The sequence below is a fragment of the Mycolicibacterium brisbanense genome (genome assembly GCF_001570425.1).
Classification (GTDB): domain Bacteria; phylum Actinomycetota; class Actinomycetes; order Mycobacteriales; family Mycobacteriaceae; genus Mycobacterium; species Mycobacterium brisbanense.
In genome coordinates this window covers 457219-687904 of sequence record NZ_BCSX01000024.1, presented here as the reverse complement: position 1 = coordinate 687904, position 230686 = coordinate 457219, and the positions used below count along the sequence as shown (strand labels likewise).

The 230686-nt window shown below is 66.1% G+C and carries 210 protein-coding genes, 1 tRNA gene and 3 pseudogenes (2 of these 214 running past the window's edge); 113 read left to right on the top strand and 101 right to left on the bottom strand.

All coding sequences use genetic code 11. The features are described 5' to 3' along the window. The 4 genes in view from mdlC to RMCB_RS15930 are tightly spaced (at most 26 nt apart) and all read left to right on the top strand, a layout consistent with a single transcriptional unit that may run on beyond the window. On the top strand, nucleotides 1-1310 hold the 3' portion of the coding sequence (gene mdlC / locus RMCB_RS15945; protein WP_062829503.1) for a benzoylformate decarboxylase. 304 nt of this gene lie to the left of the window's left edge; the window shows 1310 of its 1614 coding nt (coding positions 305-1614); its start codon lies beyond the left edge, outside the window; its stop codon occupies nucleotides 1308-1310. Nucleotides 1311-1320: 10 nt separating this feature from the next. After that, complete coding sequence (locus RMCB_RS15940) at nucleotides 1321-3147, top strand: FAD-binding oxidoreductase (RefSeq protein WP_234792123.1); 1827 nt, start codon at nucleotides 1321-1323, stop codon at nucleotides 3145-3147. Between the two features lie 26 nt (nucleotides 3148-3173). Continuing rightward, nucleotides 3174-4079, top strand: coding sequence for an alpha/beta hydrolase fold domain-containing protein (locus tag RMCB_RS15935; protein ID WP_062829501.1), 906 nt, complete (start codon nucleotides 3174-3176; stop codon nucleotides 4077-4079). Nucleotides 4080-4088: 9 nt separating this feature from the next. Continuing rightward, a complete protein-coding gene (locus tag RMCB_RS15930; protein ID WP_062829500.1) occupies nucleotides 4089-5387 on the top strand; it encodes a cytochrome P450 in 1299 nt (432 codons plus the stop codon). 183 nt (nucleotides 5388-5570) lie between these two features. Here RMCB_RS15930 and RMCB_RS15925 read toward each other — a convergent pair whose 3' ends face one another. The 4 genes from RMCB_RS15925 to RMCB_RS15910 form a co-directional block, all read right to left on the bottom strand. Continuing rightward, nucleotides 5571-6245: a class I SAM-dependent methyltransferase gene (locus tag RMCB_RS15925; protein ID WP_062829499.1), complete on the bottom strand. Its 675-nt coding sequence runs from the start codon at nucleotides 6243-6245 to the stop codon at nucleotides 5571-5573. A 56-nt stretch (nucleotides 6246-6301) separates the two neighbouring features. Next, nucleotides 6302-6736: a hypothetical protein gene (locus RMCB_RS15920; protein WP_029368995.1), complete on the bottom strand. Its 435-nt coding sequence runs from the start codon at nucleotides 6734-6736 to the stop codon at nucleotides 6302-6304. Nucleotides 6737-6762: 26 nt separating this feature from the next. Further along, a complete protein-coding gene (locus RMCB_RS15915; protein WP_131805540.1) occupies nucleotides 6763-7071 on the bottom strand; it encodes a hypothetical protein in 309 nt (102 codons plus the stop codon). Nucleotides 7072-7669: 598 nt separating this feature from the next. Further along, a complete protein-coding gene (locus tag RMCB_RS15910; RefSeq protein WP_062829497.1) occupies nucleotides 7670-9811 on the bottom strand; it encodes an Rv1355c family protein in 2142 nt (713 codons plus the stop codon). Nucleotides 9812-9875: 64 nt separating this feature from the next. On the opposite strand from RMCB_RS15910, the gene RMCB_RS15905 reads away from it, so the two are divergent. Continuing rightward, nucleotides 9876-11258 carry a cytochrome P450 gene (locus tag RMCB_RS15905; protein ID WP_051243677.1) on the top strand — a complete coding sequence of 461 codons (1383 nt, stop codon included), beginning with the start codon at nucleotides 9876-9878 and terminating at the stop codon, nucleotides 11256-11258. On the opposite strand, the gene RMCB_RS15900 is transcribed toward RMCB_RS15905, so the two are convergent. After that, entirely contained in the window at nucleotides 11255-11902 is a 648-nt protein-coding gene (locus RMCB_RS15900) for a TetR/AcrR family transcriptional regulator (RefSeq protein ID WP_029368988.1), read from the bottom strand. The two genes, RMCB_RS15905 and RMCB_RS15900, sit on opposite strands and share 4 nt — an antisense overlap. A 146-nt stretch (nucleotides 11903-12048) precedes the next feature. Between RMCB_RS15900 and RMCB_RS15895 the strand changes: the two genes are divergently transcribed. The 3 genes from RMCB_RS15895 to RMCB_RS15885 all read left to right on the top strand — a co-directional run bounded on the left by RMCB_RS15895 (nucleotide 12049) and on the right by RMCB_RS15885 (nucleotide 14605). Beyond that, nucleotides 12049-12837, top strand: a complete 789-nt coding sequence (locus tag RMCB_RS15895; RefSeq protein WP_264028865.1) for a dienelactone hydrolase family protein — start codon at nucleotides 12049-12051, stop codon at nucleotides 12835-12837. Between the two features lie 21 nt (nucleotides 12838-12858). Further along, entirely contained in the window at nucleotides 12859-13806 is a 948-nt protein-coding gene (locus RMCB_RS15890; RefSeq protein ID WP_234792127.1) for a methyltransferase domain-containing protein, read from the top strand. A gap of 73 nt (nucleotides 13807-13879) precedes the next feature. Next, nucleotides 13880-14605, top strand: a complete 726-nt coding sequence (locus RMCB_RS15885; protein ID WP_131805539.1) for a hypothetical protein — start codon at nucleotides 13880-13882, stop codon at nucleotides 14603-14605. A 33-nt stretch (nucleotides 14606-14638) separates the two neighbouring features. On the opposite strand, the gene RMCB_RS15880 is transcribed toward RMCB_RS15885, so the two are convergent. From RMCB_RS15880 to RMCB_RS15860, 5 genes are read right to left on the bottom strand one after another with little or no spacing between them, the layout of a single operon-like run. After that, the gene (locus tag RMCB_RS15880; RefSeq protein WP_062829493.1) at nucleotides 14639-16663 is read right to left on the bottom strand and encodes an FAD-dependent oxidoreductase; all 2025 of its coding nucleotides are present in this window, start codon (nucleotides 16661-16663) and stop codon (nucleotides 14639-14641) included. Then, nucleotides 16660-19863: an ATP-binding protein gene (locus RMCB_RS15875; protein ID WP_062829492.1), complete on the bottom strand. Its 3204-nt coding sequence runs from the start codon at nucleotides 19861-19863 to the stop codon at nucleotides 16660-16662. Before RMCB_RS15875 ends, RMCB_RS15880 begins: the two co-directional genes overlap by 4 nt. Then, nucleotides 19860-20594 (bottom strand): hypothetical protein, encoded by a 735-nt coding sequence (locus tag RMCB_RS15870; RefSeq protein WP_029368975.1) that lies wholly within the window; start codon nucleotides 20592-20594, stop codon nucleotides 19860-19862. Before RMCB_RS15870 ends, RMCB_RS15875 begins: the two co-directional genes overlap by 4 nt. Beyond that, nucleotides 20594-20869, bottom strand: coding sequence for a hypothetical protein (locus RMCB_RS15865; protein WP_029368974.1), 276 nt, complete (start codon nucleotides 20867-20869; stop codon nucleotides 20594-20596). Before RMCB_RS15865 ends, RMCB_RS15870 begins: the two co-directional genes overlap by 1 nt. An 8-nt stretch (nucleotides 20870-20877) precedes the next feature. Then, nucleotides 20878-22017, bottom strand: coding sequence for a hypothetical protein (locus RMCB_RS15860; RefSeq protein WP_062829491.1), 1140 nt, complete (start codon nucleotides 22015-22017; stop codon nucleotides 20878-20880). Between the two features lie 79 nt (nucleotides 22018-22096). Here RMCB_RS15860 and RMCB_RS15855 point away from each other — a divergent pair, with 79 nt between their 5' ends. The 4 genes from RMCB_RS15855 to RMCB_RS15840 all read left to right on the top strand — a co-directional run bounded on the left by RMCB_RS15855 (nucleotide 22097) and on the right by RMCB_RS15840 (nucleotide 26380). Continuing rightward, nucleotides 22097-22774 carry a hypothetical protein gene (locus tag RMCB_RS15855; RefSeq protein ID WP_062829490.1) on the top strand — a complete coding sequence of 226 codons (678 nt, stop codon included), beginning with the start codon at nucleotides 22097-22099 and terminating at the stop codon, nucleotides 22772-22774. Then, the gene (locus tag RMCB_RS15850) at nucleotides 22771-23823 is read left to right on the top strand and encodes a polyprenyl synthetase family protein (RefSeq protein ID WP_062829489.1); all 1053 of its coding nucleotides are present in this window, start codon (nucleotides 22771-22773) and stop codon (nucleotides 23821-23823) included. Before RMCB_RS15855 ends, RMCB_RS15850 begins: the two co-directional genes overlap by 4 nt. 62 nt (nucleotides 23824-23885) lie before the next feature. Further along, on the top strand, nucleotides 23886-24977 hold the full coding sequence (locus RMCB_RS15845) for a phenylacetate--CoA ligase family protein (RefSeq protein ID WP_062829488.1): 1092 nt from the start codon (nucleotides 23886-23888) through the stop codon (nucleotides 24975-24977). A gap of 38 nt (nucleotides 24978-25015) precedes the next feature. Next, entirely contained in the window at nucleotides 25016-26380 is a 1365-nt protein-coding gene (locus tag RMCB_RS15840; protein WP_062829487.1) for an aldehyde dehydrogenase family protein, read from the top strand. A gap of 38 nt (nucleotides 26381-26418) precedes the next feature. Here RMCB_RS15840 and RMCB_RS15835 read toward each other — a convergent pair whose 3' ends face one another. The 9 genes from RMCB_RS15835 to RMCB_RS15795 all read right to left on the bottom strand — a co-directional run bounded on the left by RMCB_RS15835 (nucleotide 26419) and on the right by RMCB_RS15795 (nucleotide 34330). Beyond that, entirely contained in the window at nucleotides 26419-27231 is an 813-nt protein-coding gene (locus RMCB_RS15835; RefSeq protein ID WP_062829486.1) for a gamma-glutamyl-gamma-aminobutyrate hydrolase family protein, read from the bottom strand. Further along, entirely contained in the window at nucleotides 27228-27941 is a 714-nt protein-coding gene (locus tag RMCB_RS15830) for a gamma-glutamyl-gamma-aminobutyrate hydrolase family protein (RefSeq protein ID WP_062829485.1), read from the bottom strand. The genes RMCB_RS15835 and RMCB_RS15830 overlap by 4 nt, the downstream gene beginning before the upstream one ends. Next, on the bottom strand, nucleotides 27938-28645 hold the full coding sequence (locus tag RMCB_RS15825; RefSeq protein WP_062829484.1) for an ABC transporter substrate-binding protein: 708 nt from the start codon (nucleotides 28643-28645) through the stop codon (nucleotides 27938-27940). The genes RMCB_RS15830 and RMCB_RS15825 overlap by 4 nt, the downstream gene beginning before the upstream one ends. Then, a complete protein-coding gene (locus RMCB_RS15820) occupies nucleotides 28642-30027 on the bottom strand; it encodes a glutamine synthetase family protein (protein ID WP_062829483.1) in 1386 nt (461 codons plus the stop codon). Before RMCB_RS15820 ends, RMCB_RS15825 begins: the two co-directional genes overlap by 4 nt. A 34-nt stretch (nucleotides 30028-30061) precedes the next feature. Further along, nucleotides 30062-31264, bottom strand: coding sequence for an NAD(P)/FAD-dependent oxidoreductase (locus tag RMCB_RS15815; protein WP_062829482.1), 1203 nt, complete (start codon nucleotides 31262-31264; stop codon nucleotides 30062-30064). Continuing rightward, nucleotides 31264-31452 (bottom strand): ferredoxin, encoded by a 189-nt coding sequence (locus RMCB_RS15810; RefSeq protein WP_029368956.1) that lies wholly within the window; start codon nucleotides 31450-31452, stop codon nucleotides 31264-31266. The genes RMCB_RS15815 and RMCB_RS15810 overlap by 1 nt, the downstream gene beginning before the upstream one ends. Nucleotides 31453-31481: 29 nt before the next feature. After that, nucleotides 31482-32684, bottom strand: a complete 1203-nt coding sequence (locus RMCB_RS15805; RefSeq protein ID WP_062829481.1) for a cytochrome P450 — start codon at nucleotides 32682-32684, stop codon at nucleotides 31482-31484. A 126-nt stretch (nucleotides 32685-32810) separates the two neighbouring features. Beyond that, the gene (locus tag RMCB_RS15800; protein ID WP_062829480.1) at nucleotides 32811-33542 is read right to left on the bottom strand and encodes a PDC sensor domain-containing protein; all 732 of its coding nucleotides are present in this window, start codon (nucleotides 33540-33542) and stop codon (nucleotides 32811-32813) included. Then, the gene (locus RMCB_RS15795; RefSeq protein ID WP_234792121.1) at nucleotides 33539-34330 is read right to left on the bottom strand and encodes a FadR/GntR family transcriptional regulator; all 792 of its coding nucleotides are present in this window, start codon (nucleotides 34328-34330) and stop codon (nucleotides 33539-33541) included. The genes RMCB_RS15800 and RMCB_RS15795 overlap by 4 nt, the downstream gene beginning before the upstream one ends. Nucleotides 34331-34435: 105 nt before the next feature. Between RMCB_RS15795 and RMCB_RS15790 the strand changes: the two genes are divergently transcribed. Beyond that, nucleotides 34436-35908: an APC family permease gene (locus tag RMCB_RS15790; protein ID WP_062829479.1), complete on the top strand. Its 1473-nt coding sequence runs from the start codon at nucleotides 34436-34438 to the stop codon at nucleotides 35906-35908. Between the two features lie 99 nt (nucleotides 35909-36007). Here the strand turns inward: RMCB_RS15790 and RMCB_RS15785 are convergent, their stop codons facing one another. The 3 genes from RMCB_RS15785 to RMCB_RS15775 form a co-directional block, all read right to left on the bottom strand. Next, nucleotides 36008-37477 (bottom strand): amidase, encoded by a 1470-nt coding sequence (locus tag RMCB_RS15785; RefSeq protein ID WP_062829478.1) that lies wholly within the window; start codon nucleotides 37475-37477, stop codon nucleotides 36008-36010. Between the two features lie 100 nt (nucleotides 37478-37577). Next, complete coding sequence (locus RMCB_RS15780; RefSeq protein ID WP_062829477.1) at nucleotides 37578-38063, bottom strand: SRPBCC family protein; 486 nt, start codon at nucleotides 38061-38063, stop codon at nucleotides 37578-37580. A gap of 3 nt (nucleotides 38064-38066) precedes the next feature. Continuing rightward, a complete protein-coding gene (locus RMCB_RS15775) occupies nucleotides 38067-38408 on the bottom strand; it encodes an ArsR/SmtB family transcription factor (protein WP_062829476.1) in 342 nt (113 codons plus the stop codon). Nucleotides 38409-38542: 134 nt separating this feature from the next. On the opposite strand from RMCB_RS15775, the gene RMCB_RS15770 reads away from it, so the two are divergent. Next, nucleotides 38543-38941 (top strand): hypothetical protein, encoded by a 399-nt coding sequence (locus tag RMCB_RS15770; RefSeq protein ID WP_051243670.1) that lies wholly within the window; start codon nucleotides 38543-38545, stop codon nucleotides 38939-38941. Here RMCB_RS15770 and RMCB_RS15765 read toward each other — a convergent pair. Continuing rightward, entirely contained in the window at nucleotides 38938-39684 is a 747-nt protein-coding gene (locus tag RMCB_RS15765; protein ID WP_062829475.1) for an alpha/beta fold hydrolase, read from the bottom strand. The two genes, RMCB_RS15770 and RMCB_RS15765, sit on opposite strands and share 4 nt — an antisense overlap. After that, nucleotides 39681-40907: an FAD-dependent oxidoreductase gene (locus tag RMCB_RS15760; protein ID WP_062829474.1), complete on the bottom strand. Its 1227-nt coding sequence runs from the start codon at nucleotides 40905-40907 to the stop codon at nucleotides 39681-39683. The genes RMCB_RS15765 and RMCB_RS15760 overlap by 4 nt, the downstream gene beginning before the upstream one ends. A gap of 92 nt (nucleotides 40908-40999) precedes the next feature. Here RMCB_RS15760 and RMCB_RS15755 point away from each other — a divergent pair, with 92 nt between their 5' ends. The 6 genes from RMCB_RS15755 to RMCB_RS15730 all read left to right on the top strand — a co-directional run bounded on the left by RMCB_RS15755 (nucleotide 41000) and on the right by RMCB_RS15730 (nucleotide 50849). Beyond that, nucleotides 41000-41455: a MarR family winged helix-turn-helix transcriptional regulator gene (locus RMCB_RS15755; RefSeq protein WP_062829473.1), complete on the top strand. Its 456-nt coding sequence runs from the start codon at nucleotides 41000-41002 to the stop codon at nucleotides 41453-41455. A gap of 151 nt (nucleotides 41456-41606) precedes the next feature. Continuing rightward, entirely contained in the window at nucleotides 41607-43841 is a 2235-nt protein-coding gene (locus RMCB_RS15750; protein ID WP_062829472.1) for an NADP-dependent isocitrate dehydrogenase, read from the top strand. Nucleotides 43842-43949: 108 nt separating this feature from the next. Beyond that, nucleotides 43950-45395 (top strand): DUF3375 domain-containing protein, encoded by a 1446-nt coding sequence (locus RMCB_RS15745; RefSeq protein ID WP_029368944.1) that lies wholly within the window; start codon nucleotides 43950-43952, stop codon nucleotides 45393-45395. A gap of 16 nt (nucleotides 45396-45411) precedes the next feature. Beyond that, nucleotides 45412-46083: a DUF4194 domain-containing protein gene (locus RMCB_RS15740; protein WP_029368943.1), complete on the top strand. Its 672-nt coding sequence runs from the start codon at nucleotides 45412-45414 to the stop codon at nucleotides 46081-46083. Continuing rightward, a complete protein-coding gene (locus tag RMCB_RS15735) occupies nucleotides 46067-49435 on the top strand; it encodes an ATP-binding protein (protein WP_062829568.1) in 3369 nt (1122 codons plus the stop codon). Before RMCB_RS15740 ends, RMCB_RS15735 begins: the two co-directional genes overlap by 17 nt. A 121-nt stretch (nucleotides 49436-49556) precedes the next feature. Then, the gene (locus RMCB_RS15730; protein WP_062829471.1) at nucleotides 49557-50849 is read left to right on the top strand and encodes an HNH endonuclease signature motif containing protein; all 1293 of its coding nucleotides are present in this window, start codon (nucleotides 49557-49559) and stop codon (nucleotides 50847-50849) included. A gap of 68 nt (nucleotides 50850-50917) precedes the next feature. Here RMCB_RS15730 and RMCB_RS15725 read toward each other — a convergent pair whose 3' ends face one another. The 3 genes from RMCB_RS15725 to ygiD are packed head-to-tail and all read right to left on the bottom strand — an operon-like array spanning nucleotide 50918 to nucleotide 52799. Then, complete coding sequence (locus tag RMCB_RS15725) at nucleotides 50918-51559, bottom strand: class I SAM-dependent methyltransferase (RefSeq protein ID WP_062829470.1); 642 nt, start codon at nucleotides 51557-51559, stop codon at nucleotides 50918-50920. Between the two features lie 22 nt (nucleotides 51560-51581). Then, the gene (locus RMCB_RS15720) at nucleotides 51582-51998 is read right to left on the bottom strand and encodes an EVE domain-containing protein (protein ID WP_029368938.1); all 417 of its coding nucleotides are present in this window, start codon (nucleotides 51996-51998) and stop codon (nucleotides 51582-51584) included. A gap of 36 nt (nucleotides 51999-52034) precedes the next feature. Then, nucleotides 52035-52799 carry a 4,5-DOPA-extradiol-dioxygenase gene (gene ygiD / locus RMCB_RS15715; RefSeq protein ID WP_062829469.1) on the bottom strand — a complete coding sequence of 255 codons (765 nt, stop codon included), beginning with the start codon at nucleotides 52797-52799 and terminating at the stop codon, nucleotides 52035-52037. Between the two features lie 318 nt (nucleotides 52800-53117). Here ygiD and RMCB_RS15710 point away from each other — a divergent pair, with 318 nt between their 5' ends. From RMCB_RS15710 to RMCB_RS15655, 12 genes are all read left to right on the top strand, one after another. Beyond that, nucleotides 53118-53888, top strand: a complete 771-nt coding sequence (locus RMCB_RS15710; RefSeq protein ID WP_029368936.1) for a DUF4190 domain-containing protein — start codon at nucleotides 53118-53120, stop codon at nucleotides 53886-53888. 206 nt (nucleotides 53889-54094) lie between these two features. Next, nucleotides 54095-54661, top strand: coding sequence for a COX15/CtaA family protein (locus RMCB_RS15705; protein ID WP_062829468.1), 567 nt, complete (start codon nucleotides 54095-54097; stop codon nucleotides 54659-54661). Nucleotides 54662-54664: 3 nt separating this feature from the next. Beyond that, nucleotides 54665-57712: a vWA domain-containing protein gene (locus RMCB_RS15700; protein ID WP_201028298.1), complete on the top strand. Its 3048-nt coding sequence runs from the start codon at nucleotides 54665-54667 to the stop codon at nucleotides 57710-57712. Next, nucleotides 57712-61263 (top strand): tubulin-like doman-containing protein, encoded by a 3552-nt coding sequence (locus tag RMCB_RS15695; protein ID WP_062829467.1) that lies wholly within the window; start codon nucleotides 57712-57714, stop codon nucleotides 61261-61263. The genes RMCB_RS15700 and RMCB_RS15695 overlap by 1 nt, the downstream gene beginning before the upstream one ends. A 2-nt stretch (nucleotides 61264-61265) precedes the next feature. Then, nucleotides 61266-63905 (top strand): hypothetical protein, encoded by a 2640-nt coding sequence (locus RMCB_RS15690; RefSeq protein WP_062829466.1) that lies wholly within the window; start codon nucleotides 61266-61268, stop codon nucleotides 63903-63905. Nucleotide 63906: 1 nt separating this feature from the next. Beyond that, complete coding sequence (locus tag RMCB_RS15685; RefSeq protein WP_062829465.1) at nucleotides 63907-66045, top strand: SaeA-related protein; 2139 nt, start codon at nucleotides 63907-63909, stop codon at nucleotides 66043-66045. Further along, nucleotides 66042-68555, top strand: coding sequence for a GAP1-N2 domain-containing protein (locus tag RMCB_RS15680; RefSeq protein WP_062829464.1), 2514 nt, complete (start codon nucleotides 66042-66044; stop codon nucleotides 68553-68555). Before RMCB_RS15685 ends, RMCB_RS15680 begins: the two co-directional genes overlap by 4 nt. Then, nucleotides 68555-69484, top strand: coding sequence for a hypothetical protein (locus RMCB_RS15675; protein ID WP_062829463.1), 930 nt, complete (start codon nucleotides 68555-68557; stop codon nucleotides 69482-69484). Before RMCB_RS15680 ends, RMCB_RS15675 begins: the two co-directional genes overlap by 1 nt. Further along, complete coding sequence (locus tag RMCB_RS15670) at nucleotides 69481-70638, top strand: hypothetical protein (RefSeq protein WP_029368925.1); 1158 nt, start codon at nucleotides 69481-69483, stop codon at nucleotides 70636-70638. The genes RMCB_RS15675 and RMCB_RS15670 overlap by 4 nt, the downstream gene beginning before the upstream one ends. 2 nt (nucleotides 70639-70640) lie before the next feature. Beyond that, nucleotides 70641-71525, top strand: coding sequence for a sensor domain-containing protein (locus RMCB_RS15665; protein ID WP_062829462.1), 885 nt, complete (start codon nucleotides 70641-70643; stop codon nucleotides 71523-71525). Next, nucleotides 71522-72529 carry a sensor domain-containing protein gene (locus RMCB_RS15660; RefSeq protein WP_062829461.1) on the top strand — a complete coding sequence of 336 codons (1008 nt, stop codon included), beginning with the start codon at nucleotides 71522-71524 and terminating at the stop codon, nucleotides 72527-72529. Before RMCB_RS15665 ends, RMCB_RS15660 begins: the two co-directional genes overlap by 4 nt. A gap of 1 nt (nucleotide 72530) precedes the next feature. Further along, nucleotides 72531-73427 (top strand): sensor domain-containing protein, encoded by an 897-nt coding sequence (locus RMCB_RS15655; protein ID WP_062829460.1) that lies wholly within the window; start codon nucleotides 72531-72533, stop codon nucleotides 73425-73427. Between the two features lie 8 nt (nucleotides 73428-73435). Here the strand turns inward: RMCB_RS15655 and RMCB_RS35860 are convergent, their stop codons facing one another. Further along, nucleotides 73436-73723, bottom strand: a complete 288-nt coding sequence (locus RMCB_RS35860; RefSeq protein ID WP_131805537.1) for a hypothetical protein — start codon at nucleotides 73721-73723, stop codon at nucleotides 73436-73438. A 121-nt stretch (nucleotides 73724-73844) separates the two neighbouring features. On the opposite strand from RMCB_RS35860, the gene RMCB_RS15650 reads away from it, so the two are divergent. Further along, nucleotides 73845-74360: a pyridoxamine 5'-phosphate oxidase family protein gene (locus RMCB_RS15650; protein WP_029368920.1), complete on the top strand. Its 516-nt coding sequence runs from the start codon at nucleotides 73845-73847 to the stop codon at nucleotides 74358-74360. On the opposite strand, the gene RMCB_RS15645 is transcribed toward RMCB_RS15650, so the two are convergent. Next, nucleotides 74357-75322 carry a pirin family protein gene (locus RMCB_RS15645; protein WP_062829567.1) on the bottom strand — a complete coding sequence of 322 codons (966 nt, stop codon included), beginning with the start codon at nucleotides 75320-75322 and terminating at the stop codon, nucleotides 74357-74359. The genes RMCB_RS15650 and RMCB_RS15645 overlap by 4 nt on opposite strands. 52 nt (nucleotides 75323-75374) lie before the next feature. Between RMCB_RS15645 and RMCB_RS15640 the strand changes: the two genes are divergently transcribed. After that, a complete protein-coding gene (locus RMCB_RS15640) occupies nucleotides 75375-75632 on the top strand; it encodes a DivIVA domain-containing protein (protein WP_029368918.1) in 258 nt (85 codons plus the stop codon). Nucleotides 75633-75833: 201 nt separating this feature from the next. Here RMCB_RS15640 and RMCB_RS15635 read toward each other — a convergent pair whose 3' ends face one another. Then, nucleotides 75834-76127, bottom strand: a complete 294-nt coding sequence (locus tag RMCB_RS15635; RefSeq protein WP_029368917.1) for a WhiB family transcriptional regulator — start codon at nucleotides 76125-76127, stop codon at nucleotides 75834-75836. 383 nt (nucleotides 76128-76510) lie between these two features. On the opposite strand from RMCB_RS15635, the gene RMCB_RS15630 reads away from it, so the two are divergent. Then, nucleotides 76511-77296 carry a helix-turn-helix domain-containing protein gene (locus RMCB_RS15630; protein ID WP_029368916.1) on the top strand — a complete coding sequence of 262 codons (786 nt, stop codon included), beginning with the start codon at nucleotides 76511-76513 and terminating at the stop codon, nucleotides 77294-77296. 12 nt (nucleotides 77297-77308) lie between these two features. Here RMCB_RS15630 and RMCB_RS15625 read toward each other — a convergent pair whose 3' ends face one another. After that, entirely contained in the window at nucleotides 77309-78817 is a 1509-nt protein-coding gene (locus RMCB_RS15625) for a MinD/ParA family ATP-binding protein (RefSeq protein WP_062829459.1), read from the bottom strand. A gap of 253 nt (nucleotides 78818-79070) precedes the next feature. Between RMCB_RS15625 and RMCB_RS15620 the strand changes: the two genes are divergently transcribed. The 16 genes from RMCB_RS15620 to RMCB_RS15545 all read left to right on the top strand — a co-directional run bounded on the left by RMCB_RS15620 (nucleotide 79071) and on the right by RMCB_RS15545 (nucleotide 97313). Beyond that, nucleotides 79071-80408, top strand: a complete 1338-nt coding sequence (locus RMCB_RS15620) for an EspA/EspE family type VII secretion system effector (RefSeq protein ID WP_062829458.1) — start codon at nucleotides 79071-79073, stop codon at nucleotides 80406-80408. 29 nt (nucleotides 80409-80437) lie between these two features. After that, on the top strand, nucleotides 80438-80779 hold the full coding sequence (locus RMCB_RS15615; protein ID WP_062829457.1) for an ESX-1 secretion-associated protein: 342 nt from the start codon (nucleotides 80438-80440) through the stop codon (nucleotides 80777-80779). After that, complete coding sequence (locus tag RMCB_RS15610) at nucleotides 80776-81624, top strand: ESX secretion-associated protein EspG (protein WP_029368911.1); 849 nt, start codon at nucleotides 80776-80778, stop codon at nucleotides 81622-81624. The genes RMCB_RS15615 and RMCB_RS15610 overlap by 4 nt, the downstream gene beginning before the upstream one ends. 14 nt (nucleotides 81625-81638) lie before the next feature. Then, nucleotides 81639-82175, top strand: coding sequence for a YbaB/EbfC family nucleoid-associated protein (locus tag RMCB_RS15605; protein ID WP_062829456.1), 537 nt, complete (start codon nucleotides 81639-81641; stop codon nucleotides 82173-82175). Next, entirely contained in the window at nucleotides 82168-83892 is a 1725-nt protein-coding gene (eccA, locus tag RMCB_RS15600; protein WP_029368909.1) for a type VII secretion AAA-ATPase EccA, read from the top strand. Before RMCB_RS15605 ends, eccA begins: the two co-directional genes overlap by 8 nt. Nucleotides 83893-83905: 13 nt before the next feature. After that, nucleotides 83906-85348, top strand: a complete 1443-nt coding sequence (eccB, locus tag RMCB_RS15595; RefSeq protein WP_029368908.1) for a type VII secretion protein EccB — start codon at nucleotides 83906-83908, stop codon at nucleotides 85346-85348. Further along, nucleotides 85345-87582, top strand: a complete 2238-nt coding sequence (gene eccCa / locus RMCB_RS15590; protein WP_062829455.1) for a type VII secretion protein EccCa — start codon at nucleotides 85345-85347, stop codon at nucleotides 87580-87582. Before eccB ends, eccCa begins: the two co-directional genes overlap by 4 nt. A gap of 31 nt (nucleotides 87583-87613) precedes the next feature. Next, the gene (gene eccCb / locus RMCB_RS15585; RefSeq protein WP_029368906.1) at nucleotides 87614-89395 is read left to right on the top strand and encodes a type VII secretion protein EccCb; all 1782 of its coding nucleotides are present in this window, start codon (nucleotides 87614-87616) and stop codon (nucleotides 89393-89395) included. Nucleotides 89396-89542: 147 nt separating this feature from the next. Further along, nucleotides 89543-89836 (top strand): PE family protein, encoded by a 294-nt coding sequence (locus tag RMCB_RS15580; RefSeq protein ID WP_029368905.1) that lies wholly within the window; start codon nucleotides 89543-89545, stop codon nucleotides 89834-89836. Between the two features lie 83 nt (nucleotides 89837-89919). Further along, entirely contained in the window at nucleotides 89920-91209 is a 1290-nt protein-coding gene (locus tag RMCB_RS15575) for a PPE family protein (protein WP_062829566.1), read from the top strand. An 89-nt stretch (nucleotides 91210-91298) separates the two neighbouring features. Next, nucleotides 91299-91598 carry a WXG100 family type VII secretion target gene (locus tag RMCB_RS15570; protein ID WP_029368902.1) on the top strand — a complete coding sequence of 100 codons (300 nt, stop codon included), beginning with the start codon at nucleotides 91299-91301 and terminating at the stop codon, nucleotides 91596-91598. Nucleotides 91599-91630: 32 nt separating this feature from the next. Further along, entirely contained in the window at nucleotides 91631-91918 is a 288-nt protein-coding gene (locus RMCB_RS15565) for a WXG100 family type VII secretion target (protein ID WP_029368901.1), read from the top strand. A gap of 124 nt (nucleotides 91919-92042) precedes the next feature. Next, nucleotides 92043-93476, top strand: coding sequence for a MinD/ParA family ATP-binding protein (locus tag RMCB_RS15560; RefSeq protein WP_062829454.1), 1434 nt, complete (start codon nucleotides 92043-92045; stop codon nucleotides 93474-93476). Then, complete coding sequence (gene eccD, locus RMCB_RS15555; protein ID WP_062829453.1) at nucleotides 93473-95005, top strand: type VII secretion integral membrane protein EccD; 1533 nt, start codon at nucleotides 93473-93475, stop codon at nucleotides 95003-95005. The genes RMCB_RS15560 and eccD overlap by 4 nt, the downstream gene beginning before the upstream one ends. Nucleotides 95006-95163: 158 nt before the next feature. Next, nucleotides 95164-96690 (top strand): alpha/beta hydrolase, encoded by a 1527-nt coding sequence (locus tag RMCB_RS15550; RefSeq protein ID WP_062829565.1) that lies wholly within the window; start codon nucleotides 95164-95166, stop codon nucleotides 96688-96690. Beyond that, nucleotides 96684-97313, top strand: coding sequence for an LppA family lipoprotein (locus RMCB_RS15545; protein ID WP_062829452.1), 630 nt, complete (start codon nucleotides 96684-96686; stop codon nucleotides 97311-97313). Before RMCB_RS15550 ends, RMCB_RS15545 begins: the two co-directional genes overlap by 7 nt. Nucleotides 97314-97385: 72 nt before the next feature. Here RMCB_RS15545 and RMCB_RS15540 read toward each other — a convergent pair whose 3' ends face one another. Further along, a complete protein-coding gene (locus RMCB_RS15540) occupies nucleotides 97386-98069 on the bottom strand; it encodes a hypothetical protein (RefSeq protein ID WP_131805536.1) in 684 nt (227 codons plus the stop codon). A gap of 154 nt (nucleotides 98070-98223) precedes the next feature. On the opposite strand from RMCB_RS15540, the gene RMCB_RS15535 reads away from it, so the two are divergent. From RMCB_RS15535 to RMCB_RS37045, 4 genes and pseudogenes are all read left to right on the top strand, one after another. Next, on the top strand, nucleotides 98224-99921 hold the full coding sequence (locus tag RMCB_RS15535; protein ID WP_062829450.1) for a sigma-70 RNA polymerase sigma factor region 4 domain-containing protein: 1698 nt from the start codon (nucleotides 98224-98226) through the stop codon (nucleotides 99919-99921). Between the two features lie 143 nt (nucleotides 99922-100064). Continuing rightward, the gene (locus RMCB_RS15530) at nucleotides 100065-100982 is read left to right on the top strand and encodes a hypothetical protein (protein ID WP_234792119.1); all 918 of its coding nucleotides are present in this window, start codon (nucleotides 100065-100067) and stop codon (nucleotides 100980-100982) included. Nucleotides 100983-101311: 329 nt separating this feature from the next. Continuing rightward, entirely contained in the window at nucleotides 101312-102274 is a 963-nt protein-coding gene (locus RMCB_RS15525; RefSeq protein WP_234792118.1) for an ESX-1 system-associated protein, read from the top strand. Between the two features lie 21 nt (nucleotides 102275-102295). Beyond that, nucleotides 102296-102619, top strand: a pseudogene (locus RMCB_RS37045) (WXG100-like domain-containing protein); the annotation flags it as partial. Between the two features lie 839 nt (nucleotides 102620-103458). Here the strand turns inward: RMCB_RS37045 and RMCB_RS15520 are convergent. Continuing rightward, nucleotides 103459-103872, bottom strand: coding sequence for a hypothetical protein (locus tag RMCB_RS15520; protein WP_062829448.1), 414 nt, complete (start codon nucleotides 103870-103872; stop codon nucleotides 103459-103461). Here RMCB_RS15520 and RMCB_RS15515 point away from each other — a divergent pair. Then, nucleotides 103871-104641, top strand: coding sequence for an EspK C-terminal domain-containing protein (locus tag RMCB_RS15515; RefSeq protein WP_072278479.1), 771 nt, complete (start codon nucleotides 103871-103873; stop codon nucleotides 104639-104641). The two genes, RMCB_RS15520 and RMCB_RS15515, sit on opposite strands and share 2 nt — an antisense overlap. A 304-nt stretch (nucleotides 104642-104945) precedes the next feature. Here the strand turns inward: RMCB_RS15515 and RMCB_RS36830 are convergent, their stop codons facing one another. The 5 genes from RMCB_RS36830 to mycP all read right to left on the bottom strand — a co-directional run bounded on the left by RMCB_RS36830 (nucleotide 104946) and on the right by mycP (nucleotide 111232). Next, nucleotides 104946-106517: a PPE domain-containing protein gene (locus tag RMCB_RS36830; protein WP_062829446.1), complete on the bottom strand. Its 1572-nt coding sequence runs from the start codon at nucleotides 106515-106517 to the stop codon at nucleotides 104946-104948. 96 nt (nucleotides 106518-106613) lie between these two features. Next, entirely contained in the window at nucleotides 106614-106940 is a 327-nt protein-coding gene (locus tag RMCB_RS15505) for a YbaB/EbfC family nucleoid-associated protein (RefSeq protein WP_029368885.1), read from the bottom strand. Beyond that, nucleotides 106937-108499: a PPE domain-containing protein gene (locus tag RMCB_RS36825; RefSeq protein ID WP_062829445.1), complete on the bottom strand. Its 1563-nt coding sequence runs from the start codon at nucleotides 108497-108499 to the stop codon at nucleotides 106937-106939. The genes RMCB_RS15505 and RMCB_RS36825 overlap by 4 nt, the downstream gene beginning before the upstream one ends. Nucleotides 108500-108509: 10 nt before the next feature. Next, nucleotides 108510-109904 (bottom strand): type VII secretion protein EccE, encoded by a 1395-nt coding sequence (eccE, locus tag RMCB_RS15495; RefSeq protein ID WP_062829444.1) that lies wholly within the window; start codon nucleotides 109902-109904, stop codon nucleotides 108510-108512. Continuing rightward, nucleotides 109901-111232, bottom strand: coding sequence for a type VII secretion-associated serine protease mycosin (gene mycP / locus RMCB_RS15490; protein WP_276064465.1), 1332 nt, complete (start codon nucleotides 111230-111232; stop codon nucleotides 109901-109903). The genes eccE and mycP overlap by 4 nt, the downstream gene beginning before the upstream one ends. A 303-nt stretch (nucleotides 111233-111535) precedes the next feature. Here mycP and RMCB_RS15485 point away from each other — a divergent pair, with 303 nt between their 5' ends. From RMCB_RS15485 to RMCB_RS35840, 5 genes are all read left to right on the top strand, one after another. Next, a complete protein-coding gene (locus tag RMCB_RS15485; RefSeq protein WP_062829442.1) occupies nucleotides 111536-112471 on the top strand; it encodes an ESX-1 secretion-associated protein in 936 nt (311 codons plus the stop codon). 82 nt (nucleotides 112472-112553) lie between these two features. Next, entirely contained in the window at nucleotides 112554-114812 is a 2259-nt protein-coding gene (locus RMCB_RS36290) for a TPR repeat domain-containing protein (RefSeq protein WP_201028297.1), read from the top strand. 7 nt (nucleotides 114813-114819) lie between these two features. Beyond that, the gene (locus RMCB_RS35850; RefSeq protein WP_131805535.1) at nucleotides 114820-115803 is read left to right on the top strand and encodes a hypothetical protein; all 984 of its coding nucleotides are present in this window, start codon (nucleotides 114820-114822) and stop codon (nucleotides 115801-115803) included. Nucleotides 115804-116391: 588 nt separating this feature from the next. Continuing rightward, nucleotides 116392-117060: a hypothetical protein gene (locus RMCB_RS35845; RefSeq protein ID WP_131805534.1), complete on the top strand. Its 669-nt coding sequence runs from the start codon at nucleotides 116392-116394 to the stop codon at nucleotides 117058-117060. Nucleotides 117061-117300: 240 nt separating this feature from the next. Continuing rightward, a complete protein-coding gene (locus RMCB_RS35840) occupies nucleotides 117301-118077 on the top strand; it encodes a hypothetical protein (RefSeq protein WP_131805533.1) in 777 nt (258 codons plus the stop codon). Between the two features lie 51 nt (nucleotides 118078-118128). Here the strand turns inward: RMCB_RS35840 and RMCB_RS15470 are convergent, their stop codons facing one another. From RMCB_RS15470 to RMCB_RS15455, 4 genes are read right to left on the bottom strand one after another with little or no spacing between them, the layout of a single operon-like run. Further along, nucleotides 118129-118386, bottom strand: a complete 258-nt coding sequence (locus tag RMCB_RS15470; RefSeq protein ID WP_029368877.1) for an HPr family phosphocarrier protein — start codon at nucleotides 118384-118386, stop codon at nucleotides 118129-118131. Nucleotides 118387-118398: 12 nt separating this feature from the next. Continuing rightward, complete coding sequence (locus tag RMCB_RS15465; RefSeq protein ID WP_062829439.1) at nucleotides 118399-120447, bottom strand: PTS fructose transporter subunit IIABC; 2049 nt, start codon at nucleotides 120445-120447, stop codon at nucleotides 118399-118401. After that, the gene (locus RMCB_RS15460; RefSeq protein WP_062829438.1) at nucleotides 120444-121412 is read right to left on the bottom strand and encodes a 1-phosphofructokinase family hexose kinase; all 969 of its coding nucleotides are present in this window, start codon (nucleotides 121410-121412) and stop codon (nucleotides 120444-120446) included. The genes RMCB_RS15465 and RMCB_RS15460 overlap by 4 nt, the downstream gene beginning before the upstream one ends. Further along, a complete protein-coding gene (locus RMCB_RS15455) occupies nucleotides 121409-122176 on the bottom strand; it encodes a DeoR/GlpR family DNA-binding transcription regulator (protein WP_062829437.1) in 768 nt (255 codons plus the stop codon). The genes RMCB_RS15460 and RMCB_RS15455 overlap by 4 nt, the downstream gene beginning before the upstream one ends. Nucleotides 122177-122279: 103 nt before the next feature. Between RMCB_RS15455 and RMCB_RS15450 the strand changes: the two genes are divergently transcribed. Then, entirely contained in the window at nucleotides 122280-123962 is a 1683-nt protein-coding gene (locus RMCB_RS15450; protein ID WP_234792117.1) for a phosphoenolpyruvate--protein phosphotransferase, read from the top strand. 61 nt (nucleotides 123963-124023) lie between these two features. Next, nucleotides 124024-124998, top strand: coding sequence for a pirin family protein (locus tag RMCB_RS15445; protein ID WP_062829435.1), 975 nt, complete (start codon nucleotides 124024-124026; stop codon nucleotides 124996-124998). 4 nt (nucleotides 124999-125002) lie between these two features. On the opposite strand, the gene RMCB_RS15440 is transcribed toward RMCB_RS15445, so the two are convergent. Both RMCB_RS15440 and RMCB_RS15435 read right to left on the bottom strand, forming a co-directional pair. Continuing rightward, nucleotides 125003-127147: an FUSC family protein gene (locus tag RMCB_RS15440; protein ID WP_062829434.1), complete on the bottom strand. Its 2145-nt coding sequence runs from the start codon at nucleotides 127145-127147 to the stop codon at nucleotides 125003-125005. A gap of 11 nt (nucleotides 127148-127158) precedes the next feature. After that, a complete protein-coding gene (locus RMCB_RS15435; protein WP_029368867.1) occupies nucleotides 127159-127734 on the bottom strand; it encodes a TetR/AcrR family transcriptional regulator in 576 nt (191 codons plus the stop codon). A 125-nt stretch (nucleotides 127735-127859) separates the two neighbouring features. Here RMCB_RS15435 and RMCB_RS15430 point away from each other — a divergent pair, with 125 nt between their 5' ends. Both RMCB_RS15430 and RMCB_RS15425 read left to right on the top strand, forming a co-directional pair. After that, entirely contained in the window at nucleotides 127860-128495 is a 636-nt protein-coding gene (locus RMCB_RS15430; protein ID WP_029368866.1) for a TetR/AcrR family transcriptional regulator, read from the top strand. A gap of 60 nt (nucleotides 128496-128555) precedes the next feature. Then, a complete protein-coding gene (locus tag RMCB_RS15425) occupies nucleotides 128556-129491 on the top strand; it encodes a class I SAM-dependent methyltransferase (RefSeq protein WP_062829433.1) in 936 nt (311 codons plus the stop codon). Nucleotides 129492-129549: 58 nt separating this feature from the next. Here the strand turns inward: RMCB_RS15425 and RMCB_RS15420 are convergent, their stop codons facing one another. Beyond that, nucleotides 129550-129717: a hypothetical protein gene (locus RMCB_RS15420; protein ID WP_095533513.1), complete on the bottom strand. Its 168-nt coding sequence runs from the start codon at nucleotides 129715-129717 to the stop codon at nucleotides 129550-129552. A gap of 242 nt (nucleotides 129718-129959) precedes the next feature. Between RMCB_RS15420 and RMCB_RS15415 the strand changes: the two genes are divergently transcribed. Genes RMCB_RS15415 through RMCB_RS15390 form a run of 6 tightly spaced genes read left to right on the top strand, consistent with a single transcriptional unit; the run spans nucleotide 129960 to nucleotide 134269 of the window. Continuing rightward, nucleotides 129960-130823, top strand: a complete 864-nt coding sequence (locus RMCB_RS15415) for an SDR family oxidoreductase (protein ID WP_029368864.1) — start codon at nucleotides 129960-129962, stop codon at nucleotides 130821-130823. 5 nt (nucleotides 130824-130828) lie between these two features. Continuing rightward, entirely contained in the window at nucleotides 130829-131794 is a 966-nt protein-coding gene (locus RMCB_RS15410; protein ID WP_062829432.1) for an NADPH:quinone oxidoreductase family protein, read from the top strand. Then, a complete protein-coding gene (locus RMCB_RS15405; RefSeq protein WP_062829431.1) occupies nucleotides 131794-132528 on the top strand; it encodes a haloacid dehalogenase type II in 735 nt (244 codons plus the stop codon). Before RMCB_RS15410 ends, RMCB_RS15405 begins: the two co-directional genes overlap by 1 nt. A 9-nt stretch (nucleotides 132529-132537) precedes the next feature. Next, nucleotides 132538-133257 carry a methyltransferase domain-containing protein gene (locus RMCB_RS15400; protein ID WP_062829430.1) on the top strand — a complete coding sequence of 240 codons (720 nt, stop codon included), beginning with the start codon at nucleotides 132538-132540 and terminating at the stop codon, nucleotides 133255-133257. Further along, complete coding sequence (locus RMCB_RS15395; protein WP_062829429.1) at nucleotides 133254-133739, top strand: DUF456 domain-containing protein; 486 nt, start codon at nucleotides 133254-133256, stop codon at nucleotides 133737-133739. The genes RMCB_RS15400 and RMCB_RS15395 overlap by 4 nt, the downstream gene beginning before the upstream one ends. Further along, nucleotides 133736-134269 carry a YceI family protein gene (locus tag RMCB_RS15390; protein ID WP_234792116.1) on the top strand — a complete coding sequence of 178 codons (534 nt, stop codon included), beginning with the start codon at nucleotides 133736-133738 and terminating at the stop codon, nucleotides 134267-134269. The genes RMCB_RS15395 and RMCB_RS15390 overlap by 4 nt, the downstream gene beginning before the upstream one ends. Before the next feature lie 10 nt (nucleotides 134270-134279). On the opposite strand, the gene RMCB_RS36055 is transcribed toward RMCB_RS15390, so the two are convergent. Further along, complete coding sequence (locus RMCB_RS36055) at nucleotides 134280-134417, bottom strand: Rv1535 domain-containing protein (RefSeq protein ID WP_165606285.1); 138 nt, start codon at nucleotides 134415-134417, stop codon at nucleotides 134280-134282. A 63-nt stretch (nucleotides 134418-134480) separates the two neighbouring features. On the opposite strand from RMCB_RS36055, the gene RMCB_RS15385 reads away from it, so the two are divergent. Continuing rightward, entirely contained in the window at nucleotides 134481-134741 is a 261-nt protein-coding gene (locus tag RMCB_RS15385) for a hypothetical protein (RefSeq protein ID WP_029368856.1), read from the top strand. Here the strand turns inward: RMCB_RS15385 and RMCB_RS15380 are convergent. Both RMCB_RS15380 and RMCB_RS15375 read right to left on the bottom strand, forming a co-directional pair. Continuing rightward, nucleotides 134738-135535 carry a tyrosine-protein phosphatase gene (locus RMCB_RS15380; RefSeq protein WP_062829427.1) on the bottom strand — a complete coding sequence of 266 codons (798 nt, stop codon included), beginning with the start codon at nucleotides 135533-135535 and terminating at the stop codon, nucleotides 134738-134740. The genes RMCB_RS15385 and RMCB_RS15380 overlap by 4 nt on opposite strands. Then, nucleotides 135532-136761, bottom strand: coding sequence for an acyl-CoA dehydrogenase family protein (locus tag RMCB_RS15375; RefSeq protein ID WP_062829426.1), 1230 nt, complete (start codon nucleotides 136759-136761; stop codon nucleotides 135532-135534). The genes RMCB_RS15380 and RMCB_RS15375 overlap by 4 nt, the downstream gene beginning before the upstream one ends. A 44-nt stretch (nucleotides 136762-136805) precedes the next feature. Here RMCB_RS15375 and RMCB_RS15370 point away from each other — a divergent pair, with 44 nt between their 5' ends. Next, complete coding sequence (locus RMCB_RS15370; RefSeq protein ID WP_029368853.1) at nucleotides 136806-137282, top strand: nuclear transport factor 2 family protein; 477 nt, start codon at nucleotides 136806-136808, stop codon at nucleotides 137280-137282. Here the strand turns inward: RMCB_RS15370 and RMCB_RS15365 are convergent. Together RMCB_RS15365 and RMCB_RS15360 are read right to left on the bottom strand one after the other, a co-directional pair. Then, nucleotides 137228-138526, bottom strand: a complete 1299-nt coding sequence (locus RMCB_RS15365; protein ID WP_062829425.1) for an MFS transporter — start codon at nucleotides 138524-138526, stop codon at nucleotides 137228-137230. The two genes, RMCB_RS15370 and RMCB_RS15365, sit on opposite strands and share 55 nt — an antisense overlap. Before the next feature lie 46 nt (nucleotides 138527-138572). Then, a complete protein-coding gene (locus RMCB_RS15360) occupies nucleotides 138573-139454 on the bottom strand; it encodes a LysR family transcriptional regulator (protein WP_062829424.1) in 882 nt (293 codons plus the stop codon). Nucleotides 139455-139516: 62 nt separating this feature from the next. On the opposite strand from RMCB_RS15360, the gene RMCB_RS15355 reads away from it, so the two are divergent. After that, a complete protein-coding gene (locus RMCB_RS15355) occupies nucleotides 139517-140155 on the top strand; it encodes a response regulator (RefSeq protein WP_029368849.1) in 639 nt (212 codons plus the stop codon). Between the two features lies 1 nt (nucleotide 140156). Next, nucleotides 140157-141320, top strand: a complete 1164-nt coding sequence (locus RMCB_RS15350; protein WP_062829423.1) for a sensor histidine kinase — start codon at nucleotides 140157-140159, stop codon at nucleotides 141318-141320. A 4-nt stretch (nucleotides 141321-141324) separates the two neighbouring features. Here the strand turns inward: RMCB_RS15350 and RMCB_RS15345 are convergent, their stop codons facing one another. The 8 genes and pseudogenes from RMCB_RS15345 to RMCB_RS15310 form a co-directional block, all read right to left on the bottom strand. Next, nucleotides 141325-142896, bottom strand: coding sequence for an LCP family protein (locus RMCB_RS15345; RefSeq protein WP_109784287.1), 1572 nt, complete (start codon nucleotides 142894-142896; stop codon nucleotides 141325-141327). A 137-nt stretch (nucleotides 142897-143033) separates the two neighbouring features. After that, nucleotides 143034-144503, bottom strand: a complete 1470-nt coding sequence (tnpB, locus tag RMCB_RS15340) for an IS607 family element RNA-guided endonuclease TnpB (RefSeq protein WP_062829421.1) — start codon at nucleotides 144501-144503, stop codon at nucleotides 143034-143036. After that, a pseudogene (locus tag RMCB_RS15335) lies at nucleotides 144496-145067 on the bottom strand (IS607 family transposase). The gene tnpB and the pseudogene RMCB_RS15335 overlap by 8 nt, the downstream one beginning before the upstream one ends. 56 nt (nucleotides 145068-145123) lie before the next feature. Further along, nucleotides 145124-146260 carry an acyl-CoA dehydrogenase family protein gene (locus RMCB_RS15330; RefSeq protein WP_062829420.1) on the bottom strand — a complete coding sequence of 379 codons (1137 nt, stop codon included), beginning with the start codon at nucleotides 146258-146260 and terminating at the stop codon, nucleotides 145124-145126. 26 nt (nucleotides 146261-146286) lie between these two features. Continuing rightward, the gene (gene pntB, locus RMCB_RS15325; RefSeq protein WP_062829419.1) at nucleotides 146287-147726 is read right to left on the bottom strand and encodes a Re/Si-specific NAD(P)(+) transhydrogenase subunit beta; all 1440 of its coding nucleotides are present in this window, start codon (nucleotides 147724-147726) and stop codon (nucleotides 146287-146289) included. Between the two features lie 39 nt (nucleotides 147727-147765). Further along, nucleotides 147766-149301 (bottom strand): Re/Si-specific NAD(P)(+) transhydrogenase subunit alpha, encoded by a 1536-nt coding sequence (locus RMCB_RS15320; protein ID WP_062829418.1) that lies wholly within the window; start codon nucleotides 149299-149301, stop codon nucleotides 147766-147768. A 178-nt stretch (nucleotides 149302-149479) separates the two neighbouring features. Then, nucleotides 149480-150484: a magnesium transporter CorA family protein gene (locus tag RMCB_RS15315; protein WP_062829417.1), complete on the bottom strand. Its 1005-nt coding sequence runs from the start codon at nucleotides 150482-150484 to the stop codon at nucleotides 149480-149482. A gap of 10 nt (nucleotides 150485-150494) precedes the next feature. Next, a complete protein-coding gene (locus RMCB_RS15310; RefSeq protein WP_029368841.1) occupies nucleotides 150495-151166 on the bottom strand; it encodes a TetR/AcrR family transcriptional regulator in 672 nt (223 codons plus the stop codon). Between the two features lie 125 nt (nucleotides 151167-151291). Here RMCB_RS15310 and RMCB_RS15305 point away from each other — a divergent pair, with 125 nt between their 5' ends. Continuing rightward, entirely contained in the window at nucleotides 151292-152599 is a 1308-nt protein-coding gene (locus RMCB_RS15305) for a cytochrome P450 (RefSeq protein ID WP_062829416.1), read from the top strand. A 6-nt stretch (nucleotides 152600-152605) separates the two neighbouring features. Here the strand turns inward: RMCB_RS15305 and RMCB_RS15300 are convergent, their stop codons facing one another. Next, entirely contained in the window at nucleotides 152606-153055 is a 450-nt protein-coding gene (locus RMCB_RS15300; RefSeq protein ID WP_062829415.1) for a hypothetical protein, read from the bottom strand. Between the two features lie 150 nt (nucleotides 153056-153205). On the opposite strand from RMCB_RS15300, the gene RMCB_RS15295 reads away from it, so the two are divergent. The 6 genes from RMCB_RS15295 to RMCB_RS15270 all read left to right on the top strand — a co-directional run bounded on the left by RMCB_RS15295 (nucleotide 153206) and on the right by RMCB_RS15270 (nucleotide 158218). After that, nucleotides 153206-153823 carry a DUF1345 domain-containing protein gene (locus tag RMCB_RS15295; RefSeq protein ID WP_062829564.1) on the top strand — a complete coding sequence of 206 codons (618 nt, stop codon included), beginning with the start codon at nucleotides 153206-153208 and terminating at the stop codon, nucleotides 153821-153823. Between the two features lie 133 nt (nucleotides 153824-153956). Next, nucleotides 153957-154817, top strand: a complete 861-nt coding sequence (locus tag RMCB_RS15290) for an ABC transporter permease (protein WP_062829414.1) — start codon at nucleotides 153957-153959, stop codon at nucleotides 154815-154817. Next, nucleotides 154814-155848 (top strand): taurine ABC transporter substrate-binding protein, encoded by a 1035-nt coding sequence (locus tag RMCB_RS15285; RefSeq protein WP_062829413.1) that lies wholly within the window; start codon nucleotides 154814-154816, stop codon nucleotides 155846-155848. Before RMCB_RS15290 ends, RMCB_RS15285 begins: the two co-directional genes overlap by 4 nt. Beyond that, nucleotides 155826-156617 (top strand): ABC transporter ATP-binding protein, encoded by a 792-nt coding sequence (locus RMCB_RS15280; RefSeq protein ID WP_029368833.1) that lies wholly within the window; start codon nucleotides 155826-155828, stop codon nucleotides 156615-156617. The genes RMCB_RS15285 and RMCB_RS15280 overlap by 23 nt, the downstream gene beginning before the upstream one ends. Nucleotides 156618-156770: 153 nt before the next feature. After that, nucleotides 156771-157220 carry a hypothetical protein gene (locus tag RMCB_RS15275; protein ID WP_062829412.1) on the top strand — a complete coding sequence of 150 codons (450 nt, stop codon included), beginning with the start codon at nucleotides 156771-156773 and terminating at the stop codon, nucleotides 157218-157220. A 35-nt stretch (nucleotides 157221-157255) separates the two neighbouring features. Beyond that, a complete protein-coding gene (locus RMCB_RS15270; RefSeq protein ID WP_062829411.1) occupies nucleotides 157256-158218 on the top strand; it encodes a DDE-type integrase/transposase/recombinase in 963 nt (320 codons plus the stop codon). Here RMCB_RS15270 and RMCB_RS15265 read toward each other — a convergent pair. From RMCB_RS15265 to RMCB_RS15255, 3 genes and pseudogenes are all read right to left on the bottom strand, one after another. After that, nucleotides 158200-158589 (bottom strand): annotated as a pseudogene (locus tag RMCB_RS15265) (aldo/keto reductase); the annotation flags it as partial. The gene RMCB_RS15270 and the pseudogene RMCB_RS15265 sit on opposite strands and share 19 nt — an antisense overlap. An 81-nt stretch (nucleotides 158590-158670) precedes the next feature. Further along, on the bottom strand, nucleotides 158671-158985 hold the full coding sequence (locus tag RMCB_RS15260) for a hypothetical protein (RefSeq protein WP_029366321.1): 315 nt from the start codon (nucleotides 158983-158985) through the stop codon (nucleotides 158671-158673). Between the two features lie 86 nt (nucleotides 158986-159071). Then, complete coding sequence (locus RMCB_RS15255; RefSeq protein WP_062829409.1) at nucleotides 159072-160424, bottom strand: cation:dicarboxylate symporter family transporter; 1353 nt, start codon at nucleotides 160422-160424, stop codon at nucleotides 159072-159074. A 108-nt stretch (nucleotides 160425-160532) separates the two neighbouring features. Between RMCB_RS15255 and RMCB_RS15250 the strand changes: the two genes are divergently transcribed. Then, nucleotides 160533-162074, top strand: a complete 1542-nt coding sequence (locus RMCB_RS15250; protein WP_062829563.1) for a sensor histidine kinase — start codon at nucleotides 160533-160535, stop codon at nucleotides 162072-162074. Further along, nucleotides 162071-162766: a response regulator gene (locus RMCB_RS15245; protein ID WP_062829408.1), complete on the top strand. Its 696-nt coding sequence runs from the start codon at nucleotides 162071-162073 to the stop codon at nucleotides 162764-162766. Before RMCB_RS15250 ends, RMCB_RS15245 begins: the two co-directional genes overlap by 4 nt. Before the next feature lie 86 nt (nucleotides 162767-162852). Here the strand turns inward: RMCB_RS15245 and RMCB_RS15240 are convergent, their stop codons facing one another. Then, nucleotides 162853-163953, bottom strand: coding sequence for an MmpL3/TtfA transport complex stabilizer (locus tag RMCB_RS15240; RefSeq protein WP_234792115.1), 1101 nt, complete (start codon nucleotides 163951-163953; stop codon nucleotides 162853-162855). Between the two features lie 503 nt (nucleotides 163954-164456). On the opposite strand from RMCB_RS15240, the gene RMCB_RS15235 reads away from it, so the two are divergent. Then, nucleotides 164457-165179 (top strand): DUF3060 domain-containing protein, encoded by a 723-nt coding sequence (locus RMCB_RS15235; protein WP_062829407.1) that lies wholly within the window; start codon nucleotides 164457-164459, stop codon nucleotides 165177-165179. A 3-nt stretch (nucleotides 165180-165182) separates the two neighbouring features. Here the strand turns inward: RMCB_RS15235 and RMCB_RS15230 are convergent, their stop codons facing one another. From RMCB_RS15230 to RMCB_RS15195, 7 genes are all read right to left on the bottom strand, one after another. Then, the gene (locus tag RMCB_RS15230) at nucleotides 165183-165956 is read right to left on the bottom strand and encodes an amino acid ABC transporter ATP-binding protein (protein ID WP_029370769.1); all 774 of its coding nucleotides are present in this window, start codon (nucleotides 165954-165956) and stop codon (nucleotides 165183-165185) included. Continuing rightward, nucleotides 165953-167317, bottom strand: coding sequence for an amino acid ABC transporter substrate-binding protein/permease (locus RMCB_RS15225; protein WP_081661519.1), 1365 nt, complete (start codon nucleotides 167315-167317; stop codon nucleotides 165953-165955). Before RMCB_RS15225 ends, RMCB_RS15230 begins: the two co-directional genes overlap by 4 nt. A gap of 197 nt (nucleotides 167318-167514) precedes the next feature. Then, nucleotides 167515-168396 (bottom strand): NHL repeat-containing protein, encoded by an 882-nt coding sequence (locus RMCB_RS15220; protein WP_062829406.1) that lies wholly within the window; start codon nucleotides 168394-168396, stop codon nucleotides 167515-167517. A gap of 1 nt (nucleotide 168397) precedes the next feature. Then, nucleotides 168398-169066, bottom strand: coding sequence for an esterase (locus RMCB_RS15215; RefSeq protein ID WP_063979621.1), 669 nt, complete (start codon nucleotides 169064-169066; stop codon nucleotides 168398-168400). Nucleotides 169067-169103: 37 nt separating this feature from the next. Then, the gene (locus RMCB_RS15210) at nucleotides 169104-169544 is read right to left on the bottom strand and encodes a DUF6636 domain-containing protein (protein ID WP_062829404.1); all 441 of its coding nucleotides are present in this window, start codon (nucleotides 169542-169544) and stop codon (nucleotides 169104-169106) included. Between the two features lie 34 nt (nucleotides 169545-169578). Beyond that, nucleotides 169579-170334: a glutamate racemase gene (locus RMCB_RS15200; RefSeq protein WP_062829403.1), complete on the bottom strand. Its 756-nt coding sequence runs from the start codon at nucleotides 170332-170334 to the stop codon at nucleotides 169579-169581. Next, entirely contained in the window at nucleotides 170331-172271 is a 1941-nt protein-coding gene (locus RMCB_RS15195) for a methyltransferase domain-containing protein (protein ID WP_084388475.1), read from the bottom strand. Before RMCB_RS15195 ends, RMCB_RS15200 begins: the two co-directional genes overlap by 4 nt. Nucleotides 172272-172347: 76 nt before the next feature. Here RMCB_RS15195 and RMCB_RS15190 point away from each other — a divergent pair, with 76 nt between their 5' ends. Beyond that, complete coding sequence (locus RMCB_RS15190; RefSeq protein ID WP_062829401.1) at nucleotides 172348-173484, top strand: BTAD domain-containing putative transcriptional regulator; 1137 nt, start codon at nucleotides 172348-172350, stop codon at nucleotides 173482-173484. On the opposite strand, the gene RMCB_RS15185 is transcribed toward RMCB_RS15190, so the two are convergent. Then, the gene (locus RMCB_RS15185; protein WP_062829561.1) at nucleotides 173472-174878 is read right to left on the bottom strand and encodes a serine/threonine-protein kinase; all 1407 of its coding nucleotides are present in this window, start codon (nucleotides 174876-174878) and stop codon (nucleotides 173472-173474) included. The genes RMCB_RS15190 and RMCB_RS15185 overlap by 13 nt on opposite strands. A 205-nt stretch (nucleotides 174879-175083) precedes the next feature. Here RMCB_RS15185 and RMCB_RS15180 point away from each other — a divergent pair, with 205 nt between their 5' ends. Continuing rightward, nucleotides 175084-176163: a D-2-hydroxyacid dehydrogenase gene (locus RMCB_RS15180; RefSeq protein WP_201028296.1), complete on the top strand. Its 1080-nt coding sequence runs from the start codon at nucleotides 175084-175086 to the stop codon at nucleotides 176161-176163. A 61-nt stretch (nucleotides 176164-176224) separates the two neighbouring features. On the opposite strand, the gene RMCB_RS15175 is transcribed toward RMCB_RS15180, so the two are convergent. Together RMCB_RS15175 and RMCB_RS15170 are read right to left on the bottom strand one after the other, a co-directional pair. Continuing rightward, nucleotides 176225-177574, bottom strand: a complete 1350-nt coding sequence (locus RMCB_RS15175) for a hypothetical protein (protein ID WP_063979613.1) — start codon at nucleotides 177572-177574, stop codon at nucleotides 176225-176227. Between the two features lie 533 nt (nucleotides 177575-178107). Then, nucleotides 178108-179844, bottom strand: a complete 1737-nt coding sequence (locus tag RMCB_RS15170) for a PE-PPE domain-containing protein (RefSeq protein ID WP_131805531.1) — start codon at nucleotides 179842-179844, stop codon at nucleotides 178108-178110. A 278-nt stretch (nucleotides 179845-180122) separates the two neighbouring features. Here RMCB_RS15170 and RMCB_RS15165 point away from each other — a divergent pair, with 278 nt between their 5' ends. Further along, complete coding sequence (locus tag RMCB_RS15165) at nucleotides 180123-180419, top strand: hypothetical protein (protein ID WP_062829398.1); 297 nt, start codon at nucleotides 180123-180125, stop codon at nucleotides 180417-180419. Here RMCB_RS15165 and RMCB_RS15160 read toward each other — a convergent pair whose 3' ends face one another. Then, the gene (locus RMCB_RS15160; protein WP_062829397.1) at nucleotides 180420-181340 is read right to left on the bottom strand and encodes a TauD/TfdA dioxygenase family protein; all 921 of its coding nucleotides are present in this window, start codon (nucleotides 181338-181340) and stop codon (nucleotides 180420-180422) included. Nucleotides 181341-181537: 197 nt separating this feature from the next. On the opposite strand from RMCB_RS15160, the gene RMCB_RS15155 reads away from it, so the two are divergent. The 5 genes from RMCB_RS15155 (at nucleotide 181538) to RMCB_RS15135 (ending at nucleotide 185672) form a co-directional block, all read left to right on the top strand. Then, complete coding sequence (locus RMCB_RS15155; protein WP_029370755.1) at nucleotides 181538-181834, top strand: DUF4193 domain-containing protein; 297 nt, start codon at nucleotides 181538-181540, stop codon at nucleotides 181832-181834. Nucleotides 181835-181928: 94 nt separating this feature from the next. Next, entirely contained in the window at nucleotides 181929-182492 is a 564-nt protein-coding gene (locus RMCB_RS15150; protein ID WP_062829396.1) for a hypothetical protein, read from the top strand. After that, entirely contained in the window at nucleotides 182489-183826 is a 1338-nt protein-coding gene (locus tag RMCB_RS15145; protein ID WP_407662125.1) for a Dyp-type peroxidase, read from the top strand. Before RMCB_RS15150 ends, RMCB_RS15145 begins: the two co-directional genes overlap by 4 nt. After that, complete coding sequence (locus tag RMCB_RS15140) at nucleotides 183826-184830, top strand: hypothetical protein (protein WP_062829395.1); 1005 nt, start codon at nucleotides 183826-183828, stop codon at nucleotides 184828-184830. The genes RMCB_RS15145 and RMCB_RS15140 overlap by 1 nt, the downstream gene beginning before the upstream one ends. A gap of 11 nt (nucleotides 184831-184841) precedes the next feature. Next, complete coding sequence (locus RMCB_RS15135; protein ID WP_063979620.1) at nucleotides 184842-185672, top strand: bile acid:sodium symporter family protein; 831 nt, start codon at nucleotides 184842-184844, stop codon at nucleotides 185670-185672. A gap of 3 nt (nucleotides 185673-185675) precedes the next feature. Here the strand turns inward: RMCB_RS15135 and RMCB_RS15130 are convergent, their stop codons facing one another. Genes RMCB_RS15130 through RMCB_RS15120 form a run of 3 tightly spaced genes read right to left on the bottom strand, consistent with a single transcriptional unit; the run spans nucleotide 185676 to nucleotide 190518 of the window. Further along, a complete protein-coding gene (locus tag RMCB_RS15130) occupies nucleotides 185676-187883 on the bottom strand; it encodes a LuxR family transcriptional regulator (RefSeq protein WP_062829393.1) in 2208 nt (735 codons plus the stop codon). 14 nt (nucleotides 187884-187897) lie between these two features. Continuing rightward, a complete protein-coding gene (locus RMCB_RS15125; RefSeq protein ID WP_062829392.1) occupies nucleotides 187898-189169 on the bottom strand; it encodes a D-amino acid dehydrogenase in 1272 nt (423 codons plus the stop codon). Next, nucleotides 189166-190518, bottom strand: a complete 1353-nt coding sequence (locus RMCB_RS15120; RefSeq protein ID WP_062829391.1) for an MFS transporter — start codon at nucleotides 190516-190518, stop codon at nucleotides 189166-189168. Before RMCB_RS15120 ends, RMCB_RS15125 begins: the two co-directional genes overlap by 4 nt. A 97-nt stretch (nucleotides 190519-190615) precedes the next feature. On the opposite strand from RMCB_RS15120, the gene RMCB_RS15115 reads away from it, so the two are divergent. From RMCB_RS15115 to RMCB_RS15095, 4 genes are all read left to right on the top strand, one after another. After that, complete coding sequence (locus RMCB_RS15115) at nucleotides 190616-191743, top strand: CdaR family transcriptional regulator (protein ID WP_062829390.1); 1128 nt, start codon at nucleotides 190616-190618, stop codon at nucleotides 191741-191743. Nucleotides 191744-191766: 23 nt separating this feature from the next. Next, nucleotides 191767-192255, top strand: a complete 489-nt coding sequence (locus RMCB_RS15110) for an LppP/LprE family lipoprotein (RefSeq protein WP_062829389.1) — start codon at nucleotides 191767-191769, stop codon at nucleotides 192253-192255. Between the two features lie 124 nt (nucleotides 192256-192379). Then, the gene (locus RMCB_RS15105) at nucleotides 192380-192670 is read left to right on the top strand and encodes a cupin domain-containing protein (protein ID WP_062829388.1); all 291 of its coding nucleotides are present in this window, start codon (nucleotides 192380-192382) and stop codon (nucleotides 192668-192670) included. A 334-nt stretch (nucleotides 192671-193004) separates the two neighbouring features. Beyond that, nucleotides 193005-193274: a hypothetical protein gene (locus tag RMCB_RS15095; protein WP_062829386.1), complete on the top strand. Its 270-nt coding sequence runs from the start codon at nucleotides 193005-193007 to the stop codon at nucleotides 193272-193274. 72 nt (nucleotides 193275-193346) lie between these two features. Here the strand turns inward: RMCB_RS15095 and RMCB_RS15090 are convergent, their stop codons facing one another. From RMCB_RS15090 to RMCB_RS15080, 3 genes are all read right to left on the bottom strand, one after another. Further along, nucleotides 193347-193949 carry a TetR/AcrR family transcriptional regulator gene (locus RMCB_RS15090; RefSeq protein WP_062829385.1) on the bottom strand — a complete coding sequence of 201 codons (603 nt, stop codon included), beginning with the start codon at nucleotides 193947-193949 and terminating at the stop codon, nucleotides 193347-193349. A 115-nt stretch (nucleotides 193950-194064) separates the two neighbouring features. Next, nucleotides 194065-195147 (bottom strand): YncE family protein, encoded by a 1083-nt coding sequence (locus RMCB_RS15085; protein WP_131805530.1) that lies wholly within the window; start codon nucleotides 195145-195147, stop codon nucleotides 194065-194067. A gap of 76 nt (nucleotides 195148-195223) precedes the next feature. Then, entirely contained in the window at nucleotides 195224-195616 is a 393-nt protein-coding gene (locus tag RMCB_RS15080) for a DUF3592 domain-containing protein (protein ID WP_062829383.1), read from the bottom strand. Between the two features lie 394 nt (nucleotides 195617-196010). On the opposite strand from RMCB_RS15080, the gene RMCB_RS15075 reads away from it, so the two are divergent. Genes RMCB_RS15075 through RMCB_RS15065 form a run of 3 tightly spaced genes read left to right on the top strand, consistent with a single transcriptional unit; the run spans nucleotide 196011 to nucleotide 199673 of the window. Beyond that, a complete protein-coding gene (locus tag RMCB_RS15075; protein WP_062829382.1) occupies nucleotides 196011-196832 on the top strand; it encodes a hypothetical protein in 822 nt (273 codons plus the stop codon). Beyond that, a complete protein-coding gene (locus RMCB_RS15070) occupies nucleotides 196832-197017 on the top strand; it encodes a hypothetical protein (RefSeq protein WP_062829381.1) in 186 nt (61 codons plus the stop codon). Before RMCB_RS15075 ends, RMCB_RS15070 begins: the two co-directional genes overlap by 1 nt. A 34-nt stretch (nucleotides 197018-197051) precedes the next feature. Then, entirely contained in the window at nucleotides 197052-199673 is a 2622-nt protein-coding gene (locus RMCB_RS15065; RefSeq protein WP_062829380.1) for a helix-turn-helix transcriptional regulator, read from the top strand. Here RMCB_RS15065 and RMCB_RS15060 read toward each other — a convergent pair. The 4 genes from RMCB_RS15060 to RMCB_RS15045 are packed head-to-tail and all read right to left on the bottom strand — an operon-like array spanning nucleotide 199645 to nucleotide 203720. Further along, the gene (locus RMCB_RS15060) at nucleotides 199645-200619 is read right to left on the bottom strand and encodes an SIS domain-containing protein (RefSeq protein WP_062829379.1); all 975 of its coding nucleotides are present in this window, start codon (nucleotides 200617-200619) and stop codon (nucleotides 199645-199647) included. The two genes, RMCB_RS15065 and RMCB_RS15060, sit on opposite strands and share 29 nt — an antisense overlap. Next, nucleotides 200616-201797, bottom strand: a complete 1182-nt coding sequence (locus RMCB_RS15055) for a glucosamine kinase (protein WP_062829378.1) — start codon at nucleotides 201795-201797, stop codon at nucleotides 200616-200618. Before RMCB_RS15055 ends, RMCB_RS15060 begins: the two co-directional genes overlap by 4 nt. Next, complete coding sequence (locus RMCB_RS15050; RefSeq protein WP_062829377.1) at nucleotides 201794-203101, bottom strand: glycosyltransferase; 1308 nt, start codon at nucleotides 203099-203101, stop codon at nucleotides 201794-201796. Before RMCB_RS15050 ends, RMCB_RS15055 begins: the two co-directional genes overlap by 4 nt. A gap of 10 nt (nucleotides 203102-203111) precedes the next feature. Next, the gene (locus RMCB_RS15045; protein WP_029370737.1) at nucleotides 203112-203720 is read right to left on the bottom strand and encodes a TetR/AcrR family transcriptional regulator; all 609 of its coding nucleotides are present in this window, start codon (nucleotides 203718-203720) and stop codon (nucleotides 203112-203114) included. 267 nt (nucleotides 203721-203987) lie between these two features. On the opposite strand from RMCB_RS15045, the gene RMCB_RS15040 reads away from it, so the two are divergent. Beyond that, nucleotides 203988-204815 (top strand): glycoside hydrolase family 16 protein, encoded by an 828-nt coding sequence (locus RMCB_RS15040; RefSeq protein WP_062829376.1) that lies wholly within the window; start codon nucleotides 203988-203990, stop codon nucleotides 204813-204815. A gap of 378 nt (nucleotides 204816-205193) precedes the next feature. Beyond that, entirely contained in the window at nucleotides 205194-205490 is a 297-nt protein-coding gene (locus tag RMCB_RS15035; RefSeq protein WP_029370735.1) for a GNAT family N-acetyltransferase, read from the top strand. Between the two features lie 5 nt (nucleotides 205491-205495). On the opposite strand, the gene RMCB_RS15030 is transcribed toward RMCB_RS15035, so the two are convergent. After that, a complete protein-coding gene (locus tag RMCB_RS15030; RefSeq protein ID WP_062829375.1) occupies nucleotides 205496-206125 on the bottom strand; it encodes a cutinase family protein in 630 nt (209 codons plus the stop codon). 127 nt (nucleotides 206126-206252) lie between these two features. Between RMCB_RS15030 and RMCB_RS15025 the strand changes: the two genes are divergently transcribed. Further along, on the top strand, nucleotides 206253-208064 hold the full coding sequence (locus tag RMCB_RS15025) for a serine/threonine-protein kinase PknD (protein ID WP_062829374.1): 1812 nt from the start codon (nucleotides 206253-206255) through the stop codon (nucleotides 208062-208064). Between the two features lie 876 nt (nucleotides 208065-208940). Here RMCB_RS15025 and RMCB_RS15020 read toward each other — a convergent pair. The 5 genes from RMCB_RS15020 to RMCB_RS15000 form a co-directional block, all read right to left on the bottom strand. Then, a complete protein-coding gene (locus RMCB_RS15020) occupies nucleotides 208941-209282 on the bottom strand; it encodes a hypothetical protein (protein ID WP_063979619.1) in 342 nt (113 codons plus the stop codon). Between the two features lie 2 nt (nucleotides 209283-209284). Next, nucleotides 209285-210139, bottom strand: coding sequence for a phage major capsid protein (locus RMCB_RS15015; protein WP_062829372.1), 855 nt, complete (start codon nucleotides 210137-210139; stop codon nucleotides 209285-209287). A gap of 135 nt (nucleotides 210140-210274) precedes the next feature. Beyond that, nucleotides 210275-210721: a hypothetical protein gene (locus RMCB_RS15010; RefSeq protein ID WP_062829371.1), complete on the bottom strand. Its 447-nt coding sequence runs from the start codon at nucleotides 210719-210721 to the stop codon at nucleotides 210275-210277. Between the two features lie 13 nt (nucleotides 210722-210734). Then, entirely contained in the window at nucleotides 210735-212090 is a 1356-nt protein-coding gene (locus RMCB_RS15005) for a phage portal protein (protein ID WP_062829370.1), read from the bottom strand. Further along, nucleotides 212087-213556, bottom strand: a complete 1470-nt coding sequence (locus tag RMCB_RS15000) for a terminase large subunit domain-containing protein (protein WP_062829369.1) — start codon at nucleotides 213554-213556, stop codon at nucleotides 212087-212089. The genes RMCB_RS15005 and RMCB_RS15000 overlap by 4 nt, the downstream gene beginning before the upstream one ends. Before the next feature lie 17 nt (nucleotides 213557-213573). Here RMCB_RS15000 and RMCB_RS14995 point away from each other — a divergent pair, with 17 nt between their 5' ends. After that, nucleotides 213574-214197: a hypothetical protein gene (locus RMCB_RS14995; protein WP_062829368.1), complete on the top strand. Its 624-nt coding sequence runs from the start codon at nucleotides 213574-213576 to the stop codon at nucleotides 214195-214197. A gap of 156 nt (nucleotides 214198-214353) precedes the next feature. Here RMCB_RS14995 and RMCB_RS36980 read toward each other — a convergent pair whose 3' ends face one another. From RMCB_RS36980 to RMCB_RS14975, 6 genes are all read right to left on the bottom strand, one after another. Beyond that, a complete protein-coding gene (locus RMCB_RS36980; RefSeq protein WP_072278476.1) occupies nucleotides 214354-214767 on the bottom strand; it encodes an HNH endonuclease signature motif containing protein in 414 nt (137 codons plus the stop codon). A 1-nt stretch (nucleotide 214768) separates the two neighbouring features. Continuing rightward, nucleotides 214769-215425, bottom strand: coding sequence for a nucleotidyltransferase domain-containing protein (locus RMCB_RS14985; RefSeq protein ID WP_062829366.1), 657 nt, complete (start codon nucleotides 215423-215425; stop codon nucleotides 214769-214771). Next, the gene (locus tag RMCB_RS36050; protein ID WP_165606288.1) at nucleotides 215422-215592 is read right to left on the bottom strand and encodes a hypothetical protein; all 171 of its coding nucleotides are present in this window, start codon (nucleotides 215590-215592) and stop codon (nucleotides 215422-215424) included. Before RMCB_RS36050 ends, RMCB_RS14985 begins: the two co-directional genes overlap by 4 nt. Then, nucleotides 215589-215807: a hypothetical protein gene (locus tag RMCB_RS14980; protein WP_062829365.1), complete on the bottom strand. Its 219-nt coding sequence runs from the start codon at nucleotides 215805-215807 to the stop codon at nucleotides 215589-215591. The genes RMCB_RS36050 and RMCB_RS14980 overlap by 4 nt, the downstream gene beginning before the upstream one ends. Before the next feature lie 138 nt (nucleotides 215808-215945). Further along, the gene (locus RMCB_RS35835; protein WP_131805529.1) at nucleotides 215946-216299 is read right to left on the bottom strand and encodes a hypothetical protein; all 354 of its coding nucleotides are present in this window, start codon (nucleotides 216297-216299) and stop codon (nucleotides 215946-215948) included. 38 nt (nucleotides 216300-216337) lie between these two features. Continuing rightward, the gene (locus RMCB_RS14975) at nucleotides 216338-216544 is read right to left on the bottom strand and encodes a helix-turn-helix transcriptional regulator (RefSeq protein ID WP_062829364.1); all 207 of its coding nucleotides are present in this window, start codon (nucleotides 216542-216544) and stop codon (nucleotides 216338-216340) included. Nucleotides 216545-216748: 204 nt separating this feature from the next. Between RMCB_RS14975 and RMCB_RS14970 the strand changes: the two genes are divergently transcribed. Further along, nucleotides 216749-216940, top strand: a complete 192-nt coding sequence (locus RMCB_RS14970; protein WP_062829363.1) for a helix-turn-helix transcriptional regulator — start codon at nucleotides 216749-216751, stop codon at nucleotides 216938-216940. A 14-nt stretch (nucleotides 216941-216954) separates the two neighbouring features. Here the strand turns inward: RMCB_RS14970 and RMCB_RS14965 are convergent, their stop codons facing one another. The 3 genes from RMCB_RS14965 to RMCB_RS14950 form a co-directional block, all read right to left on the bottom strand. Next, the gene (locus tag RMCB_RS14965; protein ID WP_234792114.1) at nucleotides 216955-218184 is read right to left on the bottom strand and encodes a tyrosine-type recombinase/integrase; all 1230 of its coding nucleotides are present in this window, start codon (nucleotides 218182-218184) and stop codon (nucleotides 216955-216957) included. Between the two features lie 132 nt (nucleotides 218185-218316). Then, nucleotides 218317-218393, bottom strand: a tRNA-Leu gene (locus tag RMCB_RS14960). Between the two features lie 544 nt (nucleotides 218394-218937). Continuing rightward, entirely contained in the window at nucleotides 218938-219753 is an 816-nt protein-coding gene (locus tag RMCB_RS14950) for a type III PLP-dependent enzyme domain-containing protein (RefSeq protein WP_234792113.1), read from the bottom strand. 356 nt (nucleotides 219754-220109) lie between these two features. On the opposite strand from RMCB_RS14950, the gene RMCB_RS36285 reads away from it, so the two are divergent. Genes RMCB_RS36285 through RMCB_RS14920 form a run of 7 tightly spaced genes read left to right on the top strand, consistent with a single transcriptional unit; the run spans nucleotide 220110 to nucleotide 228175 of the window. Next, nucleotides 220110-220214, top strand: a complete 105-nt coding sequence (locus RMCB_RS36285; protein ID WP_234792111.1) for a potassium-transporting ATPase — start codon at nucleotides 220110-220112, stop codon at nucleotides 220212-220214. Beyond that, nucleotides 220211-220300: a potassium-transporting ATPase subunit F gene (locus RMCB_RS14945; protein WP_036424600.1), complete on the top strand. Its 90-nt coding sequence runs from the start codon at nucleotides 220211-220213 to the stop codon at nucleotides 220298-220300. Before RMCB_RS36285 ends, RMCB_RS14945 begins: the two co-directional genes overlap by 4 nt. Next, complete coding sequence (gene kdpA / locus RMCB_RS14940) at nucleotides 220300-221970, top strand: potassium-transporting ATPase subunit KdpA (RefSeq protein ID WP_062829362.1); 1671 nt, start codon at nucleotides 220300-220302, stop codon at nucleotides 221968-221970. Before RMCB_RS14945 ends, kdpA begins: the two co-directional genes overlap by 1 nt. Continuing rightward, entirely contained in the window at nucleotides 221970-224099 is a 2130-nt protein-coding gene (kdpB, locus tag RMCB_RS14935; protein ID WP_062829361.1) for a potassium-transporting ATPase subunit KdpB, read from the top strand. The genes kdpA and kdpB overlap by 1 nt, the downstream gene beginning before the upstream one ends. Nucleotides 224100-224102: 3 nt before the next feature. Beyond that, nucleotides 224103-224957 carry a potassium-transporting ATPase subunit C gene (locus tag RMCB_RS14930; RefSeq protein ID WP_062829360.1) on the top strand — a complete coding sequence of 285 codons (855 nt, stop codon included), beginning with the start codon at nucleotides 224103-224105 and terminating at the stop codon, nucleotides 224955-224957. Between the two features lie 7 nt (nucleotides 224958-224964). Next, the gene (locus RMCB_RS14925; RefSeq protein WP_062829359.1) at nucleotides 224965-227457 is read left to right on the top strand and encodes a DUF4118 domain-containing protein; all 2493 of its coding nucleotides are present in this window, start codon (nucleotides 224965-224967) and stop codon (nucleotides 227455-227457) included. Nucleotides 227458-227485: 28 nt separating this feature from the next. Further along, nucleotides 227486-228175 (top strand): response regulator, encoded by a 690-nt coding sequence (locus tag RMCB_RS14920; protein ID WP_029370719.1) that lies wholly within the window; start codon nucleotides 227486-227488, stop codon nucleotides 228173-228175. 9 nt (nucleotides 228176-228184) lie between these two features. Here the strand turns inward: RMCB_RS14920 and RMCB_RS14915 are convergent, their stop codons facing one another. Together RMCB_RS14915 and RMCB_RS14910 are read right to left on the bottom strand one after the other, a co-directional pair. Continuing rightward, nucleotides 228185-229777, bottom strand: a complete 1593-nt coding sequence (locus RMCB_RS14915; protein WP_062829358.1) for a phytoene desaturase family protein — start codon at nucleotides 229775-229777, stop codon at nucleotides 228185-228187. After that, a complete protein-coding gene (locus RMCB_RS14910; RefSeq protein WP_029370717.1) occupies nucleotides 229774-230250 on the bottom strand; it encodes an SRPBCC family protein in 477 nt (158 codons plus the stop codon). The genes RMCB_RS14915 and RMCB_RS14910 overlap by 4 nt, the downstream gene beginning before the upstream one ends. Before the next feature lie 140 nt (nucleotides 230251-230390). Between RMCB_RS14910 and RMCB_RS14905 the strand changes: the two genes are divergently transcribed. After that, nucleotides 230391-230686, top strand: the beginning of a protein-coding gene (locus RMCB_RS14905) for an aminotransferase class I/II-fold pyridoxal phosphate-dependent enzyme (protein WP_062829357.1). 2539 nt of this gene lie beyond the right edge of the window; 296 of the gene's 2835 nt are visible here — the first part of the coding sequence; its start codon is at nucleotides 230391-230393; the stop codon falls past the right edge of the window.

Here is a 230686-nt window from a genome sequence, read left to right as displayed (position 1 = left end):
ACATGCAAAACCAGTACTGCCTGCTCACCAATCACGAACCCACCACAACACCAAAGCCATTCGTGAAATGGGCAGCGGAGCCGACGACCGCCAGTGAGTCCTCGGCCGTGCTGGCTCGCGCGATCCACCTGGCCACCACCCCGCCGATGGGGCCGGTGTTCGTCTCACTGCCGATGGACGACATGCCGATTGAACTGACCGCCGACCAGCTCGCCGATATCGCGGTGGTGCGCGATCGTACCGTGACCCACGCGGCGGGTTTCCCGACCGAGCTGGCCGAGCAGGTCGGTGCGCAGCTCGACGCCGCCACGTCGCCAGTGATCATCGTCGGCGGGGATATTGACCGCTACGACGCCTACGACGCGGTGGTCGAGCTGGCCGAGCGCGCCGAATCACCGGTCTACACAGCGCCTTTGACGGGTTGGAGCGGTTTCCCGGAAGATCACCGGCTCTATCACGGCGCGCTGCCCCCGGGGGCGGGATGGATCTCGGGACTTCTCGCGGGCCACGACCTTATCCTCGCTATCGGAACACCCGTCTTCCGCTACTACCCGCTGGTGCCCGGGCCGTACCTGCCCGGCGGCGCCCGCTTGATCCAGATCACCAACGATCCCGACGAGGCCGCCAGGGCCCCCGTCGGTGACGCGATTGTCGCCGACATCCGTGCCGCCACCCGGGCATTGGCGGCGGCGGTCAAACCCACCCAACGCTCGGCGCCCGCTCCGCGCCCCGCGGCCCCGGAAAGGGTCTCGGATCAGGTGCCGCTCAAGCCCACAGATCTGTGGACCGCCGTCGCGCATGCCGCACCCGCGGACACACTGTGGGTCAGCGAAGCCGGCAGCAACGAGATCGTCATGACCGAAAGCATCCGTCCGGGTAATCCGCGGTCGCATCTGTCGGCTGCGGGCGGCGGTCTCGGCTGGGGGCTGCCGGCATCAGTCGGTGCGCAAATCGCTGCGCCCGACCGCCCGATCGTGTCGTTGATGGGTGATGGCTCCATCCACTACGCGATCACCGCCCTGTGGAGCGCAGCACGCTACAACATCCCGCTCACCATTGTCGTGGCTTCCAATGCCGAGTACGGCGTGGTCAAAGAATTCGGCGTCTGGGAAAAGACCCCGAACGTCCCCGGGCTCGACATCCCCGGCCTCGACATCGTCGCCACCGCGGCCAGCTACGGCGTCGACGCCCACGAAGCACATAGCTCTGACGAGGTATTCGAGCTGGTCAAAGCCGGCATCGCCGACCGCGACCGACCCACCCTGATCAACGCCCGCACGGCACCGGTGCCCGCGGGATTCGGCAGCTAGGAGACATCTGGTGGATGACACGATCGTTTCGGCGTTTACCGTGGCACTGCGGGGCGGCGACGCGGTGGCCATAGACGAGGTCACACTGGCCCAAAATGCCAAAGACTACTGGGGTTTTGGCCGACAACCTGGTCTGGTGTTGCGGCCACGCAGTCGCGACGACGTCGTCGCCGCAGTCAAAGTCGCTGCTGAACACCATGTTTCGTTGGTCACCCGCGCAGGCGCATCGAACTGCAGTGCCGGAGTCATGGCCGGCGCCGACCGGGCGGTGATTGATCTGACACAGATGAACCGCGTCCTCGACATCAACCCGACAGATCGCACTGCCCGGGTCCAGCCCGGCGTCATCAATGCCGATCTGCAGCAGCAGCTGGCCCCGCACAACCTGGTGTTCTCACCCGACCCGGTATCGGCACATCTGGCAAGCATCGGCGGCAACATCATCGAAAACGCCGGTGGCCCACACGCTCTCAAATACGGCGTGACCTACAATCACGTCCTCAGCGTCGAAGCGGTTCTGGCTGACGGCGCCGTGATCAACTTCAACGCGGCCGACGACGGCCCCGACCTGCTCGGGATCTTGATCGGCTCCGAAGGCACCCTGGCGATTCTCACGGAGGCGACCGTCGCGTTGCGCCCCATTGCGCCGGTCACTCGCAGCCTGATGGGCAGCTTCACCACGGCCCGGGAGGCAGCCGAAACCATCTCCGCGATCATCCGGACCGGGACCGTACCCGCTGCGGTCGAATGGCTCGACCGGGCCGGTATCAATGGCCTGCAGCAGTTCACCGACACCGGGTATCCCACCGACGTCGACGCGATCGTGCTCATCGACGTCGACGGGACCGACGCCGAGGTTGACCGCGACGGCGCGATCGTGGAAGAAGTCTTGCGACAACACGCCACCGAGGTGCGCCGCGCCGATGACGACGACGCCCGCGCCAAGCTCTGGTACGGACGCCTGCACGCCCCAGACGCCGTCGTGCACAGCGGCAAAGGCTTCTTCATCGGTGACGTCACCGTTCCGCGCCAACACATTCCAGAGATGCAGCAGGCAATCCAGGATACCGCCAAACGGCACTCGGACGCCCTGCTGTTCATCGCCGTGACCGGGCATGCCGGAGACGGGGACCTCCACCCGACCACCTTCTACGACAAGGAGAACCCCGCCGCGCCGGCGGCTTTGGAGGCTGCCAACAACGAAATCATCGAAGCAGCATTGAATCTGGATGGCACTATCACCGGCGAGCACGGCGTCGGCACCGAAAAAATCCAATTCATGACCAAACGCTTCACCCCGGTCGAGATCGCCGCCCAACGCATCGTCAAGCAGGTCTTCGATCCTGCGCACACCTTCAACCCCGGCATCATGCTGCCGGAAGTCTCGCCACAAGAGCCCGCACTGCCGGCGTTCGAAGCCGCCGTGCGCGCGGCGCTCGACGGCCATCCGAAATCCGCGCCCGACGCCGATGGTGACGATTCCACGGTCGAAGTCAACACTGGCAACTTGAACCTGGTGGTCGGCGCCGCGGTTACCCTCGGCGACCTCTCGCGCAAACTCCACGAGCAAGGTGTGACCTGCCCGGCCATCCCGACTGACGGTCCCGACCGGACCGTCGGCGAGCTGATCGCCAACGCAACAGGTGAGGAACGTCTAGAGGTGCGCCACGGACTGCTCGGCGTCGAGGTTGTCCTGCCCGACGGCGCCGTGGCCCGGTTCGGGGGCCAGAACATGAAGGACGTCGCAGGCTACGACACCAAACGGCTATTCATCGGTGGCAGAAATGCATTCGGAACGATCACCAGCGCAGTCTTCAAAATTGCGGTCGCTCGATGACACCGCAACCGTAATAGGGCGGCCCCATGTCTTGGCAGATGCACGCCATCGCGATCTACGGGCGCCTCATACGTCGGCCCCGCACCTATGCAACACTCCAGAGCGCGCGCGGCTACCTCGAGCGGCCCAAGAAGGCCGGCGGACCACCCCGGCGACTGGCCAACTCCTCTCGTTACCAGATCACCTGTGACGTCATAAGCGGGTCCGGCTGCTACACAGTGCAATCCATCAGCGGCGAGTCCACTGCCGACGACCGGGCGTCGGTTATCTACGTCCACGGCGGTGCCTACGTCAACCAGATCGAGCGCGCGCACTGGCAACTCATCTGCGCGATCGCCGACGCCACCCGGCGCCCAGTACACGTGCCTCTTTACGGGCTCGCGCCACAGCACTGCGCCGAAGAAGCGATCGACCTACTTGGCACAGTGATCGACCGAGCGGCACAACGAGGGCCGATATACATCGCCGGCGACTCGTCCGGAGCAGGACTGGCCCTGGCAGCTACCCAAACTGTCATCATTTCCGGAGCGAACCCGCCCGTTGGAGTGACCTTGATCAGTCCCTGGCTCGACATCGCACTCACCAATCCCGCCATCGCCGCCATCGCCAAGCGCGACCCGTGGCTCGCGGTTCCCGGGCTGCGCGAGTGCGGCCGCGTATGGGCCAGACACCTCGCGGAAGACGACAACCGAGTCAGCCCCATTTATGGTGAGCTGCAAACCCTTCCACCGATCGACCTCTACGTCGGCGACCGCGACATCTTCGTCGCTGACTGCCGTCGGCTGCGGGACAGCATCGGCACCGGCCGCATCACCTACCACGAGCAGCCCGGGGCAATTCACGTCTACCCGCTGTTGCCCGTTCCTGAAGCCAAGGCCGCACGCCGCGCACTCGTCAGCCATATCGACGCCGCTCTCAGCATTGTCAAGTGAGGAAATTTGATGAGCCGCACAGTCGCCCTCCCGCGCACCACCACACTCGAAAGCCTGCGTTTCACGACGCTGGTGGCGCTACCCAATCTGGCCGAGGGGCTCTTCAGCCGTCGGCCCGGTGTAACCGCTGCGCTCGACCTCGCCGGTGTCGCCCGTCGCGCACACCAGCTGCTGACCACGCTGCATCGGCACTACGGCGATGGACCGATCTGGGTGAACGTGGCAGGCAAGCCCACCCTGCTTGTGTTTGGCGCCGATCAGATCCACTTCGTACTATCCCACGCGCCAGAGCCTTTCGCGTCCGACCCCGACCCCAAACTCTCCGGCATGAACAAGTTCCAGCCGCATGCCCTGACCATCTCCCGAGGCGACCATTGGTCCGATCGGCGGCGATTCACCGAGGCCGTCCTAGCACACACCGCCGGGAGCGGGGCGATCGCGAACCGCTGCGACAGCGTCGCTGACGAGGAAGCCCGAGGTATGCCCGACAACCTCGACTGGCTACGGTTTCACAGCACAATGCAGCGGATCGCGCGTCGAATCATTCTCGGCGACAACGCAGCTGACGACCAACAAATCTCGGCACAACTCGTGACGCTGATGGCCAAGGCCAATCCGCCGGGCAAAGGAGACCCCCGCCTCTTCACGACCTTCCTGACCGCGCTCGATCAATACGTTCAAGCCGCGGACGCACACAGCCTGGTCGGACAATTCGCCGCGGCACCCGCCTCGGACATCACCTACCCGACCCATCAAGTCATCCACTGGATGTTCGCGATGGGCGATACCCTGGCCATCAATCTCTGGCGTTGTCTAGCGCTGCTGGCCACGCACGCCGAGGTTCTCCTCCACGCGCAGAGCGCAATCGACGAACACGGCGCTCACGGCTACCTCGCAGGCTGCCTATCTGACGCGATGCGCCTCTGGCCCAGCACGCCTGCCTTGGCACGAACCCTCACCGGGCCCACCGAGTGGGAAGGCGAGATCGTGCCGGCGGGAACACAAGTCATGATTGTCAACACCTTCAACCACCGGGACACCAGCCGCTTCCCCGAGGCCGACCAGTTCAATCCCACGGCGTGGACGCGAGAACCCACCCAATCCTCGTGGTCATTCAACTTCTTCAGTCACGGCCCGCAAGCATGTCCGGGCGCCGATGTTGCGCTGCGAATCGGCGTCGCCGTGTTGACTGCGGTACTCGGTGAGCGCAGCCCGACGGCGACCGGCGCCAAGCTCAACCCGCACCAACCGCTCCCTCTCACGCTCGACCACTCGCGGGTCAATATTCGATTGAAACGCCGTCACTGAGGCGCCGTCGCGCCGACAGCCTGCGCGGTCGGCGCGACGGCGCCCACCGCACGCGGTACCGCGATGGGTCTACCGAGCCTGCTCAGCGATCAAACCCAGACCACTTTGGCCGCCGCCTGGTGACACGGCGGGCTGTAGTGGGCGTGCGTGGCTCAGGTTCCGGCCGTCGGTGGCCGGAGTGGGTCACGCTGTCTTATGTGCGGTGAGGAGTAGGGCCGGCAGGTAGGTGAGACCGTCTTCGTCGGTGCGGAAGTTGTGCTTTGGGAGGTTCGGAATGTCGGGAAGCCGGACTGCGACGTGGGAGGGCTCGATGGAGTCGACGGTCCAGTGCTTGGCGACGGCGTCGCGGACTTCGGCCTCGGTTACCAGATTTGGCACGGGGCACGGCGAGTCGGTTGGTAGCGAGTCGGTCGTGAACACCAGAAGGTAGAGGTGGGCGCCCGGGTTGGCTGCGGCGGAGGTGCCCCGAAGGTAGTCGTCGCGCGCGTCAATGGGCAGTGAGTGGAACAGTGTGCAGTCGATGACGGTGCTGAACTGGGGTTCTCCCAGGCCGAGAGCGGCCAGGTCGCGCGCATCACCTTGAATGAACCGGGCTGTGAGCCCGCGGCTGGTGGCTTGCTCGGCGGCGTGGTTGATGGCCTCGGTGGAGATGTCGATGCCGGTGACATCGTGGCCGGCTTGAGCGAGTGCGAGGGTGAGATCGCCGACGCCGCATCCCGCGTCGAGAACCGGGTCGTGGACCTGGCCGGCGGCAATGAGGTTGGCGATGGTGGGTTGGGGTTTGCCGATATTCCAGGGGGGAGGGCCGGCGAAGATGTGGCCGCGGTAGGCGGCGTCCCAATCCATGACGTCTGACATGGTCTGCAGCGTAGCGGGCCATCGCGTCCCGCGCGAGGTGCTCAGACAGCGTCAAATCAGCTCAGCGGCATGGCTCTTGGGCGTGCGATGTACCACGGGAAGATCGGACGTTCAAGCATGAGCACGTCGAACGGCCCGCCGACAGGAGACTCGGCGATGGCCCTCTGCACGGTGGCCAGCTCGAGTTCTATGGCCGAGCGATCCGTGGAGAACGAAAGACCCCATGGGGTGTAGTGGTCGCCGTCGCGGTAAGCGACGGTGTATTCGTAGAGCCCGGTGTGATGCTCGTCGGTTGCGGGAGCCCACGGCAGAATCCTCTGTTCGATGAGCACCGCGTACTGCTCGTCTGATTCGGCGAGCTCCGCCTCTGCCGCACGGCGATGGAGCGTGACCTTGCTTGCGTGCAACGGTTCGAACTCGGTGCCCACACGGATCCCGACCGCGTACACCAGCAGTGGAACCGGAACCGAGGAAGGTGTTCCAGGATGCATTGCGTCCTTTCGGTCGTTTGAGTGGGTCAGAGGCGTGGACGGTATCGACCGTGAGCGACGGCGGGTGTAGAACCGATGGCCTCCCCGATCTGTTTCCACGTCGCGCCGGCGTCGAGGGCGGCCGCGACCGCATCGACGTCGGGTGTGCGGATACGCTGGCGTCGGCGTTCGACAAGGGCGTTGGATATGAGGGATAGCACACCTAGTGACCAGTCGAGGCGGTATGCCGACAGCGCGACCCACTGAGGGTTGTCGGGATCCGCGGCGAGCAGTACCGAAGTGATGTCCTCGGCGTCGCCTGGCAGCGTCATGCCGGCTGCGGTGAGACGATTCATGATGCGGTTGCTGGCAATTCGCCGCGCTGCGTGGAGCGCGGCAGCGCGCACCTCATCTTCATCGCTGCAAGACGTTCCGTCTTCCATACCTATACGTTCCGTCTTCCATACCCATAGAGGCTAGGGTCATCAGCAGATCGTGACATCTGCTAATACAGTATGGCACGCATTGTTCTGCAGTACGTGCTGAAGGTTGCCTGGCATGTCCACTGGCCGGCGGCGTCGGGCGAGACCCTGCGCAGGTCGTCTCTCGCCCAAATGGATCAAGGGGTCATGAAGACGCCTTTGCCAAACTCTCGCGTTCACGCAGGGCCCCGCCACCCCATTATTCGACGCCGCTGTCGTCACGCGGCACGATCACGCTTATCCCGCTTTGGATCCGCCTATGACGCGCCGACTCACGACATCGACGCATTCGAGGTACATGAAGGTCGCCACAGCACAGGGTTGACGAGGTCCGTGATCGGGGCGAGGTCAGCCGGCAGGTTCCGGGTGATGATCGCCTGGTTGTCGTGACAGGCGAACATTGAACGGCGTGCCCGACCGACGTGTCACCCAGGCGGTGTCGCTCGGAGGATTGGCGCGCCGATACGGCTTGTCACCGCGGCTCTCTTGAGAGTGGGGGACTGGTCCGAACCCTACTGATGCTGCGTCGGCTCGGTAGCGATGCGGGCGGCGCGACGGCCAGCCGCAAGACCAGGGCGATGGATTCGCCTGCTTGCAGCCGAGTCAGAGCGTTGAATTCCCTTTGCAATTCGCCTAATTCGGCCGCAAAAGGCGCAGAAAGCTCTTCGAGTTCGGCGTCGGTGTGCGCGTAGAGGAAGACCGGGGACACCGGCTGGACTCCGAATCCGTGCTGCTGAGCTGTGATCCATACGGCTTCGACCGCCGCTCCGCCGACGGCATAGGCGCGCAGATCATTTCCGGTTACCGTGACGACGGCGAGAGCAGAGCTGGCCAGGACGCGGTCTCGCATGTCGTCGCCGAGCGCGGAGCCGGCGTCCCAATCGGCTAGTTGCGCCATGACGTCGGGGCGGCGAAGGACATCAAGGACTGCCATCTCGCCGGGATCGAATTCGAGGCTGCGTACATCGATGCCTGCGTCGGGGTCTGGATCGCCTGGCCAGCGGAGCTCGGAAATCATCTCCCGGTGCAGGTGCGGCGTCAGGAACCTTATGCGGTCGGCTGCGGCGAGGATGGTTGCCGCCTGGGTGATGTCGTCTCGCTGCGTGACGAGCTGCAAGCGCGCGCCGTGCTGTTGGGCCGCGTCGGCGAGGTGTGTGATGGTGGTGGCGTCGAGTGGCTTGGGGACGCCGTGGTGGCGGTTGGATTCGCGCGCCAGCATGGACTGGTAGAGGTGCGCGAGCGCAGGGTCGTTGCCGTCGCTGACGCGCATGGTGGCCTCCAGCGGCACGCTGTCCCCGTCGGCAATGGTGACGGGGCCGAGTACGTGGTGCTTGGCGGCAGCGATCTTGATGTTCAACAGTGCTGCCCCCAGGGCGACGGCGCTGCCCCGGAACTTGAGGTCCATAGTCGACGTGTATTCGGGGTCGATCCCAACCGTGATGGCGTCCTTCGCGATTGTGATCTGCCAGGGTTGGGTGTTGCCTCCGGAGGGTGCGCGCATCGCGGCTGTAGCGAGGTGTTCGAGCGGGCCGCCATCGAGGGACTGCGGGGTGGTTGGCTCGTCGTCGAGCGTTGTCTCGTAACGGTTTCTCATGTCGGGCTCGTGGATCTGGTTCAGTGCCCAGTTCACATCGACGCGGCTGCGGCCGGATCTGAGCTCTTCGCCGAGTCCAATTCGGCGGACAGCTTCGGCGATCGCGGACGCGCCGATGATCACATCGGAAGCCAGCTGCGGCCAGGTGGACAGGGATCGGTCGATCTCGACGAGCGATGCGGCTGTGCGCGGGGACAGGCGTTCGGCTTCCAGATGGCGCAGGACGTGGGGGATCTTCTCGCGGCTGCTCATGCCGGGGAGAAGGCCGATGTCGAGTTGCCCGAGCAATCCGTGCAGGATGGGGCGCCCGGGCTCTCGGTCGAAGCGTTCGACGTCGACGATGCCGCGGTCGCTGGTGGCCATGAGTACCGGGATCTGGCGGTCACGGGCGGCGATGCGCAGTAGTGCTTTGATGTCGAGTGAATCGCATTCTTCGACCGCGATGTCGAGGCCGCTGACGAATTCGTCGAGAGTTTCGGCGTTTAGGCCCGCGTCGAGAACCTCGACGGGCAGGTATGGGTCGATCTCGGCGATTCTGCGAGCGGCGACGACGGCCTTGTTGATCCCAAGGTCGAAGACGGTGGCCGGCACCCGGTTGAGGTTGGACAGTTCGAGACGGTCGAAGTCGGCCAAGCGTAGTTTGCCGCACAGCCCTTGGGCAGCCAGCGTGTGGGCGATGACGTGGCCGACGCTGAGACCAGCCACACCGATCGTCAGGCTGCTCAGCGTGGTCTGCTCTGCCGCGGTGATGTTGTTGCGATTGCGGTCCAGCCGCAGTGCTTGGAATCCACGAGGGCCGAGCACGGCGACAACTGCGCGCCGCCACGGGTAGTAGGCCCATCGTCGGCCTTCGCTCAGCAGCTCGTCAGCCGGCGCCGGGCGAAGTGTGCGCAAGCTTGCCAGCTGGGCATCGTGCGCGTCGAGAAACTCGATGTCGGGGTCAGCGCGGAGCTCGTCGAGCAGGGCGTTGTCGCCAGGCTCGGTTGGGTCGAGAACGTGTGCGCTGTAAGGGGTCTGCATGCTGTTCCTTCGCTGATTCGGCACCCGGGCGCCGAGGGCCTCCGTCGTAGACTATGTCCGACGCATGGGAGGTGTGCGCGTGACCGATACCGCGCGTGAGCAAACTGTGGCGGATCTTCCGCTCGCCCCGATCAATCCGCTGCCGTACAAGCAACGGCGTGACGCTTTGCGGAACTTTCACACCGGGACCGACATCCTGCGGGACGCCGGGGGACCTGTTACCCGGTTCAGTCTTGGCCCGCGGTGGCTGATGCCGCCGATCGTTTTGGCGACCTCACCTCAAGGTATTCGCGATATTGTGAGCGTCCGCGACGGGTCGATCGACAAGACAAGCGCGGTGGGTGTGGAGCTTCGTCGTTTGCTCGGCGGGAACTTATTTGTGTTGCCGCATCAGGAATGGCTACCGCGGCGGCGAACAATACAACCGGTCTTCACGAAGAAGCGGGTGGACTCTTTCGGCGCTCACATGGCCGAGGCCACAGAAATGGTGGTGTCCTCGTGGACCGATGGCGCGCAAATCAGCTTGGACGCCGAAGCGCGCCAGCTGACGATGCGCGCTCTGGGCCGCTCGGTGTTGGGTCTCGATCTGGATGAGCGGGCGGATGTGGTGGCCGAGCCGTTGCGGGTCGCGACGAGTTATGCGGTGCGGCGGGCACTGAAACCTCTGCGGCCGCCGGCGTGGTTGCCGACGCCGGGACGGCGGCGATCCCGGGAGGCGGCGGCGACCATCCGAGGGTTGGCCGCCGAGATCGTGCGTGCGTGTCGTGCTGATCCTGAGTTGGATGCGCCCCTGGTTCAGGCGTTGCTCGCTGCGCGTGACCCGGAGACCGGGCAGCCCTTGACGGACGACGAGATTCGCGATGAGCTCGTGATCTTCGTGTTCGCCGGCCATGACACGACGGCTACGACGCTGACGTATGCGTTGTGGCAGCTGGGCCGCCACCCCGAAGTACAAGAGCGCGTACATGCGGAGGTCGCCGCGATCGGCGATCGCCTCTTGACGCCTGGAGACGTCGAGCAGCTCGGGTACACCGTCCAAGTTCTTCGGGAGGCCCTGCGGCTGTGCCCGCCGGGGCCCACCGGAACGCGGATGGCGATCGAGGATGTCGAGGTCGCTGGGTATCGGGTTGAGGCGGGCACCATGTTGGTGTTCGGTCGCATGTCGGTGCAGCGTGACCCGACACTGTGGGAGGATCCGCTGCGGTTCGACCCTGAGCGATTCACCCCGGAGAACATGAAGAAACTCGATCGCTGGCAGTACGTGCCTTTCGGTGGTGGGCCTCGGTCCTGCATTGGTGATCACTTCGCGATGCTGGAAGCGACGTTGGCGTTGGGCTCGATTGTCCGTCGGGTGGAGCTGTCCTCGTTGGAGGACGATTTCCCGTTGGCTGTGCCGTTCACGATGGTGCCGGGCGGCCCGATTCCGGCGAGCGTTACCCGTCGCTAGCTGTGCTCTGCGGGGTCGGCCGTGAACTGACCATGGCGGATCAGCGCGGTGACGCTGGCGTCCCACCGCTGCAACTCGGCGGGCGTGGTGAACGCGCCGTCGATGTGGCGGGCGATGTGTGAGCGCAACAGGATCGGGCCCAAGCGCAGCATCAACGGGTTGAGCGCGGCCCAGTCCGGGTCAATGTCATCCCGGGTGAGTCCTGCGGCGGTGAAGGTGTCGCGCTGTCTGACGCTGATCTTGAGCAGCCCGTCGAAGATCACCGCGCCGACGTTGTTGCCCTCGATCAGGGCGTGACCCACGTAGTCGATGACGTCGGGATGGTCATGGATGAGCTTGGAAACGCGGCCGCCCAGAGAGCTGAAATCGTTGGTCGGCTCGGCGGGCACCGGTAAAGGGTTGGATTCGAGGGCTTCACTGAAGACGCGCAGCACATGGTCGTCGACCGCGGCGATCAGGCCGTCTTTGCTGCCAAAGTGATGTCGCAACAGCCCATGTGACACTCCTGCGGCTTCGGCGATGGTGCGCATGGTGGTTCCGCTGATGCCTTGTGCGGCGAAGCAGCGCAGCGCGGCGTCCCGGATCCGGTCTGCGTTGGTCAACTGGATTGGGACCGGCTGCAGCGCGAAAACGGAGCCCTCCATGAGGCTCGACAATACAACACGATTGTAAAGCTATACGTCTGGATGGCTGCACTATCCAAATGTATTGGACAACTATCCAGGAGTCGGGTATAGCTATACAGCAGGATAGATCTTGTGCCGCCGCTGCGGGCTTTCGAGACGGGGGCGTGCACCGAGCAGCTGGGGGTAGCGCCTTGCCGGACATCTCATATCCCGCGCCAGCAGGCACTCTGCCGGGGTATCTCGCAGTACCCACAGGCCAAGGCCCCTGGCCAGGAGTAGTGGTCGTGCAGGACGTGCGGGGAATGACCAACGATCTGCGGCGTATCAGCGAGCGGCTCGCCGGCGAGGGGTATCTCGCCCTAGCGCCGGACCTCTATGGGCGAGGTTTCAAGCCCAGGTGCATGATCGCCACCATCCGGGCACATTTCGCCGGCGATGGCGATGCCTACGACGACATCACCGCCGCGCGCAGCTACCTGCTCGACGACCCGCGCTGCAATGGCCGGATCGGGCTGATGGGATTCTGCATGGGCGCCGGTTTCGTCCTCCAGTTGTCCCCACGCGGCCTCTTCGACGTGGCCGCGGCCCAATACGGCTTGGCTCCCAAGAACATTGATGCGCTCGCCAGCTCGTGCCCTGTCGTCGCCAGCTACGGCGCCAAAGACCGCATCGTCAAACAGGGCTCGGCCAGTGCATTGGAAGCAGTCCTCGCCAAAGGTTCCGTCGACCGTGACATCAAGGAATACCCGAACGTCGGGCACAGCTTCATGAACAAGTTGGGCATCCCAGCACCGTTCACCATCGTCGAAACACTGGCCGGATTCGCCTATTCGGCGCCCGAAGCCGAGGACGCGTGGCAGCGGACATTCGCCTTCTTCGAGAAGTACCTGATTCAGACACCTGCCTCGGGGCTTTCCGAGCCGGACCCAGCCAACGATGCGTCACCCAACTGAGCGCTTGTTGCCGTGACGATCATGCTCGCTCCGGCTGACATGGCCCAGACGACTACCGCCGAACCCATCGACCTGGACTACGAGCGGTTGACAGCAGTACACGTAGCTGACGAAACACAGTGTGCTGCAGAAGAAACCCCGTCGTACCTCCTCGATGAAAGGCGCACGATGACACGGACGAGACAACCTCAGTTCCGGCCGTGGTTGGACATGGCGCCACCCAGCGACTATCTGCGAAACATCGCAAACTCGGCTACCGGAAAGAGCTATAAGGCGTTCGCGAAGTCTCTGCTGAACATCCAAGAGGGAGCCGTGGTCGTCGACCTCGGATGCGGTGCGGGCGTGGATCTTCCCGGTTATGCCGATTGCGCCGGCCGCACAGGCAAGGTGATCGGCATCGATCACGACCAGACTCTGCTGGCGCATGCCGCCCAGTACACGAATCACCTGCGGACGGTGTCAACCGCCAAGGCCGACATTCATCAACTTCCCCTGGAAGCCGGCACGGTCGACCGAGTCCATATCGACCGCGTGCTGCAGCATGTGAATTCGCCGGCCACTGTGCTCGCCGAAGCTGCCCGGACCCTGAATCCCGAAGGCCGGATCGTCTGTGTGGAGCCGGACTGGGCAACGCTGGTCATCGATCACCACGACGTAACCTTCAGTAACTGCTACACCCAACATGTCGTCGCGCAGGTCATTCGCAATGCCACGATCGGCAGGGCATTGCCGAGGCTGCTCGACGAAGCAGGATTCAGCGTCGACGCCATCTATCCGGTGACGGCACACTGGACCGACGCGGTCGAGGCTGACAGAGTTCTCGGCTTTCGCGACGTCTGCAATCACGCTGTGGCAGAAGGGTTCCTGCCCGCCGCGCGTACCCGGCGCTGGCTTGATGGCCTTATGGAAGGTCAGTTTTTCGGCTCTGTGTCCCTGTTCATCGTGTCCGCGCACATCAAGAGTCGATAGATGTCGAGCACCATCTAAGGAGCGCCATGTATCAGTCCCGGATCGCTGCCCGGCCAGTGGGCACACGTCAATGATGTTGTCTGACAAGGACATGCTCGAACTGGTGCGCACGCTGCCAAGGCCCCCTTTGTGGGATCGGGAGGCGTTCGTGCAGTGCATCGCTGACATGCGCGGCCGGCCGATAACGCTGGTGGCGACCCAGCCAGGGTTGGTGGTACACAGTCTGTGCGGTCTGTGGTTGGCCAGCGAAGACGGCGATGTGATCCTCTATGAGCAAGGGGCCTCAGACTTCCGAGTAGACCAGGCCGTGTACCACCAAATTGGGCACATGATCCTGGGGCACCACAGCGGCGGTCGGGCGCAAAGTCGCGACGTGCGTGTTGAGTCGGCGTGGCGTCGTAGGCTACCCGACCTTGCTCCGGAATTGGTGTCCACCGTCATGGGCAGCAAAGACTATGGGGATGAGCAGGAATATGAGGCCGACCTGTTCGCCTTGTTGGTGATGAATGCCGCTAACGGGGCAGAGCATTCGATGATTCGTCGGATGCCAAGCACATCCACGGTCTCAAGGAGCCAGCAGCAGGGCCGGGAATGTGCCCCATCCCCTACCGCCGACGCCGATCTGGCACTGGTGCACAGATTCGCCCGCGAGTTGAAGGTCGCCTGCGATGACTTGCAAGACGAACCGTTCAATCCGAAAGCCCGCGCGCGCTTGATGCGCCTGATCCTGCAGGACAGCAAGGCTGCCGACGAGGCCAACAAGCGCCTGCTCCGGCTTCGCATGCGGGCGGTGCGGTAAGCCTGCAAGGCCGCCAGTCCGAGCCAGAGGCTCTCACGGCATGTAATAACCCCGGATGCGGTGATAGCGCCCACGCCCGGCGACCGCATTGGCGGCCTGCAGTCCCGAGACCACGGCGGCCTCGATGCAGCCCGCGTTGATACCGGTGTCGGTCCAGTCGCCGGCCAGGGCGAGGTTGTCGTAACCGCTTTCGTCGGGCCGCAGGCGGTATTTGTCCGAGCCGGGCACCGACTGCACGTAGCGGTCTGACGGATCGATGTTCACGCTGAGGTACTCGGACTTGACCAGCTGCCGGAGAAACCGACCGTCCCGCACAGCGTTGGGGAAGTAGGCGCCGAGCTGACGGTCGACGAATTCGGTCGCATCCGCACGGGCCCGCTGAGTCAAAGATTCTGTATGGCAAGCGGAGTCACACGGCCACGGTGCCCGCAGGCTGCCGCAGAAGTACGCCACTGAACGGGGCCGGTCGTCGGAGGGCCAGTCTTCGGCCCAGAGCGTGTGCGGCATCGAGGCAAACGTCTCGAAGGGACGCCGGTAGGCCGTGACCGTGGCGCCGGGACGCTCCCAACCCAGTGTCTTCTCGTCGGGCCGCAGCCACAGCTGCATGCCTTGCGTGGCGACGGTGAGGACGTGGCTGGTCATCTCGCGCCACTCGGCGCGGTCGCGGAGCAACTCGCCGGCCACTGTCGGCACCATCCCCAGCGATACGGCGAGCACAGCGTGGTCGAAGTCGACGCCGCGCCGCAGCACCCGCTTCTCGGCGTCGTCACGCTTGCCGAAGTGGGATTCCAGATCGTGGGCGCCACCACCGACAAGTTGCTCGGCTCGCGGCTCGGCCGGAAACACCGGAAGGCCGCGGACGGTGATCAACGGATCGTAATGTTCCACGCCGTCGGCGAGGGCGACTTGGCGGCCCATCGTGATCGCCTCCACGTACTGGCGGCGCGCGTCGAGGTGCAGTGCGTCGAGGCGGTGGAAGAACTCGAACACGACGCCGCGCCGCCGCAGGGCCTGGTACAGCGGGGCGATGACGACGTCGCCCATCCCGGCCGTCATCTTCCAGAACAGAGATCCCTTGTAGCCGAAGAGAACCTGGCCGAGCAGGAACGTCATCACCCCCGCACCGACGGCCGGTTGGTCGGGATCGGCGTCACGGTAGCCGAACACCAGGTCGTACAACCCGCGCACCAGAGGTGACTGCACCGCGTCGGGATGCCCGCCGTGGCGCACCACCCAGGCGCTGAACTCTTCGTCGTTGATCGCGCGGAATCCGTTCGGATGCGTGATCAGATGGTCGGCGAGGATCCCGCGCACCACGGCAGTCACCAACGACAGCAGCACCCACAGCCGCCGATGGTCCAAGCGGTTCTCCCGGTCGATCGACTCGGCGATGGCCTCGAGCGCCGGATTGAGCACGGCGACAGCGGTATCCGGACGCAGGGTGTGGTCGGCCACTGCCAATGTGGCCGCTGTGAGAGCCCGGGCCACCACGGTCGCAAGGCCCACAGATGAAGCCACAGGACGTTGCGGCGAGGGGGAGAGCACCAGCGTGCCGGGCCCCGTGTCGCGCAACGAGTCGACGAACGCCATGGCCAGCTGCAGTGCCTGGGTGACGAAGGCGGCTGCGCTGAGCTCCCTGCCGGTGCCCTGCGGGTCTCCCGGCAGGCCGGGAGTCACCGGGTGGGTGCCGAACCACATCTGCCAGCCGCCGCCCCACTCCTCTGCCAGCGCCGGATTGTCTGCCGGGATCAGCGCGTCGCGCCATGTGCGAATCGGCACGGTGGGATCGGTTGCGTCCCTGTCGAGTTCGGCATAGCACTCGCGCAGCAGCGCGAAGGCGTTCTCGTAGGAGCCCAGCCACACGTGCAGGCCGTGTTCCTCGATGCGGCCGTGCACTCCACGGCTGGACGCCCCTTTACCGCCCAGCCGCCAGCCCCGCTGATACACCGTGATCGACTCGAACCGGTTCTGCCAGCCCGGCTCACTCAACCGCCAGGCAGCGGTGAGCCCCGCGACGCCGCCTCCCAAGATCGCGATCTTGCCGCCCGGGCGCCTCACCCGAGCATCGCCCGCGCGCGGGTTACGTCCGGCCACGCACTGTCGGTGGGGAAGTGCGCCAGCGCCGTGGTGAGCAGTTCTCGGCCCGCCGCCGGGTCCAGCGCGAAATAGTCCAGGGCAGAGCGCAGTTCGAAGATCCGGGCGTCCTGAGCGCGTGCGGTGGCGATGGCTGATTCCAGATCGCGACGACGCTGTTGGGGGTCATCGCTCGTCGCGGCGCCGAGCCGCAGCAGCTCGGCGTCGTAGAAGCGCATGCCGGTCGATGCGGCGAGATCAAGCCCGGTCCGCAGACGGGCGCGGGCACGGTCGGGCTCGCCCGCCGCCACCAGCAGCCGAGCCAGGATCGCGTCGTAGAACGTGATCAGTGCGATGACCCCGACGGCTCGCCAGCCTTCGACGAAGGAGGTCAGCATCTCGATGTGTGGCGCCAACACCGCGGGGTCACCGTCGTATGTGGCCAGCGCGCTGAGTGCGCCGACGGTGGCGGACTGCGCCTGACCGACCAGCGCCCACGAGTCGAAGCCGTGGGCCTCACCGATGGTCGCGAGATCGACAGCGACGGTGGCCGCCCGCTGCAGATCGCCGGCTTCGATGCGGATCACCACCTCGATCTGGCGGGTGTAGGCCAGGCTGAACGCGCCCTTGGGGAACGGTAGTTCTGCACAACGGTTTTCGGCCCGGCGCAGTTCGGCCTCCACGCCGGCAAGGTCGCCGTCGAAGCATCGGGTCAAGGCCAGATGTGTGTACAGGCCTGCGGCGGGGTCGTTGGGCATGAACAGCAGCGCGTCGAGCGCGCGGGTGCCCGCGGGCGTCAACGCCGCGGCGGCCAGTTCCATTTGGGTTCGTGCCGAGTCGAATTCGCCGCGGTACCAGGCCAGCATGCCGAATGCGAAGTCGTTGACCGGCAGGAACGCCTCCCGTGGACCGGTCAGGCTCCCGCGGATGGATTCCACCAGCCGCTGCGCTCGTGCGATGTCGGCTTTCATCGTGTAGTACGGGTAGAGCGACATCACCGTCGACAGCAGGTCGTCATCTTGTAAGTCACTGCTGCACAACGCGAGACACCGTTCGAAGTCGGCGGCGGCGTTGGCGCTGAACACACCCTCGGCGGCTTGGGCGAGCAGGGCCCGGCCCAGACGCAGACCGATTTCGAGGCGGTCGTGGTCGGGTCCCGGCGCCGACCGCTCGACCGCGGAGACGGCGTAGGTCAGGTAGGTCAGCGCTTCTCGCAGCGCGCCACGCTGTCGTGCGTTGGCCGCGGCCTGCGAATAGCTGCCTGCGGCCTCGGCGAAGCGCTCCGCACGTTCGTAATGGCGGGCGATCAGCGGCCAGTCCGGGTTGCCGACGGCCGCAGTGGAGATCAACGTATCCGCGATGCGGCTGTGCAGGCGGCGTTGTGAGCTGGGAGGCGATATCTCGGCGGCCAACTCGCGGAGCAGTTCGTGGCGGAAGCGCCAGCTGTCGGGCCCCAATGGGTCGAGCACCCGGGCCTCGAGGAGTTCGGCGATCACGGAGTCCAACGCGGCCGCGCCGAGGTCGATGACCGAGGCCAGCACCGCGCGCTCGACGCGGCTGCCGATGATGGCGGCCGCCTCGACAACCGGCAGGGCATCCGTGCTGGATTGCAGCCGCGCGAACAGCGCTTCGTACAGCGTGTCGGGCACACCCGCCGAATTGAACCGATCACCCGGCTGGGCCCGCAGTTTGGCCACCACTTCTTCGATGTAGAGCGGGACGCCGTCGCACCGGTGTCGTACCGCCGCGCGGTCCTCGTCGCTCGCGGCCGGGAACAACGCCACGATGAGCTCGTCGGCCTCATCGCCGGAGAGCGGCCCCAGCTCGAAGGTCTGCGTGCGCGACGCGTCGGCGGTCACGGGCTCGCGGCTGGTCATGACGATCAGCACTCGCCCACCCAGGTCTTCGCGCACCAGCGACGCCACGACCTCTGCGGTGTCCTCGTCGAACCAATGCAGATCCTCGACCAGCAGCAGCGCAGGCTCGTCGCCGCGCAGGCAGGCGAGCAGATACCGCCGGACCGCGTTCTCGATCTGCTCGAAGAGGCGCCGACCCTCCGAGGTCACCGGCTGATACCCGGCGGTGGGCTCGATACCCAGGATCGGCGCGAGCAGGGGCACCATCGCCGCGGGGTCAAGGCCGTGCCCGGCGATCTCGTCGGTCAGCAGCGACAAGCGCTGCGCGGCATCGGATCCGGTGCCGATGCCACAGCGCCGTTCCAGTAGACGACGGATCGGACGCAGCCCGACATCGGTGTGGAACGGCGAACCATGCAGCTGCAGGACCGCCGCACCGCACTGCTCGGCCAGCGCCACAGCCCACCACGCGAGCCGGCTCTTGCCGATTCCGGCGTCGCCGATCAGTGCCACGCCGGGCTTGCCCAGGGCGCCTTCCCGCGCAGCCTGCCAGCTGCGCTGCAGGTATTCGGTTTCGGTGCCGCGACCGACAAGCGGTCCGGTCGTCGGAACTGCCACGTCGCGTTCGGCGTCGACACGATAGGAGTTGACCGGGTCGGCGACGCCCTTCACGTGCTGTGCCGGGTTCGGCGTCAGTTCGAACCGGTCGGCGATCAGCGGTTCGATCGTGTCGGACACCGCGACGGTGCCCGGTGCGGCGATGCTGTTGATCCGCGCGGCGAGGTTTGCCGCCAGCCCATACACGTCGTCCTGGTCCCGGTCGAGGTAGACGACGCCGCGGTGGACACCCACCCGCACGGAGATGTCGAAACCCAGCTGCCGACGCACCCGCGCACTGAGCGCCGCGACCTCGCGCGTGATGTCGAGGCCGGCCTGCACCGCGCGCACCACGTCGTCCTCGTGGGCGTCGGGGTGGCCGAACAGCGCCAGCAGGCCGTCGCCCTTCGTGGAGCCGACGTGCCCTCCGTACGCTTCCACGATGCGAAGCACGTCGTCGCGGTAGCGGCCGACGAGCGCCCGGTAGGTCTCGGGTTCGATCCGCGTCGACAGTTCCGTCGAGTCGACGAGGTCGACGAAAGCAATTGTCAGACGGCGGATTTCACCTGACCCCTCGGGGGCGGTCAGCAGGTGTTCGGCGTCGGCGTTGTCGCGGTCCACGGCGAGCACCTGGCCGGCGAGCAGCTGCGCGGTCGCGCGGTCTCCTTCGGCGGCAGCTTTGAGGGCGCGGTCGAGCAACTCGTCGACGCCGGTTGGATCGTCCTGGCTCACAGGTTGATTGCCACGTCCACCGTGACGTCGGCGACGGATCCGCCCGTCAGCTCCACCTTGCCGACGTAGAGGCCGCTCGCCAGCCCGGCACCGCTCACGACGAGAGTGAACTGGTTTGCCCCGGCTGGAAGCACGGCGTTGACGGGTTCGAAACTGACACGCCAGCCGGCGACCGGTTTGGTGGTGTTCGGCCCGCCGAGCTGCAGAGTGGTCAACGTCAGCGTGCGGTCCTTGGTGGGGTCGACGTCGGCGTCTGCCAGCGTGAAGGTCTCTTTGACGACGGGGTCGGCGAATTGCGCAGGCCCGGCGGCCACCGTCTGGAAGATCTCCGAACCGCGCAGATACGCGATGGTGGTCAGCTTGATCGCCGACTCCACCCACTGGTCCTTGCCGTAGGCGTTCTGGTCGATCAGCGTGGCCGCGTTCGTGGCGACATCGGCAGCTTGCTGCACCCCTTGACTCAGCACGGTGCTGACGTAATCCGCCAGGATCAGTACTCCGGGGTTGGGGCGGACGTCCAGCGCTGTCTGGGCCATCTCGATGCTGCCGGTGAGTGCGATCTTGGCCAGCGCGCTCATGGTCTTGAGGGCGTCCCCGGCGGTGTACGCCGGTGCGTTCTGGGCGGGATTGTTGATCTTGCTGAATGCGTCGACCGCCTCCGCGCGCGCTTGCTCGACGACGTTGTCCGCGGTGGCCGCGAAGGCCGCGGCGATATCGTTGGGATCGTCCATCAGATGCCGCCTCCCGGAGGGTTGCCTTGTCCGGCGGGCGGCGGGGTCACGTTCTCCTCGGCGGTGTCGTAAACCTTCAGCCAGAACTCGTTGAGCTGGGTCCCGATGTTGCGGGTGACGGCGTCGACGTCTGAGCGGGCCAGCCCGTCCATCCATCGTTTGACGGCGTCGCCCAGGACACCGCTGGCGCGGTCGATGGCGTCCTTGGTGAGCATCGCCGTGTCATTGACGGTGTCGGCGAAATTCGGTGGCAGCTTGGGCTTTTCCGGGTTCACGTGGCCCCCTATTGGTAGGCGGAGGAGTTGTTGGGGGACAGCAGCAACGGCAGCATCGCCGGCGGCTTGTTGGGGTTCTGCATGTGTGAGCGCGCCGTCCCGGCGAGCATCTCCGACGCGACCGTGCCCCAGCCCATCAGGCAGGCCAGCGCCGCGGTCGCGGTGGGGCTCAACCCGTTGACGCGCTCCAACTTCGAGGTGCGGATCCGAACACCCTTGGGCTGCAACGGGGATACCCAGATGTAGCCGCTGTCGACATCGACGTACATGCTGTCGTGCTGGCGGTCGCTGTCCAGGTCGTAGTTGATGTAGAGGGAACCGTCGGGCAGCTGCTGTTTCCAGAAGATCAGGGCCGTGTCGAGGTAGTACTTCTGGCACTCGCCGCTGATTCGTTCGACCAGCCTGCTCCAGCCGTCGCTGAACTGAGGATTCTGGTTTTGCATCTCGCAGAAGAAGCTGCAGCAGTTGTGCCAGTTGATCGGGTCGACGATCTTGGCGACGTCGTCCACGCTCAGATCGTCGGCGGTGTCGTCGGTGGTGATGTACGCGCAGTACTTCCCGTCCACCTTGCGCAGCGCGCCGAAACAGGGCTTCGACGCGCGAGCGAACGGACCGCCGACGAACATCTCGGCGCGCATGACCCAGTCCTCACGGCTGTTGATCTCGTCGATCTGTGATTCCAGTTGGAACGTCAGGTCGCCGATCGGCTCGTCCGTCCAGCCGGCCAACGTCCGGTCCAGCACGGTCAGTGGCGAGATACCCTCGGGCGGTCCGATGAGGCGGTAGATCTTGTCGAGGACGATGGCTGCGTAGGTGGCCCTGGCCAGGATCGGGTCGCGGTCGTCGGTCTCCTCCTCGTCGTGGCGTTCCGCGAGGTCGTCGACCGCGGTGCGCAGGTCGGGAAAGGTGAACCCCGCGCTGTCAGACGAATGGGTGGCCTGGGTCTGGACGAGAACTTGCAGCTCCTGGTACCAGCCCGACTGGCCGAACCCCGTCGAACCGGGGAGGAACCGTCCGACCATGTCGATGACGGCCGAGTCGATGTCGGCATCCCGTCCGGTGGCTCCTGCGCGCAGGCGGGTCTTTGCGTTGACAACTTCTTGGTCGATAGCTCCGAATAGGGCAAGCTGCGATTGAAGTTTCGACATCAGCGGCCCTCCGGTCGAATGCGGCCTTAGCATACGCGTAACAGGTGTCAATTTGGCCGAATCACGAGGGAACGACCATATGAGCGACGGCGGGCCGCAGGGCGAGGGCACCCTGTCCGACATCCCCTGGGCAGCCGCATTCGACCCGGCGGTCAACGTCCGCGCGCTCGGTGAGATTCAAGCCAGAGGCTTTCGCGCGGCGTCCAGCATCGTCGACCGCTTCGTCCGGATGAGCAGGCCCGCCGACCCGGCATCGGGCGCCGACAGTGCCGAAACGCCAACGCAAGCAAGGCAACCAACCGCGCTGCCCGATGTCGACCAGGTCGTCGCAGCCTGGCAGAAGATGCTCGGTCAAGTAGTCGGATCGCTGCGCTCGGTGACCGCCACGCCCTCGGACACCGCGACGCTGGACTTGGGGAATTCACGTGCCGGTGCCCCGCTTCTGCTTGAGGCGACCGAGGCCGGATCCGTCTGCACCGAAGTGTGGCTGCACAACGGCGGAACCGAGGACCTCGGCACCGTGATGCTGCGGTGCAGCGATCTGTTGGCGCACGACGGGTCGGCGATACCCGCGGCCGGCGTGCGCTTCACCCCGGGCGCCGTTCCGATGGTCGCACGCTCCAGCCGCGGCGTGACGATGGAAATCGACGTACCCGGCGGGGCCACGGCCGGGTGCTACCGCGGAACCCTGCTCGCCGATGGGCATCCGGATGTCTGGCTGCCGATTGCGCTGACAGTGACACGCAGCGCGCCATGAGCAGCGTGACCGACCGCGACGAGTTGATCGCCGTTGTCGAGGACAGACTGCGCGGCGTGGGCAAGCTGGTGCGGCGGTCGATGCTCGATGCCTTGCCCGAAGGTGAACCCGCACAGTGGCTTTACACGCCGATGCGGGAATATCCGGCGCGCCCCGGCAAGGCGCTGCGGCCGGCTCTGTGCATCTCGGCGGGGCGCGCGTTCGGCGCGGATGCCGACGATCTGCTCGGGCTTGCGGTGGCAATCGAATTGCTGCACAACGCTTTTCTGGTGCACGACGATATCGCCGACGGTAGCGAGATGCGCCGGGGCAGGCCGACGTTGTCGGCCGCCTACGGAGTCGCGGCAGCGCTCAACGCCGGCGACGGCCTGGCCGTGGTGGCCGGGCAGGTACTGCGAAAGGCCGTGCGCCGCCTGGACCGCGACCTGGCCGACCTGATCTGGGCCGAGTTCGACACGATGGCCATGCGTACATTGGAAGGCCAAGCAACCGAGGTGGGCTGGCGGCTGGACTCCGTGGACAACCTGGTCCCCGAGGACTACCTGAACCTCATCATGCACAAAACCTGCTGGTACACCACGATCCATCCACTGCGGGTCGGGGCGATCGTGGGTAGCGGGGGCACGGTCGAACTCGGTCCGCTGGTGCGCTTCGGCTTTCACTTCGGAGCGGCGTTTCAGATTCGCGACGACCTGCTCAACCTCATCGGGGATGAGGAAACGTACGGCAAGGAGATCCTCGGCGATCTCTACGAAGGCAAGCGCACCTTGCCGCTGGTCCACCTGATAAGCGTGGCCGACGCCGCGGACAAGACCTTGGTGCGGCAGTTCCTGAGCCTGTCGCGGCAGCAACGCTCGCCCGAGATGGTGCGCACCGTGCGCGCCATGATGGACCATTACGGCAGCATTGCATTCACCGCCGAATTCGCCGAGGGCATCCTGCTGGTCGCCGAGGAGTACTTCGAGCAGGCGTTCGCCGATGCCCAGCCGGGCCCCGACCTGGACTTCCTGCGTGCCCTCGTGCCCTATGTATGGGCAAGGTGGCGCTGAGAGTTCACTGACTCTCCACCGGATCGGCTGCGCCTGTGTAGTCACTGCGCCAGGATTGCGGTATGGCCGAGATTGATTTCTCGCTGTTGGATGTGCCCCGCCCTGACCCACCACCCGATCCCGAGGCGTATCTGCGTGCCGCGATCGCCTGGCACTTCGGGGCGCACACCGGCTCACCGTTCTGGCTGCGCGCGGCCCAGACCCTGTCGTTCGATCCCCTGACCGACGTGCGTGGGTTCGACGACCTGCGGCTCTTCCCGAATCTCGTCAACGAACTGCGCAACACACCGGTCGAGGATCTCATCCCGCGCGGCTACGGATCGCCGCCGCCGGTGCCCAAGGTATTCGAGTCCGGCGGAACCACCGGTGCCCCCAAACGCACAGCGCAGCTGCCTGATTGGGTCGAGCAGGTCACCCGATGGCAGATCGAGGACTTCACGGCGGGCGGGTTCGTGGCCGGCTCAGGTCTGCTGTTCGTGATGCCCGGCGGCCCGCACGGCGTCGGCCACTTCTCGCGTGCGGTGAGTGAGCGGCTGGGCTCGGTGTTCTTCCCGGTCGACATGGACCCGCGATGGGTGAAGAAGGTCATTGTGCGGGGTGCCGCAGGGGAGGCGTCGGCATACGTCGAACACCTCCTGGAGCAGGCCCGCTTCATCCTGCAGACCCAGAACGTGGCGAACCTGCACACCAGCCCACCGCTGCTGGAGGCGATCGCCCGCGACGATGCCTTGGTCGACATGGTCAACAGGAAGATCCGGTTTGTGCTCCTCAGCGGCGCGCACGTCGACCTGGACACGCTCGACCTGCTTCGCGACATCTTCCCGGAGACTGCTTTCGCCATGGCCTTCGGCAGCACGATGATCCTGTCGCAGGCCACGACCCGGGTCGACGGGGACGTGTTCGTCTTCGACCCGCGCACCCCGTACGTCGTGTTCTGGGTCATCGATCCCGACACGGGGGAGCAGGTGCCGTACGGCCGCCGTGGTCAGGTGGTGATGAACCACATCAGCAAGGGCGCGTTCATCCCGAACAATCTCGAACGAGACACCGCGATCCGCATGCCCGGGCCCGCAGGGCAGATCGGTGATTCGGTCAGCGAGGTGGCTCCCGTCGCCACCTTCGAAGGCGAGCCCGCCATCGAGGGCGTCTATTGAATGTGACACCGGATAACGTCGAAAAACCAAGCAGCCCAGTGCTTTATGTCGATGCCCTGGGGCCCGGCGGTGAGTACCGTACGCGCAGCCGCGAGGTGATCACCGACGTGGCAGGCACCCCGGTGGCCGAGTTGAGCATCGTGCCACCGCTGTACGTCAGCCGCACCGTGCGGACGCAGCGCCGGGTGGCGCCGTTGCCGGTGGCTCGGCGGGAGCGCGCCTTGGCCGACGCCGCCGACATTTTCGAGACGGCACCGCTCGGCGGCCTGGATTTCGAGGGGTACGTCGCGATGGTGAGCCGGGTGGCGGGTCTGCCGGTCGCCGTCGCGCGTACGAGCGCCCATGGTGTCGCCGAGGCTGTGCGCGGCGCCGTCGACGCGGTAACGCCGGCTCGCCCGGTCGGGGCCGTCCTCGACTGGCGGGACGAACGCACCCGGCGGGGGAGCGCAGTGTGGGCGCGACGTGGCGACGTGCTGGCCGTGCACGCGTCGGGAAACAGTCCGGGGGTGCACGGGTCATGGGCCCAGGCCCTTGCGCTCGGCTTCCGGGTCGCGGTTCGACCATCGCGGCGTGAGCCCTTCACCGCGCACCGCCTGATCAATGCGTTGCGGCAGGCCGGTTTTCGCACCGAAGATGCGGTGTATCTGCCCACCGACCATGCCGGTGCGGCCGAGATCGTCGACGCGGCCGATCTGGCCGTCGTGTACGGCGGTCAGGACGTCGTCGACAAGTACGCGCGCGATCCGACCGTGCTGACAAACGGACCGGGCCGCACCAAGATCCTCATCACCGCCGACATGGATTGGCGCGCATACCTCGATGCGATCGTGGATTCGATCAGCGGGCAGGGCGGGATGGCGTGCACCAATGCCACCGCTGTTCTGTACGAAGGGGATCCCCGCGCACTCGCCGAGGCGATAGCCGCGCGGCTCATGACGATCGAGCCGCTGCCGGCATCCGACGAGCGTGCGATCCTGCCGATCCAACCGATGGCCTCGGCGAGGCGCGTCGCCGAATACCTTGCGGCCAAATCCCGCGGCGCAGAACCGCTGCTTGGTGCCGATCAGGTGGTCGCGGATCTGGGCGACGGCTCCGCTGCGCTGCGTCCCGCGGTGCACCTGCTCGAGCGCCCCGACGTCGACATGCTCAACACCGAATTGGCGTTCCCGTGTGTATGGATCGCACCGTGGTCACGCGAGGACGGCGTGGCCCCGTTGCGGCACTCGCTGGTGGTCAATGCGATCACCACCGACGAGGACGTGGTCGACGCACTGCTCGACGAGCCGACCGTGGCCAACGTCTACGCCGGCAAGCACGTCACCTCCGACGCCGCACCCGAGATGCCACACGACGGATTCTTTGCCGATTTCCTGATGCGGAACAAGGGCATGATCCGCGACTGAACCGCGGAACTGCATTCCCGGCGGTTGAGCGGCGACTTTTACAACCTGGAATGCAGTTCCGCGGGATGGGGCACGCGACTGGACCGCGCGGCCGCATCGACGAACGCGCCGAACAGGTGTTGCCGATCGGCCGCGGGCCCGTCCTCGTCTTCGGGATGCCACTGCACGCCGAGGTAGAAGCGGCCCGGATCCTCGATGCCTTCGACGATTCCGTCGAGCGCTCGCGCGGCCACCACGAGTCCGGTACCGACCCGGTCGACCGCCTGGTGGTGACCGGACCGCCCGATTACCCGGTCGGCACCGAGGATGGACGCCAAACGAGTGCCCGGGACGATGTCGATCGGTTCGTCGACGAACGTCGGCTCGCCCGGACGGCCGTGGTGCAGCGCGTAGTCGACGATGTCGGGCACGATGGTCCCACCGCGGGCCACGTTGAGCAGTTGTGATCCGCGGCAGATACCGAAAATCGGGCGATCCGCAGCTTCGGCAGCCTCGATGGCGGCGAACGCATCGTGATCGGCCCGCGCGTCGATGCCGTAGCCGGCGGGGTTCGGCGTGCTCACCCCGTAGCACGAGCCGTCGATGTCGCCGCCGCCGAGCAACAGCAGACCGTCGAATTCCCCGGCACCCGAGGGGTTGTCGAGCGCCTCGGTGGTGTCCCACAGCTCGAAGGTGGCGCCGAGCTCGATCAGCGTCGTCAGCGCCAGACGGGTGAACCGGCGGATCAGTCCGACGTCCTCGGGGGTGATGCCGGGAAAGTTGAGCGAGGCCAGCACGCACACGTGCGCGCGGGGCGTCTGCGGGGCCGGAAGAACCGGCAGGACGTCGGCCAGGCGGACCCGAGCGGTCATCTGGATTCCTTTCGTTTGCGGGCGCGGTCGACGAGATCGGTGAACAGTGCGGCGTCGGTTGCCGACGTGGCGTGGCGGTCCTCGGGATGCCATTGCACGGCGACGACGCCGGCGCGGGCGTGCTCGACCGACTCCACGACACCGTCGGCCGCCACGGCGGTGACGGTCAGACCAGCGCCGAGGCGGTCGAGCGCCTGGTGATGATAGGAGGATACGTCGATGGTCTCCGCACCGACGATGGCGTGCAGCGCGGAGCCCGTGACGACCGACACCGGGTGAATCCCATTGCGGTGTTGGGTATTGCTCTCGGTCACGTGCTGGATGAGACTGCCTCCCAACGCCACGTTGAGCACCTGCATGCCACGGCAGATCGCCAGGGTGGGCAGGTCGAGATCGATCACCGCTCGCGCGACCGCGAGGTCGAGATCGTCCTGGAATGCCACCGTGTCCGTGGTCTCGGGCGCGGGCTGGGCGCCGTAGCGGCTGGGTTCGATGTCGGCTCCGCCGGGCAGCAGCACGCCATCGAAACATTCGAGCCGCGTGGGTAATTCGGCGAGGGGATCACCCGCCGGCCCGTGCAGGACCACGGGTTCGCCCCCTGCCGACCACACCGCTTCGCAGATGGCCTCGGCGGCCAGCGTCGCCGAGAACCGCAGGATGGGCACGTGCGTGGCGCGACGGCCGATTACCGCCACCAGAGGCCGGCTCACGACTCGCCGAACGGGTAGTCGAGGGTCGGCAGCCACTCCTTCCACACATCGCGCAGGCGACCCGATTCGATCAGACGGCTGAGCGCTCCGTCGATCTCGGCCAGCGTGTCGGGCCGGTCCTTGGCCACTGCGATGCCCCACTTGTTGGCGGTCTGAACGGTGAACGCGAGCTCGTAGTCGGGGTGGGTGGTCCCGAGCGGGACGAACACCACGTCGTCATCGACGACCGCGTCCACGTCTTTGTTCAGCAGCGCGGCCAGCATGTCGGCGTACACATCGTCGGATCCCGGACCGAACGCCACCGGGACTGCGCCGGTGAAGGTTTCGACGAGCGCCATGTTGGTGCTGTTCTCGATCGCGGCGACCTTGCGGCCCACCAGGTCATCCGCGGTGCGGATGCCTGCGCCGCGTCGCACCAGCACGCCTTCGTGGAAGATCGCGTACGGCCGGGTGAAATCGACCTGGGCCTGCCGTTCGGCGGTGATTCCCTGGCCACACAGCACGGCGTCGGCGTCACCGCGCTGCACGGCGGGGATCATATCGACCCATGGCACTCGGACCCACTCGACGGGCCGGCCCAGTTCGGCGCCAAGGGCCTCGGCGACACCGGGTTCGTAACCGGTGCGGCCGTTTTCGGGTGTCCACAGTGAAAACAGTGGCGGGGCTTCTGCGTCGAGGCAGGCCAGCCGCAGCGGTGCGCTCACGGCGCGTCATTCCAGTACATAGTGCGCTCCCAATCAGTGACGTATCCACAGAACCGAGCCCACTCGTCGGCATGGAAGTCGATGAGCAGTTCGGACAATTTCGGTCCGCAGGCCTGGGTCAGCACGTCGTCGGCGCGGAACGCGTCGACGGCCTCGCCCAGGGTCAGCGGCAGTGCGGGGAACCGTGTGTCCTGCGGGGTGTCGTAGGACGACCCCGTGGTCGGTTGGCCCGGGTCGATCGAGTTCTTCATACCGTCCTCGAGCGCGGCCAGGATCATCGCGTGGGACAGGTAGGGGTTCACGCTGGCGTCGGGCAGCTTGTACTCGAGGCGCCCGTTGGCCGACAACCGTACCGTGCAGGTCTTGTTGTCCAGGCCCCAGTTGATCCGTGACGGAGCGAATTGCCCTGCGTCCCAATACCGTTTATACGAGTTCACGGTCGAACCGTTGACCAGCATGGCCCCGGCGCTGTGGGCCAGCAGACCGCCCAGCGCGTGCTTGCCCACCTCGGTGAGGTGTAGTTCGGCGATCTCGGGGTCCGCGAGCACGTTGACGTCGCCCTGCCAGAGGCTGAAATTGTGGTGGCAGCCGTTGCCCATCATGCCGGTGGCCGGTTTGGGCATGAAGCTGGCGTGGATGCCCAGTTCACGCGCGACCTGCTTGCAGATCTGGCGGTAGGTGGTCAGCCGGTCGGCGGTGAGATCGGCCCGGTCGTACATGAAGTTGAGTTCGACCTGGAACTCGTCCTCGTAGTCGCCTTCGATCATGTCCAGGCCGAGCGCCTGCGCGTACTCGATCACCTTCTTGACGATCGGGCGGTTCCGTTCGAGGTGCTCGATGTGGTACGCGGGGCTCGACCCGGGCCGGAAGTGCGCCTCGAGTCCCTCACCCTGCCATGTCATCTCGGGTTCGCAGCCGGTGCGCAACTCCAGGCCGGTCCGGTCGGTGAACCCTGCGTGCATGCGGTGCAGCAATCCCCGGGTGTCACAGGCGAATTCGGCACCGGCCCCCTCGGCGAGATGGTCGGGTTCGTAGAGCCTGCAGAACACTCGCGCGAAGCTGGTGTCCCACGGCAGAACCGCGAAGGTGTCCAGGTCTGGCACTGCGGTGTACTCGGGGGCGTTGACGCCGCCGGCCAGCAGCCCGCCCGCACGGGTGCCCTGCAGGTTGGCGACCGCGGTCTGGTGCTGTTGCACACCTTTGACCGCCAACCGCTCGAAATGGCCTGCCGGCACCACCTTTCCGACCACGCGGCCTGTGATGGTGATCGCCTGGAAGTAGACGAGTTCCACTCCGCGGTCGGCGATCGTGGAGAGGGCGGCGGCAAGGTCGGGACTGATGGCGTTGGCCTGGCGATGCAGGTCCAGTGGGGTTGTGGTCATCGGATCACCTCGTTGTGGAAAGGAACGGAGTTGCTCATGCCGTCACGTCGACGGCGGCGAAGGCGTCGCGCAGGGCGCGGCAGCGAGCGGGACTGAGGTTGACCGCGACGGTGCCGACGTGGCGCATATCGCGGTGGTAGGTCACGACGACGCCCGCGGTCAGATCGTCGAGATCGCCCTCCACAACCCGGATCTCGTCTGCGAGCGCAGGTGAGCCGTAACTCTGCAGGCGTAGGTCGAGTTGGTCGCTCCAGAACGCCGGGATCGGTGCGAACGGCGTGGTGTCGTGCGTGCCGGTCAGGGTCGCCGCGGCCCGCTTCGCGGTGTCGGTGGGTATCGACCAGTGTTCGACCCGGCGGGCCACGTCGTCGAACAACGGATTGGGAAAGCGCGCAACGTCGCCCACCGCGACCGCATCAGCAGCGCCGACCACGGCGAGGTTGTTGTCGGTGAGCACGCCGTCACGTAGGTCGAGCCCATTGCCGTCGAGCCACTCGACGTTGCACACAGATCCGACGGCTTCGACGACGAGGTCGGCAGCGAGGGTTTCGCCGGTGTCGAGCACCACGCCGGTCACGCAGTCGTCACCGGTGAACGCGGCCACGCCCGTGCCGATGACGAAGCCGATGCCGGTGGCGCCGTGGTGATGCTGGATCGCGCTTGCCAACTCGGGGCCGAGGACGCGTTGCATCGGCGCCCCTGCGGGTTCCACGACCGTCACGCGGTGACCGAGCGAGTGCAGGGTTCCGGCGACCTCGCATCCGATGAAACCGGCGCCGACGACGACAATGCGGCTTTCCGGGCGCAGGGCTGTGCGCAACCCGAGGCAATCCTCGACGGTACGCAGCACGTGCCGGCCCCGCTCGGGGCCGGGCACGGTGAGCCGCCGCGGGCGCAACCCGGTGGCGATGACGAGCCCGTCGTAGGACACTGTGGCGCCGGAGTTCACGGTGACGGTGTGCGCGGCCAGGTCGGCAGCGAGTGCCGGTGTGCGGAAACGGAAGTCGACGTCGGCCGTGCTCGCCCGGCGGCGAAACGCCAGTTGCGCGGCCAGCTCGTCAGGAGCTTCCGAATGTGGCTGTGAGAGCGCCTCTTTGGAGAGCGGCGGCCGGTTGTAGGGGAAGTGTCGTTCGGCGGAGAGTACGGTGAGCGGGCCGGTGTGGCCCAGCGCGCGGAGCTGCTCTGCTGACCGTAGGCCGGCCAATGAGCCACCGACGACGACGATGTGGCGAGACATCAGTCTTCGATGAAGATGGCCTGGGCGGGGCAGACGTCCGCGGCTTCTTCGACGTAGTCGCGCTCGGAGTCGCTCGGGCAGCCCTGGTATTCGAGCTTCCCGTCGTCGTTCATGGTGAAGACGTTGGGTGCGGCGATGGCGCACTGGCCGTGGTCTTGGCACAGCGTGAGGTCGACGGTGACGCGCATGGTGGTTCCTTAAGGGTTGATGGGGCGGGTCAGGGCGCCGGCGTGAAACCGATCGGCAACCGGATCGGGCCGGTGTTGCCCGAGTCGGGAAGCCAGGTCGCGCCGGGCAGTTCGTGTGGCTCGCGCAGTCGGCGGGCCAGCAGGGGAAGTGCCTCGCTCATGTCGGAGCGGGCGACGAAGTGGCCGAGGCAGTGATGGGCACCCCCGCCGAAACCGAAGTGCGGCTTGCGCTCTGCGGTGATGTCGAAGCCGGGTTCGAACACGCGCGGGTCGGTGCCCGCCGACTCGCTGTAGAGATGGACCGTGGTACCCGCCGTGAGTTCGACACCTTCGTATTCGAAATCTTCGAGCACCTCGCGGGTCACCCACCGTACGGTCGGGTTGACCCGCATGACCTCTTCGACGGCCTTGCCGCCGAGCGCAGGGTTCTCGGCGAGCACGTTCCATTGGTCGAGGTTGGCCATGAACGTCTGCATCGCAAGGCCGAGCTGGTTGCGGGTGGTGTCGAAGCCCCCAAAGATCAAGAGCACCATGGCATCCCGCAACTCGGTATCGGAAAGTCTGCCGTCTTCGGGGCGTGATGCGTTGACCAGTGCGGTGACGAAGTCGTCGCGCGGATTGGCCCGCCGGTCTGCGATGAGGTCGTCGCAGTACTCGTACAGGCGCTGCAGCGCGGCCTCGATCTTGGGCAGGTCTTCGCGGAGCGTCACGCCCATCGCCAGGCCGATGGTCACCGACTCGGACGCGATGATCGGCCACTCGGTTTCGGGTAGGCCCAGCATGATTGCGATGACCCGCGCGGCGTATGGCTCGGCGAACTCGCTGACGAACTCGCAGCGGTCGGGTTCGGCGAAGCCGTCGATGAGTTCGTTGGCCAATGCCTGGAACCTGGGGACCAGCCCGCCGATGAGCTTGGGGGAGAACGCCGGGTTCATCAGCCGGCGCAACCGGTGGTGCTCGTCGCCTTCCTTGTTGAGGATCCAGCTGGCGAACCAGTCGGCGAACGGTCCCTCGGTGACACCGTTGTGGGCCGGCCAGGCGGCGCTGCCCTGACGCAGTTTCGGGTGCTTGAGCAGGCGGCTGACCTGCTCGTACCGAAGCACGGCGATGCCGTACGGGGTGGTCGCGTACCAGCTGCGCTCCCGCGCGTCGTGCACCTCAGCGGAGGTGATCGAAAACGCGGGATCGGCGACGTCGAACGCGGGTGCTTGGCCGACTGTTACGGATGGCATCGGGGCTTCCTCCGAGAGCTCGGGGATCGAATGATCACTAAATACTCTAGAAATAGGGTCTTAATGTCAATAGATCGAGCCGAGTTGGGTGCAAAGCGCAGGTTGCGGAGGGTCGGGTCTTGCCGGTCAGGTGTGCGTCGGCCACGCGACGGCCAGCACCCACCCGGTGCCCAGCGGCATGTCGGCGACCTCGCGGAATGCCTCGGGATCGTCGGGCGGGCCGACCGTCGGCATCGCGGGAAGGCGCGAGCCGACGAACCACCGGGGGGTGTTCGAGGCGATGACGCGACGCTCGGTGCTCACGATCAGCGTGTCGTCGCCGGCGCCGCGCAGTACTTCGAGCAGTTTGCGTTCGACCTCGCCGACAACGAGATCGGCACCCGCGATGCCGAGGAAGGTGCCGTCCTCGCCGACGACGGGGATCGTGGCGGTGATGGTGTACATGTCCGAGCCGCTGTAGTCGACGTAGGGACCGTAAGCCACGCGCTGCTGGCCGTTGAGTGCCAGCTGGTACCAATCCATCTCCAGGTAGTCGTACACGTCGATGCTGGTGGGATCGAAGTTCAGGCGCAGTCGGGCGACGCGGTCGTCACGGCGCTGCCACCAGGCCAGGTAGCGCTCCTTGCCTTCGACGGCGAACGGCGCCGCGATGTAACCCATACCCCAGACGGCGTGTTCGTCGCGGAGGAGATCGGCGAGCATGCGCTGCAGCCCGCTGAAATGCGCCTCGGTGAGCGTCGCGCGCCGCGGCCGGCTGCGCAGCACCTCGTCGGCGATCCGCTGCAGCAGGTCATAGATCGGTTCGAGCGGTTGTGACGCCCGCTCGGCGAGGCGGCGAGCCAGCGTGTCGTCGGTCATGAGCCGGATTCCTGGGTCGTGAGGTCCAAGTTGACGGTGGTCAGGCGCGCAAGCTGTCCCATGACATGCGCTTCCGCAAGCCGCCGCGCTTCGTCGGCGTTCTCCGAAGCAACTGCTGCGGCGATGGCGTGCTGCTCCTCGACATAGGCGGCCACGTCGAGCGGCGGGCCCAGCGGCAGCCAGATCAGGCCGGCCACTTCGGCCTGGAGGTTCGCCTCGCGGCGGGCCAGCCGCGCCGACTGAGACGCAATGGCCACCTGGATCTGGAAGCGACTGTCGGCCCGGATCCGATCCCCGAGCGTCGTCGCCGCATCGAGCTGATCGGTGAGGGCGAACAGGCGCCGCACGGCGTAAGGTGCGGCGCGCTGGGCGGCCAGACGCGCGGCCAGCCCGGCGATCGCGGTGTGTTCGTCGAACAGGTCGCGCAGGTCAGAGGCGCTCATGGCGGCCAGTCGCGCGGTCAGCTGGTCGATCGGCGGGCCCTCGGGCCGTCGCACGAACGATCCGCCGCTGCGCCCGCGCCGGGTCTCGACCAGCTGTTGTTCGCGCAGCGTCGCCAGCGCCTCCCGCACGGTCATGGGCGCCACGCCGAACTGGGCCGCGAGATCGATTTCGACGGGTAGCCGCTCGCCGTCGTCGAGCAACCCCAGGTGGATGGCCTCGGTGATGCGTTGCACGATCTCGTCGGCGCGCCCGACCGGCGCTTCCGACGCGACCAGCGGCGACAACGACGACACCTGCGTCTCCTCCTCCGCGAACACCCTTCCGGCGAGGTCCGACGACGGCAATCTACCGGATTTCGGGCCAATTCCGCCGAACCGCTTGCCGGATAAACAATAGGAATGTAGTTTTTCGCACTACTTCACCTTGCGCCTACCCAAGAAAGTACGGCCATGTCAACTTCCAGCCCCGCCCCTCCCGACGAGGACGACGTCCAGCATCTGCACGCACTCGGCTACCAGTCCGAGTTCAAGCGCGACATGAGCCCGTGGGCGAACTTCTCCCTCGGCTTCACGTATCTGTCGCCCGTCGTAGGCGTCTACACGCTGTTCGCCTATGCGCTGGCCACCGGCGGCCCACCGATGATCTGGAGCTTCCTCATCGTCGGCGTGGGCCAGCTCCTGGTGGCGCTCACGTTCAGCGAGATCGTCGCGCAGTTCCCCGTCGCCGGCGGTGTGTACCCATGGGCGCGACGATTGTGGGGGCGTCGGTACGCCTGGATGACCGGCTGGGTCTACCTGGTGGCCCTGCTGGTCACCATCGCCTCGGTGGTCTACGGCGCCGGGCCGTTCATCGCGGCGGCGCTCGGTTTCGACGCGACCGTGAACAACACCATCGCCTTCGCACTGGTGCTGCTCGCGCTGGCCACCGCCATCAACTTCATGGGCACCAAAGTGCTTGCCAAGGCGGCGATTATCGGCTTCACGGCCGAGATCATCGGCGCCCTCGTGGTGGGCGTCTGGCTCATCGTCGCGCATCGCCACCACAATCTCGGAGTCCTGTTCGACAGCTTCGGTGCGGGCGGTGATGGCAACTACATGTGGGCCTTCGCGGCGGCCGCGCTCATCGGCGTCTACCAGTACTACGGCTTCGAGGCATGCGGTGACGTCGCCGAGGAGGTGCCCAACCCAGGCCGGCTGATCCCCAAGGCCATGCGCCGGACCATCTACATCGGCGGTGCCGCAGCGACTTTCGTGTGTCTGGCGCTCGTACTGTCGGTCGCCGACATCCCGGCCGTCATTGCCGGGGAGAACACCGATCCCGTGAGCACCGTGCTGAACGAGGCGTTCGGGCCCGTCGGTGCCAAGGTGATCCTGCTCGTGGTGCTGATCTCGTTCCTGTCCTGTGCGATGAGCTTGCAGGCCGCCGCAAGCCGGCTGGCCTACTCCTACGGCCGCGACGGCATGATCATGGGCAGCTCGTTGCTCAAGAGGTTTTCCACCACCCGGCACGTCCCGCCGTATGCCCTGGTGCTGGCCGCCGTCGTGCCGGCGCTGATCGTCATCGGGTCCAAGGTCTCCACCGACGCCATCACGAAGATCATCAGCTTCGCGGCGTTCGGCATCTACCTCGGTTTCCAGATGGTCGTGCTCGCCGCACTGCGGGCTCGGCTCAAGGGCTGGGTGCCCAGTGGCAAGTACCAGCTCGGCAAGTGGGGCCTGGCCGTCAACATCGCAGCGCTGGTCTACGGCGTCACCGCGATGATCAACATGGCCTGGCCCCGTACCCCCGGCGCACCCTGGTACGACAACTGGATCGTGGCTCTCTCAGCTGCCGTCGTGGTGGGAATCGGCCTGGTGTACATGGTCATTCACCCGCTTCACGACCGCAGCACCGCGCCGTACAGTGACGCGATCCCGACCTGACGGCACGCCCTGACCCCACGCCCTGACGCCGCGGAACTGCATTCCCGGTTGTTGAGCCGCGACTTTTACAACCCGGAATGCAGTTCCGGTGGGGCGGGGTTAGGCCGGGGCGAGCCGATCCACCCACGGCACCGCCTGCTCAAGCTGGGACGCCAGCTTGAGCAACAGCGATTCGCCGGCCAGCGGCGCGACGAACTGGACGCCGAGCGGCAGCCCTTCGGCCGTCCAGTGCAGCGGCAAGGAGATCGCGGGCCTGCCGGTGATGTTCGCCAATTGGGTGTAGGGCACCCAGCCGAGGTTTTTGTCGACCATGTCGTCGACAATCTTGGTGTAGCGCAACAGACTTGCCGTGCGGGTCTTGATCAGCGCATCCGCGGCGTGTTGCAGCACCCCGGGCAGGTCGAACTCACCGATCATCGGGGGCAGCGTCGCCAACGTCGGCGTCAACAGCAGGTCGTAGGACTCGAAGAAGGTACTCAGCCGGCGCGTGTGCTCATGGCGTCGCTGCACAGCATCCACGTAGTCGACACTGCTGGTGGCCCGGCCCAGAGCCGCCATGATCAACGTGTCGCGCTCGAACGAGTCGTCGGCTGCCCCCGTCAGCCGCTTGGCCTCGGCGACTTCCCAAGCGGCGTAGACGAACCAGGTGAGCAGGAAGTCGCGTGCCAACGCGGCGTCGTCGAAGGGAGCTTGCGGGAGCTCCTCGACATGATGGCCGAGTTCGGTGAGCGCATCCACGGTTGCCGCCACCGCCGCAACGGCCTCGGGGTGTGGCGTCGGATTGATCGCGCTCGGTACCCGCACCCCGATTCGCAGCTTGCCGGGATCCGCACCCACACATGACGCGAATGACGAGGTGGGCATGGCGGGTGCGTACGGGCCCCACGGTTCCCCGCCGCTGAGGATGTCGAGCATCGCGGCGGTGTCGCGCACCGTACGGGTGACGACGCCGTGGACGGCCGCACCGTGCATGGGTTCCGCGCTCTCCGGCCCCGACGGCACCAGGCCCCGGCCGGGTTTCAGGCCGACAAGTCCGCAGGATGCCGCCGGTATCCGGATCGAACCGCCGCCGTCGTTGGCTCCCGCGCAGGGCACGATCCCGGCAGCCACCGCCGCCGCGGACCCGCCCGACGAACCACCGGGTGTCCGCGTCAGATCCCAGGGATTGCGCGCCGGACCCCATGCGACCGGCTCGGTGATGCCTTTCGCGCCGAACTCCGGTGTGTTGGTCTTGCCGAAGATGACCAGGCCCGCATCGATCCAGCGCCGCACGACGGTGGCGTGTTCGGCGGCCGGCCGCGACATCAGCGCACGGGACCCGGCCGAGGTCGGCAACCCCGCGTAATCCTGGCCGAGGTCCTTGATCAGGAACGGGACACCGGCGAATGGACCGCTGATGTCATCGGACGGGGTCGCCGGAATGTCGCGCACGATCGCATTGATCCGCGGGTTGACGGCTGCTGCGCGGTCCCGCGCTGCGGCGAGCAGCTCTGTCGGCGAAACCTCCTTGTCCGCAACCAGTTTCGCCAGGCCAGTGGCATCATGCGCGCGGTACTCGTCGAAGTCCACGGTACGAACGTATACCGCCCGGGCCCTGCGTAGGGACCTATCGTGTCACGGGCCCGTGGCCACCGGCCGCCCTGGTGTCCAGGACGGCCGGCGCCGTGGGTCAGGACGCAAGCAGCTCGTCGATCTGATTGATCGCCAGCGAGGCACCCTCGACCACGCCCATATCGAGCACCTGCTGAAGCGCCTCGGCGGAGGCGAAGGTGCTCACATATACCGCGCGGGTGCCGCCGTCGTGTTCGGAGAACGTGTAGACGTTGGTCGACACCGGCAGGTCGGGGTTCGGGTTGAAGTCCAGGTCGGCGAATCCGTCGATGAAGGAAAAGCTCTTCGGCTCGTCGACCGCGGTGACCTCCCAGTATCCGGCGTGCTTGTCGCCCTCGGGGCCGGTCATGAAGTAGGTCATGCGGCCGCCGGGAGTCAGGTCGTGGTCGACGACGGTGGCCGGGTATGTCGGCGGGCCCCATACCTTTTCGAGCTGACGCGGGTCGGCGTAAACCTGCCAGACGCGCTGTACCGGTGCTGCGAAGTCGGCCGTGATGGTCAGGGTGAGGTTGTCGAGATCGTGTTTCACGTCGGTCACGGGCATGGATCAGTCCTCCTGGTTCGGGTCGGATGAGAGCAGTTCGTCGATGCGGGCGATGCGGCCGCGCCACACCTGTTCGAGCTCGGTGAGCATGGATGCCACCGACCGCACCGCCGCCACATCGCCGTTGGCCAGCTGCTCGCGGCCACTGCGCCGCTTGGTGAGCAGGCCGGCCTTTTCCAGCACGGCGACGTGTTTCTGCACCGCGGCGAAGCTCATGTCGTACTTCGCCGCGAGCGTCGAAACCGAGTGCTCCCCGGCCAGCACCCGGCGCATGATGTCGCGTCGGGTGCGATCGGACAGCGCGTGGAACAGGGCGTCGGCCCGGTCCTCGTCGCTCTCGGTCACCTCACCAACATACAACCAAACGGTTGTACGTTGTCAAGACCTCACGCCGAAACTCGTGCTTCGGCACCCGCCCCGGCGCTTTTAGACTTCTCGGTAAGGGCCCGCTCCGTGCCCCTGTTCAGGGAGGTCCGCCCATGTCGCAGCCCGGCTATCCGCAGCAACAGCCCGGCTATCCCCCGCAGCAGGCCGGCTATCCGGCGCCGTCAGGTCAGCAGCAGTACCCGCCTCCGCCTGCCGAGCCGATCTTCCAGGTCTCGGCCATGACACACATCGGCGCACTCGTGTTCTGGTTCAACCAGACTCGACGCGTCACGGGTACCTACGCCCAGTGCGACGCGGCACTGCGCAGTGCCCTGACGCAGAACCTGTTGCTTGGCTGGTGGAGCTTCCTGTCGATCCTGGTGATGAACTGGATTGCCTTGGCCCACAACATGAATGCTCGTCGCAAACTTCGTCAGGACGCGCAGCAGGCCCAGGCGTACGCCGAGTGGTGGTACCAGTACATCGCGCCGACCGTCCCGCACGGCCGCTAGCCGAGGGACTCCCAGAAGCCGCTGAGGGCGGCCGCGCCGCGCGCCGGATCCTGCACCATCCACCAGTGCCCCAGGCCCTCCAGAACGGCGGTCTCGGCGCCGGCGCGCTCGGCCGCCCGCCGTCGCACGGCGTCGGAGCCGATGTAGGGATCGTCGGTCGCGAGCAGTGACAGGCCCGGCCGCGCCTGAGCATTCTCCAGCGCCCGGCCGGCCTCGGCCATCGCCGGCTGACGCGCCGAGCGGTACAGCGCCAGGATCGCTCGGCCCATGTCCGGGCCCTGAACGGCGGCGATCTGTGTCGCGATGTCGATGGGTATGCCCAGGGCGGCCATCTGGGCCGCGCGGTCTTCCACCGTGCCGCCGAGCATCGCGTCGACGGCCTGTTCACCCTCGCCGGGTGTCTGCCACACCTGCGCCAGGTCGTGCCAGACGTATTCGGGGTCGAACAGTCCGACGACGTCGCTGGCCCAACTGCGCACCAGCTCCGGCCGGTGCATCACGACATTGAGGACATGGCCGCCGCCCCAGTCGTGGCCGACGAGGTCGATCGGGCCGTCGATGTTCTCCAGCTGCGCCTCGAGCCAGTCGCGGTACTCCAGATACGTCGCCGTGAACCCGTTCGGTAGCGGCGCACCGAACCCCGGTGGGGACAACCGGACGACGTCGTCGCGCCCCAGTGCAGCCACGAGCGGATCCCAGAGCGCGTCGGACTCCGGATTGCCGTGCACCAGAACCACCGTCATAGCGTCATCTTCGCGGCCCCGGCGGGAGATCTCATCGGTTCGGCGAAATCGATGTGGTGGCCCTGCAGCCACGCCATCGAGCGTCCGCCGTCGCGTTCCGCCCGCCGCAAGACCAGCGGCAGGAGCGCATCGCGGATCCTGCGTGCGACGGGGCCTGCGGCCTTGGAGTTTGCCGAGCGGGCACCGTATTTGACGATTCGCTCGACGCGGGTGCGGCGAGCCGATTCGAACAGGGCGAAGGCCTCGCTGATCTCGCGCGTATCGCGCAGGCATTTGGCGAGGATGACGGCGTCTTCGAGCGACATGGCGGCCCCCTGCCCGGCGGAGGGCGCGGTTGCGTGGGCAGCATCACCGATCACGATCATCCGTTCGTTGAACCAGCGCTTCACGACGGGCATGTCGTAGGTCGCCCATCCGAACAGGGGACCTGGAGCGGCATCGATGATGTGCGGTGCGGGTCCGACGTCACCGTCCATCAACTCGTGTAACCAGGTGCGCCACTGGCTGTCGGGCAGCCCGGAGAGAACACCGTCCGCAGGTTCACGGGCCATGGGCGGGTTGGCGAACCACACCGTGCCGCCATCGGGCGTGGCCATCCACGCGAAGAAGCAGCGGGTGCCGAACTGCATACGGAATTCCCGGGGAGGCACGTCGACGGTGAAACCGGGGATGTGGCCGCCGATGTTGAGGACCGGCACGTAGCGCGGGGGTACCGCCGCGGGGTCGATGAGGGTACGTACCCGGGAGTGGATGCCGTCGCAGCCGATCAACAGGTCCCCGGTGGCGTGGTCGCCGTCGGCGAAGGTCGCCTCGACTCCGCGGGGCGTCAGGTGCGCGTCGACGAGTTCCTTGCCGGTCGCGACACCGACGCCGTGTTGGGCGGCGACGTGGGTCAGCGTGCGGTAGAGGTCGTCGCGCCGCATCATCTGCGACAGCTGGCCGTCGGCGCGGGGACTCGCGAGCGGCATGCGGCCGAGGTGTCGGCCCTTGCCGTTGACGAAGCTGATGGTGTCCAGGTCGAACCCCAGCGCTTCGACCGGTTCGGCGATGCCCAGCGCGCGCAGCGCGTCCATGCCGTTGGCCTGAAACGTCAACCAGGATCCGCCGCGGTGCTCGAGCGACGGCTGCCGTTCGAACAGGGTCGCCTCGATACCGATGCGCTGAAGGGCGGTCGCCAAAACCGGGCCTGCGACGCCGGCGCCGATCACCAGTGCACGCGTCATATCGAAATCCCTTCGCGGACCGAGACAATGAAGTATCTTGATAGTCAAGCGAAAATTAGTATGGAAGTCGAGTTACTTGATTGTCAAGACGAATGGACGCCGAAGAGGCACTGGCGAATGCGATCGCGCGCTATCAGGCAGCCGTCGATGACTTCGACCGCGAAAGCGCACGGGTGCTCGGTATCAACGAAACCGACCTGCGCTGCCTGGAGATCCTCGTCCGGGAGGAGAGTGAGGCGACGCCGCGGATGCTGGCCGACCGGTTGGGCCTGACCACCGGCAGCGTGACGACGATGCTCGACCGGTTGGAGAAACTCGACTACGTCACGCGAACGGCCCACCCGGGCGACCGGCGCAAGGTGATCGTCACCGCCACAGACGAGGCGACGCGGCGTGCGTACCAACTCATCGATCCGCTGATCGCCGACGGCGCCAAACTGCTGCGCGACTACACGCTCGACCAGCTCCAGCTGATCATCCAGTTCCTCACTCGCACCGCCGATCTGCAGGATCGGCACATCGAGCGGCTGCGGCAGCTACCCACGTGAGCGGTTGGCGACGGGCCGCGACCGCCCCGCGCCACGCGTTAACTGGGACCGCTGGGCACATGAACAGCTCACGCATAGCCGCACGTAGTGTCGTATCCGACGCAATACTGATAGCCGCCGTGACATCGTGACGCCAGGAGATGCTAAAGAAATGAGCTCCGACAAGCCGACCATCATCTACACGCTCACCGACGAGGCGCCGCTGCTCGCGACGTACGCGTTTCTGCCCGTCATCCGGGCCTTCACCGAACCGGCAGGCATCAATGTCGAGACCAGCGACATCTCGGTGGCAGCCCGCATCCTGGCCGAGTTCGGTGACTATCTGAACGAGGACCAGCGCGTCCCGGACAACCTGGCCGAGCTGGGCCGGCTCACGCAGCTTCCGGACACCAACATCATCAAGCTGCCCAACATCAGCGCCTCGGTCCCGCAGCTGGTGGCCGCCATCAAGGAACTGCAGGCCAAGGGCTACGCCGTCCCGGACTACCCCGGCGACGCGAAGACCGACGACGAGAAGGCCATCAAGGACCGCTACGCCAAGGTCCTCGGCAGCGCGGTCAACCCGGTGTTGCGTGAAGGCAACTCTGACCGCCGCGCGCCCAAGGCGGTCAAGGAGTATGCCCGCAAGCACCCGCACAGCATGGGCAAGTGGTCGCAGGCGTCGCGCACCCACGTCGCCACCATGAAGAAGGGCGATTTCTACCACGGCGAGAAGTCGATGACGCTCGACAAGGCCCGCAACGTACGCATGGAGCTGGTGACCACCGACGGCGAGACCATCGTGCTGAAGCCCGAGGTGAAACTCGACGCAGGCGACGTCATCGACAGCATGTTCATGAGCGTCAAGGCGCTGCGCGATTTCTACGAAGAGCAGATGGAGGACGCCTACAAGACGGGCGTGATGTTCTCGCTGCACGTCAAGGCGACCATGATGAAGGTCAGCCACCCCATCGTGTTCGGCCATGCCGTGAAGATCTTCTACAAGGAAGCCTTCGCCAAGCACCAGAAGCTCTTCGACGAGCTGGGCGTCAACGTCAACAACGGGCTCTCGGATCTCTACGCCAAGATCGAGTCGCTGCCCGCCTCATTGCACGAAGAGATCATCCGCGACCTGCACGCCTGCCACGAGCACCGGCCCGAGCTGGCCATGGTCGACTCGGCCAAGGGCATCTCGAACTTCCACTCGCCCAGCGACGTCATCGTCGACGCCTCGATGCCCGCGATGATCCGGCTCGGCGGCAAGATGTACGGCGCAGACGGCCGCACCAAGGACACCAAGGCGGTCAACCCGGAGTCGACCTTCTCCCGGATCTACCAGGAGATGATCAACTTCTGTAAGACGCACGGCCAGTTCGATCCGACGACGATGGGCACCGTACCCAACGTCGGTCTGATGGCACAGCAGGCCGAGGAGTACGGCAGCCACGACAAGACGTTCGAGGTTCCGGCCGACGGCGTCGCCAACATCGTCGACAACGAGACCGGCGAGGTACTGCTGAGCCAGAACGTCGAGACAGGCGACATCTGGCGCATGCCGATCGTCAAGGACGCGCCGATCCAGGATTGGGTCAAGCTGGCCGTCAACCGGGCCCGGATCTCCGGCATGCCGGTGGTGTTCTGGCTGGATCAGGAGCGTCCGCACGAGGCGGAGCTCCGCAAGAAGGTCAACCTGTACCTCAAGGACCACGACACCGAGGGCCTCGACATCCAGATCATGTCGCAGGAACGCGCGATGCGGCACACCATCGAGCGGGCGATGCGGGGTCAGGACACCATCGCAGCGACCGGCAACATCCTGCGTGACTACCTGACCGACCTGTTCCCGATCCTGGAGCTGGGCACCAGCGCCAAGATGCTCTCCATCGTGCCGCTGATGGCCGGTGGCGGACTCTACGAGACCGGAGCCGGCGGCTCGGCACCCAAGCACGTGCATCAGCTGGTCGAGGAGAACCACCTGCGCTGGGATTCGCTCGGTGAGTTCCTGGCCCTGGGCGCCAGCCTGGAGGACCTCGGCAACAAGTCCGGCAACAAGAAGGCCGCGATCCTCGCCAAGACGCTCGACGCCGCGACCGGCAAGCTGCTGGACAACAACAAGAGCCCGTCACGCAAGACCGGTGAGCTCGACAACCGCGGCAGCCAGTTCTACCTGGCGATGTACTGGGCTGAGGAGCTCGCGGCCCAGACCGACGATCCGGAGCTGGCCAAGCACTTCGCACCACTGGCCAAGGCATTGGCAGAGAACGAGGACACCATCGTCTCGGAGCTCGCCGCCGTGCAGGGTAAGCCGGTCGACATCGGTGGCTACTACTCCGCAGACCCGGACAAGACCAGCGCGGTGATGCGGCCGAGCGAGACGTTCAACTCGACCCTGGCTGCCGCGGAGTAGGACGCGCGGCGGCACAGGCCTGACCTGGGCGACCCCAACCCGATTTCACCCGATGTCGGTGCCGTGGCCTATCTTGGACCGTCTGGCGAACGACATGGGGGAAATCAGGTGGAGGACAACGCGGCGCTGTCGGCCGCCGAGTTACTCGAACTCAACCGTGACGTTCAGGGCTCGCGCGCAGTTCGGCTCTTGGCCACCCTCAACCTCGGCGTCTACGCGACGCTGATGGAACGCCACCTCTCCGGTGGCACGGTGGCAGAGACCGATCTGGTGGTGCGTCTCGAGCGTGACCTCGCCGAGCTCGGCGACTCCGAGCAGTCCGGGCTGGCGCTCATCAAGAGCTGGGCCAGCCAGGGCTGGCTGCACCGGGTGGCCGACACGCGTACCGGTCACGAGCGCAACGTCTGCTACCTGACGCAGGACGCGCGCCGGGCGCTGGACTTCGTGCGCGGAGTTCGCCGCAACGACACCATCGCCACCGGTGGCTCCATCAACGGCATCGCGTCGCGGCTCAAGCAGGTCGCCGTGCGGGTCGGCAACGACCCCGACCGGATCCGGGCCGGAATCGAAGCGGAGATCGCGGCCCTGCACGCCGAGCTCGACGAGCTCGACGCCGGTCTGCGGCCGGACCCCGATGTCACTGCGATGTACGACGAAGCGCGCTCGATCGCGATGCAGATGGAACGGCTGATCACCGACATCGGGCTGTACGGCAGCATGATCGAGCAGGCCACCGCCGCGCTCGACGATCCCATCGACAGCAATGCCGACTACCGCGATCGGCAACGCCAGATGTACGCCGACTACCAGGAGGCGTGGGATTCGGCGGGCCGAGACTCGCACCGCGCGTTCCTGCGGATGATCAACGATCCGCAGCAGCGTGCCGAGTTCGAGGCAGACATCGCCACCGTCGCGGCCACGCTGCCCGAGCTGGACCCGGCGCTGCGCAAGGTGATGGCGAACTTCTTCGAGCTGGTCGGGCATCAGATCGACGAGGTGGAACGCATCCAGCAGCGCTGCGCCCAGCGGGTCAAGCGGTTCACCGCCTTCGGCACGCTCGAGCAGAGCCGCGGCGTGGCGCGTCAGCTCAACGACGCCATCGGCGCTGCCCGCGCGCTGCTGAAGGTGTCGCTGACCGATTCACGCCTGGACCTCGACGTGCCGCTGGCCCGTCACACCATCAGCTCGATCGGCGCACTGAGCTTCCGGATCAACGACCTTTCCGCACCCAAACCCGCGCAGATCGCCGAGGGCGAGGTGGACCTGTCCACGTTCGCTGCTCTGACCACACAGGTCGACGCGCCCGCCATGTCGGAGATGATCAACACCGCGCTGCGGCAGGCCCCGGTGTCGCTGCCGGACGCGGTGGGCATGCTGGACTCGGCCTATCTGGGCCACGTGATCGTGTTGTGGTCGTGGGCGCTCAAGCAGCCGCGGCCGGCGGGCGCCCCCGAGCAGACCACCGTGAGATTCCAGTCCCTGGACGGCAGGGACCGCGAGATGGAGGTACCGCACCTCGTGTTCACCGAACCGGTTCTGGGGTCGGCGTCGTGACTAGCGAGGAGCCGAAATGACCGACGCACCGATCGATTTCGCGTCACTGCCGGAGGTCGACCGCAACGGTCGGGCCCCGCAGCAGCGTCGCCCGCGCTTCGACGGCGATGTCAGTGCCATGCCGGACCGGGCATGCTGGGCCCTGCAGCACCTACTGACGCGGCGTTACATCAGCAGCGAATCCGACACCGACGTCTACAGCTGGGTCAAGGAGTACCGCTCCGACCTGGCCGTGCGGTTGTCCGAGCTCGACCTGCAGTTGCGCATCGTCGACGACATCGGCATCGCCTTCATCGAGCAGGCCCGCTACGAATCCGCCAAGGGCATCAAGCTGTTACGCCGTGAGCCGCTCGGCACCTACGATTCGATCCTGGCGCTGCACCTGGCGCAGATGATGCGTGCCGGTGGCGACCAGAGCTTCCTGATCACCCGTGACGAGATCCACGGCCTGTTCTCCGGGGTGCTCAACGACACTGACCGTGACACCGTGACGTTCACCGCACGCATCGATGCCGCCATTGCCCGGCTCGCCGGCCTGGACATCCTGCGTAAGACCCGCGACGACGAGGACAGCTACACCGTCAGCCCCGTCATCAGCGCGATCATGACGGCCTCGGTGATCACCGAACTGCAGCAGCAGTTCGAGGCTCTGCTGAATGGGGGTGTCGACGATGCCGTCCGCGACTGAACAGTTCCACCTGTCCCGGCTGCAGATCATCAACTGGGGCGTGTTCGACGGCTACCACTCGATCCCGTTCAGCGCCGGGGGTTCGCTGATCGCCGGCGCCTCTGGCAGCGGCAAATCTTCACTGCTGGACGCCATTTCGCTCGGATTCCTGCCGTTCAACCGCCGCAACTTCAACGCCTCGGGCGACAACACCGCGGCCGGGTCCAGTGCCGGTCGGCGCACCGTCGACAAGTACGTGCGCGGCGCGTGGGGCCAGCGCAGCGACGGCGGCGCCAGCCAGGTGATGTACCTGCGCGGCGACGGCACCACCTGGTCGGCGGTGGCGGTCACCTACACCAGTAACACCGGGCGCACCATCACCGGCCTGGTGCTCAAGTGGCTCACCGGGGAATCCCGCTCCGACTCGTCGAGCCGGTATGTCCTGGGCGACGGCGACCTCGACATCGAAGAAGTCTGCAACCGTTGGGCCGCAGGGCGTTTCGACACGGGGGTGTTCAAGGACGTCCGGGGCGAGCGAAGCGACGGCTGGCGGTTCACCACCAAGGTGGAATCGCAGTACCTCGCCCAGCTGTACGCCGCCATCGGGATTCGCGCCTCGGATGCCGCACAGCAGCTGCTCGGCAAGGCCAAGTCCCTGAAAAGCGTTGGCGGACTGGAGCAGTTCGTCCGTGAGTTCATGCTCGACGAACCCGACAGCCTGGCCCGGCTGCCGGAGGCGCTCAAGCAGATCGACCCGCTGGTGGAGGCCCGCGAGCTGCTGGCCGTCGCCCAGCGCAAGCGCAAGATCCTCGGCGACATCGAAGCCATCCAGGTCCGCTACACCTCGGAATCATCCGATCTGGGCATCATCGATCTGGTGGATCAGCCGTTGGTGCGGGCCTACACCGACCATGTGCGGCTCAAGCAGTGCCCGGCCCAGATCGAAACCCTGGACGCCGAGGTCACCCAGCTCGACAACGAGCACGCCGATCTGACCAGACAGCTCAATCTGGCCAAGGCTGAGGGGGATTCGCTCAACGCGCAGATCAACGGCGCCAGCACCAATGTCGGTCCGCTGCAGGCGCAGGTGGCCGCAGCCGAAGCGCAGGCCGAAGAGGTCTCGCGCCGGCGCGCAGCCTACGAGGAGTTGGTGGGCGCACAGGGCATCGAGCCGCCCGAGTCCGCCGACGAGTTCTGGGAACTGCGTGAGGAACTCACCCGGCAGGCCACCGAGATGCTCGGCAAGCTCGAATGGGGTCGCGACGCGTCGACCGATGCCGAGTACGCCCAGAAATCGGCCCGCATCGTCCGCGACAACGCCGCCAAGGAGCTCAAGCGCGTCGAGCACGTGGGTTCGGCGCTGCCCGAGTCGGCTGTCGCGATGCGCGAAAACATCTGCAACGCAGTCGGTATCGACCCGGCGGAGCTGCCGTACGTCGCCGAGCTGCTCGACCTGCGCCCCGAGGAGGCGCGCTGGCGGTTGGCTGTGGAGAAGGTGCTGCGGCCCGTCGGCCTGCGGCTGTTGGTGCCGGATCAGCATTACGCCAAGGTGCTGCGCTTCGTCAACGAGACCAACATGCGTGGCCGGCTGGCGCTGCATCACGTTCGAGTCACCTCCACCGGCCGCGTTGCGGAACCGAACACCCTGGCGGGCAAGCTTTTTGTCGTCGACCCGGCGCATCCCTGCGCAGCAGAGGCGGCCGACGTGATCGCCGCCGCCGGTGACCACATCTGCGTCGACACCCCCGATGTGTTCTCCCGGTTCCGCCGAGCGGTGACTGATTCCGGGCTGTACAAGGACTCCGACCGGTTGGCCATCAAGGACGACCGTCGGCCGATCAAGCCGTCGGAGTACATCTACCAAGGCGATATCGCGGCCAAGCTGGACGCGCTGACCGCCGAGCTGACCGAAGCAGAGGACGCCTTCCAGCAGGCGCGGCACGCCGCGGATGAGATTGCGCGCCAACGGCAACAGTGGCGGGATCAGGCCGCGGCCTGCAAGGCGATCTACGAGCAGTATCCGCAGTGGAGCCAGATCGACACCGAGACCGCCGACGGGCACGCCGACCGACTGCGCGAGCAGTACGAGCTGCTGCTGGCCGACAATCCCGACATCGAGGCCCTCAGCGCACGGGCCGAAGAGATCTGGAGCGACATCCAGACCCTGATGACCCGACGCGGCGCGATCCAGACGCGTCGCGACGAGCTGGACCGGCGGCGTACGCGCCTGCTCGAACTGCAGGACCGGCTCGCGCCGGCGGCGGTGTCCGAACCCATCAGTGAACTGCTGCACCGCTACGCCGCAGAGATCCCCGTCGAGCTGGAACTGCTCAACCCCGAGCCACACCGCGACGCGCTGTTCAGCGCGATCCGGCGCGAACGTGACCAGCTGACCGAAAGCCGTAGGCGTTCATACGATGAACTGGCCCGCATCATCACCACGTTCGACACCTCGTTCCCCGACGCGATTCCGAACGACTCGGACGACTTCGACGAACGGGTGCACGATTACGTCGCGGTGTGCCGCCACATCGATGAGCGCGAGCTGCCCGACGCCTACGAGCGGATGATGCGGCTCATCACCGAGCAGGCTCCCGACGCGATCCTGACGCTGCACCGGGTGGCCGAACAGGAGACCCGCCGGATCAGCGACCAGATAGCCCGGGTGAACACCGGGCTGGGTGCGGTCGAATTCAACCGCGGCACGCGGCTGACGCTGCGGGCCACCCCGCGCAGCCTGGCTGCGGTCTCGGAGCTGACCGACATCGTCAAGGCCATTTCGCGGCGCATCGCAGAGGTGGGCCTCGGGGACAAGAAGGCGATCCTCGATCAGTACGCAGACATCCTGCGACTGCGAAATCGGCTGGCCAGCAACACACCTGAGGACCGCGCCTGGACGCGCGATGCGCTCGACGTACGCAACCGGTTCGCGTTCGACTGCGCGGAGTGGGATGTACGCACCGACGAGTTGATCCGCACCCACAGCAACGCAGGCGACAACTCCGGCGGTGAGCAGGAAAAGCTGATGGCGTTCTGCCTTGCCGGCGCGCTGAGCTTCAACCTGGCCAGCCCTGAGAGCGGGGACAACACACCGGTTTTCGCGCAGCTGATGCTCGACGAGGCGTTCTCGAAGTCCGATCCGCAGTTCGCCTCGCAGGCGCTGGAAGCGTTCCGCAAGTTCGGTTTTCAGCTGGTGATCGTGGCCACCGTGCAGAACGCGACCACCATCCAGCCCTACATCGACGGCGTGGTGATGGTGTCCAAGACTGAGGCGACCGGTCGCAATGCGCGTCCTGTCGCGACCGTCGTGACCAAGACCATCAGCGATTTCAGCGCCCTGCGGCGGGATCTGAAGGTGCCCGAGCCGGTCTGATGTCGGCCAGAACAACTGGGACTTGGGGCGTGGGCTCAATCGCGGACCGCCGCTGCCCACAGGGCTTGTGCCGCATTGTCGGCGTCCGGTTTTTGTCGGTGCCCTCTGCGATGATGGTGTCATGTCCTCGCAGCCAACGTCTTTCGCCGACGGCGGGGCCAGCCCTGCCCAGCGGGTGGAGGCGTTATTAGAGGAACTGTCGGAACTGGTCGGCCAACGCAACGCCATCGACGGACGCATCGTCGACATCGTCGCCGAGCTGGATCGCGACGAGTTGTGCGGCGCCACTGGTGCCCGGTCGATCACCTCGCTGGTGGCCTGGAAGACCGGTATCACCCCGAACAATGCCGAGACGGTGGTGGCCGTCGCGCGGCGGGCTGAGGAATTCCCGCTCTGCGTGGAAGGTCTGCGGGAGGGCCGGTTGTCGCTGGATCAGGTGGGAGTGATCGCTGAGCGCGCCGCCGACGGCTCCGACGCGCACTACGCCGAGTTTGCCGCGGTAGCCACCGTCGCTCAGTTGCGCACTGCGGTGAAACTGGAACCCAAGCCCGATCCGGAAGTCGAGCCGGAACCTGAACCGGAGTCGGAGCCGGAGCGGTCGTTCACCAAAGAGGTGCACGACGATTCCACGACATACAAGATCACGCTGCCGCGGTTGGAGGCAGAAGAATTCGACGCCGGGATGGCGTCGCACCGCGACGCGTTGATCGCCGAGTGGAAACGCGACCACGAGACTGCCGCGGGCACGACCGAGCAGCCCTCCGTGCAGGCGCCGCCATTCCCCACCACTGTCGATGCGTTCATGAGCCTCATCAAGGCCGGCTGGGATGCCGATGTGGCGCGCCGCCCACACGGGCAGCACACCACCGTGGTGGTGCACCTCGACCTCGACAAGCACGGCGAGACACCGGTCGCAGCGTTGCATTTGGGCCCGGTGCTCGCCGACGAGGAGCGCCGTTACCTATCCTGCGATGCCACGTGCGAAGTCTGGCTCGAACGCCACGGCCAACCCATCGGGGCAGGCCGCGCCACCCGCACCGTCAACCGGCGACTGCGCCGCGCCCTGGAGCATCGGGACCGCTGCTGCGCCGTGCCCGGCTGCGGGGCGACTCGGGGGTTGCACGCCCACCACATCATCCACTGGGAAGACGGCGGCACCACCGAACTCGACAATCTCGTATTGCTCTGTCCTTACCACCATAGGCTGCATCACAAAGGTGGCATCACCATCACGGGCCCGGCGCACCAACTGAAGGTCACCGACGCCACCGGCAGAGAATTGCACCCCGGATCCCTGGCGCGTCCACCGACCACACCCCCACCGGATGTCCCGCCGTACCGTGGGCCGACCGGTGAACGCGCCGACTGGTGGTGGTACACCCCTTTCCAACCACCACCACCGTCGACCAACTAGGCGCCAGCCCGGCAGCGCAGCGGGTCGAATAACGCTGGGCGCCAGATGGATTCGGGCCTGCAGCAGGGCTAGGCCGGTTTGACCCCGAGGGTGATCAGGTCGGAGATCGGCGTCCAGATCGGCCGGCGCACTCGATGCTGGTCGGCGACCGTGAACCCGGCGCCGGCGAACAGCGCCAGCAGTTCCGACTCGGACGGGTTGTGCGCCGGGCTCCACACCGCCGCGGACAGCGCCTGCAACACCGGAATCGGTTGGCGTGGACTGATGGTCGTGACCGCGACGATGCCGCCCGGGGCCAGGACGCGGTGGAACTCGGCCAGCGCGGCGGGCTGGTCGAAGAAGTGGAACGCCGAGGTGGTCACCACGGCGTCGAGGAATCCGTCCTCAAACGGCAGCTCTTCGGCGGGAGCCGACATCCAGCGCACCCGGTCGGACCGCTTGCGGGCTTGGGCCAACATGCCCTCGGACATGTCGATGCCGTACACCTCGTCCGGTCGCAACTCGCGCTGGATGCGGTCGGCGAGGATGCCGGTGCCGCACGCGATATCGGCGATCTGGGTCGATCCATGCTGCCGCAGCTGGGCAATGACCTCGTCCTGGGCGGGCCGGTAGACCCAACGCTGCAGGCACCGCTGGTCGTAGGCCGGAGCGGCGAAGCTCCAGAACCGGGTGACGGTGTCGTTGAATCCGCGGCGCTGCGTGGTTGTCACCGGTCCGAGTGTAGGCGCGCGGTCAGGGCGGGCTCATGGCCGAACGAATGACCTCGAAGTCATGCTCATTGATCTCGAAAACGCCGAACCGGAACCGGTACCCCCAGCGTTTCTTGTCTTCCACGAAGTCCAGGTCGTCGATCAGCGGCCGGATCGGGGCTTCCTCGCAGGTCTGGAAATCCATCGCCCGGCGCCACGGGCGGAAGTCCGGGGCCACCTCGGCTTGATACGGCTCGTCGTCACTGACCTGGCCGATCGCGGTGAACGCCTGCAGCGGTGGTCCGTCGGGGAAGGTGGTCCTCGGTGAGTAGAAGACAATCCAATCCCCGCGGGCCATCTTGCGCAGCATGTGCGGCTTGCCGTGGTTGGCCTGGGTGAAGCCGCCTGCCACCCCGCGCGCGACGTGGTCCCGGCTGACCGTGTTGATCCAGTACGTCATGACGGCACGCTACGGCGGGCCACCGACAGCGCCGGCTCAGCGCAGCGCGTAGGCCGTCATGGACAGCGATCCAAAGGTGTAGCCGCTGATCAACACCTCTGCGGAAGTGGTTGCCGCAGAAGCAAGTCCGGCGAAATACAGGAACGGGATGAAGTGGTCCGGGGTGGGCACGGCCAGCGGATAGTCGCGGTGGGCGTCGAGGGTGAGGATCTCCGCGGGGTCGTCGAGCACCTGTTCGCGCGCGGCATCGTCAAAGCGCTGCGCCCAGTCGTATCCGTCGTCGGGACGCGCGGTGTCCATCCCGGCGAGGTTGTGCACGATGTTGCCGCTGGCCAGCACCAGCACGCCGCGTTCGCGCAGCCCGGCCAGCTTGGCCCCGAGTTGTAAGTGGTAATCGGCGGGCTCGTTGGCGTTGATGGCCAATTGCACCACCGGGATCGACGCGTCGGGGAAGGCGTGCACCAGCACTGACCAGGTCCCGTGGTCGATGCCCCAGCTGTCCACGTCTGCGCCCACCCACGTGGGATGAACGGTGTCGCTGATCTCCTCGGCCAGTTCCGGCAGACCGGGCGCCGGGTACTGCACGTCGAACAGCTCGCGCGGGAATCCATAGAAGTCGTGGATCGTGCGCGGCCTCGGCATCGCGGTCACCGCAGTCGCGTTGATGTACCAGTGCGCGCTGACCACCAGGATGGCTCGTGGCCGGGGCACCGAGCGGCCGAAGTCCCGCCACGCGGCGGTGTATCGGTTGGATTCGATGGCGTTCATCGGGCTTCCGTGTCCGATGAACGCCGCTGGCATCACAGGCCCCATCGGACCAGGCTAACGCTGGTGGGCGAGTAGCCGCGCTCATCGGGGACAAGTCCCGTGCACCCGCTCAGCCAACCTATTTGGTGCCCGGAAGGCGGGTCCGGCGGGGTTAGGCTCAAGGCGGCCGTTGCACGTGGAACACCGAAGGAGGCTGGAGGCGGTAGTGGCGCAGCCCAACACGCAGCGGCACGCATGGCAAACGCGGGCCGATTACGATCGAATCTCCGCACCGACATTGACCGGTATTCCGTGTGCAATGGTGGTGAAATTTGACGCAGAATCAGGCGTAGTCGACGGCGGGACTGATAAATGACATACGGCGGGTACGGGGGTGGCCCGACAGGTCCGTTCGGCAATGATCCCTTCGCCGGGCAAGGCGGAGGCTTTCCTCCAGCAGGCCCACCGGGATTCCCGGCCGGACCGGGAGGCCCGCCCGGTTTTCCACCGCAGGGTCCGCCTCCGGGCTATCCACCGGGGCCACCGGGATACGGGCCGCCGCCCGGGCCACAGTCGGGCCAGACCAACGCACTGGCGACCCTGTCGATCGTCTTCGGCGTCGTCTTTGCGCCCATCGGCGCGGTACTGGGGCATCTGGCGCTGTCCCAGATCAAGAAGACCGGTGAAAAGGGCCGTGAACGCGCCCTGATCGGTCTGACGGTGTCCTATCTGATGATTTTCGTGGCGATCATCGCGCTGGTCGTGTTCCTGGTGCTGCACAAGAACGACTCGTCGTCCTCGACCACCACCACAACCACGACCACCTCGAAGACCAGCACGTCGAAGACCACCACCAAGAAGTCGACGACGCGCACCACGGTGCCTGCGCCGCCACCCCCACCACAGCCCCAGCAGGTCCACATCAGTGATCTGCGGGCCGGGGACTGCATTCAGATTGAGGAGCATGGCGCCTCCCCGAACAACCCGGACGCCACGGCTGTCACCATGGTGCGGTCGGCGTGCCTGGCGATCCAGGGCGTGTATCGCGTCGACAAGGTGGCACCGACAAACGTGTGCACAGACCAATTCATCGCAGATGCCGACCAGACCATGTTCGCCTGCATCTCGCCGTACCGCGGTTGACATGGGTTCCGCGCGTATGCGAATGGAACGCTGCGGCCGCTCGGGCAGAAGTTAGCTGACGGGGCCCGGGTCGAGATGTCTCCGATAGAGTCGTGCAATGCCGCCCGACCGGTGTTCACAGCAACCACAGCGGGCTGCTGCCGACGCATTCGCGCGGTCGCCGATGCCTGGATGACCGGATCGCAGACGGGAGGATTGGGGCGGTCATGAGCAATCCGAACCCGTTCGATTTCAGCGACTTCGGGCCACCGAAGCGGCCGAGTCAGCCGGGCGCACCGGCCGGTGCGCCACCGGTGCCGCAGTCCGGCGGTTTCGACCCGTGGGCGGGGCAACCTCCGGGGCAGCCGCGCACCCAGCACACGCAGCCTCAGGATGCGTTCGGTTCGGCGCCGGATCAGGGTAACTACGGCGGCGTCGACGCGTTCGGCCAATCCGCGGCCGCGATACCGGGAGCAACCTTGCAGACCGCGGGGCCGCCGCTGGTCTGGTTCGCGGTGGCGCTCGGACTGGCGTTGCTCGGCGTCATCGTCGGCGTCCTCGGCGCGGTGCTCGGGCTCGGCTGGCCGACCGCGGTGGCCGGATGGCTGCTGGCCGGGCCCGTCGCGATCGGGGCGCTGGCTTTCTATACCCGGGTGGACACCCGCAGAAGGACCGAATTCGTCTATTCGGCGCCGGGTTGGACGATGACGTTGTACTGGGTGGTGTTGGCGGTGTGCCTCATCGGCATCGCTGTCGGCGCCTGGCAGATCGCCCTGTGGGCAGGCAGGTTATAGGGGATGGCTCGGGGGATCCTTCGGTTTACCGCGCACGCGAGGAGCACGAGACTGCTGGTCGCGGCGGTGCTGGCCGCGGCGGTCGTGTTGATGGGCTGGGCGCCCGTGGCGTCGGCGGAGACGGCGTCGGGCGGAGCAAAGCGATTCGGCGCCTGCCTGGCCGCCCAGAAGACCGGCGACCTGCTGCTGTTGTTCGACGAGTCGGGCAGCCTGCAGCAGACAGACCCCGACGGCGCCCGGGTGGACGCGGCCCGCTACCTGTTGCAAACCCTGGGCCGCTACGCCGACCGAGTCGACGCCAAGCTCGACGTGGCCGCCGCCGGGTTCTCCGACACCTATAAGCCGGAACACGATTGGAGCGAGCTCACCGCCGCGACCGCCGACGCGACGGCCCAGCAGCTGAACGAGATCAAGTCGAAGAACAACGGTCTGGACACCGATTACTGGCAGGCGCTCGACGGAGCGCGGCAGGCGTTGGCCGCGCGCGGGCAGGGCCCGAACGGCGGGCAGCGCTGCCAGGCCATCGCGTGGTTCTCCGACGGCCAGATCGACTTCACGCCCCGCCAGGTGACCAAGCCGTACGCCGAGGGTGTTGACCTGAGCACGCAGGCCGGCGTGGATCAGGCCAAACAGAAGTCGATCGACTCGATCTGCCGCTCGGGTGGGTTGGCCGACCAGATCCGGTCGGCCGAGATCGTGACGCTGGCCGTCGGTCTGGGCGCCAAGGAAACCCCGGCGGACTTCGACGTCATGAGTGCGATTGCAACCGGCAAGGGCCTCAACGGGATGAAGTGCGGCAACATCACCGATCCCGTGCCCGGCGACTTCTATCCGGTGTCCAACATCGACGACATGTTGTTCGCCTTCGATTCGTTGACCCCGGATCCCGGCATCAACACCCAGGGCCCGGTCTGCCAGCTGCAGGTGTGCCCGGAGGCACGCCACAACTTCGTGCTGGACAAGTCGATCAAGTCGGTGAACATCCTCGGCTCGGGCGACGTGACGGGCGTCGTCCCATACCTGGTGTCACCATCAGGCCAGACCGTCGAGCTGCCCAAGAAGGACGGCAAGGTCAACGTCGAGGTCGGCGGCACGCCGGTCAGCTACGAATGGCAGTCCGAGACGGCGCAGTCCATCGCGATCAACAACGCGGGCAGCGGCGAGTGGGCGGGCCAGTGGGCCATCGTCTACGTCGACACCACCGGTGAGCATGCCGACGCGGTGTCGAAGGTCAACATCCACATCAGCACCGACATTTTCCCGGCGCTGCTCAACGCCGACAAGGTGCAGTGGCGCAGCGGCGCGACGGTCGACAACCTGACGTTCGGGCTTGTCGACGCCAAGGGCAAGCCGGTACCCACCGACAGCCTGGCCGGGACCGCGGAGATGACGGTCCAGTTGGTGCCCGACGGCAAGGAACCCATCTCGCTGCTGGACGCGGCGGCCAAGGAGGACATCGGCAAACCGGTCAAAGCCGACCTGTCGAAGATCAACCCGGGCCGCGCGACGCTGAAGATGTCGCTGGTCGTCACCACGGCGCCAGCCGTTGACCCGGCGGGCGTCCAGATCGCGCCCGGCACCAAACTTTCGCCGCAGGACAAGACCGAGCCCGTGCAGATCCTGCCGAAGCTGGGGCTGCCGACCCCGGGCGAGCGCATCGATTTCGGCACCGTGCAGGCAGCCAAGGGCGTGACGGCACAGCTGGCCATCACCGGCCCGGGGTGTGCCTGGATCGCCGACGGAGAAGCTGTCAAAACCACGGCCAGCCCCGACGACATCGGCACCGCGACGGTGACCTCGCCGTCGAACTCGTCGAGCAACTGCCTCAAGGTCTCCGACGGCCAGACCGGGCAGTTGCAGGTCACCCTGCGCACCGAGCACGACGGGCACGGCGGCCTCAACGGCACAGTCCCCGTGCACGTCGCGGCGCTCGACCACCCCGACGACGGGCAGGTTGTCGACGTGCCGTTCGTGGCCTCGCTGATCAAGCCGCTGAACACCACGAATTTCGTGCTGGTGCTGATCGCGGCGCTGCTGCTGGGCCCGGGTATCCCGCTGGGTCTGCTCTACCTGTCCAAGTGGTGGGTGACCAAGATTCCCAACACCCCGCTGCTGGCCGAGCGCATCCCCGTCGAGGTCAACCAGGACATGACCCTGCGCAACGGGGAACCGTTCGCCATGGCCGAAACCGACCTGGTGCAGCCGGTGACCGGGCTGACCGACGGTGTCCGGCGGCTGTCGGTGCTCGGTGTCACGCTCAACGCCGTGATGGGCCGCAGCCCGTTCGGCGCAGGCCGGGTGGTCGTGGATGCGGGCAACCTGCTGAGCGTCAGTTCCGAACTGCCGGGCACCGACGGCACCGGGCTGCACGCGGTCCTGCCGTTGGCCGTGCACAACACCTGGGTGGTGCTGCATGATCCGCGCGGACCCGCGTCGCAGGCCGAGGTGCTGCTGCTGGTCAGCGGTAACACCGACACCGCGGCCAGGGAGAAGATCTTCGAAGAGGTGGCCCGCCGGCTGCCCGAGCTGCTGGGCGGTCTGCGGTTGCGCGCGGTGCAGGCCGGGCAGGCCTCGCCGTATGACGATCAGGGCCAAGGCGGTTCGCCGTTCGGCGAGGGCGCCGGCGGTGGCGCTCCGACGGGCTATGACCCGTTCGGCGGTGGCGGCGGTCCGGCGCCGGTGGCCCCGGTCGGTTCCCACGCTCAGGCTCCGCAAGGCGCTGATCCGTTCGCCTCGTCGAACCCGTCGTTCGGTGGCAGTGCAGCGGCGCCCGCGCCGTCGGCCCCGCGTCCCGACCCGCACGAGGTGACCCAGCATGCCCCGGTGGACTACCGGCCGGGCGCCAACCCGCCACCGCCGGACCCGTATGAGGTGACCCAGCAGGCGCCCATCACCTACCAGCCGGGCGGGTATCCGCCGCAGCAGCCGCCACAACAGCAGCCGCCGCGGCACCAGCAGCCCCCGCCCGATGACCGGCGGGGCGGTCAGCCCCCGGCGCCGCCTCAGCGGTATGACTCTGATCCGTTCGACCCCTTTGGTGGAGGAGCCTGATGCGTCGATTCCTGGTAGTCGGATGCGGTGGTTCGGGTGGCGCCACGCTGGCGTTCATGATGGACCAGCTGCGTTCCGAACTGCATGCCGCCGGTATCGAAAAGCTTTTGGCTGGTTGGCAATTCGTGCACATCGACGTCCCGAGCGCGGCTGAGTCCGGGCCCGAGGGGCTGGCGAACGTGCCGACGCAGGGCGGCAGCTACATCGGCTGCGGTCCGCAGGGCAGCAGCTACGCGATCCTCGACGGGGCGCTCTCGCAGCGGCTCGCCGCGGGCGGTGCGCTCGACACCATCGCCACGTGGGCGCCGCGCAACCCGCAGGAGGTCACCAACCCGATCTCGGCGGGCGCCGGACAATACCGCGCGATCGGCCGGATGATCACCCTAAGCAAGGCCAGCGAGATCCACGCGCGGCTGCAGTCGGCCTGGGACACGCTGTTCCGGGTCGAGACCATCTCGGAGATGGCCAACGCGAGCGTGCCGGGCATGGGCCGGTTCGACCCGAACGAGCCGCCGCTGGTGCTCGTGGTGTCGTCGATGGCCGGTGGGGCGGGCGCGTCGATGGCGCTGGACGTGTGCCGGCTGCTCACCCTGGTCACCGGGCTTGATCCCAAGCTCATGGGTGTCTTCATGGTGACGCCCGACATCTTCGATTCGCTACCGGAGAGCGCCCGCACCGGCGTCCGCGCGAACGCCCTGGCCATGCTCGGCGAGATCGTCGCCAGCCAGGCCGGCGCCGCCCGCGAGCACGATGTGCGGATCTTGCGCGCGCTGGGCCAGCATCACGGCGACGGCGAACCCATTCCGTTTGCGCGGGTGTTCCCGGTCGGCCGCTACATCGGTGCGGACCGCACGCTGTTCGGTGACGGTTCGCAGAACGCCGTGTACCGCGGCCTCGCCCGTGGGCTCGCCGGGTTGATGATGAGTGGCAAGGCCAGCGATCAATTCGTCTCCTACGACCTCGGTAACACCGCATCGCCGGTCGGTGACCGTGACGTGCTGGGCTGGGGCATCTCGGCGTGGGATGTATTGCCTTGGGGCACTTACGGTTTCTCAAGCCTGAGCATGGGCCGCGATCGGTACGCCGAATACGCCGCGCAGCGGTTGGCGCGCAGCGCGGCCGACAAGCTGCTGTTCGGTCACATCCAGCACGGCAACCCGGCATCCAGCAACGAGCAACTCGACACGCTGCTCAGCAGCCAATGGCAGACCCACTGCGGGGAACTCCGGATTCCTGATGCCGCAGGTGACGAGCAGACGCGCGTCGGCATCCTCGGAAACTGGATCGCCACCGGAGCGTTCGCGCCGGAGGCCGTGGCGGGCGCGGTCAACAATTTGATCGAACGCCAGCTGCGCGGCTTCCTGCCCAATCCGCAGGGCATGTCCGCCGAGCAGTGGGTGCCGATCTTCCGCCAGGCGGTGCTCAACCGGCGCGCCGATCTGGCCCGCACGTGTGCCGAGATCGGTTATGCGATGGCCTTCAGCTGGCACCGCGAGTTCGCCGAGCGTCTCGAGCAGGTGGTCGGTGCGGCCGCGGCGACCCTCGGCCTGCCGTACGCCCGCGAACTCGTCGACCGGTTGCGCAGGCACATCGACGACGTGCTGGCGCCGGGCGTCGCACAGCTGGGCGCGATGGGCCCGCCCGACATCGTCGCGGTGCCCCCGCAGGTCGACGCCGCGCTGCGCTCGCTGCGCGGCGTGATGACCAACGCCGACCAGGTGCTGGCGATGGCGCTCGACGGCTTCCGGTCTTCGGTGCGCCGCCAGCTCTACGCCGACGCGGCCGCTCGGATCGCCGACGTCATGCGGGTGATGGGCGCCGAACTGCTTGCCCCGCTGCGGGATTCGCTCGGTGAAGCGATGATCCTGCTGGAGAAGGCGCGCGCCGAACCGCCTTCGGACATCGGCCTGGCCCGGCTGTCGACCGATCAGTACGTGGCCTGGCCCGCCGACTCCGACGAGTTGGTGCCCGCCCGCTTCGCCGAGGCCAACAACGAAGTGCTGCTGATCAGTTCGGCGGCTTTCAAGCAGCGCTACGAGACCGACCTGCCCAAGGCGGTGGCGGGCGCGCACGCGATGATCCCGCTGCGCACCGCCGTCGACGATGCCAGCACCCGGGTGATCCTGGGCCAGTGGCAGACCACCGGTGGCGTCTCGGCACCCGGCGGCCTGACCGAGGTCACCTCGACGTGGGTGACGCGGGCGCTGGGCACGGATCCGGAGACCGGACGACCGCGTGTTCCGGCCATGGCGCAGTTCGATATTCACACCCGGCCCGCTGAACTGCTGGCGCGGGCCCGGCTCTACGTGGGCCGGCCCGGTGAGGCGTTCGAGGAGTTCTGCCGGGTATCGCTGCGCGACTACGTGCAGGGTGTGGGTGCCGCGGAATCCGAGATCAGTACCCGCCGGCGCGACATCGCCACCAAGTTCAACGAGGCCCTGTCCCTGGCCCGTCCGCTGGCCAGCGTCAACGATCAGGCGCTGCAACGCGTGCACCCCGGTCAACAGGTCGAGTACCGGTACAAGTTCTCCGAGGTGCCGTTCGCCGGTCAGCCGGTGGCCGACGCGCTGGCCGAGGTGTTGCGCTCCAACCCGCGCATCGACCAGGCCACCAAGGACAACTACGGCCGCTCGCTGTCCGATGAGGACAGCGTCACCCGCATCGACATCTTCGGGTCGTATCCGAACTACTCGCCGTTGGCGTTCGACTCGGTGCTCAAGCCTGCCGCGCAGCAGTGGGCCCAGACCGCGGGCCCGGGCCGCGGTCAGTTCTGGCGGTACCGGCGTTCGCGGCCGTTGTCGGCGTCGCTGCCGATGACCGACGACGAGCGGCGCACCATGACCGCGGGCTGGTTCCTCGGCCAGATCCTGGGCCGTATCCAGATCCCGGCCTCGCCGTACACCGACCCGGTCCGCATCTACGACGGTGCCGACAATCAGTGGCTGGCCTTCCCCAACCCGCTGCTCACCCCGCCATCGGCGTTCACCGCGTCCTACGACTGGTTGCCCGCGGTGCTGGAGGGCATCCTGCTGGCCATCGCGACCTCGCACGAGCCGCCGGTGATGCGGTCCCTGCGGCCCTACGGCGTGCTGCGTGAGCTGTACGACTCGCACAGCCAGGACCCGGCCAGCGGCATCGTCGAGCTGTCGGCGGCCGGCCTGCTGCGGGACTTCCTGCGGTCGGGGTCGTCCGCGCAGGGCGTCACGTCCCGGGTCGGCCCGATCGCGGCCGCCCAGACTCCCGAGGAGCGCCGTGCCGCTGCGGAGACGTGGCTGGGCAGTGTCCGCGACGTCGCCGCGCAGTACCTGCCGGCCGACACGCCGGGTGCCACCCCGGACGGTGCGTTCACGACCATCACCACCCGGTCGAAGGCGTCCAAGACGCCGATCTTCCGTGATGTCGCCCCGGACGTGTACTGGGCCACCGACGCGTTGATCAAACTGGTCAACCGGGAGGCCGACGCGCTCGCCCGCGGCGAGCAGGCCGGTGCCGCAGCGTTTCTGGACGACGTGGGCGGTTCGGTGGTCATCCCCGACGGCGGGACGTTCTGACGATGTCGCTGACCGTTCTGCTGGCACCGCCTCGCGTATGCGAAGAGGTGCTCGCCGTCCTGGCCGACTACTCGGCGGTGGGGCTGTTGAGCCCCTTCGCGTGGGTCGACGCCGGCGATGTCGGCGGAGCCTCGACACCGGCCACCCTGATCCGCGACGGCCACGCCGAACCTGTTGTGCTGCAACAGTTGCTGACCGGTGAGCGCTACGACCGGATCCGGGTCGCGGTGCTGGTCCCCATCGAGGCGCCGGCCGCCGAGCGGGTCCCGCTGGCCGCCGAGCAGGCCGTCGAGCAGATCGTGCGGAGCACCTCGATGGGCGCGCGCATCAGCCTGCTGCGGCTGCTGCTGACGCCGGGGCATTCCGTGCCGACGGCTCCGGACCTGGCGCTGGTGCTCGAAGGCTGGCACAACCTGCTCATCGCCCCGGAGGATTCGGCCGCGCCCGGCCTCGGCGCCGTGCCGTGGGGCAGGCTGACCGACCCGCTCGACGTCGCCCAGCAGACCGCGCCGGTGGTGGCGGGGATCGCCGGCTTGTGGGCCGGGATCGACGACAGCCCGTTCGACACCATGGAGATCCTGCCCGGTCAGACCGTACGCGCGGTGCGGGCGTTCTACCGCAGGCTCGATACCGCCGCGGTGGAGAGCACATTGCGCACGCAGCTGTTCGACCCGACGGGGCGGCTGCCGCTGCCGCGCGGGGGGCAGGTGCCCGTGGTGTATGTCGAAGACGTTCCGACGGCCGCACAATCGATGGCGCGGGCGTTGTGGACCAAACATCGCGACGTCCTGCGCGGGCCGCGGCTGGCGGCCGACGCCGCGCCGACCCAGGCGATCGGCATCTGGGCCGCACTGAAGATGTTCTTCAAATTCATGGGCGCCGCGCTGCGCAGTGCCCCGTCGGCGTGGCTGTCCGCGGTGATGGGGTCGGTCACCTCGGTAGTGGCGACGACTGTGCAGGGCACTGTGTTCGGCCGCACCGACTCGGCCTTCGCCGTCGTCGCCGATACCGCAAAGGCCGACTGGCAGGACCTCAACCGCAGCGCGGAAACGCTGCAGACCGCGCTGAGCGGCCAGGGCGCACACCTGGTCCAGCAGGACCTCAGCGCGCTGTGGACGGACTTCGTCAACGGCGCGCTGACCCTGGCCGACGGCGGTCGCAGAGCCGCAGGGCTTGATCCGATCGCCGTGGGATCGGCCGTCGGCGTGGTGTTCAACGCCGCCGACGTCGTGCCCAGCGCGGCCGACGAATTCCGGGGTATTCCCACGTCGCTGGCCGCGGTCATCGGCGTCACCGCCGTCGAGGGCGCCGACGTGCTCGGCGCGGCCAACGTGCGCGAACGCCTGCAGAACGCCTATTCCGACCCGGCTGCCGGGGTGGAGGCCCGCAACACCGGGACCGAGCTGGACCGCTGGCAGGCCGGCGCGGCGAAGAGCTACGCCTGGCAGGTCGGCACCATCCTGGCCGACTTCATGCAGCGGGCCCGCGGTGAGGTGGCCGACCTGGTGTCACAGATCCAGTCGATGGGCGACCGCAACGCTGTCGACGAGCAGCTGCGCCAGCGCCAGCAGGCGGTCGGCACCATCCTCAAGACGTTCACCGTGGCGCTGTTCGTGGTGCTGCTGGCGTTGATCGGGGTCGCCGCCATCGGATGGTCGAGCTGGAAGTTCGCCCTGATCACCGGGGCGTCGCTGATCGTGCTGTACATCGTGGTCTCGCTCGGGTTGTTCATGCTCAGCCAGCGCGACCTGTTCGCCGAGATGAACCTGCGAAGATCGCAGCTCAATCAGCTCGAGACCATGCACGCCAACCTGCGCAACGCCGTGCAGGATCTGAGCCGGCTGACGTCCGCCTACGGTCAGCTGCTGGCGTGGTGCCGCACGCTGGGCGCGGTGCTGCGTGCCCCGTTCGGCGTGGCGCCGCCGGCCCGGCCGGCCGTCGGCCAGCTCGTCGACGGTTTGCCGCGGTCCACCCAGATCGGCGTGGCCAAGCCCAGTGCCGACCAGGCCGACAACGCGGCCCACGGCATCCAGCGCAGGCTCTACGCGCTGGGATGGCTGACCAAACCGTGGGAGGACATGCTGGGCGAGGCTGCGGCCAGGCTCCGTGAGGAGCCGGCGGCGCTGTTCAAGCTCCCCGGAGTCGGCTCGGGGTCCGGGCTGGACCAGTGGTCGGCGGCGGTGCTGCAGGGCCGGGTGCGCCCGACCGGGGCTGACGCCTTGTGGGCTCGCGTGGAACAGATGTTCGCCGACGAAGCCGGTGGGCAGCCGGGTGGCCTGGCCGACGCGCTGACCGGCACGGTCGCGGTGCCGACCCTGAACCGGGACGTGCCCGCGCAGCAGTTCGGCGCCGGATTCACCGACCACCGGGCGGGACGGGCCGCGCCGTTCGACGCGTCGCTGTTCACAAATGCCGCCGTGACAGCAGGCCGATCCGGCGTCGCCGTCGACGACGCGGTGGTGATCCGGGCCGGGCTGGGCTACCGGGCAGTCGTTGTTCAGGCCAGCGACGGTCTGCCGCCGTACGATTTTGCTTTGTTCGAAATGCCGGTGCCCGTCGCGCCAGGTGGCGAAGACGAGCCCACGATGATGGTTCGACGCACCGAATCCGATGCGCCGCCAGGGGAGGACATGGTGTTCTGACATGCAGGATTCCAGCCCCGATCCCTTTCACCGGGAGGATCCCGACGACGCAGACCCGCGACTGGCACCCCTGCTGGCCTGGCGCCAGCAGCTCATCGATTCCGGCGCGGTGGCGGCCCGCAGCTTCAAAGAGGCGCATCTGCGTCTGGTGCTGAGGTCCGGTCGCACGGACGTCGAGCAGATCCGCGCGATGCTGCCCGGTTCGGTCGCCGAGCACGCCGACGAAATGGCCAGGGTGCTGTCCGAACTGGACACGTCGTCCACCGAGCAGACGTCCATCACCGGCAGGCACCGCACCACCGATGCGTCGGCCGGTGGGGCCCTCCCGCCGCCGACACCGCCACCGGCCGGGGCGTCGGGAATCCTCCCACCGCCTTCGGCGCCGGCCGTCCCCACCGAGCCGGCTCCACCGGCCGAGCCGGTGCTCCCACAGGCCGCCCCGCCGGTGGCCGAAACACCGCTCACGGCAGCCGATTTCACCCCGTTCACATTCGGTCAGCAGCAGCCGCCCCGGCAGAACATCGCGTTGCGCCGCAGCGCGGCCGCCGGTGCCATGGAGTTGAGCTGGCCGCCGCTGCAGGGCTCCGACGGCGTCGTGCTGTACCGGTTGGTGAGCTCCGAGGACAACCCGCCGTACTCGCCGGATCGCGCCGATCTGGTGGCCGCCACCGATACGACGTCGGCGACCGACACCCGCCCACCGGGTGCGGCGGTCCGGCACTACCAGGTTTGGATCAACGTTGGGGCCACGCGCGCCGAGGCCCTGACCGCGCAGCCGATGCTCTACGCCGCGGGGGTGCTGGTCAGCCCGATCACCGACTTCGCCATCCGCGAGGACGCCGGCCGAGTCATCGGCCAGTGGACCGTGCCCGCGGGGGTCAGCGCGGTGTACGTCTACCGGGTACCCGCCGCCGAGGCCGGCCGCGACGGTCCGCAGTACCGCATCCTCGCGGGCAGCGACAACCTCAACGGCTTCGTCGACTCCGAGCCCGTTCGCGGTGAGCGTTACCAGTACCGCGCCCGCTGCGCCGCCAATGTCGACGGGGTGCTGCGGCTGTCGGAAGCCGTCGAGACCGACATCGAGATCTCGGCCGTGCTGGCCCCGGTCACCGACCTTGCGGTGGCGACCGGTGTGGACGGCTCGTCCTTCGATCTGACCTGGACGCCGCCTGCGGGTGGCCGCATCGTCATCTACCGCACCCAGGACGGGCCGAATGCCGGCGCGGAATCGGCCGAGCTGCCCGAAGGCGCGCTCGAACAGGTCGGGCTGACGCCGGAGCTGCGGCTCACCCAGCCGGTGGTGACCCAGACCGGGCCCGACGGCAGGCCGCGCGCGCTGATGGCCGGGGTGTCCTGGCCGGCCGACTGGAGCCGCGCCTACCTCACCCCGGTGACCATCCTGGCCGGCCGGGCCCTGGTGGGCCGCACACTGTCGTCGGTGCGGACCGGCGCCATCCGCGACATCGAACTCGCCGAGTACTGCAACAAACAGGTGCTCACCTTCGACTGGCCCGACGGCGCGGCCGGTGTGGTGCTGTACCTGGCCCCGAAGGGCTACGACCCGCGCGGCGGGCTGACCGGCAAGTCGTTCGAGATCTCGCTGGAGGAATACGAGAAGTACGGCGGGATGCAGCTCACCGGCCAGTTGCCGGTCGGTGGTTGCTCGCTGCACCTGGCCCCGGTGGCGTTCTCGGGTGGCCGCCGGGTCACCGGGGCGATAGCCAGCGTCGAGTACCACGGGTTGCTGCGGCTGCAGTACGCGGTGCGCATCGGCCGGGATCCGCAGGGATTCCCGACGACTGCGACCATCGCGATGCGCTCCGAGCACGATCTGCCCGGTTCACCCGCGTTCGTCCTGGTCAACAATCCGCAGCGGATACCGCTGAGCGTCCACGACGGTCAGGCCGTCGACGTGGCGCCGCTGGATGCGCAGGGGCAGTTCGCCGATCGGCCGTCGAAGGAACTGCGCTGGTCGCAGCTGACCACCACGGGAACGGGCGAGCTCTGGGCGGCCAACGTGCGCGGCCTGCAGGGCTGGATCCGCTTGTTCGTCAACACCCCGTCAGCCGAGCGGCTCCGGGTGATCGCCTTGCTTGATCCGCCGGTGGACAGTCTGCGGCTGACAGCGATGGCGCAATGACTGCCCCCACGCGAGGAAGACCAGATCAGCCCCGCTACGGCCAGTTGGCCTACACGTCGTTCGATGCTGTCGGTTCGGCCGGCGGCTGGCAGGTCAAACAGACCACCGGTGACCTGACGCCCGAAGAAACCCAGCAGCTGATCGCCGGGGTGCGCACGGTGTTCCGCCCGGTGCAGCCGCTTCCCGATTACCCGACACCCGAACAGCTCGACCAGGGTCCGCGGCGGCTGGCCTACGGCAGGGTCGACACCGGCACGGCGTACTGGCACACCGTGCCCGCGGGGTCGGACAGCACGGGCCGGCCCGGCAACGTGTTCGCCCACGTTGTGCTGGACCGCACGCCGTTGGCGGCGCCACGGCGCCGGCCGATCCAGTGGTGGCGGTCACCGCAGTGGGCGCGTCCCTACGGCGCGGCGGCGGTGAGCCGGGCGACGATTCCCGACAGCCCACCCGAGCCGGGCACGGTGGTGACCAAGGACAGCGTTGTCGCGTTCGCGCTGGATACCAGCACGTGGCGGTTGGCGACGCTGTTCGCGCTGCTCGATGCCGTGGCCGGGGCGCTCGACGGCGGAGCGCCGGTGGTGCTCGGTGCGGAGTCGGTCGAATCGGCCGCGCAGTGGATCGGGCTCGTGAGTTTTCTGATGTCGCCGGGCACCGCGGCGACCCTGAGCTTCTCCACGTTCGACCGGGCCGATCAGGTGATGCTGGCGCTGCACAGCGGCCAACTGCTGACGGCCGTGCCGATCGGTGATCTGGATGCCGTGCCCGCAGGCGTCGTCGTGATCAGCGAGACCGAAGCGGTATCGATGGGCGAGCTCGGCGGTGATCCGCACCGGACTGCTCGCGGGCACACCATCGAGGCCACGCACTGGTCGGCGATGGCCCAGGTGGCGCTCCTGGAACCGCGTTCGGCGCGCCGGCTGCTCGACGACATCGACCGCGTCGCCGAGCAGGTCCACGACGAGGGTCTGCACCCCGCGTGGCCGACCGCAATGGTGGTGGCAGGTCGCCCTGAGTTTGCTGACGCCGTCGAAGAGGCGCACGAAGTGATCGCTGCTCACTCGCCTCCGGATGTCCCGGCCGGCTCGCAGGCCGCCCAGACCATCGCCGACGTGCTGTCGGCGGTGGTCGGCACTAGCACTGCCGACGCCTGGCGCGCCGTGCAGGAACTGCCGGATGGGCCCGCCGCGGATTTCGCCGATGCGACGTATCTGAGCCGCGCCATCACCGATGACACCTGGCTTGGTCAACTCGGCCCGATCCCCTTGGGGCCCAGGTTGTTTCACGGGAAACCAACGCCTTCGCAGGTGCAGTCGGCGATCGGGCCCGGGCTTGCCGCGGCCCGGGATCAAGGTCCTGAACGTGAGCTGCGGGTGATCGAACTACTGCTGCGCGCAGGGGTCGCCGACGATCGGCTCGCCCCGGCGCTGGTGGACGATGTGGTGCCGCATCTCGACGATCCGGTGCGTGGCCCCAAGATGCGCCAGCGCGTCGACGCGGACGGCAGACTGGCCATCGGTGCAGCTTTGCTGCGGGCCGGTGGTGACGTCGAGGGCACCGCGATCAGTGACAACCTGCTCGATTGGCTGGCCGACGCGACGCCCCTGCCCGGTGCGGACGAGCTCGCGCATGCCAGCCCCTGGGACCAGATCTGGATCCGCGCCGCGCTGCGCGGCATCCGGGCCGGCCGGCGCGGGTCGGTCGAGCCGGGTGATTCCGGGGCGCAGCTGTGGTGGCTGCGGGCGACCGCATCCCCGCATTTCGAACAGGCCGTCGCGGAGTCGGTGTGGGATCCGGCTGACCTCCTGCTCGCGTTGGGGGCCGACCCGATCACCGGGGCCGGCACCGTGCGCACCCTGGTCGGCGCGCCGGACTCGCCCGCGCTGACCGAGCTGGCTGGCCGGGTGATCGACGGCAACGGCGACAGCACGGCGGTGGCGTGCGCGGCGGTGCGGTACATCGAGCCGCAGATGTGGATGCACCAGCGGTACGTGGAGACCCACCAGAGCGCATACCTGCCGTTCTGGGAGCAGGTCCTGGGCAATACCGAGCCCAGCGCGGTGCACCACGACTTCGCTGTGCGGATGCTGACATTCGCCCTGCTCGGCGTCATCGCCGGGCAGCCCTACCCGCAGGCCTGCACGGTGCTGGCGGCCGATGCCGGCCTCGGCGGTGAGGCCATCGCGCGGGTGATGCCGCTGGTCGACGGATACGAGGTGGCGCCGCAGGCCGTGCTGGCGGTGACACTGCTGCGCGTCGCGTCGGCCGAAGATGCCCAGCAGCAGCTGGACGTGATCGATCAATTGATGGGGCAACTGGCTGAACGCGTGGCGGCAGGCATGCCCGGTGAGGAGAGCGACGTCGACGCGGTGACGATGCTGATGACACAGCTGTCCGGGGATGCCTCGGACGGCACGGTGCGGCGGTACCGGAAGATGGTGGGCAGGCTGCTGGCCCGGCGCAATGACACACAACCGTCGCTGGCGGCGAGATTGCGGGGGAGTCGCTGATGCCGATCTATGTGGTGAACGCACGCAACCAGCGGGTGCAGATACCCAGCCAAGCGCTGTCGGTGTCCATCACGGGCGCCGTCGGCGGCGCCGCACTCGAGGTGCACGGCGGACCCGATCAGCCCGTGGTGCGCTCGAGCGCGCATCAGGCGTTGCTGCCCGGCCTCACCGGCCCGGTCATGGTGTCGGTGCGCCCGGTGGGCACCGACCGGTTCGCCAGCGGGACGGTCATCCACCTGGCGATCGCCCACGACAATCCCGGTGACGTCGATCCGGTCCAAGTGATGTTCGATCCGATCGACGTCAGCGGTGATACCGGGCTGACGTTCGCCAAGCTGACCCCCGACGGCACGCAGATCGACATCTCGGTCAGCGCGGTTGCCGATACCCCGCTGAGCCCCCTGGCCACTGCCGCGCGCACGTCGGCGCGCAAGATCACCGGCCGTGGGCCGGGCGAGTCCGACGGTGCGGTGCTCATCGCGTTCGACACTTCGGCGTCGATGCGCAGCTGGTTCGCCGACGGCAGCGTGGTGGCGGCCACCGAGATCGTGGTCGGGGTGGCCGACGCGGTGGGCGTGCGGAACGTCTCGGCGGTCCTGGTGGGCGCGGATGTGGTCCCGGTGACGGCCTCGGGCAGTGCCGAGCTGGCGGACGCGGTCCGACGAGCGACACCCCGCTGGTCGGCAGGCGCGCGCTGGTCGCGGCTGGCACCCGGGCCGTCCCGCGTGGTGGTCTGCGCGGACTATCCCACAAGTGCGGTGCGGCAACGGTTTCCGGTGATCGCGCTGTCCAACGACCGCAGGCTCGACGCTGCCGGTGCGCGCCTTCCCGCACCGCGGCCGGGTAACGAGGCAACCGCCGAGCTGCTGGCGCATCCGCCTGTGCTGGACCGGATCACGGCGTCGCTGGTGGAGGCCCTGGCCCGATGAGTAAATGCCCGCGGTGCTTTTCGGCACTCAACCCGAACCAGCATCTGTGGACGTTGTCCGCTCAGGCCGGCGGCACCCGCTACCGCGACGACGTCGCGACGGCGTACCTGGGGGCGCCCGCCGACTGCGGTCCGCTCTACACCTGGACCCGCACGCCGGGGTACAACGGCCCGCCGCCGCCGACCGCGGAGGCCAGCCGAGCGCTGCAGGGCCCGGCTGTGGAGATCTGCCCGGTCTGCCACTACGTGTTGCCCGAGGGCTGGCGGCAGGGGCACGCCATCTGCATCGCCATGGCCGGAGCGCGTGCCACCGGCAAGAGCCTTTACATCGGCGTGTTGGTGAAACAGCTTGAGCTGCTGTGCGAACGGCTCGGTGTGTCGATGGAGCCGGTCACCCGGGCGACCGCGCAGGCCTACGCGACAAACTACGAGACGCCGCTGTACGTGCAGCGCGGGCTGATCCCGCCGACGCCGACCGTGCACACCCAGGCCTCGACGCAGCGTGAACCGCTGATGTTCTCGATCGGCATCTGGCACGGCGTGCGGCGGTTCTTGGTGCTGCGCGATGTGGCAGGCGAGGACATGGAGTCCGGTGATCTGCACACGCCGCCGTTCCGGTTCTTCGCCAACGCCGACGCGGTGTTCTTCATGTTCGACCCCTTGCGCGTCAAGGCGATTCGCGATCAGCTGCAGGATCTGCTGCCCGCTCAGCTGTTCAGTGGTGGCGATCCGCGATCGGTGCTCAACAACGTGATGATGGCGGTTGCCCCGGGGCAGCCCAAACTTGCGGTGATCCTGTCGAAGTTCGACGCCTTGCGCGTGCTCCGAGAGGTGGAGGGCTCCGAGTGGAGCCTGATCATGTCCAACGCGGGCGCGGCGTACCTGCGGGACACCTCCGACAGTCAGCAGTACGACGAGATCGGCGGTCAACTGATGCACGAAGAGGTGCGCAGTCTGCTTACCCGCCTGAATGCCGGCTCGATCGTCGCCGCGGTCGAAAACCCTTCGAGTGGAATGCGTTTGCAGAACCGCTATTTCGTCGTATCCGCGTTGGGTCAGCCGCCCAGCGGCAACCGGCTGCACTCGAGGGGTATCGCGCCGTTCCGGTGCGCTGATCCGGTGCGGTGGGTGACGTCGAGTTTCGGGGTGCTGTAGGGGTGACGCAGGGTTGGGGGGATCCGTTCGGCGGGGCGCCGTTCGGTCAGTCGCCGGATGGTCCACCGATCATCTCCGCACCGCATCAGCCGCCGCAGCCGCGGCCGCCGCGCAGATCCAAGACCGTTGTGATGCTGGCGGTCTTCGGCGGGATCGCCACCATAACCGTTGCAGCACTGGTGATCTGGGCCGTGCTACCCGACTCGTCGAGCACTCCGGCAGCCGGTCACGCCACGACCTCGTCGACGCCGAGCACAACGGCGGCGCCGGCGCTGGTGAAATCGGCTCAGCTACCCGGGTTGCTGCTGAGCATGGACGAGGTCAAGCGCGCGACGTACGCGACGAGCACCGCCTACACCGTCACCGAGAAGCAGCAGTTCAACGCCTCCGAAGGCGTGGCGACACAGCCCGACAACTGCCGCTCGGCGTTGTTCACCGGCGCCGGTGAGGTGTTCGCCAACAGTGGTGCCACGGCGACGTACTCACGATCGATCGTGCTGCCCGACCCGTTGACCACTACCGAGTTGGGTGGGGTCGAAGAACGAGTCGTCTTGTACCCCAACGCGTCTGCGGCAAGTAAACAAGCCGCGGACATCGAGAATCTGTGGCACGGGTGCGTCGGCCTGCTGACCGAGACTCTGAACTATGGCAAGAACTGGATCAAGTACCAGGTGGACCCGCTGACCCGCTCACCGCAGGATCCGTCGATCGTGGTGTTGAGCAGTATCGTCACCGACACACCGCGTGTTCCGAACTTCCGCAATGTCCGGGTCATCGCCGCCAAGAACAATGTCGTGGTCGACGTGGCGGCGTTCGGTGGAAACTTCGGCAATGGCGCGCAGACCATCACCGCTGAAATCCTGGCGCGGGTCGGCGGTCTGACATGACCTACCCGCCTCCCGATGACCCGTTCGGCGGCATGCCGTTCGGTCAGCTGCCGCCGGGACCGCCGCCGCCCTACAGCGGTCCGCCGGTCATTCCGGCTGCGCCGCAACCGCCGTCACCGTCGGGTGAGGTCAACACTTTCGCGACGCTGTCGGTGGTGTTCGCATTCGTGTTCGCCCCGGTCGGCGCGGTGCTCGGCCACCTCGGTCTGTCGCAGGTCAAGCGCACCGGGCAGCGTGGCCACGACCGTGCCCTCATCGGGGTGGCCCTGTCGTACACCTTCATGGTGGCGGCCGTGGTCGCACTCGTCGTGTGGATCACGGTGAAGCCCCCGGCTGCCGAGTCGAACACCGTTGTCGCACAGACCACTACGACGACGTCGGTTCAGGCGACCACGTCGACGCCCCCGCCACCGCCGCCACCTCCGCCGGTCGCATCCGCGGACATGGCCGGACTGTTGCCGAGCCTGGACGAGATGCGCCAGCTCATGAACAACCCGGACCTGACCGACGCGGGCAACGGCGACGAGGTGGGCGTGGTTTCTCCGTCGGTGCAGACCTTCGATCCGCCCGAATGCGTGGCGTCGATGAATTCGTTCACCCCGGAGCCGTACAAGGACAGTGGCTATCGCTCGGTGCTGTCAGTGAATGCCTCTGGGCCCCACGGCAACACCCAGGCAGGCATCGGTGTAGCCGTGTTCGACGACGCAGCCGCCGCGCAGAAGACGCTGACCAACTACATCGCGCTGCTGCAGCAGTGCGCGGGGAAGACGCTCACCTGGACCATCGTCAAGGACGCCAAGTGGTCCAAGTTCATCCTCGGCGCACCCGAAAATAGCGGCGCTGTAACGGGTGTGCACAACACCAACATCGGTTCGACCACCGGCATCTATCGGGCCATCGGAGCCAAGTCCAATGTGCTGGTCGATGTGCAGATGGTAGGCGCGGATCTGACCGACCAGAACATCAGGGCCGTCAACAACGTCCTCGACAAGATTCCGGGCTGACATGACGTACCCGGGAGGACCCGACGACCCGTTCGGCGGGGCGCCATTCGGCGGCTATCCCGCCGGCCAGCAGCCCCCGTACGGTGGGCCGCCCGTCATCCCAGCGCCCGCCCCGCAGCCGCCGCCGCGTGGCAAACGGCGTGGTGTGATCCTCGCCGCGGTGGCCGCCGTGGTGGTGATCTCCGTTGCGGCCCTGGTGGTCTGGCTCGTCGTACCCGGCAATCGCAGCGCCCCGGCGCCCGGCCCAGCCGCGACGACGACATCGGCGAGCACCACCCCGACCTTGAGCGTGCCGCAACCGGTGAGCCCGTCGCAGCTGACCGGCTTTTTGCTGTCCCTCGACGACGTCAAGCGATTGGCCAACGCTGCCAACGACTACAAGACGACTGACAGCACAGCACTCAATGGAGCGGAGGGCATCACCGTCACCCCGCCGCAATGCGTCTCCGCGTTGTTCGGCGGTGGCGCCGACGTCTACGTTCCCAGCGATGTCATCGCGACCGTCGCCCGGCAGGTGGACTTGGTCGGGGATATGAAGAAGGTCGGCCTCGGTGGTCTCGAGCAGCGCGTGGTGCTCTACGAAAACCCCTCCGTGGCAAGCCGACTCGTCTCCGACATCGAGGCGAAGTGGGGTGGGTGCGCAGGCCCCGTGACCGTGGCCTTCACCGACGGCACTCCCACCTCGCACTACACGGTGGGCCCGGTCACCCACGGAAACCGGAACCCGTCGATCGTGCTGGTGAGCGCGACGATGGCCAATTCGGCGCTGTTCGTCAGCACGCGGGTGGTCGTGGCCAAGGCGAACGTCGTCGTCGATCTGGCCCTGATGGGTGCCGACCTCGGTGAGAGCGCGGAATCGATTGCGCTGGAGATCCTGTCGCGGATACCGAACTCGTAGCCGCTGCGCTAGCCGGCCCTACGCAGCGTCCCGACCAACTGATCGACGAGACCAGGGTCGGGCGCGCCCGGGTAACCCTGCTCAAGGGAGACGACAAACATCACCGAGCCGGGCTGGCCCGGAACCTTGGTGGCGACCATGAGCGGTGGCGCCTCGCCGTAGCCCGGCCAGGCCTGGGGCTGCTGGAACCCGCTATGGAACGGGTTGCCCGGCTGTTGGTAGCCGCCGGGGTTGTACTGCTGCTGATCGTCAAACGGGTTACCTGGCGGTGGACCCCATCGCGGCGGAGTAGTCAATGCTCCGCCTCTGAACACCCCAAGTGCGTGTTCGCTGGCCGGTCAGCCGGATTGTAGGCGGCTGACCGGGCGCACCTCATGGCCACTTATGGTGGGCGGATGAGCAGAGAGGTGCTGGTGCGTGGGTAAGAACGAACGGGCGAAGATCGTCATGTCCGACGACGAGATCACGGAATTCATCGAGCGCAGCCGGACGGCGACCATGGCGACGCTGCAGGCCGACGGCAGGCCGCACCTCGTCGCGATGTGGTACGCGGTGCTGGACGGCGAGATCTGGTTCGAGACCAAGGCCAAGTCGCAGAAGGCGGTCAACCTGCGCCGCGACCCCACGGTCACCGTGATGATCGAGGACGGGCTCACCTACGGCACCCTGCGCGGGGTGTCCATCGACGGCCGGGCAGAGATCGTCGACGACCCGGAAACCTTACTGCGCGTGGGCATCAGTGTGTGGGAGCGCTACACCGGGCCCTACACCGAGGAGATGCGGCCGTTCGTCGATCAGATGATGAACAACCGCATCGCGGTGCGCGTGGTGCCCAGCCGGCTGCGGAGCTGGGATCACCGCAAGTTGGGGTTGCCCGCGATGCCGGTGAGCGGAAGCACCGCGCAGTACCTGGGTGAGGACGTGTCCGGCTAGGCCGTCGGGTGCGGCCGCGGCTTCAGCTTGGCGTTGGGCAGCGGCGGCGCGGGTAGCCGCGCGATGTGGCCGACATATCCATCCACGTCGCCGAATCGGGCGTCGTTGCTCTGCCACTGTTCCCGGTAGGCGGCGATGTCGTCATGGCTGCGCCCGACGAAGTTCCACCACATCACCAGTTCCTCGGGAAACGGAGTGCCGCCGAGGATGATCAGACGCGCCGGGCCTGCCCCGCGATTGACCAGGTGAAGCTCGCGGTGGCCGGGGCTCTGGTATGCGAGATCGGCCACCGCCAGCGGCGTTCCGGCCACCTCGACGTCACCTTCGTCGAGCAGCACGCCGTGTTCGAAGGCCGGATCGACCTCCAGGGCCACGGTGGCGCCGGGGTCGATGTCGAGTTGGGCGCCGAGCAGTGGGGTGAAGGTGTGTACCGGCGAGCGCGAATCGGCCAACTCACCGAGGAAGACTCGCAGCGTCGCTCCGCCAATAGTGCGGGCCTGCGGTGCGAAATGCGCGAAATCGCGGTCGGTATCACGGTCGGCGTCAGGAAGGGCGACCCACAGCTGCACGCCATGCAGAATGGTCGTGGCCGAGGTGGACACCTCGGAGTGGCAGATGCCTGCACCGGCCGTCATGAGATTCAGCTCGCCGGGACGGACCATCGCGTGCACGCCGGCGCTGTCACGATGTTCGATCTCGCCCTGGAAAAGCCAACTCACGGTCTGTAATCCGGTGTGCGGATGGGGTGGGACATCCATGCCGGTACCGCCGCGGACATCGTGCGGACCATAGTGATCGGCGAAGCACCACGCCCCGATCAGCGAACGGTCGCGTTGCGGCAGCGTGCGCCGCACCAGCAGCGCCCGCGGACCGCCGAGCGGAACCTCACGCGCGTGCAGGACGCCGGTGAATGCCGAAGCCGTGCAGGTCACTTCGGCGGGGAGGACGTCGGTGTTGCTCATGATGCCACCGTAGTGCGATCCGCTGTGTGGCACGCGTGGTTAGCATGTCGGGATGACCCGGCCGCTCACCGCCGACGACGTTCGCAATGCCGCGTTGACGAAACCGCCCATGGGCAAACGGGGTTACGACCGCAAGTCCGTTGATGACTTCCTGCAACTCGTCGCGCGTCGGCTCGAGGGGCGTGGCCACCTGAGCGCCGCAGACGTGCGCAACATCGCGTTCCCGAAACCACCGCTGTTCCAACGTGGGTACAACGAGGACGAGGTCGACCGTCTGCTCGATGCGGTAGTCGCCACGCTCGAGCGCTGAAATAAGTAGGGGGACGGTGCCGTCACTGCGCCTCGCGGCGAGTGGTCGCTCGAAGCGACAGTTGTGGTGTGGGGCCCGGGGCAATGCCCGGCACCGTCGCATGCATCAACAGCACACCCCGGGCCCCTATTCCTCCCCCGTGTGGAACTGCTGCCCTCCCGCCGCCGTCCCCTCGATCTCGGCGGCGAGAGGGCAGGCGGATCAGGCGGCTTCCGGGAAGATCAGCTTGGTCTTGCGGACCGGGTAGCCGTTGCGCTCGGCCAGCGAGCGCAGTTGCTTGAGCGCGAACGTGCGGCCCCGGCCGCCTTCGGGAACCATGATCCCGGCCCAGAGCCCTTCGGCGCGCGGCAGTTCGCAGGCCTCCCGTGCGCACAGCCAGCGGCGCGGGCACTCCCGGCAGATCACCTTCGCCTGGTCGTCGGGCGTTGAGGTCCAGCGCTCCGGGTTTGCGGTGCAGACGCCGAGCGGGATTCCGTTGGCCATCAATGCGGTCATTTGTGCTGCTCCCCTCGTAAGGACTGTGCGGTGTCCCGCGTTGAGAGGAACGCTATAGCAAGAACCGTAGCAGTGCAACAGTTTGAGGAAATTTAAACCGTTGCGGCGCTACGAAATGGTTTTGGTTCGCTCGCAAGCGTAAAACTACCTAGTTGTCATTACCTGCATGAACAGCAGCGATGGCAAATGAAGCGGTCGATGCGGGCTCCGTAGCATGGGTACGGTTGCCCTCCTGGCGAAGCCGTAGCACTGGTGCGGTTGGCGAAAAATCCCGAAACCCAAGTCGTAGCGGTGCTGCGGTATGGGGTTAGAATCGATGGGTCCACGCAGCCATCACGGGCCGCCAAGCGCTCCAGCTCATTCAGCTAAGGAACCATCCGGAGATGACCGATGCGGAGTTCGATCTCGCGACCGGCGAGTTCGATGTCGGCTTGATCCGCGCCGGTGCGGCTGCCGCTGCGCGCCGACGCGAACTCGACATCAGCCAGCGCAGTCTCGCTGCCGACGGTGTCATCAATGCCGGTGCGCTGATCGCCTTCGAGAAGGGCCGCAGCTGGCCTCGCGAACGTACCCGGCTGAAGCTGGAAGAGGTTTTGCGCTGGCCGCCGGGCACCATCGCACGGCTGCGCCAGGGTGGCTCGGTCCCGGCCGAACCCACGCTGCCGCCCCCGCCGGCCGCAACTCTGCCTGCCCAGCCCGAGGTGGCGCCCAGCGCCCCCGCGTCCGCCTCGGCCAATGCCGAGGTGCCGCTGATCGCCCAAGCGGTGCTCACGGCGGCCAACACGCTCGGTTCGACCATGGACGCCATGCCGCCGGTCAGCGATCCCGATTTCACCCCCCGCGTCACGGCGATCCTCGCCGACCTGCGCCAGCTCGAGGCGGTGGCATCACGGGCTGCCCGGATCAGCCAGGTGACCCCGGCGTTGATCAAGGCGCTCAGTGCGGTCCGGCATCAGATCGATGAGCTCACCATGCGAGCCGCGGCGGCGCCTGGCGCGACGTTGGGACAGCGGCTCTACGCCGCGCGGCGCCGCGCCAACCTCACCATGGGTGAGATGGCGCAGGCAGCGGGCGTGCCCGAGGACACGATCAGCCGCACCGAGGCCGAATATCCGGTGGACGCGGCCGCCGTGCACGCCATCGAGGCGCTGATCGACGCGATGGTCTGACCGCGGCGGTCATTACCGCTCTCGGTGCCGGTCGTCTGACGACGGGAAGTGGTCGGCCAGCGCCGCGGCGATCTCCAGGAACTTGCGGCGCGCGGCCGGGGTCATCACCCGGGTGCCTTCGATCACGCCACCCGGCCGCAGATTCCCGTCGAACGGCACCTCCACGACGGTCTGGCCCTGTCCCGCGAACTGCCCGGCCAGGATGGACCGGGTCCGCTTGTCGGCGTGGCCGTCGGAATCGTTGAGGACGACAACCGTGCGCTGCAGCAGGCTCGTCATGCCGCGGTTGGCCAGCCAGTCCAGCGTCTGGCCGGCCGCGGCGGCGCCGTCGACCCACGGTGAGGACACCACGATCAGGGCGTCCAGGTCTCGGAGTACTTCCTGGGTCACCGGTGAGTCCATCGTCGAGCTGCAGTCCACGATCGAGATGGAGAAGTGCCGGTCGAGCCGGGTGGTCGCCTCACGATAGATCGCGGCGTCGAGGACGCGGCGGCGGGCCGGGGTGCCCTCGCCGGCCAGGACGAAAAGTCCTGCGGCGTTGTTGCCGACCCGGCTGCGCACATCGGCGAAGGTGTCCAGGTGCTTGTCGGAGGCCAGTTCCCAGTAGGAGCCCTGGGCGCGTGGGTCGACGCGGCTGCCCAACTTGCCGAAGGCGGTGTCGGCGTCGATTGCGACGACGCGATCGTCTTGGCGCAGTTCGGCGAACACCGATCCGACGCTGGCAGAGACGGTGGTCTTACCGACGCCGCCCTTGCCCATGACGCCGACCTTGTAGTGGCCGCGCAGCACGCCCTTGATCTTGGCTTCCAGCTCGGCCTGGCGTAGATCGTCGGCAGACGGTCCGGGATTGATCAATCCGAACGAGGCCTTGTAGACCAGCAGCCGCCAACCTCCCGAAGGGGGTTCACGGCGGGGCGGTACCAGATCGTTGACCCGGATGCGATCGGCATAGGAGGCCGGCGGGGTCGGAGGGGCGGTCTGGGGGCGGCCCTCCGGTGCGAATCCGCCCTCGGGCGGCCACGGTGACCCGGCGAACGATTGATGTGGCTGCGGAGCGGGCGGCGCGGGGTGAGGGGGCTGCGGTGGTGACTGAGGTCGCTGCTGATGGACGGGCCATCCGGGCTGCTGCTCCCACTGGTTGCCGTCGGGCCGCGCAGGCGCCGGGGGAGCCGGGCGTCCGTCATGCGGTGGATGAGTGGGCTGCTGGGCATGTTGCTGTGTCACTTGTTGTGGCGGCTGTTGTGGCGGAGCGGGCTCGCGGAAGCTGGTGCGCGGCTGCTCTTCCGGGGGAGGCTGCGGCGGGTCGACGGCCTCGTGCTGCCCCGCACGCGAGTCGTCGTCGTTCGAGGCGGGTGACTTCGGCGGGACGTAATCGACCGGAGGCCGGCCAGGCAGTGAAGGCACAGGGGACTCCGGGGCCCGTCGCGGGCGGCGCGTCGGCCCGGTGTCCGGTTCGAAATCGGTGTCCTCCCCACCCGTCCAGCCGAGCTCTCTACGCAGGGTGTCGTCGGGGTCGGTCACGACTGAATCTCCTCGGGTTGTCACGCGACGGCTATCTCGACCGTCCTCAGTATCGACTACGCCACCGCCTTACCGCAGCCGCCGGTGGCAGCACCGGGTACCAGGCGCCCGACACAGACATCACGCCGACCCCGACGTCAATTTCATATGCGCTGGTTAAGTCGCCGGAAGGCAACGGATTTGGGCGGAAAATTGGTGCTCAGAGGGGCCTAGGCGCGCTGGTAACGTCTGTCGCGTCGAGGGGGATCTGCGTATGGGCATGACAGGCGATACCGCCAAATCCGGGAAAGAACCGATCGTGGGCCGCGGGCCCCGCGAGGGCATCCTCGATGCCGGCCGCAACGTCATCGAAGGCATGAAGACCACGACCGGTACCGGCACGCCGGACGACGGCAGCATGTTCGGCACGGGAGCCGAGCAGCTCGGCAAGGCGGGTGCGACGCTGAAGTCGGCATTTCCCGACGACTCATGGCACAGCAGCGGATCGAGCGCCTATGCGGCCCGCAACAACGAGCAGCTCAGCCGCACCGCCGCGATGATCGAGGCCGATCACACCGTCGCGACCGTGCTGGCACGCGAATCGGAGCAGATCTGGACCACCCGCGAAAACCTGGACGGGCAATCGGACTGGCTGGCCGACATGAGTCAGGTGACCACGGCCATCGGCAACATTCCGTATGTCGGCAAGGCTTCGCAGACCGCAACCGAGATCGCCATGGTGGCGCGCGCGGTCGGCGCCTCGACAGAGCAACTGCTCACCATGCAGCAAAATGTCGATGCCAACGCCGCCGAACTGCACGGCGCCGTCGCCAAATATGCCGACATCGCGCGTGATACCAAGCCCGACGAGCGCGCTACCGAAGACAGCACACCCGCCACGGCGCCGCCGCGCCGCCCCGAATCCGCCGATCCGGCCGCCCCGGCCTCCGCGACACCCGCGGCGGTATCCCAACCATCGCCCGCAGAACCACAACAGACCACTGCCTCGCCGGCGTCAGCTCCGGGACGTCCCGCGGCCACCGGTGGCGGTGACATGGGGGCCGCCATGGCGGGCACGGTGGTCGGCTCGATCCTCGGCCCGCTCGGCGGCATTCTCGGCGGCATCACCCAGGCCGCGTCGCAGGCTCTGCAGGCTGCGGTGCAAGCCGCCACCCAAACCGTCCAGGGCGTCACGCAGGGGATCGGGCAGGCTCAGCCGTATTCGGCGACCCTGGACAACGAGAAGCTCGACGTGGCTGATGGCAAGGACGAGCAGTCCGACAAGGCCGAGAAAGACGAGAAGGACGACAAGCCCGCAAAGGATGTGAAGGACAGCCGCAACGCGGGCGCGCCGGCGGTGGACAAGGGCGAGAAGGACACGAACCCCGGCACACCCGACGCAGGCGCAGGCGTTCCGGAAGCTGCGGGCCCGACCGACAAAGGCGCCGCCAAGACACTGCCGCCGGACCTCGGGACGGGCGAATTCAGTGGCGGCGCCGGCCGTGCACCGGCCCGGGCGGAAGTGGATTCGGAACAGGCTCAGCTAAGTGTTCCGGCTGCGGTTAGATTGGATGGCGCTACTCCTGGATCTACGTCCGTGACGGGGACGTAAGAATCTAGGAAAGGGATCGAGGGGAAATCATGTCGGAGGATTTGCGCGTCGCTACCGAACATCTACGCGAACTGTCCATCAGGCAAGGTCACGCCGCAGGCGAATTGGCCTCCGCAACGGCGGCCGTGACCGGCGTCGACAGCTCGCTGCGCTGGACACACGGGCCGATTTCGTGGTCCACGGCCGGTGCGGTCGAGGCCGCACAGAACGCTCGCCGTGCCGCGGGCCTCAGCATGGCGACGCTGTCCGAGGGCCTGAGTGAAAAGCTGACTGTCGCCGCGCGGCGTTACGACCACACCGATGAAGACCGGGCTGCGGCGCTGAAAACACACGTCGACACCTTCGGGCAGCTGGCGGAGCAAACCCGATGACATCCGTGCACGGGGCTGATCCCGACGCGCCTGCTTACGACGACGTCGTCGCGGCCGAGGTGACCATCGACGGCATGCTGGTGATCGCCGACAAATTGGGTCTCACGGATTTCCCGCCGTCCCTCGGTATCCGGCTCAACATTCCCCAGGTGGACCTGCGCCAGATCGTCTGGGAGCAGGTTGAGCGGGACCTCACCGCGCAGGGCGTGCTGGACGTTTTCGGTAACCCGCACCCTGAAGTCGCCGCGATGCTCGACACTCTCAGCAGAGCCGATCGCACCCTGGAAGGGCGCTGGTGGCGCCGCAACCTCGGTGGGAAGATGATCCGGTTCGTGGTGTGTCGTAAGGGGGCTCGACATGTCGTATGCGCGCGGGACAACGAGATGCTGGTGTTGCAGCGGGTGGCACCACAGGTCGGGATGGCCGGCATGGTGATGACGGTGCTCGGCACCGGTAATCCCGCCAACGTCGAACCGCTCACCGGCGTCGCCGACCAGCTCGCCAAATGCCGCACCGCGGACGATCTCATCGGATACGGCATCCCGCCCAACTCGGCGCGGGCCTACGCGAGCATCATCTCCGAGCCCGAGAGCTGGGTGGAGATCGTCGGCAGTGAACGCCTCCCCGGCGGCACGACTGCCCAATCAGACGTCGCCGCAGGAGTTTTGGATTCTGCACCGGGCCGGATCGTCTCGATTCCGCGCAAGGTCAACGGCGAGCTGTACGGCAGCTTCCTGTCCGGTACGCAGGACAACCTGCAGCGTGCCCTCGACGGGCTGATGGAGTTCCTGCCCTCTGGTGGCTGGTTCGACAAGACCGATTCGGACAGTTCCTATCTTCACTGAGAAAGGCCGCCACGGTGGGTGAGTCTCCGCCATACGACCGGGACTACGAAGACGACGATCAGGACATCCTTTCGGCGATCGATTTTGTCTACCCGGACCAACAACCCGACGACGATACGGATATCGACGTGCACGTCGGCGTCCCGTCGGCGCCCGACGACGACGAGCCCGCATTCTCCGCGCTCGATGCCCTCGACGCCGAGAATGACGAACCCGACGTGCCGATCTTCAGCGTCACCAACCCGCCGGGGACCGTGACGGTCACCGCGTACATGGATGGCCGCGTGCAGCAGATCGACCTGTCGCCCAAGGCCGTCGACATGACCGAATCCGATCTGATCGACGAGATTCTCGTGATCGCCGAGCTGGCCACGCAGGACGCGCGCTCGGCCCAGTACTCGTTCATGCTCGAAGGAATGCGAGAACAGGGGCACGACGATTTCGCGACACGCGATTTCCTGACCCGCGATCTCAACCTGCCGACGCCCGAACAGTCCGATGCGGCCCGGGCCCAGATCTTCGCAACCCGCTACGGAGGAGAAAATGGCTGACCACCTCGCAGGCATGTTCGGGAGCGCCGTGGGCATGCTGGCCAGTTCCCCGGCCCGGGCCCTCGAGGTGTTCACCGAGATCACCAACTACGACGAATCGGCGTGCGACGCCTGGGTCGGACGGATCCGCTGCGGTGACACCGACCGGGTGACGCTCTTCCGGGCGTGGTATTCGCGATCGAATTTCGGACAGCTGGCCGGCGCCGCCGAAATCTCGATGAACAGCCTGGGCGCGCGAATTCCGATCGGCGGCATGTTCGGCAAGGACATCAGCTACCCGATCAACTCACCGTTGGCCATCACCATGGGCTTCGCCGTGCAGGAGGCGGCCGAGGGCAACTACGCCGACGCGATGGAGGCTCTCGAGGCCGCCCCCGCGGGTGGGAGTGAGCACCTCGTCGCCTGGGTCAAGGCCGTCATCTATGCCGCCGCGCAGCGCTGGACCGACGTCATCGATCAGGTGCGCGGCGCCAATGCCTGGCAGGACAAGTTTCTCGCCGCGGCGGCAGGGGTCGCGCACGGTGTTGCGGCGGCCAACCTCGGGTTGTTCACCGAGGCCGACCGTATCCTCACCGAATCGAACGACACCCCCGCAGGCCAGGCCTGCGCACCCGCCATCGCGTGGTACCTGGCCATGGCGCGCCGCAACGAAGGCAACGAGGAATCGGCCCGGATTCTGTTGGAGTGGTTGCAGGCCAACTTCCCGGAGCCGAAAGTCACTGCTGCGCTTAATGATCCGACCTACCGGCTGAAGACCACCACCGCGGAGGCGATTTCGTCGCGCAAGGATCCCTGGGATCCCAACAGCGTCGTCGCCGATACCTCCGGCCGGGAGAAACTGCTCGCCGAGGCGCAGGCCGAACTCGACCGGCAGATCGGGCTGAGCCGGGTCAAGGAACAGATCGAGGCCTACCGGGCCGCCACCCAGATGGCGCGGATCCGCGCGGCGCGGGGCATGAAGGTCGCTCAGGCCTCCAAGCACATGATCTTTGCGGGCCCTCCGGGCACCGGCAAGACGACCATCGCGCGGGTGGTGGCCAATATTCTTGCGGGCCTTGGAGTGATCGCCGAGCCGAAGCTGATCGAGACGTCCCGTAAGGATTTCGTCGCCGAGTACGAGGGGCAGTCGGCGGTCAAGACGGCCAAGACCATCGACCGGGCGCTCGGCGGGGTGTTGTTCATCGACGAGGCCTACACGCTGGTGCAGGAGCGCGACGGGCGCGCCGACCCGTTCGGCACCGAGGCGTTGGACACGCTGCTGGCCCGCATGGAGAACGACCGCGACCGGCTGGTGGTCATCATCGCGGGCTACAGCAACGACATCGACCGGCTCCTGGAGGCCAACGACGGTCTGCGCTCGCGTTTCGCGACCCGCATCGAATTCGACTCGTACGCACCTGAAGACATCGTCGAGATCGCGAAAGTCATTGCCAAGGCCAATGATTCACAGCTTGACGACACCGCGGCCAAGCGGGTGTACGAGGCAGCCTCGCTGCTCAGCCAGCGCAGGCTCAACGGTAAGCCCGCCCTGGACATCGCGGGTAACGGGCGGTACGCGCGCCAGCTGGTGGAGGCGGGCGAACAGAATCGCGACATGCGGCTGGCCCGCACGCTGGACTTCGACAGCCTGGGCGTCGATCAACTCAGCGAGATCAACGGCGAAGACATGGCATCGGCGATCGCGTCGGTGCACAGCCGACTGAACGTCGGCGAGTAGGCGAGAACAGGCGATGGCAGGGTTTCGACTCACTACCAAGATCCAGGTCAGCGGCTGGCGCTTCCTGCTGCGCCGGGTCGAGCACGCGATCGTGCGCCGGGATACCCGGATGTTCGACGACCCGCTGCAGTTCTACAGCCGCGCGGTGTCGACGGGCATCGTCATCGCCGTGATGGTATGCCTGGGCGCGGTCGCCCTGGCGTACTTCAAGCCGCTCGGCAAGCGTGGGAGTGACACCTTGGTGGTGGACCGCACCACCAACCAGCTCTATGTCATGCTGCCCGGCTCGGATCTGCTGCGTCCGGTGTACAACCTCACCTCCGCGCGGCTGGCACTGGGACACGGCGACGCGCCCGCGGTGGTCAAGTCGGAGGAGCTGAACCGGATGCCCAAGGGGCAGCCGATCGGCATTCCCGGTGCGCCGTACGCCACTCCCACGGGTGTTCCCGCTTCCACGTGGTCGCTGTGCGACACCGTCACCAAGCCGGACAGCGCTGCGCCTGAGGTGGAAACCTCCATCCTCATCCGGTCGTTGATGACCGACATGTCCGTCGGGCCACTCGGCCCCAGCCAGGGCATGCTCGTGACGTTCAAGGGCGCCAACTGGCTGGTCAACGATGTCGGTAGGCACGCAATCGATCTGGCCGACCGCGCGGTGACCTCCGCGGTCGGAATCCCGGTCACGGCCAAGGCCACACCCATCTCCGAGGGCCTGTTCAACGCGCTGCCCAACATGGGGCCGTGGCAGCTGCCGCAGATCGTCGCCGCGGGAGCGCCGAATACCGTTGGGCTGCCGGAGAATCTGGTGATCGGTTCGGTGTTCCAGACGGCGACGGAATCCGGCAACCAGCAGTACGTGGTGCTCACTGACGGGGTGGCCCGCGTCAACGAGACGACCGCCGCGGCGTTGCGCGCGACCAACTCCTACGGGCTGATCACGCCGCCGACGGTCGAGTCCAGCGTCGTCGCGAAAATCCCTGAGCAGGTGTATGTTTCGCCGTTACCGGCCAAGCCGATGACCATCCTGCTACGTCAGGACGATCCCGTGCTGTGCTGGGCCTGGCAGCGCGAACCGGGTGATCAGTCCGCCAAGACCACGGTGATCGCAGGGCGGCATCTGCCCATCTCGTCCGCGGCGATGGGCACCGGCGTCAAGCAGATCGAAGGTGACGCCACGGTCTATATCGACGGCGGGCAGTTCGTCCGGCTGCAATCCCCCGATCCGAAGGTCGGCGAGGGCCTGTTCTACATCGATCCTCAAGGTATCCGGTACGGGGTGGCCAACGCCGACGCCGCCAAGAACCTCGGTCTGGCGGCGCCGGGTAACGCGCCCTGGCCGGTGGTGAGCCTGCTCGTGGAGGGGCCGGTGCTGTCGAAGGACGCGGCACTGTTGGAGCACGACACGCTGCCCTCCGACCCCAAGCCCCGCAAGGTGGAGGACAAGGCAGGCTCATGACGACACGGAAATTCACTCCGACCATCAAGCGTGGTCCGCGTCTGACACCGGGCGAGATCAACGTCGCTCCGCCCGACGATCTCGGCATCGAGATCCCGCCTTCGGGTTTCCAGAAGGCGATGCCGTGGGTGATGGGCGGCTGCATGATCGGCATGATCGCGATCATGGCCTTCACCGGCTTCCGGCAACTGTCGCCGTACATGCTGATGATGCCGCTGATGATGATCATGGGTGCGTTCGGAATGATGGCCGGCGGTGGTTCGGGCGGCAAGAAGGTCCCGGAGGTCAACGCCGACCGCAAGGAGTACCTGCGCTACCTGGCCGGTCTGCGCACGCGCGTGACATCGTCGGCGTCGGCTCAGGTGGCGTTCTTCAGCTACCACGCGCCGCACCCCGAAGACCTGCTGTCGATCATCGGCACCAGCAGGCAGTGGTCGCGGCAAACCAACGGCAACCCCGACTTCTTCACCTCCACCCGTGTGGGCATCGGTGCCGAGATCGCCGTCGACCGGCTACTCAAGCCCAACACCAGCGGGGAGCTGTCCGGTGGGCAGGCCGCGCCGGCCGCGCACCTGGAACCCGTCAGCCACATGTGGGTCACCAAGTTCCTGCGCACCCACGGCCTTGTGCACGACTGCCCGAAACTCGTTCAGCTGCGCGCTTTTCCGACGATCGCGGTCGGTGGTGACGAGAAGGGTGCCGCCGAGCTGCTGACGGCGATGATCTGCCATCTGGCGGTGTTCCATCCGCCGGACCTGCTGCAGATCCGCGTGCTGACCGACGACCCCGAGGATCCGAAGTGGTCCTGGATCAAGTGGCTGCCGCACGTGCAACACCAGACCGACACCGATGCCGCCGGTTCCACCCGCATGGTGTTCACCCGGCCCGACGGGCTGGCTGATCTGACTGCCCGCGGGCCGCACAGCCCCGACGCGGCGCCGGGCGGGCCGTACGTCATCGTCGTCGACCTCACCGGTGGCAAGGCCGGTTTTCCGGTCGACGGCAGGGCCGGCGTCACGGTGCTCACGCTGGGCAACCATCGCGGTTCGGCGTACCGGCTGCGGGTCGCGCCGGACGGCATGACCGAGGACAAGCTGCCCAACCACGTCTACCGCGAGGTGGTCAGGGTCACCGACCGGATGACGCCGACGCAGGCCAACCGGATTGCCCGCAAGCTGGCCGGCTGGTCGATTACCGGGACGATCATCGACAAGAACGTCCGGGTGCAGAAGAAGGTCTCCAACGAGTGGCACCACCTGGTGGGTGCGCAGTCGGTGGAGGAGGTCACCCCGGCCCGTTGGCGGATGTTCGCCGATACCGATCGGGACCGGCTCAAGATCCCGTTCGGCCACGAGTTGAAGTCCGGCGAGATCATGAGCCTCGACATCAAAGAAGGCGCCGAGTTCGGAGCAGGTCCCCACGGCATGCTGATCGGCACGACCGGCTCGGGTAAGTCGGAGTTCCTGCGCACGCTGATCCTGTCGTTGGTGGCGACCCATCATCCAGACCAGATCAACTTGCTGCTCACCGACTTCAAGGGTGGTTCCACCTTCCTCGGCATGGAGAAGCTGCCGCACACCGCGGCGGTGGTCACCAACATGGAAGAGGAAGCCGAGCTGGTCAGCCGGATGGGCGAGGTGCTCACCGGTGAGCTCGACCGGCGCCAGTCGATCCTGCGGCAGGCCGGTATCCAGGTGGGGGCGGCCGGTGCGCTGTCCGGTGTCGCCGAGTACGAGAAGCATCGTGAGCGTGGTGCCGACCTGGCGCCGTTGCCGACGCTGTTCGTCGTGGTCGACGAGTTCGCCGAGCTGCTGCAGAACCACCCGGACTTCATCGCGCTGTTCGACCGGATCTGCCGCGTCGGCCGGTCTTTGCGCGTGCACCTGTTGCTCGCGACGCAGTCGCTGAACACCGGCGGTGTCCGCATCGACAAGCTCGAACCCAACCTGACGTATCGAATTGCGTTGCGTACCACCAGCTCTGCGGAGTCCAAAGCGGTGATCGGTACTCCCGAGGCGCAGTTCATCACCAACAAGGAGAGCGGCGTCGGCTTCCTGCGGGTCGGTATGGAGGATCCGGTGAAGTTCCGCAGCCTCTACACCGGCGCCAACTACGTGCCCGCGAGCAAGAGTGCCGACGGCGACGACAAGCCGCGTGCCAAGCGGCAGACCGCGATTCGGATCCGGCAGTTCACGACGGCACCGATCCTCGACGCGGCGGGAGCGACGCGATGAATCGCGACACTGAGTGGGAGGCGGACCGCGCATGAGTACCGAAGCCGAACCCAAGGCCCTGCGTGAGGTCGTTCTCGGGCAGTTGGCCACCGGCGAATCGCGCGCCTACAAGATGTGGCTGCCGCCGCTGGCCGACCCGACACCGGTCAACGAGCTGATCGAGCGCGACTATCAGCGCCAGCCGCTGCGCTTCGCGCTCGGCATCATGGACGAGCCGCGCAGGCACCGGCAGGAGGTGTGGGGCGTCGACGTGTCGGCGGCGGGCGGCAACATCGCGATCGGCGGTGCGCCGCAGACCGGCAAGTCCACGTTCCTGCAGACCCTGATGCTCTCGGCCGGTGCTACTCACTCGCCTCGGCAGGTGCAGTTCTACTGCATCGACCTCGGCGGTGGCGGCCTGATGTACCTCGAAGACCTGCCGCACGTGGGCGGTGTGGCCACCCGCGCCGAACCGGACCGGGTCAACCGCGTCGTCGCCGAGGTCAAGGCGGTGCTACGAGCGCGCGAGCAGATGTTCAAGCAGTACCGCGTCGGCTCGATCGCGGCCTATCGCGAGATGCGGCAGGACCCCGAGCATGCGGCGTACCAGGACCCGTTCGGCGACGTGTTCCTGGTCATCGACGGCTGGCCGGCGTTCGTCGCCGAATTCCCCGATCTGGAGCCGGTGGTCCAGGACCTCGCAGGCCAGGGCTTGGCATTCGGCGTGCACGTCATCATCTCGACGCCGCGGTGGACCGAACTCAAATCCCGGGTCCGCGACTACCTCGGCACCAAGATCGAGTTCCGGCTCGGTGACGTCAACGAGACGCAGATCGACCGGATCACCCGGGAGATCCCGGCCAACCGGCCGGGTCGGGCGGTCTCGGTGGAAAAACACCACCTGATGATGGGTGTGCCGCGGCTCGACGGCGTGCACAGCGCCGACGGGATCGTCGCGGCGATCTCGTCGGCCGTGCAGCACGTCTCCGAGCTCTACACCGAGCAGGCACCGCAGGTGCGGGTGCTGCCCGAGCGGATCTACCTGCATCAGCTCGATCCGAACCCGCCCGGCCCGGATTCCGATTACCGGACCCGCTGGACGGTGCCGGTCGGCGTGCGGGAATCGGACCTCACGGTTGCCTACAACCAGATGAGCGTGACGCCGCACCTGTTGATCTTCGGCGCGCCCAAGTCGGGCAAGACGACCATCGCGCAGGCGGTTTCGCGGGCGATCTGCGCCCGCAACAGCCCGCAGCAGGTGCGGTTCATGCTGGCCGACTACCGCTCCGGTCTGCTCGACGCGGTGCCGCAGAGTCATCTGCTCGCCGCGGGCGCCATCAACCGCAACAACGCGTCACTCGAGGAGTCCATCAAGGCGCTGGCGACCAACCTGCAGAAGCGTCTGCCTCCGCCGGATCTGACGACGGCGCAGCTGCGGGCACGATCGTGGTGGAGCGGCCCGGACATCGTGTTGCTGGTCGACGACTGGCACATGATCGTCGCGGCCTCGGGCATGATGTCGCCGATGATGCCGTTGTCGCCGCTTCTGCCAGCGGCCGCCGACATCGGCCTGCACCTGGTGGTGACGTGCCAGATGAGCCAGGCACACAAGGCCACCATGGACAAGTTCGTCGGTGCCGCGTACGGCGCGGGTTCGCCGACGTTGTTCCTCTCGGGTGAGAAGAACGACTTCCCGTCGCGTGAGATCACGGTCAAGAAAAGGCCGCCTGGCCAGGCATTTATGGTGTCCCCGGATGCCAAGGAAGTCATTCAGGCGGCCTACATCGATCCCCCCGAAGAAGAAGTGTTCGCGCCACCCCTACAGGGCGGTTAGTATTTATTCAACGCACTCAGCAACGCTGGCGGCAGCCCGCCAGCAAAGGGATCGGGGGACAGATTCCTTAGCGGACTGGCAAATTGCAGCCGGGCTGTTCGTGGGTGCACGTCCTTACTATTCGTCTCGAATAAAGGAGAACAGCAAATGCAACCGATGATGCACAACCCGGGCGCCGAAGCCATTGCTGCGCAGGTTATCGCAAACGCCGCACGTGGTCTCGCCGGTGGCACTACCGCCGCCGCAGCGGTGACCGGGCTGGTGCCTGCCGGCGCTGACGAGGTGTCCGCCCTGGCCGCGATGTCTTTCGCGAGCGAGGGAGTCGAGGCCCTGACGCAGAACACCTTCGCCCAGGAAGAGCTGACTCGGGCAGGTGCGGCGTACACCGAGGCCTCGGGCATCTACAACGCGGTCGACTCTGCGCAGGCGAGCACGCTCTAACTCTCGGTCAGCATTCGTCTCCAAACAGATAGGTTCAGCCAGCAATGGTCCCGGTACCGCCTGCGCCACCCACGTGGCACGGCATGCCACCAGAGGTGAACACGGGCCGTCTGATGGTCGGTGCCGGCCCGGCGCCCATGCTTCAGGCTGCGGCCGGCTGGGAAGCCATGGCGGTGCTGCTGGAGACGCAAGCTGACGAATTGGCAGCGGCGCTGGCTAACCTCACCTCGGTATGGAGCGGTGCAGCCAGCGAACGTGCGGTGGCCGCAACCATGCCCATGGTGATGTGGTTGCGCACGACGGCGCTGCAAGCGCAGAAGCGGGCATTGCAAGCCTCGGCTCAGGCCAGTGCATATTCGGTGGCGCTGGCCACGACTCCGCCTATTCCGGAGATCGAGGAAAACCACATCACCAACGCGGTTCTCAACGCGACGAATTTTTTCGGGGTCAATACCGGAGCCATCGCCGCCAACGAGACGGACTACGTCGTCCGGATGTGGAACCAGGCGGCCGGCGCCATGGACGCCTACCAGGCCGAGACGGCCGTGAACCTGCTGTTCGAGCCGATCACCCCCATGACGCCCATCGTCATGCCCGGAGTGGGTGAGACGACCGCGGCCGCGGCGCTGGCGTCGACGGCACCTCGGGCCGCCGAGGGCGCCCTCCGAAATTTGGTGATCGAACAGGTCGGCGCGACTGCGATGATTGAGTCGGTCGGTTTGATCACCGGCCGCACGGCAGCACAAATCAATCAGGGTGAACAACGCGCGGTGGGCGCCGCGCAGAATGCACAGAATTCGGCTCAGCAGACTCAGCAGAGTCAGCAACCGGCGCAGCAAGGCCTTCAGCAAGGGATGCAGATGGCCATGCAGATGGGATCGCAGGCCGCCCAGATCCCGCAGCAGTTCGCGCAGATGATCCAGAGTCCGATGCAGACGCTGACTCAGCCGCTGCAACAGGTGACCCAGATGGTCAGCCAGTTCAGCAGCATGGGCGGCGGGCACGACAAGGGCATTCAGATGGGCTTGCTGAACGCGATGCCGTTCTCGAACCATCCGTTGGCTGGGGGATCGGGTCCGAGTTCAGGGGCTGGGCTGGTCCGGGCGGCGTCGCTGCCGGGGCTCGGCGGTACCGCGCCGCGTACCTCGCTGCTGTCCGGTCTGCTCGGCACGACCGAGGACGTCAAGATCCCGGCCGCGACAGGTGCCTCGTCCAACGCGACGGGCGGCCTGGCTCCGGTCGGAGCGGGCGGTGCCGGTCCGATGACCGGTGCTGCCAAGGAGAAGAAGGAAGGTGAGTCGACGAAGCAGGGCCTGGTCGCTGCGACGCCGCTGACCTACGACCAGTCGGAAGACGAAGACGACGACTGGTAAGTGGTTGCACCACAAGACTTCCCGGCCACGGGGTCGGAAGACTCGCCATACCCATGGTGAGGACAAAAGGAAAATAAGGGGTATCCAACATGGCAATGAATACAGACGTTGCCGTCCTCGCCAAGGAGGCCGGCAATTTCGAGCGCATCTCCGGTGAGCTGCAGAGCGTCATCGCGCAGGTCGAGTCCACCGGAAGCACGCTGGCCAGCCAGATGGTCGGCCAGGCCGGCACCGCAGCCCAGGCTGCGCTCGCACGGTTCCACGAGGCCGCTGCCAAGCAGGTCCAGGAGCTGAACGACATCTCGCAGAACATCCACCAGTCGGGCACCCAGTACAGCTCGACCGACGACGACCAGGCCTCCTCGCTGTCCTCGGCGATGAACATCTGACCTAGAGACAACAGAGAAACGGAGAATCAGACATGACGGAACAGGTTTGGAATTTCGCCGGCATCGAAGGCGGAGTCGGCGAGATCCAGGGCGCTGTCAGCACCACCCACGGTCTGCTCGACGAGGGCAAGGGCTCGCTCGCCGCGCTCGCCTCGGTGTGGGGCGGCTCGGGTTCGGAGGCCTACCAGGCCGTTCAGACCCGTTGGGACAACACCTCCAACGAGCTGAACACCGCGCTGCAGAACCTCGCGCACACCATCAGCGAGGCCAGCTCGACCATGGCGCAGACCGAGGCCGGCGTCACTGGCATGTTCGCCTAGCACGACCATATGCACGCTTGTGGGCGGGTAGGCTAGCCGACTAGGCCAAGCCTCACCCGCCCACTGCGTGCGCCTGGGTGTGGACACCTGAATATCTTTATTTTCACTATTCTGAGGGGACCCCATGTCGGCCGACTATGACCGGCTCTTTCACTCGTCAGATCCGGGCAAACCGGTTGACGATGCCACGATCACCGTGGACCGAGATGCCATTCTGAAGGCCACGGCGACACCGCCGCCGATGCCGACTGGGGACACCGGATCAGGCGATGCACCGTCGACGCCGATGCCCGTGACGCCACCGCAGACCCAGGCGCAGTCGGCTCCGCCGCAGCGGCACGCTGAGGCGCCGCCGCCCATGCCTCAGATGCCGCAGATGCCGCCCCCTCCGGCCGCACCGCAGTGGCCGCAGAACTCGATGTTGCGCGCCCCGCAGCAGCAGATGCCCATGGGGGCCAGGCACGAGCAGCCTCGCACGCTGCCCGGTCCGCCTGCCCGTGTGGCACCCGGCCCGGCGCCCTCGCAGTTCCCCGAATTCGATCCCGAGATCAGTGGCGCATGGCGTGCCGGACAAGCGATTCCGGTTCCGGCCCAACCGGTCCAGACTTCCGCCGCGACCATGGGCAACCATCGCGCCATCGACGCGTTGTCGCACGTCGGTGTGAAAACCGGCGTGAAGATGCCGTCGCAGCGGGGCTGGCGGCACTGGCTCTACCTCATGACGCGCATCAACCTCGGGCTGTCGCCCGACGAGGTGTACGAGTTGGATCTGCACACCCGGATCCGCCGCAATGCCCGTGATTCGTACCAGATCGGCATTTTCGGCCTCAAGGGTGGCGTCGGAAAGACCGCCGTGACCGTTGCGCTCGGGTCCGCGATGGCGAAGATCCGCGGTGACCGCATCCTCGCCATCGACGCGGACCCGGACGGCGGCAACCTGGCCGATCGGGCTGGCCGGCAGTCCGCGGCAACCGTGTCCGATCTGCTGTCCGATCAAGAATTGTCGCGCTACAACGACATTCGCGCGTACACCAGCATGAACTCGTCCAACCTGGAGGTGCTGTCCTCCGAGGAGTACAGCGGTGCCACCCGCGAGTTCAACGATGAGGACTGGAAGGGTGCGACATCGATCGTGTCGCGCTACTACAACCTGGTTCTCGCGGATTGTGGTGCCGGCCTGTTCCAGAAGTCGTCGCGGGGCGTGCTTTCCACGGTGTCGGGCATGGTGATCGTCGCCAGCGCCTCCATCGACGGCGCCCGCCAGGCCGCCGTCACCATGGACTGGCTGCGCCAGAACGGTTATCAAGACCTGCTCGGCCGCTCGTGTGTGGTGATCAACCACGTCACCCCGGGCAAGCCGAACGTCGATGTCGAGGACCTGGTGCAGCAGTTCGAGCGGCACGTGCCGCCGGGCCGAGTGATCGTGCTGCCGTGGGACAAGCACATCGCCCAGGGCACCGAGATTCAGCTGGATCTGCTCGGTAGTACCTTCCAGCGCCGGATCACCGAGCTGGCCGCGGCCCTGTCCGATGACTTCGACAGGCTCGAACGCCGTTGACCGCCACCGCCGCCGCTTCAGACACGTCGAGTGTGACGCCGGGCCGCCCGGCGACCACACGGGTCACGGTCCTCACCGGTAAGCGAATGACGGACCTGGTGCTGCCCGCCGCGGCGCCGATCGAGACCTACATCGACGAAACCGTCAGTGTCCTGGCCGATCTGCTCGAGGACACTCCGAAGGATGTGCTGGCCGGATTCGATTTCACTGCGCAGGGCTCCTGGGCCTTCGCGCGCCCCGGCGCACCGCCGCTGAAAGCCGAAGAATCCCTAGATGATTCCGGTGTGGTCGACGGATCGTTGTTGACCCTGGTGTCGGTCAGCCGCACCGAGCGGTATCGGCCATTGGTCGAGGACGTGATCGATGCGATCGCCGTTCTCGACGAGTCGCCGGTGTTCACCCGGGAGTCGTTGCACCGCTTCATCGGGATCGCGATCCCCGTGGTCGCGCTGGCCATCACCGTGATGTCCGTCGTGGCGTGGAGCCAGACGAACCACGGCTGGTGGTGGCCCTTGGCGCTGGCCATCTTCGGCTTGGGCCTGTTGGGCGGCAGTGTGTTCGCGCAGAGCAACTACAACAACATCAACCTTGCCGAGAGTCTGTTGCTCGGTGCCGTTCCTGCGCTGGCCGGGGCCGCCGGCTTGGCGGTACCGCTACCCAACGGTGTCGACGGCTTGGGTGCCCCGCAGATCGCCGGTGCCGGGGTTGTCGTGTTACTGCTGACGTTGGCGACGCGCGGCGGCCCGCGAGGTCGGGCCGAGGTCGCGTCGTTCATGGCGGTGTTGGCGGTCGCCATCACCGGCGCTGCCGTTGCCTACGGGTACGGGTCGCACGCCTGGGTGCCCGCCGGAGCCATTGCCTTCGGCCTCATCGTCGTCACCAACGCGGCGAAACTGACTGTCGCTGTGGCCCGTATTGCCTTGCCGCCCATCCCCGCTCCTGGCGAGGTGGTCTCCAACGACGAGCTGCTCGACCCGGTCGCGGGTCCTGAAGCGGCTGAGGAGGAGACCTCGACCTGGCAGGCGATCATCGCTTCGGTGCCGGAATCGGCTGTGCGGCTGCAGGAACGTAGCCTGCTGACCCGCCAGCTGCTGATCGGCTTCCTGTCCGCAGGTGCCCTGGTGTTGTCCATCGGTGCCATCGCGGTTGTGGTGCAGGGGCATTTCTTCATTCACAGCCTTGTCGTGGCCGGCCTGGTGTCGGTGGTCTGTGGCTTCCGGTCCCGGCTGTACGCCGAAAGGTGGTGCTCCTGGGCACTTCTGTCGGCCGCCGTGATCGTCCCGACGGGCGTGATGGTCCGGCTGTGCCTGTGGTACCCGGACAGCGCCTGGCTGGTGCTCGCGATCTACACCGTCGTGGGTGTCGTCGCGCTGATCACCGTCGGTGCCACCGACGGTGTGCGCAGGATTTCCCCGGTTACCAAACGCATTCTCGAATTGACCGACGGTGCTGCGATCGCCGCGGTGATCCCGTTGCTGCTGTGGATCGCCGGGGTATACGACCTGCTGCGGAATCTTCGTCTGCATTAAGACTTGTCACCGATCCTGGGCGGGGCAGTGCGCCGCCCAGGATCACCTATTTGTGGACCGGTTGAGAATTCGTGCGTCAGGGGTAGCTGCACCGCTGGGATACTGACAGTCAACTGTCGAGTACCTGGAGGTGGTCCGTGGGGCTGCTCGATACCTACATGGAGACCTGGTCGCAGGCGCGGGAGACGTTCGGCCAGGGCACGCCAGACGACGGCTCACGGTTCGACGGCAGTTCCCGGTTGCAGCAGATGAAGGCCAACGTCGAAGCAGCAGCACCGGATTCCCGTTGGCAGGGCACTGCTGCGGACGCCTATGCCGCCGCCAACAAGGCGCATGCTGCGGTCTACGGCAAGCTCGCAGACCTGGACAAGCGGATGGCCGCCGAGGTCAGGAACGCCGCGGCCGTCGTCACCGCGGGTCGGCAGAATCTCGATGTGAGTCGCGACTGGGTCGCCAGCGCCGCATCGTCGGTGCCCAACAACGAAGCAGGCCGGCAGGCGTTGATGAACATCGTCAGCAAGGGCAGCGGCGACATCAGCGAGATCATCCAGAAATCCACCGCCGACATGACCGAGATCGGCAGGCGAATCCAGGGACTCAAGGGCGAATATGAGGCGCTCACTCGTCAGAAATTCGGCCCCGGCTCCGAAAAGCCGCGCGACATCCACGAATTCAAGGGCGACGGTAAGGACGAGCGGCCGACCAAGACGGACATGTCGTCCGGTGACATCAACCAGATCGACCAGGCGAATCGCAAACTGCTGCAGGAGATGCTCGACGAATACCAGCGCCTTCCCGACGGTCAGGTCAAGCGCGATCGACTGGCCGACATCGCGGCTATCCAGGACGCACTGAAGGTGCCCGGTTCGCACCTGGTGTATCTGGAGAAGCCGGCCGACCCGTCGCAGATGATCCCCGCGGCCACGTCCGTGGGTGATCCGTTCACCGCCGACCACGTGTCGGTGACAGTTCCCGGCGTGTCCGGGACGACGCGCGGAACCATCGCCGGGATGACCGGTGAGGCAGCCCAATTGCGTAACGAGGCCATCGACATAGCCCGGCAGGTCGGCGACAGCCAGAACGTCGCCACCGTGGCGTGGGTCGGATATCAACCGCCGCCGAATCTCGGCGACTCCGGCATGCTCAGCGATGACCTTGCTCAGGCGGGGGCACCGAAGCTGACGTCCTTCCTGCACGATATCGATGCGGCATCGAAGAACCCGGGCCACACCACGGCGCTGTTCGGGCACTCGTACGGCTCGCTGACGTCTGGGATCGCGCTCAAGGAGGGCGCCAGCGCCTACGTCGACAACGCGGTGATGTACGGCTCACCGGGCTTCGAAGCCACCAGCCCGGCACAACTTGGCATGAACGACAACAACTTCTTCGTCATGGCGGCACCCGACGATCCGATCAATCCGATCGGGGCACTGGCGCCACTCCACGGGTGGGGATCGGATCCCAACGACATCATCAACGATGATGGGCACCTGCGGTTCCGATTCCAGCACCTGGAGACCTCAGCCGGCGACACACCGATACCAGGCTACGAATCGAAGACCGGTGCGTCGGGGCATTCTGAATACGGACGGGACGCCGAACAACGAATGACCGGTTACAACCTCGCGGCGATCCTGCTCAACCGTCCGGACCTCGCAGTGAAGGAGACGCCTCTGTCATGGTGAATCCCCGGCGTTCCTGGCGCGCTCTGGCGACGGTCTCCTTATTGCTTTGTGCCTCAACATTGATGGGTGGATGTCAGGTGACCGAGAATCCGTACGAGTCCAAGACCGTCAAGGGTGACGACGCGATCCAGCTCATCGACGGGCTCCGGCCCAAAGGCTCTTTCGAAACGGCCCGCCAACGCATCACTGACACGGCCGCGGCGATCGCCGAACGCATCGTCGTGGCCGTTCCCGGGCAGAGCTGGAAGTTCGAGGACGATCCACACGGACTGGACGCCAAGCGGCAGGGTTTGCCGTGCGAGAAGCTCACCGGCGACATCGCCCGCCGCCCGATGGCCGACCCCGTGGTGTTCGGAAGGACTTTCAGCACAGAGGAATTCGCGACGGCCCACGATATCGTCCGGCAAGAAGCGGCCACCTACGGCGCGACCGACCAATCGTCTCTCTTCAACGATCAGGCCAAGCGCGACTACGCCGTGACGGGCAACGGGTACGAGTTCAAGCTGGGCCAGGTCAAATACGCCACACTGGAAATCACCGGGGACTGCTTCCTGATGCAGAGCGTCGTGAATCTTCCCCCCGGGCAACTGCCGCCCGAACCGCCGATCGTCCCCACGCCGTGAGCGGTGCGCTCTGCTGCCGCGAATTCAACGGAACGCTGTGATTCTGCTGCTGTAGCGGCATTTTCGTCGAATTCAGAGTTCTTTGGTGTCGACCATGTCAGGGCTGTCGAACAACGAATGAGATGTGCTGTTCAAGTCGAAGCCGACGTGGAAACACAGCTCATAGAACAACCGGTACAGACGGCGGTGGGTGGTGAGCTCGAGGTTGAGCAAGGCTGCGACATAGGGGTTGAACTCAGGCGAACCAGCCGCTCCGCCAACACCATCCAGATGTGTCCTCAGCGGCACCCGATGTGTTTCGGCCGCCAGGCACGTACCCGCGCGGATCATCAGTTGATAGTCCGGTGGGTCAGCCCGGCGGCGTGGCGGGTACGGCGCGAACGGGTATGCCGCGACGGCATCGGCAGCCGCCTGCAACGAACTGACGGACTCCGTGATCGCCTGGGCGGTGTCGGCGTAGGTGCCGGCGTTGAGGATCTCCTCCGCGCATTCAACTTGCAATCTGAGATGTGCTTCGAGGACGTCTACTACGGACTGCAGCCAGGTTGCGTAGTCGTCGTTGCCCTCTGCGAGTAACTCCGCGACGCAGGATCGGAGCTGGCGTACGACGGCATCTGGGCCGACGGAAGCGAGAGTCGACGGTGAGCCGATATGAGCCAAACGATCAAGAACTTCGCGGGTACCGGCAACGACTGCAGCCGCAAGTTGTTGCTCGTTATGCGCAGTGAGTAGCTGCATGTCGAGGTCGGCGTACATCTCCGGCAGCACCGGAAGCGGCGGACATCGAAGTGAGTCGTCGTCCTCGAGTGGGAAACTCACATCGTTACCTCTCATCTGATCGGTACCATCGACCCGATGACCTGGACGTTACCCGATTGCCAGGCCACGTTAGAGCGCAAGTTTGCTGTCAATGACCCCAATCAATGAGCTCATCGAAGGCTTCGATGAAGTCGGTTCCTTCGAGATTCCTTACGCCCGCTTGCCAGCTCGGGCACGTACTGCCTATTCGGCGGAGTTTGTGCGTTGGTCCGATATCGCAGGCGAGAGCGAGCGTTCGTTGCTCAGCCGGCCGAAGGCGGGCCGCGCGACTGTGCGTGCGTTGTTGTCTGCCGCGGAGGACGCGGTTGCGGCTAATCGTCGAGCACGCGCGTCGGGTGATCAGATTGCCGTTCCGGAGGCGGTCGAAAGAGCTCTCGGTGAACTGGCCCGACGCGATCGAATGCTGTTGTCGGCGCGGGTGTGGCCAGACCAGCCGCGTTCGCTGCCCGTGGTGGCCGCGAAGCTCGGCGTCAGTCCGTCATGGGTGCAGCGGAACTTGCCGCGAGCGCGAGCCGCGTTCGCCGAGCTGCTTACCAACCCTGTTCATGCCACCATCGCTCGGCGGGCCGCGAATCTGGGCGCTTCATTGGGTTCATACGCACCCGCGCGATTCGTTGATGATGAGCTCGGTCGCATCGGCGTTAATCCGGGGAGTGAGGCTGCGCGGGTGTTGTTGTACCTCGCCGGCCCCTACACGTCCCGCGGCGGCTGGTTCGAGAATGTTCGTGCTCACGGTCGGGACAACGCGGCCGCCGCGGTTGATGCCGTATTCGAACGCTGCAGTTCGCCATCCACCGAGATGCTCTCCGAGGCGCTGGTCAGCGCCGGTATGGTCCCCGAAGTCGTTGCGGCGTACCTGGACAGCGAGGCCGGTTTGCGCAGAATGGGTGATGTCTGGATCCCGTGGACCGGCACACTCGCCGATAAAGTTGCAGCCGCACTGGAGGTTCTGGCGTCCCCGGCGGTTCCGGAGAGCATTGCCGATGCATTTGCCGGCGAAGTGTCGTTGCGTGCGATCCAGGATGCGCTTTACGCCGATGACCGGTTCGTCCGCACCAGCCGTACGACATGGGGACTCCGCGCTGACGGGATCCGCACGTACACAGGAATATTCGACGAGGTTGCGACCCGGATCGACGCAGCAGGCGGCAGCATCGCCATATCCGACCTAGTTGACGACGTGATGGCCAGCGTGCCCGACATCGACGAACAATCGATACGGCTCAGCCTCAACACGTTGGCGTTCGTGACGGAAGGAGCACTGGTGCGGCGTCGCACCGACGATGACGAGTTCCCGCCGGTCGAGCCGGTGTGCACAGTTCGGGGCGCGTTCAGGAACGGGGACAACGAGATTCGACTGGCTGTCACTGTTACCGACGAGATGGTGCGGGGGTCCAGCCGTCCAATATCTCCGTCCGTGGCCGCGGCGGTAGGGGTCGCGCCGGGTACCCGGCGGGCTTTTCGCGGTCCGCACGGCGACATCGCCGTGGTCTGGCGGCTGTCGTCGACAAACGGGCCGAACATCGGGTCGCTGCGGCCGCTGGCGTTAGCGACTGACGCGGTGCCGGGAGACACTCTTGTGTTGGCTTTCCGGCTTGACGATGCCTCGGTATCCGTGGAACGCATCGGTGCGCATGTCACTTCGGTTGACCGGTTGGCTTTGCTGCTCGGTGGTCCGGTGACTGACGTTGGCACGGCACTCGCTGCGAGCGTCGATTGCCCGCGGGACATCCTCGAGCAAACCTTGCGTGACCGCGGTGACGGCGACCTGGCCGACCTGATCGATTGAGCTTTCTGCTGGGTACGGGCTCTGGAATTTGGCGTCATCAGGGGCGGGCTTGCTCCGGTAGCATCCACCGCAGGGATTTGAGGACGGGTGGCCCATGCACAGGGAACGGCGTGTGCACGTCCCCCCGGTGAGGCGGGTGGCGTGTGACTGAGACGTTGCGGATCGACACAGATTTGGTCAGGGATGCCGGCAATCGGTTGTCGGCGATTGCAGGCCAGATACCGTCGCCGCCGGAGGTAGGTCCTGTGCCGGGTAAGGACGACCTGTCGACCGCAATTTCCGACCAGATCACCAAGGTGGTTGATCCGGTGCTGACGCAGCTGCCCGAGGTCAAGAACGCGTTTGCGGCGTACTCAGGCAACGTGACGAACGCAGCCTCGACGTATCAAAGCACCGACGAACAGATTTCCCAGGACATCAAGCGCAAGTTAGGGATCCTCGGCGACGAGCCGAGTACTACCGGTGGATCAGGGGGTTCGCCGACATCGACGCCGAGCGGCGGTGGTGGCGGTGCTAAAGGTGGCGGTGCTAAAGGCGGCGCCCACGGAGGTGGGGCTTCGCCGTCTGCAGGCCCCGGTCCTGGCAGTCCTTCAGCAGTGCCTGCACAAGGCGCCCCGGCGGCTGGTGGGGACCAAGGCATGGGCCAGATGGGCCAAATGATGCAAATGCCGATGCAGATGGCTCAGCAGGCCGCGCAGGTTCCCGGGCAGATGCTGGGCAGCCTGAGTCAGTTGCCGCAGCAGGTTCTGCAAGGTGTGCAACAGATCGTCGAGGCGGCCAAGGGCCAGAGCGACGGCAAGGATGCTGACAAGACTGACCAGGGGCAAGACCCCGGGCAGGATAAGCAGGGTTCCGAGGCTGAGCACAAGGATGGCAAGGACGCTGGCCAGCCGAAGTCGCCGCAGGCGGGTGCGCAGGGTGGGACCGGCGAATCGAAAGCGCCAGTACAACATCCGCACGCTGCGCCGACTCCAGGACCTAGTGCCGGTGAACGCGCGCCGGTGAACCCGTCGCCTGCCACGCCACCGCGGCATGCTGCCGATCCAACGCGTGATGTGTGATGAACGAAGCTGTTTTCGATCTGTCGAGCGCTTTGAGGGGATGCTGAATGACGTTGCCGCCGCCGCCATCGGGTAATCCCGGGCCGCCGCCCCAATATGGCGGAGGCGACCCGTTTGGGCCGCCGCCGCAGGCTGGTCACTCGGGTTATCCAGGGGCGCAAGGCGGACCGCCACAGCATCACGCCCCCCAATGGCAGCCGCCGCAGCAGCAACAGCCGCCGGCGTGGGCGCCGAATCCTGGTGCTCAGCCTCCGGGCCTCCCGCCGAAGAAGCGAGGTAACGCCTGGAAATGGGCCTTGGGCGGAGTCGCGCTTCTGGCGGTGATCGGCGTGACTGCCGCCGTCTCGATCTCTGTCGTCAAGGGCAAGGACGGTGGGGGTGGCACGACCGCTCAGCCCATCACCTCAGGTGCATCCCAATCACCGACCGCATCGAATTCCGACATCGCCAGCGCGAATGACACAGGTCCCGCGACCATCATCACGGAAGATCCGACTTGCGCGGCGTGGACGCCGATTAGAAGCACAGTAGCAGACGCACAATCCAAAGCAGGCTGGGCAAATCATGACTATTCGATTCCAGCAACTGACTGGACTCCGCAGTTACGTGAAACATACAGTGCAGTCAGCAAGGCGATGAACGCCGCAGCCGATCAGACGGTGACGTTGGTCAGGAAAACGCCGAATCGTATAATGCGTGAGTTGTATGAGCAATTTATTGCCTACTCTCGCCAGTTTGGTGGATTACTGAACAACTACGTCGTCGCGGATAATAATGTCGCCAACGTCGCTAATAATTCGTTCATAGCTGTAGGCTATGTGTGCGACGCGATTACATACAAATCTGCTGCGGCACGGGCGCCGTTTGTTCCAGATGTCGCTCCGCCGGCCAGTATGGCTAAGCCGGGTGACCCGAGTGATCCAAAACGATTCATGACGTCGCCCGAGAATGACTGTGCGAAGTGGAAGTCCCTATTTGATAACTTTAACGAAGATACCAAATCGTGGGGTGACCTCGATCCGAACATCTCAGCCACTGAATGGACACCTGAACAGCGCGCCACAGTAGATAGCGTTATACCGATTATGAAAAAGTATGCAGACGATGTGGAGAGCTTGGGCCGCAGCAGTCAGAATTCGACGATTGTTGATTTCGCCGTGTTTTCCGCTCAGTACTGGCGAGCCTATGTATCTGCACTACCGTCCTATGCACGGTCTGATCTTTATCTGACCCAGGTCGCAAGCCGACCGCCAGCAATTATTGTGCAAGCATGCCAAGCGCTCGGGGCCTAAACAGCGTGAGAGAAGATTCGAATGAGCGTAGCTAAGCCAAACGACCCTTACGGTATGGCGGCTCCTCCAGCTTGGCCCGACGCTGACGAAGATGCGCTGGAAGCTTTGTCTCAAGCTTTCCAGACTGCAGCGAGCACAGTTAAGACACAGTTGGAATTAGCCCAACACGAGCAAGCTATGATGTTTGCAGGTGCGGCTATGTGGTCCGGTGCTGCTGCAGGTGCCGCCCACGGCGCTCTTGGTCAACGCATTGCTGAACTTCAGAATCTCGCAACTTCACTTCAAGCTGCCGCCGATCTGTTGCATAAGTGTAGTGAGGCAGTAAAAGACGCAAAAAATCAGATCTCAACAAACGTCGAGAACGCTAATCATGACATTGAGAGTGCCAATAACAACAAGGATGCCGACTCTGATCAGAAGAAAAGCTACATTCAGCAGAAAATTCGAGATACACGAAACGCTAACCTGTCGCTGATTCAGGCCGAGGCGGGCTTTGTCTCAGGTCAACAGCCCAAGCCGGATCCGTCGCATTACGAAATGAAACTTGATGGTGGTAAACCAGGGACGAATGCTCTGGGTGACACGCAGGGGAGTGGCGGGGCACCGGGGCAGGCGCCTCCGCCAGGACCCAAGAACAACTCAGTGGCTGGTCAGCCCGTCTCGTACGTGACATCGCCAACGACGCCCAGTATCGATGATTCGGGTCCTTCATCGTCGCCCGGCGGGCCGACTGAGCCCTCGCCTGCGAACCACGAGGTCGGCAGTGCCCCGGTCGCCACCGCGGGACCACCACCTCCGGCCGCGACACCTGTTCCGACTCCGGTACCCGCTAAGCCTCCGGCACCTGCACCAGTGAACCAAGAGGTTGACACGCCAGTCTCCACTGTGAATCCCCCGGAGCACGTCGCCCCTGTGGTTACCGCACCGCAGCCGCACCCAGGCCTCGACGCTCCACCCCCGACTGCTCCTGCCGGTGCGCCAGTCCCAGGCGTTCACGGGGCATCTGGAGTGCCCGGCGCGCCAAGCATCGCCAGCCCTGGCTCGCCAGGTGGTGGACGTCCGCCTATGGGCCCGCAAATGATGGGCAGCCCTGGGCAAACTCCGGGGCAGCCGTTGACGCCGCAGCAGCAGCTCAGCGATTTCACGAAGGCCATGACCGACGCTGCGCAGCAGGCGGCGCAGAATCAGCCATTCACCCCGCCGCAGACGGCTGGGCACGGGCCGTCGTCGGCTCCCGTGAATCCGTCTGCTGCGTTGCAGCCGCCGCCTTCGGCCCCGTCGGCGCCGGTGGATTCGGCGCCTGCCGCGTCGTCGTCCGGTGGTGGAGCGAGTTCATCTGCGGCGCCATTGAATTCGAATGTCAGTATGAGCAGTGGACCGTCATCAGGTATGCCGCTGGCACCCGCACCGTCGTTGCCGACAGCAGGGCCGCCCGCACAGGGCGGCGGTGCACCCGGGCCGATGGGTCCCGGCGTGGCCGCAGCCTCGACCTCACAGGGCGCCTCGGCGAACGCTGCCGCAGCACCAGCTCCGGTACCGGTCACGGCAGCGCGGGCTGAACGTGACGCGATCGCGGCAGCCCAGACAGCAAATGCCATGCGGCGCAAGCAATCTGGGAATGACCCGTTACAGCTGGCGCGGCGTATCGCGGCGGCCTTGAACGCACCGCCGTCGGTTCCCCAGTATGCGTGGGGCTTCGTCTGGGCTACTGGAATGACCAGCGATGGCGGCATCCTCGTCGCCAACAGCTACGGCATTGCCTACATACCTGACGAGGTCAACCTGCCCGAGCAGGTACGCATGGTCAGCGCCGACGAATCAATTTCGGCGGCGGATCGGGCAAAATGGGCGACGTTCCCGTTCCTCGCGTTGCAGGACTGGGCACAGCATCAAGGCGTGAAGCTCCAGGCGGTCGTCGGCACCAAGGAGCAGCTGACTGGTATCGATCCGGGTGCCGCCAAGGTGATTCTGGACGAGAGCGATATTCCCAAAGATGGCCGGATGCAAGGCCGCAGCCGACTCGAGATCATTGCCCCGGGGGCGGCGGCGATGCTGGCCGGGACCAGTGATGCCGCGCTGATCGATCTGTTGCCTCCGCGGCCGGCCGATGACACTGCACCCGTGGACAAGTCGCAGTCGCTGTGGCGTGAAGTGCAGAAGCCGTTGATGCGCACGACGGAAGGTCGTGAGGTCGCGCACTTGCAGGCCTTCGTGAACTACGCGAACCACCAGGAAGAGCTGGCGTTGCACCGCGCCCACGTGTCGGGTAGCTCCGACGCGCAGCGTGCAGCGATCGCGGATTGGGCCTACTGGCAGCACATCGGTGTGTTGATCAGTGATGGACTGATGCCAGCGACACCAGTCTGATTGGTTGATCGCGCGGGATCCGACACCGCACGGTGATAGTCGGGGAAGTGATCGCGCAGTCGATCAACGGCTGTGCGTACGCGTGACGGAAGCATTGCGAGGGCGAATGCGCCGTAACTGATGCTGTTACGGCCCGTGAATCGCCGCTTGTCCACATTGTTTCAGGAAGCCGTTCGACGAGGTGCTCGGAGCGGGCCGACTCTCCGAATCAGCTGCCCCACCGCTCACCAGAAACAACTGTCTGCAAACACTTTTCGGGCCGCGAGGCGTTATTGAGGTCGGTCCTCAGGGTGTACGGCGTCGCTCATGTCGATTCCTTACCGGGCTCTTTGCGGCGCCGTGGTGGTGCTTGACGCCTGATGACCGGTTCAGTGTGAGCACGGTCTTCGACGTACAGATCTTCGTCGGGTGACAGGTTGGGATTGCGGCGCTTTTCCTTACCCTGTTGGCCGCCAGCACCGTGGCCCATCCCACCGCCCATGCCGCCACCCATCCCACCGCCACCGGCGCCGGCAGGGGCCGTTCCGACAGGCACAGGACCGCGAGTCGGCGTCGGTTGCGCTTCAGTTCCACTGGGGGCCGCGCCGAGCGGCGCGGATGGGATACCTCCCCCGCCGCCTGCGCCCCCTCCGCCGGCACCCGCTCCGCCGCCGCCACCAAGGCTGGCTGGCTTCAGGCTGGGCTCTTTCAGGTTTGGCAGCGACGGCTTGGCACCGCCCAGTCCAGCAGGCATGCCGCCGGCAGGTGAACCGCCTCCACTGGCAGGTGAACCGCCGCCGCTTCCACTGCCGCTTCCTGGAGAGGCTCCCGCACCGGATGGTGAGCCTGTTCCGGCTGAGCCTCGGGACTGTGGCTTCTGAGCCGCCATGCTTGCCTCGGTATCACCAGCGGAACCGGATCCGTTAGAAGAAGCCGGACGTCCGCCGCCAGTGCCGCCGGACTTCTGAGCCGGGTTGTCCGTGGGGTTTTGGATCTCGCCACCGGGTTTTCCTGCCGGCACGTCAGCGGGTTTGACCGCGGGCGTTGAGTACGCACCCTGCGGCGGTGCGTCTGGTCGAACGGGCGACATATCGAGCCTGCTGGCATACCGAGTCAGCGTTTCAGTGGACTTTTCCTGCATCTGTTGGTAGCGGGCGCCCCAGGATTCGTCATTGGTGTCGTTGACGGCCGCGACATCTTGCTCGGAGGGGTGGTTCGGCTGCTCCGCGTAATGCGTGTCGACGAGCTTTTGTATCTGATCGCTTACCTTGCCGCACGCGGGCGCCAAAGTGTCCAACAGCCAGCTCTGATGGCGACGGAATGCGACTTCGGCAGCCTCGGCCGAGGCGCCTTCCCAGTGCGTGTTGTCCAAGTTGTACAGGTGGGCGCGCTCGCCGATGGCCGTCTGCAGTTTCTGAATTTGTTCCTTCAAGTCGAGCAGACTTCGCCCGCCGTCGGAAGTGTTGATGGCTTTCGCGGCGGGTTCCCAGTTGGGATCGTCGTCGGCGGACGGAGTCGACAGACCGTCGCCGGCATACGTCACGGGTACCGGCGCGGTGTCGAATTGCGGTCGCGGCTGTATTGATTCAACGCCGGTTGGTACACCGCCGTCGACAGATCGTGCCTTGGCTTCGTCGACCAGGCGATAGACGTCAGCAGTGGCACGCAGGCACGCCGCGAGCCGCTTCGCTTCGGCATTCCCGGCCTCAACCGTAGATCGGAGGTTCTCCAGCGACGCAGAAATGATGGCCACGGCTTTTCGGGCCATCTGAAGCTCGCAGGGCGTGTCTCCGAGGCTCGGCATTTCCGGCACGGTGGGAAGGTCCGCCTCCAGGTCGCTGGCTTTGGCCTCCAGCGTCTCCGGCGTCACTTTGACGAATGACTGTTGGTTTGGCATGGAATTCCCCTCTATCGCAACGCCATCCGAACGCGGTTCCATTCAGGGTCTGCGATCGTGACCGTGCTGCCCTGCAGCCGCAATGGTCGAGTGGTGCTATTCGGGTTGGGTGAGCCCGGCGACCATTTGGTCGAGTCGTTCGCGGTCGGCGGTTATGGAGGCCGAGGCTTTGGCTGTGGCTTTGTGTAGTGCCTCGTTGAGGCGTTGCTCTACGGTGGCGGCGCCCAGGCGCAGCAGGCCGTCTTCGATGAAGACCGATTTCAAGTGGTGGTGGCCGTTGAGCGTTACTTCAACGGTGTTGGTTTCATCTGCAGCGGTGAAGGTTTCGGTATTCATCTTGTGTAGTTGATCGTCCATCAGGGCCTGCAGCTGTTGAGCTTTCTGCAGGACTGCGGCGACCTCTGGATGCATTCCGTCGGTCATGAGGACTCCTTACCATCTTCTTTGCGACGTCGTGGTGGTGCTTGGCGCCCGATCACCGGTTCGGTGTGGGCTCGGTCTTCTATGTACAGATCTTCGTCGGGTGACAGGTTCGGGTCGCGGCGCTTTTCCTTGCCTTGCTGGCCGCCGCCGTGGCCCATACCGCCACCGCCCATGCCACCGCCACCCATGCCACCGCCTGCGCCGGGGGGCCCAGCGGGAGCTGTGTTAACAGGAACTGGACCGCGCGTCGGCTGTGCATCGACGGCAACCGGGGCTGGGCTCAGCGGAGATGACGGGATACCGCCACCGCCGCCGCCAGCACCACCGCCGCCGGCCCCTCCACCACCGCTACCGAGTCCGGCTGGTTTCAGGCTTGGCTCTTTGAGGTTCGGCAGAGACGGCTTGGCACCGCCCAGTCCACCGGGCATGCCCCCGGCGGGCGCGCCGCCGCTGGACGGTGAGCCACCGCCTGCGGGCGAACCGCCGCCGGACGGGGCGCCCCCGCTGGATGCACTCGCCGACTGCGGTTTGGTGGCGGCAGAGTTCGGCGCTGCGCCGCTGGCTGGGCTCTTGCCGTCTTGTGGAGTCTCGTCGCCGCCACCGCTGCCCGCCTTGTCGCCGGGACCGCCTTGCTCGCCTTCTTTTTTGCCCAACTCTCGGGACTTGTCCCGCGGCGCAACTTCTTCTGGCTTGACTGCGGGGGATTTGTAGGCGCCTGGCGGTGGCGCCGAAACTGTCACGGGCTGGGTATCGACACCTGCCGCGTAGTTGTCCAGAACGTTGGTCGATATGCCCTGCAATGCCTCGTACGGACCCTGCCATGAACCCTCAGGCAGCTCGAAGATCTTCGCCACCATCTCCGGTGTCGGGTGCGAATGTTGCCAAGTCCCATGCGTACTCATCAGCTTGTCGATCTGGCTCGTTACCCTGTCGCAAGCAGGCGCCAGAGTGTCGGTCAGCCACGTTCTGTGGATCACCAACGCGGACTCCGCGGTTTGGGCGGCTTGACCGTCCCAGATTGTGTCGCCGAGGTTGAACTTGTCGGCATGCTTCACGACTAGGTCACGGAAATTCTGGACGGCGTCCCGCAAAGCCGACAGCTTGCCTACACCGTCGCCACCGTAGATGTGCTCGGCGGCAGGTTCTAGGTCGTTGTCGACGCCCTTGCTTGATGTCGGCTGGGGTGTGGCAGGGGTAGGCATCGGCTCAGCTGGGGGCACGTTGGGGTGCGGCTGAATTGACTCGACTCCTTGGGGAACACCGCCCGCGATCGACTTCGCAGCGGCGTCCTCGACCAGCTGGTAAGCATCGGCCGCAGCGGATAAACATGCGGCGAGCCGCCTGCCCTCGGACTCTCCGGCTTCGGCGGCGTTTCTCAGGTTCGTCACCGATGCCCGGATGACTGAAACCGCTTCTTGTGCAATTTCGAGCTCGCAAGGGCTGCCGGAGAGGTCGCCGGGATCTTGCGGGGCTTGCGGAAAATCATCTGTCAGCTGGCTCGCCTTCGTCCTCAGCGTTTCTGCTGAGATCTTCAGAGGCGTCGGATCACCGTCTCCCATCGGAATCCCCCTACTGTTCCAACGCCATCTGGTAGCGGCTCTCTTCACGCGGATTGATCAGCTGGATGGGCAGCTGCCGGTGCCGCGGTGTGTCAATGAAGTTGGGCCGCAGGATGACTCGTCCGACGCCTTGATGCGGACCGAGGTAGGTCGTGGCGTGCGGCCAGGCCACCCGGGGCACGCGTCCGACACGGCCGTTGATCAGGGAGGCGAACTCGCGGAACTGCGGGCTCAGCGTGATCACGGCGCCGGCGGCGGCCGAGCGGATGAGGAACTGGGTGAACAACCGGGCGTCGCCGAGGTTGATGCTGACGTCGACGTCGTCGAACGGCATGTACACCGGGTAGCGGTCGGCGGTCTCGCCGATCAGCACACCGGCGGATCCGATGGGCAGCTCGTAGTGCTTGTCGGTCACCGGGCTGATGCCTTGCAGAGCGGCCCGCTGACCACCGAAAAGACACGAAAAGCCGCGGGGTGTAGTGGGATTCGCCAACGTGGTGAGCAGCACAGTGCTGATCGGCGCCATGCCGGGGATGACCCGCACTCGCGTGGTGGTGTGGTCGGCCCGCGCCGACCACCACACGTCGGGGCCGCCCGGTGCGCTGTAGGCGGCGGTAAAAGTGCTGCGGCCCTTGATAACCGACCAGGATTCCTTCTCGAAGCTGATCTCCGTGGCCTTGTCGTAGTCGTCGAAGCTACGGCAGCACTGGGCGTCGATCCCGTGGCTGGCCAACTGATCGGCGATCCGCGTCGTCGACGCCACCAAGTACCGGGCCAGACCCGACACCCCGGAGTCGCGGCGCTGCGCAGAACGTTGTGTCGTATCGGGATTCGCGCGCAGCACCACCCAGGTGCGGCGGTTCGCCGGTGCGGGATAGGGGCCAACGACTTGCTCGTAGAGCGCCACCAGGCTCGCCGGTGCGGTGCGGCCCACCCGATGCCCCGACGAGACGATGTCCGCCTCCAGGTCGGGGCAGTGCGCGAGCAGCAGGTCTTCGACCAGCTTGCTGCTGATGATGTCGTCGGTGACAGCCTTGGAGTTGACGATCACCGTCGGCGTGAATGGCCTTGGCACCAGCTCGATTACGGAGATCAGGTAGTCACCTTGCCAGCGCACCGCGACGTGATCGCCGGGCATCACCGTCGAGCCCACCGCCGGCTCAGAAGCCGGGTCGGGCGTGGTGCGATGCCGCCGGCGCCACGAGAACACAGCGGCGACCCAGCCGGTCAACCGGCGCCCGCGGATCGTCAGCACCGAGAACAACGCGACGAGCACGGCCAGTGTGATGCCCAACCACAGCAGGTGGAAGTGCATGCAGATCGCCACGCATGCGGGGATCAACGCCGCGGCCCAGATGGCGTGGCCGGTGCTGAACCGAAAGCCGAACTGGCGCAGGAGGTTCATCGGCGTCGCCTCAACGCGCGCCGGGCCATGGCGGCGACGCCGAGGACGAAGGCCAACCCCAGGCCGATGGCGACGACGATGGTGATCGGGCCACGGTCTGGCGGCGGGATGTACACCGGCGGCGGTACTTCCTTGACCCGCATGGGTGCCTTGGCCGGACCGCTCGGCACCTCCCAGGTCAGCGCGGCGACGGGATCGATCACGCCGGCTCCGACGTAGTTGTCCACGCCGCCGCCGGGATGGCGTGCGGTGGCGGTGATCCGGTTGATGATCTGCGCTGCAGTGAGATCCGGGAAGCGCTGCTTGAGCAGGGCGGCCAAGCCGGACACGTAGGCAACCGAGAACGACGTTCCGAACAGGGGTTTGGGGCCGTCCTGGTCGGCGACGGCGTTGACCGGCTGGCCGTCATACCCAAGTGCGGTGAGGTTCTCACCGGGTGCCGCGGCACCCACCCACGGTCCGGACATCGAAAAGCCGCTCGGCTGACCGTTCTCGGCGATGCTGCCGACGGTCAGCACCATCGGGTCGTACCAGGCCGGGCTGACGATCGTCTGGACGCCCCGCCAACCCCGGGGGTCGGAGGGGATCGATGGATCCGGAGGCAGGTTCTGCGTGCAGTCGCCGCCGGTGTTGCCTGCGGCAACCAGGATCACCACGTTCTTGACGTTGACCGCATAGTTGATCGCCGCGCCCAGGGTGGACTCGTCGATGCGGCGGGTCACCTTGTAGCAGGCCGCTTCACTGATGTTGATCACCTGCGCGCCGATGTTGGCGGCGCGCACGATGGCGCGGGCCAGGCTGCGGATGGAGCCTGCAGTGGGCGTGTCATTCGGGTTGTTCGGATCCCGTTGGGCGCCCTTCGGTTGGAACATCGCGGAGGTCTGGCGCAGCGACAGAATTCGGGCGTCGGGAGCGACGCCGACGAACCCGTCGGTCGGGGACGGCCGCCCCGCGATGATCGATGCTGTCAATGTCCCGTGGGCGTCGCAGTCGGACATACCGTTGCCGCCTGCATCGACGAAATCACCGCCGGGTTCGGCGGGGACGCGCGGCGACCCGTTCACGCCGGTGTCGATGACGGCCACAGTTACGCCGGCGCCCGTTGCGAACTTCTGCGCCTCGGCGATCCGAAGGTAGGTGCTTGCCCACGGCTTGTCGGCGAAGTTCGAGTTGGGCATGACCGTGGGGCCCTTGCACTCGTAGCGCTGCTCGGTCGGCTCGTCGGGACCCAGTTGATCCGGTGGAACTGCTCCGGCGTCGATCACTGGCGGATCGATGGCCCACGCCGGCGGTGCGCTGAACAACGCCAGCAACACCGCAAGCATCATGGCGGCTAAGCGCTGCACGCCCTACGCACCCCCCTCGACGGTAGATCCGCCTGCCGTGTGCTGATGCACATGCAGCAAACAAATCTTCGCCTGCCCCGAACCGCGTCTACCTACGACAAGCCGACTGGCCATTTGCACGCAGGCAATCATAAGGGTGTACCAGACGTGGGAATTACGCTTTCTTGCTGGGGTACTTGGCCAATGACAGCAAGGCCGATTGTTGTTCCAGACTTTCCGTTCGAGGGGTGGCGGCAGCGGCAATAGACTTGTCGGTCAGCAAGTCCGTCAGAATCGGAGGGGCCGATGACGCAGTTCAGGGCTGATACGAGTGCCGTGACCGGGTGGGGACAACAGGTCAGCAGCCTCAGCGACGAGGTTGCCAGCTTTGTCAGTGGCGCTCCGGCCACCTCAGGTGTGCAGAACAGCCACGGCACCATCGGCTTTCCGATGCAGGATGTGCTCGAGGCTGCGCAATCGGCGCGCGGCAGCGCCTTGGGAGCGACTCAGTCAGCGTCGGCCAAGATCGGTGACCTGCTGAAGCAGGCCGCCCAGGCGTACGAGCGTGGGGACTCGGAGGCCGCTGCCCGGCTCAAGGCGCAGGCCGATCGGATGGAGTCCGCTCAGCCGGAGAGCCGCCAAGGCACCGGGACGGTGATGACCAAGGGTGCCCAGGGCGCCCCGCAGCCGGCGGGCCAGGTGATGAGCCAGTTCGGTCAGGTGGCCGGGCAGATGATGCAGGGTATGACGCAGCCTGTTCAGGGCGCTGTGCAGGGGCTTTCGCAGATCCCACAGCAGGCCATGCAGGGCGCGCAAGGCATCGTGCAGTCCGCGATGCAGGGGGCCGGCGGCGGTGGCGCTGCGGCCGCCGACGCCGCAGCGAAAGCCAGCGTGGCCGGCGCCGGACCGGGTGCGGGAGCCCCGCCCGGCCAGAGGCCACCCGTTCAGAGCGGGATCATGAGCGAAGAGCGGATGCGTGAACTTCAGGGGCTCCCACCGTTCGGCGGTGAGGTCATGGGTCACGCCGGTGGCGATGTCATGGGGCACGCGGGTGGCGACGTCATCGTCCACGGGGAATCTCACCCGCGGCTTCCACCGATCTACGGGGACTGGCCCGACAGCGGTGAGACGTTGGAACCTGGACCATCACAGTCACCACCGGTCTCTCGGAACTGGCCCAACGACGACATGCCCGACACGCGCACCTGGGAATCGCCGCCGTTCCTGCCCGACAAGTCATAGCGCCGGGCGGGAATTCGTGCACGTGGCCCCACGTCCAGCCTGCGATACTGAGAGTTAGCTGTAGGGAATCCGGGAGGTCGTGGTGGGGCTGCTCGATGCGTTCAACGAGACGTGGTCGCAAGCGAGGGAAACGTTCGGGCAGGGCACTCCTGAGGACGGCTCCAAGTTCGACGGCAGTTCTCGTCTGCTGCAGATGAAATCCAGCGTGGAGGCCGCAGCACCCGATTCCCGTTGGCAGGGTACGGCTTCCGATGCCTACGCCGCGGCGAACAAGGAACACGCGCAGGTCTACGGCAAGCTCGCCGACCTCGACAAGCGGATGGCTGCTGAGGTCACCAACGCTGCCAATGTGGTGACCACCGGCCGGCAGAACCTCGACAACGTCAAGAGTTGGGTGACCAGCATGGCGGCGACGATTCCCGATACCGACGCCGACGAACGTGACCGCAAGCTGTTGCCGATCGTCAACAAGGGCGTCAGCCAGCTCAGCGACATCATCCAGAAGTCCACCAATGACATGACCGACATTCGCGGCCGTGTCCAAGGCATCAAAGGCGAATACGACGCTCTGACGAACCAGAAGTTCGCGCCGGGGGAGAAAGGGCCGGGGGAGAAGGATGGCAAAGACGAAAAGAAGGGCGATCTTCATACCCTGACTGGGGATGGCCGTGAGAAGGACGTTCATAAACAGGCGGAGCAAGATGTTCATGATGCCCTTGCCGGCAACAAGGACGCCGCCGCGCGTGTGGAGAATGTACTCAAGGGTATTCATCCCGGGCAGAGTTTGTCCGAAAAGGAGGGGGCATATCTGAGCCAGATGCAGGCTCAGCAGAAAGGTATGTCCGTCGAGCGGCTCAAGGAAGTGCGCGAGAAGTTGGGTGAGCACGGCGACATCATCCCCAACTCATGGCAGTTGATGAGCAATAAGGACGTGCAGTTTCCGGTCACTAAACCTGAGCGGGAAGCTCTTGATGATCCAAGCAACGTGACGAGCGGCGGGGGCGACAAACTGCCCGACAAGGTGCGAAGTGCGCTGGAATCGTCGGGCGTGCTTTACACAGATCAAACTCGTGACATCGCAAATATAGTCAAGAGTGGCGATGAATCGCTACAAAAAGGTACGGAGCTTGACCGGGCGCTGATCAATAAAGCAGATAAGATGATGGACGCCCCAATATGGGAAAAGGATCCAGTTAGCAACGGAAAGGATGGCGGACGGGATCCTTACTTGGACCCAGCTGTCTCGGACGTGTTCTCGGCTGTTAGCCGCGACCATGAAGTCGTGCATGACCATCTGATCAGCGACAAAGGCCAGGATTTCCTACACGACGTCACCCGTCACGCCTGGGCGGATAATGGTCAGGCGGCAGGATCCCTATTTGAGTGGACGAAGGACTCCACTGGTTCTGAAGGCAGGTTGGCCGCAGAGACTGCGGAGACCTATGGCAAGTACCTGGGGGTAAACGGCGAAAAGCTGCTCGATCTGCCCGGTCATCACAGTATCGGGGAGACCAATCCGAAGCTCGTGCAAGCATTCGCACACGGTTTGGCGCCGTACCAGGAAGCAATGGTTGGCGAACGGAATGGCAACGGCTTTGATCCACTCGATGGTCTAGGCACAAATTTGGACAACACGCGAAAACTGTTCGCAGTCATCGATTCTAACCCCGACGCCGCCAAATATTTCAACGGCGAGGCTTACAAGCACGTTGTGGACTACCAAAATGGATTTGCCGAGGCCGCCAAAGCTGACCCCACAGTTCCGGGAACCAACCCGCATCAGGGTGATCTAGCCAAGGCGGGACGGTTGCTGGGGTTGATCGACGCAGGCGCTTATATTGCGACAGACAACCATAATGAAAATGTTCAGCAAAGTGCGTATGACCACGCCAAAGCCGCTTGGGACCTTAAAAAATTGGGGTGGGACGTAGTAGGTGAGAATATCCCGGGGATCGATCGTCTACACGCTGCCCTAGAACAGGGAATGATTGGTTCCCAACCTGATTCCAAAGATTTTCCAGAGGGCACGACAACCACCGATGTTGGGGTGGATAACGATCGACGTGAGCTGGGGAATGGTGCAACTCAAGCCGCATACTCAGTAGCGGCGGGTCTTGTGAATGGACCTAACAATGACATATCTTCAACATATTTCAATGGGACCACACTGATGACTCCCGCCGAGGTCCGGGCTCAGTACGGCGAAGCCGGTTGGGAGGATTACAGGTCTCAACTGTCTCGTTATTTCGCCAACAACTATCCATCACTTGGGTCTGCCGTCTCTGATTTCCAATGGCAGTACAGTGCGCCGAACACCAATTTGCCGAAGCGGGAACAATAGATTGCTAATGCGACCGAGTAAGATTGCAGCATTAACGGCGGCGGCATTGTCGCTGATTCTACCTTCGTGTACTACGGCACAGCCAGCTCTTCCCGACCCTTCCGATCCATATCAACTCCGTGACCGTGTTGCTTCCGCGACTGGCCAGCAATTTCTAAAAGACGTTACGATCTTTAAGTGGAAGGATCACGGAGCGAGAGTCGCGCATCTCTTCACTTGGGTGCCAGAATGGTCCACAGCTTCTGTACCAACCGAGCGTCAGGCCGCCGCGGATACGGCATACGGTATTGTGACTTTCCTGGCTGATACCGCACCAACTCTGCTGAAGCTTGACAAGGCCAACAACGGTAATGTGACAGTCGGAGACATAAACCCTGCGATTGTCGAATCCTACACCAATGCCGTTATACCCTTCTTGGGCGCAATGGTTGGAGACCCAGGAAATGTCGCTGGATTTCAACCCCTCGATCCCCTGGACAGTACAATGCCGAGAACGTTCGCTGCGTTCACAGTACTCGGCACTACAGCGACAAGCTCTGCAGATCTCGGAGCGGCGATCGTCAATCTCACCGACCATTATCGTGAGGTTCTGGCCAACTCGCTTGCGGCGAATCCTGTAGATGACAACAGTATTAGTACCCAAGTAGCGCGTCTCGCGCAATTATTTGGTCTTGCGTTTGCTAGTGAGCTGAAAGCGCCTGCTTCCAGTCCTTACATATTTGACCCGGAGGTGGTGCGAACCGAATTGGATTATACGCTGGCGCGCGCGACTATCGTGGGACCAAACGAAGACGTCGACCGACGATACTTTGACGTGGGCGGTAAATTATTGGCACCAGAGTATGTGCGCCAACATTTAGGAGAGGCTGCTTGGGCTGAGTACTCTGGCATGCTGAGCCGATACGTCGCCAGATCGAACTCGCTGAACGGCGTTGACAGCAAATTTTCTGATCAATTAAGCAAGACCATCTCGAGTAACCGTCGCCGATAGCATTCGGCAAGTCGTAGCGCGCGCCATATGAATGATTGCCATTCTTCTCTTGGCGAACAAGCAGTTTGTCTGAAACGGTCACAGCCCGTACTACTGGCCTCAATGACTGCGACGCCCGTCGCGAGGTCTTTGCGACGATTGCCACCGACACGGAAAGCGCTCAAAGGTCCACTGCGTCGGCGTATGAAATAGCCAAATGCATTGCTGCCGAATGGCCCGGGAATATTTGCGCAACCCCCAGCGGTAGAACAGCGACACGAGAGGCTAGCATCTTTGCTGGTTTGGCCGCCTCGACTGCGGATGCCATAAATCTGCCGGCGAAACAATTGCCGCAAGCCCATGATTACATTGTCAGCGCGATGGCGTCAGCGCGTGTGCCCCCAGGCGAAACAGCCATAGATTGAGATATAGTGACTTACGTAAAGAACGGTCTGACGCGAGAACAGATGCTTGAGGACCCCGAAGCAGGCCTCGGGGACTACTACCAGGCGCAGTCGACTACTTGGCTAATAGATGCTTCGCCGTTACAGAGTTCTCAGACTGGTATAGGAAGGCGAGAAACATCCAGATTCCGGGTGGCAAGTAATCGTGCGGCGCAGCAATGGCCTTGTACTGATCATCGTCGCATCGGTGATGCTCGCGGGTTGTCATTTGGGCGGCGATCGCCAGCAGTCAATACAGCGATGGAGTGGCTTACTCAGCGATCTACGCTATCAGTGGGATGCGGCGCCTGGCATCGACGTAGAGAAGGGTGTAGCGGTTGTTGTTAGGGCGTACCTTGAGTCGTGGTTTCTCGCCCAGTCGATGGGCAGCCTGGATTACGCGTATCCGGGTTTCGATCGCGCCGTACAGGGCAGTGACCATGACACCAACATTCGACCGAATGTCAACTACTCGTTGACCAAAGCGCTGATCGGTAACGCGCGGCATCACATCCTTTCTCTGGTCCCTGGCAACGATGGTGTGGTCGGAACCGTGTGTAATTACGATTATTTCGTCGCCACCGAAGTCGGTGACGGCAAATACGAGAGTGTCGCGCGTAGACCCGATTCGCGTCCTCAGGGTATCCATGTCGAGCGGATTGTGCTCGCTGCTGGAGGCAACCGCTCTGAGCACTTGCCACCGCAAGCTGGGCCATCGCCTGCAGCGAGTCAAGATGTGTTTGGTAGTTGGCGAATAACAGGCCATCTGTTTGTAACTGGTGGATCGGAGTTCAGGTCGCAATGGCCGACTTTTGACGATGACCTTGCAAAATGAGTCCAAATTGCACCAGATTCACAGGAGCAACGTACTTTCCTCATCAACGGTGAGCATCCGCGCACTGATTTCCCGACGTCGCCGGCCAGCCCGGGATGGCCCGTGGGCTAAGCGACGCTAGAAGGCTCATCCCGGGGAGCCGACGGCCAACGACAGGGCATCTCACGAGCGACCAACGTTGCCCCGCAACCGGCATCAACGCCATTGATCAGTAGGTGTGAGTTGAAAAGGGGTATCGCGGTGAAAATGCCGAAGTTGGCGGCGGCCGGCGCGCTCGCAATATTGGCGTCCGCGGCATGCGCGCCAGGCCGGATACCAGATCCAAGTCCGGCGGGCTGGCCTGAGGATTACCGGGATTTCACGATCGTGTGGACCGGCGAGCAAGGTATCGACCTCGTGAACGGGTCGGCGGTCGTGGTACGCGCATACCTGGAGTCGGTTCAACTCGTGGAAATGACAGGCGATCAGAAGTACGCCTACCCCGGTTTCGCGGACGCCGTTGATGAGGAATTGCGTCCGGCTAATTCCGAGCCCGAAGACCGGCCGTGGGTTGGCACCCAGCGCAACCACATCCTGTCGGTCACCCGATCGGGCGACACCATCACCGCGGATGGCTGTATGTACACGTATCGGGTTGCGTCGCTTGATAGCAACGGGAGGTACGAACCGAGGGCCTATCCGACCAAGGAGCCCGATGGCGGAATGTCTGCCTTCAGAGTGACTTTGCGTGCTCCGTCAGATTCCGCTAATGGCCATCAGTCCGAAGTTGGCCCTGCACGGACACCATTTGACGATGTCTTCGGCCAGTACCGTGTCACGGCCTACTGGGGTGGGTATTTTCGCTCACGTGCTGGAAGTGGGGATGGCCAAGTACTTCAACACATAACGGATGCGTGTGTCGCGGCGGCGCCGGATCCATTTGAGCAGCGTCTTCGATTGATCAGTAGTTTTCCACCTCGCGCAGAGCTTCCCACGCTGCCGCCATACCCGGGTTGGCCCGCCAAACCAACCAAATGACAACTCGCACCGTTCGAGAACGAACGGTGCGAGTCATTGCGCGACAACTGCTTACGCGTCGAGGTCTTGCTCCACGAGGCCGGCGACGGTGGCGAGTGCGTCGGCGTCGTCGGATTCGACGGTGACCGATGCCCCGTTGCCGGCGCCGAGGGTCATGATCATCAGGGCGGATCCGGCGTCTACCGGCTCACCGCCGTCGACCGAAAGGGTAACGGGGACACCGGCGTTGACGACGGCCTCGGCGATGATGGCGGCGGGGCGGGCGTGCAGACCGATGGCGGAGCCGACGATGACGGTTTTGCTGGGCATTGATTCTTCTCCTTAGGTGGTGGCCAGCGCCGGGGCGTCCGACGTGGTGGCGGTGGGTTTGGCGAACTGCTTGGCCGCGACCACGGCCAGGGCGCTGACGACGGTGCCGGCAGCGAGCGCGACGAGGAACCACAGCAGGTTGCCGATCGCGAAGAACACGAAGATGCCGCCGTGCGGTGCTTTGGAGCTGACGTCGAAGGCCATGATCAGGCCGCCGGTGACCGCTCCGCCGAACATCATCGACGGGATGACCCGGAACGGGTCTGCCGCGGCGAACGGGATGGCGCCCTCGGAGATGAAGGAGAGACCCAAAAGCCATGCCGCGCGGCCGTTTTCCCGCTCGGGCTCACTGAACAGCCCGGGCCGCACCGTGGTTGCCAGCGCCATGGCCAGCGGGGGCACCATGCCGGCGGCCATCACGGCGGCCATGATCCGCAGCGAGGCGGGGTCGGCCACGTTGAGCCCGGCGGTGGCGAAGGCGTAGGCGGCCTTGTTCACCGGTCCGCCGAGGTCGAAGCACATCATCAGACCAAGGATGACACCGAGCAGGATCACAGAGCTGCCGGACAGGCCACCGAGCCAGTGGGTGAGGCCCGAGGTGATGGCGGCCAGCGGCCGGCCGAGCAGCATGAACATCAGCAGGCCGACGATGAGCGAGGCCCCGAGCGGAATCACCACGACCGGCATCAGTCCACGGAACCACTTCGGCACGTTGAAGGAACTGATCCACAGGGCGGCGAAACCGGCGATCAGACCGCCGACGATGCCGCCGATGAACCCTCCGCCGACGAACACGGCCACGGCTCCTGCGGTGAAACCTGGTGCGATACCGGGCCGGTCGGCGATGGCGAACGAGATGTAGCCGGCCAGTGCGGGCACCAGGAATCCGAACGCCAGGCCGCCGAGGCTGAACAACACAGCCCCGAGGTACTGGGCGAATCCACCGCTGGGCAGGTTGGTCAGCGAGTTCGTGGTGGCGATGATGTGTGCCATCGAATCCGTTTGACCGGCAGGCTTGTTGGCGATCTCGTATCCGCCGAACAGGAAGCCGAGAGCGATCAGCAGACCACCCGCGGCGACGAACGGGATCATGTAGCTCACACCGGTGAGCAGGATCTGCCGCAGCCGGGTTCCCCAGCCCACGTCGCCGCTGCCAGTGGACGGCGTGGCCGACGCGGCGGCGTCACCGGCTACCCGGGGCGCGTTGGGATCGCTTGCGGCACTGACTGCTTCGGCGATCATCTTGGCGGGCTCGTTGATGGCGCGTTTCACGCCGGAGGCGATGACGGGTTTACCGGCGAAGCGCTGCCGGTCCTTGACCCCGACGTCGGTGGCGAAGATGACGGCGTCGGCCTCGGCGATGGTCGATGCCGACAGCGGCGTGCTGCCCGACGAGCCCTGGGTCTCCACGGTGAAGTTCACCCCGGCCTCTTGGGCAGCGAGCTTCAAGGCGTCGGCCGCCATGTAGGTGTGGGCGATACCGGTGGGACAGGCGGTGATGGCCACGATCGACACGCTCTTGGGCGCGGGTGCGGCCGCAGCCGCCGGAGAAGCCGCCGAAGCAGCAACCGGAGCCGGGGTAGCAACGGGAGCCGGGGTAGCAGGGGCCGGGTTGACCACACCGTCGACCAACGCCACCACCTCGTCGGCGGTTGCGGCGCTGCGCAGCGAGGCCACGAAGTCCTTGCGGACCAGCGCGCGGGCCAGGCTGGACAGCAGCTTCATGTGCTCGGCCCCACCGGATTCCGGTGCTGCGATGAGGAATGCGAGATCGGCCGGCCCGTCGGGGGCGCCGAAATCGACAGCGGGGGACAGCCGCGCGAAGCCGATGGTGGGCGCGTCGACATAGGGCGATCGGCAGTGCGGGATGGCGATGCCGCCGGGCAGTCCGGTGGCGGACTGGGCCTCGCGGGCCAGCGCCGCGCCGATCAGACCGTCGGCATCGGAGCTGCGTCCCGCGGAGGCGAGCGCGCCGGCGAGCCGGCCGATGACGGCTTCCTTGTCGCCGTCGACGGCGACGTCGAGCAGGACGAGTTCTGGGGTGATGATCGGTTGGGTCATAGCGGCACCTTCATGGCGTGGATACGGACGGCATCGAGGTCGAGTTGGGCGGGGGCGGGCAGGGCAGATCCGGGCAGGGCGGCGGCGGCGCTGCCGTAGCCGACGGCCATGCGCAACCGTTGCGGCGGTTCGGCACCGGCGGCTGCCGCGCGCAGGTACCCGGCCAGGGAGGCGTCGCCGGCGCCGACGGTGCTGCGCGGGGTGATGGGCGGTGGCGTGGCGTGCCAGGCTCCGACCCGGTCGACGAGCACAGCACCTGCTGCACCGAGAGTGGCCAGCACCGCGCCGACACCGCGGTCGATCAACTGGGTGGCGGCTGCCACGACGGGTGTCGGATCACCTTCTCCGGCAGCCTCTTCGAGCTCCGCCGCCGATGCGTCGGCCAGGTCGGCCAGTTCTTCGGCATTGGGCTTGATCAGGTCGGGTGCGGCGACCTCGAATGCCGCCGCGAGTGCCGCGAGCGGGGCTTCGGAGGTGTCCACGGCCACCTGGCAGTTCAGCGGCGCCAGCTGCGCCACGATGCGGGCGTACCAGTCGACGGGGGCTCCGGGAGGTAGCGATCCGGACAGCACGACCCATGAGGCCGCTCGGGCCCGCTGCACCACGCAGTCGGTGAGCGCGGCCAGGGAAGCTTCGTCGAGCAGTGCTCCGCGCTCGTTGACTTTGGTTGTGGTGCCGTCGGTTTCGGTGATCGCGAGGTTGGTGCGGACGGGCTCGGCAATGGGTACCGCGGTGAACGGGACACCGCGCGAGCGCAGCGCGCCCAGCAACGGATCGGTATCGGCGGCGGGTAGCACCGCCAACGCGTCGACGTTGGCGAGGGTGAGCGCGCGAGCGACGTTGATGCCCTTGCCGCCGGGCTCGACGGTGACGGTGTCGATGCGTTGCACCGCGCCGCGGATGAGCGGGCCGGGCAGTGTGACAGTGCGGTCCAGGCTGGGGTTGGGCGTCACAGTGACGATCATGCGATCACCACTTCGACGCCGTGCGATGTCAGCTCTCCGCGGTCGACCGCCGGGACGTCACTGTCTGTGATCAGGGTGTCGACGCTGTCGATCGGGGCGAAGCTGATGAAGTCTTCGCGGCCCACCTTCGACGAGTCGGCGGTCACCACAACGTAATTGGCGGCCGCGACCATTGCGCGTTTGATGGCCGCCTCGTCGGAGTCGGGCGTGGAGAGGCCGTGCCGCACGGTGATGCCGTTGGTGCCCATGAATGCGACGTCGACCCTCAGGGTGCTCAACACGGCCAGGGCGTGTTCGCCGACGGCGGCCTGGGTGAGGCCGCGGACCCGTCCGCCGAGCAGTTGCAGTGTGATGGTCGGGCTGCCCGCCAGCCGGGCCGCGATCGGCACCGAGTTGGTCACGACCGTGAACTCCCGGTCGGTCGGCAGCTGCGCGGCGATGCGTGCCGTGGTGGTTCCGGCGTCCAGCAGTATCGTGGCGCCGCTGAGCGGTAGGAAGTCGAGGGCCGCGGTGGCGATCGCGTCCTTTTGTTCGGCCCTTGTGGTGTCTCGTTCGCCGACGCCCGATTCGACGAGGTGCAGGGTGCGGGCCGGGACGGCGCCGCCGTGGACGCGGTGCAGCAGCCCGGCCTTGTCGAGGACGGCCAGGTCGCGGCGGACGGTTTCAGTAGTGACGTCATAGGTCTGCGCCAGTTCCGCGACAGAGGCGCGTCCCCTGGTCATCACCAGCGCAGCGATGGCCTGCTGACGTTCTTCGGCGTACATGACCCTCCGTTTATGTGGGTTCCGGCACCAACTGAATGTTGATATGTGTTGTTTTACGCTTGATCGTGTTGACTTGTCAACGGTTTCTAGTAATCTGTCTCACATGAGCACTTCATCTCCGGTTACTTCACAGGTCGTCCTTCGCGGGGTCCCCGTGGTGGGAGGCGTGCAGTGTGGACCCGTGATCCGTCCGGGCCGGCTGCCCGTCGTCGACGCCCCCGCGGGTGACGTCGAGGAGTCGGCGCGGGCAGAAGAGGCCGCGCGCTTCAGTGCGGCGGCGGCAACGGTCGCCAACCGCTTACGCGACCGGGCGGGACGTGCCACCGGCGCGGCCTCCGAGGTGCTGGCCGCGACCGCCACGCTGGCCCAGGACCGGGCCTGGTTGGGAGCTGCCGAGAAACGCATTGCCGGCGGTGCACCCGCGGTGCGCGCGGTCGGGGAGGCCGTCGACCAGTTCGTGGCTCTGTTCACTCAGCTGGGCGGATTGATGGCAGAGCGGGTGACCGACCTGCGCGATATTCGCGACCGCGTCGTCGCGGAACTGTCCGGCCTGCCCGAGCCGGGGGTGCCGCTGCCGGATGTGCCGTCGATTCTGTGTGCCGAGGACCTCGCCCCTGCCGATACCGCGGGCCTCGACCCCTCATTGGTGATCGGCCTGGCCACCACACTGGGCGGCCCCACCAGCCACACCGCGATCATCGCCCGCCAGCTGGGCATCCCGTGTGTCGTCGCGGTCGACGGGCTCGATGATGTCGCCACAGGCGCGACTGTCCTGCTCGACGGAACCACCGGCACTCTCACCGTCGACCCCGATCCGCTCGAAGCGGCAACCGCCGTCACCGCCGCGCAACACGCTGCCGAGCAGGCCCGGCAATGGACCGGTCCGGGGGCCACTGCCGACGGGCATGCCGTTGCGGTCCTGGCCAACGTGCAGGACGGGGCCGCGGCACGAGCGGCCCGGCAGACCCCGGCCGAGGGGGTTGGACTGTTCCGCACCGAGTTGTGCTTCCTCAACCGAGACACCGAACCGTCGGTCGCCGAGCAGGCCAAGATCTATGGCGAGGTGCTCGACGCGTTCGGTGGCCACAAGGTCGTGATCCGCACGCTCGACGCCGGTTCCGACAAGCCGCTCAAATTCGCAGGCCACCCCGACGAGGCCAACCCGGCACTCGGCGTGCGCGGCATCAGGATCGCTGAGGGCAATCCGGGGCTGCTGCACCGGCAGCTGGAGGCGATCGCTGCAGCGGGCAAGGCGAGCGGCAACCCGCCATGGGTGATGGCGCCCATGATCGCCACGGCGGCCGAGGCTGAGAGCTTCGCCGACGCAGCTCGCTCCTACGGACTGACCCCGGGCGTGATGATCGAGGTGCCCGCCGCGGCGCTGCTGGCCGACAAGATCCTCGAGCACGTCGACTTCCTGTCGATCGGCACCAATGACCTGGCGCAATACACGATGGCTGCCGACCGGATGTCAGCCGACCTGGCGACCTTGACCGATCCCTGGCAGCCCGCCGTGCTTGCGCTGGTAGCCATGGCGGTACGGGCCGGCGCAGCTGTCGGCAAGCCGGTGGGCGTGTGCGGCGAGGCGGCGGCCGATCCGCTGCTGGCGTGCGTGCTGACGGGCCTAGGGGTGACGTCGCTGTCGGCGGCCTCCGCGGCGATTCCCGCGGTCGGGGCGAAGCTCGCCCAGGTCAGCTTGCAGCAGTGCCGTGAGGCCGCCGACGCGGTGTTGGCGACGGCGACTGCCACCGAGGCTCGGGCTGCCGCGCTGACCCTCCTGCAGTGAGGAATAATCGGACCGCGGTCCGGTTATACGGGTATCACTTCAGATACCCCAGGAGGTACAGATGCCAGCCATCACCGCCGACACCCTGACCCTGCCGCGTATCGCGGCACCCAAGGCGTCGGACACCGAACGCCCCGTTCGGTCCATCACCACCGGCCCGCGCGGGTACGAGGGCGAAGGATTCCCCGTCGTCCGGGCATTCGCCGGTGTCAGTGCCGCCGACCTCGACCCGTTCGTCCACATGGACCAGATGGGCGAGGTGGAGTACCAGCCGGGTGAGCCTCGCGGCACCGACTGGCACCCGCACCGCGGCTTCGAAACCGTGACCTACATGATCGACGGCCGGTTCGCCCACCAGGACTCCCATGGCGGCGGCGGTCTGATCACCGACGGCGCCACCCAGTGGATGACGGCAGGGTCCGGCATCCTGCACATCGAGACCCCGCCGGCTGAGCTCGTCGAGAGCGGCGGCACGTTCCACGGCATCCAGCTGTGGGTGAACCTGCCCCGCAAGGACAAGTTCGCGACGCCCAAGTACCAGGCCATCGAGGGCAACGAGGCCAAGCTGCTGTCGTCGCAAGACGGTGGTTCGCTCGTGCGCATCATCGCCGGTGACATCGACGGAGCTCAGGGTCCTGGAGCCACGCACACCCCGATCACCATGGCGCACGCCACGGTCGAGCCGGGTGCTCAGCTGAACCTGCCCTGGAACCGCGATTTCAACGCCCTGGTCTACGTGCTCAGCGGACGCGGCAGCGTCGGCCCGGTCGCACACCCGATCCACCAGGGACAACTGGCGGTGTTCGGGCCCGGCGACCGCATCACGGTGACCGCCGAGGGCACCCAGGATTCGAATCGGCCTGCGCTGGAGATCCTGCTGCTGGGTGGCCGGCCGATCCGTGAGCCGGTCTTCCACTACGGTCCGTTCGTGATGAACTCCAAGGCCGAGCTGATCCAGGCACTAGAGGACTACCAGTCCGGCAAGTTCGGACAGATCCCGGCGGACGCGTTGATGCCGCACCGGCCGTTCAACTGACGCGCTACCGCATGGTCTCGGCGGGCTGTGGATACAGCAGTTCCAGCTCGCCGAGGTTGGCGGCCACCGTCACCAGCGGCAGCGCCGCCGAGACCGCGAGATCGTCACCGGTGGACTCGGCCCGCAGGCACCGCACCAGGTTGTCGCTGATCGGGACCAGTGCCCGGGTGTCGCCGCCGACCAGCCGCGCACAGATCGCCTGCGCATGCACCTCCAGCACGTCCCGCGTCCGCTGGTAGGTGCCAAGCGGCGGCGGGACGACATCGGCGATCAGCTCCGCGGCGGCACGTACCCGGATCGCCCGGTTCGCGGCCTTCACCACGGGAGCGCGCAGATCCGACGGGCCGCCGTTCTCCGAAAGATAATGGCGCACAGCATCATCCAGAACGCGCGTGGCACGTAGGCCGTCGTAGCTGAGCGCGTTCACCCGGTCGTCGGCGTCCTCGGATGCGCCACGCGTGGCGCGCAACACCGCGGCGCGCAGGAACTTCGCCCCGACCACCCGGGCATCGTTGATCGCCTTGGACACCGACGCCGACGCGCCACGAGGCCACAGCAGCAGCGACACCACGATGCCGACGGACGCACCGACCACGACATCCTCGACTCGCAGCAGGCCTACCCGCCAACCGGTCGGCACGATCAGGTTGAAGTTGATCAGCACCATCATGGTGAAAGCGGCCTGACCGGCCGTGAACGACATGACGCCCGGCACATACGCCGAACCGAACGCAACCACCGGTAGCAGCGCCCACAGCACCACCGGATCGACCCCGACCAGTTTGATCAGGATCGCGCCGAGCACGAAACCCACTGCCGTGCCCGCCACTGCCCGCAGCACCCGCGTTCCGGTGGCCAGCGCGCTGCTGCGCAGCACGGACATGGCGCCGAGCACCACCCAGAACCCGTGCTGAACGGGAAACACGTGCGTGACCGTGACTGCCAGCGCCAGGCCGAGACCGGTACGCAGGCTGTTGCGCAGTACCACCGCCCGGGTCGCCAGAAATCCCCTGGCGATCTCCGCGACTGCGACGGTCTCCGGCATCACCCAGTCCGCGGCGCCGGTCTTCGGCAGCCGCATACCCAGCACTCGGGCCCACACCGGCCGAGCGTCGGCCAGCGCGGCGTTGCCGATGATCCGCCCCGTCACCGCGATGGTCGCCGAGGTGGTGCGCCGCACCAGCAGCGTGCGTCCGATTTCGACGGCGGCCTGGTCGTCGGGCGCGTCGAGCAACTCGACGATGTCGTCGCGGTAGGTGCCCTGTGCGACCTTCCGCTGTTCGGCCAGTGCCGCGTGCAGATCCGCGCCGTGGGCCGCCCGCTTGCGGGCATCGCGGATCCGCAGCACCGCCGCACTGTCGCGCAGCACCCGCACCGCCGTATCGCGCATCGGACCGAGCAGGTCTCCGGTATCACCGGTGACCTGGTCGGTCAGCCAGCCCAGATCGTCGACCACCCGCACCAGGGCCCGGCTGCCCGCAGTCAGCGCCACCGGCCGGTAGTCGGCACCGAGAAAGTTGGCGTACAGGGCGTTCATCGCGCGGGTCACGTCGCGACCCGACGCGGTCCCCTCCAGCCGGTCGGCGAGCAGCCGGCACACCTGTGCGGCATTGCGGCGCAACTCGTCGTGATGGCGTGGCGGAAACAGGAACAGGGCCGCGGGTACGCAGACCACCAGGGCGATCAGCCAGCCCAGCAGCCGGTCGGGGATCGGGCCGACCGGTGTGCACAGCGGCAGCACGAACATCAACAGCGTGGCGCGCTGACCGGCCGCGACGATCTCGCTGAGCACCCCGGAGAACGACACCACCACGCCGATGACGAACATCGCCGCCACGCTCAGCCAGGGATGCGGCGCCAGCAGTGTGCCGATGGTGATCAGCACCGCGCCGTTGAACGCGAGGCCGCAGTAGGCCAGCGCCCGGGCCGCCCGGTTGCCGGGGAAGTCAGCGGTGATCAGCAGTGAGACGGCGCCGAAGATGGCGAACAGCGGGGTCTGCGAGCCGGGGCCGACGACGGTGAAGCCGATGGCCGCGGCGATGGGGATCATGATGGCCGCCCGGATGGCGCGCCGTAGCGCGTCGTGTTCGGGATCGCGGTCACGGATCCGATCTGCTGCCCGGTGCCAGAGCTCAACCGGGTTCAGCATGACTGCCGATGCTAGCCGGGTTGGCCGATTTCAGGTGCCGGACTGAACCGGCCGGATTCCAGAGAATCCCGCAGTTGATCCGTAATCCATTGCAGGGCTTCGGTATTGCGTGGCAGGGTGCTCTGCTCATAGCCGACGATGAGGTACACGCCCCAGGCGGCGAAGTGCCGGGCGTTGGCCTCGTCGCCGATGATCTCGCGGGCCGATTCGTAGATGACGTCGAAGCGCAGCTGATCCACGACAGCCTGCACGGTGTAGACGTCGGGGTCCAGTGAACTCCACACGCGGATGGCGGCCTCGGCGCCGTGCGGCAACGCCAGCGCTTCGGCAATGAGGGTGTCGATCCGTCGATGCGGGTCGGGATCGGCGCGCACGGCCTCCACCACCCGCAGCGTGCGGGCCTGGCGCCAGTGCGCGATCAGCTCTCGGGTGTACGCCGCCCAGTTGGGAAAGTAGTGGTAGAACGACCCGGTGGTGACGCCGAGCCGGTTGCACACCTCGGCGAGCTTCAGGCCGCCGTAACCCTGATCGGACAGTACGTCCAATCCCGTGTCGAAGTACGACTCTCGGGAAACGACGCCAGCCATCCAGGCCACCATAGTTCGTCAGTCAACCTATGGCGGTCCTGATATTTTGCTGAGAAAGTCGCCGATGGCGTCGCGACGGCAGGTGTTGCGACAAGTGCCGGGTGTGTTGTGGCACACTTTGTCATGTGGCGCATACCGCGAGCCGGGGACCGGGCCGTCCCCCTGCAGCTAAGGCTGCGGAGACCCGTGAGCGCATCTTGCATGCCGCGCGCGAGGTATTCAGCGAACTCGGCTATGACGCTGCCACTTTTCAGGCAATCGCCATCCGGGCGGATCTCACCCGCCCCGCGATCAATCATTACTTCGGCAGCAAAAGTGTGCTGTACCGCGAGGTGGTCGAGCAGACCAATGCATCGGTGATTGCCGCGGGCATTGCCAAGGCCAACGAGTCGTCCACCTTGCTCGGTCGCTTGTCGGCCTTTTTCGCCGCTGCGATGGACGCTGATTCGAGTGACCGATCCACGGCCGCGTTCCTGGTCACCTCCGTGCTGGAGGCGCAGCGGCACCCCGATCTTGTGTCGGATGAACACGACGCGCTCAAGAGCTCGCGGGCGTTCGTCTCCTGGGCGGTCAACGACGCGGTCGAGCGTGGCGAGTTGAGCGCCGACACCGACATTCCGGCGATCGTGGAGATGCTGATCGCGGTGATGTGGGGCATGGGTTTCTACGCCGGATACGTCGGCAATGCGGACGAACTCGGCGTCATCGTGGACAAGTTCGAACTGCTGATGGCCAACAAGCTCTGGCAGCTGCGCGATTGATGCGTGAGCTGGAACACACCAGCCCATAGCCTGCCTAACTTGCTGAGTAGCATCGGTCAGATGAGCTCACTGCGCAGTCACGACGACACCTGGGACATCGCCACCAGCGTCGGTACCACGGCCGTCATGGTGGCCGCCGCCCGCGCCGCGGAAACCGAGCGCGAGGATCCGCTGATCACCGATCCGTACGCCCGGCTGCTGGTCACCGGTGCCGGCACCGGCATTTGGGAAACCTTGCTGGACAAGGATTTTGCCACCAAGATCGAGTCGGCGGACGCTGAGGCGGCGGCCATCTTCGAACACATGGGCAACTACCAGGCGGTGCGCACCCACTTCTTCGACGCGTACTTCGCCGACGCGGTGCAGGCCGGTATCCGCCAGGTCGTCATCCTGGCCTCGGGTCTGGATTCCCGGGCCTACCGGCTGCAGTGGCCGGCAGGCACCACGGTCTACGAGATCGATCAGCCCAAGGTGCTGGAGTACAAGGCCGCCACGCTGACCGAGCATGGTGTGCAGCCGACCGCCGAGCGCCACGAGGTGCCGATGGACCTGCGCTTCGACTGGCCGAAGGCATTGCGGGAGGCCGGTTTTGATGCGGAGAAGCCGACGGCGTGGCTGGCCGAGGGGCTGTTGATGTATCTGCCCGCCGATGCTCAGGATCGACTCTTCGAGCAGATCACCGAACTCTCGGCGCCGGGCAGCCGCATCGCGGCCGAGACCGCCGGGCACACGGCAGCAGAACGCCGCGAGGAGATGCGGGAGCGCTTCGCGCGGTTCGCGGCCCAGTTCAATCTGGAGCAGGCCCTCGACATCCAGAACCTGGTCTACGAGGACCCCGACCGCGCCGATGTCACGCAGTGGCTCAACGAGCACGGCTGGCGAGCGCACGGCGTGCACTCCCTGGCCGAGATGCGCCGGCTGAACCGCTCTGTCGAATTGCAGCACCCGCACGACGACGACGCCTTCGCGACCTTCGTCACAGCCGAACGGATTTAGCAGGGACACAACAAAAGCGGGGCACCGGAGATCTTCCGGTGCCCCGCTTGAGTTGGTGTCAGCGGCTCTGGTGAACCGAGGTGTCGACCTGCGGCACGTTCACGTGCTGGCCGATCTGGTTGAGCCAGTCCTGGTGGTCCACCCCGGCCGATGCCGGTCCAGCCAGGCCCAAGACGGCGGCGGCGAGTCCGCTTGCGACGACGGCGGTGAATCCGAACTTCTTCATTTCTCTTGCCTCTTCTTTGTTCTGTTGCTTTCTTGACTGATTCAACTCAGGGCCGTCGGTGTTTCATTCCGGTAAAACCTCGCGAAGCGCCGTGACAGTGCTCACTGTGAGGGCGGAGGGTGTGTCTTCGGCTGACCCGATGCGCGGTCGGCGATCTGGCCGCCGTATACAGAGAAGGACGCCCGACAGTGGTGATTGCTGACGGGCCCGAGCTTGAGCCCCTTCAACCGAAAGGAACCGTCATGCCAGGAGTGCAGGATCGCGTTGTTGTCGTCACCGGTGCCGGTGGTGGTCTGGGGCGTGAATACGCCCTGACGCTCGCCCGCGAGGGGGCCAGCGTCGTCGTCAACGACCTGGGCGGTGCCCGCGACGGCACCGGCGCCGGCCACAACATGGCCGACGAGGTCGTCAACGAGATCAAGGCCGCCGGCGGGCGCGCCGTCGCCAACTACGACAGTGTCGCCGAGCCCGAGGGCGCCGAGAACATCATCAAGACCGCGCTCGACGAGTTCGGCAAGGTCGACGGCGTGGTCAGCAACGCGGGCATCCTGCGCGACGGCACGTTCCACAAGATGACGTTCGAGAACTGGGACGCCGTGCTGAAAGTGCACCTGTACGGCGGATACAACGTCATCCGCGCCGCGTGGCCGCATTTCCGTGAGCAGAGCTTCGGCCGCGTCGTCGTCGCCACGTCCACCAGCGGCCTGTTCGGCAACTTCGGCCAGGCCAACTACGGTGCCGCCAAGCTCGGCCTGGTCGGCCTGATCAACACGCTGGCCCAGGAAGGCGCCAAGTACAACATCAAGACCAATGCGGTCGCGCCCATCGCCGCCACCCGTATGACCCAGGACATCCTGCCGCCCGAGGTGTTCGAGAAGCTCACCCCCGAGTACGTCGCCCCGGTCGTGGCCTATCTGATGACCGAGGAACTGCCCGACACCGACTCCGTCTTCATCGTCGGCGGTGGCAAGGTGCAGCGCACCGCACTGTTCCAGAACGAGGGCGTCACGTTCACCGAGGTGCCCTCGGTCGATGACATCGCCGCCAAGTGGGGTGAGATCACCGACCTGTCGGCAGCCCAGCAGGCCAGCTTCAAGCTGGGATAGCTCAGGTGAAAGCGCTTGTAGCACAAGCACTTACCGGTACAGCCGGGTTGGCGTACGTCGATGTTCCCGATCCCGTGTCCAACGATGCGGTGATCGTGGACGTCGGCGCCGCCGGCGTCTGCTTCCCTGATCTGCTGTTGCTGCGCGGCGAATACCAGCTGCGGCTCGAGCCGCCGTTCACTCCCGGTATGGAGGTCGCCGGTACCGTGCGGTCGGCGCCCGAGGGGTCGGGTTTCACACCCGGCCAGCGCGTGTCCGCGATGACGATGCTCGGCGGGTACGCCGAGCAGGTCGCCGTCGCACCGGCCGGCGTCATACCCACTCCCGACGGCATCGACGACGGGCAAGCCGCCTCCTTGTTGGGCAACTACTACACGATGCAGTTCGCCCTGGCTCGCCGCGGAGGGCTGCAGGCCGGCGAGACCGTGCTGGTGCTCGGCTCGGCGGGCGGTATCGGTGTCGCGTCGATTCAGCTCGCAAAAGCCATGGGCGCCAAGGTTATCGCGATGGTGCACCGGTCCGGTGCCGAGGAGTTCGTCACCTCGGTGGGTGCCGACGTGGTGCTGCCGCTGGCCGACGGCTGGCGCCAGGCAGTGCTCGACGCCACCGATGGCCAAGGGGTCGACCTGGTCGTTGACCCGATCGGTGGTGACGCCTTCGACGACGCCATCCGCGTGCTGGCACCCGAGGGCCGGCTGCTGGTGATCGGATTCGCCGCCGGTGGCGGAATCCCGACCGTCAAGGTGAATCGCCTGCTGTTGCGCAACGTCAGCGTGGTCGGAGTGGGCTGGGGCGAGTTCCTGCGTCGCCACCCGGAGGCCCAAGGGCAGGTGGGAGCCGAACTGGCCAAGTTGGTTGCGGCCGGGCTGCGGCCGCCGCCGCCCGTGCGGTACCCCTTGTCGGACGGGGTGGCCGCACTCGACGCCCTGGCCAGTGGCGGGGTGCGGGGCAAGCTGGTGTTGGAGCCGTGATGAGCGCTCGCGCGAAGAACATCGGGCTTGAGCCGAGCGCTCGCGCCCTCGCGTTCGACGTGTTCGGGACCGTCGTCGATTGGCGGTCGTCGATCATCGCCGAACTCGAGACCTTTGGTGAACAGCATGGGCTGCAGCGGGATTGGCCTGCCTTCGCCGACGCCTGGCGGGCCGGCTACGCCCCGGCGATGGACCGGGTGCGGCGCGGTGAGCTGCCGTGGACGCGGATCGACGACCTGCACCGGCAGATCCTGGTCTCGCTGCTGAGCGAGGGCGGGATCGAGGCGGGCGATGACGAGGTGGATCACCTCAACCGGGCCTGGCACCGGCTCAACCCGTGGCCCGATTCGGTGGCCGGGCTGACCCGGCTCAAGGACCGTTTCGTCATCACCACGCTGTCCAACGGCAATCTGTCCCTGCTCACCAACATGGCCAAACATGCAGGCCTGCCGTGGGATTGCGTGATATCGGCTGAGCTGTTCCGGCACTACAAGCCAGACCCCGAGGCGTATCTGGGCTGTGCCGAACTGCTCGACGTGGCACCCGCCGAGCTGACTCTCGTCGCCGCGCATCCGTCCGACCTGCGGGCGGCCCGCGTGGCTGGGCTGGGCACGGCCTATGTGGCCCGGCCTCTGGAACACGGGCCGGACGGCGAGGCCCACGTAGTCGAGCCGGGCGAGTTCGACGTGTCGGCGACGGATTTCCTCGACCTCGCCGACCAGCTCGGTGCGTAGCGTGGAGTTGTGGACACTGCGTCGAATCAAGCACTGCGCCGGGCACTAGAGCTGTTGATCGACCCGCCGGCCGAGCCCGACACCAGCAAGGGCTACCTCGACCTGTTGGGCGCGGGCTCTGACGCGCCCAAGAACTCGGGGACCATTCAGAAGTGGTGGGCGTCGCCGGTCGGGTCGATGCTCTATGACCGTGCGCAGCTGCTGAACCGGCGGCTACTGGCGGTGACGCGGCCGCCCGTCGATTGGTTGAACATTCCATCCGGTGGCGTCGTGCTCGACGTCGGCAGCGGCCCCGGCAACGTCACAGCGGCGTTGGCTCGGGCCGCCGGCCTCGACGGGCTGGCTCTCGGCATCGACATCTCCGAACCCATGCTGGCCCGTGCGGTGGCCGCCGAAGCGGGCCGGCAGGTCGGCTTCATCCGGGCCGATGCCCAGCGGCTCCCGTTCCGGGACGAATCGTTCGACGCGGTGAATTCGATCGCAGTGCTGCAGCTGATCCCCGATGCCGACGCCGCACTGTCGGAGATGGTGCGGGTGCTGCGGCCGGGCCGGCGGATCGCCGTCATGGTGCCCACCGTCGGGCGCGGCCCGGTGCGCCTGCTGTCGAAGGGCGGCGCGCGGTTCTTCGGGCAGGACGAGATCGGCGACATCTTCGAGGAACTCGGCCTGCTCAGGGTGCGTTCCAAGAGCGTCGGCGCCATTCAGTGGGTACGCGGCCAGAAGCCGTGAGCACCCTTGGCGTCGTACTCGTCGCTGTAGCCATCGCCGTCGGGCTTGTCGGCATCGTGGTGCCGGTTCTGCCAGGTGGATTGCTGGTGTTCGCCGCGATCGCGGTGTGGGCGATCGTCGAGCACACCGCGGTGTCGTGGGTGACGCTCGGAGTCGCGGCGGCGCTGTTCATCACCAGCGAGGTGGTGAAGTACCTGTGGCCGGTGCGCCGCATGCGGGCCGCCGACGTCCGGACGGGCAGCTTGGTGGCCGGCGGCGTGCTGGGCATCATCGGGTTCTTCGTGATCCCGGTGCTGGGTCTGCTGCTGGGCTTCGTGGCCGGCGTCTACCTGGCAGAGTTGTCGGTGCGGCGGGACCACCGCCGGGCCTTCGCGTCGACGGTGCATGCGCTCAAGGGCGTGGCCCTCTCGGTCGGTGTCGAGCTGACCGGCGGGCTGCTTGCCACAATTGCGTGGGTGACGGGGTTGGTGTTCAGCAATTGACTGCACGGCAATGGACATTGGACGCATCCGACGGTGAGTTGCTGCTGCACACGGGCGTCACCGGCAGCGCGTCGCGCATGGGGCACCGTCTGACGATCGCGCTGCGGTCATGGCAGGCCACGGTGGACTGGGACGGCGATCAGCCCGCGGCCGTCGAGGTCACCGTCGACCTCGACTCCCTCGACGTCGTCCGGGGCGAAGGCGGGATGACGCCGCTATCGGGCGCCGAGAAGGCGGTGGTGCGCACCAACGCGCTGAAGACGTTGCAGGCCAAGCGGTTTCCCCAAGCTACGTTTCGGTCGTCGGCGATCGACCGCGACGGTGACACGCTGCGACTGGTCGGCACCCTGCAGATCGCCGGGCACAGCGGTGAGCAGACCGTCGATGTCCACGTCGAGCCCGATGGCGTGCGCATCTCAGGTGAGGCGGTGGTGCGGCATTCCGCCTTCGGCATCAAGCAGTATTCGATGCTGATGGGTGCGATGAAGGTGGCGGACGAGGTGCGGGTCACGCTCGCGGCAGAACGGTGAACGTGAGAGCTCAAGAAGCGGTGGGCGAGTCGTCGATGTGCAGGACGCCGCAGCGCCACAACATCGCGTACAGCTCACGCAACGGGACCGTCAAGACGCGCGCCACGATGTCGGCCATCGGATCGACCGACACATTGGAGGTTGTCACGCCTGTCACGGTGGGTAATCGAAACGTCGAGCAGTCGAAACCGACGTGACGGAGAGGTGACCAATGCCCGAAAACTCACGACAGGCGCAGAGTCACCGCGAAGCGGTGCAAAGGGTCCGCAATGCCCGCGGCTTTGCGCTGACGTTGCCGGTGGTGGGCCGGGTCGCGGTACCGCCCCCTGAGCAGCTGGCCTTCTACAGCGCACTCGGCGTGCTGGCAGCGATCGAGATCATCGACTGGCCCGTCGCCCTGTTGCTCGGCGCCGGGCAGGTGCTGATGCGCAACGAACAACGGCGGATCGCCGCGGAAAACGACGCGGCTTAATCCAGCAGCGCCGTACGCAGCCCGGCGAGGTCCGCGTCCGTCACGCCGGCCGCCCTCAGGAAGCCCGAAGTCGAACCGTAGCTGTGCTCCAGCGTGCGCCACGCGGCGTCGAGGTACTCCTCGCGTACGCCGAGCACCTCGTCGGTCAGCCGAGCTTCGGCGAAAGAGATGACCTCGGCATCGCCTGATCGGGCCCGCACCGAATCGAGGATGCGCTCGCGCAGCGCAACGATGGCGTCATTGCTGCGCAGGAAATCCGCCATCACGGTGTCGCTGGATACCCCGACGGCATTGAGCACGGTCGCCACGGTGAACCCGGTGCGGTCCTTGCCTGCGAAGCAGTGCGCGAGCACGGGCCGACCTGCGGCCAACAGCGAGATCACTTGGCGCACAGCGGTATGCGCGCCCGGCAGGGTCGGGAATTCCTCATAGACCTCGACCATGTACCGCTTGGCGGCGTCGACCACGTTCTCGTCGCTGGGAGACTCGGCCATCACCCGCTGGAACGTCGACTCGTGCGGTGCGTCCTGATCGGAGTCGTCCTGGAAGTGGAACGGCAGCATGTGGATTTCGACGCCGTCGGGTACCAGGCCCGGGCCACGGCGCTGCACCTCGCGGTAGGACCGAAGGTCGGCGACATCGGTGATGGCCAAGTCTCGGAACCGGTCGCGTCCCGCGTCGGAGAGCGCGCTCAGCTCACTGGACCGGTAGAGCCGGCCGGGCCGAATCCCGGTGGACTCCGCCACATCTCGAAAGTTCCACGCTCCTGACAGTTCTCCGAGCCCGACGGTCATGCGGACGTCACCGCCGCTGCGAGGGCCGACTTCTCGCGCCCGAGCTCGGCACGGGCAATGGTGCGCATGTGCACCTCGTCGGGCCCGTCGAACAGCCGCATCGCGCGATGCCAGCCGTAGAGCCGCGCCAACGGGAAGTCGTCGCTGATGCCGGCCGCCCCGTGCACCTGGATGGCCCGGTCGATGACGGTGCAGGCGACCTGTGGGGCCACGGACTTGATCTGGGACACCAGCACGTGGGCGGCTTTGTTGCCCTGCTGGTCGATGGTCCATGCGGCCTTCTCGCAGAGCAGCCTGGCCTGGTCGATCTCGTTGCGGGACTTGGCAATCGACTCGCGCACCACACCCTGCTCGGCCAACGGCTTGCCGAACGCGACGCGCTTCTGCACCCTGTCGACCATCAACGCCAGCGCCCGCTCAGCCGCCCCGAGGGCACGCATGCAGTGGTGGATGCGGCCGGGGCCCAACCGGGCCTGGGCGATGGCGAAGCCGCTGCCTTCCTCGTGCAGCAGGTTCTCGGCAGGCACCCGCACGTTGTCGAAGACGATCTCGCAGTGCCCGTGCTGGTCCTGCCAGCCGAACACCGGAAGGGAACGGAGGATGCTCACGCCGGGGGTGTCCACCGGCACCAGGATCATCGACTGCTGGGCGTGCGAGGCCGCGTCGGGATTGGTGCGGCCCATGACGATGAGGATCTTGCAGCGCGGATCGGCGGCGCCACTGATCCACCACTTGCGGCCGTTGATGACGTAGTCGGCCCCGTCGCGCAGCATGGTCGTCTCGATGTTGCGGGCGTCCGAGGAGGCCACGGCGGGTTCGGTCATGGCGAACGCACTGCGGATGTCACCGGCCAGCAGCGGCTCGAGCCATTGTTTGCGCTGCGCTTCGGTGGCGAACAGGTGCAGGGTCTCCATGTTGCCGGTGTCGGGGGCCTGGCAGTTGATCGCCTCGGGGGCGAGTTCCAGGCTCCACCCCGAGATCTCGGCCAGGGGTGCGTACTCCAGGTTGGTCAGCCCCGACTCCGACGGTAGGAACAGGTTCCATAGCCCGGCGGCCTTGGCCTTGACCTTGAGTTCCTCGACCACCGGCGGCACGGTGTGGTCCTTGGGACCCCTCTCCTCGCGATACGCCTCGTAGGACGACTCCGCCGGGAACACGTGCTCGGTCATGAAGTCGGTGAGCCGTTTGTGGTAATCAGTCGCTTTGGCCGACATCGCGAAGTCCATGCCAGCCACGATATGACACATGGTTAGACAGGTAGAACATAGGCATGACTGGAACCCTCCCGCCCGAGAGCCGCCCGCCGTTCCCGCCGTTCACTCTGGAAACAGCCATGCAGAAGGTGCAAGCCGCCGAGGACGCCTGGAACACCCGTGACCCGCACCGGGTCAGCCTGGCTTACACGCCGGATTCCCACTGGCGTAACCGTGCGGAGCACATTGTGGGGCGCGAGCAGATCGTGGAATTCCTGACCCGCAAATGGCAGCGCGAGTTGGACTACGTGCTGCGCAAGAGCCTGTGGGGATTCCGCGAGAACCGGATGGCGGTGCGGTTCCAGTACGAGTGGCACGACGCCGACGGGCAGTGGTACCGCAGTTACGGCAACGAGCTGTGGCAGTTCACCGACGACGGGCTGATGGCGCGTCGTGAGGCGAGCATCAACGACGTCCTCATCGAGGAATCCCAGCGGCGCTACTTCGGTCCGCGTCCCGAGTCGGAGTACGGCCGCGACATCGAACTCTGGTGATTGAGCGGCTCGCCGCTGTGGTAGTTGAGCGGCTTGCCGCTGTCACGGCCGAGGGTGCACGCCAGCAGCCCGGCCACGACGGCCAGGCCGATGACCACCGCCGCGACCGCAGGCCAGCCGGCAGCGTCGAACGCCACCCCGCCGAACCAGCCGACGGCGCTCGACCCGCCGTAATAGAACAGGTTGTAGAGCGAGGAGGCCTGCGCCTTGCCGTCGGGGGACGCGGCGGTGCCGACCCAGCCCGAGGCGATGGCGTGCGCCCCGAAGAACCCCGCGGTGGCGACCACCAGCCCGGCCAGCACGGCGACCAGATTGTGGCTGGTGGTGATGGCGACGCCGACGATCATCGTCGCGATCGAGGCGAGCAGCACCTTTCGTCGGCCGAACCGGGTGGCCTCGGCGCCGGCCCGCGCCGAAGCCCAGGTGCCCGCCAGATACGCCACGAACACCAGGCTGACCACGGTCTGCGGCAAGTGGAAGGGCGCGGCCATCAGCCGGAAGCCCAGGAAGTTGTAGATCGCGACGAACCCGCCCATCAACAAGAAGCCCTGCGCATAGAGCACCAGCTGACGCGGTGACCGCAGGTTTGCCCACAGGCGCGGGCCCAGCTCGCGGTGACTGCGGGTCGGGGTGAATCCCTGCGCCGGCGGCGCGAGCTTGGCGAACGCGAGCGCGGCCAGGCCGCACAGCACCGCCACCGTCAGCACGCCGACGCGCCAGCCGAAGTGTTCGGCAACGGGTCCGGTGACGAGCCGACCGGCCAGTCCGCCGATGGTCGTGCCCGCGACATAGGTGCCCGCCGCTCTGGCGGCGTGCCCGGCGTTGATCTCCTCGGTGAGGTAGGCGACCGCGACGGCAGGTACGCCGGCCACCACGAGACCCTCAAGGAACCGGCCGGTCAGCAGCAGCTGGAAACTCGGGGACAGTGGCACCAGCAGGCCGAGAACCGTTGCGGCCGTGACGGATATCGTCATCACCTGAACGCGGCCGATGCGGTCGGCCAGGGCGGCCCACGGGATCACGCCGACCGCGAGCCCGATCGTGGCGGTCGACACGGCCAGCGCGGTGCCGGCGGCGCCAGTGCCGAGGTCACGTGCGATCAGCGGCAATACCGCTTGTGGTGAATACAGTTGCGCGAAGGTGGCGACTCCGGCGCAGAACAGCGCGGCGAGCAGGCGCCGGTAATCGGCGGAGCCGCGCGTATGCCCTTGCCAGTCAGTCGAGATCGCAGGAGCAGTTGTCACCGCATCGACGTTAGGTAGCTACCCTCGATGTGTCCAATGCATGGAACTAGGTATCTTCATGCGCTTGGCGTATGACAAATTCGGCGAAGCGTTCGGCTGCGGGCGGCAGCGGACGGTCCGCGGGCCACGCCAATCCGAGCTGGCGCTTGGCCGAGGTCTGTGACAACGGCACATAGACGGCGCCCGGCTCGGCGCGCTCGGGTCGGGGGACGGGCACCACTGCGACGCCGAAACCCGCGGCGACCAGGCCCTCCATCGTCGGGATCTCCATCGCCTCGAACACCACCTGGGGTTCTATCCCGGCCTCGGAGCACAGTTCGTCGGTGAGCTGACGCAGGCCGAATTCGGGTGCCAGCGCGACGAACGGTTCGTCGCCTGCGTCGGCCAGCCGGATGCGGGTCCGATCGGCGAAGCGGTGCCCGCGCGGCACGGCCAGGCATAGCCGCTCCAGGTAGAGGCCGCGCCACCGGTAGCCGGCCGGACGCGGCGAGGTGATGGCCAGGTCGACCCGGCCACCGGCCAGCGCGTCGACGATGTCGTGTGCGGCGCCCTGGATCAGCGCGAACTGCACGCGGGGCGCCTCTGCACGGAACCGCCGCAGCAGGTCCGGGACGAACCAGCTGGCCTGGGAATGCAGGAACGCCAGCCGAACGGTTCCGGTGTCGGGGTCGCGCAACGCGGCGATCCGCTCAGTGGCAGAACGCATCTCGGCCAGGCCGCGCCGGGCGTGCTCGAGCAGGATCTCGCCGTAGGCGTTGAGCCGCAGCCGGCGGCCGACCCGGTCGAACAACGGGGTACCCACCTCGTCCTCCATCCGGGCCAGGGCTCGCGACAGGGTGGGCTGGCTGATGTGCAGCTCGGCTGCAGCGTCGGTGACGTGCTCGGTCTCGGCGAGGACGACGAACCAGTGCAGCTCGTCCAGATGCATGGGGGTGATTCTTGCGTGTTTTTCGGGCTTCCGGCGTTATTGCCTGTGGGATGCTGTGCGCCATGGCCGAGAAGGTGCGGGTGGTGGTGGGCGACGACCATCCGATGTTCCGCGAGGGTGTGGTGCGGGCTCTGACCTCCAGCGGCGAGATCGACGTGGTGGCCGAAGCCGACAACGGCGCGGACGCACTGGAACTCATCAAGACCCACCGGCCCCAGGTCGCTCTGCTGGATTACCGCATGCCGCAAATGGATGGCGCGCAGGTGGCGGCCGCCGTCAGCCGCGACGAGCTCGGCACCCGGGTGTTGTTGATCTCCGCTCACGACGAGTCGGCCATCGTGTACACGGCCCTGCAGCAGGGTGCGGCGGGTTTCCTGTCGAAGGAGTCCACCCGCAGCGAACTGGTCAACGCGGTACTGTCCTGCGCCAAGGGCCGCGACGTGATCGACCCGAACCTGGCCGCGGGACTGGCCGGTGAGATCCGCCGGCGCAACGAACCCGACGCGCCGGTGCTCAGCCCACGCGAGCGTGAGGTGCTCGACCTCATCGCGAAGGGTCTGAGCATCCCGGCCATGGCCAAGGAGCTCTACCTCGCACCCTCGACGGTCAAGACCCATGTGCAGCGGCTCTACGAGAAGCTCGGGGTGTCAGACCGTGCCGCCGCGGTCGCCGAGGCGATGCGGCGCAAGCTGCTGGACTGACATGGCGTTCGAACGGACCGTCAACTTCTTTGCCTCGCAACCCGTCCGGGTGTCAGCCGTGTTGCGGGTGCCGTTGATCATCTTGATCCTCGTGCTCGTCTCGGTGTGGGAGGTCGACCACTGGCTGCCCGAGGTCTACGCCGTGATCATCGGCGTGTACGCCGTCGCGGCGGTGATCTGGCTGGTGGTGGTGCTGCGCGGGCCGATGCCGCGCTGGGTGGAATGGGCCTCGACGGCAGTCGATGTGCTGGTGTTGGTGGCGCTGTGCGCGGTCTCCGGTGGTGCGACGGCCGCGCTGCTGCCGGTGTTCTTCCTGCTGCCGATCTCCATTGCCTTCCAGGACCGCCCTGCGCTCACCGCGCTGCTCGGTGCCGCGACCGCGTTGGGGTATCTGGTGGTGTGGATCTTCTACTCCAAGCGTGACGACAATGTCGGACTCCCCAATGTCGTCTACATGCACGTCGGCTTCCTGGTCTGGCTCGCCGTGGCGACGACGGCGTTGTCGCTGGTGCTGGTGCGCCGCTCGGCGCGGGTGCGCTGGCTGTTGGAGGTGCGCCGCCGCTTGGTGTCGGAATCGGCTCGCGCCGACGACATCCGCAATGCCGAGCTCGCCGAGCACCTGCATGACGGGCCGCTGCAGACGCTGCTCGCGGCGCGGCTGGATCTCGACGAGATCAGGGAACGCATACCGGATGCCGCCCTGGACCGCGTGCGCGCGGCGCTGCAGGAGACCGCGGCTGGGCTGCGTTCGACGGTCACTGAGCTGCACCCGCAGGTGCTTGCCCAGCTGGGTCTGGCTGCTGCAGTGCGAGAACTATTGCGCCAGTACGAGAATCGCGATGTGGTGGTGAACGCCGACATCGAGGACGTCGGTCAGCCGGAGTCACAGGCCCTGCTGTACCGGGCGGCGCGCGAACTGCTGGCGAACGTGAACAAGCATGCCCGCGCCAGCGAGGTGACGGTCGGGCTTCATCGCAAGGGGGAGCGAATTGTGTTGGTAGTCGCCGATGACGGCGCGGGTTTCGACCCGGCGCGGGTCACGACATCCGTGGCCAATGGCCATATCGGCTTGGCATCCTTGCAGGTTCGTGTTGAAGCCAACGACGGCACGATGGACATCGACACCCGACCGGGGGCCGGTACGCGGGTGACGGTGACGCTCTAGCAACCTATTTCACACACGGAATGCCGGAGACCTTCATCTGGGTCAGATCCGTGGGCGCGGGCGTGTAGCTGCCGGTCGCGGTGGCGGCGACGGTGGTCACCGGGGCGCTGACGGTGGTCGATGTGGTGGTTGTCGACGACGTCGTCTCGCTGCTCGACAGCGCATCGGTATTGCGGTCGGCGTAATCGTCTGCGGGAAAGTCGGTTCCGATGGTCAATTGCACAGCGCCGGGGGCGACGCCGGTGGACGGCTCTGCCGTCAGCCCCAGTTCCTCGGCCAGGGCATGGCCTGCCTTGTCGGCGCCCTGCCCGTATTCGACGGTGGTGGTGGCCGACAGCGCCGATGCGTCACCCACCTGGCCTTCTGTGAATCCCTTTGCCGCGAAGGTAGATTCGAGATGTGTGGCCAGTCCGTTGAAGGACGACGCGTTGATCACGTTGAGCACTGCGCCGTGGCCGTTGAGCGTCGACTCCTTCGCCGGCGTGCTCGTGGGTGCCGAGGCGGAGTCGGAGCCGGAGACCAGGTCGTGCACGATCTTGCGGACGGTGGGGACGTCGATGATGTTGACGTCCTCGCCGAGCGAATCCTGCCCGAACTCCTTGATCGGCAAGGTGTACAGCGACGGCGGATGATCGGTGAGAGCCGATGCGCGCTTGGTGAATTCGGCGAGGTCGAACCCTGAGTCCAGGGCCACGTTCTGCTTGGCCACGTTCAGCAGGTTGCGCAGCGTGCTGGCGTTGCTGAGCCCGCCGCCGTGGCTCAGCGCGGACACCAGGGCGGCGATGAAGGCCTGCTGACGACGGGTGCGGTCCAGGTCGGTGAAGTTCTCGTCGTTGACGTCGCGGCGCTGCCGGACGAACGCCATCGCCTGCGCGGCGTCGATCTCCTGCACGCCCTTGTGGAAGTTGGCCCCCGAGTACGGGTCGGAGGTATCGGCGTTGAGGCACACGGTGATCGGTTCGACGGCCTTGGCGATCTGGAAGAACGCGCCGAGCGTGACCTCGACGAAGTGGTCGATCGGGATGCCCAACAGATTGCGCACCGTCGCGATCTCGGCCTTGCGCCCGGCCTCGCGGGCCTGCTGCTCGTGGATGGCTGCGTTGTCGGAGTCCGACTCCATGTTGTCCATCGCGTGCTGGTAGGCCAGCCCGTAGGCCTGCTTGACCTTGCCCTTGCAGGTGCCGCTGGGGCACCCGGCGAGCTGCACGTAGTCGTCGCGGGGGATGGAGAACGCGGTGGCCGGGCCTCCGTCGCCCGGGAGGTGGACGACGATCAGCACGTTGGAGTTGTAGCCGCCCACCGTCTCGTCGCCGGCATGCAGTGCGTCGTAGATGTCCTGTGGGAGCGGGTTGCCGTGCTGATCGAGCCGGCTGTCCAGCCCCATGATGAGGATGTTCTGGGTGTTACCCGACGACGCGGGACCACCCGCGAGTGCATTGGACGTGGTGATGCCGTTGAGCGCTCCGCGATAGCCGGCCCAGCCCATGCCGGTACCTGCCAATACGGCCGTCGCGGCCAGGCTGACGGCAACCCTGCGGGCAACGCGAAGGCCGCGGCGCGGGGCGCGGCTGCCCATCCGGTGCCGAGCCGGAGGGTACGCATGTGCGGGTTGTGTCATAGTCGCCAGTCATTATGGGGTCACCTGCCATTTGCCATTATGCGGCCTGTCAGGACCGTTGCCTTTTGGTGGGCGAATGTGAGTTCGCTTGTTCATCAGGCAGCCTCGCCTTGCGGTGAGGCGGTCCCCGTCTGATCCACCGTCTGGTGGTGCGGGGTTGACGTTTCATCGCCGGCTGCGTCGCCCGCTGGCGCGGGGTCGGTCTCATGCGTGGCTCCACGTCCTGCCACCGGGCCACTCCCGGCGGGACTCTGTTCACCCACAGGTGTGGGTACGCCGAGTCGGGCGAGATTGATCGCAGCACCCAGATCACGATCGATCCGCATACCGCATTCGGCGTCGTCGCATTCGAAGATCCGATCGGCCAGCGTGAGGTTTGACTTTCGCCTCCCACAAGCCGTGCACAGCTTCGACGACGGGTAGAACCGGTCGGCCTCCACCAGATGGCTGCCATACCAACGAGTTTTGTAACCGAGCATGCGCCGCACTTCAGCCAGTGCGGCATCAGCCAGTGCACGATTGAGGCCCCGCTTGCGGGCGCCTCCTTTAGCGCGCATTCCGGCCGCGTTCAAGGTTTCCACCACCACCACCACATCGTGCTGCTGGGCCAGGACAGTGGTGGCCTTGTGCAGCACGTCACGGCGCACCGCCGCGACGTGGGCATGTGTGCGGCCGATCCGGGCCTGGGTGCGCCGCCACCGCTTCGACGGCTGCTGAGGGCTGCGGGTCTGCGAGTCATACCGACCGTGCTGGCGGGCGGCTCGGCGCTGCAAGGCCCGCAACCGAGCTTGCGCGGCGCTCAACGACTTCGGCGCCCGGATGCGCTCGACCTCCATCCCGTCCGGGGTCGCGACCACCAGCAGACTGTCGGCCTTCACCCCGACATCGACGCCGATGACCGGATGCACTGCCCGTCGGGCGTGTGCCGGCCGCGTCTTGGCTTCAACGATCACCTGCAGCGCGCAATACCAGCGCCCGGCGCTGTCCTGACGCACAGTGGCCGACAAGATCCGCGCCGACCCGGCCTCGATCCGACGGGCCAGCTTGCGGGTCGATTCGTGCGTGCGGACCGCACCCAGCCGCGGCAGGGTGACGTGGCGGCGGTCCGCCTCGATCCGAATGGCCCCGGTGGTGAACCGCACCGAGCGCGTTGCCCGAGCCGACTTAAACCGCGGGAACCCGACCATCCGACCTTTCCGCTCACCGGTACGAGACTTCGACCACGCCTCCAGGCCCCGCGATAGTCCGTCCAAACCGGTGTTGTAGGCCTCCTTCGAGTTCTCACCCCACCACGGCGCACACCAGGCCTTGCGCTGATTCCACACCTTGCGCAGCGCCGGCAACGACCACCCCAGCACCGGCGTCAACTCTGCTTCGCCGATGCCGTAGCTACGCTCAGCGGCCCGCTGATCCATCACGGCCTTCACCAACGCCAACATGTGATTGTGCGCGAAACGCGCCGCACCAGCATGAGAAGCCAACTCGCGCAACTGTGTTGGTGTCGGATCCAACGCGAACCGATACCCCTGCGCCGTCCACCCCTCGGGGATCTCGAACCTAGCCACCAACAACCACCTCGGCCCCTTTGGTGGCGGTCACTGCCCGCATTCCCGGGTTGCGCGCCCCGTGGCGCCCATACAGGCGCGCACACATCGAAGTCAGCACCTCGATCATGTCGCACACCAGATCATCGACAGTCTCACCCTGATCGGCAACCATGATCCCGCGGCCCTGGGCGGACAACGCGGCTTCGAGATGCTCCACCCCGAAGCGCGCCAACCGGTCCCGATGCTCCACGACCACCACCAAAGCAGACCGGTCCGACAGAATCCTGCGCAACTTCGGCCGCGTGCCGTTCACGCCCGACCCCACCTCGCCGACCACATGGCCATTCGAGGTAGCCCAGTGCGCCAATCGTGCAACCTGCCGTTCCAGATCCGCCGTTGAACATGTCAGGACACCCGCGCATAGACGACCCTGCGACCGGATTCCCCGGACTCTGGCGCATCGACCCAGATCGTCCCCGACTCCAAGCGGCGAGCCGGCACCGGCATCCGGTCCTCACGAAACCACCGGTACGCAGTCTGCGGATACACACCATCCGCGCGCGCCCACTCAGACAACTTCACACACTCAATGAAACACACATTCGATCACATCTACTCACACAACATCGAACAGTTCGCTACCCCATAGCCCGCGCGATCACCATCCGCTGGATCTGGTTGGTGCCTTCGAAGATCTGCGTGATCTTCGCTTCCCGCATGAACCGCTCAACGCGGTAGTCGCGGGTGTAGCCCGCGCCGCCGAACACCTGCACGGCATCGGTGGTGACCTTCATCGCAGCGTCGGTCGCGATCAGCTTGGCCACGCTGGCATGTGTCGAATACGTCAGGCCGGCATCACGGCGACGGGCGGCGTCCAGGTAGGTGGCCCTGGCGCTGACCACCGCGGCAGCCATGTCGGCCAGCAGGAATCCCAGGCCCTGGTGGTCGATGATCTTGCGCCCGAACGTCGTCCGCTCGTTGGCGTAGCGCACGGCCTCGTTCAGCGCAGCCTGCGCGATGCCGACCGCCACCGCCGCGATACCGAGCCGGCCCGAGTCCAGGGCCGAGAACGCGATCGACAGGCCCTGGCCCTCAGAGCCGATGAGCCGGTCGGCGTTGAGCAGTGCGTTGTCGTAGAACGCCGATGTGGTGGGCACGGCGTGCAGGCCCATCTTTTCCTCGGGCTTGCCGAAGGTCAGACCGTCGAGATTCCCGGGCACCAGGAAGCACGACACTCCGCGGGAACCTTCCCCGGTGCGCGCGAACAACGTGTAGAAGTCCGCCTTGCCGCCGTGGGTGATCCACGCTTTGGACCCGTTGAGCACGTAGCCGTCACCGGACCGCGTCGCCGAGCAGCGCAACGCAGCGGCATCCGATCCCGCCTGGGGCTCCGACAGGCTGTAGGCACCGATCTGGCTGCCCGACAGCATGCCGGGCAGCCAGCGCTGCTTCTGCTCGTCGGTGCCGTACGCCAACAGCGGATGCGACGACAGGCTGTGCACGCTGACCGCCACGGCGACGGCGGCCCAGCGGGCGGCGATCTCCTCGAGCACCTGCAGGTACACCTCGTAGGTCTGACCGCCGCCGCCCCACTCCTCGGGCTGGGGCAGGCTCAACAGACCTGCCTGCCCCAGCTGGGCGAAGACCCCTTCCGGATACTTCTCGTCCCGCTCGTGTTCGTCGACGATCGGGTCGAGCACCTTGTCCGCGATATCGCAGGTCAGGGCGATGAGCTCACGTGACTCATCGGATGGCAGTAAGCGGTCCACCGGCATACTTGCACATCCTAGTTTCGACGGGCTTATACGCGTTCCGCGGCGGGCAAGGCGGCGAGGATGTCGTTGACGCGGTCGCGGGCGTCGCCGAAGAGCATCTGCGTGTTCTCGCGGAAGAACAGCGGGTTCTGCACGCCGGCGTAGCCGGAGGCCATGGAGCGTTTGAACACGATGACGTTGTCGGCGTTCCACACCGTGAGCACGGGCATACCGGCGATCGGGCTGCCCGGATCCTCGGCCGCGGCGGGGTTGACGGTGTCGTTGGCGCCGATGACGAGCACGACGGAGGTGCCGTCGAAGTCGTCGTTGATCTCGTCCATCTCCAGCACGATGTCGTAGGGCACCTTGGCCTCGGCCAGCAGCACGTTCATGTGACCGGGCAGGCGGCCGGCGACGGGATGGATACCGAAGCGGACGTTGACGCCATGCTCACGCAGCTTGCGGGTCAGGTCGGCCACCCCGTACTGGGCCTGCGCCACGGCCATGCCGTAGCCCGGCGTGATGATCACCGAGTCGGCGTGGGCGAGCAGCTCGGCGGCGCCTTCGGCGGTGATCTCGCGGTGCTCGCCGTAGTCCTTGTCCTCGGCCGGGCCCGCCTCGATGCCGAAACCGCCGGCGATGACGGAGATGAACGACCGGTTCATGGCCTTGCACATGATGTAGGACAGGTACGCACCGGAGGAGCCGACGAGCGCGCCGGTGATGATCAACAGGTCGTTGGACAGCAGGAAGCCCGACGCCGCCGCGGCCCACCCGGAGTAGCTGTTGAGCATCGACACCACCACGGGCATGTCGCCGCCGCCGATGGAGGCCACCAGGTGCCAACCCAGTAGCAGGGCCAGCGCGGTCACCACGGCCAGCAGCCACAGGTGTGGCTCGATGACGAACCACACGGTCAGCACGAAGAACGCGACCAGCGCGCCGATGTTGAGGAAGTTCTTGCCGGGCAGCATCAGCGGCGCGGACTTGATCCGGGCCGACAGCTTGAGGTTGGCCACGATCGAGCCGGTGAAGGTCACCGCACCGATGAAGACGCCGACGAACACCTCGGCGGAGTGGATGCCGAGCATGCCCTCGGCGTTGAGATGCGCGGCCTCGGCGCCGGCGAGGTTGTTCTCGACGTGCAGGTAGCCGTTCCAGCCGACCAGCACGGCGGCCAGGCCGACGAAGCTGTGCAGCAGGGCGATCAGTTCGGGCATGCCCGTCATCTCGACCACCCTGGCGCGCCACAGTCCGATTGCCGCGCCGACGATCATGGCGCCGATCAGCAGGGCCAGCCCCAGGGGTTCGATCTTGCGGTCCAGCGCCAGTGCGATGGTCGCGATCAGCGCGACGGCCATGCCGACGATGCCGAATGTGTTTCCGGCCCTTGAGGTTTCATGTTTGGACAGGCCGGCCAGGGCGAGGATGAACAGTAGTGCCGCTATGACGTAGGCCGCGGATGCGACGTTTTCTAAGGTGAACATGGAATCCGTTCGGAGAAGTCTTTGTTGGGGGCGCAGGCGCTAGCTGCGGGAGAACATCGCGAGCATGCGGCGGGTCACCGCGAAACCGCCGAAGACGTTGATGCTGGCGAGCAGGATCGCCAGGCAGGCCAGCACGGTGACCGGGACATTGTGCTGGCCGATCTGCAGCAGCGCCCCGACGACGATGATTCCCGAGATCGCGTTGGTCACCGACATCAGCGGGGTGTGCAGCGCGTGGTGCACATTGCCGATCACGTAGTAGCCGATCACGATCGCCAGCGCGAACACGGTCAGGTGCACCTGCAGAGCGCTCGGAGAAATCGCGATCAGCGCGAAGACCGCGGCGGCGACGGCGAACGTCACCCCGAGCCGGCGCCCGGTCGACATCGGCTGCTTCTCCGGCTTGACGGCGGGGGCTTCGGCGGCCGGCTTGGCGACCGGCGCGGCGGACACCTGCACCGGGGGCGGTGGCCAGGTGATCTCGCCGTCGCGCACCACGGTCACCGACCGCTGCACCACGTCGTCGAAATCCAGGATGAGCTTGCCGTCCTTCTCGGGCGTGAGCAGCTTGAGCAGGTTCACCAGGTTGGTGCCGTACAGCTGGGAGGCCTGCGCGGGCAGCCGGCCGGCCAGATCGGTGTAGCCGATGATCGTCACACCGTTGTCGGTCACGATCGCCTTGTCCTTGACGGTGCCTTCGACGTTGCCGCCGTTGGCCGCGGCCATGTCGACGATCACGCTGCCCGATTTCATCGACGCGACCATGTCGGCGGTGATGATGCGGGGTGCGGGCCTACCGGGGATCAGTGCGGTGGTGATGATGATGTCGACGTCCTTGCACTGCTCGGCATACAGCTGTGCTTCGCGGGCCTTGTAGTCCTCACCCATCTCTTTGGCGTAGCCGGTGGTCGACACCTCGGCGGCCTCCGGATCCACCGCGAGGTATTCCCCTCCCAGGGACGCGACCTGGTCGGCGACCTCCGGGCGGGGGTCGGTGGCGCGCACGATGGCGCCCAGACTGCCCGCGGCGCCGATGGCAGCCAGACCGGCGACCCCGGCACCCACCACGAGCACCTTGGCCGGGGGCACCTTGCCCGCCGCGGTCACCTGACCGGTGAAGAACCGGCCGAACTCGTGGGCGGCTTCGATCACTGCGCGGTATCCGGCGATGTTGGCCATCGAGGACAGCACGTCGAGGGACTGGGCCCGCGAGATACGCGGCACCGCGTCCATGGCCAACACGGTGATGCGGCGCGTGCCGAGCTTCTCGACGAGCTCGGGTCGCAGGGCCGGAGATATCAGGGCCACCAGGGTGGCGCCGTCGCGCAGCGCAGCGATCTCGTCGTCGGCGGGCGCATTGACCTTCAACACCACGTCCGCTGCCCATACCTGCTCGAACGAGCCGATCTCGGCGCCGGCAGCTACATAGGCACTGTCGGCGAAGCTCGAGGTCAACCCGGCGCCGGATTCGACGACGACGGTATAGCCGAGCTTGGTAATCTGTCCGACAGTCTGCGGTGTGGCAGCGACGCGCGTTTCTCCCGGTTGAGACTCGCGCGGAATCCCGATGATCATCTACTTGTGTCCGATCTGTTGATTGGGCATGGATGAGTCTTGCATTTGAGTTCGGGTCCCTCTCACGTCCTCCATGGGTGAACGGCGCTCTTGGCCTTGGGTTCTATCTCTGACCTGCGGCGTTCAATTCGGCCTGACTCCCAATATCCCCCAAAAGGGTGAGGCTATGAGATAAGTCTCAAAGCCAGTCGCGGCGCTTGAACATCACGTACAGCAGAACCACCAACACGACGATCAGGGTGGAGCTGGCGATGAAGCCCACGACGGTGTTGATGCCCGGATACACGACGTTCTGGCCGTAAAAACCGGTGATGGCCGTCGGGACCGCGATGATCGCGGCCCAGCCGGTGAGCTTTTTCATCACGGTGTTGAGCCGGGCATCCTGCAGCGACAGATTCGTCTCGAACACCGTGGTGACCATGTCGCGCAGGGACTCGGTCCACTCGGATACCCGCAGCACGTGGTCGTAGAGGTCGGCGTAGAGCGGGTCGAGTTCGGGTGAGATCTGCGAATCCATGCGGCGATGCTGGATGGTGCTGACCACTTCGCGCATCGGCAGGACCACACGGCGCAGCTGGACGAGATCCTTGCGCAGGCGGAAGGTGCGCCGCTGCAGACCGCGTTGTGGGCCGCCGTCGTCGAACAGTTCGTCCTCGAGCGATTCGATGGCGTCGTCGAGTTCCTGGACCGCCTCGAAATGTCCGTCCACCACCACGTCGAGCAGGCCGTGCACGAGTGCGCCGACTCCGTACTGTTGCCCGCCGAGTTCGTCGAAGCGCCGTGAGACCTCGTCGGCGTCGAAATTCGTGGGTTCCGGTTCAGCCGGTGGCAGTCGCACGGTGATGAGCCCGCGGGGCAGCACGAAGGCTGAGATGCGGTGCTTGACGAGTGTGCTTGAGATGTCGTCGGTCGGGATCCTCAGGTGCACCGCGTACACCGTGAAGAACGTATGTGTGTGGTACACAGACGCTTTCGTGCGTTCCATCGGTGCCATGGCATCCTCGACAGCCCAGGTGTTGAGCCCGAGTTCGGTGGCAAGCGCCCGCAGTGTGTCGTGATCCGGATCGTAGATGTCAGCCCAGATCAGGGCGTTCTCATCTGTCAGACAGTCGGATATCCCGTCGAATGTGAAACCGTCGACTGCCCGGCCCGCTCGCCAGATCCTCCCCTGCACCTGGGTCATGGCTCTCGAGTCAATCACGCTCCGCGGCAGTGACCATCGGCAACAGGTAAGTCCGCACGTATTCACGAGTGTCGTCGAGGGTGGTGAGTTTGATGCTGGAGTGCGGCGTGACGATGAAGGACAACGTCAGCCGGGCGTGCAGTTCGGCGACGGTGCGCAGGTGGCGCTCCTGGGCTTCGGTGGTCTCCGCAGACCCGTACAGGTCGGTGCGCAGCTGGGCAGCGGAGTGCTCGGTGGCGAAATCGATGATGGCGCCGGCGTCGACGGTGAGGCTGGGCAGAATCGTCTCCGGCTCGGTGCGCAGCAGCTTCTTGAGCAGAGCGTGCTCGCGCAGGAACGTCACGGTGAACACGGTGTCGAACACCATGCGGTCCTCCAGGGTGTCGGCTTGCGCTCGAGCCCTGTCGCTGCCCTCCAGATAGCGGCGCGCCTCGGCGAGCACGAGAGCGTCGATCAGGGCGTCCTTGGTGGGGAAACGTCGGTAGAGCGTCGCGCGGCCAACCCCGCTGCGCCGCGCGACGTCCTCCATGGTGGTGCGCCGGATGCCCACCAGCTCGGCCTGTTCCAGGGCTGCGGCCAGGATGCGGGTGCTGATCGCGTCCGGCTCGCGGACCAGGCTCAGCACCGCGGGGTCGGGCCGGGCGAGCCGTCGCACGAAGTCGGCTGTTCGCGTCGTTGTCACGCAACTCCTCCTTGCCCGCGGATGCCCGCCGTCGTAGCGTAGTCACCGACACAAGAGAGACGATGAGTGTCTATTTGTCTCTCCGTCTCATTCTAGAGATCGATGACAGCTCGGGGAGGGTGTTGATGGAGATTGGACTGTGGGCGCGGTGGGTGGCCCTGCACGCGGTACCGAGGACGTTCATGAGATTTCAGGCCGTGCGGGGCAATCCGGTGGCCGGGCTGATCGCCAATCACGGGCATGGCCTCGATCCGTATCCGATGCTGGAGGAGATCCGGGCGCGCGGGCCACTGATCCGCACGCCGTTCGCGTGGGCCAGCGTCGATCACGCGGTGTGCCGAGAGATATTGCGCGACAAACGCTTCGGTGTGACACCGCCGACGGGCATGGAGCTGCCAGCCCCTCTGCGGGCACTGCTGGCACGCACCGACCCCGGCGTCGCGAACCCGGTCGAGCCGCCTGCGATGGTGATCGTCGATCCGCCCGACCACACCCGCTATCGCCAGCTGGTGGCACAGAGTTTCACGCCGCGGGCCATCGACACTCTCGACACCCGAGTGGCCGAGGTGACGCGCGAGCTGATCGAGCGACTCGCCGCGCGCCCGCAGCCGGACCTGATCGCAGACTTCGCCTCGGCGCTGCCGGTCGCGATGATCGCCCACATCCTGGGCTTGCCCGACGACACCCATGCGCGGCTGCTGCAGTGGGGGCACCACGGAGCGCCGTTGCTGGACATCGGAATCCGTTGGCGGACCTACCGTCAGGCCATCGAGGGGCTCCGCGGCATCGACGGCTACCTCACCGAGCACTTCCGCCGGGTGCGGACCGGCGCCCCCGATGACAACCCGTTCAGCCGCATGGCGGCCGACAACACCCTCACCGAACGCGAACTCACCGCCAACGCAGCCCTTCTCATCGGCGCGGGGTTCGAGACCACGGTGAATCTCATCGGCAACGGCATCGTCCTGCTGTTGCAGCACCCCGATGAGCTGCAGCGACTGCGCGCCCAGCCCGAGCTGTGGCCCGCCGCCGTCGAGGAGATCCTGCGCATCGACAGCCCGGTCCAGATGACCGCCCGCACCGCGCACTGCGACATCGAGCTTGCGGGACAACGCATTCGGGCCGGAGACATGGTCGCAGTGCTCCTCGGCGGCGCGAACCGCGATCCGCAGGTGTTCCCGGATCCGGCAGTCTTCGACGTCACCCGGTCCAACGCGCGCGACCACCTGGCCTTCGCGTCGGGGATTCACGCGTGCCTCGGTGCCGCCCTGGCCCGCATCGAAGGTGTCACGGCGTTGCGCGCGCTGTTCGAGTCCTATCCCGACCTTCGGCTGACCGAACCCCCGAAGCGGCGAGATCTGGTCAACCTCAACGGATTCGAGCGACTGCCTGCCCAATTGGGCTGCAGGGAAGTCGTCGGGTTGACCGGCTGAGCGCCGTCAGATCCGGTCGAAGATGCTGTTGACGATGTCGTCGCCGATGCCGAAGCCGGCTCCGTTGACGATCGCCTGACCGAACCGGCCGCCCAGGAAGTGCTGCAGTGCCCCGCCCTGTCGCGGTTGGTACTGCGGCGCGTACTGAGGCTGGTAGGCCTGCTGGGCGGGGTATTGCGGCTGCTGGTACTGCGGTGTGGGCTGTTGATACGCCGGGGCCTGCACATGGTTGTCCACCAGCGCGTGGATGGCGGTCAACAGCTGGGTGGTGGAACTCTCCTCGTCCCGGATCGCCAACGCGATCTCCTTGAGGTCCAGCGCCCATTCCCGAGCGTTCGAGTCCCCGGCGGCAGCCGCGGTCGACAGCTTGCCTGCCAGCGCCTGCAGCAACGCCGACGTCTGCTGTGCTTGTTGCTGCAGCGCGGCGTACTGGCTGTCTACGGTCGCAGTGTCCATGCGCCCATGTCTACCGGGCAGCGCTGTGATCCAGCTGAAAGTTCGCCGCGACACCGCGCGGCATCGGCGCCGGTATTCACGGGCCCGCCGGTACGCTCCGATGAGCCGTGTCCGCAGTGATCGGGGGCAGCCGTGAGCGATCGGTCGTCGATATCGGGGGCCACCAGGTTCTGGATCAGCCTCGCCACCGGTCTGGTCGTCGGGGCCGGTGCCGGTGCGGTGTCGGGACGCTGGCCGGTCGGTCTGCTGACGGTCGTCATCGTCACGGCGGGGCTCAGCGTGGTGTGGGCGCTGGCGGTGTTGTGGCCCATGGATGCCGACCAGACACGCGATCACGCGAGTGACGCCGACGTGCACGGCGACGTCGGAGATCTCGTGCTGGTGCTCATCCTCGCCGCGAGCCTGACGTCGATCGGCATCCTGCTGGCCTCCGCCAACGACGCCGACAAGGCCAAATATGCCGGCATGTCGCTGGTGGCGATCCTGACGGTGTGGGCGTTGCTGCACACCATGTACGCCGCTCGTTACGCCCGGATCTACTACCAGGGCGACGTGCGCGACATCGACTTCAATTCCGATGCGCCACCGCGCTACGTCGACTTCTACTACTTCTCGTTCAACCTCGGCATGACCTATCAGGTGTCCGATACCGATGTCACCACCTCGCATCTGCGTGGTGAAGTGCTCAAACACTGCTTGTTCAGCTACATCTACGGCACGGTGATCATCGCGTGCACCATCAATCTCGTGATCAATCTCGTGGGGTAAAACTCGCGGTGAGCAGAGATCTTCTCGCGGGCCGCCAAGCCCGGTAGCAATACTGCTCGTGAATCTGACACCGCCGCGACGCTGCTGCCTGCGCGCCTCGTAAGCCTTTCCATCACACAGAGAGTCAAGGTGCGTGTCCGTCGTAACGAGTATTTCCCCAGCTGAGTCCGCGGACTCGCCGTCGGTTCCCGCTCCGCCGTCGCCATGGCGGGCCCGGTTGACCAAACTCGCCCTGCCTTTGGCGTCGGTCGTGGTGTTCCTGGCCGTGTGGCAAGTGGTGGCGTGGGCAGGCATCTGGAATCAGACATTCGTGCCGTACCCGAGCACTGTGTGGCGGGCGTTCATCGATGTCTCCACCACGCATGACGGCACCCGCGGGTACGCGGGCTATCTGCTGATCGAGCACCTGTACATGACGTTGCGCCGGGTCTTGGCCGGCGTGGTGATCGGCGTGGGTGTCGGTGTCGCGCTGGGCCTGGTGATGGGTTCGGTGGGCTGGTTGCGGAGCGTGCTCGAACCCTGGCTGACCTTCCTGCGGGCGCTGCCGCCGCTGGCCTACTTCTTCCTGCTGGTCATCTGGCTGGGCATCGACGAAGCACCCAAGATCACGCTGCTGGCCCTGGCCGCTTTGCCGCCCGCGGCCGTGGCCACCACCGCTGCCGTTCTCGCAGCCCCGGTCGGGTTGCAGGAGGCCGCCCGTGCCCTTGGCGCGACGCGGGCACAGGTGATCCGTGACGTCGTGGTGCCTGCCGCACTGCCCGAGACGTTCACCGGCATCCGCTTGGCCGTCGGGATGGCCTACTCGTCGGTGGTCGCCGCCGAGCTGTTCAACGGCATCCCCGGAATCGGCGGATTGGTCAAGGACGCAAGCAATTACAACAACACACCGGTGGTTCTCGTCGGCATCTTCGCCATCGGGATCTCGGGTCTGGTGATCGACGGAGCACTGCGTTCCGCCGAGCGGCGGGCGGTCCCCTGGAGAGGAAAAATATGAGAATCGGCAGGCTTGCCGCACTGGTCGCGGCGACAGCGCTCACCCTGGCCGGCTGCGCCGTCGACCACTCCGGCCAGGACGCCGCGAAACCGACCATTCGCGTTGGGTACCAGTCCTTCCCGAGCGGCGACCTCGTCGTCAAGAACAACAAGTGGCTCGAACAGGCGCTGCCCGGCTACAACATCAAGTGGACGAAGTTCGACTCGGGCGCCGACGTCAACACCGCGTTCATCGCCAAGGAGCTCGACTTCGGCGCCATCGGGTCGAGCCCGGTGGCGCGTGGACTGTCCGCGCCGCTGAACATCCCGTACAAGGTGGCGTTCGTTCTCGACGTCGCGGGCGACAACGAAGCGCTGGTGGCGCGCAACGGGACAGGTATCAACACCATCGCCGATCTGCGAGGCAAGCGTGTCGCTACGCCGTTCGCGTCGACTGCGCACTACAGCCTGCTCGCCGCGCTGGCCCAGAACGGGTTGTCGCCCAACGATGTTCAGCTGATCGACCTGCAACCGCAGGCCATCCTCGCGGCGTGGGACCGCGGTGACATCGCGGCCGCCTACACGTGGTTGCCCACCCTTGATCAGTTGCGCAAGACCGGCAAGGATCTGATTACCAGCCGTCAGCTGGCCAAGGACGGCAAACCCACGCTGGATCTCGCCGCAGTGTCCGACGAATTCGCGGCGGCACATCCCGATGTCGTCGATGTGTGGCGGCAGCAAGAGGCCCGCGCGCTCAACCTCATCAAGGACGATCCGAGCGCTGCTGCCAAAGCGATCGCCGCAGAGGTAGGGCTGAGCCCCGACGACGTCGCCGGGCAGCTCAAGCAGGGCGTGTATCTGACGCCCGAGCAGGTCGCCTCACCGGAATGGCTTGGTACTGAGGGGCATCCGGGCAACATCGCGGTCAACCTGCAGAGTGCGTCGCAGTTCCTCGCCGATCAGAAGCAGATCCCCGCGCCTGCCCCGTTGGCGACGTTCCAGGGCGCCATCTACACGAAAGGACTTCCCGGTGTCCTCGCCAAACAACCATGACGCCAAGGGCAGTCTTCGCATCAACAACGTGGCCCACCGTTACGGCCGCGGCGCCGACAAGGTGACCGCGCTGGGGCCGGTCGACCTCGACGTGGAGCCGGGCGCCTTCCTGGTGCTGGTGGGTGCCTCGGGTTGCGGCAAGAGCACATTGCTGCGGTTGATCGCGGGCTTCGAAACCCCGTCTGAGGGCGAGGTGCAGGTGGCCGGATCCCGCCCGACGCCCGGGGTCAGCTCCGGCGTGGTGTTCCAACAGCCGAGGTTGTTCCCATGGCGCACCGTCGGCGGCAACATCGATCTCGCACTCAAGTACGCCAAGGTGCCGCGCGAGCGGCGGGCGCACCGGCGTGAGCAACTGCTGGAGCGAGTTGGCTTGGAAGGGACCGAGAACCGCAAGATCTGGGAGATCAGCGGTGGCCAGCAGCAGCGGGTGGCGATCGCCAGGGCCTTGGCGGCCGAGACCCCGCTGTTTCTGCTCGACGAGCCGTTCGCCGCGCTCGACGCGCTGACCCGCGAGCGGCTGCAGGACGACGTGCGTCAGGTGAGCGCGGAGTCGGGCCGCACCACGGTGTTCGTCACCCACAGTGCCGACGAGGCGGCGTTTCTGGGCTCACGCATCGTCGTGCTGACCCGGCGGCCCGGGAAGGTGGCGCTGGACCTGCCGGTCGATTTGCCGCGGACCGGGGTGTCCGCCGATGAACTGCGGCGTTCTCCGGAGTATCTGAAGCTGCGTACCGAGGTGGGCGACGCCGTGAAGGCAGCCGCGGCGTAGCCGCGAATCAGGCCGCCGCGGCGTAGCCGCGAATCAGGCCGGAGCGGCGTAGGTACTCCCGCCGAGTTCGACGTTAGTGTCGCAAATTTGCCCGGGCCCCTCTTTGCCAGGCTGGTTGTGAGTCATTCATCTACCTGTTTGGGATGGAGGGTTATGTCGATCAGCCCGGGGTTTTCGGCGGCGGAGGTTCGTGCGTTTGTCGATCGGTATCACCTGCAGCCTCATGGGCAGAAGCGCGGGTGGCTTGCCGCGCAGGGGGTGTCGGAATCGCGGTTGCGGCGGTGGCAGGCGGCGGTGTTCGACGGTGATGTGGACCGGGGTCTGATTCCGCGAGACAGTGGTGGGATGAGAGTTCCTCCGGCGAAACGCACGGCGGTGGCCAAAGCGCGGTCGGCCGCGCAGACCGAGGTCGAGCTGGCGCGTCTGCAGGCCCGGGTCCACGAGCTTGAACAGAGCAACGAGGGCCTGCAGAAAGCCAACGACGCGTTGGGAAAAGCTATCGGGCTCTTGCATGCGATGAGCGAGCACGAGCCCGCCGCGGCCCCGACGAGCAGCGATCGCAGCGATTCCTCGACACCGAAAACCGACTCGTCACCGAGCTGACCGAAGCGCTGGGATCCCAGCGTAAGGCGCTGGCGATGATCGAGTTGTCTCGATCGACATGGCACTATCGCCATCACCCGCGCAGTGGTGTAGCCCAACCGATTCCGCAAAAGAAACGAGCCTACCCATCGCGCATTGGGGCGGCTGACCGCGCACGGATCGAGGAACTGATCACCACGAGCTGGGCGTCGGGGGTGTCCGTGGACGCGGCTTTCGCGACCGCGTGGGATGACGGGATCATGGTGGGTTCGCGTCGCAGTTGGTGGCGCATCGCCGCCGACATCACCGATCAGTCGGCCCGGCCGGTCATCCCGACCAAGGCCCGCGCCACCACTGGGCCGCGGCCGGCACCGGTGCTGGAAGCCACTGGCCCGCAGCAGGTGTGGAGTTGGGACATCACCGATCTGCGGACCCCGTGGCGAGGCATGGCGTTTAAGGCGTACTCGATCATCGACATCTACTCCCGCAAAATCGTGGGCTGGCGTGTCGAGGAACGCGAAGTCGATGCCCTCGCCGTGGAGATGTTCCAGACCGCGTTCTGCACCCACGGCGCCCCAGCTGCGGTGCACGCCGACTCCGGGCCGGCGATGCGCTCCAACGACCTCAAAACGCTGTTGGCAGACCTGAACATCACCCAGACACACAACCGGCCCCGAGTCAGCAACGACAACCCGTTCTCCGAGTCGGAGTTCCGCACGATGAAGTACCGACCGAACTATCCCGGCACCTTCAACACCCTCGCCGAGGCCCGTGCCTACATGGATTGGTATGTGCCCTGGTACAACGCCAACCACAAACACTCCGGGATCGCCCTGTTCTCACCAGAGCAGGTCCACGACGGCAGCTGGCTCGACCGCTGGCACCGCCGCGCAGCCACTCACCAGGCCTACTACCAGGCACACCCCGAACGATTCCGCCGACGCCCACACACCCCAGCACCAGCCAATACCGTCGGCATCAACCTACCCAAACCCGAAAACCGACTCCAAGCAGCTTGACAACGGCCGGTCGAGACGAAGTCGCCGTCATACAGTGTCGGCAGCGGCCAATGGATGAGGAACAGGTCCACGTAGTCGGAGCCGAGCGCGCTGAGGGTGTCGTCGAACGCGCGTCGGGCGTCGTCGGGCCGGTGGAAACCGTTGTTGAGCTTGCTGGTGATGAACACGTCGCCGCGGTCCAAACCTGCGTCGCGGATGCCCTCACCGACTCCGCGTTCATTGCCGTACATCTGGGCGGTGTCGATGTGGCGGTATCCGACGTCAAGGGCGACCTTGACCGCCGCCGCTGTCTTTTCCGGCTCGATCTTGAACACGCCGAATCCCAACTGCGGGATGCGGGTGCCGTCGTTCAGTTCGATGGGCGCATTCATCGGTGGGAATGTCTTGCTCGTGACCATGACCTCCAGCGTGCCCTGTCCTTGCTGTCGCTGCCTATCCGGGATCCCCGCGGGTCAGTGAGTGCAGTCCAGCGACACGGTGATGGTGCGCCGCACCACGATCGGGACGAGGTCGAAGTTCTTCTTGCCGTTCTTGCCGATGGTCTCGACCCGTACCAGCCTGGTCTCGGTCTGAGGATTGCGCACACTGGTGACCGCGCACTGCTCCAGTGGAGCACTCCCGATCCGGTCGATCGTCACGTCGAATCCCTCGGCCTGCAGCTCGCCGATGGTCACCACCGCTGATTCTGCCGACGCCACAGCTGTCGGCGTTGCCATGATTGCCAGTACCGCCCCCGATACGGCCAGCGCTACTGATATTGCTCGCATACCACTGTCACGACGACGGGGCAGCCACGGTTCACAGGAAACGCAAAGCCCGGCCGGAGAATCCGGCCGGGCTTCGGCGCACTGTCTCAGTGAACCGCTGCCGCCACTGGCTCAGCGTGGTTGTCGACCATGGTGAGTTCGTCGAAGGGATCCCTGCCGCCCAGTACGGCGTCGACCTTGGCCCGGTCCACCGTCTTGGTCCACGAGCCGACGAGCAAGGTGGCCACCGCGTTTCCGGAGAAGTTGGTGACGGCGCGGGCCTCGGACATGAACCGGTCGATGCCGACGATCAGGCCCACGCCGTCCAGCAGTTCGGGGCGGTGGCTCTGCAGCCCGCCGGCCAAGGTGGCCAGGCCCGCGCCGCTGACGCCGGCCGCCCCCTTCGAGGCGACGATCATGAACACCAGCAGGGAGACCTGCTCACCGATGGACAGCGGGTCACCCATCGCGTCGGCGATGAACAGCGAGGCCATGGTCAGGTAGATCGCGGTGCCGTCGAGATTGAACGAGTATCCGGTCGGCACGACGACACCAACGGTGCTCCGCTCGACACCGAGGTGTTCCATCTTGGCGATCAACCGCGGCAGCGCCGATTCCGAGGACGATGTCGAGAAGATCAGCAGATACTCGCGGGCCAGGTAGCGCACCAGCTTGAAGATCGACACACCCGACACCACGCGCAGGAGCGCGCCGAGCACACCGAACACGAACACCGCACACGTCAGGTAGAACGCGAGCATCAAGGTCAGGAGCTGGGTGACCGCCGTCCAGCCGGTCTGCCCGACCACATTCGCGATCGCGCCGAACGCACCGATCGGGGCCAGCCACAGGATCATGATCAGCACCTTGAACACGAGCTTCTGCAGGTGCGCGACACCGCGCAGGATGGGCTCGCCCGCCGTCCCCATCGCCTGCAGCGCGAATCCGACCAACAACGCCACGAACAGGGCTTCCAGCACGTTGCCGTCGGTCAGCGCCGAGAACAGGGTGGTCGGGATGATGTGCTGGATGAAGTCCATCAGGCCGCCGGCCTCATGGGCCTTCTCGGCCAGCTGTGCGCCTTGACCGGCGGTCTTCTCCGACAGGTGCATGCCCGAGCCCGGGTCGAGCAGGTTGCCCACCAGCAGGCCGATGGCCAGCGCGACGGTGGACATCACCAGGAAGTAGACGAAGGCCAGTCCGCCGATCTTGCCGACGGTGGCGGCCTTACGGACCGAGCCGATGCCCAGCACGATGGTGCAGAAGATGACCGGGACGATCATCATCTTGATCAGGTTGACGAACATCGTCCCGAGCACGCCGACGTCTTTGCCGATCCCTGGCGCGACGAGCCCGACCACGACACCGGCCACCACCGCGACGATGACGGCGATGTAGAGCCAGTGGGTGCGGTCGCGTCTTGTCTTCGGTTCGGGTTGTGGGTCCAAGGTGGTGCTCATCGGTACCTCCGGGTCGACATCGGTTTGCTCTGCAAGTAGGTTCGCCGATGACGTGAGCCACGTCACGCATAAGTTCATTTAGTTCAAGCTGGGGCGGATATCGTGCGGTTGAGCAGGTGGTGGCCGCGGTCGCTGGCCGGTCAGGCGATCGCCCTGCAGGTGATCGTGGTCGCCGTCGTGGTGCTGGCCGGGACCGCACTTGCGCTGCTCGATGCGCGACGCGACGGTGACGCCGCCGCACGCCAGCAGGTCATCGGCATCGCGACCGCCCTCGCCGACGCCCCGTCGACGGCCGCGGCCATCCAATCCGGCACGGCGACACAGGTTTTGCAGCCGATGACCGAGTCGGTGCGCAGGGCTACCGACATCGCGTTCATCACGATCATGGCGCCCGACGGCACGCGCTTCACCCACACCGATCCCAGCCAGATCGGCGGCCACTACCTCGGCACCGTCGAGCCTGCGTTGCGCGGTGAGACGTTCAGCGAGGTGTACACGGGAACACTCGGCCCGTCGGTGCGGGCGGTGGCCCCGGTGCACGGCGCCGACGGCCGCATCGTCGGACTGGTCTCCGCAGGCATCACCCAGCAGACCCTGGCGCAACGCTGGCGAGCACAGATCCCCGTGATCGCCGCGGTAACCGCTGGGGCCCTGGTGGTTTCGTCGCTGGGGGTCTGGCTGATCCGGCGCAGGCTGCTGCGCCAAACCCACGGCCTGCGGCCCGACGAACTACGGGTGATGTACGACCACCATGACGCGATCCTGCACTCGGTGTCCGAGGGCTTGATCGTGCTGGACCGCGACGGCGTGGCCCTGATCAACGACGAGGCGCGACGACTGCTGGGTGTGCCGCCCGGCCCGGTGCAGCAGTCCGACCTGCCGGACTTTCTGCGCAGTCGTGATCCGGGTGTGCGCGACGAGGTGCACGTCACCGATGACCGGGTGCTGGTGGTGAACCGGTCTCGGGTCGTGGGCTCGGGAACCGACACCGAGGTGGTCACCATCCGGGATCGCACCGAATTGCAGGGCGCGCTGGGCGAACTCAGCTCGATGCAGGTGCTGGCGGATTCGCTGCGGGCGCAGGCCCACGAGTCGGCGAACAAGCTGCACACCGTGATCACGTTGGTCGAGATGGGACGTCCCGATGACGCGGTCCAGTTCGCCACCGAGGATCTGGAACTGTCGCAACAACTGGTCGACCGACTGTCGCAAGCCGTGCGCGAGCCCGCACTGGTGGCGCTCTTACTCGGCAAGACCGCGCAGGCCGACGAACGTGGCATCGCGCTGACCATCACCGAGGACACCCAGTTGCCCACCGACACAGTGCTGTCGGGCCAGGAGATGGTCACGGTGGTGGGTAATCTGATCGACAATGCGATGGACGCGTGCGACCGCGACGATCCGTGGGTCGAGGTCACGGTGAGCCAGGGCGGCGACGGACTGCTGATCCGGGTGGCCGACAGTGGCCCCGGTATGGATGCGTCGACGTTCGAAAAGGCCATGCAGCGTGGGTATTCCACCAAACCGGGTGACGCGTCGGGCCATGGTCTCGGATTGGCGCTGGTGGCTCAGGTGGTCAGAAGGCACGGCGGTGCGATACAGGCCGACGTGACATACGGTTCGGTCGTCACGGTGACGTTGCCGGTATGAGCGATATTCACGTCCTGATCGTCGAGGACGATCCGCTGATCGCCGCAGCGCATGCTACGTATCTTGCTCGGCTGGAAGGGTTTTCGGCCGCCGCAGTGGTGCACACCGCGCGCGACGCGATGCGCACGGCGGCGGACGCCGCGGCGTCGGAGCGGCCGATCGATCTGGTGCTGCTGGATCTCGGACTGCCCGACGCCAGTGGAATCTCGTTGGCGTCGGGATTGTCCGGGCTTCGACCGGCGCCCGACATCATCGCCATCACCTCCGAACGCGATCTGGAGATGGTGCGGGCCGCGGTCGCCCACGGCGCACTGGCCTATCTGCTGAAGCCGTTCACGTTCGCGGCGTTTCGCGATCGGCTGGAGCGCTACCGCCGCTACCGCACGGCGCTCCCGGCCGGCACGGACGCGGCCAGCCAGGCCGAGGTGGATCGAGCGCTGGGGGAACTACGCGTTGCCCCGAACAAGGCGGCTTCCCCGAAAGGGGCTTCACCGCAGACCACCGACGAGATCGCCCGCGCGGTCCGCGACGACCCGAACGGGTTGACCGCTGATGAGGTCGCCAAGCAGGTCGGGGTGTCGCGCGTGACGGCATGGCGCTACCTGGAGCGGCTCGCCGACAGCGGCACCGTCACTCGCAGCACCGAGTACGGCAGGACCGGCCGCCCCAGCACCCGCTACCACTGGCGCTAATTCCCCTCGCGAGCAGACGCAAAAGTCCCCCGACACGCCGGTGTCGAGGGACTTTTGCGTCTGCTCGCGGAACGAAGCTGCGGGTTCTAGACGGCGACGGCTTCGCGTGCGGGTGCGGCAAGCTCCCGCACTGCCGGTGCCGAAGCCAGCTGCGAATACAGCGCGGGCAGCTCGGCGGCGACATCGAACGCGTTGACGTGGCCGGTGTAGTCGGCGATGAAGACCCGGCCACCGTCGGCGCGCACGGCGACCGCAGCGGGCTGGGCATTGACGTCGACACTGCCGATGATCTCGCTGGTGAGGGTACACAGCACGCTGACGCGGTCGTAGTCGACGATGTAGGCGCGGGTGGCATCCGGGCTGAGCACCAGCTGCGTGGGTGCCCCACCGACACCGATGGTGCCGAGGACCGTACCCGCCGCGGTATCGATGACGTGCACTTCACCGCGGTACTGCAGGTCGGAGGTCAGCGCGTAGGCGATGCCGTCGGCGCCCAGCGCGATGTCGCGGACCGGAGCACCGATCCACACCGTGGACTCGATGTGTGCGGTTTCGGTGTTGATTGCGACCAACCGGCTGCCCCGCGGGCCCGAGGTGGCGGCGTAGAGCCGCTTACCGGTCGAGTCGATCCGCAGCGCGTCGAGATTGACGCCTTCGCCGCTGGCGATGTCGATGGTGCCGACCCGCTCAGCGGTCACGTCGATGACAGCGACGTCGATGCGGTCGTGGCCGCTGCGTCCGGCGAACACGCGCTTGCCGTCGGGGCTCACGGTCAGCGCGGTCACGTTCATGGCCAGCGGATACTCGGCGAGTACTGCACCGGAGATGGTGTCGACAACAGCGATCGCGTCACGACCCGCCGAGGCGATGCTGACGTAGGCACGGTCGTCGGCGGCCACGACCGCGAACGGCTCACCACCGAGCCGGACCGATCCGACGACCCGCAAGGTGTCGGGGTTGATGACGGTGAGGCAGTCACTGCCGTAGTTGGTGACCACGATGGTGTCGCGGTCGGCGTCCACGGCAATGTCACCGATGGGGCCGCGCTGGACTTCCACCAGGCCTGCCACGTCCAGGTCGTCGAGGGCGCCGTCGAACGCGACACTGCCGGCCGCATCCTCTGCGACGGCGGCGTCACGACGAAGCAGATTGCTGATCGCGCGCAGGAAGTTATTTGCCATGGTCATCGGCACCTCCGCCGGCATGGCGTTCACCGGCACTAGATTCCAGGGTCTGACTGCGCCAGGCTGGCGCGGTTGGATCGAGTCTAGCGACGAAAATGGGCGCCCTTCATCATCAGCTCGGCGCCCCGGCCAACTGCCGAGCCATTCTCTCAGGTTGCGCTTAGGAAATTCTTCGTTACGGCGTCGTTATCTTTCGGTAGCAATACATTGCACGTCAGTTACCTGGCATAACGCTGCCAACGGCTATCACCCGCTTGACGTCGTGCAATGGTCATGACGAATTGGCCTCTTACCATTCCCCCTAAAAATGAGCGATAAATCACACTTCGACACGCCAGCAAACTTTTCGAATCCCCAGGCGAGGGCACGTTGCCTCCCCGGCCGACCCCATGTTACGACTGGGAAAGCTGAGGCCGGGTGGGGCAGATGTTCGCTGAGCGTGACCCGGCTCACACCCGCATTGTCAACCAGCCGCACCCGGGCGCCGCATATGCGAGCATCACCGCATGGACCCGCAGGACGATCCCGAGGCCCGCATCCGGGACCTCGAACGCCCGCTCGCCGACGCCGCCTACGCGTCGGAGTTGGGAACCCCGTCCGCCACCCCACCGCCGACCCAGCCATGGACCGCCGGCCAGCAGTACCCGCCGCCGACCTACAGTGGCCAACCTCCGGGCCAATTCCCGCCGACCTACGGCAGCGGTTATCCGGGCCAGTACCCCGGCTATCCCCCGCCGCCGCAGCGAAGCTCCGGCAGTGCCGTGCGCGTTCTGGTGATAGTGGCCGCAGTCGGGTCGTTTCTGGTGGCCGGTGGCGTCGCGGCGTACCTGATGTTCGGCACTTCGCAGAACACGAGCAGCACCACGACCAGCCGCTCTACCAAGACGACCGTCCACACCACGACACCCCGCACGCAGACGGCCGTGCCCGCACCGCCGACCGCCTCGACGAGCCCATCAGCGCCCGGTCAGCCGGTCACCGTGACAGGGATCAACGAGAACCGGACCATCGCGTGCAACGACAACACCGTGAGCGTGCAAGGCATCCAGAACACTGTGACCATCACCGGACACTGCACCAGCATCACCGTGTCGGGCATCCAGAACACGATCACCGTCGATGCCGTCGACACCATCGACGTCTCTGGGATGGAGAACCGGCTCACCTTCCACTCGGGCGAACCGCAGATCTCCAACTCCGGCTCGGACAACACCGTCCAACAGGGCTGAGAATCACAGCACCTTCGACAGAAACTCCTGCAGCCGTGGATGTTTGGGGCTGTCGAAGACCTCGGCCGGGGTGTCGTCCTCCACGATGTTGCCGTCGGCCATGAAGATCACCCGCGACGCCACTTCCCGCGCGAAGCCCATCTCGTGGGTGACCACCACCATCGTCATGCCTTCTGCCGCGAGCGTGCGCAGCACTTCGAGGACGTCGCCGACCATCTCGGGGTCCAGCGCACTGGTGGCCTCGTCGAACAGCATGATCGACGGGCTCATCGCCAGCGCCCGGGCGATGGCGACGCGTTGTTTCTGGCCGCCGGACAGCGTGGCCGGCTTGACGTTCGCCTTCTCGGCGAGCCCCACCTGACCCAGCAGGTCCATGGCCCGCTTCTCAGCGGTGGCCTTGTCCATCTTCTTTGTCAAAAGCGGTGCGAGCGTGACGTTCTGGATCACCGTCATGTGCGGGAACAGGTTGAAGTGCTGGAACACCATGCCGATGTGCTGACGGACCTTGTCGAGGTCGACCTTGGGGTCGGTCAGGTCGTAGTCGTCGACCACGACCTTGCCGTCGGTGATGTCCTCGAGCTTGTTGAGGCACCGCAGGAAGGTCGATTTTCCCGAGCCGGACGGCCCGATGACGCAGACCACCTCCCCCTGGCTGATGGTGGTGTTGATGCCGTCGAGGACAACCAGGTCGCCGTAGGCCTTCTTGAGACCCTCGATGCGGATCTTGACGGTGCCTTCGGGTTCGGCCGCAACCGATTCCGGGACGAGGTGGGTCATTTCACGAGCCTCTTCTCGAGTCGGTCGGAGAGTTTGGTGAGCGCCATGATCACGATGAAGTAGATGATGCCGATGATCAGCCACATGTTGAACGACTGGAAGTTACGGGCGATGATCAGCCGGCCGGTCTGGGTGAGCTCGGCGATGCCGATCACCGACAGGATCGAGGTGTCCTTGAGCGTGATGACGAACTGGTTGATGTACGACGGGATCATCGTCCGGATCGCCTGCGGCAGAATCACCTTCCGCATGGTCGGCAGGTAGCCGATGCCGAGGCTGCGGGCGGCTTCCATCTGCCCCTTGTCCACCGACTGGATGCCGCCACGCACGATCTCGGTCATGTATGCACCGGCGTTGAGCGACAGCGTGATGATGCCTGCCGTCATCGCCGTCATCTGGAAGCCGAGCGCGGCCGGTATGCCGAAGTAGATGAAGAACGCCTGAACCAGAAGCGGTGTGCCCCGGAAGATGTCGACGAACGTGGTGCCTATGGCACGTAGCCAGATCGATCTCGAGACCCGCAACAACCCGAAGATGATGCCGAGCACCAGGGCGATCGCGATGGAGATGACCGTCAGGATGATGGTCATCTTCAGGCCGGCCATCAGGATCGGGAAGGTGCTCTTGAGCAGGCCCAGGAACGAATTGTCGTTCTCTGTGGCGCCCTTGCCGAGATACGTTTCGATAATCTGGTCGTAGCGGCCCGAGGACTTGAGGTTCTTCAGGCCCGCATTGAATTTGGCGAGCAGCTCGGCGTTCTGGCCCTTGTTGACCGCGAACCCGTAGCTCGACCCGCTCTCCTTGGGCGTCACGGTCTTGAATCCGTTGCCCTGCTGGATCCCGTAGTTCAGCACCGGGTAGTCCTCGAAGACCGCCACCGAATTGCCCGTGCGCACCTCGTCGAACATCGACGAGGAATCGGCGAACGACACGATGTCGAACCCGTACTTGTCCTTGATGGAGGCCGCGAATTGGGCACCCTCCGTACCGTTCTTGACGGCGACGCGCTTGCCGCGCAGGTCCGCATAGGACTTGATGTCGTCGTTGGTTTTCAGCACGGCCATCTGCACACCCGATTCGAAGTACGGGTCGGAGAAGTCGAAGACCTTCTTGCGTTCGTCGGTGATGGACATTCCGGCGATCACCCCGGCGGCCTGGTTGGCCTGCACTGCCTGCAGCGCGGCATCGAAGCCCAGCGGCTTGATGTCGACGGTGAAGCCCTGATCCTTGGCGATCTCGCGCATCAGATCCATGTCGATGCCCACCAATTTGCCCTGCGCGTCCTGGAATTCGAACGGGGCGAACGTGGTGTCGGTGGCGATGACATAGTGTTCCCCGGCCGCCGATGCGGGCGCGGTCATGCACAAAGCGATGCCGATCAGCCCGACGAACACGGCCGCGACGACGGCCGTGAGTCGGTGCAAGGGCCGTGTTGCCCGCGTGGTGGCGCGGCCCGGCGAGGGGGTGACTCGCATATTGCCTCCGATCCAGATGCGACGGGCCTCACGCTATCGTCGCGACGGCTCTTCGCGGGTGATCTCGGGCCAATCGCTCTGTGTCATCCCCCAGCCAGCCGCAACACCCGCTTGTCGGAACCGTCGGCGACCAATACGCTGCCGTCGCCTGCGACCGCCACCGAGCGGGGTTCCGACAACCCGGTGAACGGCAGCGGAACTGGGGCGTTCGCCCCACGCGCGAACTCGTACACCTGGTTCTCACCGGTGACATACACGTCGCCCGCGGCGTCGACCGCCACCTCACCCATCGTGCTGACATCGGTGAACGGCAACAGGGTGGGCACGCTCGCGCCCGGCGCGAGCTTGAACACACCCTTGCCCGGGTGGGTCACGTCGCCGGTGTCGGCGACGACGTAGACGTCACCTGCGGGGTCCACCGCCACGCCTTCGGGCTGGTGCAGACTTGGGAACGGCAGCGCGGACGGCGCATTCGCTCCCGGCGCCAACTTCCATACCCGGTCCACGTCGCCGCGGCTGTGCAGACGCTCCACGGTCTCGGCTCGATCGGTGACGTAGACGTTTCCGGCCGTATCGACTGCTACTCCCGCCGGGTTGCCGAGGTCGCCGAACGGCAGCATGTGTGGTGACGCCGCGCCGGCAGGCAATGTCCAGACCTGGCCTACGCGGTCGGTGACGAAGACATCTCCAGCGGCGTCCACCGCGACGTCCTCGGGTCCCGTCAGGTCGGGTAGCGGCAGCGCACTCGACGAATTCGCGCCGGCAGGCAGGGCCAGCACCCGGTTGCCGAAGGTGTCCACGACGTACACCGTGCCCGCACCGTCCACCGCGATACCGCCCGGTTGGGTGAGCCCGTGGATCGGCACCACATCCTGTCGAGGCTCGGCATGAGCGGGGGCCGCCAGTACCGTCGTCGCCACCAGCGTCACGGCGAGGCCGACGAATCGTGCTCGGTTGCCGCCCATTTCAGGCCAGCACCGAGGCCAGCTCGGCACGCGGCACCGAGATTCGTTGTGGCCCGTCCACTTGCGGCAGCACGAGACCCTGGGCGAAGAAGAAGGTCACCGCGTCGTCGGTGAGTGCGAAGTTCTGGTACGCCGTGGCGTCAAGCCCGCTGACCCAATCCGGTCCGTCGGCGGCCCGATCACCCAACGCACGCTTCACAATCGGCGCGAGAAGCTGCGGGACGTCCGTGCCGGGACGGAACAGTGACGCCAGGGTGATCGGCACGGACTGTGTCACGTCGTAGTTGAACGCTCTGAACGTCCCCACCGGGTGGGCACCGAAGTCCGAGTTCAGCGCGAGGACCAGGCTCCGGCTGGTTGCGGTTTGATACGCGGTGCCCGAGATCGCCAACACATGGCGCCCCGGGTTGCGCATCGGGTCATGTTCGGCGGCGTTGACCCATTCGTCGCGGGTGTGTGTCACAAAGTCCTGCACCGGTTCCGGATCGGGGTAGTCGACCGGAAAACTGATGTCCAGGGTGTAGTCGGGCGTGCTGGTGTGGCTGGTGCACAGTTGATCGGCGCCCACCGTGCCACCCAGGTCAGCGCACAATGGCTGCGCCCCGGCGATCCCGGGCGCCGCACCGAGCAACAACCCAGCCGTCACCACGACTGTCTGCAGGCGTCTCATCGTCACACGTATTCCCTTCTGGGGCACACTGATCAGGTCAGCCGAGCTCGAGCGCTTCACGCGACAGCCGTAGGTAGTGTCCGGTGCTGCTGTCGGTGCATGACATCCGCGCCGGTTCACTGTGGCAGACGATCGGCCCTGCCGAACGGGTTTGGCCGTATGCCAGCGTCGGCAACCCGGGAGCGAAGTTGGTGTCGCCGTGGCAGTGCACAACAGGAGCACTGCCCTCTTTGATGCTGACCCGGTCGCCCCAGGCCAACTGGCAGTCGGCGGGTTTTTGCGGCGGGGTGTAGCTGTAGTCACGGATTTCACATTCGGCCCCGTTGGTGCCGTCGAAGCTGGTCGACACCAGGCACATGATGTTTCCCGACGGGGTGACGAACGTGGACGCTGCCGGGCAGGCCTGGGCGGTTGCCGGAAAGGCGATGCAGGCTGCCCCGGAGACGGCGAGTGCGATGTGGCGCCAAACTGTGGTCATGGCACAAGGCTGCGGGACGCGCCTTGCGGAATTCTCAATGAGCGCTTGCGGCCCGTAGTTTTGTGGCCCAGGCGGTGGCCGCTCCGCGGCGCATAGCGTCTGGATCACCGGTGGTGAGATAGGTGCGGGCGGCCAGACCGGTACCACCGCGGGCTTGTGGATGGCGTTGGGCCACAGCAGCAGCGAACCGTTCGGCCGGATCGAGAAGCACGACGTCGCCCAGCACGTCGGAGAACCACGGGCTGGCGGCCGGATAGTGCGTGCACGCCAATACCAGCGCCTGCACGTGGCGCAGCGGCGCGACGATCGTCCTCAGGTCGGCGAGGAATTGCGGTGACCCCAGCCTCCCCGCTTCGATGTGCGCCGACAACGGCTGCGCGACCCGCGACAGCACCACCCGGCCGGGCCGAGCCAGCCCGCGCCGGTAACACCCGCTCGCTATGGTGCGGCGGCCGCCCACCACGCCGATCGGGCCACCGATCCCGTCAGGCACAGAAGCCACCCCGTGCCCGATGATGCCTTCCACCGGGATCGGCACCGACCTCAGCCGTGCCGTGACCGTACTCGCGGCGTTGCAGGCCAACACCACTTCGGTGGCGCCCCGTCGCGCGAGCTCGGTGACGACGGCGGTGAGGCGGGCGGCCAGTTCACCGGTGTGCATCCGGCCGTACGGTGTGACGCCGGTGTCGGACCAGTAGAGCACCGGCAGACCGGGCGCGAGGTGATCCAACGCCCGCACCAGCCCGACACCGCCAACGCCCCAGTCGACGATGCCCAGACACGCGTTCACGGGTACGTGAGCGGGGCCGTGCGCCCCTTGGGGAGCGGTCCGGAATCGAATGCCACGACCCGCTGCGTGGACGTCGCCGTCAGTAGCTCGATCCCGGTCCCGGGGAACCGGCTGGCGAAGTACCAGCGGTACTCGTGCTCGGCACGGATCGGATTGCGCGCCAACATCTTCAGCCAATCCGGATGGGTGGTCAGGGCGGTCAGATCCGCGGCGAACTGCGGTCGGGTACGCCGCGTCTGCAGGTGTGACAGCGTGGACCGGGCGAGCACCCCCAGCTCCCGGACCCGCACCGGCTGGGCCACCATGTCGACGACCCACAGCCGGCCGCCCGGCGCCAGCACCCGGCGGATCTCGGCCATCACCGGATCCCAGTCCAGATACCGGAAGGACAGGAACGAGATGACCACGTCGAACTGGTCGTCGGGCACATCCAGCTCCGGGCCGTGCACCTGCTGAAAACGAAGCCGACGACTGTCCCGACTGCGCTCGCGGGCCCGGTCCAACATCGGCGCCGAACAGTCCACTCCGACCGCGAAATCGATCATGCCGTCCTCGTCCAGAGCCCGCAGCAGAGCCCCGGTGCCACAACCAATTTCGAGGACCCGCAGGCCTCGACCGAGCTGAGCCCTGACCTGCGCGGCGCGCTGCACGACCCACCGCCACTCCGCGCCACGGACCCTGATGTCGACGTAGGCGCGGTCGTACAACTCGGCGACCGGATCGTAGGTGCCCGACGGCTGGTTCGCGGCGAACCCGCCGGCCGGATCACACTGAACCAGCGGCCGCGCCGCCGCACCGAGATACTTGCGGATCGAGCCCGTCCAGCCGTGCGATTTGTGCCCGGGGGTGTCGATCAAATAGAGGCTCTGGCGGTCGGCCGGTCGGCGGCCCGCCCACGCGAATCGGTCATGGCGCGCGGACACCGTGGTGTAGTCGCGGTTTCCGAAAGAGGTCACCCCGAACACGTCGGCGAAGAACGGCGCGAACCAGCGGGCCGTCCGGCAGGCGTGGAAATACGCCTGCCCGGTGGCACTGAAGGGAATGGCCATCGTGCGCCACTCGTGCGGCGAGAACTGCTCGGGCCATCGCGTCGAACCGAACATCGGCCCGTACATCCCGGAGTGGCTGATCAAGTGCAGCTGACTGATCTCCCGGCCGGCGTCGGCCAGATGCCTCATCGCATCGGTGAAATCCGCCTTGCCGTTCAGGCCCGCGACGACGACGTCGGCCTCGGGATTGGCCGCACCCAACTCACGGGCCATCGTGGCGGCGGCAGCCGCGAACTCCGCTGAACCGCCGCGGTAGTGGGTGGTGTGCCCCACCCAGATGACCGGCGGTGCGTGCCGTGCGGGCGCCACGCGCGCGAACGGGATCCGCGCGTGATCACCTTCGGGGATCCAGGCTCCGTAGTTGCCGACGAGCTCGAGCACTTCGCGACGCTGCAGATCGAATACCCGCATGCTGTTGGCCGGCGGGCTGTAGAGATGCAGGCTCAGCCCGCCCTCGGGAGCCATCATGTCGTGGATCACCTCGCTGGTGATGCCGGTGACCGCGCCTGCAGGCAACGTCTCGCTGTGGGTGACGACGAGGTCCTGGTCGTCCCAGTCGAACCGTCGTTCCACGAACGTGCCCTCCAGCAGGACCACGAAACCTCCTGCCCCACCGTGGTCGTGGGGCGCGCAGCGCTGTCCCGGACGCCAGCGGGCGAGCATGATCTCGACCTGATCGTCCACTCGCAGGACCAGGCGGGAGTAGGGCTCACCCGCGTTCGCGGTGAGAGCTGCCGCGGACAACTGCGGGCGGGCCTGCGCGACGCGGGCCAACAACGCGGAGTCGGGCACCGTGCCACGCACGGCGACGGCCGCCAGCGTGTCGAACATGGAAGCCAGCCCGGCGAGTGGATCTCGCTGTACCGGCTGGGGCGCGATGGTAGTCATGTCGTCAGGGTGCAGGGCGGCCCTTGTGGGATTCTCAATGAATCAGGGTCGATCAGCCGGAGGTTACGAAAGCGCGATGGGGACAACTCGACTCGGGTTCGGCCTGTTGGGTCCGCTGATGCTGACGGTCGACGGGACACCCGCGACGCTGGGCACCCCGAAGCAGCGGGCTGTTCTGGCCGTCCTGCTGATCAACCGCAACCGGGTGGTCAGCATGGACGCGCTGATCGACGCCGTCTGGGACCAGAATCCGGTGCCCGCGGCCCGCGCGACGGTACACACTCACGTGTCCAACTTGCGCCGCCTGCTGGGCAGCGGCGCGTCATCGGTGTTGGCCAGCGCGGCACCGGGATACCGGCTGTCGGTCGCCGCGGGTGACTGCGATCTCGATCGATTCGTCACCGAAAAGGCCGCCGGCCTGAGGGCGGCTGCGGATGGGCGATTCGAGCGGGCCTCCACTCACCTGTCGGCGGCGCTGGCCGAATGGCGCGGGCCTGTCCTTGCCGATCTCCGTACGTTCACCTTCGTCGACACCTTTGCCGCCGCACTCGCCGAAGATCTCGTGCTGGTGCAGACCAGCCGTGCCGAAGCCGAGATCGCCTGCGGACGCGCCGCGACGGTGATCCGGGACTTGGAAGAGCTTGCCGCCGAACACCCTTACCGCGAACCGGTGTGGGCCCAGCTGATGACCGCCTATTACGTGGCCGAGCGGCAGTCCGACGCCCTCGATGCCTACCGGCGGCTCAAAACCGTGTTGGCCGAAGACCTGGGCATCGATCCGGGGCCGACCCTGAGTGCGTTGCACGCACGAATCCTGCGCCAGGAACGTCTCGACATCAGGCAGGCTGCGATGGCCACCGCCGTCCGGACCGTCAGCGGCGGCAGACCCTTGGACGGGCCGGGGGCCGCGGTCGCCGCGTTACGCGATGCCGCCGGGCGGCGGTACCCGCTGCGGCCTGCGGCCACGCGGATCGGGCGCCTGCCCGACAACGACATCGTGCTCGACGACGTCGACGTCAGCCGCCACCACGCGGTGATCATCGACACCGGAAGCAGTTTCGTGATCACCGACCTGCGGTCAGCCAACGGCATCGAGGTGCAGCATCAGCGCCTGCGGCCGAGCGCCACCCTCAACCACGGCGACCACATCCGGATCTGCGGCTACCGGTTCACCTTCGAAATCGACGACGTCTCCGGCGATCACCACAAGTAGACGCGCGCATTCTTCCCACCGGTGCAGGTGATCCAGCTGTCGCCGGGGAACTGCTGGCAGTGCATGAGGAAGTTCGAACCGTCGCACAGCGCTCCCTCGACCTTGCTGCAGTCGACAGCGCCGGGAGCCGACACCGCGCGCGGCAACGGGCTGGCGTTGCCGTACTCGGCCCAGTAGGAAGTGAGCACGCTGTTGGTGAAAAGGCATGAGGTTTCCGGGGTTCCGCGGCCGGCGTGACTGCCGAACCCGGTTGCGGTGGTTGCCGTGAAGCCCTGATCGCACGATTGATGCAATGCGCTCTGATCCGGTCCCGTCACCAGCGGCGGCAGCGGACCTCCCGGCGCCGGACCCGCCGTGGACGTAGCGGCTGCGGGCCCGTCCGGCTGTCCCAGATTGTTCGCGAGCATGCCGATCACGATCCCGATGGCGCCGACGATGAGTGCTGCGGCGACGGCGATGACCGTGGGCAATACCCAGCTGCGGCCCCGGCGATTCGCGTCAGGCTCACGGGGCTCGGGTAGCGGTAGGTCCCTCGTCGTGGCGGGCGCCTCGGTGACAACCGTTGCGGCGTAACGGCCATGGGATCCGGTGGCGCCGCCGACCCGTGAGGTGGCACCACCCCCGCCCTGCAGGGCACGCTGTGCGGCGCGGGCCAGACCACCCGCCGTCCCGAACCGATCGTCGGGATCCTTGGCCATGCCGCGCGCCACGACATCGTCAAAGGCGCTCGGTACCAGCGGGTTGGCGACGCTGGGCCGCGGCGGCGGCGCAGACAGGTGTGCCGCGAAGAGACTCTCCTGACTGTCGGAGGCGAACGGGGTCTCGCCCGTGAGCGCCTCGTACAGCACGCATGCCAGGGCGTAGGAGTCCACGGCCGCCGTGACCACCTGGCCGGTAAACCGTTCGGGGGCCATGTAATTCAGCGTCCCGATCCGGGTCCCCGCTGTCGTCAACCGGCTGTCCCCGCGGGTCTCGGCGATGCCGAAGTCGACGAGGTAGGCGAAGTCGGCCGGAGTCACGATGATGTTCTGCGGCTTGATGTCGCGATGGATGAGGCCTTCGGCGTGGGCCGCGTCGAGCGCGGCGGCGATCTGGCCGATGATGGCCACCGCCCTGGCCGGCGCCAGCGGCCCGTGGGCGATCAGCTCGGACAGCGTCTGTCCTTGTACCAATCGCATGTCTATGTAGAGGCTGCCGTCGATCTCGCCCCAGTCGTGGATGGGGATGACGTGTGGTTCCTGCAGAACCGCCGCAGCGTGGGACTCCCGCTGGAACCGGGTCCGGAAGGTCGTGTCGTGAGAGTACTCGTCGGCGAGGATCTTCAGGGCGACGGTTCGCCCCTTCTCGGTGTCATACGCCTCGTAGACCTCCCCCATCCCGCCCTTGCCGAGCATGCGCGTGATGGAGTACTTGCCGAAGGCCGTACCGACGCGCGCGTCCACTGCTGGTCCCCTTGATCTCTCGGATACAGAGGCAGTATCGCTGCCCGAGCCGGACGGTGCGGTTATTTGCCGTACTGACCGCGCAGTGACCGCGCCCATACAGGCAGTATGAGACTCGAATGTTGTTCGAAATGTCGGAAGCACAGTAGGGATCTCGATGACCGAACCAACCGAACGTTCCGCCGCCAGGCCCAGCCGGCTCCGGGTGGTGGCGTCGACACCCATCAGTGAGGAGCTGATCGAACGGATCGTCCGGCGCGAACCCCGCATCGACTTCATCCGCGACCAGACGCTGTTGCCTCCGCAGCGGTTCGCGGGTGACCACGTCGGCGATCCCGCCTTCCGACGCACGCCGGAACAGCAACGTGCCTTCGACGAGCTCGTCGATTCTGCCCAGGCCCTCTACGGGGTGCCCGACGAGAAGCCGGCCGCGCTCAAGCGCACGGTCGAACACAATCCCGGGCTGCTGTGGGTGCACACCATGCCGGCGGGAGGCGGTGCCCAGATCAAAGCCGCGCAACTCACCGACGAAGACCTGGCCCGGATCCGGTTCACCACGTCGGCCGGCGTGCACGCCGAGCCGTTGGCGGAGTACGCACTGTTCGGGCTGCTGGCCGGGGCCAAGACGTTGCCGAAGCTCTTGGCCCACCAGGCCGAGCGAGAGTGGGCCGACCGGTGGGAAATGGGATTGCTCAGTCAGCAGCGCGTGCTGTTGGTGGGCCTGGGCGGCATCGGCAAAGTGGTCGCAGCCAAGCTCTCCGCGCTGGGGGTCACCGTCGTCGGCACCAGTCGCTCCGGAACGCCGGTCGACGGTGTCGACGAAATCGTGCATCCCGACGATCTCGCCCAGGCCGCTGCCGACGTCGACGGGATCGTGGTGAGCCTGCCGGGGACCGCCGCAACCGACGGGCTCGTCGACGAGAAGGTCTTGCGGGCTGCCAAGCCCGGGTTCACGCTGGTCAGCATCGGCAGGGGCACCGTGATCAACGAGCAGGCCCTGATCGCCGCACTGCGCGACGGGCAGGTCGGGTTCGCCGCGCTCGACGTGTTCGCGGTCGAACCACTGCCCGCCGACAGTCCGTTGTGGAGCGATCCAAAGGTATTGATCAGCCCGCATACCGCCGCGTTGAACTCGGCCGAGGACCGGCTGATCGCCGATCTGTTCGCCGACAATGCCGGCAGGCTCCTCGACGGCCGGCCGCTGCGCAATCCCGTTGACACCGTTGAGTTCTACTGACTGCAGTGGCCCCGTCCAGCGACAAAGAGCGGGCTGGACGGGGCCACTGCGGTCTCAGGGATTACTCGCTGCCGCCACCGGAGTTGCCGGAACCGCCCGAGCTTGAACCGCCGGACTTCGCCGAGCTGCCGGCCTTCGCGGAGCCGTCGGCCGCGCCTGCCTTGGTGCTCTTGCCACCGAGGCCCGACGCGGCGTCCTTGAGCCCCTTGCCGACGTCCTTGAGCGCACCGCGGATGCCATCGCTGACGTCCTTGAGCCGGTTGGCCTTGGTCGTCGAGGTGCCCGTCTTTCCGGGGACGGCCTTCGGGCTGTCCTTGGTCGTGGTGCCCGTGTCGGGTGCCGTCGTTTCGGTGACTGTCGAGGACGGCGCGTCGGTGGCAGTGCCCGACGCGGGCGTCGTCGCCGTCGCACTCTCGGCGTCCTTGGCCCCGGTGTCCTTCACGCCTGCATCCTTGACGCCTGCGTCGGCCGTGGACAGCTTCGCCTTGGGTGCCTCGATCGCGGGCGCCACGTCGAGGGTCACGGTGTTGGCCGCGGTCACCTTGGTGACGTTCGCTTCGGCCAGCGCGAGCGTCGCCTTCGGCGTGATGGCCTGGGCCACCAGATCCCGGATCGTCAGCAGCCCGGCGACGATGCCGTTCGGTCCGAGCAGCCCGGCGGCGAAGTCTCCCGCCAGCTTGTTGCCGTTGACGACGGCCTGAGCCAGGTTGGGACCGAAGCTGAGGATCGCGTTCGCGACCTGCTCGGCGTTGCCGGTCTTCAGCCCCGCGACGATGTTGTCGCCGGCGCCGCCCACCGCGTTCGTGACGTCGCTGAGCAACTGAATCGGTCCCAGGAGCGGGCCGAGCAGGTTACCGACGTTGTTCAGGTTGAGCATGTCGACGACCGCCAGCGCATTGGCAATGGGCTGACGGAACGCGTTCTGCAAGTTCGTCCAGACCTCGGGCTGCGCGAACAAAATGCCGACCACCGCGCCGACCACCGGCCCCAGCAGCGCGTTCTGCACTCCGTTGAGCCCGTCGGTGATCTGGCCCGCGGCCAGTTGCTGGAGAGCCTCCTGCAACTGCGCCGGCGTCTGGGCGAATCCCTCGCTGAGGCCGCTGCCGAAGGTCTGCAGGAACGTGCCGATCGCGGCAGCGCTGGTGAGCTGGTTCTTCACGATCTGCGACAAGATCGGCGCGGGGTTCTCGGCGACTCGGCCGCCAAGTGCCGAGACGTTCTCGAGCGCCTGCGCGAATACCGCCCCGAATTCATCGAACGGGTTGACCAACGCCGACAGCTCGACCGCCGAAGTCTGCACTGCGGGCAGCTTCAGGTCGGGCATCGGCGGCGCTACCGGACTCACCGCGACGGCGCCGATGGCGGCGACCGCCACGCCTGAGGCGAGATATGAGCGAACAGCTAGCTCCACAAAAACTCCTTTGCCGTGTCATCCCCCGGGCGATCAACTTACCTGACAGTAAGTTAAAAGCAAGCATAAATCTGCACGTCACAGTGGTCTTTTTGTTGCGTTCAGGAGCAGTAGAAAAGCAAGACATCGGTTTCGTAGTTAGCTACCCGGTGATGGACGTGGCGTTTTCAGATTCGTCAGCTAACTAATTTCCGCAACAGGGACGAGCGACCGATCCCCCTCCGAACCGACCACTGCACCCCCCTGGCACCGCAGCGCGGAATTAGCTGACGATCGCGTCAGTCAGGCCGCGCACCCGTGACCTACCGGCGAGTAGCCACAATCTGACTATGTCGGACATCACGTTGCCGCCAGATCGTGATGCCCTTCACGGCCACACCGCCGGCGAGGCACGACATCCGCCGGGAGCGGACGCTTTCAGCAATGTGTCTTTTACAAAGCCAGAGATGTGTCCAGTTCGCTGTCGAACTCCGGCGGCGTGTAAAGCGCGGATCCCGTAGTTCGTGCGAGCCCACCTCGCGGTCCGTGGAGGCTCAGAACGGTAGGTGGAACCCACCCAAGATGTTCGGCAACGCAGGCATGGGCGGCGGCGGTGGCAGCGCAGGCATCTGCGGCGGAACGAACGCCGGAATCACCGGCGGCGGCAGCATCGGCGGCGGGGCGGCGGGCAGATCGGGCACGAACGGCGCGGGCGCCACGGGCAGGGGCGGCAGGTCCGGCACTGCGGCGGGCAGCTCCGGGTCTGCTTGCACGGGCGCAGCCTTGGGCACCAGTGTCGGAAGTGTCGGCAGCTTCACCGGAAGCTCCTTCGGCGGGTCGAGAATCGGCGCCGGGCTGGATATCTCGACCTTTGGCGGGGTTTGCACGGGAGCCGGGTTGCCGGGAAGGGCGAGCGGCAGCGGTTGCGGCGTCGTCTGCGCCGGTGCGGACCAGGGCATGGCCAGGTCCCGCTTGGGCGGAGTGACGGGCGGCACCTGCGCTACCGTCGCTGCCGCCGGAACCGACGGCGCCGCAACCGGTTTGGGGTCCACCTGCTGCCAGCCGCCCGGGCGTGGTCCGATGGGCAGCGCCCCGGCTGGCGGCTGTGCCACCGCGGGCTGGGCCGCCGGAACAGAAGGCGCGGTGGTGGCCACCGGTGCGGCGACGTGCGATGTCGGCGCCGAAACCGGAACACCGTTGCTATCGAACGATCCTGCGTTGACCGGCGGTCCGCCGACACCGTACGGGCTGCGTTGATCGACCGGCGGCGTCCCGAACGGCCGGATGTTGGCCGCTTCCTGGGCCCCGTCGTCGAGCCCGGTCGGAATGGCGACGATGAAGTTGACGCCGGTCTGCGCCGGGTTCGGGAAGTACAGCACATTGATCCCGGTCGGCTGCCCCGGGCTGACAGTGCGGTCGTAGCCAGACTCCACGAGTACCCGTGTCGGCGCATCCACCACCGCAAGGACCGGATCCGGCACGCCGGCCTGGGCCAGTGGCATGAGCAGAGGCAAGCGATTACTGGGAATCATGTAGTACTGGGTGTCGCCGTAGGACCCCTGATAGATCGCGTTGCCCAACCCCACGCTCTGGTAATCGCCGTGCACGTAATAGATCCCGGCGACGGCGTTGGCCGTGGCGAACGGATTGAGCGGGTTGAGCGGAAAATCCGACCAGCCGTCGTACTGACGGGTGATGTCGACGGTCTTGAAACTGGTGTTGGTCGGTGTCGCCCCGTCGAAGGTGACGCCAAGAATGGGGATCTGCTGTCCCTGGAACCGGGACAGCACACCGCCGTTGGGACGGTTCGGGTTGCCGATCAACACGAACGACACCGGCAGCGTCGAACCGGATGCGGCCAGATCGCGCTTCTCGATCGATGCGATCCGCGCGCTCTGCGAGTAGCCGAATACGACGATCGGAGTTCCCGCCGGTTGCGCGTTGATCGCTTGGTCCAGGTTCGTCCTCCCCTGCGCGACGGACTGGTCGAACGGCATGGTGCCCGATACCGGCATGAACTCTTCCGGTGTGGATACGGCTGTGGGGGTGCACGATTCGGCGCCGCAAAAGCCCGTCAGCACGATGTAGTTGTTGGTCGCGTCGTTCGTGTAGGTCTCGATGAATTCAGGGCTGTCCTGCGGTGAGCTCAGCGGATGCCCGGTACCACCCATGATCAACGCGGTTGCGGTCAGCAAGACCAGTGGCATCACCATCGTCTGCGCGCCTGCCAGAACGACGGTGGTGGCCATCGCCAACATCACGACGGCACAGGTGCGGAGGACACGGCGCACGAGAAACCCCTCAGCTGTGAGTGTGGTGTCCCCGGCAAGAGAATTCTGCCTGGCGGCCGGCCGTCACGCAGCCGAATCCCGATGTTTCCCGTCACTGCCATCGAACTGCCAAATTTTTGCCAGCAAACCGCCAAATCAGCTGCAGCTGCAGCGATCCGCCTGCGGATCGATAGCCAGAAATAGAGGTAGTGCACTACTCGTGAAGGCAGGCCGCCGCCACCGTACGTTTCTTACATCAGCGTCAGCGCTCTCGACGCTTCGATCAGAGGAAGTTCGAAATGAGTAAGGTCCGAACCGCTTCCGCAAACAAAAACGTTGCCGCCCAAACGAATACCCACGTCGCGAGCACCGCGGCGCCGGCCCTCATCACCGCGCAACAGGTGCTGTTCAGCACCGCGGCGGCCGTGGCACTGCCGCGGCGCAGATACTTCGGCGATACGGTGTCGCACGCGATATCGTCGGCGACCACCTGGTGGCGGACCCGCGCCGAACGCCGTCCGGTTCGCCACGACCGCCCGTCGCGGATGAGCTACCTGGAGAACTCGATGATGTCGCGGGAGATGGACCGGCTCTGATCAGCCTGCCAGGCGCACCGGGTCGACGACATCGGCGTAATGCGACGCATCGCCGGCGATGACTCGGCTGCGCTCCCCGTGGACATCGACCGGGATGTCCCCCGCGAGTGTGACGCGGCTCAATCGGCGGAACTGGTCGTCGTAATCGGCCACTGCGTAGTGCTGAGTGGCCCGGTTGTCCCAGATCGCCAAGTCACCCTGCTCCCAGTTCCACCGGATCGTGTTCTCCAGCTTGATCACCCGGTTCTGCAGGAGCTGGAACAGGGTTGTCGACTCGGCGACGCTCAAGCCCACGAACTGCTTGATGAAGTGCCCGAGCAGCAGCACCCGCCTTCCGGTTTCCGGATGTACCCGCACCACCGGATGCTCGGTTTCGTAGTACTGCGACCGGAACTCCTCGCGATATTCGCGTTCGGTGTCGGCAAGCTGTTCGTGGCGGCCGTCGAAGTCGGTCGCGTAGTCGTACTGATTGGTGTGCACCGCCCACAGGTTCTCCACGAGGGCCCGCAGAGGTGCGGGCAGGCGATCGTAGGCGGCTTCGGTCGACGCCCACGTCGTGGTGCCGCCATAGGTGGGTAGGGTAACCGCGCGCAGCAGCGACGCTTTCGGGATCCGGTCGACGAATGTCACGTCGGTGTGCCAGCTGTTGGCCTTCTCGTACCGCGAGTCGATCGGCAGAATCCGCTCACCGCGCGAGGTGACCGTCGGGTGCGCCGTCGTCGGGACGCCGAGCAGCCGCGCGAACGCCAGCTGACGATCGTCGTCGAGATGATGCTGTCCCCGGAAGAAGATCACCTTGTGTTCCAGCAGCGCATCGTTGATGGCAGCCACCGTGGCCGCGTCGAGATCGCCACTGATTTCGACTCCGTCAATACGCGCCCCGATGTTGGCGCCGAGCTTGACCACCTGCAGTGTTGACACTCCGTCACCTTCGCCGGGAATTGTTGCCTACGCCACCATTTGGCTCACCCGGAACCGAATTGAGCAGCGGCAAAACGCTGAGGACGTCGCCAAAGTTCGGCACTTTTTCGTCTATGCTTCGCGCCGGAAACAATCCGGGAACAATATGCGATCAGTCGGCGTTCTGCGTGCACAGGTCTCGACAGGGAGGGTCACCAATGGCAACTGATTACGACGCACCTCGGGTCAAGGAAGCGGACGAGTCCACCGAGGAGTCGCTTGAGGAACTCGCCACCCAGCGGCGGGCGTCGACCGACACGGCTGTGATCGATGAGGACGAGGTGGTCGATTCCTTCGACCTGCCCGATGCGGACCTCACCGGTGAAGAACTCACCGTGCGGGTGATCCCGAAGCAGGCCGACGAGTTCACCTGTTCGAGCTGTTTCCTGGTGCAGCACCGCAACCGATTGGCGTTGCAGCAGGGCGGCCAGCAGATCTGCGTCGACTGCGTCTGACGCATACCGGTCGGGCCGCGCGACAACGCGGCCCGACACATTTCCCCCGGTTTGGGGGACGACCGGGTGACCTTGCGCTCCTAACGTCGTTGCCATGTGGCACAACGGAAACGAAGCCTGGTCTCGACCCGCAGCACAAGCCCTTCCCAAGGAGGGCTACTTCGAGCTCACCCGCGGCCGGTACGGTCCCGTCTATCCGCGGACCCCGGCGTGCTACGGCTTCAACATCATCGCGAAAGTACTCGACGGCCACGAGCAGGCAATCCGCGACTACGGCAAGCAGCTGGAAGCAGCCGTCGCCGCGCAACCCGACGTTCTTGCCCCGCTGAAGCTGCACTACCTGCGCTGGCAACTGTTCGACGTCGGATCCGGACTGCATTTCCAGTACCAGGGCATCTTCGACACCGATTTCGACAAGTACACCGAGGACGCCGTCAGACTGTTCAGCTCGACCGGCATCACCACGGCGTTCACCCATCTGGAGGGCTTCCCCGAGGACTGGAAGTCCAACCCGGAGGCCTTCATCCGGTTCGTCCGGGACCACCAGGTACCCAGCTTCCTCGAATACGGCGAGTATCCGTATGTCACGTCCGACGAGATCAAGAAGGCCCTGCGCCTCAAGGCCGCCTTCTCGGACATGCTGGACCAGATGCAGTGACCGACCTCGAGTTCGACGACATTCAGCACATCATGCTGACCGGGACGCCCCATCTGACCGGCCGGTATGAGTTCCTGACCTTCGAAACACCCGAAGCGGGGCGGGCCTGGTTGACCGAGATGGTTCCGCTCGTGCAATCGGCTACCGATGTCCGCAAGACGGTCAACATTTTCAAGCGTTGGGTCAATCTGGCCTTCACCTGGACTGGACTGCGCGCACTAGGTCTGGACGATGAGTCCCTGGCAAGCTTCCCCGTCGAGTTCCGGGAGGGGATGGCGGCGCGCGCCGACATCCTCGGTGACACCGGAGCGGCCGCACCCGAACACTGGGTGGGTGGACTCGCGGACGACGCTCTGCACGCGATCGTCATCCTGTTCGCCCGCGACGAGGACGAACGCTTGCGGTGCGTGGCCGAACACGACGCGCTGCTCGCCCGCTGCCCCGGTGTGCGGACAATGTCGCATCTGGATCTGGCCGCCACAGCACCGTATGAGTACGACCATGATCACTTCGGGTATCGCGACCCGGTATCTCAGCCGCAGATGAAGGGGGCCGGCGAGGTGCTGATCCCCGGCGCGGGTGGAGCGCTGCAGCCGGGCGAGTTCATCCTCGGTTACCCGGACGAGGATGGTCTGGTCGCGAACAGTCCTGCGCCCAAAGAGCTTTCGCGTAACGGCAGCTACCTGGCCTACCGCAGGCTGGAGGAGCATGTCGGGGTGTTCCGCGACTACCTGAAAGAACATGCCGAGGACGCCGACGGTGAGGAGTTGCTGGCCGCAAAGTTCATGGGCCGCTGGCGAAGCGGAGCGCCCTTGGTGCTGGCACCCCAGCACGACGATCCAGAACTGGGCGCAGATCCGATGCGCAACAATGATTTCGACTACGGCGCCATGGATCCGCACGGTTACGCCTGCCCACTCGGCTCCCATGCTCGCAGGCTCAACCCCCGCGATACCGAACCGAACCCGAATCGACGTAGGTTGATCCGGCGCAGCGGCACCTACGGCCCCGCACTGCCCGAAGGTGCCGCCGACGACGGGGTCGAGCGCGGTGTCGGGATGTTTCTGATCTGTGCCAGCCTCGTTCGCCAGTTCGAGTTCGCCCAGAACGTCTGGATCAACGACACGGCATTCCAAGAGCTCGGCAACGAACACGACCCCATCTGCGGAACGCAGGACGGCACGCTGGACTTCACCATCCCGAAGAGACCGATCCGCAAGGTACACAAAGGGTTACCTGCATTCACCACGCTGCGCGGCGGGGCGTACTTCTTCCTGCCCGGCCTCAGCGCACTGCGCTACCTCACGACACTGACAACCCAGGAGACATCATGATGTCCCACGCCCGCACCTACAACCAGGCCCACATCTCCCGCCCGCACAATGGCAGACGACGCGTCAGCATTTACTGGTCGTGGAGCTACCCGTGGGAAGCACAGCGCGACCCGGCGGTGCTGCACAACCGGTTCTCCACCGTCACCGAGGTCCGGCTGGCCACCTGGCCGGCCTACGAAGCGCCCGAGTACGACGCCCGAAACTTCCTGCAGGGCATCGACGGCACATTGGAGTTGTTCCACCGCTCCACCTTGTCCTTCCAAGACGTGGCCGGCGCAGCGACCGGACATCCGGTGGCGGTGTTCCAGCGGGTCGACCAGGCCGGGTACCGGCTGCCGATCGACGAACGCATCCTGGCCGACACCGACACGTTGATGATCTTCGGCCTCGACCATCTGCTGGGCGATGAGGCCGCAACCCAGGACGAGATCGCCGCCATCCGGCAGTGGCTGCGCCGCGAGGGCACCTGCTTGATGTTGGCACCGCATCACGACGTCGGGTTCGCCGACGACAGGGAACAACAGCAGATGGAGTTCCTGCATCACGGCGATCCGCTGACGCCGCGCATCCAACGTTTCAGTGGCTACGCCCGGTCGCTTCTGACGGGACTGAACATCCCGGTCCACAACACCTGGGGACTGCGGCCCGCCACGATTGAGGGAACCAAACAGATTGTGCCGCTTACCACATTCCGGGACCTGGATTCTGCCGGCCTGCTGCGCGACGTCACCGCCCTGGCGCTGCATCCGCACCTTCCGCACTATGAGCTGACCGCACCCGAGGGCCCAGAACTTCGAGTGCTGGGCCGGCAACCCATCGACCAGACTCGGCCCCATCCCTTCACCCTTGCCGGCAACACCGAGTTCAATGCCCTGATCCACATGCCGCCTGCGGGTGAGCGTGCCGGGGACATCGTGCTGGTCGACTCCACACATTTCACGACGCTGTTCGGCGCGAGTGACAGCCTGCAGGCCTTCTGGCGCAACCTGGTAACCATGGCCTGACGGAGGTGGACATGACCGATCTGCTCCTTCGCGGCTCGAATATCGCGGTCGTCTTCTTCGTCATATCGAGCACGCTGGCCGTCGGCCTGAGCCTGACCGCCGGCCAGATACTCACCCCGCTGAAGAACGTTCGACTGGTCGCGCTGTGCCTCGTCGCGAACTTCGCGCTGGCCCCACTGGCAGCGCTCGGACTGTGGAAGGCGCTCGGCCTCGACGAGCCTTTCGGGATCGGCCTGCTACTGGCCGGATTGGCAGCGGGCGCACCGTTTCTCATCAAACTCGCCGAGTTCGCCAAGGCGGACATCGCCCTGTCGGTGGGACTGATGTTGCTCCTCGTGGTGGTCACCGTCGGGTACGTGCCGTTGGTCCTGCCGCTGTTGGTTCGGGGTACGGCGGTCAATCCCGTGCGCATCGCGGTATCACTCGTCGTGTTGATGCTCATCCCTCTGTCCATCGGTCTGTCGTTGCGCGCCCGCCGTCCGAGCATCGCCGGCCGCATCCGGCCCGCCGTCGGCGTCGTGTCCAACGTAAGCATGGTCCTCGTCGTGCTACTGACGGTGGCCGGCCATTTCCGAAGCGTCGTCTCGGTGTTCGGCACTTTCGCCGTGCTGGCCGCCGTCGTCTACACCGCCGTCTGCGCCGGAATCGGCTGGCTCGTGGCAGTTCCCGGCACCCGCGACGTGTTTGCGCTTGGGACGGCTCAACGCAATGCCGCCGCGGCGTTCGTCGTGGCCGGCCAGAACTTCGATGATCCGAAGGTGGTCGTGATGATCACCGTGGTGTTGATCGTCGAGTTCCTGATGCTGCCGCCGTCCTCCCGCGCTCTCGCCCGGCGGCGCTGAAGCTCACCGCCCGTCGAGCAGGCCGCTCGCGGTGGCCTCGGCCACCGCAGCGGCGCGCGACGATACGCCGAGCTTTCGGTAGATCGACTTGGCTTGACTCTTGACGGTTTCCCGGCCGATGACGAGCTTGTCGGCGATCTGCTGTAGCGACATGTGCGTTGCCAGGTGGGGCAGCAACCGCAATTCCGCGGCGGTCAGCGAAGGCCGCGCTCCACGGGTGGCACGCACAGCCGACAACTCACGGACCTGATCGAGCCGACGCGCAATGCCCACGGCGTCGGGCTCACGGCGGCGCGCCCGCTCCGCGGCGGCCAGATGAGCGTCGCACAGTTCGGTGTCGTCGATCTCGACGGCTGTCGCGGCCACCAGGACATGGGCTAGCAGCGCGGTTCGGGCGGACAGGTCGCCGAGCCTGGGCAGCAGACGTTCGGTGGCGCGCACTGCCGCTCGCGCCCCGGACACGTCCCCGCGCCGGGCCCGTACCTGCGCGTCGACCGCGTAGACCACCACCATCGGCACCATGTCGGACAGGTCGCGAGTGTCGACGATGGCCCTCGCGGCACTGCTGTGCTGCGAGGCACCGACACCGTCGCCCTCATCCAGGTCAAGCAGTGCCAGGTGAGCGAGCGCCGCGGCGTGAAAGCCGGGGAGATCGTCGATCACGGGTAGCGCCGCTTCCAGTTGCCCGCGTGCCCGGTCGGACTCCCCCAGCATGGACAGCGCGGCTCCCGTCATGACAGTGGCGGCGCCCCACCACGGGTTGACCAAGTGATCGCCTGCGCAACAGACGGTTTCGGCGTGCCGGATGACTTCGCGTACCCCGCCGACACCGATGACCGAACCGATCAGTGCCGCTGCCACCTCGACCGAGGGGGTGCCGTCGCTGAGCGGGGCGCCGCGGTCGGCCGCACTGGCCAGCAGCAGGGACCGCTGGATCAGATCGGCATCGCCGGTCGTCACGCCCAACCAGGCACGCGCGATGGCGGCATCGGGGTATTCAGCGAAGATCGCCTCGTCGAGCAGGCTCAGGCGGCGAGCCAGCACACCCGCTCGGCCGTCGAAGCCCAGCCGTACCGCGTCGCCACCGACCAAGGCTGCCACTCTGGCCCGGTCGGCGGCGGCCAAGGCCTGCAGCAAAGCGCCGTCGATGTCACCGCTGCGCGCCAGTCGCTCGGCGGCTCTCGTCGCCAACGCACGGAACCTGTCCGGATCCCGGTCTCGCAGCCGCGTCCGCAGCAGGTCGCCGAACAGCTGGTGGTAGCGGTACCAGACACCCTGCGCGTCAAGGGAAACCAGAAACAAATTGCCTGACTGGACCACGGCGTCCAGCATTGCCGCGGAATCGTTGCGTCCCAACAGATCGTCGAGTTCGTCTGCGCAAAACCGGTCCAGCACTGCCGATTCGGTGAGGAACGTGGCAGTGTCCGGGTTGAGCTGGTCGAGCACCTCCTGCACCAGGTAGTCGGCCATCAGGCGGTGCCGTCCGGTAACTGCAGCGGCGGGTGCACCGTCACGCAGCGCCAGGGCCGCCATGACCACCCCGGCCGCCCAGCCTTCACACCTCTCCACAACCCGCGCGACGGTACCCCCGTCAGCACCGCCCGCCACGGCGGCGAACATCGCCGCACCTTCCGAGCTGGTGAGCGTCAGTTCCGGGGTCCCGATCTCGACCACGGCACCCTGTAAGCGCCTGCGCGCCAGGTCAATAGCTGGCAGTTGTCTGCCGACCAACGCCAGAGCCGCCGACCCAGGCAACAGGTCCACCACCGCCCGCAGCGCTTCGATGGCCGCCGGTGCGGCCATTTCGTGGACATCGTCGAGCACCAGCACAATCGGGCCGGTCTGTTCCAATGTCCGCACCAGTGCGGGAACGAGCTGCGTGTCGACGGCACGGCCTGCACCTTGCAGGTACTGCAAGACCGCCGGGTCTACGGGGCTGACCTGAGCGACCGCGGCAGCAAGATGCAGCAGCAGATGCGCGGGATCGTTGTCGAGGTGCTCGATGCGCACCCATGCGAACGGGCGGTCGTCGGCGTCTTCCCACAGCGCCACGACCGTCGTTTTCCCGTAGCCGGCAGGCGCATTCACCACCACCAGGCCGTCGCCACGCAGCAACTGCGTGACCGCGGCGCGGGCGACCAGGGTGCCGGACATCCGCGGGCGGCCGTAGGTGGCCGCCGGAATGTGCGTCAACCAGTCGCCCGCCTCCACCTGGGCATCGTAGGTCAGCCGCGGACCCGGTGACGCTTCCGCTGGATCGGTGAGTACGGCGTCGGATCAATGTCCGGGCGTCGCTCGTCGATCAAGTCGGCGAGCATCCGCGCCGATCCGCACGCCATCGTCCAGCCGACGTGGCCATGGCCGGTGTTGTAATAAAGGTTGTCGTGACGCCCCAGACCGATCAACGGCGGACCGTCGGGCGTCATCGGCCGTAGTCCCGTACGGTATCGCGCGGTATCCCAGTCGATGGCCCCGGGAAACAGGTCGTTCCCCGCTTGGATGATGTCGGCGTAGTCCGCGGGCGCGCTACTGCGGTCATAGCCGACGAACTCCGCCGTCGCCGACATCCTCAACTCGCCGCCGAACCGCGACCACGCCACGAGTGATCGCTCGTCGATACCGCCCATGGCCGGCGCACGGTCGGGGTCCTTGATCGTTGCGGTCAACGTGTATCCCTTCGCCGGATAGACGGGTATCCGCTGTCGCATGGTCCTGGCCAGCAGCGGGCTCGCCGCCCCAGCGGCCACCACGACTGCGTCGGCGCGAATCTCACCGTCGGAACCCAGAATTCGGGTAACCGAGGAGCCGTCGCTCACCAGCTCGGTGACCGAGGTACCGAGGTGGAAGCTGACCCCCAGCCTGCGGCACACCTCGGCCAGTCCGCAGGCGAACAGGTGCGGGTCGCCGGTGCCGTCGGAGGTGTCGTGGATGGCACCGGCGAACCGGGTCAGGCTGTGACCGAGCGCCGGTTCCAGTGCGGTCACCTGATCGAAACTCAGCACTTGCTGGCGCCTGCCATGGTCCTGTAAAAGGCGGGAAAGCTGTTCTGCCGCATCAAGCTCGGCGTCGGAATGGTAGAGGTAAAGCACGCCCGCGTGGGTCTGCCAGTAGTGCAGACCTTCGCGTATCGCAAGTTCGTCCATCAACTGCTGGCTGTAACGGGCCAGCCGCAGCTTGGCCACGGTGTTTGCGCGGGACCGCGACGGCACGCATTCCCGGAGGAAGCACAATCCCCACCGGATCAGGTCTGCATCCAGCCTAGGCCGGAGCCGGATCGATGTGGCCTCGCCCAGCAACGACTTCACCAGCATCACAGGCGCTTTCGGAGAGGCCCAAGCGTACGAGTGCCCGGGAGCGACCAGCCCGGCGGTGCTGGCGCTGGTGTCCGAGGCGATGTCGCCGCGACGGTCGTAGACGTGGACCTCATGGCCGCGTTCAGCAAGGGCATGTGCGGTCGCGACGCCGACGACGCCGGCGCCGATCACAGCGATCTTCACAGTGCAGCCTCCGTCCGCGGGGTGCTCGGCACCGAGACGGCACTGGATTCGGTGAGCAACATGCCGTTGGTTTCCGGAGCCAGCAGGAAGGTGATGAACCACCCGAATCCGGCCACGACGGCCCCGACCAACATCGTCAGCTGCACCGAATGGGCCAGCAGCAGCGGCGCACCGTACACGCCGATGGCTGCACCGACCCGACTCGCGCCGGTCGCGAATCCGTTGGCAGTGGCACGCACCCCGGTGGGAAACAGCTCGGACGGATAGATCGCCTCAAGGCACTGACCCGAGTACATCGCAAGGCCGAACACCGCGAACAGCACCAGTACCAACCACATCGGGGGGTGGGCGACGACGGCCAGACCCAGCAGTGGCAGCGCCGAGACGGCGAAGCTCCACAGCAGTAGCTTGCGCCTGCCCTTGTTGATCCACAGTGCGCCCGACAACGAGCCGACGACATAGAAGATCTGAATGATGACGGCGCCCAGGTACGCGGTATTGCCTTCAGCGAGCCCGAATTGCTTGAGAATGGCGGGCTCATAGGTCGCGATCGCGTAGATCGGCAGCAGCTGGCAGGCCCAGAACAGCGCGACGAACAGCGTGCGCTTGCGATACTCGGGCCGGAAGATGGTCAGGTAGCCCGTCGGGCTGCCCTGCGGCTCTTCGATATCGGCGAGCGTCGCATCGGGGCCGAGCATCTGCTTGAGAACCGCTTGGGCCTCCTCGTGGCGCCCCTTGCTCAATAGCCACCGCGGCGATTCCGGTGTACCGAGCCGCATCGTGAGGATGAGAAGCGCCGGGATGGCGCTGCTGGCCAGCATCCAGCGCCAGGCTTCCGGACCGAGGTCGAGCATGAAATACCCGACGGTGTAAGCGATCGCGGCACCGACGGAGAACATGGTGACCAGCACGACCAGTAGTGGGCCGCGGGACTTCTGCGGCGCGAACTCTGAAGCGATGGTCCCGGCGATAGCGAGGTCGGCACCCACCGCGACGCCCATCAGGGTGCGCAGCACGATGAGTTGCCACGGTTCATCAGCGAAGAACTGCAGCGCCGACAGCACGACGAAGCAGGCGAGGTCGGCGATGTAGACCTTCTGTCGGCCGAACCTGTCGGTCACCGCGCCGAAGATCAGGCCGCCGAAGAACATGCCCACGAGGGACGAGGCGCCGAGGAGTCCCGCCGACACCGGGGTCAGGGCGAAATGCGCGGTGAGCAGCGGCAGTGCGACGCCGATGATGCTCAGGATGTAGCCGTCACAGAACTCGCCACCACCTGCATACAGGGTGATGAGCCACTGAGTTCGCGACGCCTTGGTGTGTTCGAGCGAGGCAGTGGATGTCGTCATGCGGCACGACGATAGTAACCGAAGTGACGCAGGTCACTGTATGTAGAGTACTTTTCTATATCGATAATTCGGGCTTTGACTATACGGAAAGCACAAGATGGAACCAGTGGTGCTCACCTCCGCACTGGCCGGCGAGATCGCCGACGAGACCACCCGCATCCTCGGCCACAACGTCCTGATCACCGACGCGAACGCGCAGGTGATCGGCAGCGGCGACCCGTCGCGCATCGGCACGGTCCACGAGGCGTCGGTGGCAGTACTACAGACCGGTGCTGCCGCCAGCCATGACGCCAAGCAGGCCTCAGCCCTGGTCGGCGTCCGACCCGGCATCACCATGCCGATCGTGCTCGACGGCGCGGTCGTCGGCACAGTCGGTATCACCGGACCGCCTGCGCAGGTGGTCAAGCTGGGCCGCCTGGTGCAGCGGCAGACGGAAATCCTGCTGCGCGAGTCACAGTTTCAGCGCACCCGGCTGCTACGGGCGAACAGGCTCAACCAGTTGGTGCGCGACATCGTCGAATTCGACCCGCGCCTGGTGGACGAGCAGATCATCCGCGCCAGTGCTGTCGATTTGGGTTACGACCTGACCCGGCCGCGAGTGGCGATCGTCTTCGAGGTACAGCCCGGTCCGGTGAGCTATCCGTCGTCGGTGCGCGCGATCGGAGAGATCTTTGGCGCCCGGATGGATCTGGTCGCCGAGCTCGCCACGGGACGATACGTTGTCCTGCATCATCTTTCCGAGGCAGATTCACCACCGGACCGGGCCAGGCGCACTGCGGACCTGTTGGGCGAACGCCATGGCATCAATGTGCGCGTCGGCATCGGCGAGGTAGGTACCGGCGTCGCCGCACTCGCAGACTCCTACGCCGACGCCGTCGCGGCCTTGCGCCTCGGCCGCGACGACATGGCGACAGCGATCCACGAGATCGCCGACCTGCGCGTGGCCCAGGTGCTGGACTCGGTGAGCAACCAGGCACACGAACGCTTCACGCATTCACAGTTGGCACCCATCGCCGGCGAGAGCGATTTCGCCGTACTGCGTGCGACTTTGCTCGCGTGGTGTGAAAGCGGCTGCAATCTCGTGGCGACGGCTCACCTGTTGAACATTCACCGGAACACGGTGATCTACCGCCTCGACAAGATCTCCCGGCTCACCGAGCGGGATGTGCGGGAACCTCGGGTTGCCGTTGCTCTCTATCTGGCGTGCCTCATGGCCGGCGGCTAGCCTGACCCCTGGGGAGGTCGTCGATGAGATCCACGGTTGTGGTGGCTGGTTCCATAGTGTGCGCGGGATCGATGTTGTCCCCGCCGGCGTCGGCCGAACCTCCGATCACGTGCGGGAAGAACCTCGCTTCCTACCAAATCGTCACGGCAGCACAACGTCTCGCCCCTTACCCGGGTACCGATTGGCGCTGGTCCACCGACCCGCGAACCATCGAGGGCAATTTCAACCCGTGTGTCGCGCTGTCGGCGGCGCTCGTGACGGTCGAGGGGGCTACCAGCAGTTCTCCGGTGGCGGCCTTGATGTTCCACAACGGCGAGTACCTCGGCACGGCCACATCGAAAGCCTATGGCTTCACCACCCTGAACACGGCGCGGAGCACCGACGACACTGTCGTCCTCGACTACAAGACGCCCGGAGCGTGCAATGCATGCCCGCCGGCCGCGGTGACGAGTGTTCGCTATCAGTGGCAGGGCGACCACGTCGTCATGCTCGACCCACCGCCGCCGGGCTGACCCGCCCCAGCGTCGGATTCAAAAAGACATAGAGCGCAACGATTTTCCCGTCACGTCCCGTTCTGTTGCCGGTCGCTCAGTCCAATCTCGCCGAAACATGGAAGACCGGCGGCAGAATATTGACATGACGACGGGATCCCATGGGGATGTGCAACTGGAGAACGATCACTTCCGCGTGACCAGATGGACGATCGATCCCGGCGGGGCGATCCCGATGCACCGGCACGAGTACGAATACGTCGTGGTGCCTCTGGTCACCGACACCATGCACGTCGTGACCGCTGACGGCGACGAGATCGTCGCTGAACTCAGAGCGGGCCAGAGCTACTCACGCCCCGCCGGCGCCGAACACACCGTCGAGAACCGTGGCGACCGCGATCCGATCATCTTCGTCGAGGTCGAACGGCTCTCCTAGGCGGTTCGAGCTCCACAATTCCGCGCTGCCTAGCCTTGTCCATGAGAGGCTCCATGTCGTCGACACCGCGAATGCCGGTGTTGCGGTTGCTTTCCCTGACCCAATCCCCATTGCCCCGGCGCTTCAACCTGGCGACCAAGTTGTAGTCGGCACTGCCGGCGTTCCAAACCCGGTCGGTGTGTTTGGTGTCGTCGTGCATCTCCCGGCCCGTGACGGCGATGGTCAAGCTCAGCCAAACCTGCTCAGTTTTGGCGAGCTTGGCGGGACATAGGAGCATGGGATTTCCATAGCCGGCACTTCGAATTTCCTCAGCTCGGCTCGGCATTGTGGTGTCATGACCGGTTCAACCGAAGGCTTTGATGTGGCCGCTTCAGATACCGTGCCGGAAAGCCGCAGGCGCGTGGCCTTTCCCGTCACACTGTTGGCGACCCTCGGATTGATCCTTCTTGCCGCCACCCAAGCAGGCCCTGCGTGGGTCCACGGCTTCACCTCGGTCGGCGCCGCTGTGGCGGCGACGGCCGTGTTGTTCGCTGCCGAACTCCGTTGGATGGAGTGGGTCACCACGGCCGAGTCGGCCGGCTTGGTAGCCGAGTCTGGCTGCTGACAGTCAAGGCCTACTCATCCGCCAGATCAGATCAACAGCCCTCACGTCGTCTGTGCCTCAACGGAGGAGGATTCAGTCACTGAGCCCGGCGGCGACAGCACGCGCGGCCGCCCGCCCGGCAGTGTGCATCGGCGCCGACGAGCGTGTGGTGCGCGCGAGGAGAACCGCCCCTTCGATCAGGCAGAGAACTTCCTCTGCGACTTCGCGGGCGCGCTCGGCGGTCATCCCGGCCGTGGTGAAGCGCTCCCGAAGCACTGCCAGCCAGGACTCGAATGCTTCGGCGGCGGCGGTGCGCATCAGTTCGTCATTGTTGGCCACTTCCAGCGCGATCGTGGCGATCGGGCAGGCGTAGGCGTAATCGGCTTCCTCAAGCAGCTTCGCTGCCCGAACAAACGAATCCTCGGTGGCCTCCACCACATTGGCATCAACCGGAAACACCGACTCGAGCAGTTCCCGGTAGCGCTCAGCGCCATAGGTGAGGGCTGCGGCGCCCAGTTGCTGCTTACCACCAGGGAAGAAGTGGTACAGCGAGCCGTACGGTGCCTCAGCTGCCGCTAGGACAGCTTTTATGCCGGTTGCGCCAAAACCCTGCCGGCTGAACAGATCTGTGGCGGATTCCAGTAGCCGAATCTTGGTTTCAGCGGGCTTACTGGCGCTTGTCGTGGTGGCAGACACCTTCCCAGGATAGCCGCTAGATCAATCTGTATTGGCGCTGAAGGGGCGAGGTTCCCCTGCAGGACGGTACCGACGATGCAGCAGTCGCGGTGCCAACCAGACTTGCCGCGTTCGCTCACGTCCCGGAAAGCACTGTCACACCGGACTTCGTGGTCACGAACACCGAGTGGGTGACCGGGTCTGCCACCACACGTTGGGGCTCATCGTCGAGCTGGACCGTTGTGGTGAGTGTATGCGTATCGGCGTCGATGACCGACAAGCTCTTCTGTTCCTTGGTCGTCACGTAGATGGCGTGGGCAGCAGGGTCGATCGACAACGACCTGTCGGAGGGCGCCGCGGCCAACGGGGTGCTGTCGACAACGGCGTGAGTGGTCGGGTCGACGCTCATCAGATGACCGTTGTAACCCACTGCGATCACGGTGCCAGACTTCGGGTCGACGGCCACATCGTCGGCCTGGTCAGGCAGCGTAACCGTGCCGGAGACCTTGTTGGTCGTGGTGTCGATCGTCAGCAGATCGGAGCTGCCGTTTCCGGAGGCGTAGATGGTGTGGTTGACCGGACTCAATGCCATCGCCTCAACAGACTCAGTGAGTTCGACAGCGCCCGTGACCTTCTCGGTCGCAAGGTCGACCGTCTTCATCGCGTTCTCGCCACTGTACTGGACGTAGAGGGTCTTCTCGTCCGGGCCGAGGACCAACCCTCCCGGGCTGTCTCCGACTGCGATGGTGGCAGCAACCCGGCCTGACGCCAGGTCGACCACCAACACGTTGCCATCTGTCCCGGAAACTCCTGCAAGATAGAGCTTTTGCCCCGACGGGTCGATCGCAATACCGTCGAGGATGTAGCTGCCGCCGCCGAGGGCGATGGCACCGACTTTGTTGCGCGTAGCCGTGTCGATCACGGTGGGGTCACCCATGCCCGCGACGTAGAGCTTGTGAGCGTCGGGGTCGATCGACATCCTTGATGGAAACATCCCAAGGTTCATGCTCGACACCACTGCGGTCGCGGGCGTCGCCTTCCGCTCTGCCGTCGACGATGCGCCCGTGTGCTCGTCCGTACGCTTCGCGCACCCACCAACGAGGGTCACGCTCACCAGCACACCGACCAAACCCACTCTGACGGGGACGGTCAGCCCACCGAGTCTAGTTGTCGCACACATCGATTCCTCCCGAGTTTCGAGCCAGCTCCGCAACGCCATACGAGATGTACAAGTGACCGACCACGGCGATTGCGCGCTCCCACCCCCCTTTCATCCCCGGTCGATCAGGAGCAGCTCAATGGCCGAACAACAGCGGGACGCCAACGAGAAAGGAGAAAACACCGCCACCGACGAACAACGCGACCTTCCGCGTGAAGGTGGGATCATCGACCCAGATGCGCTTGCCCGGTGTGTACCAGACACTTACGGCCTTACCTAGCCGCGACGTGCGCGTCGTCGCCTGTGCGGATTGCTCCATCCATGCTCCGTCCGGCGCCTGGAACCGCACTCTGGCCTGATACGACTGGAGACCGCGACCATCTTGGCGGGTAGTTTCGGCTGTGACTGTCGCCATGAGCTTCATGCCGGAGTGCTTGGCGCTCACCCGCCGGACAATGAGTGCGACTCCCCACGAAAGTGCCAACAGGCCCATGGCAAATGGCAGCGTCGCGATCAGCATGTCTTTCATGCGACTCTCCGCTTCTCCGACCTTGGTTTGCGTAGCAAGACCACCAAGGGCCGACAACTGAGATTGCGACAGCGTAGTCGTGGCTTGGAGGGGTGCTATCCGCCGACGCTACCGAATGCCCAGGTTGACTTGAAGGTACGGCCGGGCATCCGATTGGGCAGCCAGCACCATTCGTCCCGCTACTCCCGTGATGAATGTTGCTTCTCCCGCAGGCCATTTCGTAGTCACGGTGCCAACGACGTCAGCTGACACGTCAGGGTGACAGAAACTTGGGGACCGAAACTAGGTAGTCGTCCGCCCCGCGTTCGGGAAACAGGTAGTTCCGCCACCGGCCGACGCACCCCCGCGCGCGCACTCTCGTCCCACGACGCCGTCTACGACAAAGGGGAATTCCGTGAAGCATCCGATCTTGTTGTTCGCGCTGGGCGCTGGTGCGCCGGCGTTGGCCTTGGGTATCGCCGCGCCTAACGCGGCGGCCGACAGCACCGCCGCCAACACCCACCCCAAGCCCGGCATCGCGGTGTCGGTGAACGGGAACACGGTGAAGCTCGGCAACGCCGACGCCAGCACCACCAAGGGTGGGCACAGCGTCGCGATCGCAGTCAACGGCAGCACAGCCAACGCCGGCGGCACCCACGATCTGGCCGTCGCCATCAACGGCAGCACGGCGACCACATCGGGCGGTACCCGCACCGTCGCGATAGCGATCAACAACAGCACTGCCACGGCGGGCGATGGGACCAACAACCGGGCGGTGGCGATCAACAACGGAGACGCCTACGCGCGCACCGGCGACAACAACTACGCCAAGGCGACCAACAACGCCAAGGCCGTCGCCTGGCGGGGTGACAACAACACCGCCATCGTCGACGGCACGTGCCCCCGGGGAGTCGTCTGCGCCCAGAGCAGTGTCGGCGCGGGCGTTGGCGACAACAACACCGCCAAAGTCACCGGCGGTAACGCCGAAATCGGCGTGGGTACCGGAAACAACAACCACCTGGTCTCGAACGGAACCGGCAACAAGCTCACCGCCGGTTACGGCGACAACAACACTGTCACCGTCAATGGCAACGATGACTACGGCCGGGCTGGCGGCACACTGAGCTCGCATTCCGACAACAACTCGCTCGTCATCAACGGCGACGGCTATCGGCAAACCACCGGTGCGGTCGCCACCGGAGGGACGACGGTGATCCTGCCTCCGCCCACCCAGTAGTGCCGGATACCTACCAGACCGCGCTGTCCCGGCTGCCCGAGGCGCATGCACGACTGCTGCGCCTCGTGGCGGCGGGCCGGCCCGACGACGAGATATGCCGCGAGCTCGGCATCGAACCAGAAGGCCTGAACCCGCTGCTCGACCTGGCACGCCGCAAACTCCGCCGGGAATTGACGCGAGAGTAAGCGCGAACGGCATCTGCCAGCTAACATTTGTCGAGTGCGTGACCACTGGCCCCTGACCGGTCGGGACGATGAATCGAACGTCATCGCGGAGCTCCTCGCCGGCGACCAGTACCGGGGAGTCACGCTCGCAGGCCGCGCTGGGGTCGGAAAGTCACGCCTGGCCCGCGACGTCGCCACGGCGGCCGCGGTGCAGGGCTGGACGGTACGCCACGTCGCCGCGACCGCTACGGGCCGCTCCGTTCCGCTGGGAGCGTTCGCCTCCTGGACCGACGATTTCGACGGTGGCCCACTGACATTGGCGCGACGAGTGATCAGCGCACTGACCGCGGGCACCGACCCGGGACGACTATTGGTACTGGTCGACGACGCTCATCTGCTCGACGAGCTGTCGGCGCTGGTATTGCATCAATTGGTCCTGCAGAGCACGACGCGCGTGATCATCACGATCCGCACCGGCGTCGCCGCACCGGACGCCGTCACCGTGCTGTGGAAAGACAGCCTGCTGCGCAGACTCGAGCTGCAACCCCTGTCGCGCAGGGAGTCCGACGAGCTTCTCCATGCCGTGCTCGCGGTGCCTCCCGACCACGACTGCAGCGCCCGGATGTGGCAGCTGACCGAGGGCAATGTGCTGTTCCTGAGACAGCTCGTCGAACAAGAGTGGGCCGCTGGGCGTCTCACCCATGAGAACGGCTGTACCCGATGGATCGGGAGCCCTCAGGTGTCGCCATCGCTGATCGACTTGGTAGAGCATCAAATCGGGGCGGTTCCGGAGATGGTGCGTGACGTCGTCGATCTCGTCGCGGTCGCAGAACCCATTGACCACGCCTGCCTGACCGCACTCGTCGACCCACTCGCTCTCGAAGAGGCCCAGCAGCGCGAATTGATCCGGACCGCCGACACCGGTGACGCGGTCTACGTAGGTCATCCGCTGTACGCCGAGGTGCGCCTCGAACAATGTGGGGCGATCCGGCTGCGACGCCTGCGCGGTGTGGTCGCGAAGGCAATGAAAGGTGCTGCCGGCGAAGCGAACTCGGTCCGACGCGGACTGCTCTGGCTGGAGTCCGACCTGCCGCCGGACCCCACGGTGTTGGCCGCTGCCGCAAGTGCGGCGAGTTCATTGCTGGAATTCGGTCTGGCCGAACGTCTCTCACGAGCCGCCACCGACGCCGGGGCCGCCGTGGAGACCCGCGTGGAGCTTGCCTACAACCTGCTGATGTTGCAGAAGGGTGAGGACGCCGAGCAGGTTCTCGACTCGATTGCCAGTGAGTCTGTTCGCACCTCCGCCTTCATCAACGACGTGATCCTGCGCGCCGCGAACCTGTTGTGGAGCCAGCAGTCACCCGAGCAGTCGTGGCAGGTCATCGACGATGCACTCGTCGGCGCCACGGGCGAACGCGCCTGTCAGCTATGGGCCTTCCGCGCCAACCAATTGGCCCTGGCCGGCCGACCTGGTGAGGTGCCTGCTGTGATGGCCAAGGTCGACTACGAGAGCCTCGACGCCTTCGGTTCGACCATCGGCTTGTGCGCCGAAACCTTGGCACTCGCGGAACTGGGTCAGACTGCCGGCGCGGTCGCCAAGGCCACGAAGTGTTACACCGTGGTGGACGCGTCGCCCCAAAGCAGTTTTCTCGGTCAACCACTGGCGGAGTTTCACACGTTCGCACTGTCGATGGCCGGATACATCGACGAGGCGGTGGAAGTCGCGGGAGCCCATCTGCGCCGCAGCCAGGAGCGTCCGGCCACCGCGCAGTCGGTTGCGACCGCGATCGTCGGGTTCGCCGCACTCGCGGCCGGCGATCTTCAGGCCGCCCGCGCGCATCTGGCGGTACGGCCCGCTGATGCCGATGCCAACTTCGTTCTGGCCAACAGCTACTACCGGTTCCAGTTGCTGCTGGCACAGACCCTGGCACGCATGGGCGATCTGCCCGGCGCCGAGGCGGCGTTTCGCACGGCACGCGAGCACCGTCGCCCCGCCTATGTATACGTCGAGAGCAGCGCACTGCTTGCCGAGGCGTGGATCGCCGCCGGTCATCAGCGGATGGACGATGCCCGCCGAACAGCGTGGGCAGCGGCACAGTTTGCCCGCGATCACGAGCAGTTCGCACGCGAACTGATGTGCCTGCAAACGGCTGTCCAGTTCGGCGATACCACGGCGGCCGACCGGCTGACCGAACTCGCCGAGATCGTGGAGGGGCCCCGGGCCGGTCTCGCAGCACGCTACGCGCGAGCGGTGTGCACCGATGACTCCGACGAATTAGACGTTCTGTCAACCGCTTTCGAAGCCATGGGGGACCGGCTCGCCGCGGCCGACTGCTCCGGTCATGCGGCCGCGGCCCACCGCAGGGCCGACAGACGCGGCAGCGCTCTGACCTCGGCCGAACGAGCCGGCCGGCTCGCCGCGGCCTGCGGCGGCGCAGTCAGCCCGGCCATCATCGGGGCACGCCTGCCTGCCCCCTTCACGCAGCGGGAGCGGGAGATCGCGGTGCTGGTGGCCCAAGGGCTGAGTAATCGTCAGATCGCGGACACGATGTCGCTGTCGGTACGCACCGTCGAAGGCCACGTTTACCGCGCCAGTTGCAAGGCGGGCGTGACACGTAGGTCTGAACTCGCCCACGTGGTCAGGAATCTCACCGATCCTGTGCCTGCCAGGCTCTAGCCGCGATCAACTCGGGGACCAGCGCCTCGGTCAACAACCGAACGTCGTCGTCCCCGTCACCGGGATAGCGCAGGGCCAGCTGGGATCCCGGCACGTCACCGCCGACGCCCACAACGGTGCTGCCCCGCAACGTGGTCCACTCGGCCGCTTGGGACTCCCATGCGGAGCCCGCGAAGACCAGCAGCCGGTAATCCGTCGTCTTCGTCAGGTAGACGTCGACGTGGCTCCAGTCCCCGGTCTCGCATCCGACCGCACCGAGGCGAGGCCCTTCGCGGAGCATCAGCGCACCCTGTTGTGCTGACGAGAAACGGTGTGCCGGCGCGGCGAGGTGGGTACCGGCAGGCCCGAGAAGCAACTCGGCAAACTCGGGCCGCCAGTCGGGTTCGGTGTCGAGCAGGTGCGCGCTCGCACCGGCGGCCTTCCGCACTGACGTCACAAGCGGTTTCGTGTCCGCTTGCGTCATGTGCAGTTCGAGCGCCAGCAGCAGGGCCAGTGTGTGCTGGTAGCTGCGGCAGGCGACGCCGCCCGCCTCGGTGTCGGCGGCGAGGTCCACGGCGGCCTCGCAGCGCGCGGTGATCGGTGAGTCCGCCGTGTTGGTCAGTGCGACGAACTTCAGCCCGATTTGCGAGGTCGCCATCCGGTCAAGCGCGTCAAGGGTTTCCACCGAACCGCCGGTCGCCGAGATCGCCACCACGAGTGTGCCCGGACCCCAGTGTGGCAGCAGCGTCGACGATGCCAGTTGCGATACCGCAAGGAGCCCGCGCGACCGCATGCGGGCCGCGGCGACGCCGGCCGCGTAGGCCGAGGATCCCATGCCCAGGAACACCACCCGCTCCACGCCGGCGGGCACGACGTCGGCCCAAGGATTGACGGCCAGTGTCGAGGCCAGACGGTCGAGCACCTCCGGCTTGCGCTGGAGGTCGGTCAGGAACGCGTCGGCATTCACGCGGTGATCCCTTCATCGAGCAGAGCGGGCAGCGCCGCGTCGGGTACGTACATCCATCGCGGCAGATGTTTTGCGGCGTAGATGATCTCACGCAGAACCTGTTGGAGACGCAGGGCCCGCAGTGGCGCGGGATCATAGCGGGGTGCGCTTGCCTGGTAGGCGTCCAGGAATGTCCGCCGGACCAGATTGCTCACGTCCGTGAGCGCATGTGGCTCGAGAGCGGTGTACTTCTGCGCGACGATCGCGACATGCGCCAGCGACTGCACCATGCCGGCCACGTCGAAGGTGGCCGGTATGGGCTGCATTCGGGCCTCAGCGGACAGCACCGGATTGCCGTCGAAGTCGGTGATGACGAAGCGCCCGTCGGACAGCAACACCTGGCCCACATGTAGGTCGCCGTGCCCCTCGAAGACGGGTATCCCCGCGAGGCTTCCGAGTCCGTCGAGCATCGCTTCGATGTCGTCACGGCGCTCACGCAGGATGTCACCACTGACCGAAGTGCTCAGGGCCACCGCGGTTTCCAGGGTTTCGAACGCCGCATCACGCCAGCCTCTCGCCTGTGCCGCGTCGGCAACCGACGCCGTGGCTGCCAGGGCGGTGTGCATATCGGCGACCAGATCTCCCACCGCACCGGCTGCGGCGATCAGTCGCGGCCGTGCCGCAGCGTCCTGTGCGGCAGCGGTCACCAGGTCCACGGCCCACGTCCAGCCGTCGACCGCGCCGGGCAGGTATTCGTCGATGGTCGCGACCAGGGTCTGCTCGCCGCGCGGCGACCGCCACGTGACCAGGCCCCACGGCGTGGGCATGCCGGTGAATCCGGCGGCCCGCAACGCAGTGATCCGGCCGGGTGCGGGGTGAGGACCGTCGTCGAGGTGCGTCGCCCACTTCACGATCGCCTCCCCACCGACGATCACCGACTCGTTGGTCTGGTCGACGGCGATGGGCCGCTCCCCCGCCGCGCGGCACTGTGTCCACGAAACCACCGTGAAATTGCCGTATTCGGAGGATCCGTCGGCCAGTACGTCCAGCATGGCCTCGGCGACTCCGTCACCCGGCGCGGCGCGGCGCCAACTGCCGTCCGGGTCTCGCACGGTCGGCACGGCAGTCAGGCCGCTGGGTCCGTCGGCGACAACCAACCGGCGGCCGTCGGCGAGATCAAGATGGTCGAGCTCGATCACGCCCGGTGTTCCAGGCCGACCCGCTCGATCGCGTCGGCGCCGGCGCGCAAGCCGTCGCGGGCGCGGATGGCGGCACCCATGTCGGCCAGTCGTGAGCGGAGGGCGGTGTCGGCGAGCAGCCGGTCGACCGCATCGGTCAACTCGGAGTCGGCGAACCCGTAAGTGTTCAACCGGACGCCGAAGCCGAGTTCATCGATGCGCTGAGCGTTTTCGTACTGGTCCCAGAACAGCGGCAGCACGACCAAGGGCTTGCCGAAATGCAGCGTCTCGGTGACGGTGTTGTTGCCGCCGTGCGAGATCACCAGATCGACCTGCGGGATGACCTTGGTCTGCGGCAGCATCTGCGCACCGACCATGTTGTCGGCCAAGGTGATTCGATCCGCCTGTGGACCCATGCTGACGATGTAGCGGTGCCTTGTCTTGGCGAGCACGTCGACGAGGCGCTGCATGAGTTCGACGTCGGCGCCGCCGAGGGAACCCAGCGAGAGATAGATGAGCGCACTGTCGTCGGGCCGCTCGGCGACCTGGGGCGGCACGATGTACTCGTCATCGGTCTCGCGCACACTGGAATCCATCCGGATCCAGCTGTCGTCCAATGGCCGGACCTGCCGGTAGTCGGCCTCGGCCGGGTAGACGTAGAGGTTGGCGGCGTTGGCGCGCGGCATGAACTCGAGCTCTGGGAGCGCGGCGGCGCCCTGCGCCTGAACCCAGTCGTTGAAATCGGACCACATGGCTCGATGGCTCCGGTCGAATTCGGTGCGGTAGGCGTCCCATTCGGTGGGGTCTGCACTCGGCAGGCCCGAAAACGGCGGCGGCACTTGCGGCGCGGAGATCTCCAGCGGGCTGCACGACACGATCCGCACGAACGGCGCGCCCGCGGTCACCAGTGCCGGAAAGAGAACGACGTTGTCCTCGACGATGACATCGGGCTGATGCGTGGCGATGATCTCGCGGAGGCGAGGCTCGCTGTACTTGGCGCCGTCGATGAGCGCTTGATACGTCGGCTGAATGAAGGTCTGCAGTTGTTCGATGGTCGGCTTGCGGAATTCCGGCGCGGTCTCGGCGATGAAGTCGGCCCAGAACTTGCCGGCGTCCTCCTCGTCAGCGCCTTCGGCCGGCGCCGCGAGGTCCACGAGCTCCTCGATGAAGCCGAACGGCGCAAGCTTGCCGGCCCACGAACTCTCGGCGGCGAACACGATCGTGTGCCCGCGGTCGCGCAGTACGGCCGCCAGCCCGATGCACTGATTCGTTGGGCCGTAGGCAGATTCGGGCCAGAACATAATGGTCAGAGGTTTGTCGGTCATGGGCAGCCCTTCATGCTCGGACGGGTCTGGGAAGCGGGTGGCCGGTCGCCGCCCGCGCGTAGTCGCAGATCAATTCGGTGGTGGTCTCGGCGTCCAGGCTCGGATGCCGAGCCACCATGCGGTAGCCGTAGGCGTCCTCGAGTGCGACGATGTTGCGCGCGATGGTCAGCGACGGCGAGCTCAGCGCGAAAACACCCTGCGCCGCACCGGTTTCGAGGATCACCTGGTACATCGCCACCTGGCGGTCGTAGAGAGCGGTCAGCATGACGGCATATGCCGGATAGCGTGCGGCGGCACCGCCCAGTTCGCACATGAGCTTGACGGCCGGATCGTCGGAGTCGACCGGCAGGCCCGACTCGATAGTCATGACGAGCTTGCGCTCCGGTTCGGGGATGCCCGCGATGGCACGTAACCGGGCGTCATAGAACCGCTCCATGCCGGCCCGGTTGGCCTCGACCAGCAGGGTCTGGATGTCAGGGAAGTGGTAGAGCACCGCGCCCGGCGTCAGGCCCGCCTCTGCCGCGACCTGCTTGAGCTGGACGTCGGCGCCGTGCTTCATCACTGCGCTCTGCGCAGCACGCAGCAGCTTTTCGCGACGTTCCGTGCGGCTGACGGGCACGAATGCATGGTGCCAAGGTCAGCGGCTGCTCGCAGGATTTTCCTGAATTTCGATGTAGTTTTTGTCTGCCTAGTGTCTGTGAGCTGCTGTTTTGACTGGTTCTGCCATTGAATCGTCGTGCAGTCGTCGGCTTGGCCGTCGAGATTGCGTACAGGGCTGTGTTTCGTGAGCGATCACGACCGTGCGCGCAATCTCAACGCCTGATAAGCCCCTGGTGAGGCCGTTCGATCCGTGCTTGAGCACGCGGCCCGGTTAAGGTAATCCGATATGGCTAACTTGGACCGTCGAAAGATGATGATGCTGTCGGGTCTCGGCGTCGTCGCAGCGGCTATGCCCATCCGGCAAGCGCAAGCCCTCCCGACCAGGCCCGTTCCCGCGCCCGAGGCGCCGCAAGCCGCGATGAACTACGTGTTCGTGGACGAATTCGACGGGGGCGCCGGCTCGGCACCGGATGCGTCGAAGTGGACCATCGCCAAGGCCCGCGAGGTCATCCAGGACCCCACCTACTGGGAGCAGCCTGGCCGCATCGGCCAATACCGCGACGACCGCAAGAACGTCTTCATCGACGGCAAGTCGAATCTGGTGATCCGGGCCGCCAAGGAAGGCGACACCTACTACGGCGGCAAGCTGGCCAGCGTGTGGGAAGGCGGCGCCGGCCACACCTGGGAAGCGCGGATCAAGTTCAACTGCCTGACTCCGGGCGCCTGGCCGGCCTTCTGGCTGGGCAGCCTGGGCCAGGGTGAACTCGACATCATCGAGTGGTACGGCAACGGCAAATGGCCCTCGGGGACCACCGTGCACGCCAAGTCCAACGGCGGCGAGTGGCAGACCCACAACGTCACCGTCGACAGCAACTGGCACACGTGGCGGACCCAGTGGGACGGCAACGGCGCCCGGTTCTGGCAGGACTACACCGACGGCGCGAAGCCGTACTTCGAGGTCGCGGCGAGCTCGTTGCCGGACTGGCCGTTCAATCAGCCCGGCTACACGATGTTCGTGGTGCTGAATCTCGCCGTCGCGGGATCCGGCGGAGAAGACCCCAGCGGCGGCACCTACCCGGCCGACATGCTCGTCGACTGGGTGCGCGTCTGGTAGCTGGGCCGCACCCCGATCAGAGGGGTCTGGAGGTGATCTCCAGCCACGCCTGGAATTGCCATCGCTCACAGCGCTTTTGCGCCCGTGTTCGGCGGTGTTGCGATCGCAGCAGCTCTGCACAGGGCAGTCGAGTGGTGAGGTGTGCCTGCGCCGCGGGACGGCTTCGGCGCCATCGAGACATCGCCACGACGATTGCCATCGGCAGCATTGTCAACACTGCATATGTTGCGTAGGCCATCGTCCGCGCCTTCTCTCCCGGGGCCCATTGACGGTTATTACGTTCGTCGCCTGCGCGGCGCAGCACTATCGCCCGGGGATCGATCTTTAGGGTCCGATGGATGTAGCAGTAGATGCATTTGCCCGGGCTATGGTGGGTGAATGCTCGATAGAACCGGCGCAGAGACGCGCGTCCTCGAACAGCCTGACCGGTTCACCATCGAGATCGACGGCAAAACCGTCGGCGTCGCCGACTTCCACGACGTCGACGGCCGCCGCGTCTTCCCGCACACCGAGGTTCTGCCTCAGTACCGAGGGCGGGGACTCGCCACCATCCTCGTCGGCGAAGCCTTGCGTTCGACGCGTGCGGCCGGCTTACGGATCGTGCCGACCTGCTGGATGGTGGCCGAATACATCGACAAGCATCCGGAGTACGCCGAATTCACCGACGCGCGGTGACGCGTCTACAGCCGGCCAGCGACGAAATCGGCTGACTGCGCGACCTTTCCGGACTGCACGTAGGACACATGGGCGCCCATGTCCCAGCCGCCTTCCCAGCAGATGGGGTCGGCCTGGTTGCACTGATCGATGGAGTTGGCGGCATAGGGCGGTGCCAGCGTCGGCAACGGTCCCCCGGCGAGCATGCCCGAGAAGCTCGTGCGCGGCGTGCCGAACAATGCGCTGGCCGCCACGTGATCGGCGGTCTGCGGAGACATCTCGTTGGTGGCCAATTCGATGACCGCGGCGCCCTGCGAATAGCCGCCGAGCACGATCTTCGTGTTCGGGCAGCTCGCAGCGGTCGATTCGATGAGTGCTCTTGCCGCGTCGGCACCGGCCGTCGGGCTGGAGGCGAAGTCATTGCTGGCCGGGTAGTCGACCGCTGTTCCCTCGACAGTGCGCGGCGCGACGCGCGTGCGTAGATCGTCGACAAAGGGACCGCCCACACTGCCCAGACCGGGCGGCTCGTTGGTGCCGCGCGCGAACACCACCTGTACGTCGGGGCACGGAGCAGCCGATGCCGGTGCTGACGCGACGATTGGGGCAGCGGTGGCCAGTGCTGCGAAGACCAACAGCAGAGCGGGCTTGGACGTCATGTCAACCGATCGTAGGGGCGGGCGTCGCTGTTCCGCGCCCGCGTCGGCGCAAGCGCCGCCAAAGTGGCGCTCTGCCTGGTTCAATTGACGAAGGCGTTGGCCACGCACGAGCAGGGTTGGCGGCAGTATGGATGACACAGTCGTGGGCGACGACGGCGACGCCACGCAAGGCTCGGCCCCCGCGGGGAAGTTCGGGCGTTACGAGCTGCTGTCACTGATCGCCGCGGGTGGCATGGGTCAGGTGTGGCGGGCACGCGATTCGCAGACCAATCGAGTTGTCGCGCTGAAGGTCTTGCCCGAGCATTCCGCCGACGATGATGAGCCGCGTGAACGGTTCCGGCGCGAGTGCCTGGCGGTGGCACAGCTGACGGAGCCGCACGTCATCCCGATCCACGATTTCGGTGACGTGGACGGTCGGCTCTTTCTGAACATGCGGCTGGTCGAAGGCACGGACCTGCGCACGCTGATCAAACAAGATGGTGCCCTGACGCCGACGCGTGCGGTGGCGATCATCGCTCAGGTGGCCGGCGCGCTGCAGGCCGCCCACGACGCCGGACTGGTGCACCGCGACGTCAAACCCTCCAACATTCTGGTGTGCGCCAACGACTTCGCCTACCTGATCGACTTCGGGATCGCTCATGCTTCCGAAGACCGCACTCTGACCAAGACCGGCGAAACCATCGGGACCGCAGCATATCTGGCACCAGAGGCGATCAGCACGACTGCGAAAACCCATCCACGCGTAGACGTGTACGCACTGGCTTGTGTGCTCTACGAATGCCTCACCGGCAAGCCACCATTCAGCAGCGACATGGGCGTGCAGGGCTTGATCGCTCACCATTTGCACACTCCGCCACCACAACCCAGCGCCAACGCTCCCGATGTACCCGCCGCGTTCGATGCGGTCATTGCCAAAGGAATGGCCAAGAACCCCGACGATCGCTATCCGACTGTTCAGGATCTGGCCGAGGCGGCTCGCGTCGCGTTGACCAATCCTGAGGCGCCTGCGACGACGGCTACCCCGGCAGCTTCGGCACCCGGACGGGGAATTCGCCTGTCGCGCAGAACTGTCAGCGTGCTCGTCGCAGTGACCGCCGTCGTGGCGGCCGCAGCTGCGGCCGTCGTCATCGTCGGTCGGCAATCGTCCAGCAGCACGTCGCCGCCAGCGGCCGGCAGAGGTAACTCGGCGCAGAGTTCGTTGCCGTTCACCGACGTACAACTCGTGACGGGCATTGCGGTCGATGCCGTAGGCACCGCATACGTCACCGACATTGGTCGAGATGAGGTGTTGCGACTGACTGCGGGTGCCACAGCGCCGACCGTGCTGCCCTTCAATGGCCTCAAGAATCCCCGGGACGTGGCGGTCGACTCGGCAGGCGATGTCTACGTTGCCGATTCGAGCAACGACCGGGTGCTGCGCTTGGCGGCGGGTGCCACAGCGGCGACGCCCTTACCTTTCAGCGGTCTCAATGATCCCCGGGGCGTCGCCGTCAACACAGCGGGCGACGTCTACGTGACCGACCGGGGCAACAATCGCGTGCTGGTTCTGCCGGCCGGCACCACCGCGCCAACCACGCTGCCCTTCACCGGACTGAATGATCCTCGAGGGGTGGCCGTCGAGTCGACAGGCACCGTGGATGTGACCGATACCGGTAACAACCGGGTGCTGACCCTGCCGGCAGGCGCGACGGCGCCGACAGTGCTGCCCTTCAGTGGCCTCAACGATCCTCAAGGTCTGGCGGTCGACACGGAAGGCAACGTCTATGTCACCGACCGCGGTAACGCCGGGGTGCTTGAATTGCGACACGGCGCGACAGCGGCAACCCCACTCCCCTTCACCGGCCTTACCGATCCCCAAGGTGTGGCCGTCGACGCCCACGGCAACGTCTACGTCACCGATGCTGGCCGCATTCCGGTGGTGAAGCTGGCGGTGGGGTGATTCAGCCGCCGATCGGTGCCCCCAGTCGGACTCGAACCGACACTTGGCGGATTTTAAGATCGCCTATCTGAGCGTTTGTGATCGTTGGCCACAATGGGAAGAGTTAGTAAAATGCATGTTGGCCTGCACTTTCAGGTGGCCTACCGTTGGTGGCGCTGTGTGCAATTCGGAGACATGTGCATACAGAGTGTTTACAACACAAAACCCTGCCCGCTCACGAGAACGGGCAGGGTTTTGCCGTCAATTGGTGTGGAGGAAAAATGCCAACTGCCCTTTACGTCAGCGCGGGCACTTCGGCCTTCATGCGGAGCCACAAATCAGAATCGGCCAGACGCTTGGCGGCGGCGTTCGGGAACTCGGCAGTGTGTTCAGGTGTCGTCATCACGGGTGGGGACATTAGCCCGAAATTGACGTTGCCCGTAAGCCCCTCATGCATGTCGGTTAAAGGTGCAGTTACAACAGCGGCCCCCGTCGTGAAACGGAGGCCGCTGCCGGGAAAGGAGACAGGACGATGTCAGAACGAACTTGGCAAGCCATCGCCTTGCTCCCCACCAGTGTTGCACCGACACAGCTCCGATGTCCTGCAGTCGGACGCAACAACGCCCCCGACAGGGCGGACCTGTCGAGGGCGTCGGAGCACCTACGGCAATCGGTGCTCTACCGGGTGTCGAAGGAGGAAAGCACACCCGGCAAGTTGGGTGACCCCCGACGGTCCCAAGTTCTGCGGGGGTCAGTGACGCGGTCCCATCCGCGTCCACCACTGGCCTGAGAGGGTTGATCGACCCTTGCGCCGACACAGACGCGGTCCAGTGGTGTTGCTTTGATGCTCCCCGTTCCGAACTACCGGCGTCACGACGGGGAGCAAGTTTGTTGGTCCTACATTGCGGTCCGGCGATACCGGTTGATCACGTAGCGTTCGCCGACCGTGAAGCCATCCCAGCCCGACCGGTAGAACACTGACTCTGGCCCCTTGGTCTCCCCGTAATCGACCTGACTGGGATGCCGCCACAGTCTTGCGGCGCTGGTGAGGATGACGGCGCGTAGGTCTTCGGTGGGTACGCCTCCCTGGAAGCCGTTGCCCCGTGTCGCTGACTTCACGATGGCGGTGATGATGCCCAGGATCTCGGTTGCCTGCTCCGCGCTGATCTCCCCGACTCCATCACCGACTCCATCAACACCCAGCAGGTTAGCCAGATCGACCGGAGTGGGTGCGGCCACGATCACGCCTCGGTCAGCAGCGTGACGGCCTTGCCCTGCAGAAGTGCCACGTCCCAGCGGGATACAGCACGGATACCCACTGTGTCGTAGTCGCCGAACGTCTGGTCGAGAATGGCCACCTCGGCGTCGATGTCGCGGGCAACAACCACCTTGCCGAAGTCCACCAGCGCCACACGGGCCTTAGAGCTCGCATTGGGGATGTTGTCGGTGATGATCACCGGCAAGCCGAGGAGCTGCAGAGCGGTCCCGTTCTGGATGGTCGCTGGGTCGAACAGGTAACGATTGTCCGACGTGCCCACCTTCAGCTTGCGCAACGCCGCGAAGCTGACCGGGGTCATCACCCAGTGGGTCGGGCTGACCTTGTTGCCCTGCGCGGTGGCCAGCCCGTCGATGAGCGAATCGGGGTCGGTGAGATCCAATGCCCCGGTGGCGATTCCGCTCTGGCGAAGGATGCCCTTGATGGTGTCGGAGGTACCTGCACCGTCATACAGGGCCGCGTCCAGGACATTGGCCACGTCGGATACCAGGCGTGTGCGAAGTACGGCCTCCAGGCCCACCACACTCTGACGGATCAGCTCGTTGCTGACCTTGGTCAGGGTCTTGATGCCCTTCAGCGTGGACGGCAGAAGCTGCACCTCATCGAAGGTGGCATTGCTGTCGGTGATCTGCGCACCCGCAGCGGTGAACGCAGCGGTGCTGCCCGAGGCGATACGTGGAACACGAACGGGCGCAGCGGAGTCGATGATCTGCGGGCCAGCGGCGAGGAACGTGCTGGCCTGCTCCAACGGCTCAACCAGAAGGTTGGCTACCTGGGCAGCGGTCAGCGTCGCATTGCCTGCGGGAGTCTGAATCGTCATGAAAGTCTTTCTTGCACTTAGAGATTAGCTACCACCGACGCCAGGTCAGGAGCATGGAAGTGGGCACCAGGCCCGAAAGAGTCGCAAGAGCACCAGGCCCTTTAGCTACTCTAAGTTTACCATCGTTTCCGCAGATCAGGCGCTACCCTTGAGCCGGTCGAGCAGGCTGAACTGCCCAGAGTCGCCTCCCGCAAGGCCCTGCCCGATGCTGCCGGATAGCTTGCGGGCCTTCAGGTGTGGCTTCGCATCCGTTAGCGACTCGATGGCAGAGGCCAACCCTTCGGCGTCGTCCAGTAGTTCGGCGACATACTCCAGATCTGTTGCGTCAGCGAGCTTGCCGGTGGCTGCCACGCGTGCGGTGAACAGTGCGCGGGCAAGTTCCTCGGTGCGAGCCTCGGCAGTTTTGGCCCGGTCGCGGTATCCGGCATTCTCACGGCGCAGATCCTCGACTACCTTGCGCGGAAACGTATCTGCCCCTGAATCGCCCTCTGCCGCGCCAGGATCCCCCTCGGTAGTCGTTACCTCGGCGGGATTGATTTCGTTGCCCTGTAGACCATCTGGGCCGGTTTGCGTGTCACTCATAGCTGGTTTCCTCTCAGCGGTCCTGCAAGCTGCTCATCGTGCGGCCCAAGATGATGTCTCGGGCATTCTGGGCGTCCTGGTCGATAGCGGTTAGCTCGGCGGCGATCTGGTCATCTGACAAGCCGAGGCGCTGCAAGGTGGCGCGGCGGCTAAGAATGTTGGCTTGGTACAGCTTCACGGCGGCGTCGGCCTCGGCGGCAACCGAACGTGTCGAGGCGTCAGCCCACACCACACCGACAGTCACGTCTGCCGGGACGACACCGTCCCGCACCGATACCAGCAGGCGGGCGACCTGCTCCCAGGCCCTGCCGAACGTCAACTGACGGGCCTCGGCGCGGGCTGTCAGGCTGGCCTCCGATGCTCGCAGCGCTTCAGCACTGGTGGGCTGATCACTGAGGATGCCGAGGAAGTGGGACGGTAGCGCGGATACGGCCATGATCTGGCCTAGCCAAATCCTCACGGCTGCCTCATATCCCGCTAGGTTGGCACCTTCGAGCTGGCCGAATTTCGCCTGATCGTTCTCTGACACCATGGCGCGGTTACCCTCGGGAATCGGGTTGACCGTATCCATCACAGGTAGCCCGGTTTCGGGGTCTGTGACCACGTTGCCGTTGTCATCCAGGCGGGGAACCTCGGTCAGTTCGATGCCGGTTGCCCAGCGGCGAGGGCGTGCGGTGTACTCCTGGGCGACTGCCAGATCGGCCAACGTCTTGCATAGCCCGTCCACCAGTGGCCTGAGGTCTTCGATCTCGCTGCAGCCGTCCACGTCTAGCAGGCGGTCGCTGTTGGTGATCGGCACGACCGGCACCACGCCCAGCGGATTGGGCAGGGACTCCACCAGTTCAAACCCAGCGGCGGCAGCCCCCGGCGTATTGGCCCGGTAGTGCTGGATCTCTTCGGGTAGATACAGCCACGCCTCGGTGGTCGTCTTGGTGCGGATGCGCTTCACCGCTGCCAGCACATCGCGGCTGACCGGGTCACGCTTCACCGTGACTTGCTCGGCGCTTTCCACCGTGGCGCGTGGCTTACCCTCGGCGTCGGCCCACACAATGACAAACGCCTGGCCCAGCGTCAATGCCTCGCGGTGCGCAACACCGCTGAGCTGGTCGAGGTCCGAGGCTAGGAACTCGTCCCACACATCGTCACCTACGAAGCCCGAAACACGCAGCCGCTCAGCAAGGCTCGTCACCGCCAGGCGTGGAATGTTGGAGGCGATACGGCCAAATCGGTTGTTCAGAGCCAGCTTTGACTCGGGCGACAGAAACGCCAGAGGCTGCTGCCCTCGGTAGTACAGGTTCAGGGTGTGCCGGTGGTGGGCACCGCTGTCGAGCTTCTGCAGAAGCTCCACCAGGAGGTCGGGGGTGGTCATCGGAATGAGGTCGTCCTCTTCTTTGTCTTCGACCCCAGCCACGTTGCGCGACTGTGAGCCATGAGCAGAGCTGCGGCGCAGTCGATCTTTGCGGCGCTGCGCCTACGGCTGGCCTTGCCGATGCGAAGGCCTCCGTTGCTTTCAATTACCGTTGCGGCCAACACATGCCGCGTCAGGATCTCGTTGCCACTGTGGGTGAACTTGCCAGCGGTGGCGGCGGCATATAGTGCCGTCGTCGCCTTAGTGGTCCGCGATGGGGACCAAGGAAACTCGGTCACCTTCAAACCTTCGGCGGCGAGAACCTGAAGGGTGCGGGTCCAGCGGAACGGGTCAGCCACCAATTCGGTTACACGCCAACGAGTGCGGGCATCACGGATGGCTTGCTCTACTTCCAGGACCGGCACACGCCACTCAGGACTACCGTCGTTCTCCCACACGGCCAGCACATCGAAGTGAGGTGTTGGCGATACGGTGCCCATGACAAGAGCCGTGGCGTCGGAGTCGCGGCCACCGTAAGAACCGTCCAGGGCAATGACCACCTCGGACCGGTCTGGGATCGGCTGGCCGGTGTCCAGCACTGCCCAGGTATCTGCGTCAATGAACGGGTTGGCGTTCTCGGTGATGAACTGGCATAGCCGTGCGCGACGGAACTTGCCCTCTGGTGTTTGGTTCAGCAAGGCCCGCATACTTTCGCGGGTCAGGAAGTCATCCAGTGACGGGCAGGCCAGTTCCCAACAGTGCTCACAGTCGGCACGGTGGTGCTGGAACTCATCGGCGGAGAACTCCACCCATGCGAATGTCGAATCGTCGGGGTGGTCCTGGGCGTACTGGCGCAGATTCAACAGCACCGAACTGGCGGCGTTCGGCGGGGTGCCGATACCGATAGCAGTTGCACCCGGCAGCTTGCCCAGACCGAGTAGCAGCGTGTCCCACGTGTCCGGTGAGATAACGCCGACCTCGTCGGCCAGGGCCAGCGTCCAGGTGCCTAGCCCCTCTAGGCGCTTGGCTTCTGCCGGTAGCGCGGTCAGTGTGCTGCCCTTGGACGGGATCACGATGTGGTCCCGGTAGACCTGACAGCGGGATGCGAGCGCAGGGTTCAGCTCCACCATTCGTATGGCGGGGCGCAGTGTTAGACCGGCCTGGCGTTCGTCCACGGCCACAATCGGGATCTCGTTGCCGTCCGGCCCGGTGAACAGTTCGTACAGTCCCAGCGCGGCCATCAGGGACGTTTTCCCTGTCCCGCGTGGGCACATGATGCCCGCCACCGAGGGACGCGGTTCGGGGTCGAGGATGGGCCGCAACATGTCCACCTGCCAGTCCCGCAGGCGCATCGGCTCCCCGACACCATGGCCCTTGGGAGTAACCAGGAACTCAGCACAGAACTGCGCGAACCGTTCCGCGCCGACCTTGTCCGACACGAACGGCAGCGGAGTCGGATCGGCTGCCCGTTTCGGCCCAGCGGCCATGCGATACTCCTGGACTTATGGCGAGTTGGGAAACCTGGGCGCAGATAGCGGGTGTCGGCGGTTTCATCTTCGGTAGTTACAACATCGTTCGCGGCATACGAGAGCCAGTTCGCCTGTATCAACGTGAGCTCCGCAGCAAGCTCCGCGACGTCCTCTATGAGGTCCGGCTGGAACTTGAGGAAGCGTTGGAGCGCATGAACACTGGGACACTTGGCGAGCTTCCCGAGCGCCTGCAGGGCGTGCATGAACAATTGCGACGTATCAGTCCTGGCCTGATCTCGCCAGCGGGTGTCACGATGTCGGAGTACACGAGTGATCTGTATGCGGCGATACAAGGGCTGCGCGGCTACAAGTCAGGAAAAAGTCGTGGGGGCGCATGGGAGATGCGTCTCGAACGAGGAGGGCTCCGCCCGCTTTACAAGTTCCGCGAGATCAATACGTCACCAACCTCATCGGAATTGCGTGACCTCCTTTATAAGGCTGTCTGGAAGACTTCTGACCTCATCGACCTGACAGTCAGGATCGACAAAGGCTCGCATCTCACCTACCGGAGATATCGGCCCACCCGGTTCTCCGAACGCCAACACAAGCGGGCGCAGGACAAGGCCTTCGAAGTGGAGAGGCGGGGCGGGGCAGAGTAATCGTCCCTGCGCTTCGCACGCCCCGTGGGGCAGCCGGCTAAGTACCCCAACCCCCCAGGTCTGGCATGTTTTCGCTGGTCAGAGTCCTAGCGTGCTTGGCGGTGTCGCGTGTTCGCTGCGGCTAGAGGTGTGGAGTGGCAGCGGTGTTGCCGCAGCTCATCGGGTGCTGGTTGATGGGATGTGTTGCGGCCTGGTGGTTTCGGTGTTCGCTTGGCGTTGCTTGCGTGCTGCGATGGCGGCGTGGACGGCAGAGCGTTCGGCGTCGGTGCAGTGGTCCTGGCGTTGGCCGTTACACGGGTTGCAGAGCACGCGGAGGTTCAGCGGCTCGTAGGCCAGCGAGGGATTCTCGGCCAAGCTGATGATGTGGTCAACGCTGAGATCTTCAGTAGTGCCGCATAGCTCACAGAACGGGCTGGTCTTGCGCAGGGAGGCTGAGAGTCGCCGCCATCGTGTCGTGTCGCGTACGTGGCCTCTGGGCCGTCGTGCGGTGCACTTGACGCGATGGTCTGGGCATCGGGATTGCTCGTTGAGCTCCCCGCATTCGAGGCAGGGTTTCAGGATGGCTGCCATGTCACTGCATCGCTCTGCGTCTCCATAGGTTGATGGCGTCATGGTCGGGTTGGTCCGGCAGTAGCGAGGTATGGACGGCGTCCTGTAGTCGTCGCTCCCAGTGCTGGATTGATTCGTCCACGTACTCGGTTGGGATCACGTTGCGTCGGATGGCCATGAGGTAATCGCGGTCTGGTCCTGCCTGCATTGGCATCGTGATGGTGCCGGTGGTGAGGAGTTCCACGGTTTGCATGAGGAATCTCAGGGCGAGGTCGTCACGTTCGGCAGCGACTGCGGTACGCCATCCTGGTGTGAATGTGGCTGCAATTTCCTTGGACAGGAATAGGTGTCGATTTGCTCGCAGTCCGATGAGATCTGGCGTCAGCAGTTCGGGTGTGAACAGTAGCTCTCTCAGCGACGGGTTGCCTTCGCCGTAGTTACGTATCCCTGTCAGGGTGATCTGGTGTATGTAGTCAGCGAGGCTGAGGAACGCTGTCGGAAACTCTGGAACTGTGAACCATTCGAACTCACGGGAATGGTTGGGGAACAGTGGGATTCGGTCGGCTGGTGGTCGGGCGCAGATACCGAACGTGTCCCATCTGTCAGAGTTGGGTAGCTGCAGGCCGTGCGCGTAGGAACCGACGTTGCCGACGATGGAGATTCGTCGGAGGATGGTCACTGTTCGGCGATGAGTTCGGCCACCAGGCGCTCACGGTCGGCTAGTTGCGCGTCCTGTTCCTCGAGGATGCGCCGGTAACGGCGGATCGCTGCGTCACGTTCGCGGATGGCCAGGCGCAGTAGGGCTACGTCGTTGGGGATGGTGCGCTCTGCGGGTAGTGCGGTCATTGTGAAACCTCTTCGCTCACTAGGTGAATGGGTAGCGTGCTGATCTTGGCGGCAATGCTTCGATATAGGGCCAAGAGCTGATCGCAGGTGAGTACTACGTGGATGTCGCTGTCTGGCCGGTTGCTGCCGAGGCTCAGGTGTAGGTCTGCGATGCCGTGTTGTGACGGGTGGCCTTCGATGGCGATGCGCTGCGGGTAGATCAGGGATGCGTTCATGGCTTCCAAACTGAGAGTAAAAAGACAGATCAAAGAGGGCGTTTGCATTTGCCCTGTTCAGCGAGTCGGACATGGGTCAGAATTTGACCCACCACATGGGTCAGAATTTGACCCATGTTGGCTGCCGATATGGGTCAGTCACTGACCCACCTTGGCACGCTGCTTACGCTGATCCGCCTTACGGAGGTGAACGGCGCACGGGCTGTCAGGGTTGCCGCCCCAACCACCTTCAATTGCATGCGCAGGGACTACCAGACATTCGGCGCACGACGATTCGTCGAGTAGGCCAGCCTTCTTGGCATCGCGGATAGCCCGCTGAAGATTGTTGGGATCCAACGGCTTAAAGCCGTCCTTGCCGAAACCGCCGAAGATCTCGGCAATCTGCCCGCGCTGAAACGTTGCGTGACCGTTTGCCTTATGGCGTGCGAACGCTAGCCATGCGACACGGCACCACAGCGGGTACGCGGGATCCGCTGCACGTTCTTCCCACACCGATTGAAAGTGCTTAGCCCAGGTGTTGCACGTCGCCGTCACAGTCGTTCGCCCTTCAGTGTTGCTTCGCGCTCGCGGGCCAGGTAAGAGTCCACATCGCTGCGTCGGTACACGATGCGCTTGCCACGCTTGTAACTCAGCGGGCCATGTGACCGCCAGCGGAGGTTATACATATGCCCCACAGTCACATTCAGCATGGCGGCGGCCTCGTGAATGGTCAGCAGTTCATCGACAATCTGAGCCACTACGCTGCTCCAGAGTTGAGAATGGTTGATACGCAACGACGATTGCGATCTGAGCTTGCGGGGCAAGGCCTCCGCTATCTGAATCTAGTATCTCATACGTTTGCCGTTTAGATCATCGTTGCAGGTAGCGATACTGGCACAAGTAACTGCCCATAGGACGGGTGTGCGTGACCTGCATCGGACGGGTAGCGATTCAATACGGACATGGCGCAACTACTCCGCACCGCACAGGTCTCCGAACAGACCGGCATTCCTGCCCCAACACTGCGCTGGTGGCGGCACCGCCAAGAAGGCCCCGCGTCATTCAAACTGGGCAGGACCGTGGTGTACGACGCTGACGATCTCGCCGCGTGGATCGAATCGCAGAAGGCCAGGACCACACGCGGCGAACAGTGAGGCCGCAATGGCACCTATGCGGCCTTCTGAGCCGCTTTCATGGCCTCCCCCAGGGCCTCGGCCACCCCGGCCAGATCGTCGCTCATCAGATGCCCGTAGAGATCCAGCGTCATGCTGGCCGTGGCATGCCCAAGCATGTGCTGAATCACCTTCACGTTGGCCCCGGCAGAGATGGCCAGGGACGCACACGTATGCCGTAGATCGTGCGGCGTGATCGTCGGGAAGCTGGGCGTACTCGCCTCCCCCGTTGTCGCCGTCTCCTCTTCGCGCTTGGCTTCAGCCGCGGCCTGCGCTGCCTTAACCGCGTTGTCGAACGCCCACCGGTATTCACCCAGTGGCAGATGCCCACGCTTACGGCTGGGGAAGACAAACGCGTCAGCGTCGGCGGGCAACTCAGCCTTGAGCCGTTCCCACACTGGCGCAGGCACGGGGACGCGGCGGGTTCGCTTGGTCTTGGTCGCTGTCTCTACGATGCCCTGACCCTGCACGTAGGTGGCCGAGTTCCGCACCGTGATCTCTTTGTTGCCAATGTCCTTGCGGCGCAACGCTGAAGCCTCACCGAACCGCAGGCCGCAGTATCCGAGTACGAGAGTCATCGTCTCGAATCGTCCTGTCTCACTGGCTAACTGAATGAGTTGCGCGTGGGTTAGATAGTGCTGCTCCGTCTCGGGTGCCTCGGGTAGATCGTTGCGCGGGCTGATCTCAGCGGCGATGTTCTTCGACGCCAGACCTGCCTTCACGGCGTACTTGAACACTGCGCCCATCAGTTGATGGGTCTGCCGGATCCGACTGGCCGATAGCGCGGTGCCCGCAACTGAGCCGTCCACAGACAGGCTGGCGATCCACGAGGACAGGCCCCCGTAACTGATCTCCTTGATGGGCGTATCGCCCCACTTCGGCAGCACCAGGGTGTCCAGGATGGATCGGTAGCCCACCAATGTCTTGGGCTTGCGCTGCGCACCCTGCTTGATCTTGAACCACTCTTCAGCCACGGCGCGGAACGTGTCGGTGCCAACGTCAGGACTGACCCACACGTTCGTGACGACCTTGCCGCGCTCAGTGTTCGACCACGCCTCAGCCTCGGCCTCGGTGCGGCAGTCCTTCGTGCGCGGCTTGCCGTCGTCACCGACGTACCACCCGCGCCAGCGCTTCCCGATGCCCTGCGGCTTCCCCCTGCCCTCGGCCCATGGCCCCGTGGCCCGCTTCGACGGGGTGCCGTCCTTGTTCTTCCACAGGTCAGACACGCCACCTGTACCTGGGGTTCTCTTGATTGACCTGCTGGGCTTGTCGGTGGTCCCGACTGGCACGCTCATGGCCGCGAGTTTACAACCTGCATACAACTCGAATCGGGAACGAAAAGAAAATAGGCTCTGACCTGGTGCCCCCAGTCCGATTCGAACGGACACTGTGCGGATTTTAAGTCCGCTGCCTCTGCCAATTGGGCTATGGGGGCGTCAAACGTCGTAAGCACGGTACCCGGGCCGTTCCGCGACCACGTCATGCAGGTTCGGCATAAAGCACCAGCACCTGACGCCGACCGTCAAAATTTTTGACGCTCCAAGCATGAACACCATGCCAAGAAGCTCCGGCCAGCCCGCCGCTTCATGTTTCAATACCCACGGGCCAAGAGGGCGGGGACACACATGGCGAACAACATTGCCGACGCGATTGCCACAGTGGCAGAACGCATTTCATCGATACGGCGCCCGCGTGCGATGCGTGCAGTGGCCCGGTTCAACAAGTACGTGACCAACCCAATCCAGCGGATGTAGGCCCCGTATCTGCCCTACATGGCGGTCATGGAGCATGTGGGCCGCAAGTCCGGCACCAGCTACCGCACCGGGGTGAACTACGGTGCGCGGTCCGACTGGGTCCGCAATGTCCAAGCAAACACAGCCACAGTGATCCACCGGGGCAAGCACCACCGGCTGGTCGATCCCCGGGTCGTCACCCTCGACTCCCCTGACTCGCGCCCTGCACGGCCAGCTTGCGGCCCGCTAACTGGCCAGCGGCATGCGGTTGGCCGGCTCAGCCAATACGGTGACTACGGGCCGCGGGAACCGCAGCGTCGCGCACGCATCATCGAGCGTCTCATCGACCGAGGTGGCCACCTCGGCCAGATCGTCAGAGCCGTCGCCGAAGGTGAAACCATGCCCGCCCAACCCGATCCGGGTCAACACGACGCCGTGGTCACGGCGGATTTGCGCCATCTCGGCCAGCATGTCGCCGATCGCGGCCGGATAGCTGACGAAGTGGTGCTCGTCGGGCCCGACCTCGCTGTACAGGCCCACCAGATCCAGTCGTGGACAATTCAATACGGCGCTGTACGCATCCGTGGCCTCATGAGTGTCGAAACCGAATCCGACGCCTGCACCGCGGCGCGTCACGGCGACCAGCACTCGCTGCCTGCGTCCCTTGGCCGACGCGAGCTGCTCGATCTGAGACAGGGAGTCGACGACGACTCTTCCGACGCCCAGATTGACTGTGCAGAAAAGTAATTCGTTGGAGTTCAGCCCGCTGGCGTGCACCGTCATCCGGATGGGCGCGATATCGGCCGCCAACGCGACCCCCAGCTCCGGGCTGGTCCGCACAACCACCGTCACCCCACGGTCCCGGGACCAGCGCGCGACTTCGCCGTCGGTGAGCGCGGATGCGGGCAGTGCCAGTTCGACCGTGCCCAGGGAGCGCTGCGTATCGGCGCAGCGGCGCACCGCTTCGGGCTCTCCCGGCGGTTGCGCTTCCGGGTGTCGACTGGCCACCGACGCCGGCGTGCGGGCCGAGAACATGGACTTGACGACCGTCGAGAGCGTCACCGGAACCTCTTCACCACCGCACCCGACCGGATGTCATTGGGCGCCTGATCCCACGATCACCCCGCCGGATACCACATGACCAGTGCTTTTGCGGTCTCTTGACGGTTCGGGCCGAAACTTTGACGCGGCACTGACGAACCCCTAGTGGGTGTAAAGGACCTGATCAGATGACCCCGGGACGCGTCGACCAGCGCAATTGGCGCCTTTTCGACGGCTGTGCCGCTCCCGGCCCAGGCCGGCGGAAGAAGACCGTAAAGGACCGCGGCGCGGGCGTAAAGAAACCGTCAACAGCTCGCCTACCGACCGGAAAGCGGGCCGATGCTGGGTCAGGCCCCGAAAGTCGGAGGCCTGTGAACGTGTCTTCGAATGGAGACAGCATGTCTGTCCTGATTTACATCGTGCTGACGGTGGCGATCTTCGCCCTGCTCGGCCTGGTGCAGAGGTTGGTCGAACGACTGTGAGCTACGAAAACATCGTCGGTCTGATCCTCGCGGTGCTCATCGCCGTCTTCGTGTTCGCCGCCCTGCTCTTCCCTGAGAGGTTCTAGTGACTACCACCACGGCGGGGATCTTGTTCCTCGCACTGCTCGTCGCGGTCCTCGCGCTGGTGCACGTGCCGTTGGGCGATTACATGTTCCGCGTCTACACGGGCGACAAGGATTCCCGCGCCGAGCGGCTGATCTACCGCGTGATCGGGGCCGACCCCCGTTCCGAGCAGACCTGGGGCTCGTATGCCCGCAGCGTGCTCGCGTTCTCGGCCGTCAGCATCCTGTTCCTGTTCATCTTCCAGCTGGTCCAAGGCAAACTGCCGCTGCACCTTCACGATCCGGCCACCCCGATGACCCCGGCGCTGGCGTGGAACACGGCCGTCAGCTTCGTCACCAACACCAACTGGCAGGCGTACTCCGGTGAAACCACCCAGGGCCACCTGGTACAGATGGCCGGTCTCGCCGTGCAGAACTTCGTCTCTGCCGCTGTCGGCATGGCGGTCGCCGTGGCCCTGGTGCGGGGATTCGCACGTCGGCACACCGGCGATCTCGGCAATTTCTGGGCCGACCTGGTGCGCGGCAGCATCCGTATCCTGCTTCCCATTTCGATCATCGGTGCCATCGTGCTCATCGCCGGAGGCGCCATCCAGAACTTCGCGTTGCACGACCAGCTGGTCACCACGCTCAGCGGCGCGCAACAGACCATCCCCGGCGGTCCGGTCGCGAGCCAGGAGGCCATCAAAGAGCTGGGCACCAACGGCGGCGGCTTCTACAACGCCAACTCGGCGCATCCGTTCGAGAACCCGACCACGTGGACCAACTGGTTCGAGATCTTCCTGATCCTGCTGATCCCGTTCTCGTTGCCGCGCACCTTCGGCCGGATGGTGAACAGCCCCAAGCAGGGTTATGCGATCGCGGCGGTGATGGGCGTCATCGCCCTGCTGAGCACCAGCTTCATGATGTGGTTCCAGCTGCAGCATCACGGCACCGTGCCCGGCGCGGTCGGCAGCGCCATGGAGGGCGTCGAACAGCGCTTCGGCGTGGCTGATTCAGCGGTCTTCGCGTCGGCGACGACGCTGACCTCCACCGGTGCGGTCGACTCGTTCCACGACTCGTACACGAGCCTCGGCGGCATGATGACGATGTTCAACATGCAGCTCGGCGAGGTCGCACCCGGCGGTGTCGGATCGGGCCTGTACGGCATGCTGATCCTCGCGATCATCACCGTGTTCGTCGCGGGCCTCATGGTCGGACGCACCCCGGAATACCTGGGCAAGAAGATCACCCCGCGCGAAATCAAGCTGGCGGCAAGCTATTTCCTGGTCACGCCGCTGATCGTGCTGACCGGTACCGCGGTGGCCATGGCCATGCCGGGCCAACGCGCCGGGATGCTCAACACCGGACCGCACGGTCTGAGCGAAGTGCTCTACGCCTTCACCTCCGCGGCCAACAACAACGGCTCGGCCTTCGCCGGCATCAGCGTCAACACCGAGTGGTACAACACCGCACTGGGCCTGGCGATGGTGTTCGGCCGGTTCCTGCCCATCGTGCTCGTGCTCGCGTTGGCGGGATCGCTTGCCGCCCAAGGCAGCACACCTGAGTCCATCGGCACCCTGCCGACGCACCGGCCGCAGTTCGTCGGAATGGTCGTCGGCGTCACGGTGATCCTGGTCGCCCTCACCTTCCTGCCCATGCTCGCACTCGGGCCCCTCGCTGAAGGAATCCACTGATGTCTACCCCTACCGCCGAACGCGCGGTTTCCCACCAACCCAAATCCAAATCCGTGCCGAGCGGGCTGATCGACCCGGCGATGTTGTGGCGATCGGTACCCGACGCCCTACGCAAGCTGGACCCACGCACGTTGTGGCGCAACCCGGTGATGTTCATCGTCGAGCTCGGCGCGGTGTGGAGCACCGTGCTGGCCATCATCAGCCCGACCTGGTTCGGCTGGCTGATCGTCGGCTGGCTCTGGCTCACCGTCGTGTTCGCCAACCTCGCCGAGGCAGTCGCCGAGGGCCGCGGCAAGGCGCAGGCCGAGTCGCTGCGAAAGACCAAGGCCGACACCATGGCCCGCCGGCTCACCGAGTCAGGAGCCGAGGAGTCGGTGCCCGCACCGCAACTCAAGCTCGGCGACATCGTGGTGGTCGAAGCCGGCCAGGTCATTCCCGGTGACGGCGACGTCGTGGAAGGCATTGCCTCGGTGGACGAATCGGCCATCACCGGTGAATCTGCCCCCGTCATCCGGGAATCCGGTGGCGACCGCTCGGCGGTCACCGGTGGCACCACCGTGCTGTCGGACCGCATCGTCGTGAAGATCACCCAGAAGCCCGGGGAGAGCTTCATCGACCGCATGATCGCGCTCGTCGAAGGTGCCAACCGCCAGAAGACCCCCAACGAGATCGCGCTGAACATCCTGCTGGCTGCCCTGACGGTCATCTTCGTGTTCGCCGTCGCCACCCTGCAGCCGCTGGCCATCTACTCCAAGGCCAACAACCCGGGTGTCCCAGACAGCCTGTCGCTCACCGCAAACGGTGTCAGCGGGATCGTCATGGTGGCGCTGCTGGTGTGTCTGATCCCGACGACCATCGGCGCGCTGCTGTCCGCCATCGGTATCGCAGGCATGGACCGTCTCGTACAGCGCAACGTGCTGGCGATGTCCGGCCGAGCCGTCGAGGCCGCCGGCGACGTCAACACCCTGCTACTGGACAAGACCGGCACCATCACCCTGGGCAACCGGCAGGCCTCCGAGTTCGTCCCGCTCACCGGCGTATCGGCCGAGCAGCTGGCCGACGCCGCCCAGCTGTCCAGCCTGGCCGACGAAACCCCCGAGGGCCGCTCGATCGTCGTGTTCGCCAAGCAGCATCACGGTCTGCGCGCCCGCACACCAGGAGAACTCACGCACGCGCACTGGATCGAATTCAGTGCCACCACCCGCATGTCCGGTGTCGACCTCGACGGGCACAAGCTGCGCAAGGGCGCCGCCAGCGCGGTCGCCGAGTGGGTGCGCTCCGAAGGCGGCACCGTGCCGGCCGAGTTGGGCGCGATCGTCGACGGTATCTCCGGTGCCGGCGGCACCCCGCTGGTCGTCGGGCAGGTGACCGCCGAGGGCGGCAAAGCCGAAGTGCTCGGCGTCATCCACCTCAAGGACGTCGTCAAGCACGGCATGCGCGACCGGTTCGACGAGATGCGCAAGATGGGCATCCGCACGGTGATGATCACCGGTGACAACCCGTTGACCGCCAAGGCGATTGCCGACGAGGCCGGCGTCGACGATTTCCTCGCCGAGGCCACCCCGGAGGACAAGCTGGCCCTGATCAAGAAGGAGCAGGCCGGCGGCCGGCTCGTCGCGATGACCGGCGACGGCACCAACGACGCCCCCGCACTGGCCCAGGCCGATGTGGGCGTGGCGATGAACACCGGAACGTCGGCGGCCAAAGAGGCCGGCAACATGGTCGATCTCGACTCCGACCCGACCAAGCTCATCGAGATCGTGGAGATTGGCAAGCAGTTGCTGATCACGCGCGGTGCGCTGACGACGTTCTCGATCGCCAACGACATCGCGAAGTACTTCGCGATCATCCCGGCCATGTTCGTCGCATTGTTCCCCGGCCTGGACCTGCTGAACATCATGCGGTTGCACAGCCCGCAGTCGGCGATCCTGTCCGCGGTGATCTTCAACGCCATCGTGATCATCGCGCTGATCCCCCTGGCGCTCAAGGGTGTCCGCTACACCCCGAGCAGTGCATCGAAGCTGTTGAGCCGCAACCTGTATCTGTACGGCCTCGGCGGCATCGTCGCGCCGTTCATCGGCATCAAGCTCATCGACCTGCTTGTCCAACTCCTCCCCGGGATGTCGTAAACCATGCAAATCTCAAACCTGATTCGTCAACACATCGCCGCACTGCGCGCGCTGCTCGTCCTGACCGTCGTCCTGGGCATCGGCTACCCACTGTTCATCTGGCTGGTGGCGCAGCTGCCGGGGCTGTCTCACAAGGCTGACGGCTCGATCGTCGAGGTCGCCGGAAAACCGGTGGGCAGCAGTCTGATCGGGCAGTCGTTCACCGACTCCGACGGGAAGCCACTTGCCCGCTACTTCCAGTCCCGCCCGTCGGCGGCAGGCGACGGTTACGACCCGATGGCCTCGGGTGCGAGCAACCTGGGGCCCGAAAGCGTCATCGACACACCGGACAAGCCGAGCTTGTTGACCCAGGTGTGCACCCGCAGCCTCGATGTGGCCAAGCTCGACGGCACCACGGGCACACGTCCGTTCTGCGCCGGTGACGGCGTGGGCGCGGTGCTGGCGGTGATCGGCCCGCGTGATCCACACGGCAACGTCGTGCACCCCACCACGGTGGTCAGCATCAACCAGCCGTGCCCGGCCGTTCCGTTCCTGGCCAGCTATGAAGGCGTCCGCGTGGAATGCGCGAAGCCCGGTGACGACTACAGCATCGGGCAGATCGTCCCGATCCGTGGTGCGGCCACGGCCGCGGTGCCCGCGGACGCGGTGACCGCCAGCGGCAGCGGGCTGGATCCGAACATCTCACCGGAATACGCCGAGCTGCAGGTGAACCGCGTGGCCAAGGCACGCAATCTGAATCCCGACGTGGTCCGCCAATTGGTCGCCCAGCACACCGACGGCCGTACCCTGGGCTTCATCGGTGAGCCGCGCGTCAACGTGCTGGAACTCAACATCGCACTCGACCACCTGGGTGGATGATGGGTTGATGACGGCCAATACCCCGAAGCGAGGTGAACTGCGCATCTACCTGGGCGCAGCTCCCGGCGTGGGCAAAACCTACGCCATGCTCGGCGAGGCGCACCGACGGCTCGAACGTGGCACCGACGTGGTGGCCGCAGTGGTCGAAACCCACGGTCGCGCCAAGACCGCCGAACTGCTCGAGGGCATCGAGATGATCCCGCCGCACTACGTCGAGTACCGCGGCAGCCGCTTCCCGGAACTCGACGTGCCGGCGGTGCTGGCCCGCAACCCGCAGGTGGTGCTGGTCGATGAGCTGGCCCACACCAACACGCCCGGCAGCAAGAACGCCAAACGCTGGCAGGACGTCGAGGAATTGCTCGCCGCGGGCATCACCGTCGTCTCGACGGTGAACGTGCAGCACCTGGAAAGCCTGAACGACGTCGTGTCCGGCATCACCGGTATCGAGCAGCAGGAGAAGGTGCCCGACGAGGTGGTCCGGTCCGCCGATCAGATCGAGTTGGTGGACATCACCCCGGAGGCGTTGCAGCGCAGGCTATCCCACGGCAACGTGTACGCACCGGAACGGATCGACGCCGCACTGTCGAACTACTTCCGGCGCGGAAACCTCACCGCCCTGCGGGAATTGGCCCTGCTGTGGCTAGCCGACCAGGTGGACGCGGCGCTGGCCAAGTACCGCGCCGACAACAAAATCACCGACACCTGGGAGGCCCGCGAGCGGGTCGTGGTGGCCGTGACGGGCGGCCCGGAATCAGAGACCCTGGTACGCCGGGCATCCCGGATCGCGTCGCGATCGAGCGCCGAACTGATGGTGGTCCACGTGGTCCGCGGCGACGGGCTCTCTGGCGTATCGGCCGCGCATATGGGCAAGGTGCGCGAGCTGGCAACCAGCCTCGGCGCCACGGTGCACACCGTCGTCGGCGACGATGTCCCGACGGCCCTGCTGGATTTCGCCCGCGAGCGCAACGCCACCCAGCTGGTGCTCGGCACGTCGCGACGGTCCCGCTGGGCCCGCTTGTTCGATGAGGGCATCGGCGCGGCTGTGGTGCAGCAGTCCGGCAAGATCGATGTGCACATGGTGACCCACGAGCACGCCAGGCGCGGTGCCCGGCTGGAGACCGAGCATCGCCATCTCGCGTCGTGGCTCGCGGCCGTGGTGGTTCCGTCGGCGATCTGCGCGGTGACGGTGTATCTGCTCGACCCGTACCTCGGGGTCGGCGGTGAGAGCGCACTGTTCTTCGTCGGTGTCCTCGTCGTGGCGCTGCTCGGCGGTGTCGCACCCGCCGCGGTGTCCGCGGTGCTCTCGGGCCTGCTGCTGAACTACTTCCTGGTGGCGCCGCGGCACACGTTCACCATCGCCGACCCCAACAGCGCCATCACCGTCGTGGTGCTGCTGGCCGTCGCGGTGGCGGTCGCGGCGTTGGTCGACGGCGCCGCGAAGCGAGCCAGAGAGGCCAAGTGGGCGTCGCGGGAAGCCGAGCTGCTGGCGCTGTTCGCCGGATCGGTCCTGCGCGGCGCAGACCTGGAGACGCTGCTCGAACGCGTCCGGGAGACCTACAGCCAACGCGCAGTGAGCCTGCTGCGGGAAGGTACGGGCATCGTGGCGTGCGTGGGCGAAGATCCTTGTGTGCAGGTTGATTCGGCCGACACCGCCATCGAGGTCGGCGACGACGAGTTCTGGTTGCTGATGTCGGGGCGTCAGCTGCCCGCCCGCGACCGGCGGGTGCTTGGCGCCGTCGCGATGCAAGCCGCGGGGCTGGTGCGGCAGCGAGAACTGAGCGAAGCGGCAGGCAAAGCCAACGCCATCGCCCAAGCCGACGAGCTGCGGCGCTCACTGCTCTCGGCCGTCAGCCACGACCTGCGCACCCCGCTGGCCGCCGCCAAGGCAGCCGTATCCAGTCTGCGCAGTGACGATGTCGACTTCTCCGAGGACGACACCGCGGAACTGTTGGCCACAGTGGAGGAGTCCATCGATGCACTGACCGCGCTGGTGGGCAACCTGCTGGACTCGTCGCGACTGGCCGCCGGTGTGGTGCGGCCCGAACTGCGCCCGGTGTATCTAGAGGAGGCCGTGCAACGCGCTCTGATCGGGATCAGCAGGGGTACCACAGGATTCGGGCGCCAAGGACTGGACCGCGTGAAGGTGGAAGTGGACGATTCGGTGGCGATGGCCGACGGTGGCCTGTTGGAGCGGGTGCTGGCCAACTTGATCGACAACGCCATGCGCTATGCGCCCGACGGCCCGATCCGGGTGACCGCGGGACGCGTGGGCGACCGGGTGCTGATCGCGGTCATCGATGAAGGCCCGGGCGTGCCACGGGGAACCGGCACCGCGCTGTTCGCACCCTTCCAGCGGCTCGGCGATCATGACAACAGCACCGGTGTCGGGCTCGGCCTGTCAGTGGCTCGCGGGTTCGTCGAGGCGATGGGCGGAACCATCTGGGCCACCGACACCCCAGGCGGTGGACTGACCGTCGAAATCGACTTGGCTGCACCGTGATGGTCATCGAAAAACTGAAGGATCGCGCATGGGTGTAGCTAAGACCCGGGTGCTGGTGATCGACGACGAGCCGCAGATCCTGCGGGCCTTGAGAATCAACCTCTCGGTGCGCGGCTATGAGGTCACCTGTGCGGCCAGCGGAGCCGAAGCACTGCGCAGTGCCGCCGATCATCGTCCCGACGTCATCGTGCTCGACCTCGGGCTGCCCGACATGTCCGGTATCGAGGTGCTCGCCGGGTTGCGCGGCTGGTTGTCGGCGCCGGTGATCGTTCTTTCGGCCCGCACCGATTCCTCCGACAAGGTCGAGGCGCTCGACGCCGGAGCCGACGACTACGTCACCAAACCCTTTGGCATGGACGAGTTTCTGGCCCGGTTGCGGGCCGCGGTACGACGCGCGGCGGTCGCCGACGCCGACCAGCCGGTGATCGAGACATCGTCGTTCACCGTCGACCTCGCCGCCAAGAAGGTCACCAAGAACGACGCCGAGGTGCATCTGACCCCCACTGAGTGGGGCATGCTCGAGATGCTCGTACGCAACCGCGGCAAGCTGGTGGGCCGCGAGGAACTGCTCAAGGAGGTGTGGGGCCCGGCCTACGCCAAGGAAACCCACTATCTGCGGGTCTACCTCGCGCAACTGCGGCGCAAACTCGAGGACGATCCGTCGCACCCCGTGCACCTGTTGACCGAGGCGGGCATGGGCTACCGGTTCCAGGAGTGAGCGTCCCTGCTAGCCCGTCAGCAGCGAGATGACGGCCTTGTTGAGCCGCCGTCGCGGCCAACCCGACACACCGTCGCCGCCCAGCGCGGCCCTGGCCGCGTTACGCCCGCACGCGCCGTGCACCCCGCCTCCCGGCGTCGCGCCGGCGCTGCCCAGATAGACATTGTCGACCGGTGTCTGCGCCCGGCCGAATCCCGGCGCGGGCCGAAAGATCAACTGCTGGTACAGCTGTGACGTGCCTCCGTTGACCGCTCCGCCGTGCAGATTCTCATCGCCGCTCTGCAGATCCGAGGGCCGCTGAACCATGGTGCCGACCACATGATCGGTGAATCCGGGTGCGTGCTCTTCGAGCACCTGGCCGACAGCCGCCGCGACCCGGTCGGCCGACGCGTCATCGGTGACGCGGCGCGGCAAATGCGTGTACGCCCAGGCGCTTTCGGTGCCTGCCGGTGACCGGCTCGGGTCGGCGGTGGTCATCTGCCCGAAGAGCATGAACGGCTGCCGCGGCAGCGTGCCGGTGTGCAAATCGGCCATCCAGCGGACGAGGCCGTCATGGTCGGCGCCCAGGTGCACCGTGCCGACCTCGTTGAGGTTCTTCGACCGCCACGGCACCGGCTCGTCGAGCGCGTAATTGACCTTCAAAACCGGTGTATCCCAGTCGAAATGACGCATGCTGTCGAGAACCGACGCAGGCACAGCGTCCGCGGGGAGCAAGTCACGGTAGAGCCTGGGCGCCGACGTGTCGGCGATGACGGCACGCCGCACCCGCACCGTGGTGCCGTCGGCCGTTCGCACCTCGACCGCGCGGCCACCGCGTACCGCGATGCCATCCACCTCGCGCCCGCATTCGATCCGGGCCCCCGCCGCCGTGGCTCGCCGCACCAGCGCCGCGGTCAACTGCCCCGCACCGCCGACCGGCACGGGCCACCCGCCGTCCTGCGCCATCATGATCAGCAGATAGCCCATGACTCCGCTGCCCGGAGCGTCGATCGGCACGTCGGCATGCATCGCGTTGCCCAACAACAACAATCGCGCCGCGGCGCCGTCGAACAACCGCTCGGCCATCACACCTGCCGGCAAGAGCAACAGGTGCGCGAGTCGCAGCGCGTCGGAGGTACCCAGCCGGTGCAGCAGCCCGAGCAGCCCACGGATCGGCGGAAACGGCGCGAACAGCGCCTCCAGAAGGGGCTCGCGGACCTGCTGCCACTGCTCGAACAGTGCACACCACTTCTGGCCATCTCCGCGGTGATGACGGTCCAATTCGGCTGCGGTGCGGGCGATATCGCGATAGATGACTGGGGCGTCCTCGTCTGCGGCCGAGTGCGGATGCCCCACCACAGCCGGTGCACGGCTCCACCGCAGGCCGTGATCTTCCAGATGCAAGGCACGCAACGCCGGGGATGCCACCGACAGCGGGTAGAACGCGCTGTAGAGATCGCTGACGTACCCGGGAAAGAGTTCGGCACTCTTGACCGCGCCACCCGGCTCGGGTTGTGCCTCCAGCACCAGTACGTCCCACCCCGCGTCAACGAGCATGGCCGCGGCGACCAGGCCGTTGTGGCCCGCGCCGATCACCACAGCGTCCGCGCTGAGCCGGCTCATTGCGGCGCTTCCCGGCGTTCGGCCAGCGCCGCCAACCGCTCGACACACTCACGGTTGCGCGGGTAGACCAGCAGCAGCGCCAGCCGGTGCGGCACCCAGTTGAGCGGCCCGCCAACCGGCACCTCAGCCATCTCGATCCGCGTACCGTCGTGGACGTCGGCCAACCGCAAGGTGATCCGTGCACCGCCGAACGGCCGCACCCTGGCCAACAACACCAACTCCTCCAGCGGTGTGCACGATTCGACCACCGTCTCGTCGTTGACCACCACGGGCCAGACCCCGATCGTGTGGTGAATCTTGCTGCCCGCCGCGGGCCAGTCGGGGGCGACGGCCCGCATCCGCGTGTTGCCGACCACCCATTGCGAGTACGTCCACCCATCGGCGACGACATCCCACACCTGCTTACGCGACGCAGTGGTGTGGCGCTTGACGATCAGCGGACTGTCGACCGCTCCCGGAGACGACTCAACCATGGGCGCTGGGCTACCCGACCACGGCGCGGTCAAACGTCACGCAGGCTCCCAGCTGCGCGTCAGCCCGCCGTCACACGATTGCCGCGCAACGTTCGCCTGTCACTCGCTCGCCGGACGAATCCGCTGAGGACGCTTGTGCGATGGCCGATCGATCGCATGCGTACAACAGTGTCTGGCAACTACGCAGCGACGCGTGGTGCCGATTGGAAGAAGCCGCCGACCGGCTGAACCGCGCCACCACGGTCGGAGCTCTCAAGGACGAGTACACCGCGATCTGCCGGGACCAGCTGGCGGCCCTGACACCGCTGGAACCGTACTGGGCGTACCCCGGTTCGGCCCGGTTCGCCAAGGTGCAGCGGCTGTTCAACACCGGCGGCTACGACAAGTTCGCCAGTACCGTCAGCCGGATCAACCGGGCACTGACAAGTGAGTCCTA

Excerpts from the sequence above, each read along its gene's own strand:
- RMCB_RS15375 (WP_062829426.1), bottom strand. The coding sequence starts at position 136,761 with ATGGACTTCGCGATGTCGGCCAAAGCGACTGATTACCACAAACGGCTC.
- RMCB_RS15575 (WP_062829566.1), top strand. The coding sequence starts at position 89,920 with ATGCCACCAGAGGTGAACACGGGCCGTCTGATGGTCGGTGCCGGCCCG.
- RMCB_RS15195 (WP_084388475.1), bottom strand. The coding sequence starts at position 172,271 with ATGACTACCATCGCGCCCCAGCCGGTACAGCGAGATCCACTCGCCGGG.
- kdpB (WP_062829361.1), top strand. The coding sequence starts at position 221,970 with ATGTCTACCCCTACCGCCGAACGCGCGGTTTCCCACCAACCCAAATCC.
- RMCB_RS15620 (WP_062829458.1), top strand. The coding sequence starts at position 79,071 with ATGGGCATGACAGGCGATACCGCCAAATCCGGGAAAGAACCGATCGTG.
- RMCB_RS15315 (WP_062829417.1), bottom strand. The coding sequence starts at position 150,484 with ATGACCCAGGTGCAGGGGAGGATCTGGCGAGCGGGCCGGGCAGTCGAC.
- RMCB_RS15015 (WP_062829372.1), bottom strand. The coding sequence starts at position 210,139 with ATGACGATTCAGACTCCCGCAGGCAATGCGACGCTGACCGCTGCCCAG.
- RMCB_RS15615 (WP_062829457.1), top strand. The coding sequence starts at position 80,438 with ATGTCGGAGGATTTGCGCGTCGCTACCGAACATCTACGCGAACTGTCC.
- RMCB_RS15855 (WP_062829490.1), top strand. The coding sequence starts at position 22,097 with ATGAGCGACGGCGGGCCGCAGGGCGAGGGCACCCTGTCCGACATCCCC.
- RMCB_RS15305 (WP_062829416.1), top strand. The coding sequence starts at position 151,292 with ATGGAGATTGGACTGTGGGCGCGGTGGGTGGCCCTGCACGCGGTACCG.
- RMCB_RS15890 (WP_234792127.1), top strand. The coding sequence starts at position 12,859 with ATGCTCGCTCCGGCTGACATGGCCCAGACGACTACCGCCGAACCCATC.
- RMCB_RS15225 (WP_081661519.1), bottom strand. The coding sequence starts at position 167,317 with ATGACCGCGCCCGCATCGGCGGCCGGGGAACACTATGTCATCGCCACC.
- RMCB_RS15740 (WP_029368943.1), top strand. The coding sequence starts at position 45,412 with ATGACCGACGCACCGATCGATTTCGCGTCACTGCCGGAGGTCGACCGC.
- RMCB_RS15580 (WP_029368905.1), top strand. The coding sequence starts at position 89,543 with ATGCAACCGATGATGCACAACCCGGGCGCCGAAGCCATTGCTGCGCAG.
- RMCB_RS15380 (WP_062829427.1), bottom strand. The coding sequence starts at position 135,535 with ATGACCGTCGGGCTCGGAGAACTGTCAGGAGCGTGGAACTTTCGAGAT.
- RMCB_RS14995 (WP_062829368.1), top strand. The coding sequence starts at position 213,574 with ATGGCGAGTTGGGAAACCTGGGCGCAGATAGCGGGTGTCGGCGGTTTC.
- RMCB_RS15870 (WP_029368975.1), bottom strand. The coding sequence starts at position 20,594 with ATGGACGATCCCAACGATATCGCCGCGGCCTTCGCGGCCACCGCGGAC.
- RMCB_RS15215 (WP_063979621.1), bottom strand. The coding sequence starts at position 169,066 with ATGAGACGCCTGCAGACAGTCGTGGTGACGGCTGGGTTGTTGCTCGGT.
- RMCB_RS15420 (WP_095533513.1), bottom strand. The coding sequence starts at position 129,717 with ATGAAGAAGTTCGGATTCACCGCCGTCGTCGCAAGCGGACTCGCCGCC.
- RMCB_RS15240 (WP_234792115.1), bottom strand. The coding sequence starts at position 163,953 with ATGACCATGGCAAATAACTTCCTGCGCGCGATCAGCAATCTGCTTCGT.
- RMCB_RS15330 (WP_062829420.1), bottom strand. The coding sequence starts at position 146,260 with ATGCCGGTGGACCGCTTACTGCCATCCGATGAGTCACGTGAGCTCATC.
- RMCB_RS15630 (WP_029368916.1), top strand. The coding sequence starts at position 76,511 with ATGACCGATGCGGAGTTCGATCTCGCGACCGGCGAGTTCGATGTCGGC.
- RMCB_RS15455 (WP_062829437.1), bottom strand. The coding sequence starts at position 122,176 with ATGTACGCCGAAGAACGTCAGCAGGCCATCGCTGCGCTGGTGATGACC.
- RMCB_RS15755 (WP_062829473.1), top strand. The coding sequence starts at position 41,000 with ATGGACGCCGAAGAGGCACTGGCGAATGCGATCGCGCGCTATCAGGCA.
- RMCB_RS15750 (WP_062829472.1), top strand. The coding sequence starts at position 41,607 with ATGAGCTCCGACAAGCCGACCATCATCTACACGCTCACCGACGAGGCG.
- RMCB_RS15810 (WP_029368956.1), bottom strand. The coding sequence starts at position 31,452 with ATGCGCGTCACCGTCGACCTCACGCTGTGCCAAGACCACGGCCAGTGC.
- RMCB_RS15645 (WP_062829567.1), bottom strand. The coding sequence starts at position 75,322 with ATGAGCAACACCGACGTCCTCCCCGCCGAAGTGACCTGCACGGCTTCG.
- RMCB_RS14910 (WP_029370717.1), bottom strand. The coding sequence starts at position 230,250 with ATGGTTGAGTCGTCTCCGGGAGCGGTCGACAGTCCGCTGATCGTCAAG.
- RMCB_RS15425 (WP_062829433.1), top strand. The coding sequence starts at position 128,556 with ATGAGCTCACTGCGCAGTCACGACGACACCTGGGACATCGCCACCAGC.
- RMCB_RS15710 (WP_029368936.1), top strand. The coding sequence starts at position 53,118 with ATGACATACGGCGGGTACGGGGGTGGCCCGACAGGTCCGTTCGGCAAT.
- RMCB_RS15270 (WP_062829411.1), top strand. The coding sequence starts at position 157,256 with ATGATCGAGTTGTCTCGATCGACATGGCACTATCGCCATCACCCGCGC.
- RMCB_RS15370 (WP_029368853.1), top strand. The coding sequence starts at position 136,806 with ATGACTGGAACCCTCCCGCCCGAGAGCCGCCCGCCGTTCCCGCCGTTC.
- RMCB_RS15025 (WP_062829374.1), top strand. The coding sequence starts at position 206,253 with ATGGATGACACAGTCGTGGGCGACGACGGCGACGCCACGCAAGGCTCG.
- RMCB_RS15765 (WP_062829475.1), bottom strand. The coding sequence starts at position 39,684 with ATGACGGTGGTTCTGGTGCACGGCAATCCGGAGTCCGACGCGCTCTGG.
- eccCb (WP_029368906.1), top strand. The coding sequence starts at position 87,614 with ATGAGTACCGAAGCCGAACCCAAGGCCCTGCGTGAGGTCGTTCTCGGG.
- RMCB_RS15935 (WP_062829501.1), top strand. The coding sequence starts at position 3,174 with ATGTCTTGGCAGATGCACGCCATCGCGATCTACGGGCGCCTCATACGT.
- RMCB_RS15515 (WP_072278479.1), top strand. The coding sequence starts at position 103,871 with ATGCGGCGCAAGCAATCTGGGAATGACCCGTTACAGCTGGCGCGGCGT.
- RMCB_RS15815 (WP_062829482.1), bottom strand. The coding sequence starts at position 31,264 with ATGTCTCGCCACATCGTCGTCGTCGGTGGCTCATTGGCCGGCCTACGG.
- RMCB_RS15675 (WP_062829463.1), top strand. The coding sequence starts at position 68,555 with ATGCCGATCTATGTGGTGAACGCACGCAACCAGCGGGTGCAGATACCC.
- RMCB_RS15405 (WP_062829431.1), top strand. The coding sequence starts at position 131,794 with ATGAGCGCTCGCGCGAAGAACATCGGGCTTGAGCCGAGCGCTCGCGCC.
- RMCB_RS15415 (WP_029368864.1), top strand. The coding sequence starts at position 129,960 with ATGCCAGGAGTGCAGGATCGCGTTGTTGTCGTCACCGGTGCCGGTGGT.
- RMCB_RS15565 (WP_029368901.1), top strand. The coding sequence starts at position 91,631 with ATGACGGAACAGGTTTGGAATTTCGCCGGCATCGAAGGCGGAGTCGGC.
- ygiD (WP_062829469.1), bottom strand. The coding sequence starts at position 52,799 with ATGCCAGCGGCGTTCATCGGACACGGAAGCCCGATGAACGCCATCGAA.
- RMCB_RS15820 (WP_062829483.1), bottom strand. The coding sequence starts at position 30,027 with ATGACCACAACCCCACTGGACCTGCATCGCCAGGCCAACGCCATCAGT.
- RMCB_RS15000 (WP_062829369.1), bottom strand. The coding sequence starts at position 213,556 with ATGGCCGCTGGGCCGAAACGGGCAGCCGATCCGACTCCGCTGCCGTTC.
- RMCB_RS15770 (WP_051243670.1), top strand. The coding sequence starts at position 38,543 with ATGTCGCAGCCCGGCTATCCGCAGCAACAGCCCGGCTATCCCCCGCAG.
- RMCB_RS14930 (WP_062829360.1), top strand. The coding sequence starts at position 224,103 with ATGCAAATCTCAAACCTGATTCGTCAACACATCGCCGCACTGCGCGCG.
- RMCB_RS15635 (WP_029368917.1), bottom strand. The coding sequence starts at position 76,127 with ATGACCGCATTGATGGCCAACGGAATCCCGCTCGGCGTCTGCACCGCA.
- RMCB_RS35850 (WP_131805535.1), top strand. The coding sequence starts at position 114,820 with ATGCGACCGAGTAAGATTGCAGCATTAACGGCGGCGGCATTGTCGCTG.
- RMCB_RS15805 (WP_062829481.1), bottom strand. The coding sequence starts at position 32,684 with ATGCCATCCGTAACAGTCGGCCAAGCACCCGCGTTCGACGTCGCCGAT.
- RMCB_RS15385 (WP_029368856.1), top strand. The coding sequence starts at position 134,481 with ATGCCCGAAAACTCACGACAGGCGCAGAGTCACCGCGAAGCGGTGCAA.
- RMCB_RS15685 (WP_062829465.1), top strand. The coding sequence starts at position 63,907 with ATGCAGGATTCCAGCCCCGATCCCTTTCACCGGGAGGATCCCGACGAC.
- RMCB_RS15450 (WP_234792117.1), top strand. The coding sequence starts at position 122,280 with ATGAGCACTTCATCTCCGGTTACTTCACAGGTCGTCCTTCGCGGGGTC.
- RMCB_RS15120 (WP_062829391.1), bottom strand. The coding sequence starts at position 190,518 with ATGACGACATCCACTGCCTCGCTCGAACACACCAAGGCGTCGCGAACT.
- RMCB_RS15835 (WP_062829486.1), bottom strand. The coding sequence starts at position 27,231 with ATGACCGCTCGGGTCCGCCTGGCCGACGTCCTGCCGGTTCTTCCGGCC.
- RMCB_RS15560 (WP_062829454.1), top strand. The coding sequence starts at position 92,043 with ATGTCGGCCGACTATGACCGGCTCTTTCACTCGTCAGATCCGGGCAAA.
- RMCB_RS36825 (WP_062829445.1), bottom strand. The coding sequence starts at position 108,499 with ATGGGAGACGGTGATCCGACGCCTCTGAAGATCTCAGCAGAAACGCTG.
- RMCB_RS15850 (WP_062829489.1), top strand. The coding sequence starts at position 22,771 with ATGAGCAGCGTGACCGACCGCGACGAGTTGATCGCCGTTGTCGAGGAC.
- RMCB_RS14915 (WP_062829358.1), bottom strand. The coding sequence starts at position 229,777 with ATGAGCCGGCTCAGCGCGGACGCTGTGGTGATCGGCGCGGGCCACAAC.
- RMCB_RS15640 (WP_029368918.1), top strand. The coding sequence starts at position 75,375 with ATGACCCGGCCGCTCACCGCCGACGACGTTCGCAATGCCGCGTTGACG.
- RMCB_RS15435 (WP_029368867.1), bottom strand. The coding sequence starts at position 127,734 with ATGGCTGGCGTCGTTTCCCGAGAGTCGTACTTCGACACGGGATTGGAC.
- RMCB_RS15520 (WP_062829448.1), bottom strand. The coding sequence starts at position 103,872 with ATGGCATTTGCTGTCTGGGCTGCCGCGATCGCGTCACGTTCAGCCCGC.
- RMCB_RS15695 (WP_062829467.1), top strand. The coding sequence starts at position 57,712 with ATGCGTCGATTCCTGGTAGTCGGATGCGGTGGTTCGGGTGGCGCCACG.
- RMCB_RS15910 (WP_062829497.1), bottom strand. The coding sequence starts at position 9,811 with ATGCAGACCCCTTACAGCGCACACGTTCTCGACCCAACCGAGCCTGGC.
- RMCB_RS15035 (WP_029370735.1), top strand. The coding sequence starts at position 205,194 with ATGCTCGATAGAACCGGCGCAGAGACGCGCGTCCTCGAACAGCCTGAC.
- RMCB_RS15465 (WP_062829439.1), bottom strand. The coding sequence starts at position 120,447 with ATGACCCAACCGATCATCACCCCAGAACTCGTCCTGCTCGACGTCGCC.
- eccB (WP_029368908.1), top strand. The coding sequence starts at position 83,906 with ATGGCAGGGTTTCGACTCACTACCAAGATCCAGGTCAGCGGCTGGCGC.
- eccCa (WP_062829455.1), top strand. The coding sequence starts at position 85,345 with ATGACGACACGGAAATTCACTCCGACCATCAAGCGTGGTCCGCGTCTG.
- RMCB_RS15040 (WP_062829376.1), top strand. The coding sequence starts at position 203,988 with ATGGCTAACTTGGACCGTCGAAAGATGATGATGCTGTCGGGTCTCGGC.
- RMCB_RS15360 (WP_062829424.1), bottom strand. The coding sequence starts at position 139,454 with ATGCATCTGGACGAGCTGCACTGGTTCGTCGTCCTCGCCGAGACCGAG.
- RMCB_RS15285 (WP_062829413.1), top strand. The coding sequence starts at position 154,814 with ATGAGAATCGGCAGGCTTGCCGCACTGGTCGCGGCGACAGCGCTCACC.
- RMCB_RS15350 (WP_062829423.1), top strand. The coding sequence starts at position 140,157 with ATGGCGTTCGAACGGACCGTCAACTTCTTTGCCTCGCAACCCGTCCGG.
- RMCB_RS15445 (WP_062829435.1), top strand. The coding sequence starts at position 124,024 with ATGCCAGCCATCACCGCCGACACCCTGACCCTGCCGCGTATCGCGGCA.
- RMCB_RS15005 (WP_062829370.1), bottom strand. The coding sequence starts at position 212,090 with ATGACCACCCCCGACCTCCTGGTGGAGCTTCTGCAGAAGCTCGACAGC.
- RMCB_RS15190 (WP_062829401.1), top strand. The coding sequence starts at position 172,348 with ATGGGGACAACTCGACTCGGGTTCGGCCTGTTGGGTCCGCTGATGCTG.
- RMCB_RS15320 (WP_062829418.1), bottom strand. The coding sequence starts at position 149,301 with ATGATCATCGGGATTCCGCGCGAGTCTCAACCGGGAGAAACGCGCGTC.
- RMCB_RS15460 (WP_062829438.1), bottom strand. The coding sequence starts at position 121,412 with ATGATCGTCACTGTGACGCCCAACCCCAGCCTGGACCGCACTGTCACA.
- mycP (WP_276064465.1), bottom strand. The coding sequence starts at position 111,232 with ATGATGCTTGCGGTGTTGCTGGCGTTGTTCAGCGCACCGCCGGCGTGG.
- RMCB_RS15860 (WP_062829491.1), bottom strand. The coding sequence starts at position 22,017 with ATGTCGAAACTTCAATCGCAGCTTGCCCTATTCGGAGCTATCGACCAA.
- RMCB_RS15105 (WP_062829388.1), top strand. The coding sequence starts at position 192,380 with ATGACGACGGGATCCCATGGGGATGTGCAACTGGAGAACGATCACTTC.
- RMCB_RS15185 (WP_062829561.1), bottom strand. The coding sequence starts at position 174,878 with ATGCTCGGCAAGGGCGGGATGGGGGAGGTCTACGAGGCGTATGACACC.
- RMCB_RS36830 (WP_062829446.1), bottom strand. The coding sequence starts at position 106,517 with ATGCCAAACCAACAGTCATTCGTCAAAGTGACGCCGGAGACGCTGGAG.
- RMCB_RS15905 (WP_051243677.1), top strand. The coding sequence starts at position 9,876 with ATGGGAGGTGTGCGCGTGACCGATACCGCGCGTGAGCAAACTGTGGCG.
- RMCB_RS15535 (WP_062829450.1), top strand. The coding sequence starts at position 98,224 with ATGACCCCAATCAATGAGCTCATCGAAGGCTTCGATGAAGTCGGTTCC.
- RMCB_RS15050 (WP_062829377.1), bottom strand. The coding sequence starts at position 203,101 with ATGACCGACAAACCTCTGACCATTATGTTCTGGCCCGAATCTGCCTAC.
- RMCB_RS15220 (WP_062829406.1), bottom strand. The coding sequence starts at position 168,396 with ATGGGCGGCAACCGAGCACGATTCGTCGGCCTCGCCGTGACGCTGGTG.
- RMCB_RS15235 (WP_062829407.1), top strand. The coding sequence starts at position 164,457 with ATGGACCCGCAGGACGATCCCGAGGCCCGCATCCGGGACCTCGAACGC.
- RMCB_RS15115 (WP_062829390.1), top strand. The coding sequence starts at position 190,616 with ATGGAACCAGTGGTGCTCACCTCCGCACTGGCCGGCGAGATCGCCGAC.
- RMCB_RS15150 (WP_062829396.1), top strand. The coding sequence starts at position 181,929 with ATGTGGCACAACGGAAACGAAGCCTGGTCTCGACCCGCAGCACAAGCC.
- RMCB_RS15930 (WP_062829500.1), top strand. The coding sequence starts at position 4,089 with ATGAGCCGCACAGTCGCCCTCCCGCGCACCACCACACTCGAAAGCCTG.
- RMCB_RS15300 (WP_062829415.1), bottom strand. The coding sequence starts at position 153,055 with ATGGACACTGCGACCGTAGACAGCCAGTACGCCGCGCTGCAGCAACAA.
- RMCB_RS15140 (WP_062829395.1), top strand. The coding sequence starts at position 183,826 with ATGTCCCACGCCCGCACCTACAACCAGGCCCACATCTCCCGCCCGCAC.
- RMCB_RS15925 (WP_062829499.1), bottom strand. The coding sequence starts at position 6,245 with ATGTCAGACGTCATGGATTGGGACGCCGCCTACCGCGGCCACATCTTC.
- RMCB_RS15545 (WP_062829452.1), top strand. The coding sequence starts at position 96,684 with ATGGTGAATCCCCGGCGTTCCTGGCGCGCTCTGGCGACGGTCTCCTTA.
- RMCB_RS15135 (WP_063979620.1), top strand. The coding sequence starts at position 184,842 with ATGACCGATCTGCTCCTTCGCGGCTCGAATATCGCGGTCGTCTTCTTC.
- RMCB_RS15700 (WP_201028298.1), top strand. The coding sequence starts at position 54,665 with ATGGCTCGGGGGATCCTTCGGTTTACCGCGCACGCGAGGAGCACGAGA.
- RMCB_RS14980 (WP_062829365.1), bottom strand. The coding sequence starts at position 215,807 with ATGAACGCATCCCTGATCTACCCGCAGCGCATCGCCATCGAAGGCCAC.
- RMCB_RS15735 (WP_062829568.1), top strand. The coding sequence starts at position 46,067 with ATGCCGTCCGCGACTGAACAGTTCCACCTGTCCCGGCTGCAGATCATC.
- RMCB_RS15010 (WP_062829371.1), bottom strand. The coding sequence starts at position 210,721 with ATGAGTGACACGCAAACCGGCCCAGATGGTCTACAGGGCAACGAAATC.
- RMCB_RS14920 (WP_029370719.1), top strand. The coding sequence starts at position 227,486 with ATGGGTGTAGCTAAGACCCGGGTGCTGGTGATCGACGACGAGCCGCAG.
- RMCB_RS15485 (WP_062829442.1), top strand. The coding sequence starts at position 111,536 with ATGACGCAGTTCAGGGCTGATACGAGTGCCGTGACCGGGTGGGGACAA.
- RMCB_RS15110 (WP_062829389.1), top strand. The coding sequence starts at position 191,767 with ATGAGATCCACGGTTGTGGTGGCTGGTTCCATAGTGTGCGCGGGATCG.
- RMCB_RS15610 (WP_029368911.1), top strand. The coding sequence starts at position 80,776 with ATGACATCCGTGCACGGGGCTGATCCCGACGCGCCTGCTTACGACGAC.
- RMCB_RS15680 (WP_062829464.1), top strand. The coding sequence starts at position 66,042 with ATGACTGCCCCCACGCGAGGAAGACCAGATCAGCCCCGCTACGGCCAG.
- RMCB_RS15720 (WP_029368938.1), bottom strand. The coding sequence starts at position 51,998 with ATGACGTACTGGATCAACACGGTCAGCCGGGACCACGTCGCGCGCGGG.
- RMCB_RS15540 (WP_131805536.1), bottom strand. The coding sequence starts at position 98,069 with ATGTACGCCGACCTCGACATGCAGCTACTCACTGCGCATAACGAGCAA.
- RMCB_RS14925 (WP_062829359.1), top strand. The coding sequence starts at position 224,965 with ATGACGGCCAATACCCCGAAGCGAGGTGAACTGCGCATCTACCTGGGC.
- RMCB_RS15730 (WP_062829471.1), top strand. The coding sequence starts at position 49,557 with ATGTCCTCGCAGCCAACGTCTTTCGCCGACGGCGGGGCCAGCCCTGCC.
- RMCB_RS36980 (WP_072278476.1), bottom strand. The coding sequence starts at position 214,767 with ATGGCAGCCATCCTGAAACCCTGCCTCGAATGCGGGGAGCTCAACGAG.
- RMCB_RS15255 (WP_062829409.1), bottom strand. The coding sequence starts at position 160,424 with ATGAGCACCACCTTGGACCCACAACCCGAACCGAAGACAAGACGCGAC.
- RMCB_RS15670 (WP_029368925.1), top strand. The coding sequence starts at position 69,481 with ATGAGTAAATGCCCGCGGTGCTTTTCGGCACTCAACCCGAACCAGCAT.
- RMCB_RS14970 (WP_062829363.1), top strand. The coding sequence starts at position 216,749 with ATGGCGCAACTACTCCGCACCGCACAGGTCTCCGAACAGACCGGCATT.
- RMCB_RS15345 (WP_109784287.1), bottom strand. The coding sequence starts at position 142,896 with ATGGGCAGCCGCGCCCCGCGCCGCGGCCTTCGCGTTGCCCGCAGGGTT.
- RMCB_RS15800 (WP_062829480.1), bottom strand. The coding sequence starts at position 33,542 with ATGACCGACGACACGCTGGCTCGCCGCCTCGCCGAGCGGGCGTCACAA.
- RMCB_RS15790 (WP_062829479.1), top strand. The coding sequence starts at position 34,436 with ATGTCAACTTCCAGCCCCGCCCCTCCCGACGAGGACGACGTCCAGCAT.
- RMCB_RS15780 (WP_062829477.1), bottom strand. The coding sequence starts at position 38,063 with ATGCCCGTGACCGACGTGAAACACGATCTCGACAACCTCACCCTGACC.
- RMCB_RS15915 (WP_131805540.1), bottom strand. The coding sequence starts at position 7,071 with ATGAATCGTCTCACCGCAGCCGGCATGACGCTGCCAGGCGACGCCGAG.
- RMCB_RS15030 (WP_062829375.1), bottom strand. The coding sequence starts at position 206,125 with ATGACGTCCAAGCCCGCTCTGCTGTTGGTCTTCGCAGCACTGGCCACC.
- RMCB_RS15080 (WP_062829383.1), bottom strand. The coding sequence starts at position 195,616 with ATGAAAGACATGCTGATCGCGACGCTGCCATTTGCCATGGGCCTGTTG.
- RMCB_RS15095 (WP_062829386.1), top strand. The coding sequence starts at position 193,005 with ATGACCGGTTCAACCGAAGGCTTTGATGTGGCCGCTTCAGATACCGTG.
- RMCB_RS15245 (WP_062829408.1), top strand. The coding sequence starts at position 162,071 with ATGAGCGATATTCACGTCCTGATCGTCGAGGACGATCCGCTGATCGCC.
- RMCB_RS15570 (WP_029368902.1), top strand. The coding sequence starts at position 91,299 with ATGGCAATGAATACAGACGTTGCCGTCCTCGCCAAGGAGGCCGGCAAT.
- RMCB_RS15660 (WP_062829461.1), top strand. The coding sequence starts at position 71,522 with ATGACCTACCCGCCTCCCGATGACCCGTTCGGCGGCATGCCGTTCGGT.
- RMCB_RS36050 (WP_165606288.1), bottom strand. The coding sequence starts at position 215,592 with ATGACCGCACTACCCGCAGAGCGCACCATCCCCAACGACGTAGCCCTA.
- RMCB_RS15165 (WP_062829398.1), top strand. The coding sequence starts at position 180,123 with ATGAGTAAGGTCCGAACCGCTTCCGCAAACAAAAACGTTGCCGCCCAA.
- RMCB_RS15210 (WP_062829404.1), bottom strand. The coding sequence starts at position 169,544 with ATGACCACAGTTTGGCGCCACATCGCACTCGCCGTCTCCGGGGCAGCC.
- RMCB_RS15440 (WP_062829434.1), bottom strand. The coding sequence starts at position 127,147 with ATGCTGAACCCGGTTGAGCTCTGGCACCGGGCAGCAGATCGGATCCGT.
- RMCB_RS15275 (WP_062829412.1), top strand. The coding sequence starts at position 156,771 with ATGTCGATCAGCCCGGGGTTTTCGGCGGCGGAGGTTCGTGCGTTTGTC.
- RMCB_RS15655 (WP_062829460.1), top strand. The coding sequence starts at position 72,531 with ATGACGTACCCGGGAGGACCCGACGACCCGTTCGGCGGGGCGCCATTC.
- pntB (WP_062829419.1), bottom strand. The coding sequence starts at position 147,726 with ATGTTCACCTTAGAAAACGTCGCATCCGCGGCCTACGTCATAGCGGCA.
- RMCB_RS15155 (WP_029370755.1), top strand. The coding sequence starts at position 181,538 with ATGGCAACTGATTACGACGCACCTCGGGTCAAGGAAGCGGACGAGTCC.
- RMCB_RS15180 (WP_201028296.1), top strand. The coding sequence starts at position 175,084 with ATGACCGAACCAACCGAACGTTCCGCCGCCAGGCCCAGCCGGCTCCGG.
- RMCB_RS15550 (WP_062829565.1), top strand. The coding sequence starts at position 95,164 with ATGGAGACCTGGTCGCAGGCGCGGGAGACGTTCGGCCAGGGCACGCCA.
- RMCB_RS15505 (WP_029368885.1), bottom strand. The coding sequence starts at position 106,940 with ATGACCGACGGAATGCATCCAGAGGTCGCCGCAGTCCTGCAGAAAGCT.
- RMCB_RS15355 (WP_029368849.1), top strand. The coding sequence starts at position 139,517 with ATGGCCGAGAAGGTGCGGGTGGTGGTGGGCGACGACCATCCGATGTTC.
- eccE (WP_062829444.1), bottom strand. The coding sequence starts at position 109,904 with ATGAACCTCCTGCGCCAGTTCGGCTTTCGGTTCAGCACCGGCCACGCC.
- RMCB_RS15690 (WP_062829466.1), top strand. The coding sequence starts at position 61,266 with ATGTCGCTGACCGTTCTGCTGGCACCGCCTCGCGTATGCGAAGAGGTG.
- RMCB_RS15085 (WP_131805530.1), bottom strand. The coding sequence starts at position 195,147 with ATGGCGTTGCGGAGCTGGCTCGAAACTCGGGAGGAATCGATGTGTGCG.
- RMCB_RS15920 (WP_029368995.1), bottom strand. The coding sequence starts at position 6,736 with ATGCATCCTGGAACACCTTCCTCGGTTCCGGTTCCACTGCTGGTGTAC.
- RMCB_RS15470 (WP_029368877.1), bottom strand. The coding sequence starts at position 118,386 with ATGCCCAGCAAAACCGTCATCGTCGGCTCCGCCATCGGTCTGCACGCC.
- RMCB_RS15705 (WP_062829468.1), top strand. The coding sequence starts at position 54,095 with ATGAGCAATCCGAACCCGTTCGATTTCAGCGACTTCGGGCCACCGAAG.
- RMCB_RS15885 (WP_131805539.1), top strand. The coding sequence starts at position 13,880 with ATGTTGTCTGACAAGGACATGCTCGAACTGGTGCGCACGCTGCCAAGG.
- RMCB_RS15900 (WP_029368988.1), bottom strand. The coding sequence starts at position 11,902 with ATGGAGGGCTCCGTTTTCGCGCTGCAGCCGGTCCCAATCCAGTTGACC.
- RMCB_RS15230 (WP_029370769.1), bottom strand. The coding sequence starts at position 165,956 with ATGACCCACCTCGTCCCGGAATCGGTTGCGGCCGAACCCGAAGGCACC.
- eccA (WP_029368909.1), top strand. The coding sequence starts at position 82,168 with ATGGCTGACCACCTCGCAGGCATGTTCGGGAGCGCCGTGGGCATGCTG.
- RMCB_RS15760 (WP_062829474.1), bottom strand. The coding sequence starts at position 40,907 with ATGACGCGTGCACTGGTGATCGGCGCCGGCGTCGCAGGCCCGGTTTTG.
- RMCB_RS15260 (WP_029366321.1), bottom strand. The coding sequence starts at position 158,985 with ATGCGAGCAATATCAGTAGCGCTGGCCGTATCGGGGGCGGTACTGGCA.
- RMCB_RS15845 (WP_062829488.1), top strand. The coding sequence starts at position 23,886 with ATGGCCGAGATTGATTTCTCGCTGTTGGATGTGCCCCGCCCTGACCCA.